General features: G+C 58.9%; 201 protein-coding genes and 4 pseudogenes (2 of these 205 only partly in view). 98 read left to right on the top strand and 107 right to left on the bottom strand.

Going from position 1 to position 230,686, the window contains the following annotated elements:
* The 8 genes from modC to AOA61_RS20075 all read right to left on the bottom strand — a co-directional run.
* A protein-coding gene (gene modC, locus AOA61_RS20110; RefSeq protein WP_032885752.1) for a molybdenum ABC transporter ATP-binding protein crosses the window boundary here: on the bottom strand, positions 1–653 show its 5' portion. Its footprint begins 427 nt before the window's first position; the window shows 653 of its 1,080 coding nt (coding positions 1–653); its start codon is at positions 651–653; its stop codon lies off the left edge, out of view.
* A 5-nt stretch (positions 654–658) separates the two neighbouring features.
* Entirely contained in the window at positions 659–1,339 is a 681-nt protein-coding gene (modB, locus tag AOA61_RS20105) for a molybdate ABC transporter permease subunit (RefSeq protein WP_032885713.1), read from the bottom strand.
* Positions 1,340–2,098, bottom strand: coding sequence for a molybdate ABC transporter substrate-binding protein (gene modA / locus AOA61_RS20100; RefSeq protein ID WP_099602523.1), 759 nt, complete (start codon positions 2,096–2,098; stop codon positions 1,340–1,342). It lies immediately after the preceding gene.
* A 117-nt stretch (positions 2,099–2,215) separates the two neighbouring features.
* Entirely contained in the window at positions 2,216–3,274 is a 1,059-nt protein-coding gene (locus AOA61_RS20095) for a nitronate monooxygenase family protein (protein WP_099602522.1), read from the bottom strand.
* A 106-nt stretch (positions 3,275–3,380) separates the two neighbouring features.
* On the bottom strand, positions 3,381–4,427 hold the full coding sequence (gene ada, locus AOA61_RS20090) for a bifunctional DNA-binding transcriptional regulator/O6-methylguanine-DNA methyltransferase Ada (RefSeq protein ID WP_099602521.1): 1,047 nt from the start codon (positions 4,425–4,427) through the stop codon (positions 3,381–3,383).
* A gap of 75 nt (positions 4,428–4,502) precedes the next feature.
* Complete coding sequence (gene alkB / locus AOA61_RS20085) at positions 4,503–5,168, bottom strand: DNA oxidative demethylase AlkB (protein ID WP_099602520.1); 666 nt, start codon at positions 5,166–5,168, stop codon at positions 4,503–4,505.
* A 4-nt stretch (positions 5,169–5,172) separates the two neighbouring features.
* A complete protein-coding gene (locus AOA61_RS31565; RefSeq protein ID WP_095184721.1) occupies positions 5,173–5,337 on the bottom strand; it encodes a hypothetical protein in 165 nt (54 codons plus the stop codon).
* Between the two features lie 25 nt (positions 5,338–5,362).
* Positions 5,363–5,665 (bottom strand): DUF1883 domain-containing protein, encoded by a 303-nt coding sequence (locus AOA61_RS20075; protein ID WP_003173824.1) that lies wholly within the window; start codon positions 5,663–5,665, stop codon positions 5,363–5,365.
* Positions 5,666–5,878: 213 nt separating this feature from the next.
* Here AOA61_RS20075 and AOA61_RS20070 point away from each other — a divergent pair, with 213 nt between their 5' ends.
* Both AOA61_RS20070 and AOA61_RS20065 read left to right on the top strand, forming a co-directional pair.
* On the top strand, positions 5,879–6,232 hold the full coding sequence (locus tag AOA61_RS20070; RefSeq protein WP_099602519.1) for a hypothetical protein: 354 nt from the start codon (positions 5,879–5,881) through the stop codon (positions 6,230–6,232).
* Between the two features lie 22 nt (positions 6,233–6,254).
* Positions 6,255–6,485, top strand: coding sequence for a hypothetical protein (locus tag AOA61_RS20065; protein WP_095184722.1), 231 nt, complete (start codon positions 6,255–6,257; stop codon positions 6,483–6,485).
* Between the two features lie 7 nt (positions 6,486–6,492).
* Here AOA61_RS20065 and AOA61_RS20060 read toward each other — a convergent pair whose 3' ends face one another.
* Positions 6,493–6,774, bottom strand: a complete 282-nt coding sequence (locus AOA61_RS20060) for a hypothetical protein (RefSeq protein WP_032885705.1) — start codon at positions 6,772–6,774, stop codon at positions 6,493–6,495.
* A 143-nt stretch (positions 6,775–6,917) separates the two neighbouring features.
* Positions 6,918–7,103: a hypothetical protein gene (locus tag AOA61_RS20055; protein WP_003191311.1), complete on the bottom strand. Its 186-nt coding sequence runs from the start codon at positions 7,101–7,103 to the stop codon at positions 6,918–6,920.
* Between the two features lie 310 nt (positions 7,104–7,413).
* On the opposite strand from AOA61_RS20055, the gene galU reads away from it, so the two are divergent.
* Both galU and gorA read left to right on the top strand, forming a co-directional pair.
* Positions 7,414–8,253 carry a UTP--glucose-1-phosphate uridylyltransferase GalU gene (gene galU / locus AOA61_RS20050; RefSeq protein WP_003212579.1) on the top strand — a complete coding sequence of 280 codons (840 nt, stop codon included), beginning with the start codon at positions 7,414–7,416 and terminating at the stop codon, positions 8,251–8,253.
* 99 nt (positions 8,254–8,352) lie between these two features.
* Complete coding sequence (gene gorA / locus AOA61_RS20045; RefSeq protein WP_032885704.1) at positions 8,353–9,711, top strand: glutathione-disulfide reductase; 1,359 nt, start codon at positions 8,353–8,355, stop codon at positions 9,709–9,711.
* Here the strand turns inward: gorA and AOA61_RS20040 are convergent, their stop codons facing one another.
* Complete coding sequence (locus AOA61_RS20040) at positions 9,712–10,719, bottom strand: DNA-binding protein (protein ID WP_095184724.1); 1,008 nt, start codon at positions 10,717–10,719, stop codon at positions 9,712–9,714.
* Positions 10,720–10,889: 170 nt separating this feature from the next.
* On the opposite strand from AOA61_RS20040, the gene AOA61_RS20035 reads away from it, so the two are divergent.
* The 3 genes from AOA61_RS20035 (at position 10,890) to ahpF (ending at position 14,208) form a co-directional block, all read left to right on the top strand.
* Positions 10,890–11,822, top strand: a complete 933-nt coding sequence (locus AOA61_RS20035; RefSeq protein ID WP_099602518.1) for a site-specific integrase — start codon at positions 10,890–10,892, stop codon at positions 11,820–11,822.
* A gap of 133 nt (positions 11,823–11,955) precedes the next feature.
* The gene (ahpC, locus tag AOA61_RS20030) at positions 11,956–12,519 is read left to right on the top strand and encodes an alkyl hydroperoxide reductase subunit C (RefSeq protein WP_032885701.1); all 564 of its coding nucleotides are present in this window, start codon (positions 11,956–11,958) and stop codon (positions 12,517–12,519) included.
* A gap of 123 nt (positions 12,520–12,642) precedes the next feature.
* Positions 12,643–14,208, top strand: coding sequence for an alkyl hydroperoxide reductase subunit F (ahpF, locus tag AOA61_RS20025; RefSeq protein WP_032885700.1), 1,566 nt, complete (start codon positions 12,643–12,645; stop codon positions 14,206–14,208).
* 50 nt (positions 14,209–14,258) lie between these two features.
* Here the strand turns inward: ahpF and gloA are convergent, their stop codons facing one another.
* Positions 14,259–14,780, bottom strand: coding sequence for a lactoylglutathione lyase (gene gloA, locus AOA61_RS20020; RefSeq protein ID WP_032885699.1), 522 nt, complete (start codon positions 14,778–14,780; stop codon positions 14,259–14,261).
* A gap of 198 nt (positions 14,781–14,978) precedes the next feature.
* On the opposite strand from gloA, the gene AOA61_RS20015 reads away from it, so the two are divergent.
* Positions 14,979–15,515, top strand: a complete 537-nt coding sequence (locus tag AOA61_RS20015) for a DUF4946 domain-containing protein (RefSeq protein ID WP_099602517.1) — start codon at positions 14,979–14,981, stop codon at positions 15,513–15,515.
* Between the two features lie 111 nt (positions 15,516–15,626).
* Here the strand turns inward: AOA61_RS20015 and AOA61_RS20010 are convergent, their stop codons facing one another.
* The 3 genes from AOA61_RS20010 to AOA61_RS20000 all read right to left on the bottom strand — a co-directional run bounded on the left by AOA61_RS20010 (position 15,627) and on the right by AOA61_RS20000 (position 18,690).
* Positions 15,627–15,992, bottom strand: a complete 366-nt coding sequence (locus AOA61_RS20010; protein WP_095184729.1) for a histone-like nucleoid-structuring protein, MvaT/MvaU family — start codon at positions 15,990–15,992, stop codon at positions 15,627–15,629.
* A gap of 198 nt (positions 15,993–16,190) precedes the next feature.
* On the bottom strand, positions 16,191–17,732 hold the full coding sequence (locus AOA61_RS20005; protein ID WP_099602516.1) for an EAL domain-containing protein: 1,542 nt from the start codon (positions 17,730–17,732) through the stop codon (positions 16,191–16,193).
* Positions 17,733–17,784: 52 nt separating this feature from the next.
* Positions 17,785–18,690, bottom strand: a complete 906-nt coding sequence (locus AOA61_RS20000) for a LysR family transcriptional regulator (protein ID WP_032885695.1) — start codon at positions 18,688–18,690, stop codon at positions 17,785–17,787.
* A 76-nt stretch (positions 18,691–18,766) separates the two neighbouring features.
* On the opposite strand from AOA61_RS20000, the gene AOA61_RS19995 reads away from it, so the two are divergent.
* The 7 genes from AOA61_RS19995 to AOA61_RS19965 all read left to right on the top strand — a co-directional run bounded on the left by AOA61_RS19995 (position 18,767) and on the right by AOA61_RS19965 (position 27,288).
* On the top strand, positions 18,767–19,690 hold the full coding sequence (locus AOA61_RS19995; protein WP_099602515.1) for a DMT family transporter: 924 nt from the start codon (positions 18,767–18,769) through the stop codon (positions 19,688–19,690).
* Positions 19,691–19,937: 247 nt separating this feature from the next.
* Positions 19,938–21,014, top strand: coding sequence for a 4-hydroxyphenylpyruvate dioxygenase (gene hppD / locus AOA61_RS19990; protein ID WP_032885693.1), 1,077 nt, complete (start codon positions 19,938–19,940; stop codon positions 21,012–21,014).
* Positions 21,015–21,246: 232 nt separating this feature from the next.
* On the top strand, positions 21,247–21,810 hold the full coding sequence (locus AOA61_RS19985; protein ID WP_032885692.1) for a fimbrial protein: 564 nt from the start codon (positions 21,247–21,249) through the stop codon (positions 21,808–21,810).
* Between the two features lie 108 nt (positions 21,811–21,918).
* Positions 21,919–22,695 carry a molecular chaperone gene (locus tag AOA61_RS19980; protein ID WP_241150158.1) on the top strand — a complete coding sequence of 259 codons (777 nt, stop codon included), beginning with the start codon at positions 21,919–21,921 and terminating at the stop codon, positions 22,693–22,695.
* A gap of 152 nt (positions 22,696–22,847) precedes the next feature.
* Positions 22,848–25,448 (top strand): fimbria/pilus outer membrane usher protein, encoded by a 2,601-nt coding sequence (locus tag AOA61_RS19975; protein WP_241150157.1) that lies wholly within the window; start codon positions 22,848–22,850, stop codon positions 25,446–25,448.
* Positions 25,449–25,492: 44 nt separating this feature from the next.
* The gene (locus AOA61_RS30905; protein WP_122680968.1) at positions 25,493–26,542 is read left to right on the top strand and encodes a fimbrial protein; all 1,050 of its coding nucleotides are present in this window, start codon (positions 25,493–25,495) and stop codon (positions 26,540–26,542) included.
* The gene (locus AOA61_RS19965) at positions 26,539–27,288 is read left to right on the top strand and encodes a molecular chaperone (protein WP_099602513.1); all 750 of its coding nucleotides are present in this window, start codon (positions 26,539–26,541) and stop codon (positions 27,286–27,288) included. The genes AOA61_RS30905 and AOA61_RS19965 overlap by 4 nt, the downstream gene beginning before the upstream one ends.
* A 7-nt stretch (positions 27,289–27,295) precedes the next feature.
* On the opposite strand, the gene rarD is transcribed toward AOA61_RS19965, so the two are convergent.
* The 3 genes from rarD to AOA61_RS19950 form a co-directional block, all read right to left on the bottom strand.
* Positions 27,296–28,177: an EamA family transporter RarD gene (rarD, locus tag AOA61_RS19960; RefSeq protein WP_032885747.1), complete on the bottom strand. Its 882-nt coding sequence runs from the start codon at positions 28,175–28,177 to the stop codon at positions 27,296–27,298.
* A gap of 220 nt (positions 28,178–28,397) precedes the next feature.
* Positions 28,398–29,408 (bottom strand): aldo/keto reductase, encoded by a 1,011-nt coding sequence (locus AOA61_RS19955; protein ID WP_099602512.1) that lies wholly within the window; start codon positions 29,406–29,408, stop codon positions 28,398–28,400.
* Positions 29,409–29,489: 81 nt separating this feature from the next.
* Positions 29,490–30,392, bottom strand: a complete 903-nt coding sequence (locus tag AOA61_RS19950) for a LysR family transcriptional regulator (RefSeq protein ID WP_099602511.1) — start codon at positions 30,390–30,392, stop codon at positions 29,490–29,492.
* Positions 30,393–30,493: 101 nt separating this feature from the next.
* Here AOA61_RS19950 and AOA61_RS19945 point away from each other — a divergent pair, with 101 nt between their 5' ends.
* Positions 30,494–31,198, top strand: a complete 705-nt coding sequence (locus AOA61_RS19945; protein ID WP_099602510.1) for an SDR family oxidoreductase — start codon at positions 30,494–30,496, stop codon at positions 31,196–31,198.
* Positions 31,199–31,246: 48 nt separating this feature from the next.
* On the opposite strand, the gene AOA61_RS19940 is transcribed toward AOA61_RS19945, so the two are convergent.
* Positions 31,247–32,557 (bottom strand): MFS transporter, encoded by a 1,311-nt coding sequence (locus AOA61_RS19940; RefSeq protein WP_032885688.1) that lies wholly within the window; start codon positions 32,555–32,557, stop codon positions 31,247–31,249.
* A 161-nt stretch (positions 32,558–32,718) separates the two neighbouring features.
* Here AOA61_RS19940 and AOA61_RS19935 point away from each other — a divergent pair, with 161 nt between their 5' ends.
* From AOA61_RS19935 to AOA61_RS19920, 4 genes are all read left to right on the top strand, one after another.
* On the top strand, positions 32,719–33,825 hold the full coding sequence (locus AOA61_RS19935; protein WP_099602509.1) for a sugar diacid recognition domain-containing protein: 1,107 nt from the start codon (positions 32,719–32,721) through the stop codon (positions 33,823–33,825).
* A gap of 91 nt (positions 33,826–33,916) precedes the next feature.
* The gene (locus tag AOA61_RS19930) at positions 33,917–35,056 is read left to right on the top strand and encodes a glycerate kinase (protein ID WP_099602508.1); all 1,140 of its coding nucleotides are present in this window, start codon (positions 33,917–33,919) and stop codon (positions 35,054–35,056) included.
* A gap of 55 nt (positions 35,057–35,111) precedes the next feature.
* Positions 35,112–36,182, top strand: coding sequence for a DUF1176 domain-containing protein (locus tag AOA61_RS19925; RefSeq protein ID WP_099602507.1), 1,071 nt, complete (start codon positions 35,112–35,114; stop codon positions 36,180–36,182).
* A gap of 61 nt (positions 36,183–36,243) precedes the next feature.
* Entirely contained in the window at positions 36,244–36,756 is a 513-nt protein-coding gene (locus tag AOA61_RS19920) for a GNAT family N-acetyltransferase (RefSeq protein ID WP_099602506.1), read from the top strand.
* Here AOA61_RS19920 and AOA61_RS19915 read toward each other — a convergent pair.
* Positions 36,753–37,442: an aspartate/glutamate racemase family protein gene (locus AOA61_RS19915; RefSeq protein ID WP_099602505.1), complete on the bottom strand. Its 690-nt coding sequence runs from the start codon at positions 37,440–37,442 to the stop codon at positions 36,753–36,755. The genes AOA61_RS19920 and AOA61_RS19915 overlap by 4 nt on opposite strands.
* 163 nt (positions 37,443–37,605) lie before the next feature.
* On the opposite strand from AOA61_RS19915, the gene AOA61_RS19910 reads away from it, so the two are divergent.
* Together AOA61_RS19910 and AOA61_RS19905 are read left to right on the top strand one after the other, a co-directional pair.
* Positions 37,606–38,100 carry a hypothetical protein gene (locus AOA61_RS19910; RefSeq protein WP_032885682.1) on the top strand — a complete coding sequence of 165 codons (495 nt, stop codon included), beginning with the start codon at positions 37,606–37,608 and terminating at the stop codon, positions 38,098–38,100.
* A gap of 122 nt (positions 38,101–38,222) precedes the next feature.
* Entirely contained in the window at positions 38,223–38,894 is a 672-nt protein-coding gene (locus AOA61_RS19905) for a DUF3313 domain-containing protein (protein ID WP_032885681.1), read from the top strand.
* Here AOA61_RS19905 and AOA61_RS19900 read toward each other — a convergent pair.
* The 4 genes from AOA61_RS19900 to AOA61_RS19880 form a co-directional block, all read right to left on the bottom strand.
* Positions 38,891–39,874: a DUF3829 domain-containing protein gene (locus AOA61_RS19900; protein ID WP_099602504.1), complete on the bottom strand. Its 984-nt coding sequence runs from the start codon at positions 39,872–39,874 to the stop codon at positions 38,891–38,893. The genes AOA61_RS19905 and AOA61_RS19900 overlap by 4 nt on opposite strands.
* Positions 39,871–41,421 carry a J domain-containing protein gene (locus AOA61_RS19895; protein WP_099602503.1) on the bottom strand — a complete coding sequence of 517 codons (1,551 nt, stop codon included), beginning with the start codon at positions 41,419–41,421 and terminating at the stop codon, positions 39,871–39,873. Before AOA61_RS19895 ends, AOA61_RS19900 begins: the two co-directional genes overlap by 4 nt.
* 116 nt (positions 41,422–41,537) lie before the next feature.
* Positions 41,538–42,938, bottom strand: a complete 1,401-nt coding sequence (locus AOA61_RS19890) for a DUF1254 domain-containing protein (RefSeq protein WP_099602502.1) — start codon at positions 42,936–42,938, stop codon at positions 41,538–41,540.
* A gap of 219 nt (positions 42,939–43,157) precedes the next feature.
* A complete protein-coding gene (locus AOA61_RS19880) occupies positions 43,158–43,523 on the bottom strand; it encodes a response regulator (protein ID WP_032885677.1) in 366 nt (121 codons plus the stop codon).
* A 239-nt stretch (positions 43,524–43,762) separates the two neighbouring features.
* On the opposite strand from AOA61_RS19880, the gene AOA61_RS19875 reads away from it, so the two are divergent.
* The 5 genes from AOA61_RS19875 (at position 43,763) to AOA61_RS19855 (ending at position 50,330) form a co-directional block, all read left to right on the top strand.
* Positions 43,763–47,260, top strand: a complete 3,498-nt coding sequence (locus tag AOA61_RS19875; RefSeq protein ID WP_099602632.1) for a response regulator — start codon at positions 43,763–43,765, stop codon at positions 47,258–47,260.
* On the top strand, positions 47,261–48,091 hold the full coding sequence (locus AOA61_RS19870; protein WP_177326419.1) for a protein-glutamate O-methyltransferase CheR: 831 nt from the start codon (positions 47,261–47,263) through the stop codon (positions 48,089–48,091).
* Positions 48,088–48,687: a chemotaxis protein CheB gene (locus AOA61_RS19865; RefSeq protein WP_099602501.1), complete on the top strand. Its 600-nt coding sequence runs from the start codon at positions 48,088–48,090 to the stop codon at positions 48,685–48,687. The genes AOA61_RS19870 and AOA61_RS19865 overlap by 4 nt, the downstream gene beginning before the upstream one ends.
* Positions 48,681–49,874, top strand: a complete 1,194-nt coding sequence (locus AOA61_RS19860; protein ID WP_095184745.1) for a hybrid sensor histidine kinase/response regulator — start codon at positions 48,681–48,683, stop codon at positions 49,872–49,874. Before AOA61_RS19865 ends, AOA61_RS19860 begins: the two co-directional genes overlap by 7 nt.
* A 78-nt stretch (positions 49,875–49,952) precedes the next feature.
* Positions 49,953–50,330: a response regulator gene (locus AOA61_RS19855; RefSeq protein ID WP_032885674.1), complete on the top strand. Its 378-nt coding sequence runs from the start codon at positions 49,953–49,955 to the stop codon at positions 50,328–50,330.
* A gap of 34 nt (positions 50,331–50,364) precedes the next feature.
* On the opposite strand, the gene AOA61_RS19850 is transcribed toward AOA61_RS19855, so the two are convergent.
* From AOA61_RS19850 to AOA61_RS19830, 5 genes are all read right to left on the bottom strand, one after another.
* The gene (locus AOA61_RS19850; RefSeq protein ID WP_143521223.1) at positions 50,365–55,083 is read right to left on the bottom strand and encodes a hypothetical protein; all 4,719 of its coding nucleotides are present in this window, start codon (positions 55,081–55,083) and stop codon (positions 50,365–50,367) included.
* 151 nt (positions 55,084–55,234) lie between these two features.
* A complete protein-coding gene (locus tag AOA61_RS19845) occupies positions 55,235–56,905 on the bottom strand; it encodes an ATP-binding protein (RefSeq protein ID WP_099602499.1) in 1,671 nt (556 codons plus the stop codon).
* Entirely contained in the window at positions 56,905–58,404 is a 1,500-nt protein-coding gene (locus tag AOA61_RS19840) for an ATPase domain-containing protein (protein ID WP_032885743.1), read from the bottom strand. Before AOA61_RS19840 ends, AOA61_RS19845 begins: the two co-directional genes overlap by 1 nt.
* 145 nt (positions 58,405–58,549) lie before the next feature.
* Positions 58,550–59,608 carry a tetratricopeptide repeat protein gene (locus tag AOA61_RS19835; protein ID WP_095184748.1) on the bottom strand — a complete coding sequence of 353 codons (1,059 nt, stop codon included), beginning with the start codon at positions 59,606–59,608 and terminating at the stop codon, positions 58,550–58,552.
* Positions 59,609–59,685: 77 nt separating this feature from the next.
* The gene (locus AOA61_RS19830; RefSeq protein ID WP_032885671.1) at positions 59,686–60,579 is read right to left on the bottom strand and encodes a bestrophin family protein; all 894 of its coding nucleotides are present in this window, start codon (positions 60,577–60,579) and stop codon (positions 59,686–59,688) included.
* 308 nt (positions 60,580–60,887) lie between these two features.
* Here AOA61_RS19830 and AOA61_RS19825 point away from each other — a divergent pair, with 308 nt between their 5' ends.
* From AOA61_RS19825 to AOA61_RS19810, 4 genes are read left to right on the top strand one after another with little or no spacing between them, the layout of a single operon-like run.
* Positions 60,888–61,655, top strand: coding sequence for an SDR family NAD(P)-dependent oxidoreductase (locus AOA61_RS19825; protein ID WP_099602498.1), 768 nt, complete (start codon positions 60,888–60,890; stop codon positions 61,653–61,655).
* A 12-nt stretch (positions 61,656–61,667) separates the two neighbouring features.
* The gene (locus AOA61_RS19820; protein ID WP_099602497.1) at positions 61,668–62,852 is read left to right on the top strand and encodes an acetyl-CoA C-acyltransferase; all 1,185 of its coding nucleotides are present in this window, start codon (positions 61,668–61,670) and stop codon (positions 62,850–62,852) included.
* Positions 62,853–62,861: 9 nt separating this feature from the next.
* Positions 62,862–63,989: an acyl-CoA dehydrogenase gene (locus tag AOA61_RS19815; RefSeq protein ID WP_032885668.1), complete on the top strand. Its 1,128-nt coding sequence runs from the start codon at positions 62,862–62,864 to the stop codon at positions 63,987–63,989.
* Positions 63,990–64,000: 11 nt separating this feature from the next.
* A complete protein-coding gene (locus AOA61_RS19810) occupies positions 64,001–64,774 on the top strand; it encodes an enoyl-CoA hydratase (protein ID WP_099602496.1) in 774 nt (257 codons plus the stop codon).
* Positions 64,775–64,849: 75 nt separating this feature from the next.
* Here AOA61_RS19810 and AOA61_RS19805 read toward each other — a convergent pair whose 3' ends face one another.
* From AOA61_RS19805 to arnC, 12 genes are all read right to left on the bottom strand, one after another.
* On the bottom strand, positions 64,850–66,001 hold the full coding sequence (locus AOA61_RS19805) for an acyl-CoA dehydrogenase family protein (RefSeq protein WP_099602495.1): 1,152 nt from the start codon (positions 65,999–66,001) through the stop codon (positions 64,850–64,852).
* Positions 66,002–66,004: 3 nt separating this feature from the next.
* Positions 66,005–67,108: an enoyl-CoA hydratase/isomerase family protein gene (locus AOA61_RS19800; RefSeq protein ID WP_099602494.1), complete on the bottom strand. Its 1,104-nt coding sequence runs from the start codon at positions 67,106–67,108 to the stop codon at positions 66,005–66,007.
* 142 nt (positions 67,109–67,250) lie between these two features.
* Entirely contained in the window at positions 67,251–67,961 is a 711-nt protein-coding gene (locus tag AOA61_RS19795) for an HPP family protein (protein ID WP_099602493.1), read from the bottom strand.
* Positions 67,962–68,139: 178 nt separating this feature from the next.
* Positions 68,140–68,379, bottom strand: coding sequence for a type VI secretion system contractile sheath small subunit (locus tag AOA61_RS32545; RefSeq protein WP_122680988.1), 240 nt, complete (start codon positions 68,377–68,379; stop codon positions 68,140–68,142).
* A 189-nt stretch (positions 68,380–68,568) separates the two neighbouring features.
* On the bottom strand, positions 68,569–70,191 hold the full coding sequence (locus AOA61_RS19785) for a glycosyltransferase family 39 protein (protein WP_099602491.1): 1,623 nt from the start codon (positions 70,189–70,191) through the stop codon (positions 68,569–68,571).
* Positions 70,192–70,194: 3 nt separating this feature from the next.
* A complete protein-coding gene (locus AOA61_RS19780; RefSeq protein ID WP_032885662.1) occupies positions 70,195–71,574 on the bottom strand; it encodes a UDP-glucose/GDP-mannose dehydrogenase family protein in 1,380 nt (459 codons plus the stop codon).
* Positions 71,571–71,984: a 4-amino-4-deoxy-L-arabinose-phosphoundecaprenol flippase subunit ArnF gene (arnF, locus tag AOA61_RS19775; RefSeq protein WP_032885661.1), complete on the bottom strand. Its 414-nt coding sequence runs from the start codon at positions 71,982–71,984 to the stop codon at positions 71,571–71,573. The genes AOA61_RS19780 and arnF overlap by 4 nt, the downstream gene beginning before the upstream one ends.
* Positions 71,981–72,328 carry a 4-amino-4-deoxy-L-arabinose-phosphoundecaprenol flippase subunit ArnE gene (arnE, locus tag AOA61_RS19770; RefSeq protein ID WP_032885660.1) on the bottom strand — a complete coding sequence of 116 codons (348 nt, stop codon included), beginning with the start codon at positions 72,326–72,328 and terminating at the stop codon, positions 71,981–71,983. The genes arnF and arnE overlap by 4 nt, the downstream gene beginning before the upstream one ends.
* Positions 72,325–73,980: a lipid IV(A) 4-amino-4-deoxy-L-arabinosyltransferase gene (gene arnT / locus AOA61_RS19765; RefSeq protein WP_099602490.1), complete on the bottom strand. Its 1,656-nt coding sequence runs from the start codon at positions 73,978–73,980 to the stop codon at positions 72,325–72,327. Before arnT ends, arnE begins: the two co-directional genes overlap by 4 nt.
* Complete coding sequence (gene arnD, locus AOA61_RS19760; RefSeq protein WP_032885658.1) at positions 73,977–74,861, bottom strand: 4-deoxy-4-formamido-L-arabinose-phosphoundecaprenol deformylase; 885 nt, start codon at positions 74,859–74,861, stop codon at positions 73,977–73,979. The genes arnT and arnD overlap by 4 nt, the downstream gene beginning before the upstream one ends.
* Positions 74,861–76,852, bottom strand: a complete 1,992-nt coding sequence (arnA, locus tag AOA61_RS19755; RefSeq protein ID WP_099602489.1) for a bifunctional UDP-4-amino-4-deoxy-L-arabinose formyltransferase/UDP-glucuronic acid oxidase ArnA — start codon at positions 76,850–76,852, stop codon at positions 74,861–74,863. Before arnA ends, arnD begins: the two co-directional genes overlap by 1 nt.
* Positions 76,849–77,880, bottom strand: a complete 1,032-nt coding sequence (gene arnC, locus AOA61_RS19750) for an undecaprenyl-phosphate 4-deoxy-4-formamido-L-arabinose transferase (RefSeq protein ID WP_099602488.1) — start codon at positions 77,878–77,880, stop codon at positions 76,849–76,851. The genes arnA and arnC overlap by 4 nt, the downstream gene beginning before the upstream one ends.
* Before the next feature lie 411 nt (positions 77,881–78,291).
* Between arnC and AOA61_RS19745 the strand changes: the two genes are divergently transcribed.
* Together AOA61_RS19745 and xerC are read left to right on the top strand one after the other, a co-directional pair.
* Positions 78,292–79,104, top strand: a complete 813-nt coding sequence (locus AOA61_RS19745; protein WP_095184759.1) for a M949_RS01915 family surface polysaccharide biosynthesis protein — start codon at positions 78,292–78,294, stop codon at positions 79,102–79,104.
* Positions 79,105–79,212: 108 nt separating this feature from the next.
* Positions 79,213–80,127 (top strand): tyrosine recombinase XerC, encoded by a 915-nt coding sequence (xerC, locus tag AOA61_RS19740; RefSeq protein WP_032885654.1) that lies wholly within the window; start codon positions 79,213–79,215, stop codon positions 80,125–80,127.
* A 209-nt stretch (positions 80,128–80,336) separates the two neighbouring features.
* On the opposite strand, the gene AOA61_RS19735 is transcribed toward xerC, so the two are convergent.
* Both AOA61_RS19735 and AOA61_RS19730 read right to left on the bottom strand, forming a co-directional pair.
* Complete coding sequence (locus AOA61_RS19735) at positions 80,337–81,194, bottom strand: SDR family oxidoreductase (RefSeq protein ID WP_032885742.1); 858 nt, start codon at positions 81,192–81,194, stop codon at positions 80,337–80,339.
* A 119-nt stretch (positions 81,195–81,313) separates the two neighbouring features.
* Positions 81,314–82,522, bottom strand: a complete 1,209-nt coding sequence (locus AOA61_RS19730) for a multidrug effflux MFS transporter (protein ID WP_099602487.1) — start codon at positions 82,520–82,522, stop codon at positions 81,314–81,316.
* A gap of 146 nt (positions 82,523–82,668) precedes the next feature.
* Between AOA61_RS19730 and AOA61_RS19725 the strand changes: the two genes are divergently transcribed.
* A complete protein-coding gene (locus AOA61_RS19725) occupies positions 82,669–84,282 on the top strand; it encodes a methyl-accepting chemotaxis protein (RefSeq protein ID WP_032887306.1) in 1,614 nt (537 codons plus the stop codon).
* Between the two features lie 92 nt (positions 84,283–84,374).
* Here the strand turns inward: AOA61_RS19725 and AOA61_RS19720 are convergent, their stop codons facing one another.
* Positions 84,375–84,863 carry a DUF4019 domain-containing protein gene (locus AOA61_RS19720; protein WP_099602486.1) on the bottom strand — a complete coding sequence of 163 codons (489 nt, stop codon included), beginning with the start codon at positions 84,861–84,863 and terminating at the stop codon, positions 84,375–84,377.
* A gap of 936 nt (positions 84,864–85,799) precedes the next feature.
* On the opposite strand from AOA61_RS19720, the gene AOA61_RS19715 reads away from it, so the two are divergent.
* The 7 genes from AOA61_RS19715 (at position 85,800) to AOA61_RS19685 (ending at position 90,837) form a co-directional block, all read left to right on the top strand.
* Positions 85,800–86,615 (top strand): DUF1206 domain-containing protein, encoded by an 816-nt coding sequence (locus AOA61_RS19715; RefSeq protein WP_099602485.1) that lies wholly within the window; start codon positions 85,800–85,802, stop codon positions 86,613–86,615.
* A 108-nt stretch (positions 86,616–86,723) separates the two neighbouring features.
* The gene (locus AOA61_RS19710; RefSeq protein WP_081797726.1) at positions 86,724–86,855 is read left to right on the top strand and encodes a DUF2256 domain-containing protein; all 132 of its coding nucleotides are present in this window, start codon (positions 86,724–86,726) and stop codon (positions 86,853–86,855) included.
* Between the two features lie 243 nt (positions 86,856–87,098).
* A complete protein-coding gene (locus AOA61_RS19705; protein WP_099602484.1) occupies positions 87,099–87,563 on the top strand; it encodes a thiol-disulfide oxidoreductase DCC family protein in 465 nt (154 codons plus the stop codon).
* Positions 87,564–87,717: 154 nt separating this feature from the next.
* Entirely contained in the window at positions 87,718–88,278 is a 561-nt protein-coding gene (gene folE, locus AOA61_RS19700) for a GTP cyclohydrolase I FolE (protein WP_032887313.1), read from the top strand.
* Between the two features lie 36 nt (positions 88,279–88,314).
* Positions 88,315–89,025 carry an SDR family NAD(P)-dependent oxidoreductase gene (locus AOA61_RS19695; RefSeq protein ID WP_099602483.1) on the top strand — a complete coding sequence of 237 codons (711 nt, stop codon included), beginning with the start codon at positions 88,315–88,317 and terminating at the stop codon, positions 89,023–89,025.
* A gap of 470 nt (positions 89,026–89,495) precedes the next feature.
* Positions 89,496–90,014: an isochorismatase family protein gene (locus AOA61_RS19690; protein WP_099602482.1), complete on the top strand. Its 519-nt coding sequence runs from the start codon at positions 89,496–89,498 to the stop codon at positions 90,012–90,014.
* A gap of 100 nt (positions 90,015–90,114) precedes the next feature.
* On the top strand, positions 90,115–90,837 hold the full coding sequence (locus AOA61_RS19685; RefSeq protein ID WP_099602481.1) for a hypothetical protein: 723 nt from the start codon (positions 90,115–90,117) through the stop codon (positions 90,835–90,837).
* 98 nt (positions 90,838–90,935) lie between these two features.
* Here AOA61_RS19685 and AOA61_RS19680 read toward each other — a convergent pair whose 3' ends face one another.
* Positions 90,936–91,478 (bottom strand): cytochrome b, encoded by a 543-nt coding sequence (locus AOA61_RS19680; protein ID WP_099602480.1) that lies wholly within the window; start codon positions 91,476–91,478, stop codon positions 90,936–90,938.
* A 201-nt stretch (positions 91,479–91,679) separates the two neighbouring features.
* Here AOA61_RS19680 and AOA61_RS19675 point away from each other — a divergent pair, with 201 nt between their 5' ends.
* Genes AOA61_RS19675 through AOA61_RS19645 form a run of 7 tightly spaced genes read left to right on the top strand, consistent with a single transcriptional unit; the run spans position 91,680 to position 97,974 of the window.
* Complete coding sequence (locus tag AOA61_RS19675) at positions 91,680–92,357, top strand: thermostable hemolysin (RefSeq protein ID WP_032887326.1); 678 nt, start codon at positions 91,680–91,682, stop codon at positions 92,355–92,357.
* The gene (locus tag AOA61_RS19670) at positions 92,347–93,828 is read left to right on the top strand and encodes an AMP-binding protein (RefSeq protein ID WP_099602479.1); all 1,482 of its coding nucleotides are present in this window, start codon (positions 92,347–92,349) and stop codon (positions 93,826–93,828) included. Before AOA61_RS19675 ends, AOA61_RS19670 begins: the two co-directional genes overlap by 11 nt.
* Positions 93,825–94,499: a TenA family transcriptional regulator gene (locus tag AOA61_RS19665; protein WP_099602478.1), complete on the top strand. Its 675-nt coding sequence runs from the start codon at positions 93,825–93,827 to the stop codon at positions 94,497–94,499. Before AOA61_RS19670 ends, AOA61_RS19665 begins: the two co-directional genes overlap by 4 nt.
* Positions 94,486–95,295 carry an SDR family oxidoreductase gene (locus AOA61_RS19660; protein ID WP_032887333.1) on the top strand — a complete coding sequence of 270 codons (810 nt, stop codon included), beginning with the start codon at positions 94,486–94,488 and terminating at the stop codon, positions 95,293–95,295. The genes AOA61_RS19665 and AOA61_RS19660 overlap by 14 nt, the downstream gene beginning before the upstream one ends.
* A complete protein-coding gene (locus AOA61_RS19655) occupies positions 95,292–95,936 on the top strand; it encodes a tetratricopeptide repeat protein (protein ID WP_095184773.1) in 645 nt (214 codons plus the stop codon). The genes AOA61_RS19660 and AOA61_RS19655 overlap by 4 nt, the downstream gene beginning before the upstream one ends.
* A gap of 11 nt (positions 95,937–95,947) precedes the next feature.
* A complete protein-coding gene (locus tag AOA61_RS19650; RefSeq protein ID WP_032887337.1) occupies positions 95,948–96,610 on the top strand; it encodes a response regulator in 663 nt (220 codons plus the stop codon).
* Positions 96,607–97,974, top strand: coding sequence for an ATP-binding protein (locus tag AOA61_RS19645; RefSeq protein WP_095184774.1), 1,368 nt, complete (start codon positions 96,607–96,609; stop codon positions 97,972–97,974). The genes AOA61_RS19650 and AOA61_RS19645 overlap by 4 nt, the downstream gene beginning before the upstream one ends.
* Positions 97,975–98,078: 104 nt before the next feature.
* Here the strand turns inward: AOA61_RS19645 and AOA61_RS19640 are convergent, their stop codons facing one another.
* The 3 genes from AOA61_RS19640 to AOA61_RS19630 are packed head-to-tail and all read right to left on the bottom strand — an operon-like array spanning position 98,079 to position 101,087.
* Positions 98,079–98,717, bottom strand: coding sequence for a dTMP kinase (locus tag AOA61_RS19640; protein ID WP_099602477.1), 639 nt, complete (start codon positions 98,715–98,717; stop codon positions 98,079–98,081).
* 10 nt (positions 98,718–98,727) lie between these two features.
* On the bottom strand, positions 98,728–100,107 hold the full coding sequence (locus tag AOA61_RS19635) for an LLM class flavin-dependent oxidoreductase (protein WP_099602476.1): 1,380 nt from the start codon (positions 100,105–100,107) through the stop codon (positions 98,728–98,730).
* A 23-nt stretch (positions 100,108–100,130) separates the two neighbouring features.
* Complete coding sequence (locus AOA61_RS19630) at positions 100,131–101,087, bottom strand: ABC transporter substrate-binding protein (protein ID WP_099602475.1); 957 nt, start codon at positions 101,085–101,087, stop codon at positions 100,131–100,133.
* A 299-nt stretch (positions 101,088–101,386) separates the two neighbouring features.
* Here AOA61_RS19630 and AOA61_RS19625 point away from each other — a divergent pair, with 299 nt between their 5' ends.
* The gene (locus AOA61_RS19625) at positions 101,387–102,256 is read left to right on the top strand and encodes an oxaloacetate decarboxylase (RefSeq protein WP_099602474.1); all 870 of its coding nucleotides are present in this window, start codon (positions 101,387–101,389) and stop codon (positions 102,254–102,256) included.
* Positions 102,257–102,266: 10 nt separating this feature from the next.
* Here the strand turns inward: AOA61_RS19625 and AOA61_RS19620 are convergent, their stop codons facing one another.
* Both AOA61_RS19620 and AOA61_RS19615 read right to left on the bottom strand, forming a co-directional pair.
* On the bottom strand, positions 102,267–103,370 hold the full coding sequence (locus AOA61_RS19620) for an aryl-sulfate sulfotransferase (RefSeq protein WP_099602473.1): 1,104 nt from the start codon (positions 103,368–103,370) through the stop codon (positions 102,267–102,269).
* A 63-nt stretch (positions 103,371–103,433) separates the two neighbouring features.
* Positions 103,434–104,408, bottom strand: coding sequence for an ABC transporter substrate-binding protein (locus AOA61_RS19615; RefSeq protein WP_099602472.1), 975 nt, complete (start codon positions 104,406–104,408; stop codon positions 103,434–103,436).
* Between the two features lie 32 nt (positions 104,409–104,440).
* Here AOA61_RS19615 and AOA61_RS19610 point away from each other — a divergent pair, with 32 nt between their 5' ends.
* Positions 104,441–105,550 (top strand): GlxA family transcriptional regulator, encoded by a 1,110-nt coding sequence (locus AOA61_RS19610; RefSeq protein WP_099602471.1) that lies wholly within the window; start codon positions 104,441–104,443, stop codon positions 105,548–105,550.
* A 183-nt stretch (positions 105,551–105,733) separates the two neighbouring features.
* On the opposite strand, the gene AOA61_RS32500 is transcribed toward AOA61_RS19610, so the two are convergent.
* Positions 105,734–107,089 (bottom strand): PAS domain-containing methyl-accepting chemotaxis protein, encoded by a 1,356-nt coding sequence (locus AOA61_RS32500; protein WP_095184780.1) that lies wholly within the window; start codon positions 107,087–107,089, stop codon positions 105,734–105,736.
* Positions 107,090–107,268: 179 nt separating this feature from the next.
* Between AOA61_RS32500 and AOA61_RS19600 the strand changes: the two genes are divergently transcribed.
* The gene (locus AOA61_RS19600) at positions 107,269–107,649 is read left to right on the top strand and encodes a RidA family protein (protein WP_032887358.1); all 381 of its coding nucleotides are present in this window, start codon (positions 107,269–107,271) and stop codon (positions 107,647–107,649) included.
* A 70-nt stretch (positions 107,650–107,719) separates the two neighbouring features.
* Positions 107,720–109,699 carry a U32 family peptidase gene (locus AOA61_RS19595; RefSeq protein ID WP_032887361.1) on the top strand — a complete coding sequence of 660 codons (1,980 nt, stop codon included), beginning with the start codon at positions 107,720–107,722 and terminating at the stop codon, positions 109,697–109,699.
* Here AOA61_RS19595 and AOA61_RS19590 read toward each other — a convergent pair.
* Positions 109,677–110,582, bottom strand: a complete 906-nt coding sequence (locus AOA61_RS19590) for a DMT family transporter (RefSeq protein ID WP_095184782.1) — start codon at positions 110,580–110,582, stop codon at positions 109,677–109,679. The two genes, AOA61_RS19595 and AOA61_RS19590, sit on opposite strands and share 23 nt — an antisense overlap.
* A gap of 109 nt (positions 110,583–110,691) precedes the next feature.
* On the opposite strand from AOA61_RS19590, the gene AOA61_RS19585 reads away from it, so the two are divergent.
* Positions 110,692–111,126 (top strand): Lrp/AsnC family transcriptional regulator, encoded by a 435-nt coding sequence (locus AOA61_RS19585; protein ID WP_032887368.1) that lies wholly within the window; start codon positions 110,692–110,694, stop codon positions 111,124–111,126.
* Here AOA61_RS19585 and AOA61_RS19580 read toward each other — a convergent pair.
* The 6 genes from AOA61_RS19580 to AOA61_RS19555 form a co-directional block, all read right to left on the bottom strand.
* A complete protein-coding gene (locus AOA61_RS19580) occupies positions 111,123–115,718 on the bottom strand; it encodes a hypothetical protein (RefSeq protein ID WP_099602470.1) in 4,596 nt (1,531 codons plus the stop codon). The genes AOA61_RS19585 and AOA61_RS19580 overlap by 4 nt on opposite strands.
* Positions 115,719–115,865: 147 nt before the next feature.
* On the bottom strand, positions 115,866–117,326 hold the full coding sequence (gene xylB / locus AOA61_RS19575) for a xylulokinase (protein ID WP_099602469.1): 1,461 nt from the start codon (positions 117,324–117,326) through the stop codon (positions 115,866–115,868).
* A gap of 16 nt (positions 117,327–117,342) precedes the next feature.
* Positions 117,343–118,335 carry a LacI family DNA-binding transcriptional regulator gene (locus tag AOA61_RS19570; protein ID WP_099602468.1) on the bottom strand — a complete coding sequence of 331 codons (993 nt, stop codon included), beginning with the start codon at positions 118,333–118,335 and terminating at the stop codon, positions 117,343–117,345.
* A 21-nt stretch (positions 118,336–118,356) separates the two neighbouring features.
* The gene (locus tag AOA61_RS19565; protein WP_032887376.1) at positions 118,357–119,289 is read right to left on the bottom strand and encodes an ABC transporter substrate-binding protein; all 933 of its coding nucleotides are present in this window, start codon (positions 119,287–119,289) and stop codon (positions 118,357–118,359) included.
* A 34-nt stretch (positions 119,290–119,323) separates the two neighbouring features.
* Entirely contained in the window at positions 119,324–120,301 is a 978-nt protein-coding gene (locus AOA61_RS19560; RefSeq protein WP_032887379.1) for a ribose ABC transporter permease, read from the bottom strand.
* Positions 120,294–121,826 carry a sugar ABC transporter ATP-binding protein gene (locus AOA61_RS19555; protein WP_095184789.1) on the bottom strand — a complete coding sequence of 511 codons (1,533 nt, stop codon included), beginning with the start codon at positions 121,824–121,826 and terminating at the stop codon, positions 120,294–120,296. Before AOA61_RS19555 ends, AOA61_RS19560 begins: the two co-directional genes overlap by 8 nt.
* Positions 121,827–122,074: 248 nt before the next feature.
* On the opposite strand from AOA61_RS19555, the gene AOA61_RS19550 reads away from it, so the two are divergent.
* The 4 genes from AOA61_RS19550 (at position 122,075) to AOA61_RS19535 (ending at position 125,916) form a co-directional block, all read left to right on the top strand.
* A complete protein-coding gene (locus AOA61_RS19550; protein ID WP_241150156.1) occupies positions 122,075–122,683 on the top strand; it encodes a hypothetical protein in 609 nt (202 codons plus the stop codon).
* A gap of 249 nt (positions 122,684–122,932) precedes the next feature.
* Positions 122,933–124,291 carry a HAMP domain-containing sensor histidine kinase gene (locus AOA61_RS19545; RefSeq protein ID WP_032887384.1) on the top strand — a complete coding sequence of 453 codons (1,359 nt, stop codon included), beginning with the start codon at positions 122,933–122,935 and terminating at the stop codon, positions 124,289–124,291.
* Positions 124,276–124,659: a response regulator gene (locus AOA61_RS19540; RefSeq protein WP_032887385.1), complete on the top strand. Its 384-nt coding sequence runs from the start codon at positions 124,276–124,278 to the stop codon at positions 124,657–124,659. The genes AOA61_RS19545 and AOA61_RS19540 overlap by 16 nt, the downstream gene beginning before the upstream one ends.
* A gap of 9 nt (positions 124,660–124,668) precedes the next feature.
* Positions 124,669–125,916 (top strand): EAL domain-containing response regulator, encoded by a 1,248-nt coding sequence (locus AOA61_RS19535; RefSeq protein WP_032887387.1) that lies wholly within the window; start codon positions 124,669–124,671, stop codon positions 125,914–125,916.
* Between the two features lie 5 nt (positions 125,917–125,921).
* On the opposite strand, the gene AOA61_RS32325 is transcribed toward AOA61_RS19535, so the two are convergent.
* The 3 genes from AOA61_RS32325 to AOA61_RS19525 all read right to left on the bottom strand — a co-directional run bounded on the left by AOA61_RS32325 (position 125,922) and on the right by AOA61_RS19525 (position 126,894).
* Positions 125,922–126,056: a hypothetical protein gene (locus AOA61_RS32325; protein ID WP_256583459.1), complete on the bottom strand. Its 135-nt coding sequence runs from the start codon at positions 126,054–126,056 to the stop codon at positions 125,922–125,924.
* 11 nt (positions 126,057–126,067) lie between these two features.
* Positions 126,068–126,280, bottom strand: a complete 213-nt coding sequence (locus tag AOA61_RS19530) for a hypothetical protein (protein WP_032887388.1) — start codon at positions 126,278–126,280, stop codon at positions 126,068–126,070.
* A gap of 68 nt (positions 126,281–126,348) precedes the next feature.
* Positions 126,349–126,894 carry a hypothetical protein gene (locus AOA61_RS19525; RefSeq protein WP_032887390.1) on the bottom strand — a complete coding sequence of 182 codons (546 nt, stop codon included), beginning with the start codon at positions 126,892–126,894 and terminating at the stop codon, positions 126,349–126,351.
* Between the two features lie 431 nt (positions 126,895–127,325).
* Between AOA61_RS19525 and AOA61_RS19520 the strand changes: the two genes are divergently transcribed.
* Together AOA61_RS19520 and AOA61_RS19515 are read left to right on the top strand one after the other, a co-directional pair.
* Positions 127,326–128,735 carry a circularly permuted type 2 ATP-grasp protein gene (locus AOA61_RS19520; RefSeq protein ID WP_032887392.1) on the top strand — a complete coding sequence of 470 codons (1,410 nt, stop codon included), beginning with the start codon at positions 127,326–127,328 and terminating at the stop codon, positions 128,733–128,735.
* A 3-nt stretch (positions 128,736–128,738) separates the two neighbouring features.
* A complete protein-coding gene (locus tag AOA61_RS19515) occupies positions 128,739–129,689 on the top strand; it encodes an alpha-E domain-containing protein (protein ID WP_032887395.1) in 951 nt (316 codons plus the stop codon).
* Positions 129,690–129,863: 174 nt separating this feature from the next.
* On the opposite strand, the gene AOA61_RS19510 is transcribed toward AOA61_RS19515, so the two are convergent.
* The 3 genes from AOA61_RS19510 to AOA61_RS19495 all read right to left on the bottom strand — a co-directional run bounded on the left by AOA61_RS19510 (position 129,864) and on the right by AOA61_RS19495 (position 138,380).
* A complete protein-coding gene (locus tag AOA61_RS19510) occupies positions 129,864–134,207 on the bottom strand; it encodes a hypothetical protein (RefSeq protein ID WP_143521222.1) in 4,344 nt (1,447 codons plus the stop codon).
* Positions 134,208–134,478: 271 nt separating this feature from the next.
* Positions 134,479–136,734, bottom strand: coding sequence for an ATP-dependent DNA helicase (locus tag AOA61_RS19500; RefSeq protein WP_099602465.1), 2,256 nt, complete (start codon positions 136,732–136,734; stop codon positions 134,479–134,481).
* Positions 136,731–138,380, bottom strand: a complete 1,650-nt coding sequence (locus AOA61_RS19495) for a VRR-NUC domain-containing protein (protein ID WP_099602464.1) — start codon at positions 138,378–138,380, stop codon at positions 136,731–136,733. The genes AOA61_RS19500 and AOA61_RS19495 overlap by 4 nt, the downstream gene beginning before the upstream one ends.
* A 187-nt stretch (positions 138,381–138,567) precedes the next feature.
* Here AOA61_RS19495 and AOA61_RS19490 point away from each other — a divergent pair, with 187 nt between their 5' ends.
* Positions 138,568–138,792, top strand: coding sequence for a YgdI/YgdR family lipoprotein (locus tag AOA61_RS19490; RefSeq protein WP_032888446.1), 225 nt, complete (start codon positions 138,568–138,570; stop codon positions 138,790–138,792).
* A gap of 612 nt (positions 138,793–139,404) precedes the next feature.
* On the opposite strand, the gene AOA61_RS19485 is transcribed toward AOA61_RS19490, so the two are convergent.
* From AOA61_RS19485 to AOA61_RS19450, 8 genes are all read right to left on the bottom strand, one after another.
* Positions 139,405–140,829 carry a lipase gene (locus AOA61_RS19485; protein WP_099602463.1) on the bottom strand — a complete coding sequence of 475 codons (1,425 nt, stop codon included), beginning with the start codon at positions 140,827–140,829 and terminating at the stop codon, positions 139,405–139,407.
* Positions 140,830–140,869: 40 nt separating this feature from the next.
* On the bottom strand, positions 140,870–142,207 hold the full coding sequence (locus AOA61_RS19480; protein ID WP_099602462.1) for a TolC family outer membrane protein: 1,338 nt from the start codon (positions 142,205–142,207) through the stop codon (positions 140,870–140,872).
* 2 nt (positions 142,208–142,209) lie between these two features.
* Positions 142,210–143,511: an HlyD family type I secretion periplasmic adaptor subunit gene (locus tag AOA61_RS19475; RefSeq protein WP_099602461.1), complete on the bottom strand. Its 1,302-nt coding sequence runs from the start codon at positions 143,509–143,511 to the stop codon at positions 142,210–142,212.
* Complete coding sequence (locus AOA61_RS19470) at positions 143,508–145,259, bottom strand: type I secretion system permease/ATPase (protein ID WP_032891486.1); 1,752 nt, start codon at positions 145,257–145,259, stop codon at positions 143,508–143,510. Before AOA61_RS19470 ends, AOA61_RS19475 begins: the two co-directional genes overlap by 4 nt.
* A 102-nt stretch (positions 145,260–145,361) precedes the next feature.
* Positions 145,362–145,730 (bottom strand): AprI/Inh family metalloprotease inhibitor, encoded by a 369-nt coding sequence (locus tag AOA61_RS19465; RefSeq protein WP_032891485.1) that lies wholly within the window; start codon positions 145,728–145,730, stop codon positions 145,362–145,364.
* A gap of 49 nt (positions 145,731–145,779) precedes the next feature.
* Complete coding sequence (locus tag AOA61_RS19460) at positions 145,780–147,213, bottom strand: serralysin family metalloprotease (protein ID WP_099602460.1); 1,434 nt, start codon at positions 147,211–147,213, stop codon at positions 145,780–145,782.
* A gap of 367 nt (positions 147,214–147,580) precedes the next feature.
* Positions 147,581–148,684 (bottom strand): P1 family peptidase, encoded by a 1,104-nt coding sequence (locus AOA61_RS19455; protein WP_099602459.1) that lies wholly within the window; start codon positions 148,682–148,684, stop codon positions 147,581–147,583.
* A 9-nt stretch (positions 148,685–148,693) separates the two neighbouring features.
* The gene (locus AOA61_RS19450; RefSeq protein WP_032891482.1) at positions 148,694–150,058 is read right to left on the bottom strand and encodes an APC family permease; all 1,365 of its coding nucleotides are present in this window, start codon (positions 150,056–150,058) and stop codon (positions 148,694–148,696) included.
* A 198-nt stretch (positions 150,059–150,256) separates the two neighbouring features.
* Between AOA61_RS19450 and AOA61_RS19445 the strand changes: the two genes are divergently transcribed.
* Entirely contained in the window at positions 150,257–151,042 is a 786-nt protein-coding gene (locus AOA61_RS19445) for a LuxR C-terminal-related transcriptional regulator (RefSeq protein ID WP_032891481.1), read from the top strand.
* 63 nt (positions 151,043–151,105) lie between these two features.
* On the opposite strand, the gene AOA61_RS19440 is transcribed toward AOA61_RS19445, so the two are convergent.
* From AOA61_RS19440 to AOA61_RS19420, 5 genes are all read right to left on the bottom strand, one after another.
* Positions 151,106–151,570 (bottom strand): M10 family metallopeptidase C-terminal domain-containing protein, encoded by a 465-nt coding sequence (locus AOA61_RS19440; RefSeq protein ID WP_099602458.1) that lies wholly within the window; start codon positions 151,568–151,570, stop codon positions 151,106–151,108.
* 222 nt (positions 151,571–151,792) lie between these two features.
* Complete coding sequence (locus AOA61_RS19435) at positions 151,793–152,872, bottom strand: polyamine ABC transporter substrate-binding protein (RefSeq protein WP_032891479.1); 1,080 nt, start codon at positions 152,870–152,872, stop codon at positions 151,793–151,795.
* A 60-nt stretch (positions 152,873–152,932) separates the two neighbouring features.
* A complete protein-coding gene (locus tag AOA61_RS19430; protein WP_032891477.1) occupies positions 152,933–153,274 on the bottom strand; it encodes a cupin domain-containing protein in 342 nt (113 codons plus the stop codon).
* Positions 153,275–153,301: 27 nt separating this feature from the next.
* A complete protein-coding gene (locus AOA61_RS19425) occupies positions 153,302–154,708 on the bottom strand; it encodes an FAD-binding oxidoreductase (RefSeq protein WP_099602457.1) in 1,407 nt (468 codons plus the stop codon).
* A 49-nt stretch (positions 154,709–154,757) separates the two neighbouring features.
* Positions 154,758–155,567: an AraC family transcriptional regulator gene (locus AOA61_RS19420; protein WP_099602456.1), complete on the bottom strand. Its 810-nt coding sequence runs from the start codon at positions 155,565–155,567 to the stop codon at positions 154,758–154,760.
* Positions 155,568–155,823: 256 nt separating this feature from the next.
* Here AOA61_RS19420 and AOA61_RS19415 point away from each other — a divergent pair, with 256 nt between their 5' ends.
* Positions 155,824–156,096: a DUF1652 domain-containing protein gene (locus AOA61_RS19415; protein ID WP_032891472.1), complete on the top strand. Its 273-nt coding sequence runs from the start codon at positions 155,824–155,826 to the stop codon at positions 156,094–156,096.
* A gap of 11 nt (positions 156,097–156,107) precedes the next feature.
* On the opposite strand, the gene AOA61_RS19410 is transcribed toward AOA61_RS19415, so the two are convergent.
* On the bottom strand, positions 156,108–158,555 hold the full coding sequence (locus AOA61_RS19410) for a UvrD-helicase domain-containing protein (protein WP_099602455.1): 2,448 nt from the start codon (positions 158,553–158,555) through the stop codon (positions 156,108–156,110).
* A gap of 219 nt (positions 158,556–158,774) precedes the next feature.
* Between AOA61_RS19410 and AOA61_RS19405 the strand changes: the two genes are divergently transcribed.
* Positions 158,775–159,470: a pirin family protein gene (locus tag AOA61_RS19405; RefSeq protein ID WP_099602454.1), complete on the top strand. Its 696-nt coding sequence runs from the start codon at positions 158,775–158,777 to the stop codon at positions 159,468–159,470.
* A 62-nt stretch (positions 159,471–159,532) separates the two neighbouring features.
* Here the strand turns inward: AOA61_RS19405 and pgm are convergent, their stop codons facing one another.
* The 4 genes and pseudogenes from pgm to AOA61_RS19385 form a co-directional block, all read right to left on the bottom strand.
* A complete protein-coding gene (gene pgm / locus AOA61_RS19400) occupies positions 159,533–161,176 on the bottom strand; it encodes a phosphoglucomutase (alpha-D-glucose-1,6-bisphosphate-dependent) (RefSeq protein ID WP_032891469.1) in 1,644 nt (547 codons plus the stop codon).
* Positions 161,177–161,272: 96 nt separating this feature from the next.
* Positions 161,273–162,679: pseudogene (locus AOA61_RS19395) on the bottom strand (PLP-dependent aminotransferase family protein).
* Complete coding sequence (locus AOA61_RS19390; protein WP_099602453.1) at positions 162,676–164,094, bottom strand: hypothetical protein; 1,419 nt, start codon at positions 164,092–164,094, stop codon at positions 162,676–162,678. The pseudogene AOA61_RS19395 and the gene AOA61_RS19390 overlap by 4 nt, the downstream one beginning before the upstream one ends.
* 707 nt (positions 164,095–164,801) lie before the next feature.
* Positions 164,802–165,824, bottom strand: coding sequence for a zinc-dependent alcohol dehydrogenase family protein (locus AOA61_RS19385; RefSeq protein WP_032891466.1), 1,023 nt, complete (start codon positions 165,822–165,824; stop codon positions 164,802–164,804).
* 247 nt (positions 165,825–166,071) lie between these two features.
* On the opposite strand from AOA61_RS19385, the gene AOA61_RS19380 reads away from it, so the two are divergent.
* Entirely contained in the window at positions 166,072–166,986 is a 915-nt protein-coding gene (locus AOA61_RS19380) for a LysR substrate-binding domain-containing protein (protein WP_028616088.1), read from the top strand.
* A gap of 138 nt (positions 166,987–167,124) precedes the next feature.
* Here the strand turns inward: AOA61_RS19380 and AOA61_RS19375 are convergent, their stop codons facing one another.
* From AOA61_RS19375 to AOA61_RS19345, 7 genes are all read right to left on the bottom strand, one after another.
* A complete protein-coding gene (locus AOA61_RS19375) occupies positions 167,125–168,459 on the bottom strand; it encodes an aromatic acid/H+ symport family MFS transporter (protein ID WP_099602452.1) in 1,335 nt (444 codons plus the stop codon).
* Positions 168,460–168,513: 54 nt separating this feature from the next.
* Complete coding sequence (locus AOA61_RS19370) at positions 168,514–169,275, bottom strand: 1,6-dihydroxycyclohexa-2,4-diene-1-carboxylate dehydrogenase (protein ID WP_095184814.1); 762 nt, start codon at positions 169,273–169,275, stop codon at positions 168,514–168,516.
* A gap of 10 nt (positions 169,276–169,285) precedes the next feature.
* Positions 169,286–170,308 (bottom strand): benzoate 1,2-dioxygenase electron transfer component BenC, encoded by a 1,023-nt coding sequence (benC, locus tag AOA61_RS19365; RefSeq protein ID WP_099602451.1) that lies wholly within the window; start codon positions 170,306–170,308, stop codon positions 169,286–169,288.
* 10 nt (positions 170,309–170,318) lie between these two features.
* Positions 170,319–170,807, bottom strand: a complete 489-nt coding sequence (gene benB / locus AOA61_RS19360; protein WP_095184815.1) for a benzoate 1,2-dioxygenase small subunit — start codon at positions 170,805–170,807, stop codon at positions 170,319–170,321.
* Positions 170,804–172,180 (bottom strand): Rieske 2Fe-2S domain-containing protein, encoded by a 1,377-nt coding sequence (locus AOA61_RS19355; protein ID WP_099602450.1) that lies wholly within the window; start codon positions 172,178–172,180, stop codon positions 170,804–170,806. Before AOA61_RS19355 ends, benB begins: the two co-directional genes overlap by 4 nt.
* A 107-nt stretch (positions 172,181–172,287) precedes the next feature.
* Positions 172,288–173,235: an AraC family transcriptional regulator gene (locus tag AOA61_RS19350; protein ID WP_099602449.1), complete on the bottom strand. Its 948-nt coding sequence runs from the start codon at positions 173,233–173,235 to the stop codon at positions 172,288–172,290.
* A 208-nt stretch (positions 173,236–173,443) separates the two neighbouring features.
* A complete protein-coding gene (locus AOA61_RS19345) occupies positions 173,444–175,252 on the bottom strand; it encodes an ABC transporter ATP-binding protein (protein WP_099602631.1) in 1,809 nt (602 codons plus the stop codon).
* 251 nt (positions 175,253–175,503) lie between these two features.
* Here AOA61_RS19345 and AOA61_RS32540 point away from each other — a divergent pair, with 251 nt between their 5' ends.
* Entirely contained in the window at positions 175,504–175,713 is a 210-nt protein-coding gene (locus tag AOA61_RS32540; RefSeq protein WP_306668099.1) for an ATP-binding cassette domain-containing protein, read from the top strand.
* A 37-nt stretch (positions 175,714–175,750) separates the two neighbouring features.
* On the opposite strand, the gene AOA61_RS19335 is transcribed toward AOA61_RS32540, so the two are convergent.
* Positions 175,751–176,686, bottom strand: coding sequence for a helix-turn-helix domain-containing protein (locus AOA61_RS19335; protein WP_099602448.1), 936 nt, complete (start codon positions 176,684–176,686; stop codon positions 175,751–175,753).
* A gap of 568 nt (positions 176,687–177,254) precedes the next feature.
* On the opposite strand from AOA61_RS19335, the gene AOA61_RS19330 reads away from it, so the two are divergent.
* The 9 genes from AOA61_RS19330 to AOA61_RS19290 all read left to right on the top strand — a co-directional run bounded on the left by AOA61_RS19330 (position 177,255) and on the right by AOA61_RS19290 (position 187,217).
* The gene (locus AOA61_RS19330) at positions 177,255–178,313 is read left to right on the top strand and encodes a phenylacetaldoxime dehydratase family protein (RefSeq protein ID WP_099602447.1); all 1,059 of its coding nucleotides are present in this window, start codon (positions 177,255–177,257) and stop codon (positions 178,311–178,313) included.
* An 83-nt stretch (positions 178,314–178,396) separates the two neighbouring features.
* Positions 178,397–179,263 (top strand): transporter, encoded by an 867-nt coding sequence (locus tag AOA61_RS19325; RefSeq protein WP_032891456.1) that lies wholly within the window; start codon positions 178,397–178,399, stop codon positions 179,261–179,263.
* Positions 179,264–179,443: 180 nt separating this feature from the next.
* Complete coding sequence (locus tag AOA61_RS19320; RefSeq protein ID WP_099602446.1) at positions 179,444–180,958, top strand: amidase; 1,515 nt, start codon at positions 179,444–179,446, stop codon at positions 180,956–180,958.
* 78 nt (positions 180,959–181,036) lie between these two features.
* Positions 181,037–181,630 carry a nitrile hydratase subunit alpha gene (nthA, locus tag AOA61_RS19315; RefSeq protein ID WP_099602445.1) on the top strand — a complete coding sequence of 198 codons (594 nt, stop codon included), beginning with the start codon at positions 181,037–181,039 and terminating at the stop codon, positions 181,628–181,630.
* Between the two features lie 63 nt (positions 181,631–181,693).
* Positions 181,694–182,356, top strand: coding sequence for a nitrile hydratase subunit beta (gene nthB, locus AOA61_RS19310; protein ID WP_099602444.1), 663 nt, complete (start codon positions 181,694–181,696; stop codon positions 182,354–182,356).
* The gene (locus AOA61_RS19305) at positions 182,353–183,609 is read left to right on the top strand and encodes a GTP-binding protein (protein WP_099602443.1); all 1,257 of its coding nucleotides are present in this window, start codon (positions 182,353–182,355) and stop codon (positions 183,607–183,609) included. Before nthB ends, AOA61_RS19305 begins: the two co-directional genes overlap by 4 nt.
* An 18-nt stretch (positions 183,610–183,627) precedes the next feature.
* The gene (locus AOA61_RS32495) at positions 183,628–184,920 is read left to right on the top strand and encodes a PAS domain-containing protein (RefSeq protein WP_095184822.1); all 1,293 of its coding nucleotides are present in this window, start codon (positions 183,628–183,630) and stop codon (positions 184,918–184,920) included.
* A gap of 69 nt (positions 184,921–184,989) precedes the next feature.
* A complete protein-coding gene (locus AOA61_RS19295; protein ID WP_099602442.1) occupies positions 184,990–186,630 on the top strand; it encodes an AMP-binding protein in 1,641 nt (546 codons plus the stop codon).
* A gap of 11 nt (positions 186,631–186,641) precedes the next feature.
* Positions 186,642–187,217 carry a TetR/AcrR family transcriptional regulator gene (locus AOA61_RS19290; protein ID WP_099602630.1) on the top strand — a complete coding sequence of 192 codons (576 nt, stop codon included), beginning with the start codon at positions 186,642–186,644 and terminating at the stop codon, positions 187,215–187,217.
* A gap of 57 nt (positions 187,218–187,274) precedes the next feature.
* Here the strand turns inward: AOA61_RS19290 and AOA61_RS19285 are convergent.
* Positions 187,275–187,433: pseudogene (locus AOA61_RS19285) on the bottom strand (DDE-type integrase/transposase/recombinase); the annotation flags it as partial.
* 38 nt (positions 187,434–187,471) lie between these two features.
* On the opposite strand from AOA61_RS19285, the pseudogene AOA61_RS19280 reads away from it, so the two are divergent.
* Positions 187,472–187,853: pseudogene (locus AOA61_RS19280) on the top strand (LLM class flavin-dependent oxidoreductase); the annotation flags it as partial.
* A 112-nt stretch (positions 187,854–187,965) separates the two neighbouring features.
* Here AOA61_RS19280 and AOA61_RS19275 read toward each other — a convergent pair.
* The gene (locus AOA61_RS19275; protein WP_099602441.1) at positions 187,966–190,206 is read right to left on the bottom strand and encodes a bifunctional diguanylate cyclase/phosphodiesterase; all 2,241 of its coding nucleotides are present in this window, start codon (positions 190,204–190,206) and stop codon (positions 187,966–187,968) included.
* Positions 190,207–190,498: 292 nt separating this feature from the next.
* The gene (locus tag AOA61_RS19270; protein ID WP_099602440.1) at positions 190,499–191,392 is read right to left on the bottom strand and encodes a LysR family transcriptional regulator; all 894 of its coding nucleotides are present in this window, start codon (positions 191,390–191,392) and stop codon (positions 190,499–190,501) included.
* Between the two features lie 275 nt (positions 191,393–191,667).
* Between AOA61_RS19270 and AOA61_RS19265 the strand changes: the two genes are divergently transcribed.
* From AOA61_RS19265 to AOA61_RS19250, 5 genes are all read left to right on the top strand, one after another.
* A complete protein-coding gene (locus AOA61_RS19265; RefSeq protein ID WP_099602439.1) occupies positions 191,668–193,104 on the top strand; it encodes a cytosine permease in 1,437 nt (478 codons plus the stop codon).
* Positions 193,105–193,143: 39 nt separating this feature from the next.
* Positions 193,144–194,121, top strand: a complete 978-nt coding sequence (locus AOA61_RS19260; RefSeq protein WP_032891439.1) for a carbon-nitrogen hydrolase family protein — start codon at positions 193,144–193,146, stop codon at positions 194,119–194,121.
* A gap of 68 nt (positions 194,122–194,189) precedes the next feature.
* Positions 194,190–194,342 (top strand): hypothetical protein, encoded by a 153-nt coding sequence (locus AOA61_RS31555; protein ID WP_177326467.1) that lies wholly within the window; start codon positions 194,190–194,192, stop codon positions 194,340–194,342.
* 6 nt (positions 194,343–194,348) lie between these two features.
* Positions 194,349–194,651 (top strand): hypothetical protein, encoded by a 303-nt coding sequence (locus tag AOA61_RS32310; RefSeq protein WP_241150155.1) that lies wholly within the window; start codon positions 194,349–194,351, stop codon positions 194,649–194,651.
* A gap of 306 nt (positions 194,652–194,957) precedes the next feature.
* Positions 194,958–195,341, top strand: a complete 384-nt coding sequence (locus AOA61_RS19250; protein WP_099602438.1) for a VOC family protein — start codon at positions 194,958–194,960, stop codon at positions 195,339–195,341.
* A gap of 43 nt (positions 195,342–195,384) precedes the next feature.
* On the opposite strand, the gene AOA61_RS19245 is transcribed toward AOA61_RS19250, so the two are convergent.
* Complete coding sequence (locus AOA61_RS19245; RefSeq protein WP_099602437.1) at positions 195,385–196,608, bottom strand: LysR family transcriptional regulator; 1,224 nt, start codon at positions 196,606–196,608, stop codon at positions 195,385–195,387.
* A gap of 155 nt (positions 196,609–196,763) precedes the next feature.
* Here AOA61_RS19245 and galB point away from each other — a divergent pair, with 155 nt between their 5' ends.
* The 8 genes from galB (at position 196,764) to AOA61_RS19205 (ending at position 204,805) form a co-directional block, all read left to right on the top strand.
* Positions 196,764–197,498 carry a 4-oxalmesaconate hydratase gene (gene galB, locus AOA61_RS19240; RefSeq protein WP_032891429.1) on the top strand — a complete coding sequence of 245 codons (735 nt, stop codon included), beginning with the start codon at positions 196,764–196,766 and terminating at the stop codon, positions 197,496–197,498.
* Positions 197,495–198,211, top strand: coding sequence for a 4-carboxy-4-hydroxy-2-oxoadipate aldolase/oxaloacetate decarboxylase (locus tag AOA61_RS19235; protein ID WP_032891427.1), 717 nt, complete (start codon positions 197,495–197,497; stop codon positions 198,209–198,211). Before galB ends, AOA61_RS19235 begins: the two co-directional genes overlap by 4 nt.
* Before the next feature lie 5 nt (positions 198,212–198,216).
* On the top strand, positions 198,217–199,305 hold the full coding sequence (locus AOA61_RS19230) for a 4-oxalomesaconate tautomerase (protein ID WP_099602436.1): 1,089 nt from the start codon (positions 198,217–198,219) through the stop codon (positions 199,303–199,305).
* The gene (locus AOA61_RS19225) at positions 199,305–200,228 is read left to right on the top strand and encodes an NAD(P)-dependent oxidoreductase (protein WP_099602435.1); all 924 of its coding nucleotides are present in this window, start codon (positions 199,305–199,307) and stop codon (positions 200,226–200,228) included. The genes AOA61_RS19230 and AOA61_RS19225 overlap by 1 nt, the downstream gene beginning before the upstream one ends.
* 27 nt (positions 200,229–200,255) lie before the next feature.
* On the top strand, positions 200,256–201,140 hold the full coding sequence (locus AOA61_RS19220; protein WP_032891421.1) for a LysR family transcriptional regulator: 885 nt from the start codon (positions 200,256–200,258) through the stop codon (positions 201,138–201,140).
* Positions 201,141–201,252: 112 nt separating this feature from the next.
* The gene (locus tag AOA61_RS19215) at positions 201,253–202,116 is read left to right on the top strand and encodes an amidohydrolase (RefSeq protein ID WP_099602434.1); all 864 of its coding nucleotides are present in this window, start codon (positions 201,253–201,255) and stop codon (positions 202,114–202,116) included.
* 54 nt (positions 202,117–202,170) lie between these two features.
* Positions 202,171–203,484, top strand: coding sequence for a dicarboxylate/amino acid:cation symporter (locus AOA61_RS19210; protein ID WP_099602433.1), 1,314 nt, complete (start codon positions 202,171–202,173; stop codon positions 203,482–203,484).
* Between the two features lie 91 nt (positions 203,485–203,575).
* Positions 203,576–204,805, top strand: a complete 1,230-nt coding sequence (locus AOA61_RS19205) for an OprD family porin (RefSeq protein WP_099602432.1) — start codon at positions 203,576–203,578, stop codon at positions 204,803–204,805.
* A gap of 386 nt (positions 204,806–205,191) precedes the next feature.
* Here the strand turns inward: AOA61_RS19205 and AOA61_RS19200 are convergent, their stop codons facing one another.
* From AOA61_RS19200 to AOA61_RS19190, 3 genes are all read right to left on the bottom strand, one after another.
* The gene (locus AOA61_RS19200) at positions 205,192–206,736 is read right to left on the bottom strand and encodes an amino acid ABC transporter permease/ATP-binding protein (RefSeq protein WP_032891416.1); all 1,545 of its coding nucleotides are present in this window, start codon (positions 206,734–206,736) and stop codon (positions 205,192–205,194) included.
* 50 nt (positions 206,737–206,786) lie between these two features.
* Positions 206,787–207,578 carry an ABC transporter substrate-binding protein gene (locus AOA61_RS19195; protein WP_099602431.1) on the bottom strand — a complete coding sequence of 264 codons (792 nt, stop codon included), beginning with the start codon at positions 207,576–207,578 and terminating at the stop codon, positions 206,787–206,789.
* A gap of 109 nt (positions 207,579–207,687) precedes the next feature.
* Positions 207,688–208,443: a class II aldolase/adducin family protein gene (locus tag AOA61_RS19190; RefSeq protein WP_032891414.1), complete on the bottom strand. Its 756-nt coding sequence runs from the start codon at positions 208,441–208,443 to the stop codon at positions 207,688–207,690.
* Between the two features lie 176 nt (positions 208,444–208,619).
* Here AOA61_RS19190 and AOA61_RS19185 point away from each other — a divergent pair, with 176 nt between their 5' ends.
* Positions 208,620–209,516, top strand: a complete 897-nt coding sequence (locus tag AOA61_RS19185) for a LysR family transcriptional regulator (RefSeq protein WP_099602430.1) — start codon at positions 208,620–208,622, stop codon at positions 209,514–209,516.
* Positions 209,517–209,640: 124 nt separating this feature from the next.
* Here the strand turns inward: AOA61_RS19185 and AOA61_RS31860 are convergent.
* The 3 genes and pseudogenes from AOA61_RS31860 to AOA61_RS19175 all read right to left on the bottom strand — a co-directional run.
* Positions 209,641–209,814 (bottom strand): annotated as a pseudogene (locus tag AOA61_RS31860) (DDE-type integrase/transposase/recombinase); the annotation flags it as partial.
* Positions 209,815–209,886: 72 nt separating this feature from the next.
* Positions 209,887–211,080, bottom strand: a complete 1,194-nt coding sequence (locus AOA61_RS19180; RefSeq protein ID WP_099602429.1) for a GGDEF domain-containing protein — start codon at positions 211,078–211,080, stop codon at positions 209,887–209,889.
* A 108-nt stretch (positions 211,081–211,188) separates the two neighbouring features.
* A complete protein-coding gene (locus AOA61_RS19175; protein ID WP_032891412.1) occupies positions 211,189–211,671 on the bottom strand; it encodes an Lrp/AsnC family transcriptional regulator in 483 nt (160 codons plus the stop codon).
* Between the two features lie 164 nt (positions 211,672–211,835).
* Here AOA61_RS19175 and AOA61_RS19170 point away from each other — a divergent pair, with 164 nt between their 5' ends.
* Complete coding sequence (locus tag AOA61_RS19170; RefSeq protein ID WP_099602428.1) at positions 211,836–212,876, top strand: zinc-dependent alcohol dehydrogenase family protein; 1,041 nt, start codon at positions 211,836–211,838, stop codon at positions 212,874–212,876.
* A gap of 103 nt (positions 212,877–212,979) precedes the next feature.
* Here AOA61_RS19170 and glyA read toward each other — a convergent pair whose 3' ends face one another.
* Both glyA and AOA61_RS19155 read right to left on the bottom strand, forming a co-directional pair.
* Entirely contained in the window at positions 212,980–214,245 is a 1,266-nt protein-coding gene (gene glyA, locus AOA61_RS19165; protein WP_099602427.1) for a serine hydroxymethyltransferase, read from the bottom strand.
* Positions 214,246–214,328: 83 nt separating this feature from the next.
* A complete protein-coding gene (locus AOA61_RS19155; RefSeq protein WP_241150154.1) occupies positions 214,329–215,624 on the bottom strand; it encodes a benzoate/H(+) symporter BenE family transporter in 1,296 nt (431 codons plus the stop codon).
* A 282-nt stretch (positions 215,625–215,906) separates the two neighbouring features.
* On the opposite strand from AOA61_RS19155, the gene AOA61_RS19150 reads away from it, so the two are divergent.
* Positions 215,907–217,403 (top strand): PLP-dependent aminotransferase family protein, encoded by a 1,497-nt coding sequence (locus AOA61_RS19150; RefSeq protein ID WP_099602426.1) that lies wholly within the window; start codon positions 215,907–215,909, stop codon positions 217,401–217,403.
* Positions 217,404–217,419: 16 nt separating this feature from the next.
* Here AOA61_RS19150 and AOA61_RS32305 read toward each other — a convergent pair whose 3' ends face one another.
* On the bottom strand, positions 217,420–217,545 hold the full coding sequence (locus AOA61_RS32305; protein ID WP_256583458.1) for a hypothetical protein: 126 nt from the start codon (positions 217,543–217,545) through the stop codon (positions 217,420–217,422).
* 263 nt (positions 217,546–217,808) lie between these two features.
* Between AOA61_RS32305 and AOA61_RS19140 the strand changes: the two genes are divergently transcribed.
* The 7 genes from AOA61_RS19140 (at position 217,809) to AOA61_RS19110 (ending at position 226,039) form a co-directional block, all read left to right on the top strand.
* Complete coding sequence (locus tag AOA61_RS19140) at positions 217,809–219,065, top strand: cystathionine gamma-synthase family protein (RefSeq protein ID WP_099602425.1); 1,257 nt, start codon at positions 217,809–217,811, stop codon at positions 219,063–219,065.
* Between the two features lie 111 nt (positions 219,066–219,176).
* Positions 219,177–220,601 carry an amino acid permease gene (locus AOA61_RS19135; RefSeq protein ID WP_099602424.1) on the top strand — a complete coding sequence of 475 codons (1,425 nt, stop codon included), beginning with the start codon at positions 219,177–219,179 and terminating at the stop codon, positions 220,599–220,601.
* Between the two features lie 47 nt (positions 220,602–220,648).
* Positions 220,649–221,539 carry a LysR substrate-binding domain-containing protein gene (locus tag AOA61_RS19130; protein ID WP_032891405.1) on the top strand — a complete coding sequence of 297 codons (891 nt, stop codon included), beginning with the start codon at positions 220,649–220,651 and terminating at the stop codon, positions 221,537–221,539.
* Between the two features lie 17 nt (positions 221,540–221,556).
* The gene (thrC, locus tag AOA61_RS19125) at positions 221,557–222,936 is read left to right on the top strand and encodes a threonine synthase (RefSeq protein WP_099602423.1); all 1,380 of its coding nucleotides are present in this window, start codon (positions 221,557–221,559) and stop codon (positions 222,934–222,936) included.
* A gap of 22 nt (positions 222,937–222,958) precedes the next feature.
* Positions 222,959–223,396, top strand: coding sequence for an Lrp/AsnC family transcriptional regulator (locus tag AOA61_RS19120; RefSeq protein WP_032891403.1), 438 nt, complete (start codon positions 222,959–222,961; stop codon positions 223,394–223,396).
* Between the two features lie 177 nt (positions 223,397–223,573).
* Entirely contained in the window at positions 223,574–224,623 is a 1,050-nt protein-coding gene (locus tag AOA61_RS19115; RefSeq protein WP_099602422.1) for a homoserine dehydrogenase, read from the top strand.
* Positions 224,624–224,626: 3 nt separating this feature from the next.
* The gene (locus tag AOA61_RS19110; protein WP_099602421.1) at positions 224,627–226,039 is read left to right on the top strand and encodes an aldehyde dehydrogenase family protein; all 1,413 of its coding nucleotides are present in this window, start codon (positions 224,627–224,629) and stop codon (positions 226,037–226,039) included.
* Positions 226,040–226,099: 60 nt separating this feature from the next.
* Here the strand turns inward: AOA61_RS19110 and AOA61_RS19105 are convergent, their stop codons facing one another.
* The 4 genes from AOA61_RS19105 to AOA61_RS19090 form a co-directional block, all read right to left on the bottom strand.
* The gene (locus AOA61_RS19105) at positions 226,100–227,548 is read right to left on the bottom strand and encodes an amidase (RefSeq protein WP_099602420.1); all 1,449 of its coding nucleotides are present in this window, start codon (positions 227,546–227,548) and stop codon (positions 226,100–226,102) included.
* Between the two features lie 16 nt (positions 227,549–227,564).
* Positions 227,565–228,797: an MFS transporter gene (locus AOA61_RS19100; protein WP_099602419.1), complete on the bottom strand. Its 1,233-nt coding sequence runs from the start codon at positions 228,795–228,797 to the stop codon at positions 227,565–227,567.
* Positions 228,798–228,807: 10 nt separating this feature from the next.
* Positions 228,808–229,740: a transporter gene (locus AOA61_RS19095; RefSeq protein ID WP_032891396.1), complete on the bottom strand. Its 933-nt coding sequence runs from the start codon at positions 229,738–229,740 to the stop codon at positions 228,808–228,810.
* Positions 229,741–229,808: 68 nt separating this feature from the next.
* Positions 229,809–230,686, bottom strand: partial view of a helix-turn-helix domain-containing protein gene (locus tag AOA61_RS19090; RefSeq protein WP_099602418.1) — the 3' portion only. Its footprint extends 115 nt past the window's final position; only the last 878 of its 993 coding nucleotides appear in the window; the start codon falls outside the window, past its right edge; it ends in the stop codon at positions 229,809–229,811.

The following is a 230,686-nucleotide window of genomic DNA, read 5'->3' as shown; positions in this document are numbered from 1 at the left end:
CCGATCGGGCCGCTGGCCAACGCCTTGCCGTCACTGAGCAGGACGATGTGGTCCGCCAGGCGCGCGACTTCATCCTGGGCATGGCTGACGTACAGCACCGGGATGTCCAGTTCGTCGTGCAGGCGTTCCAGGTAAGGCAGGATTTCATTTTTTCGCTGGCTGTCGAGGGCGGCCAACGGTTCATCCATCAACAGCAGTTTCGGGCTGGTGAGCAAGGCGCGGGCGATGCCGATGCGCTGGCGTTCACCGCCGGACAAGTGCTGGGGGTTTCGCTCAAGGAGGTGACCGATCCCCAACAGCTCCGTGGCCTGGGCCATGTCCACCCGGCGCTGCTGGCGGGGAATGCGTTTGAGACCAAACTCCAGGTTGGCCCGCACCGACAAATGCGGGAACAGGCTGGCCTCCTGAAACACATAACCCAGCGCGCGCTTATGAGGCGGTACGAACAACCCGCTGCGGCTGTCTTGCCAGACGTCATCGTTGACCTGGATAAAACCGTCGGCAGCGCGCTCCAGCCCGGCGATGCAGCGCAGGCAGGTGGTCTTGCCGGAGCCGGAATGCCCGTACAGCGCGGTGACACCACGCCCTGGAAGATGGAGGTCCACCTCCAGGGCAAAGCCGGAATAGTTGAGTTGCAGGCGTACATCAATCATCGACATCAGCTCCAGCCCATCTTGGTTTTACGGCTGGAGTAGAGCGCCAGCAACACGAGGAACGCGAACACCACCATGGCGCCGGCCAACCAATGGGCCTGGGCGTATTCCATGGCTTCAACATGGTCGTAGATCTGCACCGAGACCACGCGGGTCTTGTCCGGGATATTGCCGCCGATCATCAGCACCACGCCAAACTCACCGACAGTGTGGGCAAATCCGAGGATCGAGGCAGTGATAAACCCCGGGCGCGCCAGGGGCAGGATGACCGTAAAGAACGTATCCCATGGATTGGCGCGTAAGGTCGCGGCCACTTCCAATGGGCGAGTGCCGATGGCGGAGAAGGCGTTTTGCAACGGCTGCACCACGAACGGCATGGAATAGATCACCGAACCAATGACGAGCCCGGCGAAACTGAAGGTGAGGGTGCCCAGGCCGAGCCATTGGGTGAACTGGCCGAAGTAGCCATGGGGGCCCATGGTCAGCAGCAGGTAAAAGCCGATTACCGTGGGAGGCAACACCAGCGGCAGGGCCACTATCGCGCCGATGGGACCGCGCCACCAGGAGCGGGTGCGGGACAGCCACAGGGCAATTGGAGTGCCGATGACCAACAGGATCACGGTGGTCAGTGACGCCAGTTTGATGGTCAACCAGATAGCGGAAAAATCGGCACTCGATAGGGGCATTTATTTGGCCAGCTCGTAACCGTAGGACTTAATGACGGCAGCGGCTTTCGGCCCTTTGAGGTACTCGACCAGCGCTTTGGCAGCGGCGCTGTCTTTGCCTTTGTTGAGGATCACCGCGTCTTGTTTGATCGGGTCGTGCATGGCTGCGGGGACAATCCACGCCGAACCGCTGGTGACTTTGCCGTCTTTATAGATCTGCGACAAGGCGACAAAACCCAGCTCTGCGTTGCCGGTGGACACGAACTGGAAGGCCTGGGTGATGTTCTGGCCTTCGACGAGCTTGTCCTTGACCTTCTCGGTCAGGCCTTCTTTCGCCAGTACTTGGGTCGCGGCCAGGCCGTAAGGTGCGGCTTTCGGGTTGGCGATGGACAGGTGCTTGAAGTCGTTTTTCTTCAGGACTTCACCCTTGGCGTCCACATAGCCGTCTTTGGCCGACCACAGCGCGAGGGTGCCCACGGCGTAGGTGAAGCGCGTGCCTTTGACGGTGTCGCCTTCGCTTTCGAGTTTTTGCGGGGTGGTGTCGTCGGCGCTGAGGAACACTTCAAACGGGGCACCGTTCTTGATCTGGGTGTAGAACTGCCCGGTCGCGCCGTAGGCAGCAACCAGCTTGTGTCCGGTGTCTTTTTCGAAGTCGGCGGCAATAGCCTGGATCGGCGCGGTGAAGTTGGCGGCGACGGCCACTTGCACCTCATCAGCGTAGGCGGAGCCGAAAGAGAATGCAGCGACCAGCAAGGCAAGGCGTGAGGCGTGAATCATCATGAAGCAGCTCCTTGGGATGTACGGCTTGTTCTAGGGAGAAGGGCTAACCGCTATGTATTTGAATATATAGCGGTTAGCCATCGCCGGTACAGCGCAAAGTTGCCACCTATTTCTGGGCTATTTAAGTTTTGCCAGCGTTTGTTCGGCCAGTTCGCGGGTCAGGTCGTAGGTCGTCATGTCTTTGCCAAGGCGCAGTGCCTGGCCTGACCACAGGTTGCTGAAACCCGCTTCATCCTTGGCCTTGAGGGGCATCAATGCGCCGCCAGCACGCGGAAATGCGGGTGCTGCCGGGTTGATTGCACCCAGTTCACGCATCACCCGGTTGACGATGCCCCGCGCCGGACGGCCGGTGAACAGGTTGGTCAGCGCAGTTTCGCTGGCCTGTGCGTGACGCAGTGCGCGGTGATGGGACGCGCTGACCGTCGCTTCAGGCGTGAATAAATACGCGGTGCCGATTTGTACCGCGCTCGCCCCCAAGGCAAACGCCGCGACAATACCCCGTGCATCGCCAACACCACCGGCGGCAATCACTGGCACCTTCACGGCGTCGACGATCTGGGGTAAGAGGGCGAACAGACCTATCTGCGTGTTGAGGTCATCACTGAGGAATAATCCTCTATGCCCGCCGGCCTCGCTGCCCATGGCGATAATTGCGTCGCAACCGTGCTGTTCAAGCCAAACGGCCTCTTCCACGGTGGTGGCCGACGACAACACCCGGGCGCCGGTGGCTTTTACCCGGTCCAACAAGGATGTTTCCGGCAGGCCGAAGTGGAAACTGACGACTTCGGGTCGGAATTCTTCCACTACCCGGCAGGCAGCGTCATTGAACGGGGCGCGGTCACTGACAGGGGTAGGCCCTTCAAAGTCAGCGCCTAATTCACGGTAGTAAGGCTCCAGCAACGCCTTCCAGCGGCGATCCCGCGCTTCATCTGCTTCGGGCAGCTGGTGGCAGAAGAAGTTGACGTTGATAGGGCGGGCGCTGGCGTGGCGAATAGTGGTCAGCGCCTCGCGCAGTTGCTCGATACTCAGTGTCGCCGCAGGCATTGAGCCGAGTGCACCGGCTTGGCAGGCCGCAATGACCATTGCAGCGGTAGTGGCACCGGCCATGGGCGCCTGAATGATGGGCAGGTCGATGCCCAATAGGTCGAGAATGCGCGTGTCTGGCCAGTTGCTCATGGGGTGCGTCTCCAGCGATCGTCGGACTTTTCGCTGTTTTAGCAGGGCATCCGCCGTGCGGCCAGTCCGTTTTATTCACTGGACGACGTTGCGTTTTCGTGCGGGTTTAGTGGTCGCGTTCACGGTCGAGCAATTGCTGCTTGCGCTCAACGCCCCAGCGATAGCCGGACAGATCACCATTGCTGCGTACCACGCGGTGACACGGAATCGCGACCGCCAAACAGTTAGCGCCGCAGGCCTGGGCTACAGCCCGGAACGACTTGGGCGCGCCAATGCGCTCGGCAATTTGCCCATAGCTCGCGGTGTCGCCTACCGGTATATCGCGCAACGCCTGCCAGACCCGTTGCTGGAATGCGGTGCCGCGCAGGTCCAACGGCAAATCCAGCCCGAGGGCGGGTGCCTCGATGAAACCTACGACGTGTGCGATCAGCTGTTCGAAGTTGTGGTCGGCTCCCACCAGGTCAGCGTTGGGAAACTGGTCTTGCAGGTCACGCACCAGTTGGTCCGGCTCATCCCCCAGCAGGATCGCGCACACCCCGCGGCTGCTCTGGGCCACCAGAATCGAACCCAGTGAACATTCTCCGACAGCAAACAGGATTGCACTGTTGGTGCCGCCGGCCTTGTAGTCACTGGGTTTCATCCCCAGCAACTGGTCGGCTGATTCATAAAAGCGGCTATTAGAGTTGAAGCCAGCGTCGTACAAGGCATTGGTCACCGTCTGTTTTGCCTTGAGTCCGTTGCGCACTTTTTGTGAGCGATGTGCGCTGGCGTAGCCCTTCGGCGTCAAGCCGGTGACGGCTTTGAAGATCCGATGGAAATGGAAAGGGCTCAGCCCGGCGAGGGTGGCGAGGGTGTTGAGGTTGGGTGGGATATCTGCCTGCTCGATATGGCGGCAGGCGTCGGCCACCCGTTGTGCATCTTGCGCGGCGCGTTGAGTCTGATCACCGGCGGCGCGTTTGCTGGGACGATAACCGGCTGCTTCGGCCTGCGCGGGTGTGTCGAAGAATTCGATATTTTCCGGGCGCGGCAAGCGCGAGACGCTGCTGGGACGGCAATACACGCCGGTGGTTTTCACACCGTAGACGAACAGCGTGTCGGCCTTGGAATCACGGGCGAGTATCGCCGCCCAGCGCGGATCTTGTTCGGTAGTCATGTTCGGCACTCTTGACGGATCCCGGCCAGATTAGCCGTGCCGCGCCGGTCAGGCACTCCGAAGCTTGCGCTCAAATTAGCCAGCGGTGCGAAAAGTCAGGTTGATGCGTTGCGGGCCCATGATCGGGTGCACGCCTTCCTTGATCGGCATCACACCATGAAAACGCAGGCGATCAACGCCGCCCCAGACAACCACGTCGCCATGGAACAGCGAGACCTTTTGGGTTTTGTCACTGCGCTGGTGTCCACCAAAAAGGAAAATCGCCGGTAACCCCAGCGAAACCGACACCACGGGCGCGCTGTACTGACGTTCATTCTTGTCTTGATGCAGCGACATTTTTGCGCCTGGTACGTAGCGGTTGATCAGGCAAGCGTCGGGCGCGAAGTCGATAAACCCGGCGTCTGCCGCCGCCAGGACGGCAAGTTGTCGCAAAGCATCGGGCAGTGCCGGCCACGGTTGTTGACTGCGCGGATCAAGCGGGCTGTAGCGGTAACCGCTGGTGTCGGTGGTCCAACCCAGGGCGCCGCAACTGCTCAGCGCCGCGGACATGGTGAAACCACCAGGGGTGACCATTTGCCGAAACGGGGATTGAGCCAGCACGCGCCGCAACTCGGGCAGAAGCCGCTCAATCCACGGCAGGGCGAAGCCCCGTAATACGTAGGACTGTTCACCAATTTGCTCGCGCCCTGCGGGTTGTTGCAAGGCGTCATCGGCGAAAAGGTCGGCTGTGGGGCCGGGCATGTTCTTACAGCGCCTTGCTCACGTTGATGTCGGTGATTACATCACTGGCATCATGGATTTTCGCCAAAGCCTGCAAGGCCTCTTCCACGCTGTTGGTCGTCAGTTGGGCGAACTCAAAACGGCGTTCGCCGTTGAGTTTGTACTTGATTACGTATTTGGTGGTGGTCACGGTGATTTCCTGTGGCGTGTTCGAATCAGCTCAGCTTGGTGCTGGTGCGACGTACAATGCGAATCTTGTGGGACAGCGCGGGTTTGCGCGTAACGCTGATGGCGCGGCGGGTCACTACATCCAGGGTAATGTTCCAAAATCCGGTGCTGGGAGCAGTGATCTTGGCGGGAAACTTGTCGAACGCGCCGCCGTGGTAAGTGTGACGGCCGCCATTTTTAAAGCTGCGAAAATTCGCATCGCTCATCAGGCGGATATTGCAAGTCTGCGAGCATTCGATGACGACGATATCTCCCTCATTGAGGTGCTCGCGCTGGTGAATGAATTTCATGAGGGTGTCTCCAGAAGGGCTTTTTCTGAAAAATCAGAACGATACGTAGGTTAAGATGGAGTTTATCAGCCCCAGCGCGTTTATTATCGGCCTGTCTTCAACGTCGTCGACAATTTAAAACAGTTATTTACCGAGTAATCAGGGATAAATCCTACGTGGGCGGGAGAAAATTACCATCCCGGCTGTCGTAGGGTCTTTAAGTGGAGATTTTGTATGAAGTGGAGTGTGTTGGTTCTGGCCTTGGCGATAGGTGGGTGTGCTTCGGTTGCAGATATCAAGCAGACCCCACCGACGCTGGCGGTCATTTCGGGGAAGAAACCCCAGGAATACGCCGCGTGTGTGGTTCGGAAACTATCTACTACCCGCCGGCCGCCCCAGATCGAGCCGCATAAGGACGGTGGCGTGCAGGTGATCGTTCCACAGAAGTTCTCGGCCGATCCTTCGGCGATTTTCGAAATTGACGAGCGTTCCACTGGTAGCAGCATCAAGCTGTACGAGAGCATGTCCAACGTGCCGATCCGCCCGGGCGACGTAAAGAAGGCCGGGGAAGAATGCATTTCTGGCTGATGCCGTTGTGGAAAAATCAGATATGAAGCGTGAACACGTCCAAGCCCGGCAGGCCGAGGGGCAAATCTCGGCGACCCATGTCATCCAGAATCCTGCCGACCTTGGCGAATGGATCGTGTTCTTCAAAAAAAGCGGGGGGCGCAGTTATTTCCTGGTCGATGATCAGGATGAGGTCGAATCCTTTGCCAGCCTTGATGAGCTGACCGAGATCCTAAGGGAGCTGGGCATCAAGTTTGCCGAGATCCACTTGTAGCCTGCAGTTACTTGCAGACCACCACCACACTGCGGTTTTTAAAATTGCCGACGTCCTGGCCCAAGGTCTTGTCGCTTTCCTTCAAGGATGGCGTGCCCTCTGTGCCGACGATGCGATAGCCGGTGCCTGCGCAGGAGGCGTCGGCTTTTTCGTAGCAGCTGGCCCAAGAGTTGGCTTCGCCGGAGCAGTCGATGGTCAGGCCTTGCTCGCCGTTTTTTAGGTAGACATCGGAAGTGGTGGTGCAGCCGGCAAGCGCCAGTACCGCAGTCAGTGCCAGAAGTTTGTTCATGAGTGTTCGTCGTCGAGGGTGTGGGAAGGGCGCTGACACTGTCGTGGGGCGTTTTCGGCAGATTATAGCGAACTGCCATCTAGGTACAGACAAACACAAAAAAAGCCCCTTGAATCGGGGGCTTTTTGCGCAGGCCTGTAGGCTTACTTGGTCTTCGGTCGTTTGCTCGACGCGTGGCCCGCTTCATCCACAAACACTTCGGCTACGGCAATCGCCATGCTCTCGGTCTCGAAAACGCCCGCGACGCTGTCGCCGTGGAAGTTGATCAGGTGCCAGCCGTCTGCTCGCTTGGTGATCAGGTAGCCGTTCACGCCTTTGGGTTCTGACATCTATTAACAATCTCGTGGTCTGGTTCAAGGTCATCATGATAGCGCCAAATGCCGAGCAGCCGCGCAAGTTATTCCAAGGCAGTGTTCCGGCCTTGAAAGCGTGCTAAAAGGGTTTACGCTCTTTTAAACAGGGGCGCGGGGGCATTTTTTGCCGTGGCGGTGCAAACGTTCTTCGTAAGATAAGTGGAACTTACGCCGACATTTTTTCTCTATGTTGACATCGCAACGCCAGCAGGACCCATTGTAAGGTGACTGCGGCGTGATTAGACTGCGCCGAATTCCGTACGCACAGCCCTTTGTAAGGACTTATATGATCAAGAAATGCTTGTTCCCAGCAGCCGGTTACGGCACTCGCTTCTTGCCAGCGACCAAGGCCATGCCTAAAGAGATGCTGCCGGTGGTAAACAAGCCACTGATTCAGTACGGCGTCGAAGAGGCATTGGATGCCGGTCTGAACGAAATCTCCATCGTTACCGGTCGTGGTAAACGCGCCCTGGAAGACCACTTCGACATCAGCTACGAGCTGGAAAACCAAATCAAGGGCACCGACAAGGAAAAATACCTGGTCGGTATCCGCAAGCTGCTGGACGAGTGCTCGTTCTCCTACACCCGTCAGACCCAGATGAAAGGCCTTGGCCACGCCATCCTGACCGGTCGCCCGCTGATCGGTGACGAACCGTTCGCCGTGGTGCTCGCGGACGACCTGTGTGTGAACCTGGAAGGCGACGGCGTACTGACCCAAATGGTCAAGCTGTACCAGAAATACCGTTGCACCATCGTTGCGGTTCAAGAAGTTGATCCTCAAGAGACCAACAAGTACGGCGTGATCGCCGGTGACGACATTGGTGATGGCCTGATCCGCGTACGCGACATGGTTGAGAAGCCGGCGCCTGAAGATGCACCGTCGAACCTGGCGATCATCGGTCGTTACATCCTGACTCCGGACATCTTCAAGCTGATCGAAGAAACCGAGCCAGGCAAGGGTGGTGAAATCCAAATCACCGACGCCCTGTTGAAGCAGGCCAAAGACGGTTGCGTGATCGCGTACAAGTTCAAGGGTCGTCGTTTTGACTGCGGTGGCGCCGAAGGCTACATCGAAGCAACCAACTTCTGCTACGAGCACTTCTACAAGACTGGCAAGGCTTACTGATTCACGCTTGCCCGCTGCTAAAAAGCCACCTTCGGGTGGCTTTTTCGTTTTTCAGCCCCATGTAAGTCGGTATGCTGATGTCCTGCCGAGGAGAGTGAAATGGCCTACGATTTTGATCTGTATGTAATTGGCGCCGGTTCCGGCGGTGTTCGTGCGGCGCGCTTTGCTGCGGGCTTTGGCGCCAAGGTGGCCGTGGCGGAAAGCCGCTATTTGGGCGGCACCTGCGTTAACGTGGGCTGCGTACCTAAGAAGCTGTTGGTGTACGGCGCGCATTTTGCCGAAGACTTCGAGCAGGCCAGTGGCTTTGGCTGGTCCCTTGGGGAGGCGAATTTTGATTGGGCGACGCTGATCGCCAACAAGGATCGCGAGATCAACCGCCTCAATGGCATCTACCGCAACTTGCTGGTCAACAGTGGCGTGACCCTGCATGAAGGGCATGCGCGCTTGGTTGATCCACATCAAGTGGAGATCAATGGCGAGCGTTTCACCGCCAAACACATCCTGATCGCAACTGGCGGCTGGCCGCAGATTCCGGATATTCCAGGGCGTGAGCACGCCATCGGCTCCAACGAGGCGTTCTTCCTTAAAGAGCTGCCCAAGCGCGTGCTGGTCGTGGGTGGTGGTTATATCGCCGTTGAGTTCGCGGGTATTTTCCATGGGCTGGGTGCTAAGACGTCGCTGCTGTATCGCGGCGATCTGTTCCTACGTGGTTTTGATGGTGCGGTGCGCAAGCACCTGCAGGAAGAGCTGACCAAGCGTGGCCTGGACCTGCAATTCAATGCCGATATCGAACGCATTGAAAAACAAGCCGACGGTAGCCTTAAGGCCACCCTGAAGGATGGTCGTGTACTGGAAACCGATTGCGTCTTCTACGCCACGGGCCGGCGTCCGATGCTGGATAACCTGGGGCTTGAAAACACAGGCGTCACGTTGGATGAGCGCGGCTTTGTTCAGGTCAATGACCTGTACGAAACCACCGAAGCATCAATTCTGGCTATCGGTGATGTGATCGGTCGCGTGCAGTTGACGCCGGTGGCGCTGGCCGAAGGCATGGCTGTGGCGCGTCGCCTGTTCAAGCCTGAGCAATATCGCCCGGTGGATTACGCAATGATCCCGACGGCGGTATTCAGCTTGCCGAATATCGGCACTGTCGGCTTGACGGAAGAAGAGGCGAAAAAGAACGGCCATAAGGTGCAGATCTTCGAAAGCCGTTTCCGGCCAATGAAGTTGACCCTGACGGATTGCCAGGAGAAAACCCTGATGAAATTGGTGGTTGATGCCGACACCGACAAGGTGCTGGGTTGCCATATGGTCGGCCCGGACGCCGGTGAGATCGTCCAGGGCCTTGCGATTGCGCTCAAGGCCGGCGCCACCAAGCGTCACTTCGATGAAACCATCGGCGTGCACCCTACGGCGGCGGAAGAGTTCGTCACCATGCGCACGCCTGTGGCGGACTGATCAGGCTTTAGGCGTTGCCTCTGGCGCCGTTGCAACGACGGCCGCCAGTCGCAATGCCTCGATACTGGCCTGAGCCTTGATAAGGTCCAGTTCCAGGGTCTTGTTGGCGTGCTGGTGTTCGGTCAGCGCTTCCTGGCGTGACTGGCTTTCCAGCACGGCTACCCGCAGACGCTCTTGAAGCAGGGCGCGCTCGCTATCTATCTGGCTCATCTGTTCGCTCAGCTTCGCCTGCTGCGCTTGATCTTTGCGGGTTTGCTCCTGCAGCGTCGTCAATTCCTTCGCCGTCACCCGATGTTCGATCAGTAGGCGCTCGTTGTCGCGATGCAGTTGAGTGATCTCATCCTGGCGCACCATAGCGCTTTGTTGGGCCTGGCGCAGTTCCGCCTGTACCTGCTGCAGCTGGCCTTCATGGCGCCGCTGCTCCTGCTCGCGTTGCTCCTTGATCGCATTGCGGTAGTGCTCCAGCGCGTCGCGGGCGTGAAGGTGCTTTTCTTCCAGTGAGCGAATCTGTTCGTCCTTATCGCTAATCCTCAGCTCGTAATCACTGCACGCCTGGCTAAGCCCTGCATTACGGGTTTGCTCGGTCTGAAGACTAGTACTAGCTGTTTGCAGCGCAGCGCTTTCTTCTGCCAGCGCCGCGGCCTGAATATCGAATTGCTGCTTGAGTTGGCCGTGGGCCTCTTGAAGCGCGTCGAGCTCGGCAAGCAGGGCAGCTTTCTGCTGTTCGAACTGCGCCAAGGCCAGGTCAATCGGCTCTTGAGCCTTCTCTTTTAAGCGCTGAGCCAGTCGCGAAACCAGTTCACCCAGCTCGTCGTCAATCGGCGCTTCGGTGATGGTTAGGCGACTTTCGCTGTCGTCCAGCTCCTTCAGGTAGCGATGGATCGTGGTTTTCGAACCGGTATTGCCCATTTCGATGCGTACTGCGTCGATGCTTGGGTTCTCGCCGCGGGCAAGGATCGCCAGGCGTGCCGTTTGAACTACTGCTTTGTTTATGCCGCCGCGAGCCATGGGGTCTCCGTCGATTTAGTATTGTGGTACATGGTATGTATATACGTACTATAACACGAATATAAAGTCCTAAAAATCAAGCTTTCTCAGATGGGATATTGGCGTATTATCCCGCGTCATAAGCGCTTCACGCGCAGAAACGCATGCCCGCAGTACGAATAGGCCTCCCCATGAGCGATCTTGATCGTTATCTCAACGCTGCCACCCGCGACAACACACGCCGTAGCTACCGCGCGGCGATTGAGCACTTTGAAGTCAGCTGGGGCGGGTTTCTGCCGGCCACCAGTGACAGCGTGGCGCGCTATCTGGCGGCCCATGCGGGCGTGCTTGCGGTTAACACCCTGAAGCTGAGGCTGTCGGCGCTTGCGCAATGGCACACTAGCCAGGGGTTCCCCGACCCGACCAAAGCCCCGGTGGTGCGCAAAGTGCTCAAGGGGATTCGCGCCGTGCACCCTGCGCAGGAGAAGCAGGCCGAGCCATTGCAGCTCAAGCATTTGGAGCAGGTGGTTGCATCGCTTGACGCTGAAGCGCGGGAGGCCGCCCACGCAAACGATCAGCCGCGCTTGCTGCGTGCCAAGCGCGACACCGCGTTAATCCTGCTCGGCTTCTGGCGTGGCTTTCGTAGCGATGAATTGTGTCGACTGAGCATTGAACATGTTCAGGCCACACCCGGAACCGGCATCAGCCTGTACCTTCCGCGCAGCAAAAGTGACCGCGACAACCTCGGCAAGACCTATCACACGCCTGCGCTGCTGCGCCTGTGCCCCGTTCAGGCCTACAGCGAATGGCTCAGCGCAGCGGCGCTGGTGCGTGGTCCGGTATTCCGGGGCATCGACCGTTGGGGCAACCTGGGCGAGGAGGGCTTGCACCCCAATAGCGTGATCCCGTTGCTGCGTCAGGCGCTGGAGCGCGCAGGCATTGCCGCCGAGCAGTACACCAGCCATTCCCTGCGTCGGGGCTTTGCCACCTGGGCCCATCGCAGCGGCTGGGATTTAAAGTCGTTGATGAGTTACGTCGGCTGGAACGACATGAAATCCGCCATGCGCTATGTTGAAGCGACGCCCTTTCTCGGCATGACATTGGCCACTCAACCGCTGCTTTGAGATTTCTTCTATTAATACAGTCTCCTGATAGGGAAAACCAATCGTCAGCATCAGGTTTGCCAATGAGCCAGCGTCGGAAAGAGTGGGTAGGATTCACCCCATCAACTTCTTAACCCCTGACGGAGAGTCAACGATGCCTATCATCAACAGCCAAGTAAAACCGTTCAAAGCTACCGCGTTCAAAAACGGCAACTTCGTAGACGTGTCTGATGCTGACCTGAAAGGTAAGTGGTCGGTGTTCTTCTTCTACCCAGCCGACTTCACCTTCGTTTGCCCAACCGAGCTGGAAGACCTGGCTGACAACCACGCCGAATTCCAGAAACTGGGCGTCGAAATCTACAGCGTTTCCACCGACACCCATTTTGCCCACGCTGCCTGGCACAACACCTCGCCAGCCATCGGCAAGATCCAATACACCATGATCGGCGACCCAACCCTGACCATCTCCCGCAACTTCGACGTGCTGATCGAAGAAGCTGGCCTGGCAGATCGCGGTACGTTCGTGATCAACCCAGAAGGTCAGATCAAGATCGTTGAACTGAACGACGGCGGTGTTGGCCGTGACGCTTCCGAGCTGTTGCGCAAAATCAAAGCTGCCCAGTACGTCGCTGCCCACCCAGGCGAAGTGTGCCCAGCCAAGTGGAAAGAAGGCGAGGCCACCTTGGCTCCGTCCCTGGACCTGGTCGGCAAGATCTAAGTCTATGAAGCATCAAGGGCGGGTTTCCGCACCTACCAAGTAAGCTGCAACCGCCCTCAAAAACGCCCGGGCGAGATTCGCTCGGGCGTTTTTTTATACCCAGAATTAAAGGAAATCGCCCGTATGTTGGACGCCAATCTTAAAGCTCAGTTGAAGTCATACCTGGAACGGGTCACCCAGCCGATCGAGATCGTCGCCTCCCTCGATGACGGCGCGAAATCCCAGGAAATGCTTGCCCTTCTGCAGGACGTAACCAGCCTCACCACGCTGATCGCCCTGAAAACCGATGGCGATGACGCGCGCAAACCGTCGTTCTCCATCAACCGCCCAGGTGCCGATATCAGCCTGCGTTTCGCCGGCATCCCTATGGGCCATGAATTTACTTCGCTGGTGCTGGCCCTGCTGCAAGTCGGTGGCCACCCGTCGAAGGCCAGTGTCGAAGTGATTGAACAAATTCGCGCCCTTAAAGGTGAGTTCAGCTTCGAGACTTACTTCTCGCTGTCGTGCCAGAACTGCCCGGACGTGGTCCAGGCGCTGAACCTGATGGCCGTTCTCAACCCGAACATCCGTCACGTCGCCATCGACGGTGCGCTGTTCCAGGCTGAAGTCGACGAGCGCCAGATCATGGCGGTGCCAAGTGTGTACCTCAATGGCGTGAACTTCGGCCAGGGCCGCATGGGCCTGGAAGAAATTCTCGCCAAGCTCGACACCAGCGGTATTGAAAAAGCCGCCGAAAAAATCAGCGCCAAAGACGCCTTTGACGTACTCGTCGTCGGCGGTGGTCCAGCCGGTTCAGCGGCCGCGATCTATGCTGCGCGTAAAGGCATCCGCACCGGTGTTGCCGCCGAGCGTTTTGGTGGTCAGGTGCTGGACACCATGTCCATCGAGAACTTCATCTCGGTACAGGAAACCGAGGGGCCGAAACTGGCCAGCGCACTGGAGGCTCATGTGCGTCAGTACGACGTGGATATCATGAATCTGCAACGTGCCAGCAGCCTGGTCCCGGCGAAAAACCCTGGTGACTTGCACGAGATTCGTTTTGAAAGCGGCGCGACGCTCAAGTCCAAGACCGTGATTTTGGCCACTGGCGCCCGCTGGCGTGAAATGGGCGTGCCAGGCGAGCAGGAATACAAAGCCAAAGGCGTATGCTTCTGCCCGCATTGCGATGGTCCGTTGTTCAAAGGCAAGCGTGTGGCAGTGATCGGCGGCGGTAACTCAGGCGTGGAAGCAGCCATCGACTTGGCGGGCATCGTGAGCCACGTAACCTTGCTGGAGTTCGATAGCAAGCTGCGCGCCGATGCGGTGTTGCAGCGCAAGCTGTACAGCCTGCCGAATGTTGACGTGATTACCAGTGCGCTGACCAGTGAAGTCAAAGGCGATGGCCAGAAAGTCACGGGCCTGGCATACAAGGATCGTGACAGCGGCGAGTTCAAGACCATCGACCTGGAAGGTATCTTCGTGCAGATCGGCCTGCTGCCTAACACCGACTGGCTCAAAGGCACCGTAGAGTTGACCCCGCGTGGCGAAATTATCGTTGATGCGCGTGGCGAAACTTCACTGCCCGGTGTGTTTGCCGCGGGTGACGTGACGACCGTGCCGTACAAGCAGATCGTGATTGCAGTAGGCGAGGGCGCCAAGGCTTCCCTGAGTGCTTTTGATCACCTGATCCGCACCTCCGCGCCAGCGTAACTACCCAGCTGCAAATGAAAAACCCCATGATCACTCATGGGGTTTTTTCGTTACAGCGGCGTGGGCTGGATAATCTCAACCCAGTACGCATCCGGGTCCTTGATGAACGCCAGGCTCTTCATGCGGCCATCGGTCAGGCGCTTCTGGAAATCGCAGCCCAGGGCTTCGAAGCGTTCACACGCAGCGACGATATCCGGCACCGCGATGCAGATATGGCCAAAACCACGCGGGTCGGTGTTGCCATTGTGGTAGGCGAAGTCGGCGTCGTTTTCGGTGCCGTGGTTGTGGGTCAGCTCCAGAATGCCAGGGATCGACTTCATCCACTGGGTGCGCGCGGCGGCGTCGGCCGGGATCTGGGATTTGTCCACCAGGGCCAGGAAATAGAGGCTGAATTCAGCCTCGGGGAAATCACGCTTTTCAACCAGCGAAAAACCCAGTACGCGGGTGTAGAAGTCCAGGGACTTGGTGATGTCCTTGACCCGCAACATGGTGTGGTTGAACACGAAGTTCGTGGTGGCGGTGTCAGGTTGGGCGGTGACGCCCGGGAAAGTGTTCAGTTCGTGCAGGCTCATGGGCCCTCCAGAAAAAAATGGGGCAAACGCGGCTCCAGGTGAGAGGAGCGTTCCCTTGGCTTGCGGCTGGCATCCGTGCAGCCGGGCCATGATACGCAAGGCCCGCCTGCTGCGCCAAATGAAAAAGGTCACGCGGGTCTTGCGATCAGCGGGTAGCGGGCCTCACACTTTGTCGCTTGAACCTTGGGTATCTTTCGCATGACCGAACGTCGTAAACCGCTGTTGAGTGCTGTATGCCTGCTGTTGGCCAGTCCTTTCGTTTCGGCGGCGGATCCGGAAATCCACTGGCCCAGCGGCTGGCAAGTCGAGGAGGTGGTGCGTGATGGTGAAACGCCGGCAACGCCACAGCCGGTTTCGCGTCAGCGTGCAATCAAGAACGATGAAAACGGCATCACACTGATGGTGATGGAGTTGACGGCAACGCCGACTGAGGTGGGCCATAACGTTAATCTTCAGGGTGTATTGCTGGAAATGCGTAAGTCCATCCAGAAAGATTTTGCCCAGAGCGGTTACCAAAGTGTCTGCAGCAAAATGCACTCGACAACATTGAGTCGGCTTGAGGCCATGGAAACTACCTGTGTGATTACCGAGAATGGACGGCACGTGCTTTCACAAACATTGGTGGGAGCTGTTGATACCGATAAAGCGTATGTTTTCTCATACGCGGGTCAAGCCGATGCTTACGAGGCGAGTAAGGATGAAGTCCGTTCGGTGCGCGACAGCCTCAAACTTTAAGTGCGTGTTGCGCGTCGAATTTGAACAAAATGAAATGTTATTTAAGTTCGGTTTCGAACCCTTGAATAAAAAAGCCCCGCTGACGCGGGGCTCTTTATTAGTGCGGTGTAATCAGCCGCGAAGCCAGGAATCTACAGTGGCGGCGCCGTACTGTTCTTTCCATGCTTTGAGGCCGCGGTGGTTGCCGCCTTTGGTTTCGATAAGCTCGCCGGTGTGCGGGTTGTGGTAGACCTTGACCACGCGTGCACGGCGTTGTTTTGGTGCGTTGGCAGCAGCAGCGCTGGTCTTGCCCGGGTTTGGATCAAGGATCAGGATGATGTCACGCAGGCCTTTGCCGTAGGTTTTCATCAGCCCTTGAAGTTTTTCTTCGAATTCGATTTCTTTCTTCAGGCCAGCATCGTTCTTCAGGGATTCCAGCTGGGCAAGCTGCTCTTGAAGGGCTTTTTCTGCTGCGCGAAATTCGGCGAGTCTGGACAAAATCTGTACTCCAATAGTGTTGTTGGCTGATATCAACTGCAGACAAAGCTATTAGCCAATAGCGTTAAGGCGACTCAAAGAGGACGTCGTCCTGCGAGTTCTGCACAGGCAAGAAAAATTGTAGTAGTTAATCCGCTACGAGTAAATCATGTCTTTTGTCTTACTAACATTATTTCAACGCCGCTAATACGTGGCTATTCAATGGCTGGTCAGGTTTTTAATGAATTCATCGCTGGGTAGTGGCTTTCCAAACAGATAGCCTTGCAGGAAATCCACGCCGTGAGCAGCCAGGTATTCGCATTGTTCGACCGTTTCCACACCTTCAGCAACGACACCCAGATCCAGTTTGCCGGACAACTCTATGATGCTGTCCAGGATATGCCTCGACAGTGCGTCTGCACCGATCATGGCGACAAAACTCTGGTCGATCTTCAAGTAGTCCACATTGAAGTTGCGCAAGTAACCCAGGCTTGAGTGGCCGGTACCAAAGTCATCGATGGCAATCATGACGCCCAGTTGGTGCAAGGCGTCGAACAGCTGACGGGTGATATCGGTGGGCTCGATCAGCTCGCGCTCGGTCAACTCCAGCACCAAGGTCACCTGGCCCGGTATGAAGGCGGCGAGAAACTCACGGCAATCGTCCACCAGCGTCAGGTCGAGGCAATGGCGGGCGGTGATATTCACGCCGATGTGGAACCCCGGGCAAAACCGTGCCGCATGGGGAGCCAGTTGTACGGCGGTCTGGCGCAGCAGGGCGCGGGTCATCGGCACGATCAGGCCGGAATGTTCGGCCAGCGGGATAAATAGATCAGGCCGTACCAAGCCTTCCTTGGGATGCTGCCAGCGCATGAGCACTTCACAGCCGGCCCATTCGCGGGTGTCGCCGCGTACCACCGGCTGAAAATACGGAATGAACTCATCGGCGCCCAACGCCCGTCGCAGTTCATGGGTCGGTGCCGAGGAGCGTTTTTGCAGCCAATGCGCGAGCAGGCCTGCCATTGCGCCAAAGAACACCACCAGGCTGAACATCGCACGATAGCGCGCCTGCATGTAACGCCAGACCTCGCCGTCCGGCATGCCGGCGTCGACGCTGTAACCATAACGTTGCGAGGCCAAGTGATGATGGGCTACGGCAAATTGCGGCACTTCAGTGGTATGAACACTGCCGTCGGCAGCCAGCCAGTTGGGCCCCACTTGCAGGACCAGCTGTGCATAGCGGCTGATCAGGCGCAAGGCGTTGGTCAGGTGATAACCGTCAATTGAAGCAAACGCGCCTTGGTCTCCGTCGACCAGTCGGTACACCAGCAGCGCAGTGTCCGGCGTCACCGGGTTGCCATTCATCAACCAAAGCCGACCGTCCACATAGTCGTCGGGGTTTACGGGCGACTCATAGTTGCTGCCGAACAGTGAGCTGCAATAGATATTCTTCTGCCAGGACAACGTCGTGGCGCGCACGAACGGGCGCCTTGTGACCTGCTCGCGCAACGCCAATTGGGTGCCGTTATCGCACGGCTGGCCTGCCAGCGGCAGCAGGGCCTGGGCGGCGAGGGCGGTGTTATCGAGCATCAGGTCGAACTGGCGCACCGCTTCCTCGGCGGTTTGCGCCGTGCTTTGCTCAAGGGTTCTTTCTGCTTGCCAATACAGGATGGCCAAGCCGAGCAGGATCGGCAGCAGACCGCAGAGGGCGCTGATCGAGTAGCGGACGATTGGCTCTCGCGGGCCTTTGACGGTGAGGGGCATGAGTTGTGCGGCCTGTTGCGGAGTAGGGGATGCGCCGGCAGGCCGGTCAGTATTATTTCGATAATAGATGGCTCGGTGGACAATTGCTTGCCCTACCACCGCGTTGCGCAATCTCGATGAACGCCAGCGTCGCGGGTGATGACTGGCGCCGATCAAGCACTGCCAAGCCAATCTGGCGCGGTACACGAGGGGATAGGGGGCGTTTCACATAGCGCGGGTCGTCCAGCGGTGGCAACGACGCCTCGGCCACGATGCTCAACCCGTCCCCGCGACTGACGGCTTCCAGAGTGCTCAGCAGTTGGGCGCAGCGATACCGCACCTTGGGCCGTAATTGGGCCGCACCGAACAGTCGGGACACCAGTTCCGACGATCCTGCCTCGGTGAGAATAAAAGGGTCGTCACACAGCTCCTGAAGAGTCAGGGCATCGCGAGCGGCCAGTGGGTGCTCCGTGGGCAACAACGCGACCATTTGGTCCTCAAACAAGGCGAAGGTGTCGAAGCGCTCCTGCTCCAAGACCACAAAGCCTACATCGATCCGCCGCTCATCCAGCCACTGCAACACTTGCCGGTCAGGGCCTTCATCTACGTGGACCTCAATGCCCGGGTAGGCTGCACGAAACTGGCTGAGGATACCGGGCAGCAGGCGAATCGACGCAGTTGGCCCAAACGAGCCGACGCGCAGGGTGCCGCGCTTCATGCCACGGGCATCTGCGGCTTCCTGTTGCAGCGTGTTGGCCAGGCCGAGCATGGCACGGGCGCGTCCAAGCAATTGCTGGCCGATCTCGCTCGGCTCCACCAGGTTTTGATGGCGCCGGAACAGCTCGACACCGAGCTCTTGCTCCAACGCCTTGATCGCATGGGACACCGCCGACTGGCTGATGCCCAGCCGGTGCGCTGCGCTGGTAAAGCCCTGAAGTTCGGCCACCAGTGAGAAAATTTCCAGTTGGGTCAAGGTCATGAGCAAATACTCATTTTACGATGATTGATCATTAGCAGAAGAATACTCCAGATCTTCTGTCACTTGAGCCAATCCAATGAGCCCCGCTTCGGATCGCCTGACCTATTGCAAACTCGCCGCCGTCACCATGATTTGGGGCGGCACCTTTATCGCTGGTCGTTACCTGGCCGATCAGCTCAATCCGCTGCTGGCCGCGAGCCTGCGTTTTATCCTGGCGAGCCTGGCGTTGTTGCTGTTCATGGCCTTCGCACGCATCCCACTGGCTCGCCCGAGTCTTCGGCAATTTGCGCAATTGGCAGTGCTGGGGTTCTTCGGGATTTTCATCTACAACCTGTGCTTCTTTTATGGCCTGCAGTACATCAATGCGTCGCGGGCGTCATTGATCGTGGCGTTGAACCCGGCGGTGATTGGCCTGGCGTCGTGGTTGTTGTTCAAAGAGCACCTGAATCACACCAAGGTGATGGGGATTGCATTGTGCGTGGCTGGCGCAGTCGCTGTGATTGTCAGTCGCAACCCTCAGCTGATGCAGGCAGGAGCCCATAGTTGGCGGGGTGACTTGCTGATCCTTGGTTGTGTGGCGGCGTGGGGCGTTTATTCGCTGGCTTCCCGCGGGCTGAACGCAAGCCTGGGGCCATCGCGGACCGTGACATGGTCGGTATTGCTGGGAACCCTGATGTTGACCGCAACCACAGCGCTGTCAGGAAACTTCACGGTCAAAGAGGTTGCAAGCCTTGGGCTTTCACAGCTGCTGAGCCTGCTGTATTTGGGTGTGCTCGGCTCGGCGCTGGCTTATATCGGTTACTACGACGGCATCCGGCGGATCGGCACGACACGTTCCGGTGTATTTATCGCGCTTAACCCGCTGACCGCAGTGATCTGCGGCGCCTTATTGCTGGGTGAAGCGTTGACCTTGCCCATGCTGATAGGCGGTGCCTTCATTTTGGCTGGCATTTACCTGTGTAACAAACCCCTTGCACGGGCAAGGGCAATAGGGATTTGATGAAGAGTACGGACAAACATCTTTACGCTGTGTAGAATCGATTTACGCATACAAGAATATGGACTTGCGCTCACGCAAGCCTCAGCCGTCAGAGACTGATGTAACCATGAAGCGACTCGGCTCCCCCCTCATCTTTGGTGACTTCCTCGCCCGCAGCGTGCGAGGCCTGTCCTGCGCGCCTCCCTCCCACCTCATCCTTGCTTGCAAATAACCCCTTGCTACCTACAAGAATGATGAGGCACCGACCATGACCGTCCAACACGAAAACCCAATGGGCCTGATGGGCTTTGAATTTATTGAATTCGCATCGCCGACCCCGGGCACCCTGGAGCCGATCTTCGAGATCATGGGCTTCAGCAAAGTCGCGACCCACCGCTCCAAGAACGTGCACCTGTACCGCCAGGGCGAGATCAATCTGATCCTCAACAACGAACCCAACAGCATCGCCTCGTATTTCGCGGCCGAGCATGGCCCGTCAGTCTGCGGCATGGCGTTCCGCGTCAAGGACTCGCAACAAGCCTATACCCGCGCACTGGAGTTGGGCGCTCAACCAATCCATATCGAAACCGGGCCGATGGAGCTGAACCTGCCGGCAATCAAAGGCATCGGCGGCGCGCCGTTGTACTTGATCGACCGGTTTGGTGAAGGCAGCTCGATCTATGACATCGACTTCGTCTACCTCGACGGCGTGGAGCGCAACCCACAAGGCGCAGGCCTGAAGGTCATCGACCATCTGACTCATAACGTCTATCGCGGGCGCATGGCTTACTGGGCGAACTTCTACGAGAAGCTGTTCAACTTCCGTGAGGCGCGTTACTTCGATATCAAGGGCGAATACACCGGCTTGACCTCCAAGGCAATGAGCGCGCCGGACGGCATGATCCGCATCCCGCTGAACGAGGAGTCGTCCAAGGGCGCCGGGCAGATCGAAGAGTTTCTGATGCAGTTCAACGGCGAAGGCATCCAGCACGTTGCGTTCCTCACCGACGACCTGGTCAAAACCTGGGACGCGCTGAAGAAGATCGGCATGCGCTTCATGACCGCGCCGCCGGACACCTACTATGAAATGCTCGAAGGCCGCCTGCCGAATCACGGTGAACCGGTGGATCAGTTGCAGGCTCGTGGCATCCTGCTGGACGGCTCATCCATCGAAGGTGACAAGCGCCTGCTGCTGCAAATCTTCTCGGAAACCCTGATGGGCCCGGTGTTTTTCGAGTTCATCCAGCGCAAAGGCGATGATGGGTTTGGCGAGGGCAACTTCAAGGCGTTGTTTGAGTCGATCGAGCGCGATCAAGTCCGCCGTGGCGTATTGACCGCCGACTAGCCATCCAAAGCCTGTCAGGCTTTTCGGGCAATTCAAGAACATGCTCCGTATCGAAAGGTACGGAGCTTTTTTTTGCCTGCCAAACACGTCAGAAAGGTTTTGCAACAGACAACTCCTCGGGGCTGTGGAACAAAATTTTACGAGACTCCACCCATGGACGTCGCAAGAGCTGATCCTCTCCTGCGTCATAAGTGTGCGTTTCGCGACCCCTAATTTTAAGGAAAGACTGATTATGACAAAACACACTCTGGCGGCTGCAGTGCTGGCTTTGTGCGGCTTCGCTGCCAGCTCCGCTTATGCAGCAGACGGTACCATCACGATCACCGGCTCGGTCAGTGGCACTACCTGCACCATCAGCGGCGGCACCGGAGCCTCGCCAGGTTCAGGTGCCAACTTCCCGGTCGTTCTTGATCGCGTGCAAACCTCGGCCCTCAAGGCGGCAGGCGATACGGCCGGCAGCAAACGCTACTTTGTCTATGTGGGCGGCTCGGGCGGATGCCCGAACGGTACCAAGGTCGCCGTACGTTACGAGCCGACCAGCCCTGGCATCAACCCGGCAACCGGCAACCTGCGTAATACCGCCACTGCAACACCCGCCTCGCGGGTGGAGGTACAAATTCTCGATGGCGCTTCCAACACGCCAATGGACTTGCGCGTAGGTAATAACTCAACCGTTGCCACCGTGACCAATGGTCTGGCGACCTTACCGTTCTACGCACGCTACATCGCCAATGGCGGAGCGGCAGGCGCGGGCAATGTCACCAGCAGCGTGCAGTACTCGGTCACCTTTCCTTGATGCAGCCGCGCTGATAACTATTGCGTTTGTTGCCTGAGATCCTCGCTCGACCGTGCGGTCGGGCGCAGGACAACTGTTTTCAAGGATTACCCGATGCAGGATTTAATGATGTTCTTAAGTCATCGCGTGGTGTCCGTCGCGCTGAGTCTGGCCTTGTGCATAGCCTCGCATGCGGCGCACGCGGGGGTAGTTATCGACGGTACGCGACAGATTTACCCCGAGCAGCGACGCGAGGTCACCATACGAGTGACCAATGATGACAAACACGCACCCCGTCTGGTCCAGGCTTGGCTGGACGCAGGTGATGCCGAGGCAGCGCCGACACTGAGCGATGTGCCTTTCGTGCTGTCTCCCCCGGTATTTCGCCTGGACGCCGGCAAAAGCCAGTTCATGCGCTTGTCCTACACCAAGGCACCGCTGCCTGCGGATAGAGAGTCGCTGTTCTGGTTGAACGTACTTGAAGTGCCGGGCGCCACCAATGAGTTTGATCCCACCCTCGAAGACAGCCAGCGGAATCACTTCAAGTTTGCGTTCCGTATCCGCACCAAGGTGTTTTTTCGCCCGGCGCAGTTATCTGGAACACCCGAGGAGGCGCCAGGGCTGTTGCGCTGGTCCCTGGAGCAGGTCGCCCAAGACACCGTGATACAGGTGCACAACCCTTCGGCTTATCACGTCACCTTCAACGACATTTACCTGCTTATGGGCTCCCATCCCGACGCGAAAAAATTGTCACTGCCCGAAGCGATGGTGGAACCGGGAGGCACGTTGAAGTTGCCGGTGCCGAACGCCGCGAAGGTAATACCCGCCGATGCGCGGGTGAATTTCACCTACATCAACGATTTCGGCAGCTTTTCATCGGCGCAGCCTGCTGTATTGCATCGCTGAACGCGTCCCCGGAACGTTGCTGATCGCAAGCAAACGTACATTTCTCAGCGTCCACTGAAGTCATAACTATGCCTAGTCACATCCAAGTACGGGTGCATCGTTGCGCCCCGATTTTGCCATTCCAGCATCGAAAGATGATGTTGGGCGGTTTGATGAGTGCGGCCGTAATCGCAAGCGATTCCGCGCTTGCGTCTGAGTTGAGCTTTGATCTGAACGCATTCTCCAGCGGCCTGGCATCGTCGGTTGACATGTCACGGTTCAATACCGCCAACCAGATGAGTCCTGGCCTATATCGCATAGATATCGTGGTCAACGGCCAGGCTTTGGGGCGCAGGGAGGTAGAGTTCGTCGCGGCCCACGCAAAGACCGGTGCACAGCCGTGTTTGAGTCGCGAAGTATTGGAAAAAATCGGTATCGCGATGGATAAAGTCGATACCGATACCCGTGGGCGCGAGCTCGCGAACCCTGCCGCAGCCGGCCAGTATTGCGGCGACCTGGGGCAGTGGATTCCGATGGCGTCCAGCTCGTTCGATCCGGGCGCCCTTGAGTTAGCCGCCAGCGTGCCGCAGGCCTACATGAACCGGTCCATGCGCGGCTACATTGACCCCGAGTTGTTGGATGAGGGCATTACCGCCGGGCTGCTCAATTACAACTTCAGTACCAATGCGGTCACTGCTGGTGAAGGCGACGGTCGCACTTACCTGGGCCTCAATGCGGGGATTAATCTGGGCGCCTGGCGCTTGCGGCACCAAGGTGCCCAAGCCTGGAGCAACCGCACAGGGTTTGAGACTTATCAGAACACGTCCACTTACGTGCAGCGCAGCATCATCCCCTGGCAATCACAACTCACTATTGGAGACACCTTCAGCAACGGACAGATTGTCGACGGGGTACGGGTGCGAGGCGTAAGCCTGGCAACCGACGACCGCATGCGTCCGCAAACGCAGCAAGGCTATGCACCTCAGGTACGCGGTGTCGCCGACAGTAATGCAACGGTCACCGTCAGCCAGAACGGGTACACCATTTATGAGACGACAGTCGCGCCTGGCCCTTTTGTCATCAGTGATTTGCATGCCACGGGTTATGGCGGTGATTTGATCGTCAGCGTGACGGAAGTCGACGGGCGTCGAAACACCTTCGTCGTGCCGTACTCGGTGGCCCCGGAATTACTGCGGGCCGACACGACAAAATACAGCGCCACCTTGGGTGAGGTGCAGCAAAAGGGCATCGATGCCAAGGGCGCAAACGTCTTTCAAGGCACTCTGCAACACGGCTTGACCGATGACTTGACGGTGTATGGCGGCGGCAGTCTTTCCAACGGTTATGAGCAGGGCAAGGTCGGCATTGCATTGAATACGTCCATCGGTGCCTTCTCGCTGGACGGCGCCACCTCGCATACCAAGGTGGCTGATCATGGACGCCTGTCCGGCCAAAGCCTGGGCGTGGGCTACAACAAAAGTCTGCCCGCCTCGGGTACGCATTTTGCGCTGGGTGCATACCGGTTCTCTACAGAGGGTTACCTGAACCTTCCGGATGCACTGAATGTGCGTGAAATCGCTCGCCAGTCCGGTGATGTCAACGGTTATGCCCGCCAAAAAAGTCGGCTCGACCTGACCATCAGCCAGCAGTTGGGCATAGGCACCTTGAGCCTGTACGGCAGCTCTGTCGACTATTGGGGCGGGCAGGAAGGGCGCCAGGTCTCATTCACCGCCAGTTACGGCTCGACCTGGAACAAGGTCAACTGGAACCTCTCGGCGCAGCGCTCAAGGGTCCAGGACACGCGACAACTGACTCAAAGCGAGCTCAGTGACGATGTGTTTTTCGGGCGTATCGGCCAACCCGGGCGCATCGATAACCGCTACATGCTGACGTTATCGATGCCGCTGGGGAGCGAGCCGAGGTCGCCGACCATCAATACTTCGCTGTCTCGGGACAGTGGCGATACACGGGGCAGCCAGCAGCAGGTGGGCATCAACGGCTTCCTGGGCGAGAACGCCGAGTTCGACTACGGTTTTTCCGCCAGCCGCGCGACCAGTGATCAATCGAGTTCCAGGCAACTTAACACCCACGCAGGGTACCGCACCGGTTCTGCCAGCGTGCGTGCAGGCTATGGTCAGAGCCGCGATAGATCCCAGCTTTCATTTGGCGCCGATGGCGGCATCGTCGCTCACGCTGGCGGCGTGACGTTTTCGCAAAGCCTGGGAGAGGCCTCTGCGCTGGTTCATGTGCCGGATGCCGAAGGCGCAGTGTTGGGCCACGACGGTGTTACACGCATCAATAGCAGCGGGTATGCCGTGGTTCCGTCACTCAGGGCATTCCAAAACAATACGGTGAGTGTTGATCCACAAGGCATGTCCATGGACGTGGAGCTTCAAGAGTCGAGCCTGGATATCGTTCCAACCCTCGGTGCAGTGCAATTGGTGGAGTTCAAGACCGTCAGCGGGCGGGCGGTGATCGTCCAGGCCAAACAGCAGAATGGCACGCCGCTGCCATTTGCGGCTCAGGTTCTGGACCAGCAAGGCCGGGAAGTCGGCGTAGTGGGCCAAGCCAGCAAAGCTTTTGTGCGCGATATCCCGGCTGCCGGCACGTTGATCGTCAAATGGGGTGAAAAAATTTCTGAACGATGCGACGTCCACTACCAGATGGCTGCGCATGCCGCGAACAGCCGCCAGCAAGACGTCGACTATCTCCAAGGGTTGTGCGTACCCAGCTCGGTTCGCCAAGTAGCCGGCAGTATTGAACGGCACCCGTGAATATTCGGTGCCACATCTGTAGGGCACCAGCAGAGGACTTTTGTATGAACTTATCTTGGCTTGCTGCCTCGACGTTGGGCGGCTGGATGCTAGCGATGCAAGCGCATGCTTTTTCAGGTGGGGATTGTTATCCGCAAGGGGCAACGGCGATCAACATTGCCCCCATCATCCCCCCGACCAACCCCCAGGTCGGGCAAGTGATCGGTTTGGCGGGAGGCTATCCCTTTAATGCACCGGCAAGTGTCATGCAGTGCCGTTACGACTTCTGGAGCGATTTCCACTGGGTAACTGCGACGATCAACGCGGTCAACTCCAGCTCCACTGGCAGGACATTCAACGCCAACGGTGTGTCCATGCCAGTGTTCGCCACAGGCGTGCCCGGGGTTGGGTTTGCAATGATGGCCCGCGACCCGAATCATGGCTTCGCCGCTGTCGGTCAATCGGCAGCATCACTGCTCAGGGTGAAGTATCCCAAGCCAGTTGTCTGGGGCCTGCAGGGACGGCTTTACCTGGTGGCCACGGGAGGGGCGATTTCTCCGGGGACTGTGCCCACACGCACTGTCGCGCATTACAGGGTGCAAAATACCAATACCTCAGCCCCTGGGTATCATCCGGTCAATATGCAGGCGCTGGTCATTAGCCCACCGCTAAAGCCGACATGCCGGGTTTCGACGCCCTCCATTGCGATGTCTTTGGGAAGCGTACCGGTTACGGCGTTCCGTGGCGTCGGCAGTCATGCCGGCAGCGTAACCCGCAATATCACGCTCTTGTGCGAAGGCGGCACCGGAGGCACGCGTGACGTGTTTATCACCGTCACTGACCATACCACCCGCTCGAATCGCAGCGATGTGCTGTCCCTGACCGCAAGTTCCCAGGCCAAGGGCGTGGCCCTGCAGTTGGTACGCGGCGGCAATATTCTGGTTCGTTACGGTGCGGATTCCTCAAGCGTGGGCAACCCTAATCAATGGCTGGTGGGGACGACGGGCAATGGCACGGTGCAAATTCCGCTGACTGCGCGCTATATCCAGACACAACAGACGATCGCGCCTGGCAGCGCAAATGGTGTGGCGACGTTCACGATGAGTTACCGATGAGCCGGACGTTCCTGCGACGGCTCAACGTGATAGGGCTGCTGATGGCGCTGCAGGCACCTCTGGTCCAAGGCGAAATCGTCATCGACCGTACCCGTGTGATCTATCCGGCTCAAGCCCGCGAAGTAACGGTCAACCTTACCAATGAAACGGATGGCCCGCGGCTGGTCCAGGTATGGATCGACGCCAACGATAGCGAGGCGTCACCTGAAAACAGTGATGTGCCATTCACTGTCACTCAACCGATTTTCCGCATGGAGGCCGGCAGTGGACGAGCGCTGCGCGTGCTCTATCAATCGTCTTCACACACGAACGAGGACCGGGAATCAGTGTATTGGCTCAACGTGCTTGCGATCAGGCCGACAGGCGAGCCCGCTGTGCAAAATAACCAAGTGAATCTGGCATTTCGTACGCGGGTTAAATTGTTCTTGCGGCCGAACCAACTAGGGGGGACGGCGGCAAGCTCGATTAATGACTTGAAATGGCAACTAGTTACCGGGGATGAGTCGACGCTACACGTGAATAACCCCGGCGATTACCACGTCACGCTGTCCGGCATCGTTGTGACACGCGAGGGCGTTGAATACCACAGCGAAGACCCGCCGATGATCGCACCACGATCCACCGCCGTCGTGACGATGCCAAGGCTGCCGCACGGCGCGGCGGGCAGCGCTACACTGCGCTTCACTACACTTGACGATCAAGGTGCAACCCAAACGCATTCGGCGCTGTTGGGCAATTCCAGGTGAAGACGGTTCAAGCCCTGCGCTGGCGTACCAGGTGCTTGAACCCTTCGAACACCAGCACCATGACTGCGATCCAAATCGGGATATAGGTCAGCCACTCGCCCGCCTTGATGCCTTCACCCAGCAGCAAGGCCACGAACAGCAAGAGCACCGGCTCGACATAACTGAGCAGCCCGAACAGGCTGAACGACAGTAATCGGCTGGCAATGATGTAGCTCACCAACGCAGAGGCGCTGATCAGACCCAGCATGGGAATCAATGCGTAAAGCTTTGGGTGCACATCCATGACCGCAAAACCTTGCTCGCCGCTTTGCACGAACCACCAAGCCACCGGCAGCATCAGCGCCATATCCAGCCAGAGCCCACCCAAGTTATCGGTCTTAAGGTATTTGCGCACGATGAAGTAAAGCGGATAGCCAATGATCACCACCAGGGTTGCCCACGAAAACCCACCGGCTTGGTACAACTCGTTGAGTACCCCAAGGCCGGCAAAGAACACTGCGATCTTTTGCAGATAGGACAGCTGCTCACCCCATACCAGCCGTCCGGTGAGCACCATGGTCAATGGCAGCAGAAAGTAACCCACCGAAACATCCAGGCTGCGCCCGTTCAGTGGTGCCCACATGAACAACCACAGCTGCACGCCCAGCAAGGCCGAAGACAACACGACGCCTGCGATCAATCGAGGCTTTGCCGCCAGAACCTGCAGCAATTCCCAAACACGCCGCCATTCGCCGCTGACGATCATGAACACCGTCATGCACGGCACAGTCAGCAGCATGCGCCAGCCGAAAATCTCCAGACCACTCAACGGCGTGAGCAACGATGTGAAGTAATACATCACGGCAAACAACACCGAGGCCGAGACCGATAACACAACACCTTTAGACACGCTGTCCTCGCGAAAACCGATTTGTACAAGAGAGGCGGGCATTATGGTGCTTGCGGCGTGAAACGGCTGCTCTGTTTTGGGGCGATTGGTGGGAAATTTTCTCACGCCATAAAATTTCTCCTATCCCGGTGGCGAGCGGGCTTGCCCGTGTTGGGCTGCGATGCAGCCCCGCAACCTCTTTCGGTCAACACCCGCTGCCGCTCGCCCCAACAGCACTCGACTACGAGCGAGCGACGCGCCCCGAGACATAGTGGCTAACATCATTGAACCCTGGGGTGGACGAGTGCCCCGATGTCACCAATGAATCGATAAACGCTTCATCCTCAGCCGTGATCTTCACGTCCAGCGCGCCGGTGTAAGCATCCCACTGGGCCTCGGTACGCGGTCCGACAATCGCCGAACTCACCGCTGAGTTGTTCAATACCCAGGCGATGGCAAACTCGACGATCCCCACACCACGTCCCTGGGTATATTGCTGAATTTGCTGGGCAATGCGCAGCGACTCCACGCGCCATTCGGTTTCCAGGATCCGTTTATCCTGGCGTGCGGCGCGGCTGCCCGGTTCTGGCGTGACATCCGGCGCGTATTTACCGCTGAGCACGCCTCGGGCCAGCGGGCTGTAAGGCACCACGCCCAGGCCATAGGCGGCAGCGGCGGTAATCTGCTCCGCTTCAGCCTGACGGTTGACGATGTTGTACAGCGGCTGGCTGATCACCGGCCTGTCCACGCCCAAACGCTCGGCCACGCGGATCACCTCGGCAATGCGCCAACCGCGGTAGTTGGATAAGCCCCAGTAGCGGATCTTGCCCTGGCGGATCAAGTCGCCAATCGCAGAAATCGTGACCTCCAGAGGGGTAGCGTGGTCTTCGCGGTGCAGGTAGTAGATGTCGAGGTAATCGGTGTCGAGTCGGGTCAGGCTGGCGTCGAGCGCATTGAAAATCCGTTTGCGACTCAAGCCACTGCGGTTGGGCAAACCGTCCGGTGGACCGAAACCGACTTTGCTCGCCACCACCCAATCCTGGCGGTGTCGGGCAATGGCTTCGCCGACGAGTTCCTCGGAGCGTCCGCCGGTGTATACGTCGGCCGTGTCGATAAAATTGATGCCCTGATCCCAGGCCTTATCGATGATGCGCAGCGAGTCCTCGGTATTGGTCTGCTCGCCAAACATCATGGTGCCCAGCGTCAAGGCGCTGACCTTCAAACCGGACTGGCCCAATGTGCGGTAAATCATGCAAAGCTCCTTGCGGCTGTGAGACGTCATCCATGCAATACCAGACTCAGAGGCTCTGGAACAAGCCCTGAGCGTGTTTCTTCATTCGCTCAGCAACGCATGGCAGCGCACTTGGAGAAACCGATGCAGCACTTTTACCCGCTCCGACACTTGCAGGCGGTGCGGGCACATCAGGTTGAATGGCGTCGGTTCGCCTTGCCAATCCGGCAACAAGTGCACCAGGCGGCCGGCCTTCAGATCCCGGGCGATATCCAGGTTGGCTTTATAGGCGATGCCGTGACCGGCCAAAGCCCAGCGCCGCACAATTTCACCGTCGTCGCTCAGGTAATCGCCTGTCACGTTGACTTCCTGCAGCTCGCTGCCCTGGCGAAAGAACCACGTACTGTTGGCGCGCCCCTGGCGCATGTACCGCAGTGTGTTGTGTTGCGCCAACTGCGCGGGCGTCGTGGGTGTGCCGTGACGCGCGAGGTACTCGGGGCTGGCACATGCAATGCGCTGGTGACCGGGCACGACAGGCAGTGCCACCAGACTGGAGTCACGGGGTACGCCGAAGCGCAGGGCGATATCGACGGTGTCGCGGAAAAGGTCAGCATTGCTGTCGTTGAGCAGCAATTGCAGACGGATATTCGGGTGTTCCGCCTTGAATTCGTCCAGCCAGCCCAAGACGACATTGCGTCCAAAATCCGACGGCGCGGCCAATTGCAGCAATCCGGTCAACCCCTGGCTGTGCTGCTTGAGGGCTTGTTCACCTTCGGCCAATGCGGCCAGGGCTTCGCGCACGCTGTCCAGGTAGCGCTTGCCTTCCTCGGTCAGGCGCATGCTGCGGGTAGAGCGCGCGAGCAGGCGAATGCCCAGCCGTGTTTCCAGACGCTTGAGGGCGATGCTGGCCGCAGCAGGCGTCAACCCCAGGCCGCGCGCGGCGGCGGACAAACTGCCCGTGTCGGCGGTGCGCACAAAAACTTCAAGGTCTAGGATTGAGCTCATTTGTAAAAATCCTTTAAAGATCTTGTCGTTTTACCGGGATTTTTCGTCGATTGCCAAGCTGGGAAGATGAACGCTCACTTTCTGACCCAGGACATCTCCCCATGACATCTTCCCTCAACGGTAAAACGGTCGTCGTGATCGGCGGCAGCAGTGGCATTGGCGCGGCGGTGGCCAAGGCCGCCGCTGCACGGGGTGCTCAGGTGGTGTTGGCGGGGCGGCGCCTATCGTCGGGCCGCGACAACGGCCTACGCAGCGAGCCAGTGGATGTCACCGACCCCGACTCCCTGCAACGTCTGTTCGAAACCGTTGGGCGTTTTGACCATCTGGTGTACACCTCCGGCCCCTCGGTGCGCGCCAAGACCTTGATCGAAACCGATCTGGACGAGGCCCAGGACAACTTCAACGTGAAACTCTGGGGCGCGTTGCGGGCGATCCAGCAGGCGCTGCCTTTCCTGGATGAGCGCGGGAGTATCAGTCTGACCTCCGGGCAACTGGGCCGTAAGTTGGCGCCGGGCCAGTTCATCAAAGTTGGTATCAACGCGGCCACTGAAGCCCTGGGCAAGCAGTTGGCAAAGGAGTTGGCGCCGCGACGCGTCAACGTGGTGAGTCCCGGTGTGATTGATACCCCGGCGTATGCAGGGTTGGCCGAGGACCAGCGCCTGGCGATGTTTGCCAAGGCTGGTGGCGCGTTGCCGGTGGGGCGCGTGGGGCAGGCAGAGGAAGTGGCGGCGGGGTATGTGCTGGCCATGGAAAATGGCTATATGACCGGTGCTGTCATTGATATCGACGGCGGCGGGCTGCTGTAAACGCGGACGAGATGTGGGAGGGGTTTGCCCCCTCCCACATGGACGCCGTCAAGCCTTGAGGGTGCGCGTCATCCGCAATGCCAACACACTACCGGCCACAATCACCGCCGCCAGTAGGTACAACGCAATATCGGTGGACCCCGTCGCATCCTTCACAAAGCCCACGATGTACGGGCTGAGAAAGCCCGCCATCTGGCCCATGGAGTTGATCAACGCCAAACCACCCGCCGCCGCGCCCGCGCTGAGCATCGCAGTCGGCACTGGCCAGAACATCGGCAGACCGGTGAGGGCACCCATGGTGGCGATCGTCAGGCCCAGAATCGCAATCGCTGGGGTCGTGGCGAAGTTCACCGCAATCACCAGACCAATCGCGCCCATCAACATGGGCACCACTAAGTGCCAGCGACGCTCTTTGCGCAAGTCTGCGGAGCGGCCCACCAGCAGCATAAAGACCGCCGCCAGCAAATACGGGATCGCACTGAGCCAGCCGATCACCAAGTTATCGCTGAACCCCAGGTTCTTGATGATCGACGGCAGCCAGAAGTTGATCGCGTACACACCACTCTGGATGCAAAAGTAGATCAGGCCGAATGCCCAGATCGCTGGGTTCTTGAACACTTCGGCGAGGGAATCCGTAGTGGTTTTCGGCTTGTTGGCCAGGTCCGTCGCCTGGTCGGCTTCCAGTACCGCACGCTCGTGGGGTTTGAGCCACTTGGCGTGGGCAAACGTGTCACTGAGCAGGAAGTAGGCGAGGGCGCCGAGGATTACGGTGGGGATGCCTTGCAGCAGAAACATCCACTGCCAACCCGCCAAACCGCCTTGGCCGGCGGCAAAGTGGTTGAGGATCCAGCCGGAGAACGGGCTGCCGAGTAAGCCGGACACCGGAATCGCCGACATGAACAGCGCCATGATCCGTCCACGTCGGAACGTTGGGAACCACTGCGACAGGTACAGCACCACACCAGGGAAGAAGCCGGCTTCGGCGGCGCCCGTGAACAGGCGCAAGGTGTAGAAATGCGTCGGCGTGGTGACGAACAGCAGGCACGTGGACAAGGTGCCCCACACGATCATCATCAACGCGATCCAGCGCCGTGGACCGAACTTGGTCAGCGCCAGGTTGCTCGGTACGCCGCACAGCACGTAGCCAATGAAGAAAATCCCGGCCCCCAGGCCGTACACGGTTTCACTGAATTTCAGCGCATCAAGCATCTGCAACTTGGCAAAGCCAACGTTGACCCGGTCAAGGTAGTTGAACAGATAGCAGATGAAAATGAAGGGGATCAGGCGCAGGGTAATGCGCTTGTAGATGGCGTTTTTATCGTCATCGGTGGCCAGTGTGGCAGCGGCGCTCTGTGACATGGCGTTCTCTCTTTATTATGATTTTTCGCGATGCGAGGGTAACGTTGATCGCTCAACGAGTCTCGGCCACGGGGCGGGGTGCTGTCTTTGTGCTCGCGCACAGTGATGGAAACTTTGCGCTGTGCCGATGAACAACCATGCTTTTTTAGGAATTTAGACTCATGTTCGAGTTGGATCATGACTTGGCACAGGACATCGTCGATCGGACCATGGCGATTTTGCCCTACAACGTCAATGTCATGGACAGCCAGGGCCTGATTCTCGGCAGTGGTGAGTCCGAGCGCATCAACACCCGCCATGAAGGTGCGCAACTGGTGCTGGCCAATGGTCGCGTGGTGGAAATCGACGGCCAGACCGCCAAACACCTCAAGGGCGTACAGCCGGGTATCAACCTGCCGCTGATGCACGATCAGCGTCTGATCGGCGTGCTGGGCATCACCGGCGAACCTGAACTGCTGCGCACCTACGCTGAACTGGTGCGTATGACCGCAGAAATGTTGGTCAGCCATCGCCATCAGCAAGCCGAGCAGCAATGGCGACGCCAACGTTGCGACGATCTATTGGCGTTGCTCCTCGCCGAAACTGGTGATTCGCCGCGCCTGGTCGACGAAGCTCAGCAACTGGGACTCAAGCCGCAGCTGGCGCGCACGCCGTACCTTTTCGAACTGGGGCCGGGCCAGTCGGCGGAGGCATTGAGCGCGTGGCTGACGTCGCGCTATCCGGACAGTTGGTGCGTCAGCTCGGCGCAGTTTTCGTTGTTATGGTGCCGGCCCGCGGCGGTGCAAGTGGATAATCCGCGCCTGCTGGAAAAGCTCGAAGGCCAAGGTTGGAATGTGCTGCGCGTAGCCGTCGGCGGGCAAGCGGAAGGACTGGCCGGGCTGCGCCGTTGCTATCGGCGCGTGGGTGACTTACTGGCCTACGGTCGCGATGTACTGCCGCACTCACGGCTGCTGACCCTCAACCGTTATCGCCTGCCGGTGATGCTCTGGCGCCATCGCAACGACGACGCCCTCGATGAACTGCTCAACCCCCTGCGCAAAGTGCTCGTCAAGGACAACAACGGCCAATTGCTGGCCACGCTGCGCAGTTGGTGCGAGCACGATGGCCAAAGCCAGGCCTGCGCCGACGCGCTGGGTATCCACCGCAACAGTCTGCGTTACCGCATGGAGCGCATCGCTGAACTCAGTGGTGTCGACCCGCTGACCTTGGACGGCATGCTCGCCCTGTACCTGGGCGTCCAGCTGTTGCCCCAGGCTTTGTCGGAATGAACAACAAACCTCACCCGCACTTGTGCATCGGACCGGCGTCATTCCCGGTGCCAACTGGCAGCATGGGCGTCATAAAAACCGGAGAAAGCCCATGAAAATCATCATCGCCCCCGACTCGTTCAAGGACAGCCTGAGTGCCGAAGGCGTTGCCCAGGCCATTGCCCAAGGCTTGGCTGAGGTCTGGCCGGACGCGCAGTTGATCCAGTGCCCGATGGCGGACGGCGGTGAAGGAACGGTGGACTCGGTACTCGCAGCCTGCAACGGCGAGCTGCGCCGCCAGGCGGTTCGCGGACCGTTGGGCGCGACGGTTGACGCGCGCTGGGGCTGGTTGGCCGACAGCCACACGGCGATCATCGAAATGGCCGAGGCCAGCGGCTTGCAATTGGTCCCACCAGGACAGCGAGATGCGTGTATCAGCAGCACTTACGGTACCGGCGAGCTGATCCGCGCCGCCCTGGATGCCGGCGCACAGCGCATCATCCTGGCAATTGGTGGCAGTGCCACCAACGATGGAGGCGCGGGGGCGATGCAGGCGCTTGGCGTGCACTTGTTTGATGCCCACTCCCAAGTGCTGGCGCCGGGCGGTTTGGCCTTAGCTGGCCTGGCCCATATCAGCCTTGAGCGGCTTGATCCGCGCCTGTCTGAGGTGCGCTTTGAAATCGCGGCCGACGTCAACAATCCCCTGTGTGGCCCCCACGGTGCCTCCGCCATTTTTGGCCCGCAGAAAGGTGCCAGTCCCGCACACGTCCAACAGCTGGACGCGGCCCTCAGCCACTTCGCCGATCACTGCGCCAAGGTCTTGCCCAAGGACGTGCGCGACGAACCCGGCAGCGGCGCCGCCGGCGGCCTGGGCTTCGCCGCCAAGGCCTTTCTCGGTGCACAGTTTCGAGCCGGCGTGGAAGTCGTCGCCGAATTGGTTGGCCTGGACGCCGTCGTACGCGACGCTGACCTGGTCATCACCGGCGAGGGCCGCTTCGACGCCCAGACCCTGCGCGGCAAAACCCCTTTTGGCGTCGCTCGTATCGCCCAGCAGCACGGCGTGCCCGTGATCGTCATCGCAGGCACCCTGGGCGACGGCTACGAGCAAATGTACGCCCACGGCGTCGACGCCGCCTTCGCCTTGCCGAACGGGCCGATGAGCCTGGAACAGGCGTGCAGTGAGGCCCCGCGCTTATTGCGTGAGCGGGCGGCGGACATTGCGCGGGTGTGGCGGGTGGCGGCTAAGCACTGACGCCACCTCCCGAACATGGGACAATCCGCGCCTTTTTTCGACACGGAGAGTCCCCATGCTGCGCCCCGCACTCCTGGCCTTGCTGTTGACCAGCACTGCCACCTTCGCTCAAACCAACACTGAAACCGTTCCCTTGCTCCGGGAAATCAAGAATTGGGTCACGGGTTGCGACAACCTGCGTAATTGCCATGCCCTCAGCGCACCCAGTGGCGTCGACGAGGAGGACTACAGCTCGCTGACTTTGCATATCTGGCATCAGGCCGGGCCTGAAGGTTACCTGCGTTTGCGCTTCGACCACCGCGGTGACGCGCTCGACCTGTCGACCCTGCTGTTGGACGGCCAGCCGCTGGGGCTGGAGTTGACGCAGGGTCTGCACGTTGAACTGGACGATCAGGGCGGTGATCCCGAGGTGCAGTCCTATGGCGTGATCGAGGAGGCAGTGGCGCGGCGTTGGTTGCAGCGTTTGCGTAATGGCCAGCGCCTGCAATTGCCGGGGGATGAACAGGCGCATGTGTCGCTGAGTGGGCTGAGCGCTTCACTGCTGTTGATGGATGCGGTGCAGGGGCGGGTGGATAACGTCACGGCCTTGGCCCGCCCAGGTAAGGGCGCGGCCAGCGCCGTGCCTGCACGTTTGCCCACACCGGTGCTGCGTAAATTCCCAGGAGCACCGATGTTGACTGCGCAGGAGCAGGCCGGTCTTATAGCGGCCGCGTTGCACACCGTCACGCCCGAGGACAACGGCACCGGCAGCGCACCCGAGGCGAACGCTGGTGCCCTCACCGCGCAGCAGGCGATGACCGTGGTGCGTTATGACTGCGCGGCCTACAACTGTGAATACGATGTGGTCAGCCGCCAGCGCCAGGCGCCGTATGCCGAAACCCCGATGCAGCTTGAGCCCTTGCCATTAGGGATCGAACCACTGCAAGGCTCTGTGGGATATGACGCAGCTAGTGGCACCTTGAGTTATTTCTACAAGCTCCGGGGAATTGGCGATTGTGGCGCGGGCGCCGTCTGGGTGTTCGACGGCAAGGGTTTCCAGCTCAGTGAATTGCTGTCCATGCCGCGCTGCACTGGGGTGGGTTACGGTGATTGGCCTGCGTTGTGGTCGACGGCGCCAGCGCCCTAGCCATCGGGCGGGCAGGGCCTCTACACTGGCTGGCCACGTGTCTTTCAAAGGATGAAACGCCATGCACACACCTGAACCCCATATCGTGATCCAGCGCTTTACCGAGGCCCATCTTGAGGGCGTCGCAGCGCTCTATAACGAACCGGCGGTGTGTCGACAGGTGCTGCAAATGCCTTACCAATCGGTGGAGGCCTGGCGCAACAAGCTGGTGATGGACAACGAGCGTCGGCTGCAACTGGTGGCGGTGCACGGCGGCGAGGTGATCGGCCAACTGGGCTTGGAACAGTACCTGCGCGTGCGCCAGGCCCATGTGGGTTCGTTCGGCATGGGCGTTGCGCCGGCCTGGCAGGGTAAGGGGGTGGGATCGCGTCTGTTGAAAGCTGCGCTGGACGTGGCTGACAACTGGATGAATCTTCACCGCGTGGAGTTAACGGTGTACGCCGACAACGAAGCCGCGCAACACCTGTACCGTAAATTCGGTTTCGAGGTGGAAGGTCTGCTGCGCGATTACGCCCTGCGTGACGGTGTGTTTGTCGACACCGTCAGCATGGCCCGTCTGCGCCAGCGGGGTTAACCCAGAGCAAACGCCACCGCAGCCTGCGCATGCAGCTCGGTGGTGTCCAGCAGCGGCAGGTCGCTGTGTTCGGGCTTGATCAACAGGCCTATTTCCGTGCAACCAAGAATGATTGCCTGGGCGCCACGGGCGGCCAGGGATTTGATAACCCGTTGATAGATCTGGCGTGAAGTGTCGCTGATCACGCCCACACACAACTCTTCGTAGATGATGCGGTGCACGTCCTTACGTTCATCCGTGTCCGGCACCAACACCGTCAGGCCGTGATCGGCCAGGCGGGACGTGAGAAAGTCCTGCTCCATGGTGAATGCGGTGCCCAACAAACCGACCGTCAGCGTGCCGGCCTCCACTGCGGCCAAACCGGCTGCATCGGCGATGTGCAGGAACGGAATCGACACGGCCGCCTCAATACGCGGCGCCACTTTATGCATGGTGTTGGTACACAGCACCACACACTCGGCGCCGCCAGCCTGCAGGCGGCGTGCAGCATCTTCGAGGATCTGCGCGGTGTCATCCCAACGCCCCGCATGCTGGGCCTGTTCCACTGGGCCGAAATCCACGCTGTACATCAACAGTTGCGCCGAGCGCAGCGGGCCCAGCTGGTCGCGCACGCGCTGGTTGATGATGCGGTAATACTCGGCGCTGGACTCCCAGCTCATGCCGCCGATAAGGCCGATGGTGCGCATGTGATGTTCCTGACAAGGGATGTGACTTCACCTTACCCACTGGCCAACCAATAGTCATACGCAGTTGCCAGCCAAATGACCGGTGCAGTTTTAAGGCGTACGGCGAACCGCCGCATCTGCCATGATCAGTCTTCGCAACCTGGCTCACCCAAGGAAATCCGCAATGGACGATGTACAACAACTGGGCGAGATGCTTCGTCATTACGCCGACAGCGAAGCCCACAAAAAACAGCAATTCGACGTACAGTCAGCCCGCTGGGCGCAAAAGCTCGGCGAGTTGTTCGGGCAGATTGAGCTGTGGCTGGAACCGGTCAAAACCGTCGGGCTGCTGGAAGTCAATCGTGAAGCCTATGTGGCCAGCGGCCCGAGCGTGCCGGTGGAGACGTCCACCTTCAAGACTGAGAAGCTCATTGTGCAGATCACCGGCAAAACCGTGGAGTTCGTGCCGGATGTGATGGGGGCGGGCGGTTCGATTTCCGTCGCGGTGATGGGCTTGACCGCAGCCCGCCATGGCAGCGTCTCGCTGGTGCTGGCGGCCGACAAGAACGACTGGCTGTGGAAGAAAACCAATGGCCTGAAAGACCCCGACACCTTCGGCTTCGACGCCAACTTCCTGGCTTCGCAATTACAAAGCCTGATCCCGCGCGATCGCGCTTGAGCCTTCAGCTTTAAGGCCAGTCGCAGGCCTGGCAAATGCCCGAGGCTAAATAGGGCGTATTCCCCAGGATTGGCTATACCTACAGCTCACTGTTTCGATGATGACCGCCAAGGAGTTCGATGATGAAACTAAGGCTAATGATCGGCGCGCTGTGTATCGCCACGCTGGGAATGACCGGTTGCGCCAGCAAGGTCACGCAACCGGATGAGTATTCGGGCTTTCTGTCCGACTACAGCCAACTCAAACAAGCCCAGTCGCCGTCGGGCGCCGTGGTGATGCGCTGGGTCGATCCCAAGCTGGACCTGAGCCGCTACAACGCGGCGTACATCGAACCGACTCAGTTCTACCCCAAACCCCACGCCACCGCGAAAATCCCCGAGAGCACCCTCAACGGTATCAACGCCTACTACAACCAAGCGCTCAAGCGTGAGCTGGCCAAGTCACTGCCCCTGGCCAGCGCGCCCGGCCCTGGCGTGATCGTGGTGCGCGCGGCAATCACCGCCGTCAGCAGCAAGACCGAGGGCCTGAAACCCTATGAATTCGTCCCGGTGGCCCTGGTGGCAGCGGCGGTGAGTACCGGTACCGGCATCCGTGACCAGGAAACCACTTTGGGGACCGAAGCGCAGTTCCTCGACGGGGCCACTGGCAAGGTGATCGCCCAGGTGGTGCGCAAAGGCACCGGCAAGCCGTTGGACAATGCTGCCCAGGTAATGAAGGCCGATGACGTCAAAAGCGTGATCGATGGCTGGGCGTCGGACCTGCATCAGTCCTATGTAAAGCTCAGAAACCACTAGAACGCATTCCTGGCCAGGCGGTTGTAATAGCTGAGCAGGGCGTCGTAGCGGCGGGTGACGCGGTAATAGTCGTCACTCAACTGCTGCGGCGCGGCGTGGCCCTGCCAGTCCTGATGCAGGGTGTTCAAGGCCTTGAGGTATTCATCGGCAGGCGCCTTGATGTTGTACCAGAGGTAAATCGCCTCATCGTCCAGCCTTCTGCTGGGCATGGCATTGAGAAAGACTCTGCTGTCCTCGGCGGCCTTGCGTACCCCCTCGGTCAAGTCAGCCACGCGCTGCGGGGCAAGGTTGGCGTCGCGCACGCCTTGCTCGATCTGGTTCACCGCCTGGCGCGCCGCGATCATGTAGTTGAGCAAGTGCCACTGCATGTCTCGGCCAAAGCGCGCTTCCAGCAACGCCAGTTGCGCGGGACGCACACTCAGGTCTTCATCCGCCAACTGTTGGCGCAGAGAAGTGGACGCTGCCAGGTATTTTTCGACGACCTGATCGTAGGCCAGCAGCAATTGCTTGCCAGCGGCCTCTGACGCTATTTCCTGCGTTGTCGGCGCCAGGCTGCGCGCCTGCACGCGAGTAACCCCATCGGCCAGTGCCGTGACGTTGTACAACGCTTGCGCGTAGGCACCGGCGGCGGCGAGCAAGTTGCTGTCGGGCGCCTGGCGTTCCAGTTTCACCGTGTACTGCTGCGAACATACCGACCGCTGGATAAGGTACGGCTCGGGCTCATTGCGGTCGCCATAGGTATCGAGGGTGGGCTTGTCGGGCTCCACTTCGGGAATGGGGTAATACGCGAGGCGCGTATCCCGGTCGACGCGGTTCACGCAATCAATGATCGGTGCCAGGGCACTGGCTCTGGCAGTGTAGGGACTGTCGCGCTGGTCCAGCCACAGTTGCACTTTTTGCAACGGTCTGGTGGCGCTGGCCACCCCGAGCAGGCCAAGGCCCAAGGCGATGCTTATGGGTAACAACCATTTTGGATTCATGGCTTGCCCTCCTGGCCGTACCACTGCACTTGGGTGGCGGGCGCCTGGCACTCAACCACGCTACGTGGCATGCGGCTGCACAGGCGTTCGGTCCACTGCTGCAGACCTTGGTTGCGGGTAACCAGGTGCTGGTTGTCGAGCATCTTCAGCCCGGCATAGAGCGCGACCGCGCCAACAAGACAAAGCGCGCCGCCCAGGACGGCCCAGCGTGGATGCCGGGCGGTCCACGGGGTGTGGTGATTCATGAATGGCCGCTTGATCAAACCCACCAGCGCCAGTGCGACCGCCAGGGTCAAACTGGCGAACGGGCTGAACACATAACCCAACGCTGCGGCCAGAATGAGACCCGGTACCAGGTCACGTATCGGCAGCAACGGCAAGTGGGTCGGGCTGAGCCAGCGGGGCAAGCGTTGGCTGAGCTGTTCATCCAGCACGCGGTAATGGTGGGCCAGCGGTCGCCAGGCCTGCCAGGCTATGCCCGCACACACCACGGCGCCGATCGACCACAGAATGCCCTGGCCCAGGGTCGGTATTACTTTGCCGGCCAAGGCTTCGGCCTTTACCAGCACACCCACCAGGCAACTGAGCACCAGCGCAACGATCCACGGCCAGCTGTCCATGGAGGCCTCCCAGCCCTGCCAGAAATACACCGTGCCACCGGGCATGCCTTCGGCAACGCTGACGTGGTCGGCATAAATATCGGCACTCAACGTCTTGCAGGCCTTCCAGTCGTCTTCGTCGAAGCGCTGGGCAAAGGCACGGCGCTGGCCAAGGCTCATGGGTGCCAGTAGCAAGCGCGCGGCACGCTGTTGCGGGCTGTCGGGCGGTTGTGCGGCCAATGCACGTTGGTGCGCCATAAAAGCAGGACCTTCTTGGCGCTTCAACATCTGCGCCCAGTCTCCAGCGGGGCACCCATGATCTGCGCCACCGTGCCAGTTTTGTCCGGCGCAAACCGCTTCGAATACAGTGCTCGACCAGTAATGATGGTTGGCAAGCAGTCTGGCCAACCATTCATTGAACCACTCGGCATGGGGATGATTGTTCACCCAGGCATGCGCGTTGGGTGTAGCGGCGTAGGCCGCCAGGAACGCAGCGTCGTCTTGCTGGCCAAGGGCTTGGTGCAAGGGGTTCTGCAGTTGGGTCCGTTGCTGGAACTCCAGGGTGCTGATTAACGCGCTGGGCAGTTCCAGGCGTTGCCAGGCAGTCAGCCAGTTGAAGGTTTCGAAGGCCCACCGGGTGTCTTCGGCATTCAGATCGCCTTCGATGCAGCGCTGTAACAGGTGGACTTCCAGCAACAGCGCGGTGCCATCGGCCATGGCCGCTTCGTAATGCTGAGCGAGGGTGTGGTCGGGCGTCTCGACCAGCACGTCATCAGCGACCTGCTCGTCCGGGTTCCACGCCAGTGCAGCCTCATAGGCTTCGCGCAGGCGCTGAAAGCCTTGCGGGTCATCGTCCGGGCGGGTCTGTTTTAGCAAGGCGGCGTATTGGCGCTTGATCGTACGGCTATCGGCATCCGGCGTCAGGCCGAGGACATTCCAGCAAGTCATGTGCGGTACAGCTCCCTAGACAATCGCAGGCGCCATGCCTGTTTTACGGCGTGATATTCCAACGGTATGGGGCAGGGCGCGCCCGGTCCAGCGCTGTTGCGACCGGGCGCGAGGTGTCACTTAAGCGGCGTCAGTGGCGGTAGCTTCCATTGACCGGAACCTACCTCAGGCTTGGGCAGGTAAATGCGCAGTACAGCGAAGAATGGGCCGGGTGGAGCCGGCAACCAGTTGCTCTGTTCGGCTTTCGGTGGCTCATGGTGCTGTAGCGCCAGGGTCACGCCGCCATCGGCGTCGCGCTTGAGATCAGGCAACATGTGCGAGTTGATCAGGTAGCGTTTCTTGTGGTTGGGCACCAGCAACTTGGTCTTTGCGTCGTACAGGGTCAGGGACCAGAACGCATCGGCCGGCGGCAGTTGGTCCTTGGCGAAATGCACGGTGTAACTGTGGCGCGCACCGTTGGCAGGCTTGCCTTCGCTGTCGACGACGTACTCGAGGTAAGCGGCCTCGTCACTGGAGTTGCCGAAGATCCCCAGGTCCGCACCGGCGTAGCGGTACAGGTAGTTGTTTTGCAGATGGTCGCGACTGCCGAACAAATCACCGCTGGGCACTTGATGCGTGTCGATCCTGTCTTTTTTGAACGCTGCAAATTCAGCGCGGGCATCGCTGATGCCATCTTCCAGGGCTTTGCGCTGCTCGGCGGTCAATTGGTTGAGCGTGAAGGGTGCGCCGGGGGCGATGCCGATCCTGGCAAAACGCGCGAGCAGCTCTTTTTCACTGTCCTGAGGGGCGGCGAAGGAGAGCATGAAGTTCAGGTAGCGGAACAACTGCGGGCCTTCGACCATGGTCGCCGTAGGCTTGGGCCATTCGACCTTCGGCGCCTTGGCCGGCGCGGCTTGTTTCACATAGCTGCTCAGGGACTGGACTTTGTAGCCGTTCTGGATCTGCTTGACCTTGTTCAGGTCTTTTTCATCGAACAGCTGCGTGCGGTACAGGGCGTAGGCGATGTTGCTTTCGCTGTACACCACGCGGTCAACGTCCACCGGCTGCTGACCTTTCCAGTCCGGGCCGGCGATCATGTAGTGGCCGCCGTTGTTGCCGGTGCTGCGGGTGCCCAGGTAGGCGAAGTTCTGTGTGTAAAGATCGATCAACTGCACCGAGTAGTAACGGTTGTCTTCGATCTTCGGCAACGTCAGCACCAGCGGTTCGCTGCGCAGGTCCATCCATACAAACGAGTAGGCCGTGTCGGGGCTCGGGGTCAAGGACGCCGTGTCTTTGGGCGTAAACACCTGGGCGGTGTTGCCTATCCGGTTGAACGGCGCCTTGAAGTTGGCACCGCCTTTATCAACTGCCTGGGTGTAAAGCGTCTTGTACATCTGCACGACCGGGTAGCCATACAGATACGCTTCCTTGGCGATAGCCCGCGCTTCGCTCGGGGTCGCGGTGAAATCGGCCAAGGCGCCGGTACTCATGAGTATCGAGAGGCTCGCCAACAGCAGGCGCGTCGGTTGTTTGATCATGTTGTTGCGTCTCTTAATGAGCAGGGGTGATGTCTTCCAGTTTTCAGCTTTTATCGACGTTGGCCTCGGTCGGCGCATACAGCCGTAAAAAGCTGAACCCGTGTTTGCCGGACGAAGTTTGCACCCAGTTGCGCTCGAAGTCTTTTGGCGCGTGCGTTGAGGGGCACGATCGCGCTAGCGTCCTATTGAATGAGTAACGGGGCAGGGCGGCGACGAGTGTCAAACGTGGGGCAGCATCGCTTTGACTTTGTCACGCAGTTGATCGATGGAAAACGGCTTGGCAATCACCTGCATGCCGTCAGGCACATCGATGTTTTCGGCATAGCCGCTGGCGAACAGGATGGGCAGGGAGGGGCGCAGCTCACGCACTTTGGTTGCCAGTTGCTTGCCGTCCATATCGGGCAAGCCAACGTCGGTCATCATCAGGTCAATCACCTGGTCAGTATCTTTAACCTGTTCCAAGGCCTTTTCAGCGTCGCCTGCTTCAAGCACCTTGAACTCCAACTCCTCAAGCACATCGACGATCAGCATGCGCACGATGGCGTCGTCTTCAACGACAAGGATGGTGGAGATGACTGTGGACATAATATGGAATTCCCAAAAAAGGCGAGGTTTACCGGCTGCCGTTCTGACAGGCCTCTTCCTTGAGTAAGCGCGGCCTGTAGACAAGTTCCCGCAAGCGGTAAAAACAATGCAATACAAAAGGCTAGGGAGAATAGCTTGTTCCGCTGTAGGAATCTGTACAAAACAGCTTTAGAAAAATGGTCTTGCCCGCCAGTTTGGGGCAAACTCCCGGTTTTTCCGTATTTGGCCAAGGCATGCCCATGACTCCTGCGTCGTCCGTCGATGAAAAGAGCTTTCGTAACCTCCTGAGCCGGAACGTGGCATTGCCCCTGGGTGTGGGTGTGCTGAGCGCCGTGTTTTTCGTCTGCCTGATTACCTATTTGCTAACGGTGATCAAGTGGGTTGAGCACACCGATCGGGTAATTAATAACCTTAACGAGTCGTCCAAGCTCACCGTGGACTTGGAAACCGGCATGCGTGGTTTCCTGATTACCGGCGACGAGCATTTCCTCGACCCATACGAAGTGGCTAAGCCGCGCATCATTGCCGACCTGCGCAATTTGCAGGAACTGGTGGCCGATAACCCGCAGCAGGTCGACCGCCTCAAACGCCTTGAGGCCATGCAGGACGAGTGGAATAAATACGCCCAGTCGATGATAGATATGCAGCGCCAAAGCGGTGATTACCGCGGCGCGGTCAAGGCTGGCCGCGGCAAGCGCCTCACCGATGAGATTCGCAAGGAGTACGACGATGCGGTGGCGATGGAGCAACAGCTTCGCCTCACTCGCAATGAGGACGTGACGCGCACCACGGTGATCAGTGTCACCTTGTACCTGGTATTCGTACTCGGTTTGAGTGGCTTTCTGGCGTATATCGGCCGGAAGAATTTACTTGCTCTATCACAAAGTTACGCCGCAACCCTCGCGTCTCAGCAGAAGATTGCACGGCGCCTCGAACAGCAGGCTTGGTTGCGCAACGGGCAAACCGAGCTGGCCGAACAAGTGCTGGGCCAACTGACCCTGAACATGCTGGGGCGCAATATCCTGCAATTTTTCGCTCAATACATGGGCTCGGCGGTTGCGGCGCTTTATGTACGCGAAGAGCACGGCGGCCTCAAGCGGGTCGCCACTTATGGCTTCTCCCGTGACCAGGAGCAACTGGAACAATCGATCTACAGTGACGAAGGCATCGTTGGGCAGGCTGCCCAGCTGGATCGCCTGATTCGCCTGGACGATGTGCCGGTGGACTACTTTAAAGTCAGTTCCGGCCTCGGCGAAGGCGCCACCCGCAGCGTGCTGGTGATGCCGACCAGCGATGATGACCGCGTCAACGGGGTAGTCGAACTCGGCTTCCTGCGCCCGCTGGAGGACCGTGACGTTGAGTTGCTGGAACTCATCGGCGGCAACATCGGCACCTCCATCGAAGCCGCGCGTTATCGTCAGCGTTTGCAGGAAGTGCTGGCCGAAACCCAGCAGCTCAACGAAGAGCTGCAAGTGCAGCAGGAAGAGCTCAAGACCGCCAACGAAGAGTTGGAAGAGCAGTCACGCATCCTCAAGGAATCCCAGGCCCACCTGGAGACCCAACAAGCAGAGCTGGAGCAGACTAACGAACAATTGGCCGAGCAGGCCCAGACCCTGGCCGAACAACGCGACGCCATGGACCGTAAGAACATCCAGCTCAATCAGGCTCAGGTAGAACTGGAAGACCGCGCCGAAGAGTTGCAGCGGTCCAGCAAGTACAAGTCCGAATTCCTCGCCAACATGTCCCACGAACTGCGCACGCCGCTGAACAGCTCGTTGATTCTGGCCAAATTGCTGGCGGAAAACCCCCAGGACAACCTCAGTGCCGAACAGGTCAAGTTCGCCGAATCGATCTATTCGGCCGGTAATGACCTGCTCAACCTGATCAACGACATCCTGGATATTTCCAAGGTGGAAGCCGGCAAACTGGAAGTGCGCCCGGAAAACTCCAGCGTGACGCGTCTTGTGGACGGTCTGCGCGGGATGTTCGAGCCGCTGGCCGCCGACCGCAAGTTGGGGTTCCAGGTGGAGATCCAGCCAGGTGCGCCGATCATGCTGTACACCGACCGCCAGCGCCTGGAGCAGATCCTCAAGAACCTGCTGTCTAACGCAGTCAAGTTCACTGAACAGGGCCAGGTCAGCCTGTCGGTATCAAGCGCATCGGAAGGGGGCATTGCCTTTACCGTGCGCGATTCCGGGATCGGCATTGCTCCGGACCAGCAGGAAAGCATCTTCGAAGCCTTCCGCCAGGCCGATGGCACCACCAACCGGCGTTACGGCGGCACCGGCCTGGGCCTGTCGATCTCCCGGGACCTGGCGGCCTTGCTGGGTGGCTACATCAGCGTAACCAGTGAACCGGGCAAGGGCAGCGTTTTCACGCTGGTATTGCCGGAGCATTACGTGGAGCGCGCCGAAGACGCGCCGCCGATCGAGCAGCCGCGCCAGGCCGTCGTAGTGCCGGCACCAACGCCGATCAAAGTGTCGCCGTTACCGGTGACCGACACTAAACTCATCCCGCGCTTTGCCGACGACCGCGACAAGGCACCGTTCACCACGCGCTGCATCCTGGTGGTAGAAGACGAGCCTAACTTCGCGCGCATCCTGTTCGACCTGGCCCACGAGCTGGGCTACCAATGCCTGGTCGCCCACGGTGCGGATGAGGGTTATAGCCTGGCCGAGGAATACATCCCCGATGCAATCCTGCTGGACATGCGCCTGCCGGACCATTCCGGGTTGACCGTGTTGCAACGCCTCAAGGAGCACGCCAGTACCCGACATATCCCGGTGCATGTGATATCCGTCGAAGACCGCGTCGAAGCTGCCATGCACATGGGCGCCATCGGGTATGCGGTGAAACCCACCACCCGCGAGGAGCTCAAGGACGTATTTGCGCGCCTGGAAGCCAAGCTGACCCAAAAGGTCAAGCGCGTATTGCTGGTGGAAGACGACGACCTGCAACGCGATAGCATTGCCCGCCTGATCGGCGACGATGACATCGAAATTACCGATGTCGGTTACGCCCAGGCCGCGTTGGAGCTGCTGCGCACCAACGTCTACGACTGCATGATCATCGACCTCAAGCTGCCTGACATGCTCGGCAACGAGCTGCTCAAGCGCATGGCCACCGAGGACATTTGCTCGTTCCCGCCAGTGATTGTCTACACCGGGCGTAACCTCACCCGTGATGAAGAGGCCGAGCTGCGCAAGTACTCGCGCTCAATCATCATCAAGGGCGCCCGTTCGCCGGAGCGCCTGCTGGACGAAGTCACACTCTTTCTGCACAAAGTCGAATCCCAGCTGTCCCATGACCGCCAGAAGATGCTCAAGACTGCCCGCAGCCGCGACAAGGTCTTCGAGGGGCGCAAGATCCTGTTGGTGGACGACGATGTGCGCAACATCTTCGCCCTCACCAGCGCCCTGGAGCATAAAGGTGCCGTGGTGGTGATCGGGCGTAACGGCCGTGAAGCCATCGAGAAACTCAATGAAGTCGACGATATCGACCTGGTGCTGATGGACGTGATGATGCCGGAGATGGACGGTTACGAAGCCACCGCCCTGATCCGCCAGGACCCGCGTTGGAAGAAGCTGCCGATTATTGCGGTGACGGCCAAGGCCATGAAGGACGATCAGGAGCGCTGCCTCGCGGCGGGTTCCAACGATTACTTGGCAAAGCCGATCGATCTGGACCGTCTGTTCTCACTGATTCGCGTATGGCTACCCAAGATGGAACGCATTTAAGTGGAGCACGTTTTTTTGGACAAGAGCAGCGACATTGAGCTGCGCCTGCTGATTGAGGCGATATACCTCAAGTACAGCTATGACTTTCGCGACTACTCGGGCGCGTCGGTCAAACGCCGTGTGGCTCACGCCCTGCGCCAGTTCGACTGCGCGACCATTTCGGCGTTGCAGGAACGGGTGCTGCATGATCCAGCGGCATTCATGCAATTGCTGCAATTTCTCACGATCCCGGTGAGCGAGATGTTTCGCGACCCGTCGCACTTCCTGGCGATCCGCCAGGAAGTCGTACCGCTGCTCAAAACCTATCCGTCGATCAAGATCTGGATCGCCGGCTGCAGCACAGGGGAGGAGGTGTACTCCATGGCGATCCTCCTGCGCGAAGAAGGGCTGCTGGAGCGCACGATCATCTATGCCACGGACATCAATCCTGCCTCGCTCGATAAAGCCAAGCAGGGCATCTTTTCCCTGGAGAACGTGCGCGCCTACACCGCCAACTATCAGCAGGCGGGTGGGCAGCGTTCATTTGCCGACTACTACACGGCGGCTTACGATTACGCGATCTTCGACAAGACGCTGCGCGAGAACGTGACCTTTGCTGATCACAGCCTGGCGACCGATAGCGTGTTCTCAGAAACTCAATTAATTTCATGCCGTAACGTACTGATTTATTTCAATAAAAAGTTGCAAGACAGGGCGTTTGGGTTGTTTCATGAGTCGCTGTGCCATCGCGGCTTCCTGGTGCTGGGCAGTAAGGAAACCCTGGATTTTTCTGCCTACAGCAAGCAGTTCGAAGCCTTGGTCAAGCAAGAGCGGATCTACCGGAAATCATGAACGACGCGCAAGCCAGCCCGATTCGCGGGATTGAAGCCATTGTCGTCGGCGCGTCTGCCGGCGGTGTGGAGGCGTTGCTGCATATTTTTGGCGAGCTGCCTGCGGGCTTTGGATTGCCGATCATTGCCGTGCTGCACCTGCCAGATGAGCGCCGCAGCCAGCTGGCCGAGGTATTTGCGCGGCGCTTGCGTATCCCGGTCCTTGAAGCTCGTGACAAAGAAATTATTGCAGCGGGCTCCCTGTATTTCGCCGGTCCCGGCTATCACCTGTCGGTGGAGCATGACCGCAGCCTGTCCCTGAGCCAGGAGGATCGCGTGCATCATTCCCGGCCCGCCATCGATTACCTGTTCGCGTCCGCCGCTGATGTCTATGGCAAAAACTTGCTGGCTATTCTGCTGACCGGCGCCAACCAGGACGGCGCGAAAGGGTTGGCCCATGTCAAGCGCTCGGGGGGGATCACCGTCGTGCAAGACCCCGCCGAGGCGCGTATTTCGGTGATGCCGCTAGCGGCCCTGGCCTTGCATACACCTGACCATATTCTCACGCTGAGCCAAATTGGCTCGTTGCTGGCTTTGCTGGAATCCTCCCCATGTTAAGTACCTTCCAGGCCAAACTGCTGATCGTCGACGATCTGCCGGAGAACCTGCTGGCTCTCGAAGCGCTGATCAAACGCGAGGATCGCCAGGTCTTCAAAGCGTTGAGCGCCGACGAGGCCTTGTCCCTGTTACTGGAACACGAATTCGCCATGGCGATTCTCGACGTGCAGATGCCCGGCATGAACGGTTTTGAATTGGCCGAACTGATGCGAGGCACCGAAAAAACCAAGAACATCCCGATCGTGTTCGTCAGTGCCGCCGGCCGCGAACTCAACTACGCCTTCAAGGGCTACGAGAGCGGCGCGGTGGACTTCCTGCATAAACCGCTGGATATCCACGCGGTGAAGAGCAAGGTCAATGTCTTCGTCGACTTGTACCGCCAAAGCAAGGCCATGAAGCAACAGGTTGAAGCGTTGGAGCGCAGCCGCCGCGAGCAGGAGCAGTTGCTGAACCGCCTGCAGGCCACCCAGGCCGAGTTGGAACAGGCTGTGCGCATGCGTGATGACTTTATGTCGATTGTCGCCCATGAGGTGCGTACGCCCCTTAACGGGCTGATCCTGGAGACACAGCTACGCAAGATGCACCTGGCACGGGATAACGCCGCCGCGTTCACCCTGGACAAGATGCACGCGATGGTTGACCGCGATGAGCGGCAGATCAAAAGCTTGATTCGCCTGATTGAAGACATGCTTGATGTGTCGCGCATTCGCACCGGCAAACTGTCGATCCGCCCCGCAAGGTTTGACCTCGCGCAACTGGTCAGCAACCTGGTGGAGAACTTCGCGCCACAAGTGGCAGCCGCCGACTCGTCGATGCAACTGGTTGTGCAAGGGCCCGTCGAAGGGAACTGGGATGAGTTCCGCATTGAGCAGGTAGTCACCAACCTGCTGACCAATGCCTTGCGCTACGGGGCCAAAAGCCCGGTGGAGGTGCAGGTATACAGCGAGCATGGCGAAGCTCGGGTCGAAGTGCGCGACCACGGTATCGGCATCAGTGCAGAGAACCAGAAGCGTATTTTCCAGCAGTTCGAGCGCGTGTCTGCCAGCCAAGTGGCGGCGGGTCTGGGCCTTGGGCTGTTTATTTCCGAGCAGATTGTTGCGGCCCATGGCGGCACCATCGAGGTCGAAAGCCAGATAGGCGAGGGCGCGCTGTTTCGGGTGTGTCTGCCCCTTGAAACGTCAGCGTGAAATCAATCGTCACTTCGACGCAACCTCTGCGTGACCCCATGGTCGTACTTGCAGCAATTGACCGAACGAAGGCTTCCCATGAGTGAAGATGCACAAGATGTCGTACTGATCGTCGAGGACGACGAATCCATTATGTTTGTGCTGGGTGAATACCTGGCAGGCCTGGGTTATCGGGTCCTGAAGGCGATCGACGGCAAGCAAGCGTTCGAGATTCTGGCGACCAAGCCGCACTTGGACCTGATGGTCACCGACTACCGTCTGCCGGGCGGGATTTCCGGGGTGCAGATCGCAGAACCGGCGATCCAGTTACGACCGGAATTGAAGGTCATTTTTATCAGCGGTTACCCGCAGGAAATTCTCGAATGCAACAGCCCGATCACGCGCAATGCGCCGATCCTGGCCAAGCCGTTTGACCTGGATACCCTGCACGAGCATATCCAACGCTTGCTGGCGTGAAAAAGTGGCGCGTGGGCGCCACTCAATTCAATCGTTAACGTTTTAACCTTTGAACATTGGCGTTGAGCGTACTGGCTGGCGTGTACGCGAACTGCCAACCGCGTTTTCCGTCAATACCATTGAGGAAGGCCTGCAGACCTTTGTCGTTGCTCAGTGGATAGACCGTCATACCGCCGCTAATTACCGGGAGGTTGCCATTTTTGATCATGGCCATATCCAGATCCGGACTATTAGTGTTGAAAAGGTACAACTGATTATCTTTGGTTTTTTGGATGTAGACGGTGTGCGCGAACGCTTCGCCCTCATTGGTATGCTTGAAATTCAATAGCCCGGACTCTGTAATGTCAGCGCTGTTGAACACCGTTTGGAGGTTATCTGTTTTGATTCCCATCAGGTCCAGGTAATGCGGCGAATAGTTTGTGCCGCCGCTGCGGTCTGTAGCCTTTATGACAGCATCGTACACTTCAGATGAAAGGCTTTTTTCAGCCTGCCCTACCCGCATAGACGCCTCGTAACAAACCAGGCCCTGATTACCCGGCGCTTTGTGCAGTATTTCCAAGTTCTGTCTCAACTGAGTGTTAGACAGTTTTTGGGGGCCGGACGGAGTGAGGGGGGCGCTGTACAAGCTGTTGACGTCCAGATTGAAAACGCTGTTTTTTTGCTGCCAGTCATCCGTGTGATCAAAGACCTTGAATTCCAACTTTGTTGGGTCGGTGCTATGGGTTTTATAGGGGGGCTGAAGTTTCTTGTCACGCGTCAGTTTTTCTAAGCCTTTTTGCATCGCCTCTGCGTTTGAAAAGTTGGCGAGACCATGGTTGGGATCATAAAAGTAATACGTTTTATACGCGCCATCGACTTTTACTCCTGCGGCCATCGCATGGCCTGGAGAGTCGATCATTAAGGATTTCGAAACCGTCGAATTGGACAGCTCCCTGACCATGTCTTGAATGGAAACCTGACGGGTGGGCTGTCCTGCGTGGAAGGCACTTTGGCCACCCGTTTTGCTTTGGATTTTACTGAGCTTGGCGACGAAATCCCTGGAGGCCGGATCTAACGCAAAGGCCGCGGCGGTGTACATATTCTTGATTAACACTTGCTCCTTGCCTTGCGCCATCGCCGTTGCCATGGCACGTGCGAGAGCCGCGCACTGACCATCAGACAATTGCCCTGTTTGGGTGAGGTAAATGATTTGGGGCATAGGCGTAACGTCGCCGAAGCGCGGCTCAATGTTGCCTATAAATCGCGCCGATGTGTTTTTACCGAACTGATAGGCCATGTCGTCATACTTTTTGACCAACATGCCGACCTGTTCTGATGTCAGGGTTTTACTGGCGCCAAGCTTCATTAAGTCAGCCAATGACATCTTATTGGAGTAGCCATTGATCTTCCGCGGGTCTCCGTAAATATAGCCGCGGTCAAACGCCTCTTTATCTGGCCCTTCTCGATGGGTTCTAACGGATTTCTTCCAGTCGCCGACCACCGCGCCACTTATTCTTTTTGCAGGGTCCGTTGCTGTCGCAAAACTTCCCAAATCATTGCTGTGTACCGAAGGCAGGAAGTCTTTTATGGCAGGGCCGTAGGGTTGCCCGGTTGCCGGGTTGAAGGCGTGCCACTTTCCATCGAGAAGGGTTGCCGGTGCTTCAATGAACTCGTTGTTGACCTTGAATGTTCCCACCGAGGCCGCGTCGAAACGTTTACTGGCGGATACCAGGTCATAACTGCCGGCAGAATGAGTCAGTGTTCTAAAACCCTTTAGTACTGATGTGGAACCAGTTTTCGCGAGGTAAAAGGCCCCCTTGGCGAGGTCCGTTGCGCCGTCGAAGGGATTAAGACTTCCTATGGCTGTGCGCCCGACAATCTTAGCCCCGTGGAGCAGCTTGCTGAGTGCGGAAGCGCCGGACATCATTGCTTTGGCGCCCTTTGCCGCCGCACCGGCCCCGACGATAAAACCAAACACATCCAATGTCAGATCCAAAACGCCTTCAGCGTAATCACCGTTTTGAAAGTTGAAAATCGCCGACCTTAACGGGATCAGATTCAACATGAACTCACGCACCTTTTTGTGAAAAGGCTCCTCAGTGTCAAAGGTCGTTTGTTGTTGGGCTTCCATTGTGAGTGCTTTGATATTGATGTGTTTGATAAACGCATCGGCAATATAAGAGGTACGTTCACTGTTAAAGCTATCGGGCGTGGCGGTTGCGCCACTTTTTTCATCCGTGAGGCCTGACGCGGACGGTGTATCGGGAATCACCTGGACAAGTTTTCTATCAGGATGGGTGTGACCGGTTGGGAATCTTCCAGGTCGAAAATCGCCCAGGTCGGTACGTTCGGTAATTTTTGCGTGTTTTAGATCTATCTCGTAGGTATGAATCTGACCCATGCGTTCAGTTTTGACCAATAGGTTGTGATCGTCACGCTCGCGTATTTTCGGCATGAGAGAGAAGGGTGAATAGTCAATGTATTGCTCTTTAACAAGAGTTAATTTTCCGAGTTCAAGATTATTTCGCGTGGAAATGGGTTGTTGCGATATCAAGTGTTTGACTTGCGTGCCCAGGCTTTTTTCCATGCCTGAGCAGTACGCCGAAAACGCACTTTTGAAGGCCGAGGAAAGATGAGGGAGTTGCTTTATCGTTTTCAGGACCTCGCTGATATTGACGCCAGAGGCTGACGAAACAAACCTGCTGGGCGAGTAGGGGGATCCGTCGGTGAAGAGCGCTCTATAAAAAGCATCGGGTTGGGCGGTGGGTGCGCCATGTGCACTTCCTCCATCCATGTACAAATCCAGGACCGAATAAGGTCCGGGGAAATCCGCAACAGAAGGCTCCAGCGTGATGCACTTTTCATCAAACAGTGCCGCAGCCATGTGCGGCAGCGCCTTCTGTAACTGTTCCCGCGCCATGTCCCTGGCTATCGGCATCGGTGCACGTTGCGCATCGCTGGCAGTTTTCAATTCAGCGATCCGAGCATGAAACGCGTTGCGCACTTCGTTCATCTGCGTTTCGTTTTGAGGGTAAGGCAAGCCATTGGCGTGCCCCCAGTCCTTGAGCGCTTCCTGCTGGACAAGGAACTCAGTACGGCGCTCCTCTTCAGAGATCGGTGCGATCGCCGCTTGCAGCATCACCTCGCCGTAGGTCATCGCCGCCGTTGATCCCGCTGCCTTCGCCTCAAGGCGCCCGACGGCGGTGACAAAACTGACCCAACTGTGAGAGCCGAAGGTCAGGCTTTCGGGGATGTCCTTGACCAGCAACTCCGGCGTACGGCTTGCCAACAACAGGTGGGCTTGCAGCGCGGCTTTCTCGGGCGATGATGCTTGGCCTGAGGACACCAGGTAGTCGCTCAGGTCCTTGACGATGCCCGCTACAGGCTTCCCGTAAACATTAGGGCCCAAGGTAGAAATGCCCGCTACGTAGCCTCTGGAAGCGCCTGGTTGAACCTTACGGTCAATACTCAGCGCAGCCAGCAGCCAGTCGTTGGGACTGCCTTTCACAGACTTTGCATCGAAACTGCTCTGCAGTGCTTCGCCAAGTGCCTGCCCCCTGGGCGACTGGATCAACCTGTCGAGGACCCGTTGAGGATGACGTAACTCGGAAGGCTCGAATGTCGCGTCTTGCGCCAGGTACTCCAGCACGCTCTTGAAAGGCTTCAAGTCAATGTCGCCGATCTTGCCGTGACGTAGGTTTGCCCTCAGTTGCCACTGGCTGCGGGTGTCGAGTGGTATCGGCCATGCCAGTGCACCGCCATAGTTGCCATGGGGCGGGTGTTGGGGTTCTAGTCGGAGCAGGGCCGCGGCGAGATTCTCCGCTTCCTGGTGATTGGTGGGAATATCCCAACCGTTTGCCTGCAGGTAATGCTCAAGTGTGGCTTCGCCCCATGTGTTCATGGCAGCTTCTGGATAGCTGCTGTCGGGGGCGATCTGGACGTTGTTTTTTTGCAGGTGATCAAGAATCAGCTCGGAGGGAAGATCGCCGCGCTTTAAAAGCATGGCGAGATGCGTGAACGCAAACGCGGCATCACGGCGGGTATTCTTATCTCCCAGGGCCTTCTTTTGCCCTGTGAGTGCCTCCTCACTGCGCGCCTCTTGAAGGCCGGCGGGTAGCTGCGCAAAGGATTTATCCTGCGCCAATTGCGCCGCTCTGTCCTGGCGCTCTGCGACTGACGATTTTTCGGGCTCCCGATAGAAGCGCTTCACCAGCCATAACGGCGCGCTGTTGCTGTGTTCGGACAACGGCGGGGAGAAAGTGGAAAGTCCGTTGCCCGCCGCTATGACCTTCGCCGCCTCAACGACAGGGCCGCTTACCCCGGACCACTGCTTGTCTTCCTGGCTATGCGTCTGTGTCACTGGTGATGCGGTGATATAGCGCTGAACTTTGAAAGATACTTGACCCGATTCGGGCGTGATTTTCACTGTGCGGCTATCCACCCCGATGTGTCTCATCCACTCCTTGACATCATCGGACTGCATCGCTCGCCCTAATTGCGCCCACCACTGACCGAATGTGGAGTTGGGAGGAATGTTTTCTATCATCACCTCCCGATCCTGACTTTCAACATCAGTCAAGCGAAGGAGTGCCTTGCCATAAATCTCGGCCAGAAGGCTGTCGCCCTCGGAACGGGCGGTGTCATGGGAGGGGACGGGACCTTCAGTCCTGAGCCCAGGCTTATTGAACTGGGGTTGATCTACGGACGTCAGTGGCGCGTTGACGTTCATCGGGAGGTGATGACTGAGCACTACATCATTACGGGATGGGATCATTGGCTAGCTCGTCAGGTCGGCAGGGAGGAACACCCTAGGTGTCACTCTCAGTACCCAAAAACGTTCTGGCGATTCCGCTTATCCCGACGCCAATGATTTCCGAACTTTTCCCTCTTGACCTGGCTGTGCCGCAAGCAATACATGCATCACATCATGCCCGGATCATCTCCCGCACCTTCGCCGTCAACAAATCAAAGGTAAATGGCTTGGTAATCAACTGCATGCCAGGGTCGAGAAAACCACCGCGCACGGCGGCATGTTCGGCATAGCCGGTAATAAACAATATCTTCAGATCCGGCCGCATCTGCCGGCCGATCTCTGCCATTTGTCTGCCGTTCATGCCGGGCAAGCCGACATCGCTGATTAACAGGTCGATGCGCTGTTCAGATTCAATGATCGGTAATGCCGTATTGGCGTCCTCTGCCTCAACAAACCCATAACCCAGCTCTTTAAGTACTGCGCTGACCAGCACGCGTACGGCGGGGTCGTCCTCGACGATCAGCACGGTCTCCCCGGAATTGGCAAATGGCAGCAACGCAGGGTCGACGGGTGCGGGCACGACGGTCTCACCCAGAAAACGTGGCAGGAACAGGCTGACGGTCGTCCCAAGGCCCACCTCGCTGTGCAGGGTGACGTGTCCGCGGGACTGACGGGCGAAGCCGTAGATCATCGATAAACCAAGGCCGGTGCCTTGGCCGATCGGCTTGGTGGTAAAGAAGGGGTCGAACACACGGCCAATCACGCTTTGCGGGATGCCGCAGCCGTTATCACTGATGCTCAGCTCAACGTAATCGCCTGGAGGCAGGGTGCCAAAAGCAGCGGTGAAAACGCTGTCCAGGTGCCGATTCGACGTTTCCACCGTCAGCTTGCCGCCGTTGGGCATTGCATCGCGGGCATTGAGCACCAGGTTGAGCAGGGCGCTTTCCAGCTGATTGGGGTCGGCTTCAGCTGTCCAAGGCTGGTCGGTGAGTTGCATCTCAAGGGTAATGCTTTCATTGATGCTGCGTTCCAGCAGTTCACCCATGGAGCTGACCAGTTCATTGATATTGACCGGTTTGGAGTCCAAGGATTGCCGGCGGGAAAACGCTAGCAACCGATGGGTCAATCCGGCTGCGCGGTTAGCTGACGTGACGCCAAGATCGATGAGGCTATCGAGGTCGTCCAACTTGCCACGGGACACGCGCCTGCGCAGTAACTCGAGGCTGCCGATAATCCCGGTGAGCATATTGTTGAAGTCGTGGGCGATACCGCCCGTCAATTGGCCGACGGCTTCCATTTTCTGTGATTGGCGCAGCGCCTCTTCGTTGTGGCGCAGTTGCGCGGTGCGCTCTTCGACTTGTTGTTCAAGGGTTTCAAGTGTGCGTTGCAGGCGCAGTTCGCTTTCGCTCAAGTCGATCAGGCGGTCACGCGCCTCGTACTGGCGACGACGGCCGCGCAGAGCAGCGCTGACCAGGCTGATCAGGGTCACCGGGTGGAAGGGCCGCTCCAGGAAGGTCACATTGCCGAGCAGGCCACTGAGGTGGGACGAACCGTTCTGTTCGCTGCCGCCGTGATGGGTCATCAGCACGATGGGCATATCCGACCAAGCGGGCTGCTGGTGCAGTTTTTCCAGCAGCGGCTCCAGATCGATACCGCGCAAGGCTTCGGCGGCAATGATCAACAGACCTGCACCTTCTTCCATCGCGTCGCACAGCATCGGCAGGTGGGTCGCGACGATGCCGGAGTAACCGGCTTCGTTGAGCATCATCAACGCCAGTGAACTGTCGCGCCCCACTGGCGCCAGGATGATCGCGCGTTCGGAAACGCCAAGTAGATTCGGCACTATTGCTCATCCTTGAGCAAAGGGGAGCCTGCGCCCATGTAGGTCGGGATGCCGCGCAGTACGCCCTGGAAGTTGTCCAAGGGCTCGCCGACGGTCAAGCCACGGTTGCTGATGCGGTATTCACGAATGGTCGACTCGTGGGCGCCGGTACGTTTCTTGATGATCGAAATCGCCCGGCGGACTTTGCCCAGCGCTTCAAAGTAACGCAGCAGAATCACTGTGTCGGCCAGGTAGGTGATGTCGACCGGTGCTTGCATGTCACCCACCAACCCGTGTTGAGCGACGGTCATGAAGGTCGCCGCACCGCGACGGTTGAGGTACAGCAGCAACTCGTGCATGTGCAGGATCAGCGCATTTTCTTCAGGCATCGCCGCCTGGTAACCGTTGATGCTGTCGATCACCACGGTTTTGATACCCCCTTCGTCGATAGCGCGGCGCACCCGGTGGGAGAACTCGCCAGGGGACAGTTCGGCAGCGTCCACTTGTTCGATCATCAAGTTGCCGGTGGCCTGCAGCGCTTCAAGGTCGATACCCATGTTTTTCATGCGTTCAAACAACAACCCCAGCTCTTCGTCGAAGATAAACAGCGCTGCCTTTTCGCCGCGTAACACGGCGGCGGCAGCGAAGATCATCGAGATCAACGATTTGCCGGTACCGGCCGGGCCGAGAATCAGGCTGCTGGAGCCCGTCTCGATACCGCCTCCCAACAATGAGTCCATCTCGCTGATGCCGCTGGTGAGCGTCTGGCGGTTGTAACCACCGCGGTGTTCGGCGGCCACCAGGCGAGGGAATACATGCACCCCGTCCTGCATGATGGTGAAGTCGTGGAAACCGCCGCGATACTTCTGGCCACGGTACTTCACCACGCGAACCCGGCGGCGTTCGGCACCGTAGTTCGGCGTCAACTCTTCCAGACGGATCACGCCGTGGGCCACGCTGTGCACGGTTTTATCCAGGGATTCAGTGGTCAGGTCGTCCAACAGCAGTACGGTGGCGTCATAACGCACGAAGTAGTGCTTGATGGCGAGGATCTGCCGGCGATAACGCAACGAACTCTGCGCCAGCAGGCGGATCTCAGAGAGGCTGTCGACGACCACGCGGGTCGGCTTGACCCGTTCCACCACCTCAAAGATCTGCCGCGTGGCTTCACCCAGCTCAAGGTCAGAGGAATACAGCAGGCTCTGTTGGTGCTCGGCATTGAGCAAGCTTTCCGGTGGGGTCAGCTCAAAAATATGGATGTTGTCATCCAGGTCCCAACCGTGGGACTTGGCGCCCTGGCGCAACTCGCGCTCAGTCTCCGACAAGGTGATGTACAAGGATCGCTCGCCGTTTTTTGCCCCGGCCTGAAGGAAATGCAGGGCCACGGTGGTTTTACCGGTACCAGGTTCACCTTCCAGCAAAAACAGGTGGCTGCGCGATAGCCCCCCGGCAAGAATGTCATCAAGACCTTCGATGCCGGTGGCCGCCTTTTCACTGAACAGCTCTTTGGATGTAGACAAGAAGTGCCCTCGGGTCACGTACAAGTGGAAGGGCATGTTCGTCACAACACGCCATGTTTACTTGACCGTGGCACTATGCAACCGTTCAACAAACGGCTCAATTTATCGGTACAGGCGAGCCGTCCCCGAGGTGTCGTGGCGTGTCTTAGAGCCCTTGCTGCAAGGCCGGATCGTCCGGATTCTGTTGCTCAAGCTGAGCCAGCAGCACTTGGACATTCTGCAACTGCCCACTCTCTTTCCAGTAGTTGACCAGCAGCACCCGAGCCTTGCGATTGGCCGGGTGGCGCTGGACGATTTCTTCCAATTGGCGCTGCGCTGCCTCCAGCTCCTGCTGGTCGTGCAGGGTGGTGGCCAGGTCGTAGCGGTAATCCTGATTATCCGGCTCAAGCTCTACCGCTTTGGACAGGCCGAGGAGGGCATAAGGCCGCTCGCCATGGTGCAGCAGCCACATGCCGAGGGCGTGTTGCAAGTAGGCGGACTCGGGGTGCGACGCCAACTGCCGCGCCAGCAATTGGCGGGACTCGTCGGTCTTGCCTTGCTTATCCAACAGCTCGATCTGCGCGACCACTGCTTGCAGGTTGTCCGGTTGCAAACGCATCGCCTGTTCCAGGGCCTGTTGCGCCTCCGGCAACAGCGCGCTGTGGATGTAGAGGCGTGCCAGCTGAATCCACCCCTCGGCGGTTTCGGGCTGGGCCTTGAGGTATTTCACGAATTCGTCCAACACCTGCTGCAGCGGCCCGAAATACAGGCCAAGTGTATCCGGCGACAGGCCGAGCAAGGCATTGGCGGCGGCAAAGCGCACGCTTTGCTCGGGGTCATCCAGCGCCGGGCCCAGCAGCAGGGTGCGCTGGCCCGTAGGCACCAGGCCGACAATGCTGTGGATCGCCGCTTCGCGCACCACCGGCGATTCATTGATCAGGTCTTTATCCGCCAGCTTCAGGGCCTGGGGGCTTGGATAGTTGTGCAGTTCGGCATGCAGGGCGGCGCGGCGCTCATCGGTCAGGTCCGGGCGGCCCAATTGCTGATACAGCACTCGGGCGGCGCCAGGCTCGCCATTACGCGCCTGTTTCAGCGCTTTGGCGTAGCCATGGGCAATCGCGGGAGCCACAGCCACCGGGGCGGAGCGGGAGAAATACCAGGTGAGCAGCACAATGAAGAACAGGGCGCACAGGCCGACGATGGCGTAACGGCGTGACTTTGACATGCAGGCGTCCGAAAGCTTGAGTAGCTATTACAAAGGCCGTCAGCTTCGGTCAGACCAGGGCAGGTGTCAAACCGGCGTCAGGTGAGCACGTACTCCACTGGCTCCAAGGGCGCTGGCAGTTCGGTTTCGCCCAGCGCCGCGAGAATCTCACGCTCCAAGGTGCGTAGGAGCGCATTGCAGGGCAGGTCGTTTTCATCAAAGCCGAACGGGTCTTCCAGGTCATCGCCGATTTCATCCAGGCCAAAAAAGGTGTAGCTGACAATGGCGGTGAACACCGGTGTCAGCCAGCCCAGAGGTTCGGCCATGGCGAAGGGCAGCAGAATACAGAACAGGTAGATGGTGCGGTGCAAAAGCAGCGTGTAAGGGAAGGGCAGTGGCGTGGTCTTTATCCGCTCGCACGAGGCCTGAACCTGACTCAGGCTGACCAAGCGGGTTTCCAGCTGGGTATAGCGCCATTCGCTGATGACGCCCTGCTGAGCCAGTACCGAAAACCGCCCGCCGAGCTGTTGCAGCACACGGTCCGGCAGGTTGGGATGGTCCGCTTCCACGCTGGCCCAGGGCTGTATCGCCTGGGCTTCATTTTCATGGCGCAGTCGTGCGATCAACCCATGGGCAAAGCCGCCCAGCCCGCGCAACACGCGCGCACGTTCAGCGGCATCGGCGAGTACTTGGGTTTCACGGATCAGCGAGCGCACCTCGATGATCATCTGCCCCAACTGCTTGCGGCCCTCCCACCAACGGTCATAGCAGGCATTGTTGCGAAAGCTCATGAAGATCGACAACGAGAGCCCGAGCAAGGTGAAGGGCGTGGCGTTGACCTTGGAGAAGTACGCGGGGTGCAGGGTTTCCACGAGCACGATCACTGACGCCAGCAACGTGACCAGTAGGCTGCGCAGGGCGATGCGTTTGGCAATCGAACCTTTTAGGGAAAACAGGATACCCAGGAGATTGGGTTTAGGACGCACGATCATGGGGGGGCTTCTTTGGTGGCGCAGGCCATCAGGTTAGAAGCTGATAGGGAGGGCGTCCAATCGCTTGGGCCTACCGGCTGATCGGTGGGGTCTATGATCGGAGGTGCGCCAGCTTCTGTGTCAAGCAGGCCTCTGTGGTGGGCGGAGCAAGTCCGCTCACCACAAAAGCACGATCACCACGAGTGCCTTGCCCCCTTGGCCAAACCAGTCAGGCATGTTGAAAGCTTTGACCATTGTCGCTGTGCAGCACCCAAGCGACTATCAGGGCCATACGCTCGTTACCCGGTCCATCGTTCAAGGAAACAATGATGCAGATTGAAAACAAGGTTTTTCTGGTCAGCGGCGGCGCTTCGGGCCTCGGCGCGGCCACCGCTGAGATGCTGATCGCCGCTGGTGCCAAGGTGATGCTGGTGGATTTGAACGCCGAAGCGGTCGCCGCCAAGGCCAAGCAATTGGGTGAAAACGCCCGCAGTGCGGTGGCCGACATCAGCCAGGAAGCTGCCGCTGAAGCCGCCGTGCAAGCCACGGTCTCGGCCTTTGGCGGCTTGCACGGGTTGGTCAATTGCGCAGGCGTGGTGCGCGGCGAGAAAATTCTCGGCAAGAACGGCCCTCACGTGCTGGCGAACTTCGCCCAGGTGATCAACGTCAACCTGATCGGCAGCTTCAACCTGTTACGCCTGGCCGCTGCGGCCATTGCGGAAACCGAAGCGAATGCCGACGGTGAACGCGGCGTGATCATCAATACCGCTTCCGTGGCCGCCTTCGATGGGCAAATCGGTCAGGCTGCGTATGCCGCCTCCAAAGGTGCCATCGCCAGCCTCACACTGCCCGCGGCTCGTGAATTGGCGCGTTTCGGTATTCGCGTGATGACCATCGCTCCCGGTATCTTCGAAACGCCCATGATGGCCGGCATGACGCCGCAAGTGCGCGACTCCCTGGCCGCCGGCGTGCCATTCCCGCCACGCCTGGGCAAGCCTGCCGAATACGCCGCACTGGTGCGGCACATCATTGAAAACAGCATGCTCAACGGCGAGGTGATCCGTCTTGACGGCGCCTTGCGCATGGCAGCCAAGTAAGGAGAGTGACCCATGACTGATCCCATCGTGATTGTCAGCGCCGTGCGCACGCCCATGGGCGGGTTCCAGGGTGACCTCAAGGGACTGACCGCGCCTCAACTCGGTGCCGCCGCTATTCGTGCAGCGGTTGAGCGCGCCGGTATCGCCACCGACGCCGTGGATGAAGTGCTGTTTGGCTGCGTACTCCCTGCTGGCCTGGGCCAGGCGCCAGCGCGGCAAGCGGCATTGGGCGCCGGGTTGGACAAGTCCACCCGTTGCACCACCCTCAACAAGATGTGCGGCTCAGGTATGGAAGCCGCCATCCTGGCCCATGATTCACTGCTGGCGGGCAGTGTCGATGTGGTGATTGCTGGCGGTATGGAGAGCATGTCCAACGCGCCGTATTTGCTGGACCGCGCCCGCAGTGGCTACCGCATGGGTCATGGCCGCGTCCTCGACCACATGTTCCTCGACGGCCTGGAAGACGCTTACGACAAGGGCCGCCTGATGGGCACCTTCGCCGAAGACTGCGCCCTGCATAACGGCTTTACCCGTGAAGCCCAGGATGCCTTCGCCATTGCCTCCCTGGCCCGAGCTCAGGAGGCGATTAGCCACGGCAACTTCGCTGCCGAAATCGTCCCGGTACAGGTCACTGTCGGCAAAGAGCAAAAAACCATTCTGCACGATGAGCAGCCCCCCAAAGCCAAGCTGGACAAGATTGCCAGCCTCAAACCGGCGTTCCGCGAAGGCGGCACGGTGACAGCGGCCAACTCCAGCTCGATTTCCGACGGTGCTGCGGCGCTGCTGCTGATGCGCGAGTCCGAGGCGCACAAACGTGGGCTCAAGCCGTTGGCGGTGATCCATGGGCATGCTGCATTTGCCGATGAGCCGGGGCTGTTTCCCGTGGCGCCGGTGGGTGCGATTCGCAAATTGATGAGCAAGACCGGCTGGAACCTTGATGAAGTGGATCTGTTCGAGATCAACGAAGCCTTCGCGGTGGTCAGCCTGGTGACCATGAGCAAGCTGCAAATCCCCCATTCCAAGGTCAACGTTCACGGCGGTGCCTGCGCCCTCGGCCACCCGATTGGTGCCTCGGGCGCCCGCATCCTGGTGACCTTGCTCTCGGCCCTGCGCCAGAAGGGCCTCAAGCGTGGCGTTGCCGCGATCTGCATCGGCGGTGGTGAAGCCACAGCCATGGCCGTCGAATGCCTGTATTAAGGAGCCACGATGCTGCCCAATGACGAACAACTGCAAATCAGCGACGCGGCCCGGCAATTCGCCCAGGAACGTCTCAAACCTTTCGCCGCCGAATGGGATCGTGAGCATCGCTTTCCCAAGGAAGCCATCGGCGAGATGGCCGAACTGGGGTTTTTCGGCATGCTGGTGCCGGAGCAATGGGGCGGTTGCGATACCGGCTACCTGGCTTACGCCATGGCCCTGGAAGAAATTGCCGCCGGTGATGGAGCCTGCTCCACCATCATGAGCGTGCACAACTCGGTGGGTTGCGTGCCCATCCTCAAGTTCGGCAACGACCAGCAAAAAACGCAGTTCCTCACGCCTCTGGCCAGCGGCGCCATGCTGGGGGCCTTTGCCCTGACCGAACCGCAGGCCGGTTCCGATGCCAGCAGCCTGAAAACCCGCGCGCGTCTGGACGGTGACCACTACGTGCTCAACGGTTGTAAACAGTTCATCACCTCCGGGCAAAACGCTGGGGTGGTGATTGTGTTTGCCGTTACCGACCCAGCTGCAGGCAAACGCGGGATCAGCGCGTTTATCGTGCCCACCGATTCGCCGGGCTACAGCGTCGCGCGGGTCGAGGACAAGTTGGGGCAGCATGCGTCCGACACGTGCCAGATTCTGTTTGAAGACGTGAAGGTCCCGGTGGCCAACCGTTTGGGTGAGGAGGGTGAAGGCTACAAGATCGCCCTGGCCAACCTCGAAGGCGGCCGCGTGGGCATCGCCTCGCAAGCAGTGGGCATGGCCCGTGCCGCGTTTGAAGCAGCGCGCGACTACGCCCGCGAGCGCGAGAGTTTCGGCAAACCGCTGATCGAACACCAGGCGGTAGCCTTCCGACTCGCCGACATGGCCACGCAAATCGCCGTGGCACGGCAGATGGTGCATTACGCCGCCGCCTTGCGCGACAGCGGCAAGCCGGCGCTGGTGGAAGCGTCGATGGCCAAGCTGTTTGCCTCGGAAATGGCCGAAAAAGTCTGTTCGGCCGCCTTGCAAACCTTGGGCGGTTACGGTTACCTGAGCGACTTTCCCCTGGAGCGGATCTACCGCGATGTGCGGGTCTGCCAGATTTACGAAGGCACCAGCGATATTCAACGCATGGTCATCTCACGCAATCTCTAAGGAGCCGATACATGAGTTACGAAACCATTTTGCTCGACGTCCAGGGCCGCGTCGGGCTGATTACCCTGAATCGTCCGCAAGCCCTGAATGCGCTGAATGCGCAGCTGGTCAGTGAGTTGAACCAGGCGCTGGATGATCTGGAAGCCAATCCGCACATCGGCTGCATTGTGCTGACCGGTTCGAAGAAAGCCTTTGCGGCCGGCGCCGATATTAAGGAAATGGCCGAGCTGACCTACCCGCAGATCTACCTCGATGACCTGTTCAGCGACAGCGACCGCGTGGCCAACCGCCGCAAGCCGATCATTGCCGCCGTCAACGGTTTTGCTTTGGGCGGCGGCTGCGAACTGGCGCTGATGTGCGACTTCATCCTGGCGGGTGATGGCGCCAAATTCGGCCAGCCAGAGATCAACCTCGGCGTCCTGCCCGGCATGGGCGGCACCCAGCGCCTGACCCGCGCGGTAGGCAAGGCCAAGGCCATGGAAATGTGCCTGACCGGGCGCTTTATCGATGCGGTGGAAGCTGAGCGTTGCGGGATTGTCGCGCGCATCGTGCCTGCCGATGAGCTGCTGGATGAAGCGCTGAAGGTCGCCACGCTGATTGCTGGCAAGTCGGTGCCAATCAGCATGATGGTTAAGGAAAGCGTAAACCGTGCGTTTGAAGTGAGCCTGTCCGAAGGCGTGCGCTTTGAGCGCCGCGTGTTCCATGCGGCGTTTGCGACGCTGGATCAGAAGGAAGGTATGGCGGCGTTTGTGGCCAAGCGCGCGCCAGAGTTCAAGGATAAGTAAGCCAATCTTCATGTACTGAAGTGCAAATGTGGGAGGGGGCTTGCCTCCTCCCACAGTAGTTCGTTGGTGTCTCTGTCAGAGCTGGTAGTTCTTGAGTTCCCTGGCAATCACCATCCGCTGAATCTCGCTGGTCCCCTCGTAAATCTGCGTGATTCGCGCATCCCGGTAGTAACGCTCCACCGGGTAATCCTCCAGGTAGCCGTAGCCGCCATGTATCTGCATCGCTGACGAGCAGACCTTCTCCGCCATTTCCGAGGCAAACAGTTTGGCTTGTGACGCTTCCGACAGGCACGGCTTGCCGGCACTGCGCAGGCGCGCTGCGTGCAGGATCAGCAGGCGGGCCGCGTTCAAGCGGGTCTGCATGTCCGCCAGCAAATTAGCCACGCTCTGATGCTCGATGATCGCCTTGTCGAACTGCACCCGGTCTCGGGCGTAGGCCAGCGCCGCTTCAAACGCTGCTCGCGCGATACCCAGGGCCTGGGCGGCGATACCGATGCGGCCACCTTCCAGGTTCGACAGCGCAATCGCCAGGCCTTTGCCGCGTTCGCCCAGTAAGTTGGCTTGGGGAACTGTGCATTGGTTGAGGGTGACGGCACAGGTGTCAGAAGCGCGTATACCCATCTTGTGTTCGGTGCGGTCCACCACAAAGCCAGGGGTGTCGGTGGGCACGAGGAAAGCGGAAATGCCTTTCTTGCCCAAGTGCGGATCAGTCACGGCAAACACGATAGCCAACTTGGCGCGCTTGCCGTTGCTGACGAATTGCTTGGCGCCGTTGATCACCCACTGGCCGTCACGCAGCTCAGCGCGAGTGCGCAGATTGTGGGCTTCGGAACCGGCCTGGGGTTCGGTCAGGCAGAAGCAGCCAATCGCTTGGCCACTGGCAAGTTCTGCCAACCAGGTTTCTTTCTGCGCCGTTGTGCCGTAATTGAGGATCGGCCCGCAACCCACTGAATTGTGGATACTCATCAGCGCGCCGGTGGCGCCATCGCCGGCGGAAATCTCTTCCACCGCCAGGGCATAAGCCACGTAGTCGACGTAGGTGCCGCCCCATTCTTCCGGGACCACCATGCCCAGCAGGCCGAGTTCGCCCATCTTGGCTACCAGGTTGTCGTCAATCCAGCCGGCTTTTTCCCAGGCTTGGGCGAATGGGGCGATTTCACGTCGGGCGAAGTCACGCGCCATGTCGCGGATCATCACTTGTTCTTCAGTGTATTCAATATCTTGCATGGCTTATCTCGCAATTTGCTCGAACTGTTGGAAGAAGCTTTCGACGTGGGCAACTGATAGCCCATGCAACGTTGGCGGGTTCCAGCGCGGGGTTTTGTCCTTGTCGATGATCAGGGCGCGCACGCCTTCGATCAGGTCGCCGCGCTTGAACCATTGCTGGTCCAAGTGCAGTTCCAGGGCGAAACACTGTTCCAACGACAGGCGGCGGCCTTTGCGCAACATCTGCAAAGTCACGGCCATGGCCAGGGGCGAGCGGGTCTGCATCAGGTGGGCCGTGTTGAGCGCCCATTCATGGCTGTCGGCAACGGTGACGGCCTGTAATTGCTCAACGATGCTCGGCACATCCGGCAACCCGAAGAAATGGTCGATCGCCGGGCGCAAGGCTGCCAAAGGCGCATCGGGCAGCTGCTGCACCGCAAGCTTTGCCAGCACACCTTGCAAGTCTTTGAGCGCAGAGTCGTGCCATTGCAGGTGGTCGAGTTTCTGGTCCAGGTCGGCGAGCCTGTTGCTGTCGAGGTACCAATCCGCTAAACCGCAATACAGTGCATCGGCGGCGCGGATCTGCACGCCGGTGACGCCGAGGTAAATCCCCAGTTCGCCCGGAATGCGCGGCAGGAAATAGCTGCCACCCACGTCGGGAAAATAACCAATGGCCACTTCCGGCATGCCCAGGCGGCTGCGCTCGGTAACGACACGTAAATCGGCACCTTGCACCAGGCCCATGCCACCGCCGAGGACAAACCCGTCCATCAACGCCAGCACGGGCTTACGGTAGTGGTGGATGGCGAGGTCGAGGGCGTATTCCTCGACGAAGAAATCTTCGTGAAGGGTGTCGCCATTCTTGAAGCTGTCGTACAGGGAACGGATATCGCCGCCGGCACAGAAGGCTTTGTCGCCGGTGCCTCGCAGGACCACGGCGTAGACCGATGGATCGTCGGACCAGGCCTCCAGGTGCCGGGTCAGGCTGCGAACCATGTCGAGGGTGATTGCGTTTAAACCCGCAGGGCGGTTAAGGGTGAGGTGGCCGATATGGTTGCGGACGTCGGCCAGTACCTCTTCCTGAGGTGAATCGGCGCGGCTTGCTTCGGATGAAACCTGAGCAGTCATCTCTAACTCCCTGCTTTTATTGTTCTTTATCAAGATGTTCGCGGACGAACCATCTCGCGATCGTACCAGTGCAAATTTGCGCAGTACAACCCGGAATCATGCAGGTGGTTGTTGCATTTATGCAGGGCGCCCGGGCCTCTGCTCAGGGCGCGCGGTTGGCCAGTACTTCGCCGATGCTGCGACGGCGCGCGTGGGTTTCGGCCGCGTGAATCAGTTGTTCAAGCTCTGCGGGCGCCACGTCGTAGAACTGCTCCATCTCGGCAAGCGCCAGCTTCAAATCGGCGGCGGTCACGGCAGGGTTTCGCGCTGCATCGGGGGTATTCAATACGGCCGAAGGGGACTCGACAGCACCCTTGGGATAACGCGTGCGAGTGGCGTTGTTGTAGGCCAGCGCACATGCCAGCAGGGCGCTGGCGCCGAGCAGCACAGCGCCCAACTCATGCCAGCCCAGTGCGGCGGAAGCCGGGTCGGCCAGCACCAGGGTCATGGCCAGGCCACCTGCGGGTGGGTGCAGGCAACGCAGCCAGCACATCAACACCACTGCCATGCCGGCCGCCAGGCAAGCGCCGCCCAAGGTGCGTCCGAGAACCCGCGCGACCAGCAATGCCACGACACCGGCGCACAGGTAGCTGCCGATGATCGACCAGGGTTGCGCCAGCGCACCGGAGGAGACGGCAAACAACAACACCGCCGAGGCCCCTAGCGGGCCGAGCAGGTGCAGCGCCACCTCCATGCCAAATACCAGGGCACAGAGCCAGACACTGAACAATGTACCCAGTGCCATGCCAATGGCGGCCCGGCTCCATTCGGTAGGACGAGTATTGATTGCAGCGGGAAACCAGCGAGCGAGCATTGAAAAGAAATCCATAAACGGCGGGCAAAAAAAAGGCTTGTCTGGTTTCCCGGAAAAGCCCTTTGAACGTTCCTGCATTTGGGGGAGGAACCTGCGCAGTGTGCCGCGGCTCGATTATCGGCGCCAATGCATATTAATGAGGTTTTAATGCATAAATATTGAATTAAAACCCATTTCATTAGAGGGGAATGTACGCGGTGTTCAGTTTGCCCAAGACGCGGATATCGGTCTCTTCGTTGAACATATGCTTTTGCAGATTTTCCAGGAGCCCTGGCTCGCCAGAGAGGGGACCTTTGAGTGCCACCAGAGCGTTGCGTAGCGACATCAGTCGATCCAACGGCGGAATGGGCAGGTAGCCGATATGCACTTCATCCCGGATCAAGGCAGCAGGAGTATCAGGTAAACGATCATTTGGCACGGCATTGTCCTCTCGCGAAGTGAGCCGCAGTGATGGCTGCCGCTCTTAACGTCCTTGTTGTGTTCCATGGCCTGTGGCGGTAAAGACCTACCCCACATGGCCATCGAGTTTACAGTTGGGTTTCAACCCCCGGAAAGTGAAATGACACCAGCCATTACGCATAGCTGCGTAGGATTCTTCCGGGTCGGCTCAAGGCTGTGGGGGTTTGGCCAGGTACAGCAGGACAAAGGTGTTGCGATCGAACTCACCCGTTAAGGTCGGTGTGAGCGTGGCAAAGCGCGGATCTTTAAGCGCGCGGAAATCCTCTTTGCTCATCACCAACCAGGCTGGCCCTTGCAGCGGCGTCAGGTCAGCAGCTTGCTGGGTAAACAACGGCACCTGATCGCAGTCGAGGTTGACCATGTATTTGATGGCCTTGGCGTCTTTGCCCAAACCGTGCAAGACCACGGGGGCATGCTGCTGCATCACCTGCTCATGAACGTTCAAGGTAAATGTGCGGGTGTCATAGACACTGCGCTCCAGCGGCTCCACCACTAGGATATAGGTAGCCCACACCGCCAACACCGCAGCGAACGCCGGCCCCACCGGTCGTAGACGAGAGACGAACAACGACAACAGCGCCATTGCCTGCAGCGCACCAAGCACACCCAGCACCAAGCCCAGATGGCTCAGTTGTTCCGGATAACGTGGGCGCACGAACAGCAGCCCGGCGATCAGCAGCGTAGGCAGCAGCGTCCATAAACCCAGCATCAGGCCGCGCAGCCAGGCGAAAAGCCGCCCGCGTGCGCCGTAAAAGGGATACGCCGCAATAATCGCCGCCATGGGCAGCATCGGCAGTACATAGCGCGCCTTTTTCGCCTGGGGAATCGACAGGCCAACCATCACCAGCAAGCCGGCAGCGGCGCAGTACAGCACCAATTGCAAGGCCGGCTCCGGCGTGCGCCGCCCACCGGTCGCCACTGCCAGCAGCACCAGCAACGCCAGGGGATAGGCCAAGGCGTAATTACCCAGGGAGCTGGTGAAGTAATACAGCACACCGCTGCTGCCTTCGCTGCCATCCATGCGCCCGAGGAACTGCATGCGGATCACGTCCTGCATGAAACGCTCACCGCCACTGAGTTTGGCCATCAGCAACAGCAGGCCGACACAGGCCAGCAGCAGCGCCAGCGCCAGGAGGCCGAAGCTGAGCAGTTGGCGCCATTGCCGGTTGATCAGGTAATAGCTGCACAGCACCCCGGTGGGCACGACCAGGCCAATCGGCCCGCGTATCGCGAACCCCAGGATCAAAAGCAGAAACAGCCAGTGCAGACGTTTACCCGCAGAGAAATGATCATGGGCGTAACCCAGATAAAACACCGTCAAGGTGATCGCGGCGAGCATCTGGTCCAGGGACACGGCGCGGGTTTCACTGATAAAGGTGGTGCTCAACAGCAGCACCGCAATGCTCAACAAGCCCCAGCGCTGGGAGTAGGGCGCCGTGAGGCGATACACCAGGATGACGATCAGTGCCGAGGCCATCGAAGTGGGCAGCCAGGCCGTGAGGCTGGTGACCTGGCCCAGTGGCAGCGACAACAGCCAGGTCATCAGGGTCGAGGTGGCCAGATAATCAGCATACGGCTGGCCGTAAGTGGTGGGAAAAAAGCCCGGCCCATGGCGCAGCATTTCCTGGGCGAACAGCACGAAACGTGAGTCGAAGCCGATAATCGCCTGGTGCCAACTGCCGGCGATAAACAGCAACAGCGCCAGCAATCCCAGGCAGAGGGATTGGCGGCGGATCGTGGCACTCAGCAAAGGCGGTCGGGCTGTGTTCACGTATCAGGCTTCCACGACCTGTGGCACCCACTGCTGCTGCGGAATCGGCAACTGACATGAGTCGCCTCGCCCTATCGGGAAGTACTGGAAGCCCTTGCGCGACAGGCGCTCGCCGTCATACAGGTTGCGGCCATCGAAGATCACCGGGGTTTTCAGGCGCTGGTGGATCAGGTCGAAATCGGGGGCTTTGAACTGCTGCCACTCGGTGCACACGATCAGCGCATCGGCGCCAACCAGAGTGGACTCCGGCGTGCCCATCAGCATCAGCCGTTCTTCGTCGCCGTAGAGGCGCTGGGTTTCCTGCATGGCTTCCGGGTCGAACGCGCGCACGTTGGCGCCGGCAGCCCAGAGCGCTTCCATCAGCACGCGGCTGGGTGCATCGCGCATGTCGTCGGTGTTGGGCTTGAACGCAAGGCCCCACAGGGCGAAGGTCTTGCCGCGCAGATTGCCTTGGAAGAACGCATTGACGCGCTCGAACAGCTTGCTCTTCTGGCGTTGGTTGATCGCTTCTACGGCTTCCAACAGGTCGCTGGAGCAGTTGGCCTGTTTGGCGCTGTGGATCAAGGCGCGCATGTCTTTGGGAAAACATGAACCGCCGTAACCGCAACCGGGGTAGATAAAGTGATAGCCGATGCGCGAGTCGGCACCGATGCCCAGGCGCACGGCTTCGATATCCGCCCCCAGGTGCTCGGCCAGCTCGGCGATCTGGTTGATAAAGCTGATCTTGGTGGCCAGCATGCAGTTGGCGGCGTACTTGGTCAGCTCGGCGCTGCGCAGGTCCATGAAGATGATGCGGTCGTGGTTGCGGTTGAACGGCGCGTACAGATCGCGCATCACCTCGCGCACTTCTTCGCGCTCACAGCCGATGATGATGCGATCCGGACGGCGACAGTCGGCAACCGCCGAGCCTTCCTTGAGGAATTCCGGGTTGGAGACGATATCGAACTCCAGGTGCCGGCCAGCGACGTGCAGGGCTTTTTCGATATGGGCGCGCAGGGTGTCGCCGGTGCCCACGGGGACCGTGGACTTTTCCACCAGGATTACCGGGGCCACTCGATGACGGGCCACGGCGTCGCCCACCGACAGCACGTACTTCAAGTCGGCCGAGCCATCTTCGTCCGACGGCGTGCCGACGGCGATAAACAGCACTTCACCGTGTTCGACGGCGAGCTTCTCATCGAAAGTGAAATTCAGGCGGCCGCTTTCCAGGTTCTCCTTGACCATGGCGGCCAGTCCCGGTTCGAAGATACTCACGTGGCCTTGCTGCAGCAGCTTGACCTTGTTTTGATCGACGTCCATGCAGATCACATCGTGACCGACTTCGGCTAATACGGTGGCCTGTACCAGGCCGACGTAACCACTACCAAATACACTGATTTTCATGGGGCATTCCTGGGACGAGTAGCACTGGCACGACGAGAGTTGATGATCAGCACACCGAGGATGACAAGCGCCACCCCCAGGGTTTTTGAAACGGAAAAATGTTCGTTGAACACCGGGAGGCTGGCGGCCAACAGGTACACCAGCGCATAGCTGATGCTGAGCAATGAATAGGCGCGGCCAAGGGGCAGGTGCTTGAGCGCGCCGAGCCAGCAGAGCATCGATAGCGCGTAGGCGAAGATCGCCAGGCTCACCACGCCCAACGCAGCGAAGTCGATGGCGTTGCTGTTCAACGCCGCCAGCCATTCGGTGGGCAAGGGCAGGCGCGTCATGCTCCAGCGCATGCCCAATTGGGCGGCGCTGACCAGGCCAACGCTGCCCAGGGCCAGGGCAAAACCACGCACGCGGCTCATACCTGGCGCCCCAACAGCACCACACCGGCAATCACCAGCACGACACCCAGCCAATGCCGTGTGTCGATGTGTTCCTTGAACACAAAGCGCGCCACCAGCGTGACCAGGACAAAATTGAGGCTGAGCATCGGGTAGGCGATACCGACTTCCAGGCGCTGCAACACCAGCAACCACACCAGCAAACCAAAACCCAGGCACAGCAGGGCCGACCACAGCCACGGCGAGCGCAGCTTCAGCGCCCAACCGTCGGGCTGGTCGCGCCAGCTTTCCACGGCGAATTTTTGCGAAACCTGGCCCATGCATGTCAGCAGGCAGGCGGCCAATAACAGGCATAGCGTGATCATGGCGCAACCTGCGGGAACACCAGGATCACGATATTGCCTTGCTCGTAGCGCTTGCCGTCTTTGGGCAGCAAGTCCACCTCGGCGATTTCGTCGTCACCCTTCACGCGCATGACCACCCCGACGGCGCCGTGTTTACGTGCGTCGCTCATCCACTGCTGGACCTGTGTAGTGTCGACCTTGTGATGGGCCGCATCGTCAAAGGCCAAGCCATATTTCACTTCGCCGACGGTGTTATAGAGGGTCACGTCCGGGCGCTTGACGCGCCAGGCCAAGGCGGAGGCTGCGCCCAGGTCATTGCTCAGCAACGCGCTGGTCTGGCTCAGCTCCTGGAGGTGATCGATGATGAACTGGTCCGGAGTCTTGTTGTAAACCACCGAATGGGGCAGTGCGGCCGGGACCAACGCCACCAGCAACCAACTGCCGACTACCGGCGCTGCCCACAAGCGCAGCGGGCGTGACGCTTGCAGCAGGTTGGCGATGATCCAGCCGAACAGGAAGACAAACACCAGCACCAGGCTGAGGGTTTCCTGACCGTGTTCGTAGACGGGCTTCTTCAGTTGAAACCACGTCAGCGCCAGTAACGCCGCGACGCCAATCACCAGGTTCAGCCAACCGTTGATACGCACGACACGGCCGCGGCCTGCGGCGAGTTTGTCCGCCAGTGTCGAGCCCATCAGCAGCGCCAGCGGCAACAGGCACGGCATGATGTAGGAGGGCAACTTGCCCTTGGCCAGGCTGAAAAACGCCAGCGGCATCAGCAGCCACAGCAGCAGGAAGGCAGTTTTCGCTGCACGTTTTTCCTGCCACGCCTGTTTCAGGGTGGACGGCAGCAGTGCGACCCACGGCAGGCTGAACGCGACCAGCAGCGGTAGGTAATACCAGAAAGGCTCGGCGTGCTGGGCATCCTCGCCGGCAAAACGCTGGATATGCTCGTGCCAGAAGAAGAAATTCCAATAGTCCGGTTCTTGCAGATGCACGGCCAGTGCCCACGGCAGGCTCACTGCAATGGCGACAACCACGGCGACCAGCCCATAACCGAGCAGTTCGCGAAAGCGCTTCTGCCAGATCGCGTAGGGCAGGGCGATTAACACCGGCAACAGCCACGCCAGGAATCCCTTGGTCATAAAGCCCATGCCACAGGCGAAACCGAGCAGCGCCCAGGATCCCAGGCGGCCGTTGCGGGTGGTGCTGTCGAAGCAGAACCACAGGGCAACGCCGGTCAGGTTGACCCAGAAGGTAAACTGCGGATCGAGGTTGGCATAACCGCCCAAGGCCGCGACGCTGACAAAGCTCATGTACAGCACGGTGCTGACCAGGCTCTTTTGCGGGTCATTCCACAGCCGGCGTGACACCAGGTACACCAGCAGGATGCTCAAACCGGTGCTCAACGCCGAGGCGAAGCGCACACCAAACAGGTTTTGCCCGAAGATCGCCTGGCCGAGCGCGATCATCCAGTAACCGGCAGCCGGTTTTTCGAAATAGCGAATCCCCATGAAGTGCGGCGAAGCCCACTTGCCGGTCAGCAGCATTTCCTGGCTGATCTGTGCGTAGCGGGTTTCATCAGGAATCCACAGGCCATGGGTTGCCAGCGGCAGCAGGTAAAACACGCCAAACGCTAACAGGAGCAGGGGCAAGGCCCAACGCCGAATCATGCCTGCTGCACTCCAAGCCAACCCTCACGGCCGCTCAATGCGCCGCGCACCAACTGTTGCTGGGGCAGGGTGGTCAGGTCCGCAGGCAACAAGTCACCCAGCGGTTTGAAATCGATGCCGCGCTGCCCTGCCTGGGCAAGCAACTGGCGAAAATCGTTGGCCATCAGAATCCCTTCTACTTCTGCGTGGATCGTGTAGACGTTGAGCTTCGACTCGGCAAACCGGTCAAGAATGAAGCTATTGAAGTCTTTGGCGGCCACCACCGGCCCTACGACTTCGTCGAAGGTCGGCAGGTCCACCGGAATTTGTGGCGTACCTGCGCTGCCATCGGCCAATGTCGGCCGAAACAGGCTGGTACCCCGGCAATCGCTGTTGTAGCGAAAGTTGAAACCTTGCTTGGCTTGCACCACACGCTCGTCGGCACGCCAACCGGCGGCCGCCGAACAGTCGATGCGTTCGCCCAGGATGTCGCTCAGGGTCTCCACGCCGCGCCGAATTTGCTCGACCAGTTGTGCATCGCTCCACCGTCCGGTGTTGGCCTGCCAGCCATGGTGATCCCAGGCGTGCAGGCCGACTTCGTGACCGGCGGCCTTGGCCTGGCGCATCAAGTGCCCCAAGTCACGGCCGATCGGCTTGCCCGGCCAGGCAGTGCCGGCGAGCAGGATGTCCCAGCCGTACAGGCCGGCAGCGTTGGAACGCAGCATCTTCCACAGGAATTGCGGGCGGATCAGGCGCCACAAGTGGCGCCCCATGTTGTCCGGCCCGACACTGAAGAAGAACGTCGCTTTTACCCCGGCCTCGTCCAGGGATTCGAGCAACCGTGGCACACCTTCACGGGTGCCCCGATAGGTATCGACGTCAATGCGAAGACCTGCCTGCATTAGCGCTTATCCGCGATTTCGAGCATGGCCTCGCGCAGGAAGAAGTCCAGCGTGTTGCCGATGGTTTCGCTCATCTCCACGGTTGGCTCCCAGTTCAGCAGGCGCTTGGCGTTTTCGATGCTTGGCTTGCGGTGTGCCACGTCTTGGTAACCGGTGCCGTAGAACGCCTTGCTCTCCACATCGCGGAAACCGGCGAACGGCGGGAAGTTGCTGCGCAGCGGGTGCGCTTCGAACTGACGCAGCAGCTCTTCGCCCAACTGGCGGATGCTGGCTTCGTTTTCCGGGTTACCGATGTTGATGATCTGGCCGTTGCAGGCATTGTTGTCGTTATCAATGATGCGGGCCAGGGCTTCGATACCGTCGGCGATGTCGGTGAAGCAGCGTTTCTGCTCGCCACCATCGAACAGGCGGATCGGCGTGCCTTCCACCAGGTTCAGGATCAGTTGGGTGATCGCACGGGAGCTGCCGATACGGGCCGAATCCAGGCGGTCGAGGCGTGGCCCCATCCAGTTGAACGGACGGAACAGCGTGAAGTTCAGGCCCTTGGCGCCGTAGGCCCAGATCACGCGGTCCAGCAGTTGCTTGGAGACCGAGTAGATCCAGCGCTGTTTGTTGACCGGGCCAACCACCAGGTTGGAAGTGTCTTCGTCGAAATACTGGTCCTGGCACATGCCATAGACTTCAGAGGTCGACGGGAAGATCACGCGCTTGTTGTACTTGACGCAGTAGCGCACCAGCTTGAGGTTTTCTTCGAAGTCCAACTCGAACACGCGCAGTGGGTTACGGGTGTATTCGATCGGCGTGGCGATGGCCACCAGCGGCAGGACCACGTCGCACTTCTTGATGTGGTACTCGATCCACTCGGTGTGGATGCTGATATCGCCTTCGACGTAATGGAAGTTCGGGTGGCTGCGCAGGCGCTCAATGGCGTCGGAGCCGATGTCCAGGCCGTAGACTTCATAACGGTCGTCACGCAGCAGACGCTCGGACAGATGGTTACCGATAAAACCGTTCACGCCCAGGATCAGCACGCGGGTACGACGTGGCTTGCGGCCGGACTCGGCACCGCGCAGCACGGAGCCGTCGACCAGGCCCAGTTCGTTGGCCAGGGAAGGGCCGGCCAGGTACAGGCCGTTGTCGTTGCGCTGGCCGAACTTGACCACCAGGGAGTCTTCGCCGCAGGCGATGCGCAGCGGGTTGACGCTGATCACCCGGCCCGGTGCCAGGCCTTCGTTGCCCTTGACCACCTCGGCTTGCCACACGATCAGCTTGTGTTCGCCCACGGCACAGAATGCGCCTGGATACGGTTGAGTCACGGCGCGAACCAGGTTGAACAGGGTTTCAGCCGGATGTTTCCAGTCCAGCTTGCCGTCTGCGGCCGTGCGGCGACCGAAGTAAGTGGCTTGGCTTTCATCTTGTGCGGTTTCAGTCAGCTTGCCTTCGGCCAGTTGCGGCAGGACATCACGCAGCAGGTTGCTGGCGGCTTCACGCAGCTTGGCATGCAGGGTCAGGCCGGTGTCGCTACGCTCGATGGTGACTTTTTGCTGGGCGAGGATCGCGCCGGCATCCGCACGCTTGACCATGCGGTGCAGGGTCACGCCGGTTTCGGTTTCGCCGTTGACCAGCACCCAGTTGGCCGGGGCGCGGCCACGGTACTTGGGCAGCAACGAACCGTGCAGGTTGAACGCACCTTTACGGGCGGTGGCCAGCAGCGGCTCGCTCAGCAGGTTGCGGTAGTAGAAAGAGAAAATGTAATCCGGGTTCAGCTTGGCGATGCGCTCAATCCACAGAGGGTGGTTGGCGTCCTCTGGCGCATGCACCGGGATACCGTTGCGGGCGCACAGTTGGGCAACAGAGCCGTAGAAGTTGTTTTCCTTGGGGTCGTCGGCATGGGTAAACACAGCAGCAATTTCGTAGCCGGTATTGAGCAGCGCTTCAATGCCTGCACAACCAATATCGTGGTACGCGAATACAACAGCTTTTGAACTCATGACTGAACCTGATCGGCGGAAGTGGAAGTATGGGAAGACACCAGGCCGTCAACGACGACCACAGGAGCCGGTGCTGCCGGTTGGTTGCGCAGCACTTTTTCGATAAAGAAGCGTGGGCGGGCGCGCACATCGCTGTACATGCGGCCCAGGTATTCACCCAAGAGGCCCATGCCGATGAACTGGCCACCGGTGAAGACGAACAGCACCGCGAACAGCACGAACAGGCCGTCGCCCGCCCAGTCGGCACCGAAGGCCAGGCGCAGAACGATCAGCGCGAAGGCAAACAGCATGCCCAGGGCTGCCAGGCTGAAGCCGACAATAGACAGCAGGCGCAGCGGCGTGGTGGTCATGCAGGTCAGCAGGTCGAACATCAGGCTGATCAGGCGCATGGCGCTGTATTTGGACTCACCGTGTTCGCGCTCGGCGTGGTGCACCAGGATTTCCGTGGTGTGGCGGGCGAAGCCGTTGGCGAGGATCGGGATAAAGGTGCTGCGCTCGCGGCAGGCGAGCATGGCGTCGACGATGGTGCGGCGGTAAGCGCGCAGCATGCAGCCGTAGTCAGTCATGGCCACGCCGGTAGAGCGCTGCACGGCAAGGTTGATCAGGCGTGACGGCCAGCGGCGAAACGCCGAGTCCTGGCGATTGTTGCGCACGGTGGCGACGACGTCGTAGCCGAGGGCGGCTTGCTCCACCAGGCGCGGGATTTCTTCGGGTGGGTTCTGCAGGTCGGCATCGAGGGTAATCACCACTTCGCCCTGGCACTGTTCGAAACCCGCCATGATCGCGGCATGCTGGCCGTAGTTGCGGTTGAGGATCACAGCCACCACGTTGCTGCCGTATTCTGCGGCAGCGTCTTCCAGCAGTTGGGCCGAGTTGTCACGGCTACCGTCATCCACCAGGATGATTTCGTATTCGTAGGCCAGTTGCCTGCACGCCGCGGTGGTGCGACGCAGCAATTCAGGCAGGCTTTCTTCTTCGTTGTAGACCGGGATAACGATCGACACGCGATGAATAGGGTAGGGTTTCAAAGATTTATGACCTCGGGGTTAGAGCAGCGTGGCGCGTGAAAACGCCCGCAATCATTGGATACAAACGCCGTGCAACGGTTGGGAACCGCTAAAAATCGAATTCTAATCAAGAGGTTAGTTCAAAAATGTGAATATCACCTTGAGCTTCCGTATTTAAGATTAAGCTCAAAAATGTAGGAAAGGTATGAAGCGGAAGTCGAAAATTCGTTTATTTGACAGCCAGACAGCCAGGGTTCAGCTAAACGTGAGGGCGCTAAGGGGGGGCTGGATCGCGGTGAAACAGGAACGGCATGCAACGCATTTGCTACAGCGTGGGCGAACACAAACAGGCTTCGACCACGATTGAAGAATCTTCTCTGCAATGCCTCTCAAGTGCCGGTAAAGTAACGCGTCTCTTGGCAGGGTAATCGGATGAATAGCGTGCAGCTTTTACGCGGCCAGTTGCGGCCAGTATTGATGGGGTTGTTGATGAGCGTGGCGTGTGTCACGACCGTTCGCGCCGATGAAAGCGTGGCGTTGACCAGCCTCGATCAGGTGCCGGATGGCGTGGAAGTACGTGGCAAGCAGATCGCCGCTTACACCTGGGACGACCGTCAGGGCAAGAATCTGCTGGTGCTGGCTGAACAAGTCAGCGAGCGGGATGACGACGGCACCCAGTCGTCCTTTGTGTATGCCGCTCAGTACCTGATCGACGGTAACCGCCCCAAGCGCGTGTGGATGCTCTACGACGATGTGCAGCATTGCGAATTTGACGCGGCGTTGCGTTTCGACCAAGCCGCGACCAAGGTCACCGACCTGTCGGGCGATGGCATCACCCAGGCCACTGTGGGCTATTCGCGCACCTGCACGAGCGACGTCAGCCCCAATGAATTCAAGCTGATCATGCATGTGGGCAAGTCGCAGAAGTACCGTTTGCGCGGTGTCGACCGCTACGGCGCCGCCTGGTGGGATGAAGAGGCCGGGGCGTTGCGCGGGATGCCGCTGCCCAAGGATTGCAGCACCGCCGGGCAACAGGCGCTCGTCAGCCAGTACAAGGAGCAGGGCACCGAATTGCCGTTACCCGGCTGCTATGGCGATGAGAAGGATTTCGCCAATGCGCCCGAGGCGTATCTCACGTTCATGCGTCAGCATTGGTTCGCACTGATGCAAAAGCAGGACGCCGAATGGAGCCAGGCCCAGACCCAGCCCCAGGAACCCACGGAGGACGAAGAAACCGCCCCATGATTTGGTAAGAGGGCCTGTGCTGCGCTAGACTCGGCCCTCGCCAATTCACTAAATACCTTGATTTAACAATGGCTTGTTCGAGGTATTTAATCCAAAGGCTGATCTATTTTGACTGAGCATATCCGCAACCCGCTGACCCTCTACCTCACCCGCCTGGCCCCCTCCAGCCAACTCACCATGCGCTACGTGCTGCAGGACGCCGCCGACCGCCTGGGCTTCGAGGATATCAACCTTGAAGACATCGACTGGCACCTGCTGCAACCCGAACACGTCATCGCCCTGGTAGCCGCCCTGCGCGAAGACGGCTACGCGCCCAACACCTCATCGTTATATGTAAATGCGGTGCGCGGGGTGATGAATGAAGCGTGGCGCATGAGCCTGATCAGTCAGGAACACTTGTTGAGAATGCGCACGGTCAAGCCAGCGCCCGGTACGCGTCTTGGCCAGGGCCGTAACCTGCGGCGCACGCTGATCCGCGAAATGATGGAAGTCTGTGCCGCCGACCCCAGGCCACAAGGCCTGCGTGATGCAGCGGTCATCGGCATCCTCTACGGCTCGGGCATGCGCAAGTCGGAGTCGGTCAACCTCGATCTCGCGCAGATCAACGTTGAGGAGCGCAGCTTGCGGGTCATTGGCAAAGGCAACAAAGAGTTGATCAAGTACGCGCCGCAATGGGCATTTGCCAAGTTGCAGGCCTGGCTGGCGTTTCGGCGCGAGCAGTTAAAAGAGGGCGAGCAGGACGACAGCTTCCTGTTCAATCGCATCCGCCGGGGTAGCCATATCACCCGGGAACGCATTACTAAACACGCGATTTACTACATTGCCCGGCAGCGAGGGGAACAGGTTGGGGTGAAGATCATGCCCCATGACTTCCGTCGCTCGTTTATCACGCGGGTGATCGAGGAGCATGACCTATCGATCGCGCAGAAGCTGGCGCATCACACCAACATCCAGACCACCGCCAGCTATGACGTGCGTGACGACAACGAACGCCGCCGAGCCGTAGATCGGTTCGACCTGTAGTGAGCGGGCTTGCTCCGCGCCGGCTTGCATAGCAGCCCCCTAGTTTATTGGGTCTGCTTCGCAGCCCAGCGCGGGGCAAGCCCGCTCACCACAAAAGCCCGATCACCACAAAAAGCCCTGTCACCAGGAACAGAGAGGTCACCACAGGCGCTCAGTTCATCAAGGCGCTCGCCACAGGGAGGATGTTCAGCCTTCGAGCGCCTTCAAGGCTAGAGGATGGGTTTCCCCCCAGTAACCGCATAGCGTGAACCGGAGATGTAGCTGGCTTCATCCGAGGCAAGCAGCACATAAATCGGCGCCACCTCCACCGGCTGGCCAGGTCGGCCCAGTGGTGTTTCGCTGCCGAAGCTCTTCACGTCTTCATCGGTCATGGTCGCCACGATCAGCGGCGTCCAGATCGGTCCGGGGGCCACACTGTTGACGCGAATGCCCTTGCTGCCCAGCAACTGCGCCAAACCGCCAGTGAAGTTGGCAATCGCGCCCTTGGTGGCGGCGTAGGCCAGCAGGGTCGGTTTGGGCATGTCAGAGTTGACCGAACTGGTGTTGATGATCGAACTGCCAGCCTTCATATGGGGCAGGGCGGCCTTGCAGATGCGAAACATCGCCGTGATGTTGATATCGAAGGTCTTCACCCATTCCTCGTCCTCAATCTCTTCGAGGGTTTCGTGGGTCATCTGGAACGCAGCGTTATTGACCAGCACATCGATGCGACCGAACTGTTCGACGGTGCTGTCGACCAGTGCCTGGCACTGGGCTTTCTGTGCAAGATCGCCGGGCAGTAACAGGCATTGGCGACCGGCCTCTTCCACCCAGCGTGCGGTTTCCTTGGCGTCTTCGTGCTCGTCCAGGTAGGCGATGGCAACGTCTGCACCTTCACGGGCAAACGCAATGGCAACCGCGCGACCGATGCCGCTGTCGGCCCCCGTGATCAGCGCGATTTTGTTGGCCAGCCGACCAGAGCCTTTATAGCTTTGCTCGCCACAATCGGGATACGGGTCCATTTTTCTCTGGGAGCCTGGGACCGATTGGGCTTGAGGGGCGAAAGGCGGGCGTGGGTAGTCAGTCATCTCAATCTCCATAGGTTCCTAAGGGTGCTATGGAGTTAGTAATTCCTTGGCCGGCGATAGTTGGGCTGGATCCTGCCCAGGGCCGACGAGTGGTTAACGCCGAGCCCTGTTGTTACCCCTCAGGAGGAGGGCGGGGCACTCGCCAAGTGGGCGGGCAAACGGCGCAATGTCCAGATCACCGTGAGCATCGCCGCAACGGCACACATCGCAATACCGATGATCATTGGCGCCGGGGTGTGGTCGGCAAAGACTCCAACAAGGGTCATGGACACCGCCCCTGTGATCATTTGAATCGCGCCAAGCAAAGCGGATGCAGAACCCGCCACCGCGCCATGGTCCTCCAGGGCCAACACACCCGAGGCAGGCAACAGCAAGCCAAGGAAGCCGAAGCCGATAAACAGCAACGTCATCATCAGGACCAAGCTATCAACCCACAGCGTGGTGACCGCCAGCAGGAGCATCACTGCAGCCACCGCCGTAACTGACCAAAGTATCAACGGCACCAGACCGAAGCGTGCGCTCAGGCGCGCCGTCAGCTGGCTCATAGCGAAAAATGACGCCGCATTCAGGGCAAAACACAGGCTGAATTGCGTGGGTGTCAGGCCGAAATACTCGATGTACACAAAGGGCGCGCTGCCAATAAAAACAAAGAACGTTGCCAACCCAAAGCCGCAGACCACCGACAATCCGATAAACACAGGATCGCGCAGCAGAGCCCCATAACTGCTGAATGCAGTGCCCAGGGTTTTACCCATACGACGCTCGGGCGGGTGGGTTTCGGGCAATTGCACGGCCGTCATCACCAGGCACAACACGGCCACCACCGCCAGCACGGCGAACACTTCGCGCCAACTCCAGAGCGCAATCACCACACTGCCAGCCAGCGGGGCAAGAATTGGCGAGACACTCATCACCAGCATCAGCAATGACATCAGCCGCGCGGCTTCATGGCCGGTGTACAGATCGCGAACGATAGCCCGAGGGATCACCATGCCGGCGCACGCACCAAATGCTTGCAGGGCACGAAATCCAATCAGCACTTCAATGGTCGGCGCCAGGGCGCAGCCGATACTGCCGATGGCAAAAATCAGCAGTCCGGCATAAATCGGCGGTTTGCGTCCGAATACATCGCTGATGGGGCCGTAGAACAGCTGGCATACCCCCACGATCACAAAGAACACGGTCAGGCTCATCTGTACGGCGGCCGGCGAGGCGTGCAGGCTCGCGCCAAGGGTTGGCAGCGCAGGCAGATAAATGTCGATGGCGAACGGGCCAACGGCCGTGATCAACCCCAGGAGCAGGGCCAAGTGGGCAATACTTCGAGACATGGGCATTTCCGGGCGGAGCAAAGGATGGCCAGCTTAAGGGATCCTCGCAGATCCGCAAACTTAGGCTTCACTAACCAGTGACTGCTGCCGATAACGTTAATAGAGGTTGGGTTCCCAACCCGCGGCCAAGGTATGGGGATACCCGCATGACGATCAAACTACGCTTGATGCTGTTGATAGCGACCGGGTTGCTTACCGCCCTGGTCATGAGCCTGGCCAGTTACCTGGGCAACACGCGGATGGGCGAGGCTGTGCAGGCCAATGAGGTCGCCATGACGGTACTGCGCAACCACATGGAAGCCGACATGATGCACGATGCCCTGCGCGCCGACGTGTTGTCGGCCATGTTGGTGGGCTTGGGGAAAAGCGCCAGTACCAAGGCCGAGGTGACGAGTTCGATCAAGGAACATTCAGAGCACTTCCGGGAGGTGCTGGGGGACAACCTCAAGTTGCCCCTGGATGACAGCCTTAAAGCCAGTCTGGAAAAAATCAAACCCAGCCTCGATACCTATATAAGCGCCGGCGAACGTATCGTCGCGCTGGCGTTGGAAAATCCCGAAGCCGCTCGCGCAGAACTGGAGAGTTTCAACACTGCGTTCAGCCGTCTGGAAGACCAAATGGCGGCGCTGAGTGAGCTGATCGAAACCAATACCCAGCAGACCGGCGCTAGCACTCAGCACGCAATCAGTAATGCGAACTTCACCCTGGGCACGGTGTTGATTGCCAGCGTATTGCTGCTGTTGGCTCAGGGCCGCTGGGTCATCCTGAGCATCATGGGGCCGCTGCAGACCGCCAGCCGCATTGCGGCGAGTATCGCCAGGGGCAACTTGAGCGAGCCGATTGTCGAACCTAAGCGCAATGATGAAGCAGGCGCGCTGATTCTCAGCCTTGCCACCATGCAGCGCGACTTGCGCGGCATGATCGAAGTGGTGCGCAGCAACGCTCATGGCGTCAATGGCATGAGCGAGCAACTGAGCCACGGCTGCCATGAAGTCGCCGGCAGCAGCCAGCAGCAAAGCGCGGCCGCCAGCACCATGGCCGCTGCTGCGAGTGAAATGACGGCGAGCATCGAAGAAATCACCCGGCACGCCGGCCGCGCCCTGGACATGGCCAATCAGGCTGAAGCCTTGGCCAAGGACGGCGGTCGCGTCATTCACCAAGTGGTCAAGGACATGGACGGTATTGCCCGTTCAGCCCAGCAATCGGCTCAGGTGATCCGCACGCTGGACAAGGAGTCCGAGGCGATTTTCAGCATTATCCAAGTCATCAAAGGCATCGCCGACCAGACCAACTTATTGGCCCTCAACGCAGCGATTGAGGCTGCCCGCGCGGGAGAACAAGGCAGGGGGTTTGCGGTGGTCGCCGATGAAGTGCGCAGCCTGGCGGGTCGCACCAGCGCTTCGACCCAGGAAATTGCCAGCATGGTCGGACGCATCCAGCAAAATACTCGGGAAGCGGTGACCAGCATGGAGGAGGGCGTCACTCAAGTGGACAAAGGCATGGCGGTGACAGCAGAAGTAGAACGGGCAATCCGCGAGATTCTGCAGGCCACGTTGAACACCACGGAGTTGGTGAACGACATTTCGCGCACCATCGGGGAACAAAGCCTGGCCAGCAATGAAATCTCCCATCAGGTGGAGATGATCGCTGGCATGTCGGAAAACAACAGCCGCGTGATCGGGCAAACTGCCTCAACTACGGATGAACTGGCCAATCTAGCAGGCAAACTGTCGCAATCTGTGGACCGTTTTCAGCTCTAACAGGGGTAGCGTAGGAATGACTCATATATAACTCAACTAAATAGATATTTAGTTGAGTTATGTCATTATCGAATAATTGGGGCAGGGCCGGGCTAGGGGGATTTCTTAGTACCGTCACCGAAAACAATGCTCTTATGGACGAAATACCCGACGATTCCCCAGTGCTTGTCGTCGTCGCGCATGATCACTTTCTCTTGAACAGAGGTCGTGGAAAATATCGAGGCAAACTCGATCACCGCATAATTTCCGGCAGGCGCGTCAGGTAGCTGATCGATAAAACCAATCGCGACAGGTTCGCGCCTCTGGAATGAACCCAGCCCCAGTCGCAGGCCTTTGAGGCTACTGGCCCACATCAACTTAGAGGTTTTGGCTTGCAGCACGGGACTGACTGCGGGCCAAGTCATTTCGGCTGTGCCCGCATCAAGTAACCCCAAAAATCCCACAGCTTTATCGAAAACACGCTGTTGCTGTTGCGGCGTTCCAGGATCGGTTGCAGTGACATTAGGCGTGTTGTTGTTGAAGCTGACGTCGCAGCCACCGAGCATCGCGAGTATGAACACCATGACTGCAATCGACTTCATGCAAAACCTCCAAGGCACTGACATCCGTTGGGACGAGTAAAGATGACGCTTAAGGGGGTTGCCATCAGCTAGGCGGAAAATGCTGGGGTGGTGTGTGAATTCTGCAGGCCTACGGCTGGCATTCAGAAACATATGGTTACGCATAATGTATATTATGTTAAACGATGTGCTATGTCAGAGATGCTCATCAGCCATATACCCCTCAACGTCTACTGTCCCTTTCCCAATTGTTGAATGGCGTTCATCAGGAATCAGTCAATTTCCAAATAATGCTGATGTGATCGCCAAGCTGCAGGCTGTCACCGCTTCCAGCCGTCCATTTGTCAGCGTCTGGTACTGCCAACGATATTTTGCCTGGTTGGCACGTAGCTAGAATCTTGAGCAAAGCTTCTGGGGCTTGCTACGTCGAAACCACACACCTCGGGCGCCTTCTAAACTCACCAGAGTATTCGGCGTTCTGAACTGGGCATACGCACGAGTAACCAGAAAGTCAGGGCTGTCGGCCAACAGTTGATCAAAGCGCCGTAAGTGCTCGGTTTTTTTCATTCTGCAGCTGACGCTTGGGCTCTTGTATCAATGGGGCAACGCCCATGCGATTAAGAAGAATCCCGGACATGCGCAACAAGGTAGCCTGGCCGATGGACGCTGCCGCCAATGGCGTGAAGGAAAACCGATCGAAGCACCCTTCCCATCCCTTGCCCCAGCTTTCGTTGAGGGATGCACATTGCCCGAAGTCAACAGCAAGTGCCGGACGTATGTATTCCTTAAAGTGAGTGACTCTCAAAACTGTAGGCCCAAAAGACCCGCTTGGGCGAGGCAATCTCGACTGCGGTCGGCGTTGGGGATTTTTAAATCACTTCACCCTTCGACTTGGTATATAGAACCCCACCCAGCGATAGGGGTCTGCTCTTGTATCAGATCTCAGGAATACATCGAATGTCCGCGCAACATAGCCTGGTAATACTCGCTCGGGGAGGCTACGCCGCTCGGGGATTGCTTTATTTGATCATCGGTATCTTCGCACTGCTGGCAGCACAAGATTCGACGAAACCGAAGGACAGCCATAAAAGCCTGGAAGCACTGCTAAGCCAACCCTTTGGCTATTTTCTAGTTGGCCTTGTGGTAGCTGGCCTCCTCGCATTTGCGGCGTGGCGCATCCTGCAAGCTACACGCGATGTCGACCATCATGGCAAGAAATTCAAAGGGTTGGTGATTCGCGCTGGTCTGTTCGCGGGAGGTATGTTCAACGGCGCTCTAGCGTTTTTTGCGTTGGGCCTACTCATTAGCGGTATTAAAAGCTCGGGCGATTCTGGAGGGCAAACCAAAGACTGGTTAGCGCATCTCTTGTCATGGGATCACTCGAATGTGTTGGTATACCTGATCGCACTCGTTCCGCTTGGGGTTGGTATCGCTCACATCATCAAGGGATGGAAAGCGTCATTCGAGAGATATTTTGAGGCCGATGAAGACGTCATGCGATACGTCCGCCCGGTATCACGATTCGGACTAATCGCCCGCGGAGTCGTGTTTTTAGAAATTGCGTTGTTACTGGCCATCAGTGGTTCCACTTATCAAGCCATGGATCCACCTGGTATGAAGGAATCGCTGGATGCGCTCCAAAATCTACCTTCTGGTTGGTTGATTTTGATGGTGATGGCCTTGGGGCTGATTGCCTTCTCGGTGTACAGCTTCTCTGAAGCCTTTTGGCGCAAGATCAACATGGATGTGCCGGGAGTACCGAGCAAGGATTGATGAGAAACGGAAGTCTCACGGCCATAGGGAGCATTACTTGCACCAGGGCCACGATCTTGGCGGGTTATCCACGAGATCTATTGATCGCACCAGCCGGTAGTAATATCCGTGAAAAAGAGTGAGCTTCCCGTAAAAACCTGCGTGATCTGTGGTCTTCCCTTCACTTGGAGGAAGAAATGGGCGCGCTGCTGGGACGAAGTCCGTTATTGCTCGGAGCGCTGCCGGCGCAGCAAACGTTGACCAAAAATGGGCCGTCACAGGCCCTCTCGTACTCAAGCTACATGAAACAATTTACGCCTGCCCCCTCCTCCCTTCTGCGCAACGACACTTAGCCGTGGCCCTCCCTCTGGAAGCTTGATGCCGAAGGGGCGGACGATCCCTTCACAACACTGGGCGTGCCCATCACGCAGCTACAGCACAGTGCCCATTGTCAGCCCGTTTCTTTCAGCCTATCTTGTATAAACCTATACAAGGTCCATTACGATGTACAAGAAAATGAAGTGGCCGTTGACGCTGTATTTTGACGGTGAATGCCCTCTGTGCGCGCGAGAAATCAAGTTCCTGCGAGGACGCGCCGTAACGGATCGACTGCTTTTTGTGGACATCAGCAGCGGTGCATTCGATGCCAAGGCACTCGGGTTGACGTTCGCGCACATGCAGTCCTCGCTGCACGCTCGTTTCGCTGATGGCCGCTGGGTTACCGGCCTGGATGCCACTCTGTGGAGTTGGCGAGCGGCTGGCTTAGGTTTTTGGGCCACGCCACTGACGTGGAGTGCATTGCGCCCGCTGTTTGAATTCGGTTATCGCCTTTTCTGCCGTTTACGCCCCCATTTGGCGTGGTTACCTCATCCAGAGGGTGGCCGCCGCTGTGTCGATCAGCAGTGCGCGGTGCCGGCGTCAAAACCCGCATCAGACAAGCAGGCCATTTTGAAAAAAAAGCAGACCTAGAACGCTTTGCGTTGTCATGGTCCCGACGAAGAAGGTGGGTCATGGCTGATCTGGCGACCCCCGTGCCATCTGCGTCAGATCGTGCGCAGCAGATACGTTCCTACCGCCATGGATTGCCGACACTTAAACCGCAGCATGGCTGCGAGGAATCAAGATGAGCCCATCATTAGCCGAACACTACCGTGAAATTCTCGTCGGCGTAGGCGAGAACCCTGAGCGTGAAGGACTGCTGGACACCCCCAAGCGCGCAGCCAAAGCAATGCAGTACCTGTGCAATGGCTACACAATGAGCCTGGAAGAAGTGATCAATGGCGCATTGTTCGAATCGCAAAACGATGAAATGGTCATCGTGCGCGACATCGAACTGTATTCATTGTGTGAGCATCACATGCTGCCCTTCATCGGCAAGGCTCATGTGGCATACATCCCTACTGGAAGGGTATTGGGCCTGTCGAAGGTGGCCCGAGTGGTCGATATGTTCGCCCGCCGCTTACAGATCCAGGAAAACCTCACAAAACAAATTGCTGACGCCATTCAGCACATCACCGATGCGGCCGGCGTGGCAGTGGTCATTGAGGCTAAGCACATGTGCATGATGATGCGAGGCGTGGAGAAGCAAAACTCGGTGATGACATCTTCGGTGATGCTGGGAGCCTTTCGCGAGTCGTCCGCGTCGCGTCAGGAGTTTCTGCAACTGATTGGACGAATGGGTTAACACCAACAAATCGAACCAGACCGCAGGAGCGCCCAGATGAAAAGTCCCTTCAAGATGAACTCGCTTGGTGAGGGCTATCGTGCCCTCGTGATAGGTGCCAGTGGAGCGATCGGCTCGGCTTTTTGTGAGTTGCTCAATCAGGATCCAAGTTGCGCGTATGTGCGTGAGCTGGGGCGCAACAGTGTTCCATGCCTCGATCTGGAAGAGGCCGACAGTATTGCCAGCGCGGCCTCCGAATTAGCTCAAGAAGCCCCCTACCAATTAATTTTGCATGCTGCCGGTTTGCTCCATCGCGACGAAATCAAACCTGAAAAAAGCTACTCCGCTATTGAAGCGGATACGCTCCAGGCGATATTCCAGGTCAACACCATCGGGCCTGCGCTGGTTTTACGTCACTTTTTGCCCTTGCTTGACCCACGAGGCGCTATGGCGATGCTCTCTGCCAAGGTGGGTAGCATCGGTGATAACCGTTTGGGCGGCTGGTACGCCTATCGCGCCTCCAAGGCGGCACTGAACATGATGATTAAAACGGCCGCCATCGAGCTGGCACGAACCCGGCCTCAGACGCGCTTGTTAAGTCTTCATCCCGGCACGGTTATTTCAGGCCTGTCACACCCCTTTCGAGGTGCCTCTGAAGCCAGGCCGGCAAACATTGCGGCGCATGAGCTGTTATCTCTGATTGACCGCTTAGGGCCTGCTGACAGCGGTAATTTCTTTGCCTATAACGGAGAACGCCTTCCTTGGTAGACAGGAAGTGAACCTTGAATCTCCAGGGGCCGACCGACAGGGCCGCGCACAGGGACGTATGCGAATCAGAGCAGCTGCTGCAATTTCGCGTTCCTTTAATGGCAAATGACTGCCCTCCTCTTTAGCTCCAATTTCCGCCTTTGAACTGAACCGTGCTTCCTGCACGTGGTTGTCGGCCTGTGGGTAACGACCATGGCACGTCAGGCATCAGATGGCCGCAGACTTGCACTGTCTAGTCGGCCAAACGCACTCAGCCTGGGATCCTGGCTTGTCAGCTCGCCGCGAGATTGTTAGTGTCGATCCATGACTCACTATTGCCTCACCTCGACTACCACCACCACGACCGCTGTATGCGGAGCGTGCGAGGTGTCGTGAGCCAATAGCCTACGAACTTCAAAGGCCCGCCAGCGATGGACAGGGCCTTTTTTTATGCCCTTGTGTCGCTGGTTCAAACGCAAGGAGATGCACCCATGTACGCCCTATTGATACTCGATATCCAAGTCGGGCTTGTTCACGGCCCGGAAAAACCATGGCGCTGCGAAGCGTTATTGGAAACAGTGAATAGCCTGATGGACAAAGCCCGCATCGCTGGCGCTCCGATTTTTCTCGCGCGCCACGTCGGGCCCGCTGGATCGCCCATCGGCCCCGACAGTCAGTTGACGATGCTTGCGCAGGAACTCAACCTGGTGGGTACAGAGGTGGTATTCGAAAAGCGGCGGCCCAACGCCTTTGAAATGACTGAGCTGGCGGACAATTTGCGGTCTCGCGGAGTTACTGGTGTGGTCATCACCGGCATGAAAACTCAATACTGCGTCGACAGCACCTGCCGTGCTGCTCGTGATCTTGGCTTCGATGCGGTACTCGTTGCCGAAGGTCATACCTGTTCAGACACGCCAGTGATGAGCGCTAAGGACATCGTTGCTCATCACAATGCAACCCTTGATGGGCCGTTCTGCCGGCTGGTTCGGGCCGAAGAGTGGCGCTTCTAGCAGAGCCTCAATAACGGGAATGTGCGTGACTTGGGAGAATGATTTCTTCTTGTCACGCTCTGCTACATTCATCGGAGGCCACAATCAGGGATAGAAACAAGTGACCATTCGCCTAAACGTTCGCCTTCTTTTATTCGTGCGATTCGCGAGCATCGCAATCGCGCTCACTGCAGCGACTGATGCCCACTCTGAGCAATACACAGTGGGCGGCAGATCGATTGAGCTGCCTTCGCCTCAAGGCTACTGCAAGATTGGCGAAACGCCCGGAGAGCAAAAGTTCGTTGAACTGACAGCCAAGGCCACTGGGCCGTCGAGCCGCATTTTGGCGTTGTTTTTGAGGTGCGAAGAGGTGGCAGAGTGGAGAAAAAACGCACCGTCCGAGTTAGTGAGCTCATCCGACTGGGTGGTGTTGGGCGTCATCCTGGACCGTGATGGTCAACTGCGGCCCATGGAGGGCGTGAGCCGTAAGGAGTTTGTCCGCACACTTGGAAGTGCAATGTCTAAAGATCCAACCCTCTTCTCGCGCACGAATGCTGACGCCCAGATTCGACTCAATAGCTTAGTAACCGGAGCGGACTTCAGGATGATGGGCACCCATGTTCTAAAGGCGGACGACGAAGCCATCTATTTCATTCTGGGAAGTGAAATACTCGCCGACAATGGTGAGCACCGCCGCGTAATCGCTGTATCAGCGATCACCCTACTTAAGGGCGTGCGCATCGTTTATGGCAACTATCGTCAAGTGAACCCATCACAGAATGGCAACGCGCTCTTTAGCAAGACGAACGCGCTGGTTCATGCCGCTGTGCAAGCCAATCCCTGAAACGGACCTCAGCGCCCACGACGGAAATTAAAGACTGACTCAACCCTTTTGAGTAGTGCGGCAACCTTTAAGTCGATAAGCGCTCAAGCCCCAGATCACTAACGTTTCGGTAGCATCCGCGTCAGGGTGTTGTCTCGCACCCAGTAGTGATGAAACAGCCCCGCAGCCGCATGCAAACCGATCAGCCAATAGCCGCTGCTACCGAGCAGCTCATGCCAATGTTTGAACTGCCTGGCCAAGTCTGGATCGGGCTGGACCAGCGCGGGTAAAAAGAACCCGAAGTAAGGCATCGGTTTACCTGCTGCAGACAACATTAACCAGGCAAGCACGGGCGTAGCGATCATCAGGCCATACAGGGCCAGATGCATCAGGTGCGATACCCCAGTCTGCCACGCCGGTAAGTTTGGCGTTATGGGTGGACGAGGAGTCAGGCGACCCAGCAGGCGTATCCAGACCAGAGCAAAAATGCTCAATCCGAAGACCCCATGCAACCCAAGGAACATCGCTTTCCACGGATTACCCCGTGGCAAAAGCCCTTTGATTTCGATACAGGCATACACGCCGACAAACAGTCCCAGCATCAACCAGTGCAAGGTGATCGACAGTTTTCCGTAACGATGGTCAGTTGAGTCTGGGGTCATGATGCGCCTCTTGAATAATTAACGCGGGCAAGTCATTCGCCCGGCCACGATCCGACGTGTCACCTAATCGAATGCCAGCACAGTGCCCATCAAGCCTTAAGGTAATCTGAAGGTGCGTTTGCATCGGCTTTTGCCACATTCAGACTTCGTTAAGAAATGCCCTCGATACTCTTCCCAAACCTACCGGGGAGACGTTGTCCAATGGCCGATTTCGACTGGCACATCGCATTACCACTCCACTTCGGCCAAGCCGGGTCTCCACCGCTGAGTATGGCTCGGGCCCTGCCCAGCGATGCGGCAAGGCCTCACTTCGAAACCTTTGTGCAGCAACGCTTTCGTCAGGCACACGGTGCTGACATTCGTCATTTCATGCCGCAACTGTTTGGCATGAGCGATGCGGCCGGAGAATTGTGCGCAGTCGCCGGCGTACGCCTGGCCAGCGAAGAACCTCTCTTTCTCGAACGCTATCTAGACGATTCGATTGATCCACTGATCGCCGCCGCTGCCGGCCGGCCGGTTGACCGCGCCTGCATCGTCGAGGTGGGCAACCTGGCTGCCAGTGACAACGGCAGCGCGCGTCTGAGCATCATCACCCTCACTTACATGCTGGCCCTGGGCGGGCTTGAGTGGGTGGCGTTTACGGGGAATATCGGGTTGGTCAACAGCTTCCATCGCCTCGGCTTAAAACCCGTGACGCTGTGCGCCGCCGACCCGGCGCGGCTCGGCGATGACCGCCACAGTTGGGGCAGTTATTACGAGAGCAAGCCCTGGGTGCATGTCGGCAATATCCGCGCGGGCTTTATCCATTTGCGCAACATCGGGTTATTCAATCGCCTGGGCTTGCCCACGTCACTCCTGGAGGCCACTCATGTCGCCTGAAGTCGAGCATTTCAAGAGAACCCTGCGCAGCCATGCTGAGCGCAACACAAACACCATTTCTTTATGGGGCGATGAGCTGAAGCTGGACTACGCCACGTTGTATGCCGAGGTCGTGTATCGCCAGGAACGCCTGCGTGACGAGAACGTCAAGGTGGTCGCGCTGGCTTTGGATAACGGCGTCGAGGCGCTGATATGGGATCTGGCCGCGCTGTTCGAAGGGCTGACGTGCCTAACGCTGCCACCGTTCTTCACGCCCTCCCAGCGCAAGCATTGCCTGGACCAAAGCCAAGCAGAACTGTTAATCGCAGAAGTCGAGTTGGAGTCTGAACTGCAAACAGCGGGTTTCGAGAAAACCGGCGAATTCTGGCGTAAGGCTGTTCACGGCCCATCGCTGATGCCTGAGGGCACCGCGAAACTGACGTTTACGTCGGGCACTACCGGCACCCCCAAAGGCGTGTGCCTCAGCGCCGAGAGCATTGTGTGCGTCGCGCGTGAGTTGTATGAGGCGAGCCGGCCCAACGATCCGCAGCACCACCTTGCTGTTCTGCCCCTTGCGATCCTGTTGGAAAACATCGGCTGTTATGCCGCGCTGTATGCGGGCGCAACCCTGAGCCTGCCCAGTCAGGCAACCTTGGGTATTCAGGGCGCCAGCGGCGTTGATGTACCGCGACTGCTCGGCTGCCTGGCCTCTCGCGCCCCCGACAGCCTGATTCTCGTGCCACAGCTGCTGTTACTGCTGGTGAGTGCTGCCGAACAGAACGCCTTCAATCCAAAGACGCTGCATTTTGCAGCCGTGGGCGGCGCGCGCGTTTCACACGAACTTCTGGACCGTGCGCAACGCGTTGGCATGCCGGTTTACGAAGGTTACGGGCTGTCGGAATGCGCATCGGTGGTGTGCCTCAATAGCCCAGGGGCGCGCCGCGCAGGCAGTGTCGGAAAACCGCTGCCGCACGTTGAGGTGCGTCTGGCCGAGGACGGCGAAGTACTGATTAAGGGCGCTACTTTGCTGGGTTATCTGGGCGAGCCGCCTCACGCCCATGAATGGTGGTCCAGTGGCGACATCGGCGAATTTGACGATGAAGGTTTCCTCTACCTGAAGGGGCGCAAGAAACATCAATTCGTGACCAGTTTCGGGCGCAACGTGAACCCTGAATGGGTTGAGGCCGAACTGACACAGCGCCGCCACATCGCCCAAGCCTTCGTGTATGGCGAAGCCATGCCAAGCAACCATGCATTGTTGTGGCCTCATCGACCCGATTGCACCGATGAGGCGTTGGCGGCGGCGGTTGCCGAGGCCAACGAGGCGTTGCCCCATTACGCCCAAGTCCATCACTGGACCCGCCTGCCCCACCCATTCACGCCCGCCAATGGCCTGCTGACCGCCAACGGCAGACCCCGCCGCGACGCCATTGTCGAGCTTTACCAGACACAACTGACTGCTCCCCTACGCACCGAGGAATCTGAATCATGAGTTTTTTTGACACGCTGCAACTGGCCACGCAAAAAGAACGGGCCGAATTGTTCAACCTTCCGGTCATTCGTGATGCCCTTGAGGGAAGGGTCAGCCTGGAAAGCTATCGGGCCTTTCTGACTCAGGCTTACTACCACGTACGCCACACCGTACCGTTGATGATGGCCTGTGGTGCACGCCTCCCGTCGCGCCTGGAGTGGCTGCGCAAAGCGGTCTGCGAATACATCGAAGACGAATACGGCCATGAACAATGGGTACTCAACGACATCCATGCCTGCGGCGGCGACAAGGATGCAGTGCGTGAAGGGCGTCCGTCCTTGCCCATTGAGCTGATGATCAGCTTCCTCTATGACCTCATCGCCCGGGATAACCCAGTAGGCCTGTTCGGCATGGTCAACGTGCTTGAAGGTACCAGCATCGCCTTGGCGACCCATGCTGCAGGCGCTATTCGCGAACGCCTTGAGTTACCGGAAACGGCGTTCAGCTACCTCAGTTCCCATGGCTCGCTCGATATTGAACATATGCAAACTTATCGCCGATTGATGGACACACTGGACGACCCGAGCGATCAGGCTGCGGTCATACACGCCTCCAAGGTCGTCTACACCCTCTACACCGACATGTTTCGTGGCTTGCCGCGTGACGGGGAGCGTTTGCATGCGCCTGTCTGAGGCCCGTGCGGTATTGACCGGCGCCAGCGGCGGTATCGGTCTGGCGATCGCTCATGCCCTGTGCGCCAGCGGCGCCTCTGTGTTGGTGGTATCGAGGAACCGAGAGTCATTGGTGCCGTTGCTTGATCAGTATCCGAACCAGGTGTTGTGGGTGGGTGCCGACCTCACGTTTCTAGCAGATCGTCGTAAGGTGCTGGCGGCGGCCGAGGCCATGGGCGGGGTCAACTTGCTGATAAACGCTGCCGGGATCAACCACTTCGCCATGCTTGAGCAACTGGCAGACAGCGACATCAATGCAATGCTGGCGGTAAACATCAGCGCACCGATCTGCCTGACCAAAATCCTGCTGCCGCTGCTCAAGCAAGCCCCAAGCGCGATGGTCGTCAACGTTGGCTCCACGTACGGCTCTATCGGCTATCCCGGATATGCCAGCTATTGCGCGAGCAAGTTTGCGTTGCGCGGTTTTTCCGAAGCCTTGCGCCGAGAACTGGCAGACACCCGTGTTGGCGTTTTATACGTCGCGCCTCGGGCCACCCGCACCCCCATGAATAGTCCGGCTGCGCAGGCGTTGAATGATGCCCTCAAATCCAATGTCGACGACCCGGAAACCGTCGCATCCGCAGTGATCCGCGCAATTGCCGGCGACCACCGCGACTTGTACCTCGGATGGCAAGAGCGATTTTTTGTGCGCCTCAACAGCCTGCTGCCCAACTTGGTGGACCGAGGCTTGCGCAAACAGTTACCTCTGGTCCGTCGCCTCAGTGAAAAAAACGACAGTGAGCACCCTAAACCATGAAAAAAATTCTCTGTGGCCTGTTGCTCGGCGCTATGAGCCATAACGTCTGGGCCCTTGACGCTGCTGACCAGCAGCGCCTCGCTAATATTCAGCAAAGTTGGGCACATATCCAATACGAACTGCCCGCAGACCAGCGTACTGCTGCGTTTGAACAGCTCGCCACGCAGGCCGACGCCTTTACTCAAGAACGCCAGTCAGTCGCCGAGGCATGGATATGGTCCGGCATTGTCACCAGCAGTTGGGCCGGCGCCCAGGGTGGGCTCGGTGCCCTGAGCAAGGTCAAGCTGGCAAAGGCCGATCTTGAAAAAGCCATCGCCCTGGACCCCAAAGCCTTGCAAGGCTCGGCTTATACCAGCCTTGCTGCGTTGTACGATCGCGTGCCGGGCTGGCCCATTGGGTTCGGCGACTCGGACAAAGCAGAGGTGTTACTCAAGCAAGCCTTGCAACTGAACCCGAACGGCATCGATAGTCTGTACTTCTGGGGTGATCACCTCTACCGTCAAAAGCGCTATACCGACGCCCACGCGGCACTGCAAAAAGCACTGCTGGCCGCCCCAAGGCCAGGCCGCGAAACCGCTGACGCTGGACGGCGCAAGGAAATCGAAGCGTTGCTGCAGGATATAACCAAGAAACTCGGCTGACAGGAGTCCGTGTGCGCATATTATTGATCGAGGATGACGTCGCTCTGGGCGAGGGTATTCACCAGGCGCTGGTACGAGAAAGCTATACCGTCGACTGGTTACAGGATGGCAGTAGCGCCTTGCATGCTCTGCTCAGTGAAACGTTTGATCTGGCCGTACTCGACCTTGGCTTGCCGCGCATGGATGGACTCGAAGTGCTGCGCCGCTTGCGTGACAGTGGCTCCAATCTGCCGGTGTTGATCCTGACCGCTCGGGACGCCACAGAGGACCGCATCGCAGGGCTCGACGCCGGTGCCGACGACTATTTGATCAAACCGTTCGACCTGGCAGAACTCAAGGCACGCCTCAGGGCGTTGCTGCGACGCAGTGCGGGCCGCGCCCAGGTGTTGATTGAGCACGCAGGCATCAGCCTGAACCCGGGAACTCAACAAGTCAGCTATCAGGGCGAAGCGGTCGCCCTGACCCCCAAGGAGTATCAGTTACTCCATGAGTTGCTTTCCCCGCCGGGTCGGGTGATGACGCGCGACCAACTGATGCAGTTACTCTACGGCTGGAACGAAGAGGCAGAAAGCAACACGCTGGAGGTGCATATCCATCACTTGCGCAAGAAGTTTTCGAGCCAACTGATCCGCACGATCCGTGGGGTCGGTTACCTGGTGGAAGAGCGCCCATGACGTCTATTCGGCGACGTACGCTCAGGTTGATTCTGGGTCTGTTGTTCCTCGGGCTGTTGCTCATGACCGTTGTCAATCTCCACGACAGCAATCATGAAATCGACGAGGTATACGACGCTCAGCTGGCGCAGAACGCACGTCTGCTGCAGGGCGTGATGCGCATGCCAATGGCGAGCAACGAGCACGCAAAGCTGTATGAGGCGTTCAACCAGGCATTGGGGCTCGCCGCGCCCAGAGTGGATGGCCACCCGTATGAAAGCAAAATCGCTTTTCAGGTGTGGAACGCGGATGGCACGTTGCTGGTGCACACCTCCAGTGCGCCGTCCTTTAGTTCGCCTCCGGTCAAACCGGGTTTCAGTGACATCACGGATATCAACAACCGAACCTGGCGCGCATTTGTGTTGGATGATGCCCAATACAATCTGAAAATTTGGGTGGGAGAGCGGGACGATGTGCGTGCCGACCTGGTGGATCGCATCGTCCGCCATACGGTTTTACCTAACTTGATAGGTAGCCTGCTGCTTGCCGCAGTGATCTGGTTGGCCATTGGCTGGGGGCTCAAACCGTTGAGCAATATGGCTGAAACCTTGCGAGCGAGGCATTCAGGTTCTCTCGAACCCTTGCAGTTGAATCCGCTGCCTACTGAGCTGGAGCCCATGCAGGCCGCCCTGAATCGTGTGCTGGCACAGATCCAGGAGGTGATGGGCCGTGAGCGACGCTTTATCGCGGATGCCGCCCATGAAATGCGCACACCGCTCGCCGTGCTCAAGGTCCACGCAGAAAACCTCGTGGAGGCCGTCAGTGAGGAAGATCGGCGCGAATCCCTCAATTACCTGATCGTAGGTGTGGACCGCACCACTCGCCTGGTCAATCAACTCTTGACCATGGCCCGTATCGAACCGCAACCCCAAACTCATGAGGCGCAGAGCATCGATCTAGTGGCGACGATTCGGGGCGGTCTGGTGCAAATGACACCCTGGCTGCTGAGCAAGGGGCTTGAACTCGTGTTCGAACCCATGGAAGAGGTCTGCCTTGTTAAGGTCGATGCAGCCGTCATACATATTGCCTTGAACAACTTGGTCACCAATGCCGCCAACTTTTCCCCTCCCCAGGGAGTGATTACCGTGCGGTTGATGAAAAACCAGGATCACTACGAATTATGTGTTGAGGACGAGGGGCCAGGCATCGATGAAGCAGAATGTGATCGACTTTTTGAGCGGTTCTACAGTCGTGGAAATGATCAAGGCGCTGGGCTGGGGCTGACCATCGTCCGGTCCATCGCAAGTCGTTTGGGAGGGAGCGTGCGTTTAGAAAACCGTGAATGCGGAGGATTGCGCGCAACATTCGAGATCTTGAGGTTCTAAAAATCCATGGCATTCGAAGTAGCCGGACAGCGCATTTTTTAAAGGCTGTTGCTGGATGCCTGAGGGAATCGTCACTGTCTGGCTGATATCCGATAGCGAGTGCCTTAACCCTGATTGGTTAGAGGCGAAACATCACGAAGGACTCTTTGGATATGAGCAACCACCTGCATGGTTGCCTCTTCGATCGTTCCTTCATTGCGGCAGAGCACCCAGTCATGATCGGCAACCGCCTGCTCAAACGCCTCGGTGCTAGCAACATGTTCTTCCAACGCATGCATGACCGTACTGCTCAACCCGCGCGTTCGTGCAGCCGCTCGCGCCCATGAAATCTCAGGCGCGGTGACAACCCCAACGTGCAGGTCTGGCACTTGCACGTTGCGGTCACGGTTCAGCTGGAGAATCTCTGCAAACGGCACCAGCCGGCGAAACGCCGCTTCTGACGGGTACCAGCGATCCATCAGGATGATGCTGCCCGGCGGCTGTTCCGGTAGCACCTGTTGGGAAATCCACCGGCGGCTATCAGCAAAGCGCTCGCACACCGTCAGCTCCAACTCCCTGCTGGGGTTTCTGACGAATTGATTAACCAGGGCCATGGTTTCAGCCCTGTAGGGATCGCTTTTTTTCTCGCTCAGCCGGATCACTGTGTGGTGGTCGACCCTCAGGGCTTTCGTCACGGCCTCCAACAGTGTGGTCTTGCCGACGCCCTTGGGACCATCCAGAGAAACAAACAACGCACGCTTCATTTTTCACATATCAACGGGTAACGGATGACCACTCTAACCCGGTTGCTGGGTCCACCGTAAACGTCGACCCGCGACGCTCAAACCGGGGGATCTCCAATCCCAGGCTTTCACGCAAGGTTGTCCCTTCATACGCGGTGCGGTAGACACCACGCGCCTGCAACAACGGTATGACTTCCTGGGTGAAACGATGGAATTGCTCGGGGTGCCCGATGTAGATATTGAACCCATCCACGGCCCGCGCCTCGAACCATTCGGCCATTTTCTGCGCGACGGTTTCAGCCGTACCCACGAATGCACCGGGACGCAGTTGTCGGCCGAACTCTACGGCCTGGCGCAGCGTGAAGCCTTTCTCGCGCGCTTGGTCTGCAATGCGTTTGGCAGCGGTAAAGAAGCTGCTGCGCGCAGCCTCCAGGCTTTGCTGGGGAAACGGTGCATCGAGGTCGTACTGGCTGAAATCATGCCAGCCGAAATTGCGCCCGAACTCCTTCAGGGCGAGCTCAAAGCTGTGATCGGTCTGATGATAGTGCTGCTCGATTTCCCGAGCGTGCTCGTCAGTGTCGCCAACATAAATTTCAGCGCCCGGCATGACCAGCAATTGCTCCGGGTCGCGCCCCTGTTGCGCCGCCCTGCCCTTTATATCCTGATAAAAAGCCTGGCCCTGCTCGATACTGGCGGCATGGGTGAAGATCACATCCGCCGTCGCAGCCCCCAGGTCGCGCCCCTGCTGCGAATCACCAGCCTGGAAGATCACCGGTTGGCCTTGCGCTGAACGTTGGATATTCAACGGGCCGACCACCGAAAAGTGTTCGCCCTGGTGATTCAGGCTATGCAGTTTGCTCGGATCGAGAAACTGGCCGGTCGCCCGGTCACGTACGAATGCATCGTCCTCGTAGGAGTTCCACAACCCCTGCACCACCTGGACGTGTTCCGCCGCGCGGCCGTAGCGTGTGTCGTAGTCGTAATGTTCGTCGCGGCTGTAATTGCCCGCCGTGCCGGCGTCGCCGCTGGTGACCACATTCCAACCCGCACGGCCTTTGCTGATCAGGTCCAGTGACGCCAGGCGCCGCGCGACGTTATACGGCGAGTTATAAGAGGTAGTGAGCGTGCCCACCAGGCCAATGTGTCGAGTGCTCACGGCGAGCGCCGATAACAGCGTCAGCGGTTCCAGTCGATTCAGGTAATGGGACGGTGAGCCCGGCGTAATGAACTGACTGTCGACGATAAATATCAAGTCGAACAGCGCCGCCTCGGCTTGGCGCGCGATCTCGATATACCAGTCGACGTTGACGCTCGCATCGACCGGCAATTGAGGGTCGAGCCACAGGTTGTGTCGGCCTGGACCGCCGCTGCCCATGGTCAAGGCACCCAGTTTGAGCTGTCGTTTGGTCATTTGCAGAGGATTCCTTGAGGCGTTCACGGCTGTTTAGTAGCGACGGCGGGCTGCAAAGACGCCGCGAACGAGTCATCAAACAAGCTGGCAGCCGGAAAAGACTTGACCAGTCCCTGGCCGGCAAAAAAGTCCACGGTCTTTTGCGCTTCGACGGGAGATTGGGCCGTTACGGGCTCGACGGTGGTGCGCGCGCGGGCAAACCAGGCACGGGCGATTTCAGCATCCGCTCGGGTACGTTTGGCCCACGCGTCGGCATAGGCGTCTGTGTTGGCCGGCGCTTGGCGAGCCCAGTCGCGTGCTTTCTTCAGGCGCTGGAGAAAGTCACTGATGGGCGCCCGTTTGGCGTCCACAGCACTGGCGTTGGCGGCAATGAAACTCTGGGCTGGAATCAGCCCTTGCGCCGTGGCCAGCACCCGCGCGCCTTGGCGTTCCTGCTGTGTCACATAGGGTTCCCAGGTCGCGATGACGTCAACCGAGCCGCCTTCCAGCGCGTGGGAGGCATCCAACGCGCTCAGGTAACGCAACTCCAGGGCGTCGCGCTGCACGCCGGCTTTGTCCAGCGCTGTCAGCAATAATTGCTGGCTCCAGGAGCCTTTCCAGATGGCCGCGCGCTTGCCTGCAAGGTCCGCGAGACTCTTGATCGGCGAATCCTTCGCAACCAGAATCGCCACGCCGTCGAGATTTTGCCGACTGACGGCAATCACCTTGATTGGCGCGCCCAATGCGCCCAGGAACAGCACAGGCGCATCCCCCAGCAGGCCGATGTCGAGGCTGCCGACGTTGAGCGCTTCGGCAACTGGCGAGCCGGCGGTGAATTGCTTCCATTCAAGGGTATAGGGAAGATCGTCCAGCCCCCCCGCCGCTTCCATGACGGCTTGGGCGTTGTAGCTTTGGTCGCCGACCACCAGCGTTTGCGCGTTCGCGGTCAGGCTCAGCAGTGCGGCGGCTAACCCGGCCGCCAGTTTTGAAAGGTAACGCACGTTCGTCTCCAGATGCCTTGTCAGGCAGATCAAGTCGATCCGCGCGTGCGGTCTCGGTAGTGTTCACAGGAATAATCTGCCTCATACGATGAGGCCCATCCAGCCACCTGTAAAATACTGATAACGCATAACGTAATTCTATAATAATGCCACCTACGCATTTTAACGCCAGCGTGCAACATCTGTTTGGCGCATACCCCATGCTCAAACGTCATAATCCCCGGCCTGCCTGCATGGTAATCTCGCGCGACCACGAATAGACATATGTCGTCACATGACGATCAGAGCCAGGAAAGAACATGCCCAAAAAATCTCACTCGACGCTGCGCCGTGACTTCCGCGAATTGCTTGCCAAGCCGAGCTGCGTTGAAACTGCTTCCGTATTTGACCCCATGTCCGCCCGTATCGCGGCGGACCTGGGGTTTGAGGTGGGTATCCTGGGAGGGTCAGTCGCGTCGTTGCAGGTATTGGCGGCGCCCGATTTTGCGTTGATCACGCTGAGTGAGTTCGTTGAGCAGGCCACGCGCATTGGGCGTGTCGCTCAACTGCCGTTTATCGCCGACGCCGACCACGGTTACGGCAATGCCCTCAACGTGATGCGCACCGTCGAAGAGCTTGAGCGCGCCGGCGTGGCCGCATTGACGATTGAAGACACCCTGCTGCCGGCGCAATTCGGGCGAAAATCCACCGACCTGATTTCCATCGAGGAAGGCATTGGCAAAGTCCGCGCCGCCCTGGAAGCCCGTGTCGATCCTGAACTCTCAATCATCGCTCGGACCAATGCGGGTGTGTTGCCCGCCGAAGCGGTGATCGAGCGCACCCTGGCCTATCAAAAAGCCGGTGCGGATGGGATCTGCATGGTGGGCGTGAGTGACTTCGAGCATCTGGAAAAAATCGCAGAAAACCTCACCGTTCCACTGATGCTGGTGACCTACGGCAATCCCAAGCTCAACGACGCCCAGCGCCTCGCGAGCCTGGGCGTGCGCGTGGTGGTTGCCGGGCATGGCGCCTATTTCGCGGCGATCAAAGCCACTTACGACAGCTTGCGTGCCCAGCGCCAATTAACCCATAGCACCTCTAATCTCAGCGCGACCGAACTGACGCACACTTACACGCTCCCGGAAAACTACGTGGCGTGGGCTGAAGAGTTCATGGACGTCAAAGAGTAATCCTCCCCCCTCACAGCCAGGCAATGTCCTCGCGCTGGTAACGGTGCGCACGGAAGATCGCGTTGTTTTCTCCCGGCAGGTAACGCCGGGAGGCTGCATCGGGATAGGCGGCAAAGTGCGGATTGATGTACTCCCACACCACTTCGTTGGCTGGCGTGACTTCGAACAGACGGCCAAAGTTGGCTTCGGTCACCAGCGTGTTGCCATTGTGCAGACGCTGGGCGCCGCCCATGAATGGCGTGAAGAAGGCATAACCCGGCGTGTCCGCGTACTGCCATTCGATACGCTGCGTGTGCGGGTCGATCTCCAGGATGCGCGAGTGCGGCATGCTCACATGTGGGCGTGAAATGCCGTTGTCGAACACCAGCACATTGCCGTTTTCCAGCTCAGTCGGGCAATGCTGCTGCGCGACCAGATCGTGGCCCAGGCGCCACAACACTTCGCCACTGCCACGCTGGATAGCAATCACCGAAGAGACACTGCGCAAACTGAGAATGACCTTACCGTCACTGCCCGGCGAGACCGCGTTGGTCATCGGCCAGTGGTAACGCTCGAATGTGTCGTGCAGCGGGTAATCCTCGGGCCGCAAATGCTCCCAACTGCGCCACTCCCAGACCACCTGCCCTTGGCGGTCAACCTCCTTGACCACGTCCGCATAAATCACGCCACCCGCCGCCTCGCTGCCGGGAATGCCGCCGACCACTCGGCTGGCCAACTCCGCACTCAAGGGCTCCACCGTGGTGTACAGCAGGTGGCCGTTGTCCAGCCATTGAGCGTCGTGATGGTGCAGCAAATCGGTGTATTCCCACACCACCTCGCCTTGGGGGGTGACCTCGCTGAAGGCACCGCCGTGCCACACCGACCAACCGGGAAAGAGCTCCGGGGAATCCGGGTGATTGCCGTTGTAGCCCAGGTTGCCGTTGCCCAGGATCACAGCGTCGCGGCCGGGGCGCTGAGGGAGCTTCCAGCGGTGCACGACCTCGCCGTCGATGTCGATCAGGAACACATTGCCCTCGGCGGTTTGCGGTGCGAACAAGGTGTAGCCACCCGCGCTGCGGGCGTGGTCGACGGTGATAAGGCCGGTCTTCTGGCGTTTGAGGGTGGTGCTGTGCATGAGGTTTCTCCGGGTGCAGGAATCCCTGCCGAGGCTACGTCGACAAGGTCAGAAATAAGCGAATCAGTGGGGGGGCGGTAAAAGGCTGTTGAAGCGCGGGTCGAAGATTTGCCCGACGTCCAGCGCACGGGGAATCACCCGCTCGGCGGCGAACAGGTCCGCCAGACGCTGTTGCAAGGCGATGACGGCAGGATCAATCGGCACGTACTGCAAGGTTTGATGGGCGAGCATGTCGCGCACCAGAGCGATTGGCAGCCGCGTGGTCTGGGCAAACACCTCGGCCCAGGCATCTGGATGCGCCGTGGCCCAGGCTTGGGCGCGGGCGAGCCTGGCCAGCAAGTCACCGGCCTGCGCCGTACGCTCAGGGTCGGCCAGAGCCTTGAGGCTCGCCACCGTAAAATTCTGCCCGGTTTCCGGCCATTCGCTGCCGTCCAGCAGTACCCGCGCGCCTCGCGAAGTGGCTTGGCCAACAAAGGGATACCACACTGCCCAGGCATCGAGCCGGCCACTGGCAAAGGCGTTTTGTGCATCGACGGGGCTGGCATAGATCATGTTCAGGTCCCGCGTTGTGAGCCCGGCCTGATGCAGCGCTGCCAGGAACAGGTAGTGCCCGCTAGTGCCTTTGGCGACGGCGACCCGTTTGCCCTTGAGATCGGCGACTCGCTGGACAGTGGTCCCCTCAGGTAACACCAGCGCGTTATTGTTCTGCGCCCCGCTCGCCACGCCAATGATGCGGATATCAAAACCGCCAGCCTGGGCAAAAACCGGCGGCGCGTTGCCGACCACACCCAGGTCGATGGCTCCGGCGCTCAGGGCTTCCAGCAGCGTGGTACCTGCGGTGAATGGATGCCACACCAGCGTTCCCGACAGCCCCGCATCCTCCCCCGCCGCGTGCAGCATGGCTTGGGTCAAACCGCTTTGGTCACCCACATGCAGCGCAGCCGACACCGGTTGCGCGATCAACAACGCAGCCCAGCACACCAGCCCGACCAAGTGTTGTCGTACAGCGTACTTGGCAGCACCCGGTTTTAACGTCATTGTCTTTCCCTCATTTTTGCGTTGAATCCAGTATGTCGAGGCTCGCCGTGCCGCTCCATGCCAAACACCCCTCCTTTACTGCCACGTCGGGCATCGCTGTGCGCACGGTGGTGGTGCTAGCGTTCGATGACTTGCTGCTGCTCAACGCCGCTGGACCGCTGGAGGTGTTTGCCGCGATTCCACGCCTGCTGGGCGGCGCGTTTGCCACACAGGCGCCGTATCGGTTGCTGCTTGCCTCACCGTTTGGAGGCCAGGTCAGCTCGGTGTCGGGGATCAGCGCCAGCACCCAGTCACTGGAACGAATTGATCAACAAGCGCCCGACATTGATACGCTGATCGTCGCGGGCGGCCCCGGCATGGACGCCCTGGAAGCCAACGAGCATGCCTGCGCCTGGCTGCGCGGCCGCGCCCCGGCGATCCGTCGCCTCTGTTCAATCGGCACCGGCGCCTTCGCATTGGCCGCCGCCGGTTTGCTCGATGGGCGCAACGTAGTGACCCACTGGAAGTTCGCCGAAGCATTGCAGGCGCGTTACCCTAAGGTCATCTGCCAGACCGACGCGTTGTACCTGCATGACCGCAACCTGTGGACGTGCGGCGGCGCCACCGCAGGCATCGACTTGGCGTTGGGACTGGTCGAGCAGGATCTGGGGGCCGACGCGGCGCTGTCATTGGCGCGCTATTTCACCGTGTTCCTGTGGCGCTCGGCCGAGCAACCGCAGTTGAGCGCTTCGCTCAAAGCCCAGTCCACCGCTCTGCGAACTGATCCCGATGTACGCCTGGCGCGCTTGCATGCGTGGATTGCGGGCAACTTGAACGGTGATCTACGCGTGGAGCGCTTGGCCGAGCAATTCGGCATGAGCCCGCGTCACTTTGCGCGAGCCTATGTCGCCGCCACGGGCGATACGCCCGCACAGGCGGTGGAGAGTTTGCGCTTGGAAGCCGCCTGCCGGGTGCTGGCCACCACGAGTGAACCCATCAAGCGGATAGCGCAAACGGTTGGTTTCGGCCGTGAAGAGCGCATGCGGCGTGCCTTCCAAAAACAACTGGGCACTAGCCCGCTGGGTTATCGCAACCAAATGAAGGCAGCAACCCACCAGGCACCGTTTCCGATGGGGATCGCGCTGCAGGGTTTGGCGCATTGAGTTCAGCTAAGCCCAGCGCTCAAGGACGCCCCCACAAAAAAATCCGCCGTAACATGTGAGCGCTGGCTTGCCCGCGACAGCGGCCGTTCGGTGTACCTATCCACTATCTAGGTAACGGCGGCTCACTTTTGGAAAAGAGCCCCAAAAGCAAGCCTGAGACCAACATCAACAGCGAGCCAGCGATTAGCCAACCCAGCCTATGGCAGTCTTGGGAATCACCTCCGACTCATCCAGCTTCGACGCAAACATACTCACCGCCTGCACCGCATCGCTGGTGCTGGTGCGAATCTGCAAGATCACCGAACCCGCCTGGTCCGCCAACTGGACGCCGCGTTGTGCGCCTTCCTGGGTGGCGTTCATGCTGGTCACCGCGTCGCGGGTTTCCGAGAGGATCATGCCGATCATCTCGGCGATTTCCGCTGTGGAGCGACTGGTACGCCCGGCCAGTTGCCTGACCTCATCGGCCACCACCGCAAAGCCACGGCCTTGGTCGCCGGCCCTTGCGGCCTCGATGGCGGCGTTGAGCGCCAGCAGGTTGGTCTGGTCGGCGATGCCACGAATGGTGTTGACGATGGCGGTAATTTGCTCGGAACGATCGCCCAACTGCCCGACCAGGCGCGCGGATGAGCCGATGTTTTCGGCAATCCGGCGCATCTCCGTGGCGGTTTCCTGGATAACCTGGGTGCCGTGCTCGGCAAACCGTTCGGTCTCGGACGAGATGTGATAAGCACGGGAGGCGCCACGGGAGTCTTCTTCGAACTTCTCTACACGTTCGGTGATGTCGCTGGCGAACTTGACGATCTTGATCAGCTTGCCGTCGCCGTCGTAGACCGGGTTATAACTCGCTTCGAGCCACACGACCCGGCCATGTTTACCAAGGCGTTTGAATTGCCCGGTGAAGAATTCGCCATTGTTCAAGCGCCGCCAAAAGTCCGCGTACTCATGGCTGTTGATCAGGGCCGGTTCGCAAAACAGGCGGTGGTGTTTACCTTTGAGCTCGGCCAACGAATACCCCATGACGTTCTGGAAGTTGTCGTTGGCGTCCAGTACCTGCCCGTTCAAATCGAATTCGATAACGGCCATCGCCCGGTCCAACGCCGTCAGTTTGCTGCGCGTAGCGGCTTCCTGTTCAACCTTGGCAGTGACGTCCAACGCGTACTTGACCACTTTCAACACCTGGCCACGCTCATCCAGCACCGGGTTGTAGCTGGCCTCAAGCCAGATAGTCCTGCCTTGGGAGTCCACCCGCTTAAACGTACCTGACACGAACTTTCCGGCCTTGAGGTCAGCCCAGAACTGGCCATAGGCCGAGCTGCTGGTCAGCGCTGGCAAGCAGAAATCACGATGGGATTTGCCGAGCAGTTGCTCACGGCTGTAACCCAGCGTCCTCAGGAAGTTGTCGTTAGCACTCAACACCTTGCCATTGAGGTCAAATTCGACCACGGCCATGGAGCGTTCGAGTGCAGTAAACAGTCCTTTGTATTCGGTGACTTCGGCCGTCCTGGCCGCCAGTTCTGTTTTAACTGCTTTATTGAACATGACGTACCCTCAACCGTGCGAAGAAGCTGTCTGTAACTGGCTATCGGCGGCTGAATACGCGACTTTACGCGGTTTTAATGTTTATTTTCTGGCGTCAAAAAGCCGCGCATTGCGGTTTGCCCGCGCGGCTGTTTTCGGGGACCATGGGCGCCTTTGCAACCTGCCAACGAGAGGCGCCCATGGCCAACCACGACCTGTCCTACACCCCCGATCCTGATGCTGACTCCATCTCATCCGACGTAATTGGCTTCAACGGTATCCTGGTCTCTACCCAGATCCCGACCCGCGCCGACGGCAGCCTGGAGCTGGGCGATATCTCCCTGCAATGCGAATGCACCCTGCAAGCGCTGAAAGTCGCGCTGGAAAAGGCTGGCAGCTCCATGGATCGGGTAATGCACCTGACCATTTATCTGACGGATATGGCCGATCGTGCGGCCTTTAATGAAGTCTACAAACGCTTCTTTGCCAAGCCCTGGCCCGTGCGTGCGGCGGTTGGCGTTGCTGCATTGGCGGTAGAAGGCATGCGCGTGGAAGTGACCGCGATGGCCGCCCAGGCCTGAGTTGATGCCGGTCAGGCATTTCACAGCTACAATGCGCGCCTCAACCGTGACAAGCCTGACTAAAAAAACTATGTCCATGCCCAAGCATCACCTGGAATTGCTCAGCCCTGCCCGCGATGTCGCCATCGCGCGGGAGGCGATCCTGCATGGCGCCGACGCCATCTACATCGGCGGCCCAAGTTTCGGCGCCCGCCATAACGCGTGTAATGACGTGAGCGATATCGCTCAGTTGGTAGAATTCGCCCACCGTTACCATGCACGCGTCTTCACCACGATCAACACGATCTTGCATGACAACGAACTGGAACCCGCGCGCAAGCTGATCCATCAGCTCTACGACGCCGGTGTTGACGCGTTGATCGTGCAAGACCTGGGTGTGATGGAGCTGGATATTCCGCCCATTGAGCTGCACGCCAGCACCCAAACCGATATCCGCACCCTGGCCCGCGCGAAGTTTCTCGACCAGGCCGGTTTCTCGCAGTTGGTCTTGGCCCGTGAGCTGAACCTGCAGGAAATCCGCGCCATCGCCGACGAGACCGATGCCGCCATCGAGTTCTTTATCCACGGCGCCCTGTGCGTGGCGTTCTCCGGGCAGTGCAACATCTCCCACGCGCAAAATGGCCGCAGCGCCAACCGTGGCGATTGCTCCCAGGCTTGCCGCCTGCCGTACACCTTGAAAGACGATCAGGGCCGCGTTGTGGCCTTTGAAAAGCACCTGCTGTCGATGAAAGACAACAACCAGAGCGCCAACATCCGCGCCCTCGTCGAAGCCGGTGTGCGTTCGTTCAAGATCGAAGGCCGCTACAAGGACATGGGCTATGTGAAGAACATCACCGCCTATTACCGCCAGCGCCTCGACGACGTGCTTGAAGACCGCACAGACCTGGCCCGCGCTTCCAGCGGCCGCACGGTGCACTTTTTCCTGCCTGACCCGGAAAAAACCTTCCACCGTGGCAGCACCGACTATTTCGTCAGCGACCGCAAGATCGACATCGGCGCCTTCGACACGCCGACCTTCACCGGCCTGCCGGTCGGTACGGTGGAAAAAGCCGGCAAGCGCGATCTGCAAGTGGTCACCCATGAGCCGTTGTCCAACGGTGACGGGCTGAACGTGCTGGTCAAACGCGAAGTGGTGGGTTTTCGCGCCAACATCGCCGAACCCAAGGGCGAGTTCGAGGAAGACGGCCAGAAGCGCTATCGCTACCGCGTCGAGCCGAACGAAATGCCGGCCGGTCTGCACCAGTTGCGCCCGCACCATCCGCTGAACCGCAACCTGGACCATAACTGGCAACAAGCGCTGCTCAAGACCTCGGCGGAGCGCCGTATCGGCCTGTCGTGGGTCGCGCGCCTGCGTGAAGACCAGCTGGAAATTACCGCCACCAGTGAAGAAGGCATCAGCGCCAGTGTCACCCTGCCCGGCCCGTTCGGCGCGGCCAACAAGCCGGAGCAGGCGCTGGATACCCTGCGCGACCTGCTTGGCCAACTCGGGACTACCGAGTATCACGCGACGAATATCGAGCTGGACGCGCCACAGGCGTTCTTCGTCCCCAACTCGCAGCTCAAGGCATTGCGCCGCGAAGTGATCGAAACGCTGACTGCGGCCCGTGTCGCGGCTCACCCCCGTGGTGGACGCAAGGCCGAGACCACGCCGCCGCCGGTTTACCCGGAAGCGCACCTGTCGTTCCTGGCTAACGTCTACAACCAGAAGGCCCGCGACTTCTATCATCGTCACGGCGTCCAGATGATCGACGCTGCCTTTGAAGCCCATGAAGAAACCGGCGAAGTACCGGTGATGATCACCAAGCACTGCCTGCGCTTCTCGTTCAACCTCTGCCCTAAACAGGCCAAGGGTGTGACGGGCGTGAAAACCAAGGTCGCGCCGATGCAATTGATCCATGGCGACGAAGTGCTGACGCTGAAGTTCGACTGCAAGCCGTGCGAGATGCATGTGGTGGGCAAGATCAAGGGGCATATCCTTGGCTTGCCGCAGCCGGGCAGCGTGGTGGAGCATTTCAACCCGGATAAGATTATCTTTCAGGGCACGCACTAACCCTGCGGGAGCGGGGCCACCACCAGCCCCGCTGCAACCCGGCAGCCGCCAGCAGAATAGCCGCCACCCCCAGCCATTGCAGCCAACCCAGGCGGTGGCCAAAGGCAATCCAATCGACGACGATCGCCGCTATCGGGTAGATAAACGACAGCGCGCCGGTGATGGCCGTCGGCAGTTTCTGGATCGCCCCGTACAGCAACACATACATCAACCCGGTATGCACAACGCCCAGGGCCACCAATGCCGACCAGGCATTACTCGCCTGCGGCAGGCTATTCCAAGGCACCAGCGGTGCCAGTAGCAGCGCACCGGTAATCACTTGGATCAACGCCATCAAATGCGGCGGCACGTCCTTCAAGCGCTTGATGATCAATGCCGCTACGGCATACAAAAACGCTGCGCCCAACGCCAGGACGATTCCCGTCAAATAGTCCCCACCACCGCTCTGCTGCTCACCATGGGCAGTGACAATCGCCAGCATCCCCATAAACGCCACACTCAGCCAAGCCAGTTTCTGTAGGGTGATTTTTTCACCGAGAAACAGCGCCGCCAGCATGACCAACAGGAACGGCTGAACGTTGTACACCGCCGTACTGATGGCGATGGATGCGCGGGAATAGGATTCAAATAACAGTAACCAATTACCGACGATGGCCACGCCGCTGAGCATCGCCAGCCCGAGCCGGGCCCAACTGAGCAGGTCCAGGCGCAGGTAACCCAGCACCGCGCAGACCAGCAGTAACGTGAGCCCACCGATCACACAGCGCCAGAACACCACCTCAATTACCGACACGCCCGACACCAGCACAAACCAGCCAATGGTGCCCGAGATGAGCATGGCGGCGACCATTTCCCAAGAACCGCGACGGATCGATGTATCCATGATTGGAGCTCCTCAAGTGAGGCTCAATTATGGCAATCTGCGCGTGATCGGCTCCAGCGACTAAAAAAGGCAAACACCGGAAATCACCTTTTCTTATTAGGCGAACACCATGATTGACACCATCGACCAGCAACTTATCGCCGCTTTGATGGACGACTCGCGTTTGTCGCTCAAGGCCCTGGCGGGTATTACCGGGCTGTCCTCGCCCAGCGTTGGCGAACGCTTGCGTCGCCTGGAAGAACGCGGCGTGCTGACCCACTACACCGTGGACATTGACCCCAAGCATTTTGGCTATTTGCTGCAAGCCATCGTGCGCATCCGTCCTCTGCCCGGCCAGTTGCAGGAAGTGGAACGCCAGATCCAGGCGATCCCCGAGTTCACCGAGTGCGACAAGGTGACGGGCGAAGACTGCTTTATCGCCCGTCTGCATGTACGCACCATGGACCATCTCGACAGCCTGCTTGACCGCCTCAACGCCTATGCCGAAACCAACACCGCCATCGTCAAGAAAACCCCGGTAAAGCGGCGTTTACCGCCCCTCTAGGGTGCGCAGGGCGCCAGCCGTCGCCAAGGTTTGGCGCTGCCTGTGATGACCCAGTTCAAATCCGGCCGTTGGTTTTGCGTCCAGTGCGCCACCTCATAGTTGTAGCGGTCATACGAGACTTTCTCGTTGTTGACCGAATAGGCTTTGCTCGCCACCCACGGCGGCGCGCAATCCCCGGCTTGCTCCGGTGGGCTGATAATCACCGAATGACTGGCGCTGGCCGTGCGGTTGGCGACGTCGGTCACGGTCAGCCCGATGCTTCGCGCGCCCGCAGTGGTGGGCGCAGTGAACGTTGGGCTGACCATGACCGAAGCAGCCGGGGTAAAGCCCTCTGCCTGCCATGCGTAGCGTAACGAGAGCCCACTTGAGCCGGTCGCCGACAACGCCAGGGGTTTGCCCGCTTCGACCGTGGTGGGCCCACTGATCTGGGCGACGGGCCTGGCGGACGGTACGACGCTCACCGTCTTGCGCAGGTTCAGGCTGGCGTTCTTGCTGTCTGTGACGGTCAATGACACCGTGGCCGGGGTCACCACGCTGACCTGGGCCGCACGCAGTGTCAGCGACGGGCCATCGACCAGCGTACCCTCCAGTGGCGGCGAAATGGACCACGCGTACTTCAGTTCGCCGCCCGGCGGGTTCGAGGCGGCGTCGGTAGTGAACAGGATGGATGCATCGGCTTCTACGTCGTCCGCGCTGATGATTTTACCCACCGGCGGTAGTGGATCAGGCTCTGGATCTGGCTCAGAGCCGCTGGCCTTGACCAACACCGCGACGGCTTTTTTGACACTGTTGCGGGCCGCGTCAGAAACCGTCACCGCCACGGTGACCACTTGATCGGTGGTCACTTGCGGCGCGGTCCAGGTCTGATCGGCACTGTTGGGCGTGGCGCCGATCAATGAGCCTTTGACCCACGCGTAGTTCAAGGGATTGCCAACGGGCGAAGTAAACGCGGCCTGGTAACGAATGCTTTGGCCACTTACGACTTCCAGAGGGCCGTTCAGTTGACCTTGGGGTGGATTGGCGCCGGACGGCTCTCCAACAACCACGCGAGGCGTGTTGTAAATCACCGATCGAAGGCCGCCGTCGCTGACCGTGGCCTGAACCACCAACCCACCGTTATTACTCGACTTGACCGCCTTCACTCGGGCTGTGGGCTGCTTGGGGTCGGCATCCAACAATTCGAAGCTGGCGGTGTTCACCCACCAGCGATAGCTCAGATCCCGGTCTTCAGGGTTATCAATGATCACCCGAGGCTCGAAGATGTCCCCCACGTTGACATGGTTAGGCAAGATCATGCGCCCGATCAAAGGAGGATATTCATACGCCTTGATCTGGATGGTTTTGTTCGGCAGCGATGCGAAGCCCACACCATCTCGGACCAACACCCTGACGTAACCATTCTTGTTAGCCATCAACTTAGGCGCCTTTAGGGTGATCTCCCGCTGATCGCTAGGGCCTATTACCGTCAAGGCGCCTTCGGGCGGCGATGTTACGGTCCATACGTAGGTCAGTTCACGATTGTGCGGGTTGCCGATTTCGACGTGCTGGGTGAAGGCCTGATCGCTCGGAACTTGCGTTTCGCCGACGATGGTTCCCCCGACCAACTGGGTATCTTTTTTGACGATTACGTTTTTGTGCAAATTCAGCGTTGCGCCGTTGCTGTCGCGTACGTCCAGGGCCAACTCAAGCGTCGTGTCAGCCGCAACCGGCGGTGCCGTGAGGGTCACGCTCGCGGTATTGCCCACCTGGCCCGTAAACCCAGGTGGGATGCGCCAGTCATACATCAAGGGCAAGTTGCCGGGGGAGTTGACCAAGGCCGTAAAGGTCGCGGTGGTTTTTTCCACCACCTCGGCCGGAGCGCTCAGCTCCCCTTCGGGCCCGCCTTGTCCCTGGCTGCGCACCACGACCACATGCTCTTCACGGGCCTGGAGCTGCCCGTCATCGACCCGAAGGGCCAAGGTGTACGGCGTCGGCGTGGTCACCGTCGGCGCGTTGAATTCCAGCCGCGCACCGTCGGTGTGTGCGCCGAGTTCGGGCGGTGCTTCCCACGTGTAAATCAGCGGGTTGGCGCCTGGGTTGATGGAACTCGAACCCGCGCCGTCCAGTTGCACGCTGTCACCACTGCTGGCCTCGGTGGGTCCGCTGATTACAATCATCGGCGGCATGGGCGGTGCGGTACCGGGCTGCCCTTCGCTGTCCATCACGTGCCCGACCACTTTCAAGGTGTCCGCGCCCGCATGGGCCAGCAGCAAACTGGCGTCCTGGGCAACGTTGCCGAAGCGGGTGTAAGTGACGGAGTTAGTGGGGATTTTTGTTTTGGTGATCAGACTCCCCCCCACGTTGGCCAGGAAATTACCGTAATCCACCGCCGGGTTTACGGTGAAGTCGCTTGCAAGGGACTGCCCCACGGCCCCTTGGTAGTCAATAAACCCTTCCTTGAGACGGACCCACGGCGTGCTGTCGTCGGCACAGGCCTGCAACGTCACTGGCTGATCATTGCCGTTGTTGCGCACACACAGCTCCGGGGTATCCATGGCGTGCAGGCGTCCACTGCCATCGAGCAACCAGCGCGCCGCATTGGGCTCATGACAAGCCTCCTGCGCCACCAACCTGAGGGGGTTGGCCGCGTCCTTGACCACACAGTTTTTGGACTCGAACTCGATCGGGCGCAGGCGCCCCGCTGCCGCTGGCGCGGGCCAGTCCATGTGTAGTTGCGCCAGCAAATTGTGCAGCTGTTGCTGCAAGCCGACAGTCACCGGCGCGTCACGGTTGACCCGTGCCCAGTGGTCCACCGCCGCCAGACGCTGCTGCAAAGTCCTTGCGTCGTCACAGGTCTTGATCAGCCGCCAGTTCATCGGCGCCACCAATCCGCTCCAGACGGCCGGTGCACGTCGCGCAGAACTACCGCTCGCAGGCACGATGAGACGGTACAGATTGCCTTGGTAACTCACCGGCTGGCCGGGCACGGAGTACACCTGCGCGGGGTCCCATGGCGCTACGTTTTCGCAAGCGTCCCCGAGGGTGCGCGGATACACCCGCACGCTGGCAACGGTGGTGTCCACGGCCCCCGTGGCATTCCTGACGGTGAGGCGAAAGCGATAGTCGGTGGGCATCTGGACTTCAGGGAAATGTGCGACGGCCATGTCCGACTGGCTGTTGTCGATCACAGCAGCCGGGGCACCTTCAAGCTGCGACCATTCAAATTGCAGCGCGTCCACGCCAGGGTTGCGTGACGCCTTGGCATTGAGCGTGGCGCGCTCACCGGAAAACGGCAGGTCTTTTTGCCCCAACTCCACGAAGCCACTGGCGATGGGCGCCCCTGCTGGATCGGGAGGTGGGAAAAAACCGGCGATTACCGAATGCCAGTTGTTGATGGAACGTACATTGTCATTCACGCCCTCTACCCCGGTGGGTAATCCCTGGTACGTCAATTGCGGATTGGAATAGACACCAATACGTACCGAGGACGGTGTGGCACCGCCGCAATACCCCATGAGGGTGTGCCAGTAAGGCAAGACGCTACGCTGGCAATAACCACGGGAATACGGATAGGGCGTCCCGGCATCTTCATGGTGTGCGCCCAATAAATGACCGACTTCATGGGCGTAGGTCTGGGCGCTGTGCATGGTCGCGTAGGCATGGCTTTGTCTCAGCGATGTGGGCCCTGCGGTGGACGCGAGGCCGCCATCGGTATCCAGCATTGCGATGACCACATGGGCCTTTAGTTGGGTGCGAATATCACTGCTTAACGTCCCGACCGGGCTCAGCAACCGATTCATGCAGGGCAAATCGCCCAGGCATTGCTTGGATGGCTGGTTGTAGTCGATGTGCGCCACACCTGCATTTTCAAACACCCCGGTCACCCCGCTGAGCTGGGCCACCGTCTTGAAATACTCGAAGTGCTTGATGCCTTGTGCGACGGGATCAACCAACGCATCGCGAACATCGTTGCTATAGACCGTCAGGACACGTATCGGCTGCTGCACCGTGTCGCCGTTGCGCGCAACTGCCTGCACATCGAGTGCGTTCAGGGTGTCGACAAGTGGGGGGTCAGGAAGGTCGGCGTCTTGCCTGCGCGAGACGGCAACCTGGCCATTCTCCATGGGTAAAATTTCATAACTGACCCCGTCCACGATAACGGTGCCGGTGACACGCTCATCATGGGCGACCAGGATCGCCAGGTTCTTGGGGTCTATGGCCAGGTCATGGGACAGGTCAGTACCGGGAGAGATGTAACGACGCCCGGATGCGGAAGGTTGCACCTCACCCACCCACACCGTGGCCCCGGACTGCTGGGAAACTCGAAGTTTCTTGACCCTGACCGTAACGCTCCGGTCCAACGGAATGTCCAGCCAACGCTGTGTATCAAGCAACAATTTTGCGTTACCACGGCCCAGGCTGGCGGGCTGGCCCAGCACGGTTTTCGGGGCACCACTGTCAAGGATGATCAGGGAGGGAGCATCGTCAGCCCGGGCGGTGCCGGTCGCAACAGTCACCCACACAAAGGCAATTAATACCAAGGCAGGTAATGCAAGGCGAAGCGCCCCTTTCTGCCACGTTGCAAGGGTGGAAGGATTTTTTTCGGAGCGCATCGTGCTTCTCCCTGAGTAGTCAATTACCCAGTTGCAGCAGCTGATTCCACTCGCTCCGAGACTGCGCCGGCGAAATGCCCGTGGCACAGTAAACTCGCAACTGACGCCAGATTTAACTGTAGTTCAATATGCGCGACAGGCAGCCCTTCAATCACGCAACGCCTTGGCGGCGGGCAATAACTGCTTGAATTTGGCATAGCGCATTTCCAGTAACCCATGCTGAGCCAAATCAGGCTGATAACGCGCCTTCACCGGCATACCCGCCTTCAACAACTCCGCGCCCTGCCCCATCGCCAGAAACCCCAGCTTCGCCGCCCCAATACACGCACTCAGCTCGCTGCCGTGCAGGGTATGGACTTCCCGCTGGAGGATGTTGGCCAGCAGTTGGGCCCAGTACTCGCTGCGCGCACCACCGCCCACCAGCGCACAGGCGCCAACACTGGCACCGGCGGATTGCACGGCGCGCAACGCATCCAGCAGGCCAAAGCCTACGCCCTCCATCACTGCATAACCGAGCATGGCGGGATTGCAGTCGTGACCGAGGTTCATAAACCCACCCCGCAACAATGGATCGTTATGGGGCGTACGCTCACCGGCCAGGTAAGGCAGAAACAGCGGCGTATCCAACGGCACCGGCTGTCCGATCGGGAATTGCGCCTGCACCTGATTCAACAGCGTTTGCTCATCCGCCGTCCCGGTGAGCCGAGTGACCCAGCGCAGGCAACTGGCGCCGGCGAGCATGGCGCCCATGGTGTACCAGCGGTTGGGCAGCGCATGGCAGAAACTGTGCACAGCGCTGGCCGGGTTACCGGCAGCGTGATCGGTGATCGCGACCAGGGCCGCGCTGGTGCCAAGGGTGATAAACGCATCACCGGCATTGATCGCCCCCATACCCACTGCGGCCACCGGGTTATCGCCGCCACCACCGGCGATCACCACGTTTGTCGGCAAGCCCAGGCCACTGAGCGTCACGCACGCACTCGCGGCGCCGCCTTCCACTAACCGGGGCATCTGCGCAGGCGTGAGGCCCGTTGCATGCAGCATCGGGGCGAACCACTCACGTTGCGCCACGTCCAGCCACAGCGTACCCGCCGCATCGGACATTTCGCTGATCCGCTCGCCACTGAGCCGCAAACGCAGGTAGTCCTTGGGCGACAGCACACAGTCAATCGCCTTAAATACCTCAGGTTCGTGCTGTTGCAGCCACAGCAACTTGGGTGCAGTCAGCCCGGCCATGGGCAAACTGCCCGTGACCTCGGCAAAGGTCGGCCCCAACTGTTCGGCTTCGGCCACGGCGCGGGAGTCGTCCCACAGGATCGCCGGGTACAGCACGCGGTCGTCCTCCCCGAGTAAAACCGCACCGTGCATCTGCCCGGACAGCCCGATACAGGCCACTCGGGCAAACGCTTCATGCTGGCGCAATTGGTCTAAGGCCTGCAGGCACGCCTGCCACCAATCTTCCGGAGCCTGCTCGGACCAACCGCTGTGGCGCCGTGACACGCTCAAGCGCACGCCGGCATGGGCCAGTACAGCACCGCCGGTATCCATGAGGATGGCCTTGAGTTCCGAAGTGCCGAGGTCGATTCCGAGGGAAACAGGACTGTTCATACGTGCGTTATTCCAATCAATCACAGCCGCAGGAGTTACGTAATTGCAGGGTGGGTGCCAGTCGTACGCTCTGGGGTGGCGCGCCGGGCGCAGCCATGCGCTGCAGCAGCAACTCGACCGCGCGTGCGCCGAGGGCCTTGACCGGTTGCGCGATCAGGCTCAGACGCGGCACAAATAAATCCGCCCAATCGAAATCATCGAACCCCACCAGGGCCATTTGCCCCGGCACCTCGATCTGCGCCTCCCGCAGTGCCTGCATGGCACCAAGGGTCATCAGGTTATTGCCGGCCATGATCGCCGTGGGCGGCGCAGCCAAGCCCAGCAACTGAACGGTGGCCTGGCGTGCCGGCTCAGTGTTGGAGCCGCCGTCGACCAGCAGTTGCGGATCAAACACCAACCCCGCCGCTTGCAAAGCGGCTTTGTACCCCGCCACTCGCTCATCCGTGGTGCTGAATCCGGCACGTCCGGCGATGAAACCGATACGGCGATGCCCATGGGCAATCAGGTGTTCAATCAGGGCCTGGGTCGGTTGGGCATTCTCCACCCCGACTTGATCGAAGTGCTCACTCATCATGCGATCCACCAACACCGCTGGAATCTCGTTGGCCTGCAAATACGCCAGGGCCATCGAGCCGTTGGACGGCGCCAGGACAATCCCATCGACCCGTCGATGATGCAGCGCCGTGACCACCCGCAATTCCTGCTCCGGGTCATCATGGGTATCGACAAACAGCATCATGTAGCCGTGTTTGGCGCACTCGGTTTCAATCGCGTGCACGGTTTCGCTGAAGTAATGGTTGGACAACGCCGAGATCGCCACGCCAAGGGTGTTGGTACTGGAGCGGGCCAGCGAGCGCGCCAGGGTATTAGGGATATATCCCAAGGCCTGGATCGCCCGCTGCACTGCCTGCACCGTGGCCGGGCTGACTTTGCGGGTGCCGTTCAACACGTGGGACACGGTCGACGTCGACACCCCCGCCCTACTTGCCACGTCATCCATGGTGACCACGGCGCCGTTCCTCTCAATAGATCAATGTTTACTGGACCAACCGCTGTACGTACCGACGTTGTCGCGGGTGATCAGTTTGGGGGTCAGCAGGGTAACCGCTTCGGCCGGGGCTTTGTCATTGAGAATGTCATTGCCCACGTTCACGGCAGTCTGGGCCATGGCCCATGGGTCCTGGCTGGCGGACGCCTGGATCTGGGTGTCGGTCTTCAGGGCGTTCTCGATATCCGGCGCGCCGTCCACTGAGGTAATGATGATGCCGCTGCGCTTGAGCTGTTTGGCCGCCAGGTCGCTGCCGATGGCTTGCGGGTCGTTGATTGCGAACAGGCCGTCAATTTTGGCGAAGCGCGTCAGGTAACCCTGCATCACGTTCAAGCCGCCCTCGCGGGAGCCTTTGCCGTCCTGGTCGTCGGAGAGCACCTTGATCTCTGGCGCCCCGGCCAGTGCAGCCTTGCAGCCTTTGACTCGATCGGTCACAGCGGTCACTTGCGGGCCGTTCTGGATAATCACATTGCCTTTGCCCGAAAGCTTGTCCACCAGGTACTGGCAAGCGAGCTTGCCGGCTTCGACGTTGTCGGTCTGCACGGTGGCATTCACGCCTTTGGCGTCCACATCCACAGCGACCACGACGATACCGGCGTCGCGGGCTTTCTTGATCGCCGAGGCCATGGCGGACGGGTCGACGGCGTTGATCAGGATGAGGTCGACCTTGGACGAAATGAAGTTATCGATCTGCGAAAACTGCTTGCTCAGGTCATAGTCGGCCGACACCGAGGTGACCTTGACGTTGGGATTCAACTCCTTGGCGCGGGCGGTTGCGCCGTCGGCCAGGGTCACGAAATACGGGTTACCCAACGAGCCCATGCTGATGCCGAGGGCTTTGAGCTCCCGGGCCTCCACGGCTTGCGACATCAGGGCGGCCAAGGCAATGACAGGAAACAGGTGTTTAAGCTTCATGGGAGTCTCTCTTGTGATTGTTGTATGAGTGAAATCAGGTCCGCGCACCGGACTGACGATAACGATCCAGCGCCACGGCGCCAATGATCACGATGCCCTTGATGATGTACTGCCAGATATCCGACACGCCCAGCAGCACCAGGCCATTGGTGAGCACCGCGATAATCAGCGCACCGATCAGCGTGCCTCCAATGGTGCCCACGCCGCCGGTAAAACTGGTGCCGCCGAGGATCACCGCCGCAATCGCATCCAGCTCATAGGATTGCCCGAGTTGCAGGCCATTGGCGGCAAACAGGCGTGAGGCGCTCATCACCGCGCCCAGCCCGGCCAACGCACCGGACATGGCGTAGACAAACAGCAGCACTTTCCACACCTTGATCCCGGACAGCCGCGCGGCTTCTGGGTTGCCGCCCACCGAGTAGATCTGCACGCCCATCACGGTGCGGCGCAGGATGAACCACGACAACGCCACCACTGCCACGGCGATCACCACTAGCCACGGCACACCAAGAATCGAATCGTTACCGATAAACGCAAAGGGCAGGTCGGGGTTGAACACGGTTTTGTCATCCGCCAGCAACCGTGCGAGGCCGCGCATCGCGGTGAGTGCACCGAGTGTGACGATAAACGGCGGCAGGCGCATAAAGGCGATCAGCCCGCCGTTGACCAGGCCCAGCAACAGGCCAAAGCCAATCCCGGCGGCAATCCCGAACATACCGAACTGCGGCGACATTGACGCCTGCAATGCCACCACGGCGGACGCCGCTAGAATCGCCCCCACCGACAGGTCGATGCCCGCCGTGAGGATCACGAAGGTCATACCCGCCGCGAGCACCACGTTGACCGAGGCCTGTTGGGTGATGATCGACAGGTTTTGCACCGTCAGGAAGTTCTCGCTGGCCAGGGCGAAGCCCACCAGCAGCAATATCAGCACCGGCAACATGCCGACCGTGCGCATCAGTTCGCGCACGCGCTCTGCCTTGCCTGTTGTTGCAATCATCGAATCAGCCATGGGCAACCACCTGATCGCCACCGGTGGCGAGGTCAATAATACGTTCCTGGGAAATAGCGTGGCCGGAAGCCCCGCCGACTTCGGCCACCAACTGGCCTTCGCGCATGATCAGCACCCGGTCGCAGGTGCCGATGATTTCCGGCAGTTCGCTGGAAATCACCACAATGCCCACGCCGGCCTGGGCCAGTTGATTGATGATGCGGTAAATCTCGGACTTGGAGCCGATGTCTACGCCCCGCGTCGGTTCGTCGAGGATGAGCACATGGGGCTTGACCTCCAACAGCCGTGCCAGCAACACCTTTTGCTGGTTGCCGCCGGACAGCGCGCCGACATTGACCTTGCCCGACGCGACGCGAATCGACAGGGACTTGATAGCGTCATTCGAGCGCTGCGCCGCATGACCGCGATCCAGCAAGCCGCCGGCATGGGCATCCGGCACACAGGCGCAGACGTTGATGTTGTCGGCCACGCTCATATCCAGGAACAGGCCCTGGGCCTTGCGGTCTTCGGTGAGGTACACCACGCCGGCGCGAATCGCGTCCGCCGGGGTGCGCAGTTGGGTGACGGTCTTGCCCACCACTTCCAGGGTGCCGCTGGTGCGAGGGTCGGCAGCGAAGATCAGCCGCGCCAGCTCGGTGCGCCCTGCCCCCACCAGTCCGGCGATGCCCAGCACTTCACCGGCGTGTAAATCGAAACTGCAGTTGCGCACGCGTTTGCCATCGGCCATGTCGCGCACGCGCATCACCACGTTGCCGGGGTTGTAGGCGGCGTGTTCTTTCTTATAGAAGCCGGACAAGTCACGGCCCACCATCATCTTCACCAGCACCTCGGCCGACAGCGCATCGCGGGTGAGTTCGCCGATGTACTGGCCATCGCGCAACACCGAGACGCGGTCCGACAGTTCATAGATCTCGGCCATTCGGTGGCTGATATAGATGATCGCCAACCCTTGGCTGCGCAGTTGCTTGATCAGCGCGAACAGCCGGTCGGTCTCGCGGGACGAGAGTGGCGTAGTGGGTTCGTCCATCACCAGGATTTTGGCGTGGGCGTGCAAGGCGCGGGCGATTTCCACCAGTTGGCGCTCGGCAATCGACAGGCTGCTGACCTGAGTTGCCGGCGTGAACTCCGCTCCCAGGCGTTGCAGCACTTCGACGCAGCCGGCCTGCATGCCTTTGCGGTCGATGGTCCAGCCTCGGCGCAGTTCACGGCCCAGGTAGATGTTCTCGGCCACGCTCAGGTTCGGGCACAGGCTCAGCTCTTGATAGATCACGGCGATGCCGAGGGCTTTGGCGGTAGCGGGGTTGTAAGTGGCGATGGCTTGGCCGCTGATGCGAATTTCGCCGCCGGGGTCGGCTTGGTAGGCGCCGGAGAGGATTTTCATCAGCGTCGATTTGCCGGCGCCGTTCTCCCCCATCAAGGCGTGGATTTCGCCGGGGTAGACCTTCAGGCCGACACTTTTGAGCACGCGCAAACCGCTGAAGGTTTTACTGATGCCCTGCATCTCAAGCAAGGGTTCAAGGCTCATGGCTGAACTCCTGGTTTTATTATTTTTGTGGTTAAGCGAGGCCGACTCTAATCCAGATACATTTTCGTACGCAAGCGCTTGCTTAGGCATTTTTGTCATTGAAGAAACGTTTCACCAAGCTGTTTGGTGAAATTTTGCGGGTAGCAGGATGGATTTGGTTACAACCCTATGCCCATAGGGTAAGGGGCAAAGGCAGATGACCTGACTAGAATGCGCGCCCCTCATTCACGCGGAAAAAATCGAAGACCATGCCCCTTTCCAGCGCCGTCGTTTATATCTGGTTTCCCGTATTTGCTAAGCAAGAGACAAACGTCGGCCACGCCGCCCTGTACATCGGCGACCCACATATCGGAAAAAATATAGAGCGCAATTACTACGCGTATGCAAATAGAGAGGCACGGCATGTCGACAGGGGGGCGATCGAGCATGTCAATACCAACTACGTGAGTTGGTGGCCGGAAAGTGACGCGCAGTGGTTAGGCAAGCAGCCGCAAGGACGCAACCTGTTCCTGGAGTCGGACATAAGCGCAGAAGGCAGCCCTCCCCATCTGGTCTATACAATTTCCGGGCTGGACGTGGCGAACATGCGGGCCGAGTGGTTCAAAATACGCAACAAAACCAACGCCCATTACGATCTGTTCCGCAAAAACTGCTCCACCATCGTTTTGCGAATACTCACGGCGGGCGGAGCCCTGAAGAACTTACCCACTGCCAAGCACCTGTGGTTTTCCAACAACCTTTACGTCACGCCGAAAAACATCGCGCAGATTTGCAACGAACTGCGCAATCTCAACATGGCCGTTAAGGCCAGAAGCAGCAATTGCCCACAAAGAGAATTCATGTTCGGTCTGCGCTGAGGTAAACCAGCGCTGGCGCAGGTCGTTTATCCATGAGTGAAACGATTCATTAGCGACAAGCCTCAAAGGCACTCATATGAGTGCCTTCCAATCCGAAGAGATAGACCAAGACATCAAATCGCCATAATGTCTGCTATTGTCCAAGGACCTCATCTCCTCCTCGTCGCTTCATCGCGATCTTCTGTGAGCATGCTCTGCGCCCTCGCCCACTGACGATGGCGGGCCTTACGTTCACGGAACCCCACCACGATGGATAAAAGCTCAACCGACCACCCCAGCGAACCGCAGTCTCGCGCTGAAAAAATCGTCGAATTCAAACGCCAGAAAACCCTGCTCAAGACCGGCGCCCTGCAAGACGCCATCTTCAATAGCGCTTATTTCTCCAGCATCGCTACCGATGAAAAAGGCGTGATCCAGATCTTCAATGTCGGCGCCGAACGCATGCTCGGTTATGCCGCTGTCGATGTGGTCAACCGCATCACCCCCGCTGACATTTCCGACCCTGCCGAGCTGATCACCCGCGCGGCGGCCCTCAGCGAGGAACTGGATACGCCGATCACCCCCGGGTTCGAAGCGCTGGTGTTCAAGGCCTCGCGCGGCATCGAGGACATCTACGAGCTGACCTATATCCGCAAGGACGGCAGTCGGCTATCGGCGATGGTCTCGGTGACGGCGTTGCGCAATCGCAATGACACGATCATCGGCTACCTGCTGATCGGTACCGACAACACTGCGCGCAAACAGGAAGAAGCCGAGCGCAAAGGCTTTGAGCGCGCCCTGGAAGAAAAGAACCTGGAGCTGGAACACGCCAACCACATGAAGTCCGAGTTCCTCGCGACCATGTCCCACGAATTGCGTACGCCGCTGAACGCGGTGATCGGCTTTTCCGAGGCGCTGAAGGACGGGCTTGTGGGCGACATGACTGATGTCCAGCGCGAGTACATCGGTGACATTTTCACCAGCGGGCAGCACTTGCTCTCGCTGATCAACGACATCCTTGACCTGTCCAAGGTCGAGGCCGGGATGATGGACCTGGAACTGGAGCCGGTGGAGCTGGCGGGTTTATTGGCCAACAGCCTGTTGATCGTGCGCGAAAAAGCCGCCCTGCAGCGTATCCAACTCAAACTCGACAGCCAGGACGACCTGGGCACGCTGATCCTGGACCTGCGCAAAACCAAGCAAATCGTCTACAACCTGCTGGCCAATGCGGTGAAGTTCAGCGCCCACGGCAGCGACGTGACCCTGGCGGTGCGTGAGGTCAGCCGCGATGAGGTGGGGCTGGTCGCAGGCGATTGGCCGGTGCATGGCTTTGCCCTGCAACCCAGCGCGCACCGCCGCTTTCTTGAGTTGAGCGTCAGCGACAGCGGTATCGGGATTGCCCCGGATGACATGGGCAAGCTGTTCAAGGCGTTCAGCCAGATCGACAGCAGCCTGGCACGCAAATTCGAAGGCACCGGCCTGGGCCTGGCGATGGTCAAGCAGCTCACCGATCTGCAGGGCGGCAGCGTTGCCGTGGCCAGCCGCGAAGGCCTGGGCGCACGCTTTGTGGTGTGGCTGCCGCTGCATCGCGCCGCCGCTACTGTGGAGGCCACATGGCCAACATCCTGATTGTCGAAGACAACGAAGCCAACATGCGTCTTGCGCGCTTACTGCTGGTCAACGCCGGCCACATTGTGCTGTGGGCCGCCGACGCCGAGAGCGGCCTGACCATGGCCCGCGAACACCAGCCGGCTCTGATTTTGATGGACATTCAATTGCCAGGCATGGATGGCCTGGCAGCCACTCGCCTGCTCAAGCAAGACCCTCACACGGCTCACATCCCGGTGATCGCCCTCACCGCCATGGCGATGAAGGAAGACCGGGAAAAAGCCCGACTCGCCGGATGCGACGCCTACGTGAGCAAACCCCTGCGCTACAAGGAGCTGTACCAGGAGATCGACACCCTGCTGAACCCAACCCTCACACCTCCTGAATGAGTCCTCTCCATGGCCAGCTCACCCGCAACGCTGTTGATCGTTGACGACGAACCCCAGGTTCGCAAGCTATTGGAAACCCTGCTGCAACACGAGGGCTACCTGACCCTGAGCGCCTGCAGCGGTGAAGAAGCGTTGCAGTTGGTGGCGCAGCAACCACCGGATCTGATCCTGTTGGACATCATGATGCCGGGCATGGACGGCTATGAAGTCGCCACCCAGCTCAAAGGCAACCCGGCCACGGCGAACATCCCGATCATCATGCTTTCAGCCTTGAGCGACATCAGCGCTCGGGTCAGCGGTCTGGAAACCGGCGCCGAAGAGTTCCTCAGCAAGCCAGTGGAGCACTTGGAACTCTGGCTGCGGGTGCGCAACCTGCTGCGGCTCAAGGCCCATGGTGACCAGTTCAAACAACGCAGCGAGCAGTTGGAGCAACGGTTGCACCAGCACACCGTGCATACCACCCAGGGCAATGTGCATGATCTGGTCCGCGTAGACATGGAGAAGGCCCTGCGTGAGGCCATTGAGCGGGGCGAATTCGCCCTGCACTACCAGCCCAAGGTCGAGTTGGCCAACGGCAATATCTGCGCACTGGAAGCCTTGCTTCGCTGGGACCGGCCCGATTATGGCGCGGTGTCCCCGGCGGTCTTCGTGCCGATCCTGGAAAGCCTGGGCCTGATCGTACCGGTGGGTCGTTGGGTGATCGAGCAGGTGTGCCAGCAGATTGCCGAGTGGCAACGCAGTGACATCGGCGCGGTAGAAGTGTCGGTCAACGTGTCCGGCCATCAGTTAATCGAGGGCGACCTGATTGCCGATATCGCCCATAGCCTGGAGAGCACCGGGGTTGAGGCGCACTGGCTGGAAGTGGAACTGACCGAAGGCTCGCTGATGGAAAACACCCAGCACACCATCGCCAGCCTGCAACGCTTGCGCGCCATGGGCGTGAAGATCTCCATTGATGACTTCGGCACCGGCTATTCAAGCCTGGCGTACCTGCGCAGGTTTCCCATCGATACGCTGAAAATCGACATCGCGTTCATCCGCGAGGTCACTACCAACCCGCAGGATGCGGCGATCACCCGCACCATCATTGAACTGGCGCACAGTCTGAAATTGCGCGTAGTGGCCGAGGGCGTGGAAACCCAGGCGCAACTGGCGTTTTTGAAGGAGGCCGGCTGTGATCAGATTCAAGGGTATCTGTTCAGCCGGCCGTTGCCGGTGGTAACGCTGGAGCGGCTATTGCTGGAGCGTCTTAAGTAACGGGCTCAGTCCTGATCTTCGGTGTTGCCCAGATCGGCTGCTTCATCCAGATCATTAAGCGGGACTTCGGCATCATCCATCAGTGACCCGGGATCTTCATTGCCTGGGTCGTTAAGTTCTTCGTCGAGTTCTTTAGACATGACCTTCTCCTCTAACCGCCTTGGGTGTCGATATCTGCATCCGTTTCAGGCTTGGGCTCGCGCTCGGGCTTGAAATCAGGGCTGTAGTCGTTGTCCTTCGCCTTGGGATCGCTCTTGGCCTTGGGATCCTTGGGGGCGTCAGCGCTGGTGCCGGGGGCCGGTTCGCCGCGGTCAATCGCCGGATCGTTACGGTTACTGACTTGTGGATCGTTGGATGTGCTCATGGGTCACCTCTCACTGGGATCTGTAAGGTTAAGGCGCCGCGCTGCGCGTTGAAGTTCCGTCCAATTGCCTAGCGGATCGGATTGTCGACCTGGATATAAAACGCATAGATGCCCAGCAGCAACCAGAACACCATGAACAGCCACGGAGCGCGCATGGAGAACAGCAGCGACTTGCGGTAGCCCTTATGGGAAGACTCCATCTCGGAAAACAGCGGTGATTCGTCATAGGCCATGCCCATTATCGGTTCGCTGCGCAGCAACTCACTCTGCTTGAAGTGCCAGTGATCGATGATGTCATACGCAGCGCGGATGCCCGGCCAGGCGTTCAAGGAACTGAGAATCCCGAGCGCAGCGAGGAAAACTGGCACCACGAGGGTAAACAACTTGCCCCACTCGGGGTTGAGGTTGCCCATGCCGGAGACAAAGGCAATCACCAGAAACGACTGCGCTGTGAGATAGGCATCGGTACGGTTGGCCAGGATTGAGGTTTCGTACTGAATTTCTCGACGGTAAAAGTCCAGGCGGTCCTTGGGCGAGCCGAAAATCTTGGCGGTGTGCTCGCTGTGATCGTCCAGGCTCGATTCGGGTGTGTCGGGTGAAATGATTCTGGGCACGGGCGTGCTCCACAAGGATTCGAGTTTCGTTAGAAGAACCGGGCGCGAATGAAGTTCAAGTTTGTTCATGCACCACACCAGGGCGCGCATTGCCTCTTTATGGTGAATGGGCTGCGCCAGGAAGGGCTCGCTGCTGGGAGGGGCTGACTCGGCCAGCAGGCTTTATGGCGTTTAGGCGGGCTGTGGCGAGCAGGTTTGCCTGCTCGCCACAGCAACCCAGTCACCTCAAGGGCATTCCGGCACACGCATTGCTTAACCCATTCATCTGCCCGGATACAGGAGCAATCGTTACCGCCCGACCCAGAGCCGACCCCATAAGAAAGTAAGGACCAGGCCTGCTGGCACTCTGCGCCACAGGCTCATAAAAACATGCGTTTTTTGAAGCGGCAGTGCCACCCCCACGCAACCCTGGGCACTGACAAGGTACTGGAATGGCTCTATCTTTCTTTGACGAAATGAATGACGCAAATGGCGTATGCCGTGCGCACTATCAGGATTTCTCCCGCTGGCTGGCCAACACGCCGCCGGAACTGCTGGCCCAGCGTCGCCGCGAAGCCGATTTGCTGTTCCACCGAGCGGGAATCACCTTCACCCTTTATGGCGACGAACAAGACACCGAGCGCCTGATCCCCTTCGACATCATTCCCCGCAGCATCCCTGCCAGTGAGTGGAGCGTGATCGAACGCGGCTGCATTCAGCGGGTCAACGCGCTGAACATGTTCCTCGCCGATATCTACCACGATCAGCGCATCATCAAGGCCGGGATCATTCCCGCCGACCAGGTGCTGGGCAACGAGGGTTACCAGAAGGCCATGGTCGGCCTGGACCTGCACCGCGATATTTACTCGCACATCTCGGGCGTCGACCTGGTACGCGACGGCGACGGCACCTATTACGTGCTCGAAGACAACCTGCGCACCCCCAGCGGCGTGAGCTACATGCTCGAAGACCGCAAGATGATGATGCGCCTGTTCCCCGAGGTGTTCGCCAAGCAGCGAATCGCACCGGTGGACCACTACCCCAACCTGTTGCTCAAAACCCTCAAAAGCTCAAGCCGCCTGGACAACCCCAACGTGGTGGTGCTGACCCCCGGCCGCTTCAACAGCGCATTTTTCGAACATGCCTTCCTCGCCCGGGAAATGGGCGTGGAACTGGTGGAAGGCGCCGACCTGTTCGTGCACGACCTCAAGGTCTTCATGCGCACCACCGACGGCCCGAAAGCCGTGGACGTGATCTACCGGCGCATTGACGACGCCTTCCTCGATCCACAGGCCTTCAATCCGGACTCGATGCTCGGCGTGCCCGGCCTGGTGGCCGCCTATTGCGCCGGCAACGTGGTGCTGGCCAACGCCATCGGCACCGGCGTGGCGGACGATAAGTCGATCTACCCTTACGTGCCGGAAATGATCCGTTTCTACCTGGACGAGGAACCGATCCTGCAGAACGTACCGACCTTCCAGTGCCGCAAACCCGATGAGTTGTCCCACGTGCTGGCACACCTGCCGGAACTGGTGGTCAAGGAAACCCAAGGCTCCGGCGGCTACGGCATGCTGGTCGGCCCCGCTTCTACTGCCGCCGAGATCGAGGACTTCCGTCAACGCATCAAAGCGCGGCCTCACGCCTACATCGCCCAACCGACCCTAAGCCTGTCCACCTGCCCGACCTTTGTCGAAAACGGCATTGCGCCCCGGCATATCGATCTGCGGCCGTTCGTGCTCTCGGGTAAGGAAACCCGCCTGGTGCCCGGTGGCCTCACGCGGGTGGCACTGCGTGAAGGCTCGTTGATCGTCAACTCGTCGCAAGGCGGCGGAACCAAGGACACCTGGGTGGTGGAGGGCTGAATCATGTTGAGTAGAACCGCCGCAGATCTGTACTGGATGTCCCGCTACCTGGAGCGCGCCGAGAACCTGGCGCGCATGCTGGAAGTCAGTTATTCGCTGTCGTTGATGCCCCAGGCCGGACGCAGCGATGGCCTAGACGAACTGGCCATGTCGCTGCTCAGCAGCGGCACGCTGGAGAGTTATCTGGAGCGCCATAAGCAACTGGACGCCGAGCGCATGCTGCACTTCTTCGCCCTCGACGAAGAAAACCCCGCCAGTATCTACAACTGCCTGCGCGCCGCCCGGGGCAACGCCCACGCCGTGCGCGGACGCATCACCGCCGACATGTGGGAAAACCTCAACGCCACCTGGCTGGAAATGCGCAGCATCGCCGCTGGCGGCCTGGCGCGGCACGGCATCAGCCACTTCTGTGACTGGGTCAAGCAGCGTTCCCACCTGTTCCGCGGCGCGACCTCCGGCACCATCATGCGCAACGACGCCTATCGGTTCATCCGCCTCGGCACCTTTATAGAACGTGCGGACAACACCCTGCGCCTGCTGGATGCGCGCTACGAAATGTTCGGCGAAGAGTCCGAAGAAGTCAGCGACCTCTCGGCACGCGGCTATTACCAGTGGAGCGCCCTGCTCCGCGCGTTGTCGTCATTCGAGGCGTACACCGAACTGTACCCGAATGCGCTGAATGCTCGGTCGGTGTCGGAGTTACTGCTGTTGCGCAGTGATGTACCGCGTTCACTGCATGCGTGTATCGAGGAGTTGAGTCATATCCTCGCGGACTTGCCCGGTAGTTATGGGCGTACGGCGCAACGCCTGGCCGCCGAGTTTGAAGCGCGGCTGAGGTATACGGGGATTGATGAGATTCTGGAGGATGGGCTGCATAGTCGGTTGACGGAGTTTATTGAGACGGTGAGGGAGTTGGCGGGGGCGGTTCATAGTTCTTATTTGGAAGTTGTTTGAGTGAGTTTCGGCCAGCTGCTTGTTTATTCGGGTGATTGGCCGAGCATTCGTGCTACTAGGCACATTATTTATTAAATCATTGAGCGGGTGCAAATCACGCGGTATAAGTTGCATTGATTTTAAATCACATGCACGTTTACCGCATAATGCGCACCTACTCCGAAGAAAAAATATTTAAAGCTTGACAATCTTTATATTGTCGATAGACACGGTTACGTTGTTGCTGTCAGCACTGTGGCTGATATTGATCTCCAGTTGTACATTGTTGGGATTCGCCGGCGGGGTAAAATCGAAAGAAGCTGTTTTCCAAGAGTTACTGCCACCATAATAGGCTGACTGATGATTTGCGGTGCCGACAGGCGTAACGCGAAGATAGATAGTATAAGTAGTTGAAATAATAAAGTCAAAAGTGAGCCTATATCGCTGACCAACAACAAGATAGCCGTAATCAAACCTTTTATATACGCCAGTGAATGACCGTATATTGCCCGTACCCTGAAAGAACCAATTGGAACCACTACCAACAATTGAGCCCGAAGCGTTGCTTTTTATCCAGTTATTCCAATTGCGGTCATTGAAGTCAGTACTTTCAACAAAATTGTTGACTGTGTAAACCGTCCTAGGAAAACTAACCGCTTCCGCTTCATCCGCATTCGGATCATATGCCACCTTGAAATCAACCCATATTTGATTTCCATTCGGGCAACTTTTGAGCCAGCTTAACAATACAAAGTGATCGATACCTGAAGCAGATGGGTGTGCATATCCCGTCCATACATTATAGGGGTTAGGATTCGCTCCCTCACAGTGGAAAGTCAGCCAAACCTTCTTGCCAGCGACCTGCAATGGCCAAGGTGTAATAGCAAGAGAGGCATTTGCTGTCATCGCGGCGATATCCAGCGTCCCGTTATGGGCGACACCATTGATCAAAGGTCTTGGCAAGTTAGCGTCGGGTATCGGCGTCACAGTCACTGTAACCACTTGCGATGAGCGCACCACTCCGGCACGCGTTACATCGTATTTAAGCGTGAACGTCTTATTGGTATTGCCAATATTCGCGGCAATCGCAGCTGCAGGAATAGCAAATGTCACCACCCCACTGGTCAATCCGGACTTGGCTGCAATAACTGGCGAACCCGCACCGGCAGTCCCCACCATCGTGACCTTGATGCTGTCAGTGGTATACATCGGCGCATATCTCACCTCCACCGTGCCGCCATTTAATACATTCAATGGCGCCAAAGATACAGATGCGCCCGTACCGGTAGCCTGGGTTAACTTAAGTACTGGGAACTGAGCCGGCAGTGTATTGACGTTGTATTCCACCACTGGAAATACAATAGCGTCAGCCTCCGTGAGGCCAGTGCCTAACGCCGCTTTGAAATGCAGCGTCAATTTGGTGTTGTGTCCTAACTCTTTCAAGTACGACGCATAGGTTATTCCACTTTGCCACCAACCTTGACTGAACCAGGTTGCATTGACAAATGCAGCGCCACCATTCCAGTGAGTGCGGTTGTGCGCCTCTCCTCCATTCTTGAAACCTCTGAACTCAATCCAAACCGGAGAATTAGTCGCAATGAACGGCCAGTTGCCGACCCGCAGCGTCCTATTAGCCGTACCGCTCGATAGATCCAACACCTTGGTAGTTTGGTTCGCCTCAATCATTTGGATCACGGTTTTTGCCAACTCGGCTTGAGGAATCGGCGTCACCGTCACTGTCACCACCTGCGATGAACGCACCACTCCCGCACGCGTCACTTCATATTTAAGCGTGAACATCTTATTGATATTGCCAATGTTCGCGGCAATTGCAGTTGCAGGAATAGCAAATGTCACCACGCCACTGGTCAACCCGGGCTTGGCTGCAATAACTGGCGAACCCGCACCGGCAGCCCCCACCATCGTGACCTTGATGCTGTCGGTCGTGTACATCGGCGTGTATTCCACCGAGACTGTGCCGCCACTTTGTGCATTCAAGGGCGCCAGGGTCAACACCGCCCCCGTACCGGTTGCCTGGGTTAATTTTGGGACAGGAAATTCGGCTGGCAAGGTGTTGACCCGGTACTCCATTATCGGAAAAGTCAGGGCCTCAGCTTCGACCTTACTGCTACTCACCGCCGCTTTGAACTCCATCTTAAGCACAGTGCCATGACCCAACCCTTGCAGGTAGGACCGCGGTAAATTGGGTTCCACTTTCCCATTAGCGATCCAGGTCGAGTTAACCGCCGAAGCCCCGGCCCCGTTGTACACCAAGCGATCATGGTCAACGTTGCTGGCTGTTTTGCCCAGCAACCTCAACCACACAGGGTAAGATGCCGTAATAAATGGCCAGATGCCGACCGTGCCTCTGGCGTCTCCAGAAAAGCTGCTCAAGTCCAGTACCTTGGTAGCATTATTGGCCTGGTTGATTTGCAGAACTGTCTTTACCAACTCGGCGAGGGGTATCGCCTTGACCGTTACCGTCAATATGTCTGAATGAACCGTTGCACCTGCGCGCGTCACCCCGTATTGGAATGTCACGGTGGTGTCCTGGTTACGAATGTTGGCGTGAATCGCCGCTTTGGTGATATCGAACTCCACCTTCTGCAGCGCTTCATTACCGGGTTTGGCCGGAATGGTCGGCGAGCCAGCATTGCCTGCACCGATCATGGTGACCTGGATGGAGTCGGTACCCCGCATGCCAAGATAGGTCACCACCAGTTTCGTGCCGTTCTGTACCTTGAGCGGTTCCAGCGTAGCGGTCCCTGGGCCGGTCACCTGTGCTTCCAGCAAGGTCGGCGTCGGCAGCTCGCCCACACCCTGGCTCACCAGGACCTCGGTAATTTGTGAGTAACGCGGAATTTCATCGCCGCGCTTGAGCGTGTAGAAGACCGTCACCGTTTCATTCAGGTTGCTGGTCACGTAGTAGCTTTCGATGTAATGCTCGGTGGTGGCACCGTCTACGGGCACCTGCACCGGCACCTCGATACGCGCCTTCGGCCCGACCCAGTGCATCCTGATCCAGTCATCGCGTTTTGTTTCTGCAAATGGTGCAAACACTTTGGCATAGGCGCCAATATCATCCGGATTCAACTGACCACTGATCGCCTTCTCAATGATAGGTGCAGGCATCGTGCGTTGAAGCTGGCCCACAACAACTTGCAACCGCAAGGATTCCTGCGGGCGACTACCAGGGCGTGTGTGGGCGTAGAACACTTCCACCAGGTGTCCGTCAAAACGCGAAAGCTCGTCAGGGTATACGATGAACTCCATGTCCCCGTCGGGATTGGGTGGAATATCGTCGACTTCGCGACCCACCCGATGCTCGATGGTGATATCGGGGCTGCTGACCCGGAAAATCACTTCCAGATAGCCGTTTGCCGGCCAAATGGGTTGCAAGGGGAAATACACGGTTGCAGCGAAATCAGGCTCGATGTGGCCGCCCAGGTCCTCCTTGATCTGCGGCGCTGGCCATCTGACGATTTCGCCGACCACATCCAGGTAAAGCTTTTTAGAAGGCTGCTCAATCGTCCCTTGTTGAAACAAGATATGCACGCTGACGGAGCCGTCGGCAATCGCAGCCACCAGCGCATTAGGCACATTGAATGTGTAGACACCCGGCGCATTCAGCGGCCTGGTTTCTGTATAAGGAATTGAGTTCCCTTCGCGGTCCACACCCGCCCAGATCAGCGTCAGTATTGAATAGGCGACGACCTCTGCGCTGGTGATCCACGCTTGGATTTGTGCATCCAAACTGCCCAGTTCGGCCAGGTCAATCACTGTGTCGGTGCCGCTGCCTGGAAATGCCAGCCACGGCGCTTCCGGGCGGATCTGATTCAGGTGCACATCAATCAACGTTGTCGCCGACCAACGTGCCCATTCATCCGGCTGGTTACCCCCGGCGTCGCGGACCTGATAACCCACTCTTGTGTCCCGGCTGTTGCCTGCGGCACTGATAGTGGCGTAGTCAACGGTCAACGTAATATCACGGCCTACTTCGTTAGGCTGCACACGATGGAGTACCCGCTGAGACCCCCAGACCAGAATGATCAGATCGTAGGCATGCATGTGAATCCAATGGCGGATGATGATATTGACCCCTGCCAATGCATCGACTTCGCTGACGCCATTCAACAATATGGAGGGTGGAACCACATACACCAGCCCCTGGTGGCCGGGTAATATGCTATTGGGGTCACGGTCCCCAGGACGCGTCAGGCTAACCCGGTACTTGCGCTCTTCGGTAAACGACTCATTGCCACTGGCACGTCTTAATTTGCCGAATACCGGGTTGGCCCAATATTGGACGACTTTGTGCAGAGGGACGGTCAAAGGGATACGGTCCAGGTGTTCCTCACCCTCGCGAATCTGGGTAGAGGCTACGGGAACATTGCGGTTGCCCCAATAGAGATACGCAACGCTACCGGGGTTGACACCGTCTTTGGGGTTTCTGAGGTAAACAACGAAATCACCCTCCGTATGCCGAAGGCCGATACCACCGTGGGCGCCGTCAGGATCGCCTTCGAAGGGAGACTCCAAAAGCGACACTTCAATGGGGGGTAAGAGGGCTTTAGGTTTTTTTTCCGGGTCATGGCAACAGTACTCGCAGGGCGCCGTGAGGGAGGCTTACCTGCATCAAACGCTTCAAACCCTGGGTTGCCTACTGTCAGAACTAACAGGTAGCGACGGGTGGTAATGACCCGATGATTGAACAGTGTGCTCGCTATCAGCACCTGTTAATTCTGAATGAGCACGTAGTTGTGAGCGCTCCTTACTATGCTTGGCGCCAACCATACGCCGGGTCTAACCATCAGCCGACTACCCACCATTTCGGCAACAACTGGCGGACCCGTCCCTCCCCAAACCGATCATCCATCAACATCACCACTCCCCGATCGTGCTGGCTGCGGATCACCCTGCCCGCCGCCTGCACCACCTTTTGAATACCGGGATACAGGTACGTGTAGTCGTACCCCGCGCCAAAAATCGCGGCCATCCGCAGCTTCATCTGCTCGTTCACCGGGTTGAGTTGCGGCAGCCCCAGGGTGGCGATAAACGCGCCTATCAAACGTGCACCGGGTAAGTCGATGCCTTCTCCGAAAGCACCACCGAGTACGGCAAAGCCAATACCCTGGCTGTGTTCGGTGAACTGGTCGAGAAACGCCTGTCGCTCGGTTTCGGCCATGCCCCGCGATTGCTGCCACAGGGTGATGTGCGGGTGTCGTTCGGCGAGCAGTTGAGCCACCTGCTGCAGGTAATCGAAGCTTGAAAAAAACGCCAGGTAGTTACCCGGTTGCTGCCCGAACTGGCGGGCTATCAGCTCGACAATGGGGGCCAGCGAGGCCTCGCGATGCACGTAGCGGGTGGAAATTTCATCGATAATCCGCACCTGCAATTGCTCGGCCTTGAACGGTGATTCCACATCGATCCAGGCAGTGTCCGTCGGCAGGCCGAGCAGGTCGGCGTAATAGTGCCGAGGGCTAAGGGTCGCCGAAAACAGCACGCTGCTGCGGGCGGCGGTGAGCCGGGGGCGGATGAATTCGGCGGGCACCACGTTGCGCAGGCACAGGGTGGAACTGCTGCGTTTGCCGCCGAGCTGACGTTTGTGGATATCGAAGATGAAGTGTTCATTGAACAGCTCGGCGACTTTGGCAAATTGCAGCGCTTCAAAGTAGAAAGCTTGCAGGTCGCCGCTGAGGGCTTCGGGGTGGTCGTTGAAGTAATCGCCCAGGGCGCTGGTGCACAGACTCAAGGCCTGGAGCAGCTTTTCCGGACGCGCGGCGTAGGCCTGGTACGGCGCGAGCTGGTCTTTGTGAAGGGCATTCCATTCGCGATTGAGGCGCTGCAAGGGTTTCTTCAGGGGCTCGGGCGCTGTGTCGCGCAGGCCCTTGAGGCTGTACTGGTCGAGGCTTGCGCTGTACATGGAGCGTGCGCGCTCCACCAGGTTATGGGCTTCGTCCACCAGCACCGCGACGCGCCATTGGTTGAGTTGGGCCAGGCCGAAGAGCATGGCGCCGAAGTCGAAATAGTAGTTGTAGTCGGCGACGATCAAGTCGGCCCAGCGTGCCATTTCCTGGCTGAGGTAATAAGGGCATACGTCATGGGCCAGGGCGACCGCGCGCAGGTTGCGCTGGTCGAGCAGGCTTACCTTGGAGGCGGCAATGCGCGCGGCGGGCAAACGGTCGTAGAAACCCTTGGCCAAGGGGCATGAGTCGCCATGGCAGGCTTTATCCAGGTGTTCGCAGGCTTTGTCCCGCGCCACCAATTCGAGCACACGCAGTTGCAAGCCGGGGCTGCTGGTGAACAGCACCTGCGATGCGTCGAGGGCAAGTTTGCGGCCCGGGGTCTTGGCGGTGAGGAAGTACACCTTGTCCAGTTGCTGCGGCGCAAAGGCCTTGAGCAGCGGGAAGATCGTGCCGATGGTCTTGCCGATGCCAGTGGGCGCCTGGGCCATCAGGCAGCGTCCGGTGCTGGCGGCTTTGTATACCGTCTCGGCTAACGTGCGTTGGCCGGGGCGAAAGTCGGCATGGGGGAAACTCAAGGCTTGCGCGGCGGTGTTACGCGCTTCGCGGTGCTGTATTTCCTGTTGAGCCCAGCCGAGGAACAGCGTGCATTGCTGGTTGAAGAACCTCTCCAGATCAGGCGCGTGGAAGCGTTGATTGAGCAGGGTCTCGCCCTCGCCGACGATATCGAAGTACACCAGCGCCAGGTCGATTTCCGTCAACCCTAGCTTCTGGCACATCAGCCAGCCGTACACCTTGACCTGGGCCCAGTGCAATTGCCGGTGGTTGGCAGGCTGGGCATCAAGGTCGCCGCGGTAGGTTTTGACTTCTTCCAGGCGATTGGCATCCGGGTCGTAGCCGTCTGCCCTGCCCCGTACCTTGAGTTGTTGGTACTCGCTTTCCAGTGCTACTTCGTTTTGGTAGTGCGCACTGCGGCGCGACGCGACTGTGCGGTGGCCCACGATACCTTCCTGGGCGCTGGGCGTCGGGGTAAAGCGCAGGTCCAGGTCGCCGACCTTGGCCGTGAACTCACACAATGCGCGCACGGCCACGTTGTAGCTCAAGCCGGTTGCTCCGCCCAGCGCACGTAGCAGACGGTGACCGGCATCTGGTTCTCGCCACAGAACTCCAGCCAGCGCAGTTGGTTGTCCTGCAGACGGTCGCCCGGACCTTTGACCTCGATCATGCGGTAGGACTTTTGCGCAGGCCAGAACTGGATCAGGTCCGGCATGCCCGCGCGGTTGGCGCGGATGTCCAGGAGCAGGCGTTCAAACCAGTAGCGCAGGTGTTCGGCGGGCAAGCACTCCAGGGCCTGCTCTAACAGGTCTTCACTGAGCAGATTCCAGAATACGAAGGGCGATTGAATGCCCCACTTGACGGCGTAGCGCTGGCGAATGAGGGCCTTGTACCGATCATCCTGCAGTTGCTCGAAACACGCGGCGAACAGTGGGGCGCGGCGCTGGTGGAAGTCTTCGCTGTGCAAGTCGGCCGGGCCACGCTGGAACGGGTGGAAAAACGCTCCCGGCAGCGGTGCGAAGATCGCGTCCCAGCACAGCAACCCGAACAGCGAATTGATCAGGCCGTTTTCCACGTAATGCACCGGCGCATCGGGCGCGCTCAAATGAGCCTGGACGCAGTACTCCACCGACATCAAGGGTTCCGGCAGTGCCAGTTCCAGGTCCAGGCGCATGACTTCCCGTGGTCTGAGCCTGGGCAGTTTGGGCTCACCCAGCTTGCGACGCAGGCGCGGCATGACGCGCAGCAGGTGTTGCTGTTCGGCGGCACTTTCCGGTGCCTGTTGCGCGGCACTCGCCAGAACCAAGGCCTGGGCGTAGTCCTCCTGGCGCTCCAGCACGCGGATCAATCGCGCACGGGCGCCGGGGTAGGCGCAGGCACGGTAGATTTGCTCGGCCAAGGCCAACTCGGCGCTGCGCTCACAATACTGCCCCATCTGGAACAGCAGCTTGGCCCGGCGTTTTTCCAGCCAGGGGTTGTCGGTCGTCAGCGTGGCCACCTGCGCCAGCACGTCGTGCAGCGCGGTGCCGGTTTCAAACGCGTGCTGGCATTGGTGCAGGAACAGCACGCCGTGCACGTCGTCACGGCTGCGCAAACCCCGGGATTCAGCGCAGAACGCCACTTTTTCGTAGGTGTAGATACCGAGGTCCGCCAGCACGAATTCCGACCAGTCCTGGTGCAGATTGCCGAAGAACATCAACCGCAGCCGGTCACACAGGTCCATCACGGTGAGGCTGTACAGCGGTTCGGCAAGCTGCGGGCACCACTGGGCAAAGCTGCGGGTTTCGCTGAACTTCGCCGCTAGGCCCTCAAGCCAGTCGGCCTTCTTGCCTTTGGGTTGGTCGATCCACGGCTTGAACGTGCTGAGGATTTCGCCTTTTTGCAGCAAGGCGAACACCTCTTCAAAGGCCAACAGGCATTGATCATCAACCCAACCCAATTGCCGCAATGGCGTTGCAGCCGCGTGGGTACAACCGACCTCCTGATAGCTGAGTTTCCCCGCGCGAAAGTGCACGCCCTTGCGCATTACCATGCGCACCAACAACGCCTGGGACGGCTGCGGCAAGCTGTCGAATTGCTGAATGAAATGCTGTTCGTCAGGGTCCAGCAGATCGGCATAGCGCTGCCCCAGCCATTGCAGGACCTGGCGGAAGTTGTGCAGGTAATAGAGCGGGTCGTCGAGGGGGTTGGTCATAGCGCAAGCGAGTCAAATACTGGTTATGCATACAGAGTGCCGGTCCCGATGCTCTGTTGCAATCGGTAATAGATAAATGGCTCACGCAACTTTTTGTATAAAAGTGATCAGATGGTGGAGTCGATGGCGTAACATTTGCGGCCCGCAGCCGCACGCTGCGGGACTTTTCAGGGTTAAGGTAAGGGTTATGAACATGAAGAATTTGGGTCTGCCACTGGTTGCACTCACATTTCTGGTATTGGCCGGTTGCGCGACGCAAACCGTAGTGACACTGCAAAATGGCACGCAGTATTTGACCAAAGACACCCCAAACGCCAAGACCGCCGATGGCTTTTATGAGTTCACCGACATCGCTGGCAAACGCGTTCGTGTCAAAGCCGCCGATGTGGCGACGGTGCGCAAGGAAAAGTGAAGTGGTTCTTCAGTCGATATCTTTATTGACTGAGCCACCGCCATCGGGGGCAAGCCCCCTCCCACAGGGTTGACCGCGTTCCAATTTGGCCAATAGCGTCCGCTGCCCACTGATGCGCAAGGAAGACTGATTCTCCGCTGCCAACATTGATCAATTGTGGGAGGGGGCTTGCCCCCGATGGCGATCTTCCAGTCAACATCTCCATTGACTGAACCAACGCCATCGGGGCAAGCAAGCCCCCTCCCACAGGGTTGACCGCGTTCCAATTTGGCCAATAGCGTCCGCTGCCCACTGATGCGCAAGGAAGACTGATTCTCCGCTGCCAACATTGATCAATTGTGGGAGGGGGCTTGCCCCCGATGGCGATCTTCCAGTCAACATCTCCATTGACTGAACCAACGCCATCGGGGCAAGCAAGCCCCCTCCCACAGGGTTGACCGCGTTCCAATTTGGCCAATAGCGTCCGCTGCCCACTGATGCGCAAGGAAGACGGATTCTCCGCTGCCAACACTGCCCAAATGTGGGAGGGGGCTTGCTCCCGATGGCGATCTTCCAGTCAACATCTCCATTGACTGAACCACCGCTATCGGGAGCAAACCCCCTCCCACCGTTTTAACTGATGACAATCCCCTCCCCCGACAACCCAACCACTCCCACCAGCGTCACTGAATCCCCGCCAAAACTGATCACGGTATCTCCGCCCACCACCTTGGCGTGATCACGATAATCGCCACTGCTCTGCACGTCCGTAAACACCAATTTGTCCGTTGGCTGATAACCAATAATCCGGTCCTGGCCAAACTGCCCGCTGAATAAAAACGTGTTGTGCCCACTGCTGTCGCGGATCGTGTCGTTACCCTTGCCGGCCTCGATAAAGTCCGCGCCCTTGCCGCCCTGGATCAAGTCATTGCCAGCGCTGCCAATGATGAAGGTGTTGCCTTTGTGGGGCTCGGCGTTGCGATTGAGGTCCTGCACCCACGTGTTGGCCCGCGCAGGCTCCGACAGGTTGGCGACAATAATCGTCGAGTCGCGAGTCATCACCTCATAGAACCCGGACTCCAGAACACGCGTCATGCCGTCGCCATATCCGGTGGGCAAATGGGAGATCCAAGTCGGCAGGTTGGTGATGGAAAACGGCAGCACGTTCCACAGCGTCGAGGCGTAATGGTCGTTGAAGCTGACGATATTGTCGGTGGTCGATTCATGGGGCTTGTCATGCACGCCCAACGACGACCAGTTGACGGATGAGCCGTCCAGCGCACGGAAAACCGGATCGTTTTCATAGCCGACATTGAGCACCTTGTCGCCGCTGCTCTGGGTCGGCGAGGCGTAGGCCACATAGTTGGCGTCCTTGAAGAAGCCCGCCCATTTACCGTTGCTCAAGTCCGCCATGCTGTTCACCGCAAGGCCACCCAGGCTGTGGCCGCTGACTACCACGTCGTGGCCGCTGAGGCCGTGGGCACTGGCGTAGTCGGCGATGTTCTTGAGCAAACCGCCGAAGGCTTCGCCGGCGTAGTTTTTCGCGTAATCCTTGGGCCCCAGGGCCGCGAGCAGATCGCTGACCAGATCGCCGATGGAGTCGCTGATCAGGCTTTCCCGCGGGCCTGAAGTACCACGAAAACCGATGCCGATTTCCAGCAGTTTGCCGGCGTCATCGTACTTGCCGAGCACTTCGACCTGGGCCGTGGTGTAGCCCGGTTTTTCGCCAAAGAAGGTGCCCCTGGCGTCGACCTTGCCGGTATAGCCCAGGGCGCTGGCGCTGATAGGTGTCCAGCCGGCTTGTTGCACGGCCTCCAGGGCGGCTTTTTCCGAGTCGGGGTTCCAGGGAATGCCGGGGATCACGCCCTGGGAATCACTGCTGCCCAACAGCGCGCCGACCAGGGTAGCCGGCAAGCCAAAGCCCAGACCGTTGTGCTGATAACCCACGGCAAAGCCGTTATCCAGGTTGTGGTAGGTGTACAGCGTGATCGCCATGGCATCGGCGAACAACGCTTTGGAGCCTTCGGCGCCCAGGTTTTTATAGTCGAATACACCCATGGTACTGCCTCTCTTTTGTTGGAGTTGTCGAGAAAGCTGGTTAACGCTGTGCGGGCCCGAACGCTTCGTCCACCTTGGCCAGATCGGTGTCGCGCAAGTTGCCGGCGTAGTAATGCAATTTGGTCCAGGCCATCAAATAGTCATAGCGAGCCTGGGCGAGGTCGCGACGGGTGCTGTACAGCTGCTGTTCGGCATTCAATGCATCGAGATTGACCCGTTCACCGCCGAGGATGCTCTGCTTGGTCGACACCACCAGCGCCTCGGCCGACGCCAGCGCCTTTTGGTACGCACGCAGCTTGCTCACGCCCGACAAACAGGCACTGAACTGCCGACGCAGTTCGATCAGGGTTTCCCGAGTCTTGCCCTCCAACTCGTACTCTGCCTGCTCCATGGCGCGACTGGCCTGGCGAGTAGAGGCCGATATGCCGCCACCCGCGTACAGCGGCAGGCTGACTTCCACGCCAATGGTGTTGGTGTCATAGCGCTGGTTGTAGGTGTTGCCGCTGTCGGACTCCTGCTGGCGTGAACTCGCGTATGCCGTGACCTTGGGCAGATGCCCGGCGCGATTGCGCTCCACTTCGTAGCGCGCCACCTCCAGGGCCTGGCGTTGAGACGCGAGGGTGGGGTTATTACTGATTGCCAGTTCATGCCAAGTGTCGTAATTGGCCGGGCTCAGGGCGAATGCGGCGAAATCCTGGTTCAGCGGCGCCAAGTCGTGGATGTTGACGCTCTGCACGCCGATCAAGGCGCCCAATTCCCTTAACGACGCGTCTTGTTCGTCCAGCGCTTCGATCTCTTCGGCGGTGGCCAGCTCGTAGCGCGACTCGGCTTCGAGAATGTCGGTACGGGTGCCCTCACCCTGCTGGAATAGATGCTGGTTCTGCTGAAACTGCTGCTCGAAGGCCTTTTTCTTGGCTCGGGCGATGTCGATCTGGTCCTGGGCGAACAGCGCTTGGGTGTAGTAGGTCAACACCCGCACCAGCAGCGCCTGGCTCTTGTCACGAAAACTTTCGTCGGCAAACAACGCCTGGGCCACGCCTTTGCGGTAGTTGGCATAAGCCTCGTAGTCAAACAGCGGTTGTTGCAGGCTGAAGGTGGAACCGTAGCTGTTGTAGTTGCGGTCGTCGTGATAATTGCCGCCGCGCCCGTCGGGCAAGGTGGCCTGAGAGTTGTTGCGGCCCTTGTTGTAGTTGTACGACAGCTTGGGCAGCAAGCCAGCACGGCCGATGGTGCGGTTTTCCAGGCCGGCGTCGCGCTCCTTGATCGCGCCAAGAAACACCGGGTCGTTGCGCAGGGCTTGCTCGTAGACATCAAACGGGCCCATGGCAGCCTGGGCACTGGCGCAGCAGAACAACAAGGCAATAAACACAGGTTTCATGTTCATTCCTCGGTCAACGCTGAGCCGGCGCGATCCAGCAGCGGTTTGAACAGGTAATTGAGCAGCGAGCGCTCGCCCGTACGCACGAACATCTCGGCGGGCATCCCCGGCTTGATCACCAGACCCTGGAGTTTTTCCAACGCTGCCTCGCTCACCGTGGTACGCAGCACGTAATAGGGCGCACCGGTTTTCTCATCAAGCATTTGGTCAGCAGAAATCAGGCTGACCTCCCCCGGCACGCGCGGCGTACGGCTCTGGTTGAACGCGGTGAAGAGAATATCCACCGGCAAGTGCGTGCCGACCTTGTCCACCAGATGCACCGGTAGATGCCCTTCCACCTCCAGGCGTGTGCCTTGGGGCACGATCTCCAGCAGGGTTTCACCGGCACGCACCACAGCGCCTTCGGTGTGCACGCCGAGGTTGACCGCGATGCCGTCGGCCGGCGCATTGATTTCGCTGTGTTGCAGGTCGAACCCGGCAGAGGTCAGTTGTTGCTCCAGGGTCAGGCTGCGCAGTTGCGCGTCGGCCAATTGGCTGCGCACTTCCTTCTGATACTCCTCGCTGTGCTGCTGCAACTTGAGACGCGACTCGACGATGCCCTGCTCTACCCGGCCGCTTTCCCCGGTGTTTTGCGCCAGGTCTTGTTGCACTTGGGACAATTGGCGCTGGTACTCCATCAGCCGATTGCGCGGGATGTAGCCGTTGTCGGCCAAGGGTTGCAGGTTGCTCAGTTGATCACGCAGGGATTGGGCCTGGGCGGTCAAGTCGCTGCGGGCACGACGCATGCCGCCGAGTTGCGCGGTGGCGCCGTCGATATTCGCGCGAATGCCGGCTTGCTCGCGGGCGAAGGCCTCGCGGCGGCTGCTGAACAGCTGACGCTGGCCTTCGAGCACCAAGGCCAAGGCCGGCTCGGGATTGCTGCTCAGCTCGGCGGGAAAGGTGATGGCGGATTGATTGTCGCGCTCGCTCTGCCAACGCGCCACACTGGCCCAGGCCATACGGTACTGGGCTTGCAGCGATTGCACGTCGGCCTGGTTCTGGGTCTGGTCGAGACGGAACAGCGGCTGGCCCTGTTTCACCAGCTCGCCTTCACGCACCAGAATACGGCTGACCACGCCGGGGCTGAGGGTTTGCACAGCCTTGCGCTTGCCGGACACCACCACCGTGCCTTGCACGGGAATCCCTTGATCCAGGGGCGCGAGGCTGGCCCACAGAAAGAAACCACCGGCACCGACCACTGTCAGCAGCCAGCCCATGCGGGCGAAAAAACCCGCGTCGCGTTGTTCGAAAGTGATGCTGCTCATGCGCCTGGATTCCTTCCGGCTTGATACTGACGACTGAAACTCACACCCGGTTTGTCCTTCGGCGCTTCCTGCTGGCCAGACAACGCCCTAAGCACGTCCTGGCTTGGCCCGAACGCCTGCAAACGGCCTTCGTTGAGCACCAGCAACTTGTCGGCCTGGGCCAACGCAGAAGACCTGTGAGTGACCAGCACCACGCTGCTGCCCTGGGCTTTCATCTGCACAATGGCAGTGGCCAAGGCCGCTTCGCCCACGGTGTCGAGATTGGAGTTGGGTTCATCCAGCACAATCAACCGTGGCCCGCCATACAGCGCACGGGCCAGGGCCACGCGCTGCTTCTGGCCGCCGGACAGGCCGCCACCGTTATCCCCCAACACCGTGTCGTAGCCTTGGGGCAGGCGCAGGATCAGTTCATGCACGCCGGCTTGTTGTGCGGCCTTGACGACAAGCTCAGGGTCCGCCTCGCGAAAGCGCGCAATGTTGTCGGCGATGCTGCCGCTGAACAGTTCGATGTCCTGGGGCAGATAGCCAATGTGCGGGCCGAGGTCGTCGCGGTCCCAGCGGTGTATGTCCGCGCCATCCAGGCGCACGGTGCCGGCCAGGGTCGGCCACACGCCCACCAGCACACGGGCCAGGGTGGATTTTCCGGAGCCCGAGGCACCGAGCACGCCGAGCACTTCGCCCGCTCCCAAGGTAAAGCTGACTTGATGCAACGTCGCCACGCGCTTACCCGGCGGGCCGGCACTGACCTGCTCGAAGCTGACTTGGCCCTTGGGTGCGGGCAGTTTCATCTGCTCCACTTCCGGAGGGAACTCGCGCAGTAATTCGTCCAACCGCTGGTAGGCCAGCTTCGCCGAACTCCATTGCTTCCACACCGCAATCAACTGGTCGATGGGGCTGAGCACACGGCCCATAAGGATCGAACCGGCGATCATCATGCCTGCTGTCATATCTCCCCGGATCACCAGCAGTGCGCCGAGACCGAGTACCAGTGATTGCAGGCATAGCCGCAAGGATTTGCTCAACGAGGTGATCACCGAACCGGTGTCACTGGCCTTGTTCTGCAGGCCGAGGAACTGCGCATGCACCGCAAACCAGCGCTTGCGCAGCGCGCCGAGCATGCCCATGGCCTGGATGGTTTCGGCGTTGTGCAAATGGCTGGTGGCCAGTTGCGTCGACTGTTGGGAGAAACCACTGGCCTCACCCAATGGCTTCTTCGTCAGGTATTCGTTGAGGCACGCGAGGCCGATCAACAGCACAGCACCGGCGGTGGCCAGCACTCCAAGCCAGACGTTGAACAGGAAAATCACAAACAGGTAGATCGGAAACCACGGCGCATCAAAAAACGCGAACAGCGCCGGCCCCGTGATGAATTGGCGGATATGGGTCAGGTCGCCCAGGGATTGCCCGGCGTGCCCCTGGCCGCGTTGCAGATTGCGTTCGAATGCGGCCTTGTACACGCGTAAGTTGAAACGCCGTTCCAACTGACTGCCGATACGGATCACGATGAAACTACGGATCACTTCCAAGGTGCCAATAAACGCAAAGAAGCCCACGACCATCAGCGTCAACATCACCAGGGTGGTTTCGTTCTGGGAGGACAGCACGCGGTCGTACACTTGCAACATGTAAATCGACGGCACCAGCATCAGCAGGTTAATTAATGCCGTGAAACAGCCAACGCTGATCAAGATGCTCTTGTATTCACCCAGCGCCTTGAATAAGGGCGCTACCGCAAAGGGCTTGGCCATATGTTCTGATCTTCCTTGAGCCAAATTTCGCGCATAAGTTGCCCGAGCCCCTGATAAAGGCCGGCCAACTAATAAAATCGAGTTATAAAGTTATAGCGATAACTAAGGCATTCGTTTTAATTCAACCACGACGCCCGCCTGGGTGCGGGCTTGATACTCCCCGTCTTTCTGGCGATTCAAATGAGTGATCCCGCTGCCTTCGGCATTGAATAGCCAGATACCGTCCGGAGTGGGCGACCAGGTCAGAGGGGTGTCGCCCAGCCATTGGGCGGCACAGGCCACATCACCGCTCAACGCGTTGGCCTGTTCGAGCAGGTCGAGGGCGCACACCTGATCCTGCTGGTGCAGTTGCCAATGCCCGGCCAATTGAGCGCTGGAAGGTAAAACAAGACTGCTCGCCATTGCGTGGGCTCCTGCCGACACGAACATCACCTGCAATACGCAGGCGATAAAGTTGAAAAAACGCTGCATCTTCACGCTCCATCCTGGAGGCGCGACGCCGAGACGCCGCGCCTTTGTATCACGCCACGATGTCGCTGACGGCTGCCTGGCCTACGGTGGTGACGAGGAAATCCGCCACGCCGTGCCCGGAGAAGTCGACGGCCAACGTACCCAGATTGGTACCGGCTGCGTAGGTCAATACCGCGTCGCCGGCATGCCCGGTGAACGCGTTGACGAAGGTCAGGCCAGCACCTTTGGTGATGCCGCTGAGGTCGATCTTGTCCGAACCCGAGGTGAAGTCAAAGATCTTGTCCGCCGCCCCTGGCTTGGAGTCGGAACTGGCACCGAACACAAAGGTGTCATTGCCGGCGCCGCCCCACAGTTGGTCCGCACCGCCAGCACCGTAGATAAGGTCGTTGCCGGCCCCACCCTTGATAATGTTGGCGGCGTTGTTGCCGATGATCAGGTCATTACCCGCACCACCGAAGGCGTTTTCGACCGTCACGCCCTTGGCGATGGACACGTTGCCCACCAGGCCGCCTACGTCGGAGAACGAGGCTTCATGGAGGTTGATCTTCTGGTTCTGAGTGAAACCGGAGAAGTCCAGGATGTCGTTGCCGCCACCGTCCCACACCGAGAACACCAGCTTGTCGGCGTTGGAGGTAGCGCTGAGGAAATCACGCCCGGTGTTGGAATTAAAGCCGTAGGTGGTGTCGCCGGCGCGTGTGTTGTAGTTGGCGCCGTATAGCTTCTGGATTGCTGCGATGTCGTCGATCAGCGGGCCGGAAGCGTAGGCCTCGACGCCGCCTTTGCTGAAGTTCTGGTTGGTGTTGCTTTCGCTCCAGTAACTCATGAGGCTGTAGCCGCGCGTGTCCTGTCCATAGGTCGCGTCTTTGTAAGTCGGCGCGCCTTCGCCGGCGTTGTAGTCGCCAGGGTGAGCCAGGCCGAGGGTGTGGCCGATTTCGTGGGTCAGGGTCTGCCGGCCGTAGTTGTTCAGGTCCGGAGTCTTGTTAGGCGTGTAGCTGTTGTTGGTCAGGTACCACGAGGTGCCGTCGTAGCCTGCACCGGTGCCGGGCAGGTAGGCGAAGGCCGCTGCGCCATCCTGGCCGCTGCTGTAGTTGCCGAATGTCATGTGGCCGTCACCGCCGGTGGCTTTCTCGGTGAAGGTGACGTTGGCCACGTCAGACCAGGATTGCATGGCCAGTGCGGCCTGTGCTTTCTGCTGGGCGTTGAACTGGCTGAAGCCCGAGATGCCATGTTTGTTCATGGTGCTCGACGACGCCGAGGTCAGGAAGGTGTAGGTAAGGTCGATCTTGCCGTTGCCGTCAAAGTCCCGGTACGCGGCGCCGTCGCGCAGCAGCTGGGTGGCGGCCTGGTCGACGGTGTAGGACGGTTTGCCGTTGATCGTGAGGTTGCCGCCACGGTCATACAGATGGCTGAAGCTATCGATTTGCGAGTAAGCGGTGCTGGCTTGCGCCGCCGACACGATAGCCTTGTCTTTTACTTTGGACATAAACGTACTTCCTTGTTTGCAAGTGCATCAGTCTTTGATCGATAGGAACCCCGCGGGCGAGATCGTCCTATCACTCGCCTCTTTTGAAGGCGTAAGAAAACTGACACAACTTGAAATCTTTCGTCTACATCTATTTCCGCCGTAAAAAAGTAGCAAACTGCCAACTAGTGAAACTTTTGTGCCGGGTTTATTGGGGCAACTTGGTTTTGTCCGACAAAAAGCAGCGGGCACGTATTTAAATATTAAATAACACCAATGCCGCCCAAGTTGAGCGGCACAGTTAATAATTGGATCCACTATATTGCCATGGTGTCATTGGCAACATTAAACAGCCATTACTCTAACTAATAATAGGCGTTGTCCCCCATTACCGGGACACACTCCACCCCGTATCGTGTAATGCCTGTAACAGCGTCTCGCCCATCAAACCCGGAACTTGCACGCCATCGTCGGTGCTCATGGTTTCACCCGCCAGAATGGCGTTGATGATTGCCTCTTCCACCGCCTCTGCCGCGGCGCTGAACAGCGGCGAAATGTGGTCGTTATTGACCATCTGCAACGCACTGCTGAACGGCAGGCCCTTGCGGCCGTAATCCGCGGCAGGCAGGTCCTGGTTCCCGGTGGCGAAAGCCAGGAACAGATCGCCACTGGAATCTTCGGTGCCGCCGCCGGTACGGGCGATGCCGATGGAGGCGCGTTGCGCCAGACGCTGGCATTGATGCGGCAGCAACGGCGCGTCGGTGGCCAGGATCACCACAATGGAGCCCATGCCCGGGGTACCACGCTCGGCGAAGGGCGATGGGATGTCCATCAACCGGCGTCCCACCGGATAGCCATCCACCCGCAGCTCCTGGCGCTTGCCATGGTTGGCCTGGACCAGCACGCCGACGGTCCAACCGCCCTGCTCCGCCGGCAAACGCCGCGACGCCGTGCCGATACCGCCCTTGAATTCATGGCAGATCATTCCGGTGCCGCCACCCACCGCGCCCTCTTGTACCGGACCGGCTTCGGCGTTGACGACGGCTTCGCGCACATGTTCGGGTTTCACATGTTGGCCCCAGATATCGTTGAGCAGGCCGTCATAGGTCTCCATCACCACCGGCATGCACCAGTACACCGCCGGGTCCGCGAGGCGCTCGCGCTCCAGGGCGATCAACGTGTCGCGCACAATGCCGATGCTGTGGGTGTTGGTGATGGCCAGCGGTGTGGTCAGCAGCCCTGCTTCACTGATCCACTCCAGGCCCGTGGCATCGCCATTGCCATTGAGCACGTGGTAGCCGGCGAAGCAGGGTTGCTGGCGCGCTTCCCCGGCGCGCGGCTGGATCACCGTCACACCGGTGCGCACTTGCTTGCCATCGATACGGGTGTTGAGGGTACTGTGGCCCACCCGCACGCCCGGTACATCGGTGATGGCATTCAACTCACCGGGTGTGCCCAGCCCCAAAGTGATGCCCAATTGACGTGCGCGCATAACCGCTCCTTACAATTTCTGGAAGACCGGACTCGACCGGCCGCTGATGCAATAGAAAATCACCGACAAGGCCAGCAAGCCGAGGATGATCATGATGTCGCGCACAGACGCCGCGTAGATCAAGGTCACCAGCAAGTAACCTGCACCGATGACAGCCAACAGAGCCGGCAACGGCCACAGCGGCATGCGATACGGGTGTTCGCGGTCGCGCAGCAACACGCGGCTCATCAACGCGCTCAACGCCACTACCAGGTACACCAGCATGATCAGCAACACGCTGAATGAGGTGAGGTCCGCCAGGTTGGAACTGAAGCTGAGCAGCGCCGACGGGATCGCCAGGAACAGCGTCGCCAACCAGGGCGAATCCCAGCGCGGGTGAATGCGGGTGAATAGTGTGTTGATGGTCGGCGTCCACAGCGCATCGCGCCCGCTGCTGAATACCACGCGGCCGATCTGGATCACGATGGCGACAATCGCGTTGAACACCGAGAGGAAGATCCCGGCACTGACCAAGCGCGACAAGGTTTCATTGCCGTGGCTGGTGAGCAAGTAGCCGATGGGGTCTGGGCTGCTGATCATTGCGCTCAGGGACGGCGCGCCGATCAGCAGTGCGGTGATCGGTACCAGTTCGATCACCACCACCAAGCCCAGGGACCACAACACGGCCTTGTGCACGCCTTTGCCGCCGCACTTCATGTCTTCGGCCAGCAGCACTGCGGGGCCGTAGCCATTGTAGGAAAACAAACCTATGCCCACTGCACCGATCACCAAGGCCCACGGCGCGAGATGCAGTACGCCGTTTTCGACGATCTGGGGCTGGAACAACACACTCGCCGGCTGCACCGGGTTACCAAACCCGATAAATACGATCACCAGTAGCGCCGCCACTTCCAGCAGCAAACAGGTGCCGGTAATCCAGGCATTGAGCTTGATATTGAGAATGCCCAGGGCGTAGCTGCACACCACAATCACCAGGGCGACGGTTTGCGAGTCGAACGTCGTGCCCAAAGCGTTGTTGAGATAGGTCGCGGCCCCGGTGGCCAATACCGGCGGGATGAATAGCAACATCACCAGCACCGTGAGAAAGGTCGCATAGCCAGCCATGCCACCGAACACACGCTTGGCGTACACATATTCACCACCAGCACTGTTGTGGGCGCGACCCAGTTCGGCATAACAAAACGCGAACATCAGCGCGAGCAGGCCGGCCATCACAAACGCCAGGAACACACCACTGCCCGCCTGCTGGATGGCAAAGGGCGCGATCACAAACACGGAACTGGCCGGCGTCACTGCGGAAACGGTGATGGCCACTACATCGAAAACGCTAAGGGTAGGTTTCAACACGCCGTCGGGCGTGGGGGAAGTGCTCATATCGTTATCCTCTGTCGTTGTTCTTGGTGTGAGGCAGAAACGAAAAATGATGTTTTTCGGGATATGTTTCCCGTTGGATGATGAAGACGTTATCGCCCAGGAGCTTGTCAGCCAATTCCCCTATTGGCGTACTCCCCTTGACGGTTCCCGGCAAAAGCCGAACCCTTGAGCGATCTTTTGCTGGCGGGAGCCTGTGATATGAGCCTGTTCCGTGAGGTCGGCATGCACGCTGGCTTGGGCCGTACCGTCGCGCACATCGGTACCCAGGGTTTCTGGAAACAGTTGGTGCTGTTGTTGCACCAATGCCTGCCCTTCGATAACGCGTTGGCGATTTTCTACCCGTTGGAGGGCGCGCCCCAAGCCCTTGAGGAATACGACGCCCAGCCCAGCAGCAAACCGGCGTCGATGCTGACGTACCTCAATGGCCTGTATTTGCTCGATCCGTTTTTCCAGGCGTGTCGCGAAGGGTACTCCAGCGGTGTATACCGCCTGGAAGAAGTGGCGCCGGACCATTTCCGACAGAGTGAATACTTCCTCAATTACTTCCATGACAACGTGCTGGAAGACGAGGTGCAATTGATCCTGCAACTGCCGGGGATGGGGACATTGTCACTGTCGTTGGGGATGCAGCGGCGGTTCAGTGCAGAAGACACTGGGCTGATGACGATGATGGCGGCCTGGGTACTGCCGCTGATGCAGCAGCATTGGCAGCAAAGCACCCAGCGCGCCCCGGCCATGGACAGCCAGATCAGGGATGCCTTAAGCCAGTTCGGCTGTGGCGTGCTGTCGGACCGAGAGCTGGAAATCGCCCGCCTGGTGCTGCGCGGGTTTTCCTCCAAGGCCATGGCTGAACGCCTGAATATCTCGCCGGACACGGTGAAAGTGCACCGTCGGCATTTGTACGCAAAGCTGGATATTTCATCGCAGCCGGAGCTGTTTTCGTTATTTATCCAGTCGCTGGGGCATGATCTGGAAAATCCGTAGAGCGATATCGACGTAAAACGGCCGGGCAGCACACGCTGCCTGACCATTTTGCGGTGAGTGGATTTAACTAAAGAATTTAACGTGATCGGCCAACAACTTTACATTATCAATACGGATGGAGAAGTTAGGCCCCTGCGCATTGACTTTCATATCCAGCGTACTCCAACCAAAAGGGCTGTGCTTTAACTGTACATCGCCTACTTCAGCGGGTGCACGAGGCCGAATATGAATTATCTTTATCTTGCTATTCTTTACCATGTCAGACAAATCAACTTTATCCTCCCTTGGATTGAAGTTGAAAATAGTATCCGGATCATTGCTCGTAGAGTCTGTTAAGTGTTCGTACTTGAAGGTATTCGCACCTCGCGCGCCCACCAACTGGTCACTGCCACCGCCACCGACAAGCACCGAAGCCTCGTCGGGCTTGGCGTTCAGGCGTTCACGGGCGTCTGTGCCACGCAATACAGGAAGGCTGTTTTCGGGACGAGTCCACGTTCCGCCATTTGGCAAACTTTGTACTGAAGACATATGAGGTACCTTTTCATGTAATGATCAATAAAGAAGCTTCGTGAATTGCGGACGAGAACTTCTCACACTGATACCTCCCTTCCAACTCGAACTGTTTTTCCTGTCGTTTCCGGAAAACAGCAAAACATCCCTTAGTCTAATAATTCAACTGAACGTTGCTGGCCACGCTTCGTAGACCAGCAACACTTTCAAATATATTTTGCAGTACTCGACAGCGTTTGATCAGCGGCCCATACGAATCGTATTCCACACCCGCGTGCGAATCCGGTCGATATTCAGCGGCATTGATTCCAGCGCGAATAACTTGCCCATCATGGCTTCGCTTGGGTAGATCTTGGTGTCCGCCTTGATCTCTGGATCGACCAGGCTGTCCGCAGCGCTGTTGCCATTGGCGTAATGCACGGAGTTAGTAATGTCCGCCATCACTTGGGGCTCAAGCAGGTAGTTCATGAACGCGTAGCCAGCCTTTTCATCGGGGGCATCCGCAGGCATGGCCACCATGTCGAACCAGATAGCGGCGCCTTCCTTGGGGATCTGGTAACCGATTTTCACGCCGTTCTTGGCTTCCTTGGCGCGACTCTCGGCTTGCAGCACATCGCCGGAGAAGCCGACGGCCACGCAGATGTCGCCGTTGGCCAGGTCGCCGGTGTATTTCGAGGAATGGAAATACGCCACGTAAGGCCGCACTTTCATCAGCAAGGCCTCAGCCTTTTTGTAGTCTTCGGGCTTCTTGCTGTGGGGCGGCAAACCCAGGTAATTGAGGGCGATAGGCAACAGCTCCGGGCCATTGTCGAGGATGGCTACACCGCACTTGCTGAGTTTTTCCATGTATTCGGGCTTGAAAATCAAGTCCCAGGAGTCCACCGGGGCGTTATCCCCCAGCACGGCCTTGACCTTGTCGATGTTGTAGCCGATGCCGGTGCTGCCCCACAGGTACGGGAAGCCATGGGCATTACCCGGATCGTTGTTTTCCAGGGTTTTGAGCAGCACCGGGTTGAGGTTTTTCCAGTTGGGCAACTGGCTCTTGTCGAGCTTTTTGAGCGCGCCGCCCTGGATCTGCCGGGCCATGAAATGGTTGGACGGAAACACCACGTCGTAACCCGAGTTGCCGGTCATGAGCTTGCCGTCGAGGGTTTCGTTGCTGTCGTACACGTCGTAGCTGAAACCGATCCCGGTCTGCTTCTGGAAGTTCTTCGTGGTGTCTGGCGCAATGTAGCTGGACCAGTTGTAGATTTTCACCGTCTCGGCGGCCTGGCTAATAGAGGCCACCAACATCAAGGGCAACAGGGCAATGGCTTTCATGGTTCGATTTCCTGGCGGTTTTAGGGCTGTTTTTATGGCAGGCGATCAAGGATCAAAGCGTTACAGAATCAGTACGTAGGTCTTGCGCACGGTTTCCTGGATATCCCAGATTCCGGTGCTGTTGGCCGGCAACATCAGTGCGTCGCCGGCTTGTATGTGGACGATTTCACCGTTGTCGGGGGTGAAGGTGCAGCGGCCCTGGATAAAGTGACAAAACTCCTGGGATTTGATCTGGCGACGCCAACGACCCGGCGTGCATGCCCAGATGCCGGTTTCGACGCCGTCGCTGCGCTCTACGCTCAAGGTCGAGGCCACCGCAATCGGCTCGCCCAGGGGCACGGCCACGGGTGACGAGTCCGGCAGGTGGGCATTCAGCGTGTCTTTGAAGTGCGTGATGCTCATGGGTTTTTCCCGTGTAAGTGAAACGACTCAGTGCATGAACCCTTCCATGAATCCGGCCAAGCCGGTCGCCAGCTTGCGGCGCCAAGGGGCGGTGTTGGGGTTGGCCAGGACTTGGTCTTCATGGACAAAACTGCGAATGATCGCGTTGTAACCCAGCCAACGGCAGGGTTCCGGTTCCCAGGCCTTGAGCGCATCAAGGCCGCGCTCGCGGATCACCCAAGGTTGATAGGTCAGTGGCGTGTCGCGACGGAGGATCAAATCCGCCAGAGTGCGGCCACCCAGATTGGTGGCTCCAACGCCCTCCCCGCCATAACCGCCGGACAGCGCGATGCCGGTGGTGTGATCACAGAGCATGTGCGGTCGAAAATGGCGCGACATACCAAGGTTGCCGCCCCACGAATGGGTAATCCGCACGTTCTTGAGCTGTGGGAAGAGTTCGCCGAACAGATAGCGACGTAGCTCCACTTCGCTATCGGTCAAATCGAAGTTGTAGCGAAGTTTGCCGGCGAACTGGTAACCGCCGCGGGCCCCGAACACCAGTCGGTTGTCCGCCGTGCGCTGACCATAAGTGACCTGACGGCTACTTTCGCCAAATGCCTGGCCGTGGCGCAGGCCAATCTCGTCCCAGGTGCTGGCGGGCAGCGGCTCGGTGGCGACGATCAGGCTTTGCACCGGCAACTGGTAGCGGCCCAACGGCGGCAAGGTGTTCGCGTATCCCTCGACGGCGGGCACTACCCAAGCGGCGCGTACACTGGCCTTATCAGTGCACAGGCTGCCGGACTGCCACTGGGTGACCGGACTTTTTTCGTAAATCGTAACGCCCATGCGCTCCACTGCCCGCGCCAGGCCGCGCACTAGCTTGGCCGGGTGGATCGTGGCGACGTGAGGTGCATAGATACCGCCATAGGGTTTGGCAATGCGGATCTGTTCGGCCAACTGCTGTGGGGTCAGCCAGCGATAATCCGCTTCGGTGAGGCCTTGGGCGTAGAGCTTGTCCAGGTAGGCACGCAGGCTGCTCTCCTGCTCGGGGTAACGGGCCGCGCAGTACAGCGCGCCGCCCTTGCGGTAGTCGCAGTCGATGCCTTCGCTGGCCAACACGTGGGCGACTTCATCCGGAATGCCGTGCAGCAGGTCGAATGAGGCCCGGCGTTGTTCAGGTGCCAGGCCGGCCAGCAGGCGATCTTCCCCCAGCAGGTTGCCCATCAGCCAGCCGCCGTTGCGCCCCGATGCACCGAAACCGGCGGTTTGAGCCTCGATAATCGCAATCTTCAGCTCGGGCGCCTGGCGTTTTAGGTAGTAGGCGGTCCAAAGCCCGGTGTAACCAGCGCCGATAATCGCCACATCGACGTCCAAGTCGTGTTCCAGAGTCGGCCGCGCCACCAGCGGGTCGTCCAGTTGGTCCATCCATAAACTGATGTTGCGCCATGCCGGCATGCCAAGCTCCCCAACCACGTTTCGATGGGGCTGATCCTAGGGCCGGCGGTTATTCGTTGTCTTGCGCGCGTGCACGCAGGGAAATTTGTTTGACGTAGGCCTTGGGCGACTGGCCGGTGTGCTGGCGGAAGGCACTGTAGAACGCCGACAACGAATTGAAACCGGCGGCAAAGGCCAGGTCGTCTACCTTGATAGGCGGGCGCGCGTTATCCAGCGCGGCGAGCAAATGCTGCAGGCGCGCCTGGTTGACGTAGCGATAGAAGCTTTGACCCAGCACTTGGTTGAGCAGGTAGGAAATCTGATTGCGGCTGTAACCGCACTCCTTAGCGACTCGCTGCAGGTCCAGTTCCGGGTCCAGATAAGGCTGCTTACGTTCGAAATACTGCTGCAGGTCATTGGCCATATGCCCCAATTGCTGGGGTGACAGGCCCAGGCGGCTGACGCTGGGGCGTTGGGCCTGGGACGGTTGTTCGTGCACCAGTGACGCGTATTCATTGACGCGCCAGATCAACCCATCGCGCACGGTGATGGCCTCGCTGGTACGGAATGACACCAGCCCATGGCCACCACGCAGGGTGATGCGGTACTGGATAAAGGCGGTATCGCCGTCGGCGCGGATGCGGTCGGTGTGTTCAATCGCTTCGTCAGCTTCGCGTGGCATGCTGGCTTGCAGGTAATCGCGCAGCTCGGCGTAACCGACTACGCGGTTCTGGAAAAAGTCGTGGTACTGGATGTCCGGGTGGTAGTAGGACATCACCCCGTCCAGATCGCGATGGCGCCAGCACAGGTGATGGCGTAATACCAGGTCGCCCGTGGCTTGGGTATGCAGGCAATCATCGTCGGGAGCGATGTCAGGCATGGTGAGCTCTGCAGCGGGAAAACCGTGGAGATTGCCGAAATTCGGTGGTGCGTTCAATGGCCAGGTGCAACTTCGGACTAATGGCCACTTGCCCATTTCTGAGCAGGACATGACCCACATCAACCGTTAGGAAAACAACCGCCGAACGGGATGAAAAAAGTCACCTCCGGTTAAGAGCGAATGCTATTTTTAAGCTCTACAACGCCAAGACCAGTGACGGTCATGGCCCCCTGCCGCGAGCTAAAGGAAGCGCTCAATGAACAAGGTGGGCAACATGAATAAAGTGACGTTCCCCAACGCCTGCCAGCTGATGCGCTGGCATTTTCATCCAATGGGCTTCGAGGGCAGCATGGACGCGCCCGGCAGCATGATCGCCCGCCTGTTTGACCGCGTCAGCGGCGAAACCCTGATTGCCATCGCCGGCATCCCTTGTGCCACGGTCATGAATGCCGCTGACGTAGAGCGGATTATCGAGGCGGTGGAGGATGAACTGGCGTCGTTTGTGCCACCGCTGTCACTGCGGGCCTGAGCGATCAGCCATCAGCCGCGCTGATCGTCAAAAAACGCTTTCTTTCCATCTACATGCTCCGAGGCCTTAGGCATATTCACGGCCTGGCCTTCGGGCTTCTCCACATACCAGTAGCAATGGCTGACCGCCCGGGTAATGCCGACGTAAGCCAGGCGCAGCGCTTCGTCTTTTTGTGCCGTGTCATAGGGTTCGCTGTCGCCAGACTTGCCCAGACCGGCCATGCGATAGACCTGGTTTTTGTAGGGGGAACGGGTGAGGTGTTGGCAATCCCCAAGCAGGAACACGGCGTCCGCCTGTAATCCTTTGGCACTGTGATAGGTCAACTGTTTCAGCCTGCGTGCTTGAATCGGCAAGCTAGAATCCACATTAACTACAGACTGAATATGCTCTTGAATCAGTAACTTATCGCTACTTTTTCGATACAGCATTAATACCGACTCGCCCTTCTGATAATGCTCCAGCAACTGACGGCCCAGCGCCGCGTCGTCACGCTCCAGCACCTTGACCGGCTGCAACGCCTTGGGCGCGCCGCTGGCTTTTGCCTTCTTTCCGGGGATCGCCGGCGCGGTGCGCACGATGTGCTCGGCAGCATCGATAATGTGTTGGTGGCTGCGGTAATTCTCGCCCAGCATCACCCGCGTGGTGCTCGGCGACGGGAATTCCTGATTGAACTCCATGAAATACTTGGGTGAACTGCCCCGCCAGCCATAGATCGATTGCCAGTCATCGCCCACACACAACAGCGAAGAATGCTGGGCGCCACGGCCCACGTGCATCGCGGGGCCACGGCTACGGATTTCTCGCAGGCTGGCGCGGAGCCACGAGACAATCTGCGGCGACACGTCCTGGAACTCATCGATCATCAGATGCGACAGCGGCCGTAACAGCGGGTCGCTAAGCAGCTTGAGGTTTTCCGGAGTGTTTTCACCAAACAACGAGAACATGCGGTTGTAGGTCATGATCGGCGGTGACTGGTCAAGCAGATGGTCTTCCAGGGCCTTCCAGAAAATGCTCAGCGCCTCGAAGAAGAAGCGGTCCGGATCGTCCTTGGCGAAAGTCATCTGACCCACGGCGGTGGGAACGTCCAACCCAAGGTTTTCAATAAAGCCGGCCGCCATGACAAAACTGTCGAGCAACGGGGCACCAGCCAGTTCACCTTTAACCTTGTAATCAAACCCGGGGCCGGAGGACGCATCCCCAGCCAAGCTGCTTAAAAGACGCTTGGATGATTCATAATTATCCAACCAAATTAGAGGCTTACGACAGAAAGCTTGAAACAAGGTTCGCTTCACTGCCCACTCCGCACGCAGTGACAGCTTGGCGTTGGGCCGACTGAGCTGGGCGTTTTCCCGCGAATCGAAACCCAGTACTACCCACGCGTCCAGCTCAGGGATATAGCCATGGCAATGGAACTGCGCGCCATTGATCTCAATGGTCTGGCGACTAGGCTCAATGCCCTTGATCGGCCAGGCACCTGCGCGAAACCATAGATCTTCGATTGCATCGCACAGTTCTTCATCTCGTTTAGCTGCCAGTTCGGTTACCGCCACGCGCTTTTGCACATCCGGGTGGTCACGTTCCAGCTCCTTGAGCTGCAAGCCATGCCGAGCCAGGGGCGCGATCAACGCTTGAAAGCGCGGGTGCTGCCCGTAAAGTCGGTGGTAGCAGGCATTCATTTGTTGGCGCTGGGCGTCGTTGATGCGCAGGTCGAACGGATTACTGTCGGCATCCTCGAAACCTGAACTCAGGTTCTCAAACGCTTGCAGGCGCTCAAAACCCGGCAGGCTGCGGACCATCGGCAGGATGCGCGAGTGAAAGGTGCGCACCACCGCCTGGGCTTCTTTCATGCCAAGCGGTCGACCCCACAAGCTGAGAATATCCATAAGCTTGTTGATGAAATCCTTGCGCGACTCGCGGGTGAAGGTCACCACGGTCATCGAACTCAATTCAAAGCCCAGGTAATGGGTAAGCAACAATATGCGCAGGACCAGCGAGGTGGACTTACCCGCACCGGCCCCGGCGATCACTGAGGTGGACGGCGTGTCACTGAAGATCATCTTCCATTGCGCCGCACTGGGCTGGGCATGGGCCGGCAGCAAGCGGGCCACGTCGGCCTTGATGCGTTTCTTCACGTCCGCCGTCAAGGGCAATCGCCAATCATCGAACAAACTGTCATCGACACCGGGCGCACGATGCTCTTCGGGACGAAAGTCGCGTATCAACAGGACTTGTCGACCTTCCTCGATACCATCGGCCTTGCCCTCACGATAGCCATACTCCACACCCGCTTCGTGACCGCTGCGAAAACCATCGGCCTGACCGTGCAACCAGGAAAACCGGTGCTGTGCGCGCAAACGGGTCAAGCCATGGCCAAACAGGCGTGCAGCCAGGCGTTTCAACAGAGGCATTTGCGCCAATGGGAGCAGTTCGGGGGGCAGATCAGGCTTTTGTTGCGGCACGCGGACTCCTGCGGTGAGCTGGTTTGTGACAAGTGCGCCATGGTCGCCGGAATCGGCGCTCAGTTCCAGGCAATTGCTTTGCTGTCATGCAGTTAGCCGATGAAGTGAAAGTCAAAACACCGCTAACCAATCGCTTTACCTGATAGGAATCAGGCATTTTTTACGCTTTTTATCGATCATGGCCTACGGGATCATAAGCGCCATCAACAGGAGACGATCATGCTTGAACTTCGACCTTTCAACTCCCTGGGCGGCGCCCACCATGGCTGGCTTGATGCCCATCACCACTTCTCGTTCGCCGAATACCACGACCCCAAGCGCATGCACTGGGGCAACCTTCGCGTGTGGAACGACGACATTATCGCGCCAGGTACGGGCTTTCCACAGCATTCGCACCGTGACATGGAAATCATCACCTATGTGCGCGAAGGCGCCATCAGTCACGCCGACAACCTGGGCAATAAGGGCCGGACTGAAGCCGGCGACGTGCAGGTTATGAGCGCAGGCACTGGGATCGCCCATAGCGAATACAACCTGGAAGCGACGCCTACCAAGATTTTTCAAATCTGGATCATCCCGAACGAGGCCGGTTTGCCGCCCTCTTGGGGCGCAAAGCCATTTCCGAAAGGTGACCGCGAAGGGTTTGTCACCCTGGCCAGTGGCAAAGCCGGTGACAGCGAAAGCCTGCGCATTCGTGCTGATGCACGCTTGGTAGCAGCCAACCTGAAAGCCGGGGAAACGGCAGAGTATCGCTTGGACAGTGGCCGCCGTGCCTATCTGGTGCCAGCCACGGGAGTGATTGAAGTCAATGGCTTGCGTGCGCAAGCGCGGGACGGTGTTGCGATTGAAGATGAGCGGGTGTTGCGGGTCACGGCGATTGAAGACAGCGAGATCGTACTGGTCGATCTGGCCTGAGTTGAGTCTTCGTCCCGATAAATGTGGGAGGTGGAATGTCCCCTCCCACATGGTTTTCGGTGTTACTGGGAAATGGCGCCGTCTACCAGTACCTGGGCCTCTTCTACCAGCTGTTTGAGGTGATCTTCGCCGATAAAGCTCTCTGCGTAGATCTTGTAGATGTCTTCGGTACCCGATGGCCGTGCGGCGAACCAGCCGTTTTCGGTCATTACTTTCAGACCGCCAATGGCTTGATCGTTGCCCGGCGCGTGGCTGAGGATCTGCTGGATGCTTTCCCCAGCCAGTTCGGTGGAGGTCACCTGCTGTGGGGACAGCTTGCCCAGCAAGGCCTTCTGCGCCGGGGTGGCCTTGGCGTCGACGCGAATGGCGAACGGCTCGCCAAGGGCGTCAGTCAAACCACGGTAGATCTGGCTCGGGTCCTGGCCTTTGCGCGAGGTCATTTCCGCTGCCAGTAGCGCTGGGATCAGACCGTCTTTGTCGGTGCTCCACACCGTACCGTCTTTGCGCAGGAACGACGCACCGGCGCTTTCTTCGCCGCCAAAACCCAGCGACCCTTCGAACAAGCCATCGGCAAACCACTTGAAGCCTACCGGCACTTCATACAGCCGACGACCAATGCGCGCGGCCACACGATCAATCAGGCCGCTGCTGACCACGGTCTTGCCCACGGCTGCATCCGCGCGCCAGTCGGGACGGTTCTGGAACAGATAATCGATGGACACGGCCAGGTAGTTATTCGGCGCCAACAGGCCGCCGGACGGGGTAACAATACCGTGGCGGTCGTGGTCCGGGTCGCAGGCGAAAGCGACGTCGAAACGCTCCTTTAGCCCGATCAAACCCTGCATGGCGTAGCTGGAGGACGGATCCATGCGGATCTGGCCGTCCCAGTCGACGCTCATGAAGCGGAAGGTGGAATCGACTTCAGTGTTCACCACGTCCAGGTTCAGGCGGTAGTGCTCGGCAATCGCCGACCAATAGCGCACTCCTGCTCCGCCCAATGGGTCCACGCCCAGGCGCAGATCAGCGCTGCGGATAGCGTCCATGTCGATCACATTGACCAAGTCGGCCACGTAGCTGTTGAGGTAGTCGTGACGATGGGTGGTGTCAGCCTTGAGTGCCTGGGCGTGGGTGATGCGTTTGACCCCGGCCAGCTTATTGGCCAGCAACTCGTTGGCTTTGGCTTCGATCCACTTGGTGACGTGGGTATCAGCCGGGCCACCATTGGGCGGGTTGTACTTGTAACCACCACTTTGCGGCGGGTTGTGGGACGGCGTAATGACGATGCCGTCCGCCAGCCCGCTGGTACGGCCACGGTTGTAGCAGATGATGGCGTGGGAAATCGCCGGGGTCGGCGTGTATTCATCACCCTCCGCCAGCATTACATGGACGCCGTTGGCCGCCAGGACTTCCAAAGCGCTCGCGCCGGCAGGCGTCGACAGCGCATGGGTGTCTAGCCCGACAAACAGTGGACCGTTGATGCCTTGGGCTTCGCGGTACAGGCAGATGGCCTGGCTGATGGCGAGTACGTGCCATTCGTTAAAGCTCAGCTCGAAGGAGCTACCACGGTGCCCCGAAGTACCGAAGGCCACACGTTGGGTGGAGATCGCTGCATCAGGCTGGCCGGTGTAATAGGCCGTAACCAGTCGCGGGATATCCACCAGCAACTGGGCCGGCGCCGGTTTGCCCGCAAAAGGACTGATTGTCATGCATAAACCTCGGATAGAAGGATCTGGAAAAATGGCAGTTTACTGAGAGTTCGACTACGGCGCGACGGTATCGATCCTACAACCGTAAGAGAAATTTCACCCAGTCTGCGCCTGCCGCAGTGCGTCACTCAACGCTGCCAATGAAATATCCAGATTAGGCTGCCCGTGAAAGGTGTGACTCAAGCGCAGGTTTTGTTGATGCAGCCCGCTGACACTGAACAACTCGCCGGGCGAGATCACTACCTGCCGTCCCAGCAACCGCTGGAATGCCTGACGCATGTCCACCGCACGGCTGGAGGCCAGCCAAAAGGCGGCACCGGCGGCAGGCATTCGATAGGTCACCTAGTCGCCCAAGTGCTGCTCCAGGCGCTGACTCATTTGCACGGCCTGCTCGCTCAGCTGCTGGCGCAGTACGCGCAGGTGCTGGTCCAGTCGCCCGCTTTGGTACAGGCGGGCAATCGCTCGCTGACGGATCGACGATAAGCGGAATGAGCGCAACAAGAATTGGCGCTGTAACTCGTTGCTCATGCGTCGGGACAGCAGATACCCATAAGGAGCTTCAGAACCAAGCACCTTCTCGAACGAAGAAAATACAATCAGCCGCTCAGGGTTCACTAATTCGCGCAATGCCGTGTGCGGCGCTTCGAAACCCAGCTCACCGAAGGTATCGTTTTCCAGCAACCAGCAACCGTGTTGTTCCAGCAGTTGTGCAACGTAAAGACGCTCGTCAATGGACATAGCCACCCCTGACGGCAGGCTGACCGAAGACGAGAGCAACACCAACTGCACCGACTCATCGCGTAGCAGTCTGGCCAACGTGTTCCGGTCAATTCCGCCCTCCTTCGTCCAGGGCAACTCGATGATGCGCACCCCAGCGCCCTGCAACAACCGCAGGATCACCCAATCACAGGGTGACTCCACGATGACGGTAGTGCCCCGCAGGCCCAGCACTTCGATCAGAATATCCAGCACACCACGAAGGTCGGCACCGATATACACATCGTCGGCATGCCAGCATCGCGTAGCTGAAGAGGTATAACGTGCCGCCAGCGCCGCACGTAACTCCCACACACCACATGGCTGGGACCATGGCTGCAACTGCGGCGGATACTGGCGCACCAACTCCCGCTCCAATCGCAGCAGCGTTTCATCCAGCGCCCCCAGCAAGGCCGGCTCGTCATTACTGAAGACCGCCATGCCAGGGCGCCGAGCGGCAGCGTACAAGCGGTCGAGCAAATCCCCTCCCGCCCACGGCATCGGGTTTGCGGACATTGGCCAGGCGTAATAACCGGACTTGGCCACCGAATAGACCCTGCCCTCCTTCTCCAGCAGTGCATAGGCATACTGAATCGTCGAAATCGACACATTCAGGCGCCCGGCCAACTGCCGCAGGGACGGCAGTTTTACCCGGGTGTCGGTGCTGACTTCGTTGATCAGACTGATCATGTAGCGATAGACCGCCTGATACGCGAAATCCGCCTGACGCTCGCCACGCAGCGTCATCGACCGAACAATGGCACGGCCTGAGCCGCAATTTGGACCGCACCGTCTTGGCGTACGTCTTTCGCACTGACCACCTGCCGTTTGCGGTACAGATGCTGCAACAAGGGCAAGGGCAAGCCGCTGGTGTCCATTACCCACTGCTGCAGCATCTCGGCGCAGGGCTTGCCTTGCAGGACTTTGTGCAATTCGGGCAGTGCCACCAGCATGCCCGGATGGCATTGGCGCAAGTAACCCTCCAAGCGCTGGCCGTGATCAAGAAAGGGAGAGAACAGCATGCAGATCAGCTGAGTTTCATCCAGGCCAAAAAATTGCTGGGCGTAGGTGCTCGACAGCATCCGCCCTTCAGGGGTCCCGGCCTGAGCCAGCACATCTTCGGGCATACGCAGGCGACGCATGTAGGCATCGGCCTGCTGCATAAAACCGTCGACACCGTCTTCATAATCCAGTTCATGCAGAAACTCGGCCTGCAGCCCGCGCAGATGCGCCATCAGCAACGGATTGGAATAGGCCGGATGGCTGAAGTGAAAGCCCAGCGGGTCTGGAACGTAAGCCATGAACTCAGTCAACAAGGGGGCCGACGCCATGTCGACATCTTCCAGCAGATCGGCGATGCCGATGTAGGCCAAGTGACGGTGCCCGGCTTTGCTGGGATTATCGTTGGCGGTGTATTCCTCACCGAATACATCACGGTAGTAACCGGTGCTGCACTCGTCCATGCGCGCAAACAGCGCGTTGAGCGACAGCGAGCCGCTCTTGGGAACAGCGATACCCGCACTTTGAGCAGTTTGCTTGAACCAGGCTAAAAACTGACTCTGCTTACGCGGTGAATCACCGCTGACCAGCGCATGGACGCCGCCGTTGTAAGTGGTGACGCGCTGGTAAAAATCACCGACCGCCAAGTAGGTGTCGTTGCACAACGTAGCGCGACAGTCCCCGGCACTCACGTGGCCCACCATCAACATATTGCGCTGGCTGACCTCTCGCCCGATCGCTGACGCGGGGCGCAGGTGGTTGAAGGGCTGGACTTCCCGATTTTCCACCATCAATAACTCCACGCGCGGGTCGTCGTGGAGAAACAGCCGGCCGTAGCCGCGATTGAGGGTATCGAGTTGGCCCTCGGTCATGCCTGCGTGCCGTAGCGTCGCGACCCTGAGATGAAAGGTACGGGGTGCCCGACCGGCAATGGTCAATTGGGCAGCGCGCAGCAATGCCAGGGAATAACTGCTGACTTCACCGCCACCATGGGCCACCAGCACTTTGAAATCCCCAACCTGCTCCATGCCCCCTGCTGCGACAACGATTCGCTGCACCAATAACTGCAGGGCGGTACGGCCTGCGCGAGTAAAGTGCCCAATCAAACGTTGCAGAACTTGCTGGTAGACATGATTCATAGCCTGTTCGTGAATAGTGCTCATAGTTCTACTACCTGAGTTGAAATATCAGTTTCAAGCAACTGCTGACAGTGTTTGCTCGACCTATTTTGCGTGTAGGAAAATCGCGCACCGCATTGTGCGCCGATGATTAAACACTAGCACCGCGCAACAAAACGACAGGGATCGCCAGGGGTTTATCCCTCACCCTTAAAAACCCATAACCAAATGAATTTAAAGGGAAATCCAGAACAACTAACTAGACTTAGGACTCTTCCGACAAGTTCCTACACATTTTTAATCAGCCTTTTAAAGAGGCGTCCGACAAATAGACTCAAACAACTTTCCCTTTTGCAGGGCAGGTACGACTTATGAAGGCTCCTTCCGTCACGAGCCCGTGTGCGCGCCACACTCATAGTTCGAATAAGTATCTGCAGAGTTTTCATAGATTCAATCATTGCTCAATCCTTGAGATGAAAGTGAAGACGCAATTATCAAGGCTGGAGTAATGATTAATAGATACAGAAGCCCGCCTAAAACCAGTTCAGATGAGCGCGCGATGTCGCGTACGGGACGCACAAACAACAACGCCGCACTGGGATTCAGCGCGGCGTCAGGGAAGAAGAGCAGGATTTGGGGGCTAAAGTGCCGAATCGGCACCTTCTGGGGCTAGCGGGTTAAGCCCTGTCAAATGGCGTATTTGCCCCATTCACTCAGGCAGCGGAACACTCATTTACGAATACTCCTACAGCTCAAACAGCCGCAACCTGCAAAGCAACTCGCTCGCGGCACGGGCATTCGTCCATATAACGATGCGCTTCCACGAACTGGTTGAACGGAAACACCGTGGTTTTCAGTGGAAGCAGCACGCGGTCGGCGGTGAGTTGGTTGATATCACGCAACGCACGCTGCAATGCCACTTGGTCCTGAATGATGCCCAGCTCCGGTTTACCGGTGAAATTACCGATGCAGTGCACGAAGAACTGAATGTTCTTCTGGAACGCCGCACACGCTGGGAATGGCGTCTGGTTGCCGCCCTGCAAGCCATACAGCACCAAGCTGCCACGGGGCGCCAGCACATCGCCGAGCAATGACATCTGCGGGCCACCCAAGCCATCGAACACCACGTCAACGCCACGGTTGTCGGTGAACTTGTTGATTTGCATCAGCAGGTCCTGCTCTTCGGTGACGATCACCTTCTCGGCCCCGAGGGACAGCAGGTACTCACGCTCAGCGCTGTCCTTGGTTGCGGCAATCACCCGCACACCCAGGGCCTTACCCAGCTGGACAAAGGAAGGGCCTGCGCAATGGCTCGCATCGGTGACCAGGGCAAATTGCCCCGGTTTGACCCGAGCCAGATCCATATAAGCAAAGTAAGCAATCAACAGCGGCGTGTAATGCACGCTCGCTTCAATAGGGCTCAGCACGTCCGGGTAGCGAGTCAGGGCTGAACGGGGCATGACGATTTGTTCGCCATACACCGGGTAATCATTGGGGCTCTCGGCCGGAAAACTGGCCACCTTATCGCCCACAACCAAGTCGTCCACGCCCTCGCCAAGGGCGACGACCACCCCAGCCATCTCGTGGCCAAGGCCAGATGGAAGACGGGCGTGGGAAGACGCCAGGTTCTGGCGCCACAAAATGTCATACCAACTGATGCCAATCGCCTCGACACGCACCTGCACTTCGCCCGGTGCAGGCTGCGCGGCTGCATGCTCTTCGCATTTGAGCACCTCGGCCGGACCAAACTTGTGAAAACGGATCGTGCGGGACATCGCAAACCTCGTCAAAGTAACCTCTAATGCCATGAACTTTATCTGGGCTTTGCGGGTAAGACCACAGGTCGCCATTAATAGTCGACATGCCTGTCATCGATTCCACGCCTGAAGAATAGACCCCAACTATCGTAGGAAAACTCAATTATCCTGTGCAGAGTACCAGCCTTTCCCCGTAAGATTAATGCTGGTCATCGTTTCCATGTGGCCGCTCACGTCAAGCTAGCTGACTCTTCCAGGACACAAGATGAACCGTAACGACCTGCGTCGTGTCGACCTTAACCTCTTGATCGTATTCGAAACCTTGATGCATGAGCGCAGTGTGACCCGCGCCGCCGAGAAACTCTTTCTCGGCCAGCCAGCCATCAGCGCGGCATTGTCGCGACTGCGTGGTCTGTTTGACGACCCACTGTTTGTACGCACCGGGCGCAGCATGGAGCCATCGGCCCGAGCGGTGGAAATCTTCGCCCTGCTCTCGCCGGCCCTCGACTCAATCTCAACCGCTGTCAGCCGCGCCGCCGAGTTCGACCCGGCAACCAGCACCGCCGTGTTCCGCATCGGCCTTTCCGACGATGTCGAATTCGCCCTACTGCCTCAACTGCTCAAACGCCTGCGAGCTGAAGCCCCAGGCATCGTGCTGGTGGTGCGTCGCGTCAACTACATCCTGATGCCGGGCCTGCTGGCCTCTGGCGAAATCTCCATCGGCGTCAGCTACACCGCCGACCTGCCGGCCAACGCCAAGCGCAAAGTGTTGCGCCGCAGCCTGCCCAAACTGCTGCGCGCCGACAGCGTGCCCGGCTCCCTGAGCCTGGACGACTTCTGCGCCCGCCCCCATGCCTTGGTATCGTTTGCCGGTGACTTGAGCGGGTTTATCGATGAAGAGCTGGAAAAGCTCGACCGCAAGCGCCATGTGGTGCTTGCCGTGCCGCAGTTCAACGGTCTGGGCACCCTGCTGGCGGGCACCGATATCCTCGCGACCGTACCGGATTATGCGGCTGAAGCGCTGACATCCGCCGGCGGCTTGCGCGCCGAAGACCCACCGTTGCCGGTGCGCTCGTTTGAACTGCACATGGCGTGGCGTGGGTCGCAGGACAATGATCCGGGGGAGCGGTGGTTGCGGTCGCGGATACAGATGTTTTTTGGGGACCCTGACAGCCTTTAGGGATCGTCTGGCAGGCTGTTCGGCCGATCAACCCTACCTCCATGCTCACGTCCTTTCAGCGTATGAGGCCAAAGTACGACACCACACTCCACCGAGTTCGCGCTGCGCACTGGACCATTGCCCATGAGCATTTGGCAGTCACAGCGCCACGGCGTCGGGCATGGCAATACGGGTGCGCCGCTCATTCAGGGCAAATACCGTCATCGCCAGCGCCGCAATCGCGCCGGGGATGGCGAAGGCCATGAAATTCAGTTGCAGAGGCAGTTCGATCGCCATCAGCGCGCCGCCTAACAGCGGGCCGACAATCGCGCCATTTCGACCGATGCCGGACGCCCAGCCCAGGCCTGTGGCGCGAATCGACAAGCCGTAGAGCTGCGCAGCCCCCGCGTAGAGCAGGATCTGCGTACCAATGGTGGTGGCACCCGCGACGAAGATCAGCAGGTACAGGACCGGCATCGGGCTGTTGATGCCCAGCAGGCTGATCGAGACCATGGCGGTGGCGAAGAAGCAGATCACAACTTTCACCAGGTTCAGGCGGTCGCCCAAACGGCCGCCCAGCAGCGCCCCGGCCATGCCGCCCAGGTTCAGCGCGATCAGGAACGACAGGCTCGACCCCAGGCTGTAACCGACGCCCGCCATCAGCTTGGGCAGCCACGAACTCAATGCATAGACCATCAGCAGGCAACAGAAAAACGCGACCCAGATCATCGCCGTACGCACCGCCAGGCCATGGCGGAACAGCTCCACCACCGTGGCGCCTTTACCTTTGCTGTCGGCGATCACCAACGCATCTTCTACCTCGATCCTGGTGCCTGGCGACAACCGATTAAGCAGCGCGCGAGCCTTGTCTTGTTGGCCCTGGCGGATCAGGAAGCCGATGGATTCAGGCAGCCAGTAAACAATCAGTGGCAACAGCAGCAGCGGAATCACCGCCACAAAAAACATCGACTGCCAACCATAGGCCGGCAGCATGAAAATCCCAACGCTGGCGGCGAGCATGCCGCCCAGGGAATAGCCGCTGAACATGAAGGCCATCAGGGTGCTGCGGAATTTCTTCGGCGCGTATTCGTTGATCAGCGCCGCCGCGTTGGGCATCAACCCGCCGCAGCCGAGCCCGGCGATAAAACGGCAGATACCGAACTCGGTTGGGCTGCTGGCAAAGCCATTGGTCACGGTGGCGAGACTGAACAGGGTGAAACAGAACACGATGCCTTTCTTGCGCCCGAAACGGTCCGCCAGGGTGCCGAAAATCAGCGCGCCGAACATCATGCCGAACAGCGCATAGCTGCCCAGGGCGCCAGCCTGCAACGGCGTCAGCCCCCACTCGCGCATGATTGACGGCAGGACCACGCCGTAGATAAACAAGTCATAGCCGTCAAAGATCAACAGCAAGGCACACAGGCTCACGATCAACCAGTGGAAGCGGTTGAATGGGGCATTATCGATAATCGAATGGACATCATGGCTACGCATGGCAGTGCTCTCTTTATTGTTGTTGTGAGTCAGTGTCAGCAGATGGAAAAAGTCTTAGCCGAGGTCGCCGCCGCCCACCGGCAAGGTCACGCCGGTGATGTAGGAGGCCTCGTCGCAGGCCAGGAACAGAATCGCGCCAGCTTGTTCGTCGATGCTGCCGTAGCGTTTCATCGGGCTGCTGTCGAGGGTCTGGTCGACGATCTGCTGGTACCACACGCGCTCCTGCTCGCTCTGCGGCTGGCTGTTGCGCGGGATGCGCCGTGGCGGTGCCTCGGTCCCGCCGGGCGCGGTGGCGTTGACCCGAATCCCGCTGCCGGCAGTCTCCAGGGCCAGGCAGGCCGTCAAGGCATTCACGCCGCCCTTGGCCGCGCCATACGGCACGCGATTGACCCCACGCGTAGCCACGGAAGACACGTTGACGATGGCGCCTTCGCCCTGCTCCAGCATGTAGGGCAGCACGCAATGGCAGCACCACAACGTAGGGAACAGCGAGCGGCGCACTTCGGCCTCGATTTCGGCCTCGGCGTAATGCTCGAAAGGCTTGGCCCAGATGGTCCCGCCGACGTTATTGACCAGCACGTCGATGCGCCCGAAACGGGCCGTGGCGGCGGCCATCACCCGCGCGCACTCGCTGTATTGTTCCAGGTCGGCGGTCAGCAGCAGCGCTCGCTCATGCTGCAATTCATGCACAAGCTCGGAGCGATCCACCGCGACCAGCCAGGCGCCCTCCTCCAGCAAGCGCTCGGCGACACGCCGACCGATCCCTTGGGCAGCGCCGGTGACCAGCGCGACCTTGTTGTTAAAACGTTGAGTCATGGGGCAGTCCTCAGGCGGCATCGCACGTGGCGACGGCGTTAGGGGTGAATTTCTCGTAATGGAAGCTGGCCGGGGTCACGCCCTGCTGCTTGAAGTGCTCGCGCACCGCATCGACCATCGGCGGCGGGCCGCACAGGTACACGTCGACATCGCCGCCATTGAGGGCTTCGTCAGCCATGTGCTGAGTCACATAGCCCTGGCGCGGGTGAGTGGTGTGCGGATCAGCCACACAGGTCACCAGGTTGAAGTTGGGCAAACGCGCGGTAAAAGCCTGCAACGCCTCGACCATCACCAAGTCCTGATCCCGCGTTACGCCGTAGATCAACCGGATCGGGCGGGTTTCCTGGCGCTGCGCGAGCACTTCAAGCATCGACAGGAACGGCGCCAGGCCGGTACCACCGGCCAGTAACAGCAGCGGCCGCACCACCTCACGCAGGTAGAAACTCCCCAGCGGGCCGGTGATCGCCACGCTGTCGCCCGGCTGGGCGCGCTCGAGCCAGCTGCTCATCAACCCGCCGGGCACGTGCTTGATCAGGAAGCTGGCGCGCGTGTCGCCCGGGCGACTGCTGAAGGAGTAAGCGCGTGTCTGCCCACTGTCGGGCACGCTGATATTCACGTACTGGCCGGGCAGGAATACCGGCGCCTGGTCCAGCTCGAAACTCGCCTCCAGCGCGGCATCGGCATGTCGCGTGATGCCGGCCAGCGTCGCGGTAAAGTGCGTAGTGCCGGTCTTGCAGGCGCTGGACGGCACCGGCACGGCGATCACGCAGTCGGACTGCGGCACCATCTGGCAGGTCAGTACCTGGCGCGCCTGCGCTTCGTCGGCGCTCAGGGCGTCGTCGATATAATCGTCACCCAAGTCGTAGGCGCCGGTTTCACAGCGGCATTTGCAGGTGCCGCATACACCGTCCGAGCAGTCCATGGGCAGGTTGATGCGTTGGCGGAAGGCGGCATCGAGCACCTTTTCCCCCACCTTGCAGTCGATGAAGCGGGTCACCCCATCCTCGAAGTTCAGGGCGATGGCATACGTCATGGCGGTGTCCTCAGATGTGGTAGATGTCGATGACCTGGTGGATGTAGTCGTTTTTCAGCACCACCTTCTTGCGCGTGATCAGCGGCTGCTCGGCACGGATGTCGAGGCGATAGAAGGAGGTACCGAAATAACTGTCGGTGGTTTTGTAGCGGTGGCTGAGGGTGTGCCAGTTGAAGCGCAGGTCCACCTGCACGCCGTCGTCGGCCAGCACTTCGAGGTTGCACAGCATGTGCACGGTGCGCGGCTCGGGCGTGCTGGCGCTGGAGCGCTCGGTCTTGATGCGGAAGATACGGTCTTCCAGGCCGTCACGATTGGGGTAGTAGATCAGCGAGATTTCGCGCTGCGGGTCTTCGGTGAGGGTGTCGTGATCGTCCCAGGCGGGCATCCAGAACTCGGCCTTGGGCGAATAGCAGGCCAGCCAGTCATCCCATTGTCGGTCGTCGAGCAGGCGCGCTTCACGGTAGAGAAAATCCAGCAGGTGGTCACGGGCAAGGCTCATGGCTGCACCTCGCGGTCGCTGGCAATCAGCCCTTGCTGTTCGCGCTCGATCGCACGTTGCAGGCTTTGGGCCCAGTGCGCATGCTGGCGCACAAACAAGCCCTCGTCCTCGGTCTTGACCCCGCTGAGCTGCGGTTGCATGCCCATGGCCAAGGCATTTTCGTCCGCGCCTTCGACCCACTGCCTGGCGCCACGGCTCAAGTCATTCCACAGGGTGCTCGCGCCCTGGTAACCGGTCTGGCAGGCGCGGAATTCTTCGAGGTCATCCGGGGTGCCCATGCCGCTGACGTTGAAGAAGTCTTCGTACTGGCGAATCCGCGTGGCGCGCTCCTGGGCGTTTTCGCCGATGGGCGCCATGCAATAGATTGTCACTTCGGTTTTATCCACGGCGAGGGGGCGCACCACGCGGATCTGGGTCGAGAACTGGTCCATCAGGTACACATTGGGGTAGAGGCAGAGGTTGCGGGTCTGGTCGACGATAAAGTCGGCGCGCGCCTGGCCCAGGCGTTCGGCCAAGGCCTCGCGGTGAGCGTGCACCGGGCGAACTTCGGGGTTGAGCAGGCGCGTCCACAGCAGGATATGCCCGTGGTCGAAGGCGTAGACGCCGCCCAGGCTTTTCGACCAGCCATTGGCGTCGACGGTGCGCGTGCCTTCGGCTTCGTAGTTGCGCCGGCCCATGGTCGCCGAGTAGTTCCAGTGCACGGAGCTGACGTGGTAACCGTCGGCGCCGTTTTCGATTTGCAGTTTCCAGTTGCCGTCATAGACATAGGATGAGCTGCCGCGCAGCACCTCCAGGCCCAAAGGAGCCTGGTCGACCATCTGGTCGATGATGACGCGGGTTTCGCCCAGGTAATCGCTGAGTTCCGGCACCGCATCGCTGAGGCTGCCGAACAGGAAACCGCGGTAGTTTTCAAAGCGCGCCAGGCGCTTGAGGTCATGGGAGCCGTCGCAGTCGAAGCTGTCAGGATAGGCGCCGGTCTTCGCGTCCTTTACCTTGAGCAGCTTGCCGGCGTTGCTGAACGTCCAGCCATGGAAGGGGCAAGTGAACGAGCCCTTGTTGCCTTGTTTGCGCCGGCACAGCATGGCGCCGCGATGCGCGCAGGCGTTGACCAGACCATGCAGCGCGCCGTGTTTGTCACGGGTGATGACCACCGGCTGGCGGCCGATCCAAGTGGTGTAGTAATCGTTGATCTCCGGCACCTGGCTTTCATGGGCCAGGTAGATCCAGCCGCCTTCGAAGATGTGTTTCATCTCCAGGGCAAACAGGTCGGGGTCGGTAAAGATGTCGCGGCGGCAGCGGAACACCCCAGTGGCGGGGTCTTCCTGTACGGACTCGCGCAATTGGCAGGCGAGTCGGTCGAGTGTACTGATCATGGGGCGGGCCCTCCGTTGTTCTTGTATCAGGCACCCTCACCGTACGTGTTCGCCCTGCGCGTCGATATCCGCTGCCTGCACATCGCTATCCGCCAGGCGCATGTCGCTTAACGATGGCGTTTCCAGGTCTGCGACGGCAGTTCGCCGAAGCGTTTGCGATAGGCCTCGGAAAACCGCCCCAGGTGCATGAAGCCATGGTCCAAAGCCACCTCGGTCACGCTGCGCGTGCTGCTCAGTTGCAAGCGTGCGTGCACCCGTTCGAGCTTGCAGCGGCGTACATAGTCGCGCGGTGACAGCCCCACCTGGCGCGCAAACAGGCTGTACAGCGAACGTTCGCTGACGTTGGCCACGGCCATCAACTGCTCGACGCTGATGTCATCGGCCAGGTGCTGCTGGATAAATTCGCGCACCGCTTCAAACCCACCGCCGTGGGCAGCCTGGGGGATCACCCGCAACACGTTGCTGCCCAGCAATGCCAGCAGCTTGTTGGCCAAGATGCGTTCGTACAGGCCCTGCATGTGGGGCTCGGCAGCGTTTTCTGCCTCATGACAGATCAGCCCGAGCAACGGCAGGAAGCCGCCCATTTCACTGAGCGCGTGGCGGGCCTTCGCGAAGCGGATACCCACCTGCGGCAAGCTCCAGTGCTGCTCCAGGCAGGCGTTTTCCAGCAGGCGCACCGGCAGTTTGATGATGAATTTCTCGCAGTCGGCGGAATAGGTCAGGTCTACCGGGTCGTCCGGGTTGATCAGCAGGATTTCCCCCGGCCCGAACACGTCATTCTCGCCACGGGAGCTGGAGCGGCAATGCCCGCTCAACAGGATCTGCAGGTGATAGATGGTCTCCAGCGCCACCGATGTGACCCGCACGGGTGCACCGTAGCTGATGCGGCACAGGTCCAGGCTGGCGAAGGTGCGATGGCTGATACTCGCCCGGGGCCGGCCCTTGGGAGGCATGCGAATGCAGTGGCTGCCCACGTGCTGGTTGACGTAGTCCGACACCGCGTAGGCATCGGCGCCCTGGAAAATCTGGCTGCGCTCACTCAATAGCACGGTCATGGTTGCGGCTCTTTTATAGTTATTGGGCTCAGGCTGACGCCTGGATAGGGGGGCGTCCAATATGGATAAAGTCTGAAGGGATACCCTGGAGGTATTGTCGGGCGTTCTGCGCCAGGCTTTCAGCGCTGCGTCGGGGCGCACAGGGCTTGGGGTGAGAATGCTGGCCTAAAACTTTGAAACAATACGCTTGGCCGGATTGGACGGGGACCTAGCGATACCCCCGCGCCTGAACATCGAACAACTCGGCATAGCGCCCACCCGCCACCATCAGCTGTTGATGGCTGCCCTCCTCCAGGATTCGCCCGCCGTCCAGCACGATGATGTGGTCGGCATTGCGCACGCTGGAGAATCGATGGGAAATCAACAACGTCATGCGGCCCTTGGCGTGTTCGCGAAAGTGCTCGAACACCGCCGCCTCGGCGCCGGCGTCCAGCGCAGCCGTCGGCTCGTCAAGAATCAGCAGATCCGCCTCCTGGCGCATATACGCGCGTGACAAGGCGACTTTCTGCCATTGCCCACCCGACAACTCCTGGCCGCCAAGCCAGCGCCCTAACTGTGTGCCGTAGGCCCTGCTCAGGCGCTCGATGAATTCGGCGGCCACCCCCAGGGTGGCGGCCGTGCGCCAGCGCGCCTCATCGTTCAGCGCATCGACGTCACCCACTCCAAGGTTCTCGCCGACGGTCATCTGGTAGCGGATGTAATCCTGGAAAATCACCCCAATGCGCTGGCGCAGTGTCTGTTCATCCCAGTCTTGCAAGTCGCTGCCATCCAGCAGAATGCGCCCCTCGTGCGGGGAATACAGGCGCGTGAGCAGTTTGATCAGGCTGGTTTTGCCCGAGCCATTCTCGCCCACCAGGGCCAGGCTTTGCCCCGGCGCCAAGTGCAGGTTGATGTCAGTCAATGCCTGCCGCTCAGCGCCGGGGTAACTGAACCCTACGTGCTCGCAGCGCAGACCGTCGCCGGGACGCGCGCCCTGGGTAAGGCGGCCACTCGGCACGACCACAGGGGTTAGCAGGTACTCATAAAGGTCCGACAGAAACAGACTGTCGTCATACAGGCCGGCAATCGCGCTGAGGCTGGCGGTGATCGCGCTTTGCCCCTGCTTGAACAGCACGATGTACATGGTCATCTGTCCCAGGGTGGTCTGGCCGCGCACGGTGTCCAGCACCACCCAGGCGTAAGCCACATAAAACGCCGCGGTGCCCAGCAGGCCCAGGGCAAAGCCCCAGGCATCCCGACGCACCGTCAACTGGCGGTCTTCGGTGTACAAGCGCCGGGCGTTGTCGCGGTAGCGCTTGAGGAACAGCGGCGCCAGGCCGAACAGCTTGACCTCTTTGGCATGGGTCTCGTGGGACAGCAGCGATTCCAGGTAATTCTGCTGACGGGTCTCGGGCGCGCGCCGGTGGAACAGGCGAAACGCATTGCCCGAAAAATGCGTCTCGGCGAAGAACACCGGTAAGGCGCCGACCACCAGAATCACCAGCGCCCACGGCGAAAAGTGCACTAACAGCACGGCAAAGCTGATCAGCGCGATCAGGTTCTGCACGAGCCCCAGGCCCTTGGTGACCAGGCTCAGCGGCCGTGTCGAGGCGCCCTGACGCACGCGCACCAGCTTGTCGTGGAACTCGGCGTCTTCAAACTGCAGGAGTGAGAGGGTCTGGGCTTTCTCCAGAATCATCAGGTTGACCTTCACCCCCAACTGCACCCGCAGCAACGATTGCTGCATTGACAGCGCGCGCTGAGCGGCGGCCAGCAGCGCCAACACGCCCGCCTCGGCCAGCACGTACTGCATCACTGGCCACACGGGCGCCTGGCTGCCGGCTGCATGAATCTGCATCGCGTGCACCACGCCATCGACAATACGCTGGCCGATCCAGGCAGCCAGCGCAGGCAACAGACCGGCAACGATGGTGGCCAGCAGCAGGCCTATGAATAAGGGACGCGACGTCTCCCACACCAGCTTCAGTGCCCTGCGCGCCTGGATGGAAAACGCGCTCAATCGATTGAACAGCACCATGAATGGCATGGACTCCGTGTGGGGGCTGGGGTGAGATGGGCGGATTATGACAGGCGATGACGTTGCGCACATCCAACGGCGAGGCGACAGAGGCAAGTGGTGGAGCAAGGGGCAACCACGGCAGATTCTCGGCGCGCCGCAGCATGACTACCCCCGCGCCTTGATCGCCGCCGCGCCGGCGCTCGCCAAGCGCCGCCAGCCACTGGCCCGACCGGACCCGACGCAGCCGCCGATCCGGCAACTGCAAAACGTTGGCAAGACGTTCGCGCGGCCCAAGGTCAGGGCGAAAACGCGACCTTTGTGGCGCTGGAGGACTGAACCTGCAGGTCTACCCCGGGCAGACCCTGGCGATTGTCGGCGAGTCAGGCTCAGGCAAAAGCACCGCGCTGCGCATCGCCCTCGGCCTGGAAAACCCCAGCCGCGGGTGGGTGTGGTTCGAGCTACAGGACGTCACCGAGTAAGCACCCCTTTTCTCAACGATTTGCTACCCCGGCAATTTCAATTGCGGCGTAACAGCGTATTCGGCGCCACACCAAATGCCTTGCGAAACGCATGGCTGAAATGGGAAAAGTCAGAAAACCCGAAGTCCAGCGCCGCCTCGGACACGCTGCGTACCTGGCCGCGCTCAATCGCTTCTCGACTGGCATTCAGGCGCTCTTTCCAAATCTCTGCAACGGGGGTTTTCTGGTAGCGTGCGAAGGCCCGTGTAACGGTTCGGGTGGACACATTGTGGGCTTTGGCGATGGCTTCAATCGACAGGTCCGGCTCGGTCAAGTGTCGTTGTATGTACTTCATGATGCGGCCGTAGAGGTCCATCTCCTGGTGGCTTGTTTTCAGGTCCTGGAGTTCCAGGCTGATCACAAGCAGATCAAGCAACGTACTTGAGTAACGATTCGAGATGCGCTCATCCTGCAGCGACGCAGGCGTGCTCGCGGCCTGATGCAGCATTTCGCGTAAGGGAACTACGCCGGGACGCCGGTCGTCGAGGACCATCGCGGTGTACTCGGCAATACGCGGCAGGCGCTCGGTGAGCAACGCTCTGGGAATACGGATCAAGTGGTTTTCGGTACCACCCAGGCTGAAGCGAAACGCCTGAGTTGCGTCATAAAGAAACAAATTGCCAGTTGCCAGGCTGGCTTTTCTTGAGCCTTGTTCTATTTGCCCATGACCATTTCGAGCGAAACCCAACCATAAATCTTCGGCCGGACCGCTGCGCAGGTGCTGCTCGGAACGCTCCCAGTAGTGCAGCGGCGAAGACAGCGAGCAGATGTCCAATTCGCCGACTGTATTAACGGTGAGCGAGCCATCAAAGCTGCTCTGGGACATGGGTTTGCTATCGGCCGCCAGGCAGTGGCGACAGACCACTTCTTTCCAATAATCAAACCGACGTGGTGCCGGAACAGCAAGGGTCGAATACTGAGAGCTTGGGTTCATGACACTGACCTCGACAACGATGCAAGAGGCGCTGGAGACGTTGTAACGTGCGACCAATTTTCAGCTATGAAAGGCAATTAACAGGCCAAGCGCAGTAGCAGGCCTGCTTGAGTACGCTGCCATGTGATGTCCCTCGCGACTTTCGGCAGCCTTCGGAGGCTGTCGCACGGTGCAGCCATCACCATTTAAGGGCATCGCACGTCACTCGGTCGGCTCACGCGCACCAGCGCGGATCACGGGTGAACGTCAGCCTCAGCCTTGTCTTTTCCAACCAAATGGTTGTCTCGCCGAACAAAGCGCCCCCTCCTCGCCCAGCCTAATTTCCACCTCACAGCAGCTCATTCATCCGCTGATGAGGCACGCCATGCATCGACACGACTCAAAACGATTGGCTGATTCCTCCTGGCTTCTGCAGAGGCGCGACCTTGCGCCTGAAGAGTCGGCTTATTGGTTGATTGAATGGAGTGCCATGCAGCTGCTGCAGCGACGGCAGATCGCCAAGCGCGACCCGCCAGCGACGCGCTGACGCCCAACCGTAGGCCTGAACGAAAATAACGAGGAGCTCAAGATGGAATCTGCAATCGACACACATCTCAAATGCCCGCGCACCCTGTCCCGCCGTGTACCGGACGAGTATCAACCGCCGTTCCCTATGTGGGTCGCACGCGCTGACGAGCAACTGGAACAAGTGGTGATGGCCTATCTTGGCGTGCAATATCGCGGCGATGCCCAGCGCGAGCCTGCATTGCAGGCAATGCGTCACATCGTCAGCAGTTTCAGCCTGCCAGATGGCCCGCAGACTTACGATTTGACCCACCACACCGACAGCAGCGGCTTTGATAATTTGATTGTGGTCGGGTACTGGAAAGACCCGGGCGCCCACTGTCGCTGGTTGCGTTCCCCCCCAGTGAATGACTGGTGGAGTTCGGCGGATCGGCTCGGTGAAAGCCTTGGTTATTTCCGCGAAATCACCGCGCCGCGCACCGAGCAGTTCGAGACGTTGTACGCGTTCCAGGAGAACCTGCCCGGTGTCGGCGCGGTAATGGATACGACCAGCGGAGAGATCGAAGAGCACGGTTACTGGGGTTCAATGCGCGACCGTTTCCCGATCTCCCAGACGGATTGGATGAATCCCACGAGCGAGCTACAGGTGATCGCGGGTGACCCGACCCAGGGCGGACGGGTCCTGGTCCTGGGGCATGACAACCTCACACTGATTCGCTCCGGCCAGGACTGGGCGGATGCCGAGGCAGAGGAGCGCTCACTCTACATCGACGAAATCTTGCCGACGTTGCAGGACGGCATGGACTTCCTGCGTGACAACGGCCAAACGTTGGGCTGCTACAGCAACAGGTTCGTGCGCAATATCGACCTGGACGGCAACTTTCTCGACCTGAGCTACAACATCGGTCACTGGCGCTCGGTTGAGAAACTCGAACGCTGGGCTGAGTCTCACCCGACTCACCTGCGTATTTTCGTGACGTTTTTCCGCGTGGCCGCAGGTTTGAAGAAGTTAAGGCTGTACCACGAAGTATCCGTGTCGGACGCCAAGAGCCAGGTATTCGAGTACATCAACTGTCACTCGCAGACCGGTATGTTGCGCGACGCGCTGCCACCAACGACCTGAGCGCCATCGGCGTTTACCTCCCCAACTTCTGCCGCCTTGCCACCCTCCTCGGGTGGCCGGCCTCCCTGTGCGAGGAATAAATGATGAATAAGATCCGCCTGTTGACGCTCTCTACTCTGTTGCCCGTGCTTCACGCCAACGCCGGTGAAGTAGCGCCCGGCGATTATGAGCAATATCCGGTCGGCGCTACGATCGGGGCGATTTACTACCAGCACGCCACCACGGACTCGGCTTATAGCAACGGACACAAGGTCAGCTCTGACTTCAACGTGAGCTCTGACGTCGGCATCCTGCGTCTACTGCATGTCTACGCACTCTCTGACACCGTCACCATCGACCCGCAATTTCTTTTGCCTTTCGGACACGTCTCCAGCGCAGGTGACGCCTCAGCGCTGGGCAGTACTCGCGGCGTTGGCGACTTGATCCTCACCGCACCAGTCAAATGGCGGTTCAACGAGGCCCGCGACACCCTCAGCATCGCCCCCTACCTGTATGTGCCTACTGGTACGTATGACAAGGAGGACGCGCTCAATCTCGGAGAGAACCGCTGGAAATTCGAACTGCAGAGTGCGTACGTCAAACACTTCACAGAAAAATGGGCGATGGACCTGGTTGGCGGTGCTACCTGGTATGGCGACAACACTGATTACGGCGCAAATGCAGACCGTATGAAGCAGGACGTTTCCTACGCAGCACAGATCATGGGGCGTTACATGCCAGACGCCAGCACCGCATTTGGTATCGGCTTCGGGCGTACCTGGGGGGGCGAGACGAACATTGAGCACGTCAATCAGGATAACGAGTTGGGCACCACCAACTTTCGTCTCACCGCGACCAAATTCGTCACCCCCCAAGACCAGATTCAACTGCAGTTGGGCAAGGACCTTTCGGTGGACAACGGCACCAAGGAAGACTTCCGCATGAACCTGCGTTATGCGCGCATTTTTTAACCCAAGGATCTGCGACCGCGTGCCCTTTGCGCCTTTGCACAGCGGTGTCCGGCTCAGCCAAGTCGATGTCTTTCTCAACCAAGCCTGCGACTTGAGGCGCGGACTATCTTGAGCGCCAGGCCCACTGAATTTGATGAGCCGCAGCGCTCTTCGGCCACTTACGATAAGGACAGCCCAACCATGCCAATTGTTCGCCCCACCCTTGAACAGCTATTGGATGTATCGACCAGCCTGCACATGCAGATAAGTGCGGAGCAAGCCCATGAATACCTGGCTCTTATGCAGTCAAGCTTCGACGCTTATGACCTGATTGACGAGCTGCCTGACTTCATTCCGCCGGTACGTTACGAACGCAGCTCGGGCTATCGACCCTCGACTGCACACAACCCACTCAATGCCTGGTACTACCGAACGGAAGTCAGCGGCACCCGCGAAGGCAAGTTGGCGAATAAAACCGTCGCACTCAAGGACAATATTTCACTCGCTGGCGTACCGATGATGAATGGTGCAAAGCCCCTTGAAGGCTTCGTTCCCTCATTCGATGCCACCGTTGTCTCCCGCTTGCTGGATGCCGGCGCAACCATCCTCGGCAAGGCAACATGCGAGCATTACTGCCTATCCGGTGGTAGTCACACCTCCGATCCGGCGCCGGTGCACAACCCCTATCGCCACGGATTTGCCTCGGGTGGGTCGTCTTCCGGCAGCGCAGCACTGGTTGCCGCGGGCGAGGTCGACCTGGCAGTCGGCGGTGACCAGGGCGGGTCAATCCGGATTCCTTCCGCATTCTGCGGCACTTACGGAATGAAGCCGACCCACGGACTGGTGCCTTACACCGGGATCATGGCCATTGAGGCGACTATCGATCATGCCGGCCCCATCACGGCAAACGTACGGGACAACGCCTTGATGCTGGAGGTCATGGCGGGAGCGGATGGGCTCGACCCGCGACAAGCCGCGCCCCAGGTCGACGCTTACAGTGATTACCTGGAGCGCGGTGTAAGCGGGCTGAGGATCGGCGTCCTGCGCGAAGGCTTTGAACTGCCCAACCAGGATCCGCGTGTCGCCTCGTCTGTGCGCAATGCCATCGACGCATTTGCACGGATGGGCGCGCACGTCGAAGAGGTGTCAGTGCCTGAGCACAAGATTGCCGGTTCGCTGTGGCACCCCATCGGCTGTGAGGGCCTGATGATGCAGATGATGCACGGCAATGGGGCCGGCTTTAACTGGCAAGGGCTATATGACCTCGGGTTGCTGGACAAACAAGCCGGATGGCGCGATCAGGCGAATGACCTGTCCGCCTCTCTCAAGCTCTGCATGTTCGTCGGGCAATACGGTCTGGAGCGCTACAACGGTCGCTTCTACGCCAAGGCACAAAACCTCAGGCGCCTGGCACGCTCCGGGTATGACGCCGCATTGGCGCGCTATGACCTGCTGGTGATGCCCACCGTGCCGATCATTGCCCAACCCCACCCGGAGCCCGGTTGCTCGATCACCGAGTACGTGGCCCGAGCGCTGGAAATGATCGGCAATGCCTCCGCACAGGACATCACTGGCCATCCGGCCATGTCGATTCCCTGCGGCCTGGTAGACGGTTTACCTGTCGGGCTGATGCTAGTGGGCAAACACTATGCCGAAGGCACGATTTACCAGGCTGCAGCGGCTTTCGAGGCATCGGTTGACTGGAAAAACAGCTAGTAGCCGATGCGTCCCATGCAGCGCAAAAGAATAAGCCGCCGGGCGCTGCCTAGAAGCTCAACGATGAGGAACCAACTGATGACCACACCTGAAATAAAACCATCAACGCCGGGTGAGCGAGCACAGGCGTTACTGCAAGTGCTCAAACAAAAAGACCTGATCCCCGACGGTTACATCGAGCACATGACACAGCTCATGGCACACGAATGGAGCCCGCAGAACGGTGCTCGGGTAGTGGCCAAGGCATGGGTGGACCCACAGTTTCGCGAACTGCTGCTCAAGGACGGTACCGCTGCGTGCGCTCAGTTTGGCTATACCGGCCCGCAGGGTGAATACATTGTTGCGCTGGAAGACACGCCCAGCGTGAAAAACGTGATTGTGTGCAGCCTCTGCTCCTGCACCAACTGGCCCGTCCTGGGCTTGCCGCCGGAGTGGTACAAGGGCTTCGAGTTCCGCGCCCGACTGGTTCGCGAAGGGCGCACCGTGCTACGGGAGCTGGGCACGGAGCTGCCGGACGGGGTCTCCATCAAGGTGTGGGACACCAGCGCCGAAAGCCGCTATCTGGTGCTGCCTCTGCGGCCAAAGGGCAGCGAATCCATGGATGAAGAGGCGCTTCGAAAATTGATTACCAAGGATGTCCTTATTGGCGTGGCGCTACCGCACGTCGCGTAACCGGGGTGCTTTGTTTCTTTCAATTTTCATTCTCTATTCATTCTCTATTAAGAGGTATCCACGATGGATGGCTTTCACGATCTCGGCGGTTTCCAAGGCTTTGGCAAAGTCCCTCACACCATCAACAGCCTGAGCTACCAAACCGTGTTCAAGCAGGACTGGGAGCACCTGGCGTACAGCTTGATGTTTATCGGTGCCGATCACTTGAAGAAGTTCAGCGTGGACGAAGTGCGCCACGCCGTCGAGCGACTGGACGTGCGTCAGCATGTCGGCACCCAGTACTACGAACGCTATGTCATCGCTACCGCCACCCTGCTGGTCGAAACCGGCGTCATCACCCAGGCGGAGCTCGATCAGGCCCTGGGTTCTCACTTCAAGCTGGCGAATCCCGCGCATGCGCAGGGCCGCCCGGCGGTCACTGGCCGACCGCCTTTTGAAGTCGGCGACCGGGTAGTCGTGCGCAACGAGTATGTAGCCGGGCATACCCGCATGCCGGCCTATGTTCGCGGCAAGGAAGGTGTGGTCCTCCACCGGACTTCAGAAAAATGGCCTTTTCCAGACGCCATTGGTCATGGCGACTTGAACGCTGCGCATCAGCCAACCTACCACGTCGAGTTTCGCGTGAAAGACCTGTGGGGGGATGCGGCCGATGAAGGTTTTGTGGTGGTCGACCTGTTCGAAAGCTACTTGGACAAGGCCGCCAGCTCACATGCGGTGAACGTATGATTGACGGCGCCCAGGCGAGCCGACTGCCGGTGACCGTGCTTTCTGGTTTCCTCGGCGCCGGCAAAACCACCCTGCTCAATCATATCTTGCGCAATCGCGACGGCCTGAGAGTGGCAGTCATCGTCAATGATATGAGCGACGTCAACATTGATGCCGAAGAGGTGCAGCGCGACGTGGCGCTGCACCGTGGTCGAGATGAGTTGATCGAGATGAGCAATGGCTGTATCTGCTGCACGCTGCGCGCCGATTTGCTCGAACAGATCAGTGCCCTGGCACGCCAGCAACGTTTTGACTACCTGCTCATTGAGTCCACGGGAATCTCCGAGCCGATGCCGGTTGCCGAGACGTTCGCATTTCTTGACGCAGAAGGCTTCAGCCTCAGCGAACTGGCGCGGCTCGATACCTTGGTGACGGTGGTCGATGGCAGTCGTTTTCAGACGTTGCTCGAATCGCCGGATATCGTGGCGCGCGACGACGCACAAGCGGACACACCCAAACGCCATCTGGCAGATCTGCTGATTGAGCAGGTGGAGTACGCCAACGTCATTCTCGTCAACAAACTGGACCTGATCGACGAGCCCGGTTATCAGGCCGTGCACGCGGTCCTCACCGGCCTTAACCCGACCGCGCGGATCATACCGATGACACACGGCAACGTTGAGCTATCAGGCATTCTCGGTACCCATCTGTTTGATTTACCCAGCCTGGCTGAATCACCCGGCTGGATGAAAAAAATGCAGGCCGACGACACACCGGCCTCCGAGTCGGACACCTATGGCGTGACGTCATGGGTGTACCGCGAGCGTGCCCCCTTTCACCCACAGCGATTACTCGATTTTCTGCAACGCCCCTGGCGCAACGGGCGGCTGTTGCGTAGCAAGGGTTACTTCTGGCTCGCCAGCCGGCACCTGGAAACCGGCCTGCTGGTGCACAGCGGCAGGCAGTTCCAGTGGGACTATGTCGGGCACTGGTGGAACTTCATCGAGCAGTCGCAATGGCCGCGGGATGAATATCGGTTGCGAAGCATCATGACCAAGTGGGACAGCATTGTCGGTGATTGCCGGCAGGAATTGGTCTTTATCGGCCAGGATCTGGATACCCACGTGTTACAGCGCGCCCTCGACGACTGCCTGCTGAGTGCCCAGGAAATAGCCGCCGGCCCATCAGCCTGGCAAACGCTGCCGGGAGCGAAAGTCTTTGACGCCCAGGCCTTATCGGCCCCGATGCAGTCCTTGCAGGCGGTTCCCATTTGACCGAGGTAGAGGTGCCCCATGCTCTTTTTCAGCCGAACCACACGCCGGGTATTGGCGCAGCTCGCCGACCGACTGGAGCAGCCTGATCAGGCGAGCACGCCATTGTCGTCGAACAACCGGTTGGTGCGCCGCATCCTGGCAAGCGTCGAGCGACTGCTGCAAGAGCGGCAAGCCGTTAAGGAGCAGGCCTGCGCACTGGCGTTTCGCGTCAGCCAACTGGAACAGCACCTGGCCTGCCGTGACACGCTGTTGCGGCAATGGGAGGCGCGCTGGGTACTGATCACACAGGGCGCAGATGAACTGTTCTGGGAACTGGAGCTGGATGGAACCGCTGCACCTGGGCCGGAATGTTCAATGACGTGGACGGGGCCAGCGTCGAACCAGGCCCAGGCTATGAATCAGCTCGGCGCGTGGAGTGAACAGTTGCACCCGGATGACCGGCAAGTGCATCTGGCAGCGCTCGCCAGGCACCTTGCTGATCGCAGCGGGCGGACGGCATTTGCGCTCCAGGTGCGGATGAAACCTGCACCCGGCGACGACTATCGCTGGTGCAGCATAAGTGGTGCCTCGCGTCGCGATGCGCAAGGCGCAGCGCTCTGCATCGCTGGGACCGTTCGTGACATTCATGACCAGTACCTGCACAACGAGGCGCTCGAACTGGCGGCCACACGTTTCGACATTTCCCGGGAAATGCTGCATGACGGGCTTTGGGATATCGAGGTGGTAGCAGGCGACCCAGCGAACCCGAAAAATACCATTTGGTGGTCTTCGCAAATGCGCCGACTGCTGGGGTGCAACACCGTTGAGGAGTTCCCCAACACCCTGGAAAGCTGGACCTCGCGCTTGCATCCCGACGATAGCGCGCGGGCCATCGGCGCATTCGTCGCCCATGTGGACGATCGCAGCGGCAAGACGCCGTTCGATGTGGATTATCGACTCAAACATAAAAACGGTACTTACCGCTGGTTTCGCGGTCGTGGGCAAACGCGCCGTGCGCAGGACGGCTCCCCGCAACGGGTGGTGGGTGCCATCACCGACATACATGCCCACCATGAAGAAAGCACGATGCGCGAGGCGCAGGCGCAACAACATCGGGTGATGCAGGAAACCCTCACCAAGCTGACGCAGATTGTTGCCACCATTCAGGGCATTGCCAGCCAGACCAACCTGCTGGCGTTGAATGCCGCCATTGAGGCGGCGCGAGCAGGCGAAGCCGGTCGCGGGTTTGCAGTGGTCGCCGATGAAGTGCGCAAGCTAGCCACGCGGACCAGCCAGGCGACCCAGCAAGCGGCCGAGATGATGGACAACTAGCAACATCCTTGCGCCTGCGCGGCTTGCGTGGGCGTAGGGCAAATTCCAACAATAATAATCAGGTACGTTATGCGCGATTACGACTCAGCAGTGTCAACCTTCGACTATCTACAACTGGCTGCTCAAGACTTGCACGGCGAACCGGGAGCCTTGAACGCCTGCATCGAGTGCTGCGACCGGCACGCTCATGGCAATGCCGTGGCGCTGTACTGCGAAACGCGGGATGGTCGCGCCACGCACTACACGTTCAGCGAACTGCAGGTGCACGCTGCGCGCTTTGCCAACTTTCTGCGAGCGCAAGGGGTACAGCCGGGAGATCGTGTCGCCGGACTCATGCCACGCACGGTTGAACTGGTGATTACTATCCTCGGGACCTGGCGCATCGGTGCGGTCTACCAACCTCTCTTTACCGCATTCGGGCCCAAGGCGATCGAGCAGCGATTGGATTGCTCCGGGGCACGCTGGATCGTGACCGATGCCCACAATCGTCCCAAGCTGGATGACATCCCCGACTGCCCTCGCGTCATCGTGACAGACGGCACCCCACAGCACCCGACCGATTACGGTTTCTGGGACGCCCTCGGTCGCCAACAGGCCGACTGCACCCCTGAGCTGCTGGACGCGAGTGCGCCTTTCCTGCTGATGTGTACCTCGGGCACTACAGGACCTGCCAAGCCGCTTGAGGTGCCTTTGAGCGCCATTCTGGCCTTCAAAAGTTATATGCGCGATTCAATCGACTTGCGCGAAGACGACCATTTCTGGAACCTCGCCGACCCCGGCTGGGCCTATGGCTTGTATTACGCAGTGACCGGGCCACTGGCGTGCGGCCGAGCCACGCTGTTCCATGACGGCCCTTTCACCGTGGAAAGCACCTGCCGGATTATCGCCAAGTATGCGATCAGCAACCTGGCCGGCTCGCCCACGGCCTATCGCCTGCTGATTGCTGCCGGGGCCGAGTTCGCCGACGCCGTGCGTGGCCAGTTGCGTATCGTCAGCAGCGCCGGGGAACCGCTCAACCCGCAAGTCATCCGTTGGTTCGCCGAACAGCTCGGGGTAGTCATTCACGACCATTACGGCCAAACCGAAATTGGCATGGTGCTGTGCAATCACCATGGGCTACGCCATCCGGTACGTGAGGGTTCTGCCGGTTATGCGGTGCCCGGGTACCGGATTGTCGTGCTGGATGATGCGCATCGGGAACTACCGACGGCTCAGCCGGGCGTACTGGCGGTGGATCGCGCGCGCTCGCCCCTGTGCTGGTTCAATGGCTACTTTCACATGCCCACCAAGGCGTTTGTCGACCGTTACTACTTGAGCGGCGATATCGTTGAGCTCAATGAGGACGGCAGTATCAGCTTTGTAGGCCGTAACGACGATGTGATCACCACGTCCGGCTACCGCGTGGGGCCTTTCGATGTCGAGAGCGCGCTGATCGAGCATCCGGCAGTCGTCGAAGCCGCGGTGATCGGCAAGCCCGACCCGCAACGCACCGAGCTGATCAAGGCGTTTGTGGTGCTGAACCGTCAGTACCTGCCCAGTGCCGAGTTGGCGGAAGCCCTGCGTCTGCATGTCAAACAGCGCTTGGCCGCGCATGCGTACCCACGGGAAATCGAGTTCGTCGAACAACTGCCCAAGACCCCGAGTGGCAAGTTGCAGCGGTTCATTCTGCGCAACCAGGAAATTGCCAAACAGCAGGCACTCGACACATGACTCACGGGCGTATGGTTCCCACGCTGAGCCGCTCGGAGTTTCAGCGCAGAGCCCTGGAGCTGTTCAAGGAACGTAGTTTCAGCCAGGTCAGCATGCGGGAATTGGCGGCGCATGTTGGAATCAGCCCGGGAGCGATTTATCACCATGTAGAGAGCAAGGAAGCAATGCTGTTTGAATGGCTGACAGAGCTCTATCAGGCGCTGTTGTCGCACGTCGACCTGATCAAAACCCGAAGATTGACGCCCGCGCAGCGCCTGACAAAACTGATCGAAGGCCATCTTAAATTGCATGAACAGATGACCGGGCACTTCAAGTTAGCGGTCATGGATGCCAATTGCCTGGGCGCTCCGATGCAGGCACGCGTTGAGCGATTGAGGCTAGCCTATGAGTCAGAAATCATGAAGTTGGTCGGCCAGTTGGGCCATCAACCCGGCGGCCCGTTGCGCGAGGGGGCGCTTACTGCGATTTTGCCCATGCTCAACAGCCTACCCATATGGCTGAGCCCGAAGGTTGATAACAGCCAGCGTCGGCTTATTACAAAGACCATCGCCGATGCGGTAATTCACGCAATAAACGCCCTACCTTGAGTGCCCCTGCCCTGCTCTGGATTTCAAACCTGATGCCCATCATGGCGTGGAAAGCCGCTTCTGCATCGGCGCATTGTCCCAACAGTTTCCACGACGACTCATGCTTTGGCGCATGCGGTAACGCCAAAGCCGTTGACGAAACTGGCGATTGCCCTATTGCGAGCCTTGATCCGAGTGCAATAACAATCCTTGAGGCCTGCCCCGCTGCTTGTAAGCTCGGCCGAGCACGATTCCTTAGCAGCGGCATCGAGGGTTCAGCAAGCGTCGATCAGTTGAGCTCAGGTCGCATGATTCTGGGGGAGGCTTCCGGCGATCGTCCGATAGAGTTTTCGGCTTTTGGCGTCGATCCCGAAAGACGCGGAGAAATCTTTCGAGAGCACTACGAGGTGATTTGCCGACCCCACAGCACAAGTTTTGAGCCCATCCACTGGAGCGCTGTTGAAATGCGCGGCGCAGACCTGATTCCTAAACCCACCACCTAACGCCTTCCAATGCTCGTGACCGGCGATAGTCGCCAGTCACTGGATTGGATCGCGCGCGAGCACCGGATGGGTCAATTACCCACGCATACCGAACATACAGCGGCTGGTCGTGGAAGTTTGGCGGCTGGACGTCATGAAGCAATGTAGTTCCGTCTAGAGGCCCTTCACTCAGTCGCATTACACTGACCTCGATCAGAATCCGTTGAAGTGTAGTTCAGGACAACCGGCGTCGTCTGAATCTGAAAATTCGCTTTGGCGTTTGATTTTCATGCCTGGGACAAGACAGGATCGGGCGTCAGGGTCCGGCACGCGCGATGACTCAGGAAAGCTTCGAGGTCTGCAAAGGGCATCGGTTTGGCAAAGTAATACCCCTGAAAAATATCGCAGCGACTGCCTTTAAGGAAATCCACTTGAGACGTGGTTTCCACACCTTCGGCGACCACCGTCAGGCTAAGGTGATGGGCCATGGAAATAATGCCTTGGGTGATCGCCGCATCGTGACGATCGGTAGCAATTTCCTGGATGAACGAGCGGTCGATCTTGATCTTGTCGATCGGCAAACGCTTTAGGTAACTGAGGCTGGAAAAGCCAGTGCCGAAATCATCCAACGCAATGCGCACCCCCAACGCCTTGAGCCGATGCAACGTGTCGATCGCCTGTTCAACGTTATGCAGCAGAAGCGACTCGGTAATCTCCAGTTCCAACTGTCCGGTGCTGAGGCCGTATTTGCTCAGCACTGCCTGGATAGACTCGACGAACTGGCCACGCTGGAAATGCATCGGCGAAATATTCACGGCCATCGAAATGTCCTTTATGCCCTGCTCACCCAGCAGGCGTAATTGCGCGCAGGCCGTATCGAGCACCCAGAGGCTCAGCGGGATGATCTGCCCACTGTCCTCTGCCACCGGCACAAACACTGCAGGTGAAATAAATCCTTTTTCAGGGTGCTCCCAGCGCAGCAACGCTTCGATCCCGACCACCCGCCCAGTGCGCGCGTCTATCTGCGGTTGGTAATGAAGCTGGAATGACTGAGTTTCGATAGCCTTTTGCAGGTCATTGCGCAGGCTCGCGTGCTCGCAAACACGCTGATTGAGGTCGCTGGTGTACCACTGAAAGTTATTGCGCCCTTGCTGCTTGGCTTTGTACATAGCCATGTCAGCTTGCTGGATCAGTTGCATCGGCTGCTCGATGTGACCATCGCTCAGGGTGATTCCGACACTTGCAGTCACATGCAGGTCAATACCCTGGATGCAGTAGGGTCTGGCAATGCCGGCCATCAGCCGCTCGGCCACCGGTACAACGTCCTCATCACGAAGCAGGTCGGGCAGCAGCACGATGAATTCGTCACCGCCCATACGCAAGATGGTGTCACCGGGACGAACTTGCTGGGTCATACGTTGCGCCACTTCGATCAGTACCTGATCGCCGAAGTAATGCCCGATCGAATCGTTGATGGATTTGAATCCATCCAGATCAATGCACATCACCGCCAGACAACGCTTATGCCGACGACTGATGTGGCAATCCAGAGCAAGCCGTTCTTCAAGCGAAACACGGTTAAGCAAACCGGTTAGCCGGTCATGGCTGGCATTGAAGCGCAATTGGCGCTCGAAATGTTTCTGTTCGCTGATATCTCGGGCAATGCCGAATACTCCGACGATCTCTCCGTTGACCATGATGGGCAGGTTGGAGATATCCATGGTCAACAGTCGCTCACTTTCGTCGCGAAGCTGTGCCTCGAAGCGCTGAGGCACTCCGGCACGGGCAGCGCAAAAATGCTGACTGACCCGTTGCAGATCCTCATCGAGCACCAGCTGGGAAAAATGATGGCCAATGAAATTGATTGCAGTGTGCGGTTTCAGCTTCAGGCCTGCAGGATTCACGCTCTGGATGTTGCCGGCCAGATCGAGGGCGAACACTGGGTTGGGGTTATAGGTGAACAATGAACGAAAATGTTGTTCGCTTTCCTCCAGTCGCCGTCCGTCACGCTCGTGGCGGATTGCAATGACTGCAAGTTGGGCGGCAAAGACCAATTGTTGAATCTGCGCCTCGTCCGGCACATGGGTACGCTTTTGGTACAGGGCAAATGTACCCAACACGGTACCTTGATGGGAAAGCAAAGGGACTGACCAGCAGGAACGCAGGTTATGTCCCAGAGCCAGGCTGCGGAAGCGCTCCCAGTTCGGGTCATGGGCGATGTCTTCGGTGACCACAAGCTCGCGCCGAAACGCTGCGGTGCCGCATGTCCCTTCTTGTGGACCAATGGCCATACCATCAATCGCCTCGGTGTACTCGGCCGGTAGGCCGGGTGCCGCGCCGTTGAGCAAGTGCTTACCCTCAGCATCCGTCAGCAGGATAGAGCAGAGGCTTTCGGGGGACTGTGTGTCGAGCATCTGGCAGATGGCACAGAGTACGTCGCCCAGATGCTGATCGGTCGCGATCATGCCAAGAATGTCACGTTGCGACTCGGGGAAGGTCTTGCAGTGAAAGCTCGGACGGATATTCATGGTAATTCCTGAAGACTCTCGAGGTCGTCCGGTCTTCAGAGAGCCAGAAATAGTGGCGGCCGATCACTGTCCACTTGTGCGTCGGATATACACTCTATAGAGCGTAGCCAAGTTAAATACAGACTCAGATCCAACATAAAAAACAGTATCAGATGGCCGCCATTTGGCTAACTTCGATTTCTCGACTCGTAGCAATTTCAACCTCCTCCTATCCGGCATCGCGCTTGCCGTACGAACGGGTTTGTTTGTCTGATTTTCGAACTTGCGCGCTCGGCTTCAATGTCACCAATGACTATGCCGTCTGCAACGCCTGCAGCAGCTTGGCCAGTGACTCCGTCGGCACTTGCCCTTGCCGGGTGATGCAGTGAAATGATGCGCTATACCTTAACCGCTGCGGTGCAATTACACGCAGCATCCCACGCGCGACCCAGATATCGGCATAGTGGGTTGGCAGGAAGCCGATGCAGGTGCCGGATGCAATCAGCGTGGCGATGGCTTCCATGGAAAAAGCGCTTACCGAGTTACCGAAACGCAATTTGTGTGGCCGGCGGCTTTCGAGCATATAGCCACGGTCGACGTAATCTGCAGCACCGATTTCCTCGTCCGTAAAGTGCTCGTCGGGACGCTCGAAGAAAGGGTGTCCGCGCCCGCAATACAGATTTTGTTCTTCCTCGAATAGCTCTTGGTAGTGCAGGCCCGAAAGCTGGTGGTTAAAACAACCAATCGCGAGGTGCAGACGTCCTTCGAGCACGGCTTGCTCAAGCTCGTCGGCGCGCATTACCTGCAGGTCGATGCGTGTACGAGGCGAGACTAGTCGAAAGGAAGCGAGGGCCCGCGGTAGCGGTGCCTGGTCGAGCGAAAGCAGGTTATCGACGCTGCCTATCTGCAAGAACTCTGGATACTTCTGGTTAAGCATGACTACCCGCTGATGAAAGCGGTCGATATCAGCATACAGCTCCTGCGCCGCAGCATAAGTTTGGGCGCCTTGCTCAGTAAGTTGAAAGCCGCTCTTGCCGCGACGGCAAAGGGTATAGCCAAGGCGAACTTCCAGATCTCGCACCAATGTGCTCAAGCGGGGCAGGCTGGTATTTAGGCGTACCTGCGCGGAGGTGAAGCCTCCAGCCTCGACGATAGTGCAAAAGATGCGCAGTTTGCGCAGATCCACGTCTGAGAAATTGGTAAGCATCAAGACCTCCGGTGCAGATTCACAAATGCCATAGGCACAGCCCTTATACCAGTAAATTTGCCTTGCGAATCAATGCGCCTGAACGGTACCGAAAGAGGCCGTGCTTTAGTTGCGATTTCAAGCAAGTCAGGTTCTGTACTGGAGGATTTACCGGCCATTTCTTTCTTTCGATACTCGCAGTGCTGCTGGGCAGAAGTCCTGCAGGAAGGGGAGCAACTGCGGCCCACGCGAGCACGACTTCCCCCAGAAGAAAAATAATGTTTACGGAGTGCGGTATGACAACTCAACGACGTAGAGGGTCGGGCAGACCCACCATTGAAACTCGCTCAATCGATTATGTGCCTAGTACAGAGCGACACGGTAAGGTCTGGCACCAAGGCCCGTTCTGGTTTACCGGAAACTTTGTGTTTCTCACCATGATGGTCGGTTTCGTTGGGCCGAGCATGGGGCTCAGCATTCTGTGGAGTGTACTGGCGGTTATCATAGGTGCTGGCTTCGGCACCGTGTTCATGGCCTTGCACGCCAACCAGGGCCCGAAGATGGGCATGCCGCAGATGATCCAGTCACGCGCGCAATTCGGCAGCCGTGGGGCCATTGTGCCGTTTGCGGCGACCATCTTTGTTTACATCGGTTTTATAGTGTTCGGCGTCATTTTGGTAACCCAAGCCATACAGTTGGTTCTACCGGGCTCTACGTGGTTTTGGTACCCCACGTTGATTACGATCAGCATTGTGATTGCAGTGGTGGGCTATGACCTATTGCACTTTGTGCAGCGTTGGCTCACATACCTGCTAATTGCGGTGTTTGGCATCGTGACATTGATGGCTGTTACTGCACTGCCAGCGGCGGCCCCAACACCGGTTGGTTCGGGCTGGAACACCACTGCGTTTCTAGTGCAGTTGTCACTCGCAGCGGGCTATAACATCAGCTACTCGGTTTATGTCTCAGATTATTCGCGCTACCTGCCCCAAGACTCGTCCAGCTCCAGGCTGATCTTCTGGACGTACCTGGGCGCGGCTGCTTCGGCGGCCTGGCTGATGTCTCTGGGGGCGGTGTTGTCCAGCTATATACCGGGCGCCGATGGCATCGTTTCGCTGGTGCAAACCGGCAATTATTTATTCCCTGGCTTTGGCATATTCGTCGCGCTGGTAGGCGCCGTCGCACAGTTGTCGGTCACCGGCATCAACTGCTATGGCGCCATGCTAACCGGCATCAGCGCAGTGGACGGTTTCCGACCAGTGCGCCCAGGTGTCCGCGTGAGAGTGATCGGCCTGAGCACAGTTGGCCTGTTGTCGCTGGTGATCGCGTTGACGTTACCGGATGCCTATATGGCCAGCTTCAACGGCTTTGTGCTGCTTATGCTGTACTTCTTGATCCCATGGACGGCGGTCAACCTTGTCGACTTTTATACGATTCGCAAAGGTGAATACGCCATCGCCGAAATATTCAATCCGCACGGCGTATATGGCCGTTGGGCCTGGCGCGGCGTGCTTGCCTATCTGGTCGGGTTTGTCGCGATGGTGCCGTTCTTCTCTATCCCGTTTTTCGTTGGCCCGGTAGCAGAAGTAATGGGCGGTGCGGATATCGCATTCATCCCCGGCCTGCTGATTTCCGGTGGCCTGTATTTCGTGCTGACGCGCAACCTCGAACGTTCCTCGGAGATTGCCGCGCAACGCAAAAGTCAACTGGCGCTTGAAGGTATTGCCGGCTGAGCACTCACCGATAAACGACCAAAAGAAAAAGGTTTTTAAATGACCAGCAAACGCGAAAAAACAGTCGCCATTGTGCAAATGCCTGCGGCTCTCCTTGATCGAGCCGAGTCGATGCGTCGGGCAGCCGAACATATCAAAAAGGCAGCACTCCAGGAGGCTCAACTTGTGATATTTCCGGAAACCTGGCTGAGCTGCTACCCAGCATGGGTATTTGGAATGGCGGGCTGGGACGATGCGCAAGCAAAGTCCTGGTACGCCAAGCTACTAGCAGACAGCCCGGTCATTGGCCAGCCTGAAGACATGCACGATGACCTGGCGGAGCTTCGCGAGGCTGCGCGCGTTAACGCAGTCACCGTGGTTATGGGGATGAACGAGCGCTCCCGACACCATGGCGGCTCGCTGTACAACTCACTGGTCACTATTGGCCCCGATGGCGCCATTTTGAATGTGCACCGCAAACTGACGCCCACCCACACCGAACGGACGGTATGGGCCAATGGTGATGCCGCAGGGCTAAGGGTGGTCGACACCGTGGTTGGTCGCGTAGGCGGATTGGTGTGCTGGGAACACTGGCACCCGCTGGCGCGCCAGGCTCTGCATGCACAGGACGAACAGATTCATGTGGCGGCCTGGCCGGACATGCCGGAAATGCACCATGTCGCTGCCCGTTCCTACGCGTTCGAAGGGCGCTGCTTTGTGCTCTGCGCCGGCCAGTACCTGGCCGCTGGGGATGTGCCGGCCGAGTTGTTGGCGGCTTACCGGCGTGGGGTTGGCGGCAAGGCACTGGAGGAAGACGTACTGTTCAATGGCGGATCTGGTGTGATCGCCCCTGATGGTTCCTGGGTGACGGCACCGCTCTTCGGAGAGCCTGGAATTATACTGGCAACCATCGACCTAGCGCAGATCGATGCCCAGCACCATGACCTCGATGTGGCCGGGCATTACTTGCGTCCGGATGTTTTCGAGCTCTCGATTGATCGACGCGTACGCACCGGGTTAACGCTGCGCGACGCCTGAACTCTCGCCTCAACCATATGTTCCGGGCGGCCGTGCATAGGTCGACCCGGAATCAGTAAGGCTAATTGATGGTTCATGCGCTTCTGGCTACCGCTCTGTTATCCATCGCGCCGGGGGCGCTCTGCGGTTTCGCCGTTCTGGCTTCTGTCGACTACCCGGCCCAGCTTCGCGCCCTGGGCATGGCCAATCCGATACGCGTGCGGCAGGCGCATCTGGACTGAATCATCATGGGGACGGCGGTGGCGGTCACTGCGTTTTCCAATCCGCAGCTTCCCGACTGGGTCGCGGCACTGGTGATGTTCGGTGGAGTGGTAAATCCGCTGACGTTTGTGCCAATGGTGTTCTCCACCACCATGGAGACCACCAAGGCGTTTCAATGGGTGTCGTTTGTGTCGTTTGTTTCGCTGAGTTTGGGCCTGAACGCGCAACTTCACGACTTAGATTTGGCAGGCAACTATTCAAGACCTGACATCTTTGAACTTTCAATTGATCGGCGCGTGCGCACTGGTATCACCATTAGTGACAAGTAACGCTGTTGAGACTACGAAGGGACCAAAACTGCATGGACGCGTAATTTGCGGTCACGACGCTTTCAGCTTCCATGCATCTCGACTGGATTGCTGGCCTCTTGCTCTTTCACAGCGCTGGCGTCGATAGCCCCGTTTACATTCGTGCCGATGCCAAGACAACTTCCTTCACCACATTTTTTTGCAAAGGCTCGGATTGTGCGAAGAAATCTCGGACCCAACAGGCTTGTCGACGGAGGCCAGGGCTCATCTCGCAACGGGACAAACAGCAATATCCACCTGCCGTTTTTCACCAAAAAGGATACTTAAATGCCTATCTTCACGCACATCACCGTCGGCACCAATAATATGCAAAAAGCCCGCGATTTTTACGACCATGTATTGGGTGCGCTGGGACAAAAACGCATCATCGATTTAGAAGATGATGGCTCGGCCTGGGGGGAGAGCACCCCATCGTTCTACGTTCTGAAACCAGCCAACGGTGCTCCTGCAACCGTGGGTAACGGTGTCACTATTAGCTTCGCAGCACCCGACCGCGCAGCCATCGACTCCTTCCACGCCGCAGCGCTGGCCAGTGGGGGAACTGACGAAGGTACGCCGGGGCCACGAGACTGGGCACCCAACGCGTATGCTGCTTACGCGCGTGATCTCGACGGCAACAAGCTGGCCGCCTACTGTTTCACGCCAGCGTAGGGGTCAAGACACCTTGCTGACGAATAACTACGTTGAACCTGCGTCAGGATACCTCTGCCATTTTCATCGCCGCCTCCCCTACCACCTCCCGAATCTTATCCATCAACGCCTGCGCCGCAGGCGATTGAAGCGCCCCCGCTCTGGAGATCAGGCCAATAGGTCGCGTGGTGTGGCTAAGGGAAAGCGGCAGTCGCACCAGCTCACCGCTGACCATTTCGTGTTCCAGTTGATGCGCCGAAACGGCAGCGAGCATGTCTGAGCGCAGCAACACACCGCGCAAAATCGCCAGATCGCCCGTTTCAATCACTGGGCTGGGTGCGGCGATGCCGATGTGGGCAAAAAACGCGTCTAGCAGTTGCCGTGCCGGAGAGCCGGCGCGAGGCAAGATCCAGCGGGCGGCACTCAAGTCCTCATAGGAAGGCGTCCGCTCCAGCCAAGGGTGGTCGCGGCGTACCAGGATCACCATTTCCTCCCGCAGCAAGGCTTCGCTATGCAGATCGCTGGCGTAGGCCGACGGGCGCAGAGCGCCGAGTACAAAATCCACATCGCCAGCGCGCATTTCACTGGCTAGCAGGTCAAACGGGCTTTCGTTTGTGACGACTCGTACGTGGGGGTGTTGCAGGGTCAGGCGCACGATGGCTTCTGGCAGTATTCCCGTGCGCCCGAGCGGCAAGGCCCCTACGTGCACGGCACCTTGAAGAGAACCACTCAACGCAGCGATATCCGCATCGATGTGACGCAGTTCATTCAGTGCTCGCCGAACTCGCAGCAACATTCCAAGGCACGCGCGGGTCGGCAGCAAACCGTGAGGCGTGCGTTCAAACAAGCCAGCACCACTGCCCTGCTCCAGCACTTTGATGGCGGCACTGATCGCGGGCTGCGAAACGCCAAGCGCACTCGCCGTGGTTTGCATATGGTGGGTTTCACAGAGTTTCGCGAACATTTCCAGGCGGCGGGTCTGGAACAGGTAAAGCGGCTCGGCCGAGTGGCCCAATACCTGCCCCAGCAAAGACGGAACGGCCAGCAATTCTTCCAAGGCCCGGCGAGCCCGAGGAATGACACGGTCTCCGTAATCGGTCAGACGCATACCATTGACGGTGCGTTCGAACAGCAAGGCGCCGAGGCGCTTCTCCAGCGCCAGGATGGCGCGTGTCACGACAGGCTGTGCACGAAATAGCACGGCAGATGCCTTGGATACGCTGCCGTATTCGACAACGCGAAGGAACGCGCGAACCTGCATCAAATTGGGCAACTCAGGACTGTGCATGCCTACCTGCCGAGTTTTTGAGAAAGCGGGTGCACAGCATGCATAACTCATCCCGATAAGTAAAACGCATACCTATTGCCGCCGAACGCATTATTCAACCTCCCCCTCAAATGCGACTGTGGGTGCTATCAAACAGCCGCAAGAAGAGCACTTCGATGATCAATAAAACAAAAACTGCATTAGTCGTCAGCGCCCACTCTGCCGATTTCGTTTGGCGCGCAGGTGGCGCCATCGCTCTGCACGCCCAACAAGGTTATGCCGTACACATCGTGTGCTTGTCCTATGGCGAAAGAGGTGAGTCGGCCAAGCTCTGGCGCAAAGGCGAGATGTCTGAAGACAAGGTCAAAACCGCGCGTCGCAGCGAGGCTGAAGCCGCAGCGGAGATACTTGGCGCGAGCGTGGAATTCTTCGACATCGGCGACTACCCGATGCGCGCCGATAAAGAGACGCTGTTTCGTTTGGCCGATGTGTTTCGTCGCGTGCAACCGGAGTTCGTCCTCAGTCACTCGATCAAAGACCCCTACAACTACGATCACCCACTGGCGATGAACCTGACGCAGGAAGCGCGCATCATCGCTCAGGCCGAAGGCTACAAGCCTGGCGAAAAAATTGTGGGTGCCCCACCCGTTTACAGCTTCGAACCCCACCAGCCGGAGCAATGCGAATGGCGCCCGGATGTGCTGTTGGACATCACCGAAGTCTGGGACAAGAAATACGCCGCCATCCAGTGCATGGCTGGTCAGGAACATCTCTGGGAGTACTACACCCGTGTCGCCCTGCAACGCGGTGTGCAAGCCAAACGCAACGTGGGTATCGCCTCTACCCGTAACATCGTTTACGCCGAGGGCTATCAAAGCATCTTCCCAAGGGTGACGGAGAACCTGGCATGAGCACACTGATCGGAAAAACTGGAGTTGTCGTGCGCAACATTCCCCGTGGCGATTCGGCGCTGATCGACGAACTGGATCGCTTTGGTGTTGCTACCGTGCATGAAGCCCAAGGACGTAAAGGTTTGTTGGAATCGGCCATTCGTCCCATCCAGCAGAACCAGAGCATCAGCGGAACGGCGGTGACCGTGTTGGTTGCGCCGGGTGACAACTGGATGTTTCACGTGGCGGTCGAACAATGCCAACCCGACGATATCCTGGTGGTCGCGACATCGTCTCCCTGCACCGATGGATACTTCGGCGACTTGCTCGCCACCTCGTTGATGGCCCGAGGGGTACGTGCCCTGATTATTGACGCCGGGGTGCGCGATACCCGAACGCTTCGGGAAATGGGCTTCAAGGTATGGTCGCGGGCTGTGCATGCCCAAGGCACGGTCAAGGAAACCCTGGGTTCGGTCAACGTGCCCATCATCTGCGCCGGCCAATTGGTCGAGCCCGGGGACGTCGTAGTGGCAGACGATGACGGCGTGGTCATTGTGCGCCGCGAAGAATTGCCCGACGTGTTTGAAACCAGCCGAAAACGCGCCCAAATCGAAGAGCAGAAACGCGTGCGCCTGGCGGCTGGCGAGTTGGGCCTGGATATTTACGCGATGCGTCAGAAGCTCATCGATCGGGGCCTGACTTATTACGACAGCCTCACTGACGTACAAGGATGACCTTCATGCGCCAGACCCGAATTCCATGCCTCATGATGCGTGGAGGCACCTCCAAGGGCGCTTACTTCCTGGCTGACGATCTACCGCCGGAAGGTAAGCTGCGTGATCAAGTATTGCTGTCCGTCATGGGCTCACCCGATGCACGCCAGATAGATGGCATCGGCGGTGCAAATTCGCTGACCAGCAAGGTCGCCATCATCCGCCGCTCGGATCGCCCGGATGCTGATGTCGATTATCTGTTTGCTCAGGTTTCAGTCGAACAGGCTCAAGTTGATTACGGTCAGAACTGCGGAAACATCCTTGCCGGCGTCGGCCCCTTTTCAATCGAGCGTGAGCTGATCAGCGCAGACGAGTTGTTGACGACCGTGCGGATTTTCATGGTGAACACCGGGCAGATCGCGGTGGCTAAAGTCCCCACTCCAGGCCGCATCGTCGAGTACGCAGGTGATACCCGCATCGACGGTGTTCCTGGCACCAGTGCTTCTCTGATTGTCGAGTTCGAAGACATTGCCGGCTCCAGTTGCGGAGCGCTCTTGCCTACCGGAAATGCCATTGACCGCTTCGATGGCATTGAAGTGACGTGTATCGACAATGGAATGCCTGTTGTGCTGATCAGGGCGACTGATGTGGGGTGCACGGGCGATGAAAACCCCGAGCAACTGGACGCCAACATGGCGCTCAAAGCGTTGCTGGAATCGATCCGGCTGCAGGCGGGCCCGTTGATGAATCTGGGAGATGTGCGCGAGCGCACAGTACCGAAAATGTCCCTGATAGCAGCCCCCCGCAACAGAGGCGCTATTGGCAGCCGTACCTTCATTCCTCACCGCTGTCACACATCAATAGGGGTGTTCGGCGCTGTCAGTGTCGCCTCTGCCTGCCTGATTCAAGGGACAGTCGCGAGCAGTTTGGCCCAAGTAGAAACAGGTGATCGAGTCCAATTGTCTGTCGAGCACCCGACCGGCGAGTTCACGGTGGAGCTGCGTATAATTGACGGTCAGTTAGCCGGTTGCGGGTTGGTGCGCACGGCACGGCTGTTGTTCGAAGGCAACGTGCTCATTCCTGGCGACGTCTGGCAAAAATCGGTGAAATCGTAATGACCACGACCGTATCTATGATCGGCTTCGGCGAAGCCGGTGCCATTCTGGGCGAGGATCTTGCAGCACAGGGCGTGAAGATCTACGCCTATGATCGACTCCTTGAAGACCCGGCCAAACGAGCCGCGCTGCATGAAAAAGCCCAGCGGTGTGGCGTTCAACTGTGCGAGGGTGCGGCTCAAGCGATAGCGCTTGGCGAGTGGATCATTTCAGCCGTCACAGCGGATAACGCACTCGAAGTCGCACTGAACGCGGCGCCACTGATGAAGCCCGGACAACTGTTTATCGACATCAACTCGGTGGCGCCCTCTACGAAGCGGGCAGCAGCCAAAGGGATGGAGCTGCATGGCGTCGATTACATCGATGCTGCAGTCATGGCGCCGGTACCGCCACAACGCTTGAAAACACCCATCTTGTTAGGCGGCCAACACGCCACCCTGGTCGCTGAACGATTAAGCGGGCTAGGCATGAACGTGCGGGTAGTGGCAGATGTGATTGGCGCAGCTTCAGCGATAAAGATGTGTCGAAGCATCATGATCAAAGGCCTGGAAGCGCTCACCACCGAATGCCTGAGTACCGCTCGCCAGTACCATGCCGAGGGTGAGGTGCTGGCGTCATTGCACCAGAGTTTTCCGCAGATGGGTTGGGACAGCGCCCTACCCCACTACTTGATCAGTCGCGTGGCCGAGCACGGTCGGCGTCGCGCAGAGGAAATGAAAGAGGTCGCAAAAACCGCTCGCGACGTCGACGTGGTTCCGAACATGAGCCAAGCCATCGTCAGCGCTCAGCTCGGGCTCGTCGATGCCATGCTTGATGCCGATATTGATTACTCACACCTTGAGCCATTCGACTGGATAAACCTGATCGACACGGTGTATGGCAGCCCAATCGCTCATGAAAGCACTGTCCGGGAAAAGCGGTAACATAGCTTTTTTCCCAGAGTCGCACTCATGGATCTAAAACAGCTCGAATGTTTCGTACGGGTGGCCGAGTTCGGCAGCTTCACCAAGGCCGCCGCCGTACTGAACATTTCTCAGTCGGTCGTTAGCCGTCAGGTCAGGCAGCTTGAAGTCGAGCTGCAGGAGCATCTGCTCTTGCGAAATGGTCGAGGCGTCTTACTGACCGCTTCCGGGCAACGCTTGTTCGATCACGGCAAAGGCATCTTGCGGCAGGTGCAGGTGGCGCGTGAAGACCTGCGCGAACAACGCGATACGTTGTCTGGCAAGGTCGTCGTCGGGCTTCCTCCCAGTATTTCCCGACGCCACACTGTGGCAGTGGTCTCTGCCTTCCGAGAGCGCTTTCCTGACTGCATATTGGGGATCAAAGAAGGCCTGACTCATTCGATGCGCGAGTGGCTGCTCCTGGGTCGCCTCGATTTCGCACTGCTCTTCAATCCTGGCCACAGTGCACAACTGCAGTATGAGCACATACACTCAGAACCATTGATGCTCATAGGTAGCCAGCACTCGAACCTCCCTTCCCAGGTAGCGATGAAAGACTTGGGCCAATACCCTTTAATCACTCCCAGCGAACCTCACTCCATACGCCGCCTCATCGAGAATGAAGCGTCGAGGCATGAGGTGCATCTGAACGTTTGCCTGGAGGTCGATAGCATCCCGTCGCTATTGGAATTGATCAATCTCAACATGGGCTACGGCGTACTGTTTCGCTCGGCCTTGGCCAACGGCGACGGAAAACTCGAAGGACTCAAAGCTGCACAGATCGTTGATCCATCAATCCAGACGCACTTATTTATCGCAACGTTTGAGCAGCGCCCGCTGTCTCGCCTGGCACAACAGACCATGTCATTGGTTCGTGAGATCTGCATAGACTGAATAGACGCATGCAAAATCCGCATAACTGCTAGAGCCTGTGTCTTGTTGTTGTAAGGCGTCGAGGCGGCCACCATCGGCTATCGCTTCCGCTAACGATAATAAAGGACACGAGATGAAAAGCTGCCTCGCCCCTGACGCCAACCCAACAAAACCAAAGCAGCCGCTTCCTGTCGGTGCGTGGGATGCGCACTGCCATGTATTCGGTCCTGCGGCTGATTTCCCTTATGCCGATGATCGTAGCTATACCCCACCAGACGCCCCATTTGAAACATTGCAGGCATTGCACAACCACTTGGGATTCACGCGCGGTGTAATTGTCCAGGCCAGCTGTCACGGCAGTGACAATCGCGCAATGCTCGACGCTATTGCACGGAGTGAAGGACGGTATCGAGGCGTAGCAATCGTTGACGGCAGCGAAACCGATGAACAGCTTGCCGAGATGGACGCCGGCGGTGTTCGTGGCGTGCGGTTCAACTTCGTTGCACATCTGGGTGGCGCGCCAGACCTGGACGTCTTTGATAGCACTGTGGATCGCCTTGCGGATTTGGGGTGGCATGTCGTCCTGCACCTGGATGCACAAGACATCCTGACTTATGCCGAAAGATTGGCGCGGATACCCGTACCTTTCATCATCGACCACATGGGTCGCGTCAAAGCGCAGGATGGTATTGAGCAGCAGTCCTTCCTGGCATTGCAGCAACTGATGGAAAATCCGCTTGCGTGGGTCAAGGTATGTGGCGCAGAGCGTGTATCGGTCGGGCGGCGACCATTCGAAGATGCCGTTCCGTTCGCGCAGAAGCTGATTGAGCTAGCGCCGGAACGCGTCCTGTGGGGCACTGATTGGCCGCATCCAAACATCAGTAAAGACATGCCAAACGACGGCGGGTTGGTGGATCTGATGTTCAACTTCTGTACCGATCCTCTGCTGCGTCAAAAACTGCTGATCGATAACCCGATGAAGCTCTACGGCCGTTAAGTGCACCCAGCTTTGTTGCACCTCCAAAAATAAGACTTACAGTGAGTGAAAGCCATGAACCCCAGCCCCGCATCTGCTGAGGCAGAAGTAACCCTTCCCGCCAAGGTGAAAACCAAGCCGCCGTTCTATCGCGCGATGTACTTTCAAGTCCTGCTGGGTATTCTCGCGGGAGTCGCCGTCGGCCATTTCTGGCCAACCTTTGCGGCCGATCTCAAGCCGCTGGGCGATGCGTTCATCAAGCTGATCAAGATGATCATCGGCCCTGTAGTTTTCTGCACAGTCGTCACCGGCATCGCCGGTATGCGCGACCTGAAAAAGGTCGGTCGGGTCGGAGGGAAAGCACTGCTCTACTTCGAGGTCATTTCGACGGTATCGCTGCTGATAGGCCTTATCGGTGGGCACCTTTTCAATCCAGGGGCAGGCTTCAATGTCGATGTGAATACCCTGGACGCGTCGGCAGTCACCGGGTTCGCCGAGAAAGCTCAGCACATGCACATGGTCGAATTTCTGATGGGGATCATTCCCTCGACGTTTGTGCAGGCCTTTGCCGAAGGTAACGTGCTTTGCATATTGCTGGTCTCCGTGCTCTTCGGGTGCGCGCTGTCAGCCATGGGTGAGAAAGGCAAACCGGTCTACGACATGATCGAAGGGCTGTCCGGCGTGTTCTTTCGCATTGTTCACATCATCGCCAAGCTTTCCGCCATCGGCGCGTTCGGCGCCATCGCTTTCACCGTCGGTACTTACGGTGTCGGTGCGCTCCTGCCGCTGATGAAACTGGTCGGCAGCTTTTATATCCTGTGTGCATTGTTTGTCATCGTGGTGTTGGGTGGCGTGGCGAAAGTTTGCGGGTTCAGCATCCTGCGCTTTATCGCTTACATCAAAGAGGAGTTGCTGGTCGTGCTTGGCACCAGTTCATCGGAAGTGGTACTGCCGCAGATCATGGAAAAGATGGAGCGACTCGGGTGCTCTAAGCCCGTCGTCGGGCTGGTCATTCCCACCGGCTACTCCTTCAACCTCGACGGTACCAACATCTATTTGACGATGTCGGTGCTCTTCATCGCTCAAGCGCTGAACATCGACCTGTCACTTTCTCAACAACTGACGTTAGTCATCGTGGCCATGCTCACTTCCAAGGGTGCCAGCGGTGTGTCAGGCGCCGCCTTTGTCATGCTGACCAGCACCTTGATGGTGGTGCCGCTTGTACCGGTGGCAGGCATGGTGTTGATTCTGGGTATCCACCGCTTCATGGGCACCGGACTCGCCATGACTAACCTGGTGGGTAACGGTGTCGCCGCGCTGGTTGTCTCAGCGTGGGAAAAAGAACTGGATCGCGACAAGCTCGCCCAGGAACTTGGCACCAAGCCGTAAACCTTCTGCTCTATCGATCACACCATTTCTAAACAGTCACTGTTCGGTCCAGCACCGAGCAGCGACTCCCTGCGTCAGGAAAATAATAAAAATGAACCACGCCTTATATGTTGCTTTGCTCACACCTGCACTTATCTCCATCGACACCTCAATGGCCGATGATTTTATCGCGGACAGCAAGATTCGCCTGGAAGCACGAAACTTCTACTACAACGGGGATTTTCGTCAGGGAACGGGCGTATCCAAAAGAGAAGAATGGGCCCAAGGTTTTTTGCTCAACTATGAGTCGGGATACACACCGGGAATAATCGGCTTTGGCGCCGACGCACTGGTGTTTGCGGGTTACAAACTGGATTCGAGCCCAGACCGTTCCGGTAGCGGCCTGCTCCCCAAACGAGCTTCCGGTGAGGCCGTTGATGAATACTCAAAAGCAGGCTATGGCGTCAAACTCAAAGTATCTCAAACATCACTGCGCTACGGCATGTCATTGCCAAAGGTTCCAGTGCTTCAGTACAACAACAGCCGGCTGCTTCCTCAGACGTTCCAGGGCTGGCAGATCAACTCTACCGACGTAGATCGCCTGACCCTGAACCTGGCGCAATTCGATAAGACAATCACACCCGACTCTACCGACCTTCAGGACATAACCCTCGCAGTGAAAGATGGTCGCTATCGTGCAACCGGTATCGGCGACAACTATCGATATGGCGGCGGGACCTACAAGCTGACGCCAGAACTGAGTGCAACGTACTTTTATGGCGAACTTGATGACGTTTACCGTCAGCAGTTCGCTGGATTGATACACAACACGCGCCTCGGCAAAGGCATGTTGACCACTGACCTGCGTGCCTTCTCAAGTCGTGATGTTGGCGCAGCCAAAGCGGGAGAGGTTGATAACCGCGCATATGCTGCCGCGCTCGGCTACGCCTTAGACAATGGGCATAGCGTCATGGCGTCCTACCAAGTCATGGGCGGTGCTACGGGCTTTCCTTACATCAATAACCCCTACCTGCCCAACTACGTTCAATACCACGACTTCGGAAGCGCAGGCGAACGTAGCTGGCAGCTGCGCTATGGCTACGACTTCGCAGCCATGGGTATCCCAGGGTTGAGCTTTTTCACGGCCTATATCCGGGGAGACGGCCTGAAGACGGTCGGTGCCGAGAAAGAGTGGGAACGTGATGTGGACGTAAACTACGCCTTCCAGGGATCGTTAAAGGGGTTCTCTGTGCGATTACGGAATGCAACCTATCGAAGTGACGCTGCCAGAGATATTGACGAGACACGCTTGATCGCAAGCTACTTGTTCACATCCTTTTAAACTTGGATCGAGTATCGATGTAAAGAAGTCAGTTCGAACGGGTCAAGTGATCTTGTAAGCCGGCTAAGGATTCACGCCGCAAGCTTTTCCCTGACGTCGGGTGACCGAGAGTCGTTGAAGCTTTGAGGCCTGGCGATTTGTAGCGCGATACGCAGCGCCACACATCCGCTCGGGCCTCATGCTCCGATCTGTAGCCAGTTTGGGGACCCACTCTGAATTCAAACGACCAAAGTAGTGCCTCATCGGAGCGTTGCACCCAACACTCCCCTTTATCGCTCATGCTCTGCCTGAGCCGATCTTGCCCAAGGTACGACGCACGCAGACTTCGAAGCCCTGTGATGCTTGAACGCTAAAAACTCTGTCTTGCTGAACTTACCTGTGAGCGATTAGGCAATTGCATTCTTGGTTAAGACGGTCGGTTCGGGTATCCCCATGAACCTTCTGACTCTCTCAGCAGAGTCCGCTTCTCGAATCTCTTGGGGAGAAGCATCAAGCTGGATTTTTCCATTTTCCATGAAAATGACTCGATGAGAAATTGACATCGCGAACTCCATTTCGTGGGTGACGATCAGCAATGTCATGCCGTCATCAGCCAATCCCTTGATCACCTCCAGCACTTCTCCAACCAGCTCTGGATCCAGTGCTGAAGTGGGCTCATCGAACAGCATGATGTCTGGCGACATCGCCAGCGCACGTGCAATTGCCACTCGTTGCTGCTGACCTCCTGAAAGCTGATGCGGATACTTGTGGGCATGCTCAAGCAGTCCAATGCGATCAAGGAGGGAATAGGCGTTAAGCTGACATTCATTCTTCGAGCCGCCGTGATGCAACGGTGCGAGCGTTACGTTATCGACCAGCGTTCGATGGGGGAACAAGTTGAAGCTTTGGAAAACCATTCCTATGTGTTTTACGCGTCGCCGAAAGGCACGCAGGTTACCGCCATCCAGTGTGTCCTTTTCGATGAAGTCGGCGCCAAAGAGCTTGATGCTTCCCTTATCAATTTTTTCCAGCCCGTTAATGGTTCTGATAAGAGAGGTTTTGCCTGAACCAGATGGGCCAATAATGGAAAGAACCTCGCCCTTTCTAATCGACAAGTCGATTCCTTTCAGAACCTCATGACTCCCATAGCTCTTATGCAAATCCTGAAGATGCAGCACTGTATCGCCCTCGTATGAACGGCGCAGGCTTTCCTGTTTAAAGTTCTCCGTGGATTTTCTTAAAGCGTTGGCCTGTTCACTACCCAGGGTATGCGGCTTACGCAGGCTAAGATCCAGTGAGCGCTCGAAACGCTCAAGCATGTATCCGAACACCGTAACGATTAACACGTAATACACCGCAACAGCTGCCAACGTCTCCATCACCAAAAAATTCTGGGAGTACAAGCGCTGACCGACCGTGAGAATCTCTGTGAGGGAGATGACGGATGCCAGCGATGTCAGTTTTACGATGGTGACGTATTCGTTGATCATCGTCGGCAGCGATATACGAATGGCCTGAGGGATGACAATAAGCCATTGCGCGCCGACCGTACCGATGGCCAGCGCCTTTCCGGCCTCCTTTTGCCCCTTGGCAACAGAAATCAGTCCCCCTCGATGAATCTCAGCCATGTACGCCGCTTCGGTGATCACCAGGGCAATGAGGCCCGAATAAAACGGATTCGAAAGCAGTCCACCGGAAGAAGGAATCAGTTGCGGTAGGTTGTAGGTAAAAACGATCAAGACCAACAGGGGAACGCTGCGGAAAAACCATATGTACACCGAAGCTGAGCCGCGAAGTAATGGGGAACTCGACATCTTGGCCAATGCCAGAAGAAACCCCAGAAGACCGCCCAGCAGCCATGCCGCAGTACTGAGCTTGATGACCTGAAGACAGGCTACCCAAAACGAATCCACCGCGAAGAGGGAGACGAAGTAACTCCAATCAAATGACATAGTTGCCCCTTGATAACCCCACCGCTATAAACAGCGGTGGGCTATGCTTGTTATTCTGAGATGGGTTCAAGGCTGTACTTTTTGAGGATGATCTCGTATTCGCCGCTTGCTCTGCTTAGCGACAATGCTTTCATCAGAGCTGCGTGCGTGGCGATGTTGCCTTTCTTGACGAAGATCCCCAGAGTTTCAGGGTAAATGAGTTCTTTAGAGCTGATGACTACTCGACCTTTGGTTCGCTCGGAAATGATGTGAGCCGCACCTGCGATCTCTACTTGAGCCTGCACGTTGCCGGAAAGCAACGCTTGGGTCGCCTCTGGCGCAGATGGATACTCGCTCACCATCACTGCGGCTTTATTATTGGGTATGCAGTATGCCTCAGACAGTTTTTGCAGCTTCGGAAGCCACGAGTTCCCTTGCTCCAATCCAATCTTTTTGCCACATAGATCTTCCGGAGATTGAGGCTGAAATACGCTGTCCCGTGCCACTAAAATGGCTGATCCTGTTTTGGCGTAGGGAATGACCAGCGCCTGGGTCTGACGCTCGGCTGTGATGTACATACCTGAGATAATCGCGTCGTATTTTCCCGCGTTGAGTCCGTTGATCAGGCTCAGAAACTTTGTGTCGATGAACTCCACTTTCCTGTCCAAAGACTTTCCTATCGAAGCGGCAAGCTCAGGGTCCGCCCCCACAATATTGTTCTCGGCGTCGTAGTATTCAAACGGTGGGTAGGTGATCTCCATGCCAAACTTCAAAGGAGATTGTTCTTCAGCGTGGACTAGCGGCACTCCAAATCCAATGACTGCAACTAAAGAAAAGCTTTTCACGAGGGCGTGCTTGTTCATGGCGTTTCCATTATTGAGAGGGCAGGAACGAAAAGGGCTCTTATATTTCTATTGTTATGCGCAATAACGGATATAGCAGAAGCCTATTTTTAAACCTATCACTACGCAATCAACGACAGTAGTAATCTTTTTGAGAGGAAATTATGTGCAACCCACCCTGCCAGGCCAGTTCCACGATCCCGTGATCATAATCGCCTGCAAACGTATCATAAGTTTTTTTACACATATGCGGATCCGGAGTAACAATATTTTTATTCATACTGCGGATTTGCACATGTATCTGGCAGGCGCGCTCTAACATATAAATACTGTGAAAAGCTTCGCCAATAGTCCGCCCGCCGACGATGATTCCGTGATTTCGCAAGAGCATGGCGTTGGAATCACCAAGGCTATTAATCATATTTTGCTGTTCCAATTTGGTATCTATGAAAGAGCCGTAGGTGTGGTATTTAAGTTGCTCGTAAAACTTCATTGCATGCTGAGACAATGGCGGCAACCCTTCTTCAAGTGCCGAAACTGTAATTCCTGCCGCAGTGTGGGTATGTATTACGCAGGCCATATCGGGCCGGGCATTATGAATCGAAGAGTGGATCAAGGCACCTGCGATGTTCATCGCTTCGGACGTACCATTGGTACCAACACACAGTCCATCGAATCCAACTTTCACAAGATCACTCGCCTGCATCTTTTCAAACGGCACACCGTAGCGATTGATGAGAAAGACTCCCGGTTCTCCGGGAATGCATGCCGAGGCATGGGAGTCGACGAGGTCTGTCATGCGGTAGTAGGCCAGTAGACGGAAAAGAGCCGCAAGGTCACAACGAGTTGACCACTCCTGCGCGCTGATACCTTCGAGTGTGTTCATTTATTGGGCGCTCTCACAGTGTTGTTATTGGCTGACACCATATGAAATTAACTTTTCAGTGCCTATTCGCATTTTGTTATATTGGGTATTGGGCAAACCAATACGAGTACTATTTCATGGGTTTCCGACCGACCACCGCGATAAATTCCGGCGAATTGCGTTCTGTGAGCGAACGAATGGACTGGAATCTGCTGAAAACATTTTGTGTCGTGGCGATCGAGAAAAGCATAAGCAAGGGAGCAGCACGGCTAAATTTGTCTCAGCCCGCCGTGAGTCAGGCGATCAAACGCCTGGAGGAACAGCTTGGAGCTACGTTGATCAAGAGGGATAGTCACAGATTTGAAATTACCGAAGTAGGAATTTCGCTTTTAAAGATCGCTCTAGCGGCCAGAAAAAATATTCAGGAAGTTGATGCAGTCCTGAATGAAAAACGAGGCAACATTAAAGGCGCCATACGCATACTCACGGTCAGCGGTGTAAATTCCCCACTGTACGACAAAGTTTTACGAGAAATGCATTCGGACTTTCCAGAGGTCACATTCAACATTGAAGTTGCAACCACTCAGGAAATAATCAGCGCAATACAACGCAACGTAGTTCCGTTTGGCATTGGAATCAGTCAGCCCGGGGAGGTTGACATAAAACAATCCATACTTACCCGCGAGGAGACATTTTTCTACTGCAGTAACTATCACCCACTTTTCAACGAAGAGTCGGTGACACTTGATCAAATCAAAGCCACAAAACTGGTCAGTTTTTCAGGGGAGTCCTTGGGAGGCACCCTATCTAAGTTGTCTGAGCACTATGGCAGTCATTATATACACCAGCAGATATCTGCCTCATCAGCGAATACGGCAGAGATGTTGCGGCTTGTACTGGCGGGGATAGGGATAGGTTCTCTCCCCGAGCACCTAGGTAGGGAGTATGAGGAGCGAGGGCTTCTGCGAAAGCTCCTACCAGAAACGAGCGTTTGTGAGGTCTTGATTGTAATGATGTGGAGCCCCCATCAAGTACACACTGAAGCCGAGGCTATTTTTCTCGACAGAATGCGGGCTGCATTAAACTTGGAGTGATATCGGCAATATCAGAAATAAGCCATGGATCATCAAGCTTTGCATATTGGCTCAACTTGCATAAGCCGCAGAAGTCGACGACGCTAAAGTAGTCGCAGCCGTGTTTTCATTAAGGGCGGCGCCTCAAAGCTACCTCCTGCTTCGCTTTACGTCTCCAAACCGCCATCAGTAACCCATCAATGACCAAATCGCTGGTCATCTGCGACGTCATTGACCAGCCAACGACTTAACGAGAAAACAGATCCAGCACCACAGCCAAATATAGGCAGCGCTCATACGTGCGAATGCAGGTGATGTCCGGCGATCCGGACAGTCTCCAGGCTCCCTCAGGCACGCTGTTCATCTGATCATTTCCGCCTTGGCCTGCCGTTCAATACTCAATGATATCCATGGCGGCAGTTTCACCGCGATGCACCTGCGGCGCTGCCAAACACAAGGTATTGCGCCCCAGGCCCTTGGCTTCATACAGAGCGGCATCCGCCCGCGCAAGCAGGCTGGCCGTGGTGTCATCCGGGTTTGGCACCACGCAGCAGACTCCGATACTGATGCGCGCCGAGATGGTTGCCTCGCCAAACCGAGCCGGTGAATCGGCGACCGATGCGCGCAATTCGTCCAGAACCTTCACCGCGTCTTCGGGGCTGGTGCGGGGAAGTAACACCAGGAATTCCTCACCCCCATAACGACCAATACTGTCGGACTCACGAATTCGCTGGGTGAGATGATTGACGCAATGGCAAATCACCTCATCACCGGCCAGGTGTCCATACACATCATTGATCTGCTTGAAATGGTCGATGTCGACCATCGCCACGGCCAAGTAGGCAGCGTCTCGGCGCGCGCGCTCCAACTCTTTGGAAAACTGTTCCAGCACGGCTCTGCGATTGAGAATACCGGTCAGCACGTCGCGTAACGCCAGGCGCTGGAATAACGACTCGCTGCGTTCTTTGGCCAGCAGCACCAGTCCGAGGGAGATCATCATCGCGGTGAACGTGCCGATACTGACGGAGATGGTTTGCTTGAGGTTGCTGACGTCATAGCGCATCTCGGCGGCTCCCCCGCCGATGATGGCGACCACCCGCATGCCAAGGCCGATCAGGCTGATACTTGATCCGATGATCAACAGCATGCGCGAACGCCCGTGAGCGGGTATGTAGCGGAGCGTCCAATAGATGATCAAGGCGCATTGCACCATCAACACCAGCGTGGCGGCCAGCATGCGCGGTTCCAAGGTGTCGATCAGGCTTGCCATCAAGGCAAGCATCAAGGCAGCAGGCGCAAATATCCGCCACCAGGAGACGCGCAACTCAACGATCCGAAAGATGCTGGCCCCATAAAAAGCCAGCGCCACCGCCAGCAATGTGTTGGCAGCCCCATAGGTCAACCACAACGGGGCGTGGCCGAACAAGGTGTATCCAATGTAAGCCAGGGCATGTGCCGCCAAACCAAAGCCAATGGTCAGCAAGCCGTCGCGCTGGTTGAACTGGCCGACCAATATCAGACAAAACGCCATGATCGTCGCCACTAAGGCGACGCAGGCAAAAAGCGTGGGGGTATGGGCAATCATGACGTCTCACCAGGCGCTGTCAGGAGCAGCTCTGGTGCAGTTTAGTTGAGTAGGCTGTCAGTTTGTCGGCCATCTGCAGCATTGTCTTAGCGCCTGTCAGGGCAGCGCTCAGATACTCAAGAGCTCGGCTACGGGCAGTCGATTGGTAGTCTTCATTTCTCGCAGGGACAGGTTCGAGCGAATACTCGAAACGCCAGGAAGCTTCCTGAGTACTTTTTCGACAAAGCGGCTGTAGCTGTCCAAGTCCCGTGCAACCACCTCAAGTAGAAAGTCCGCCTCGCCTGTTGTGTTATGGCAACTCAAAACCTGAGGTGCCGCCTGAATAATCTTTTCAAACGTTGCCGTGGCTTCTTCGCTGTGATCGGTGCAAGAGATCTGGACAAACGCCTTCAGGCCCAGCCCTAGTTTCTTTCGATTGAGAATGGCTTGGTATCCCTCGATAACCCCGCACTCTTCAAGCCGGCGTTGCTTGCGCCAGCAGGACGCTTCGCTTAGGGACAGCTGCTCAGCCAGCTTGACGTTCGACAGCTTGCCGTCGCGCTGCAAACGTTCCGATATTGCAATGTCCGCCTTATCAAGCTGCTCAAGCATGAAATAACTCCTCAAATTAAGACTTAAAAATGAAGGTTAATTTCAATTTCCGGGTGACGTCAATTGCAACTTGAAGGGTAATTTCAAGGGGTTCATCCATAATGGAAATGCCTGGATCGTGACACTTCAACGTCACATCGCCCATCCAAACATAGGTCATTTGAATGAAAGCAGTCGTCTACGAAGCCTTTTCCAAGCCGCCGCGCCTGATGAACGTGGCAGACCCGTCCCCGGAACGTCATGGTGTGGTTATCCAGGTGCTTGGCACAGGGGTATGTCGCAGCGACTGGCATGGTTGGAAAGGTCATGACCCCGACATTGAGCTGCCCCATGTACCGGGTCATGAGCTGGCGGGCATCGTGGCCGAGGTGGGCAACGACGTCACGCAATGGAAGGTCGGCGACCGTGTGACCGTGCCGTTCGTGGGCGGATGTGGTGCCTGCGCCGAGTGCAATAGCGGCAATCAGCAGGTATGCCACACGCAGTTCCAGCCAGGCTTTACTCATTGGGGTTCTTTTGCCGAATACGTCGGTATCCATCAGGCCGATCTGAACCTGGTCGCGTTGCCTGAGAGCATGGATTTCGCTACCGCTGCAAGTCTGGGTTGTCGGTTCGCCACCTCGTTCCGCGCAGTCGTTGACCAAGGAAAAGTCAGTGCCGGTCAATGGGTCGCGGTTCACGGTTGCGGAGGCGTTGGCCTGTCTGCCGTGATGATCGCCCAAGCCATTGGCGCGAACGTGATCGCCATCGATATTTCCCAGGACAAACTCGACCTGGCACGCGCGCTCGGCGCTGTCGCCACGATCAATGCCCAGTGCGTGGCGGACGTCGCCGAAGCCGTGCTGGAAATCACTCAGGGCGGTGCCCACGTATCGCTGGACGCATTGAGCCACCCAACCACCTGCTTCAACTCCATCAACAACCTGCGCCGTCGCGGCAAGCACGTTCAGGTGGGGCTGATGCTCGCTGATCACGCCACGCCGGCAATCCCCATGAGCAAGGTCATCGCCCACGAACTTGAGATCTACGGGAGCCACGGCATGCAAGCGCACCGCTATGACGCCATGATCGAGATGATCACCTCCGGCAAGCTGGCGCCTGAAAAACTCGTGGGCAAGACCATCAGCCTGGAGCAGTCGATCGACGCATTGATCCATATGGACCGGTTTGAGACGGCGGGCGTCACCGTCATCACCGAGTTTTAATGCATGGCGCCACATTGAGCGGCGCTGAATTCACTAAAAATCTAGCGTTCACGTGGGTGATCGCGCCCGCTGAAAACACGCGGACACCCTCCCCCTTACTGACTCAGCGATAGACCGGAAAACGACGGCACAGCGCGACCACGTGTTCGCGCACATGCTGCCCGACCTTGTCGCTGTCGCCGTTTTCCAGTGCGTCCAGCACGTCGCACAACCAGCCAGCCACTTGCTTGCAAGTCTCCACGTCAAACCCGCGGGTGGTCACCGCCGGGGTGCCGATGCGAAGGCCGGAGGTCACAAACGGTGAGCGCGGGTCATTGGGCACCGAGTTTTTGTTGGCGGTGATGTAGGCACGGCTCAGCGCCGCGTCGGCGTCCTTGCCGGTGTAGGGTTTGTCGGACAGGTCGATCAGCATCATGTGGTTGTCGGTGCCGCCCGACACGATTTTGTACCCGCGCTGTTGCAACACTCCGGCCATGGCCCTGGCGTTGATCACCACGCGGGTCTGGTAGACGCTGAACTCCGGCGTAAGCGCCTCCTTGAATGCCACGGCCTTGGCCGCGATCTGGTGCATCAGCGGGCCGCCCTGCACGCCGGGAAACACCGCGGAGTCGAGCTTTTTGTAGAAGGCTTCATCCTGACCTTTGGACAAAATCAAACCGCCCCGTGGCCCGCGCAGGGTTTTGTGCGTGGTGCTGGTGACCACATGCGCATGGGGAAGTGGGTCCGGGTATTCGCCCGCAGCGACCAGCCCGGCGACATGGGCCATATCGACCCAGAAAATCGCCCCGACCTTGTCGGCAATGCTGCGCATGCGTGCCCAGTCCTTGTAGCGCGAATACGCGGAAAAACCACCGATCAACATTTTGGGGCGCGCTTGCAGCGCGATTCGCTCCATCTCGTCATAGTCGAGAAAGCCGGTTTCCGGGTTCAGTCCGTAAGGCACGATGGTGTAGTGACGCCCCGAGAAATTGGCGGGGTTGCCGTGGGTCAAATGACCGCCCTGGGCCAGGTTCATGCCCATCACCGTATCGCCGGGGTTGATCAGTGCGAGGAAGACCGCCGCGTTGGCCTGGGCGCCCGCATGGGGTTGCACATTGGCGTAGTCGCAGTTGAACAGCGCCTTGACCCGCTTGATGGCCAGCCGCTCGGCGACGTCGACGTACTCGCAGCCGCTGTAATAGCGCTTGCCGGGGTAGCCTTCGGCGTACTTGTTGGTGAGCACCGAGCTCTGGGTTTTCATCACCAGCGGGCTGGCATAGTTTTCCGAGGCTATCAGCTCGATATGGTCTTCCTGACGATGTGCTTCGTTCTGAATGGATTCATACAGCTCAGGGTCGAAAGCGTTCAGGGTCAGCGTCGAGTCGTACATGTGCAAAGTGTCCTTGGTCAAGAATTCAAACGGTCGGTGACAGCAGGCGCGTGATGCGTACGGCGATGTCGTCGATCTGTGCGTCATTGCAGGTCAGCGGCGGCATCAGGCGCACGGTGGTGCCCCGTCTGACGGTGATCAGCAGACGTTGTCGCAACCGTTTCGGCCTGTGGGGCCGCCGTCTTTTCACGGCGCGGCAACTGTCCATTGAGCACGGCGTAGGCTGCCAGGCCGATGACCAGGCCCCAGAACGCGCCGCCGATGCCCAGCACGGTGATATTGGCCGCGCAGGCCAGAAAGGTGATCAGCGACGCTTCCCGGGATTTCACGTCCGCCATGGCATTGGCCAGGCTCGCGCCGAGTGTGCCCAACAGCGCCAGCCCGGCCAGGGTGGTGATGAAGGTCGCCGGGAAGGCCATGAACACCGCGGCCAGGGTCACGCCGAAGATCCCCACCAGGATGTAGAAGATGCCCGCGGCAACGCCTGCGACCCAGCGCTTGGACGGGTCTTCGGAGGCTTCCTTGCCCGTGCAGATGGCGGCCGTGATGGCGGCGATGTTGAAGGCATGGGAACCGAACGGCGCCATCAGCAGAGAACCCAGCCCGGTCACGCTGAGGATCGGGTTGGCACTGGTGTTGAAGCCGTCACTGCGCAGCACCAGCATGCCCGGCATGTACTGCCCCGTGAGGGTGATCAGAAACAGCGGCAGCGCGACGCTCAACAACGCATTGACCGAGAACTCGGGGCGTGTGAACACCGGAGTCGCGAACTCCAGCGCCAATCCCGTGAAGTCCACGCGCTCCTGCATCAGCAAAAAGCCAAGCCCCAGCACCAGAATGCCGACCACCGCGTAGCGCGCACTCAAGCGCTTGAACAGGATGTAGGCGCCGATCAACACACCGACCAATAGCGGGTCGACGCTCATGCTGGCGAACGCACCGATGCCAAACTGCAGCAGGATGCCGCCCAACAAGCCCGCTGCCACACCTGGCGGGATCAGCCGCACGGCTTTCTCAAAGTAACCGGACACGCCCAACAGCACGAACGCTGCCGCCGAAATCATGTAGGCGCCGATGGCCTCGGCGTAGGGCGTGGTCCCCAGGGCGACGATCAAAAACGCCGCCGCAGGCGTCGACCAGGCGGTGATGATCGGCTCGCGGCTCACCCAACTGAGAAACAGCCCGGTCACCCCTACCCCGATCGACACAGACCAAACCCACGACGCCGTCAACTCAGGGCTGAGCCCGGCAACCTTGGCGGCCTGAAACACCAGGATGAACGTGCCGCCGTAATTGACGATCACTGAAATCAACCCGGCAACCACAGGGTGCAGCAGGTCCCGCAGATGCACGGACGAGGGGGATTGAGTAGATGACATAGGTCTTGGCTCCTTGCTGGACGATGTATCCATCCGGTCGCTGTTAAGCGGTCATTTATAGCGTTTGAATGGCAGGTTTAACCCCTACGCTTTAGCGCAACCGACCAGACCACTTGGCGTGGTCGGTCAAGCATGCTCTCGCGCAAACGCGCTCATGAAATCCCATAACGCCTCGAACGCCGGCACTGAAACGGCGTTGAAACCGTGGGATGGCGAGGGCCAGAGTCTACGGATAAACTGGCCTGCCACTACCTGCCATTTCATGGAAAGAGAGCAGACCACATGGCAAAGGCCTTCGAGCTTGAAACCCTGAAGATGCGCCTCAACGACGCCGAGTTTCAGCTGCTGGATCTGCACCAGCGGATCCAACGTGCATTACGTGCGCTGATCCTCGACGGCGCCCTCGGCCCCGGCTTGAAACTGCCCGCCACGCGGGTGCTGTCCAAGTCATTGGGGTGCGCCCGCGACACCGTTGAGAACGCCTATGTGCAGCTGCATCGGGACGGGTTTATCGTGCGCCGCGAAGGCGCCGGCAGTTACGTTTGCGACACGGTGGGCGTCGAATTGCGCGGTGCCGGCCGCCGACGCCTCAAGGCTCAGGAAACCAGGAGCAGCGTCGCCGCACCGGGCGCCGAACTCAGCCAGCGCGGGCGGATGATCTTCGACACCGGCGGCGTGCGCGATCAGCAAGTCATCAAGGCATTCGCCACCGGCCTGCCGGAAACCCGCAGCTTCCCGACGGATGTGTGGGAGCGTTTGCAGCGCCAGGTCATGAAGGACTATCGCGCCAGCGTGCTGCTGCATGGCGACCCACAAGGCGCCGAGCCCCTGCGCAAAGCGATTGCCACCTACCTGAACCTCGAACGCGGCGCCAAATGCTCACCCGACCAGGTGCTGGTGTTGAGCAGCACACGTCAGGCGTTGTACCTGTGCGCGCAATTGCTGGTGGACGCCGGCAAGCCGATCCTGCTGGAAAACCCCGGCTATTACGGCGCCCGCAAGGCTTTCCAAATTGCCGAAACCAAGGTGATGCCCATTGATGTCGATGAACACGGCATCCGCACCGACCTGCTTTATGCCGACCGCAGCGGCGCCAACTGTGTGTATGTCACGCCCTCTCACCAGTACCCCACCGGCGCGACCTTGCCCTTGGAGCGGCGACTTGAGTTGATCAATTGGGCGGCGCAAAAAGGCAAGTGGATCATCGAGGATGACTACGACAGCGAGTTCCATTACGACGGGCAACCCACGGCCTGCGTGCAGGGCCTGGACAAGTATCAGCGCACGCTCTACATCGGCACCTTCAGCAAGACCCTCTACCCCGGCCTGCGCATGGGGTACATGGTGCTGCCCTCTGCGCTGGTGAAGCCCTTTGCCTATGCCCGCAGCATGATGGACGGCCACACACCGCAAACACTGCAACTGACCCTGGCGCGTTTTATGGAAGACGGTCATTACAACGCCCATGTGCGGGCCATGCGCAAGCTGTATGCCGGACGACGCTCGATCATGCACGACGCGATCGGCAAGTACCTGAGCACCGTGGTCACCGCCGAATTGCCGCCGGGCGGGTTGCAGATCCCCTGCCTGCTGAAAGCCGGATGGTCCGAGGAGAAAACCATCCGCCAGGCGGCTACTGCCGGCGTGCAACTGTCCGGCCTCAGCGGTTTGTACGCGGGCGAACCGAAGCAACAAGGCTGGCTGCTGGGCTACTCCTCCCTGACCGCGCATGAAATAGAAGCCGCCATGTTGCGCCTGGCCAGCGCCCTGAAAATCTAATGGCCCAGCGCGCAGTTCAGCAGCAGTTGCCGGGCTTGTGCGGCCATCCGCGCGCGCCGGGGCAAGCGCCTGGGATGATCAGGCGCGGACGTTCCTGTCGGGCGATCTGCTCGACCTGATCCAGGTCGACCCTGTGCGTCACCGGATGCACGCCACAGTTGAGGGCCTGGACAAGTTGAACGCAGCGCCATGGGACAAATGCCCTCCTGACTTGAGGTCCAGGCCCAGGATCTTTTCCCCGGTTCCAGCAAAAACAAAACCAGCATATCCCCCCCGCCAACCATTAAAAAAAGCAGCCCTTTGGCACCGATAACATCGTTTCTCGGGGGCACCGCTTATCCCTATATTGATCCGCACTATCTGTGTGAACGACTCAACGTTCACCCCTCAGTGCGAGTAGTCTCAATGAACAAAAAACCTGACAGCGCAGGGCTTGATAATGCGGGCGCCGGGACACGGGCGGTCTGGGGTGGAGAGCAAGTCAGGCATCCCTATAACGCCACGCAGGCGCCTATTGTGCTCAGTGCGGCGTATGGTTACGACGATATCGACGTCTGGTACGACGTCGCCATGGGTAAAGCCCCGGGCTTTATCTATAGCCGCATGAGCAACCCGACGGTCGAGACCCTCGAAGCCAAGATTGGTGAGTTGGAGAATGCCGAATCCGCAGTCGCATTCAGCAGTGGCATGGCGGCTATCAGCAGTGTGCTTTATACCTTCCTGGCCCAGGGTGACCGCGTGGTGTCGACCAAGGACAGTTACGGCGGCACCAACAAGATTTTCGAGGAGTTCCTGCCGCGCACGGGGGTGGAGGTGACCTTGTGCGAGACGTTCGATCACGAGGCGATCGAACGGGAAATCGCCAGAGGCTGTCAGGTGGTGTACCTGGAAACGCCGACCAATCCGACCCTGAAGATCCTTGATATCCAACGCCTGGTTGCGGCGGCCAAACGCGTGGGCGCGCTAGTGGTAGCCGACAACACGTTTGCCACACCACTCAATCAGAACCCCTTGGCCCTGGGGGTCGATGTGGTCATTCACAGCGCGACCAAATTCCTCAGTGGTCATGGTGACGTATTGGGCGGCCTGGTCTGCGGCAGTGAAGCCCTGATGGCCAAGGTTCGGCATTACCGTGAAATCAACGGTGCCACCCTTGATCCACTCTCGGCTTACATGATCATTCGCGGCATGAAAACCCTGGTGCTGCGCATGCGTCAGCAGCAACACAGCGCCCGTGCCCTGGCAGAATTTCTCTGCACAGAGCCGCTGGTGGCTTCGGTCAATTATCCCGGCCTGGCCGACCACCCGAACCACGCGGTGGCGTGTGCGCAGATGGGCGGTTTTGGCGCCATTGTCAGCTTCGTGCTTGTTGGCGGCATGGACTCGGTCAAGCTGCTGCTGCCACGCCTGCGATTTGCCCACTGTGCGGGCAATCTCGGTGCGGTGGAAACCATTTACGGCCCTGCGCGCACCACCAGTCATGTGGAAAACACGCTGGAGGAGCGCCAGGCGCTGGGCATCTCGGAAGGATTAGTGCGGGTTTCGGTGGGTATCGAAGACACCGACGATCTGCTCGACGATTTAAAGCAGGCGTTCGCATTTGTCAGGGGTTTGCGCGATGAAAAAAGTCAGCAGCCCGCCTTCAGCGAGGGCGTGAACTGACCTTTCAAACCTCACGACAGGGCCGTCTGTGAGGCGTTTCATGAAGAGGAATAATAATAAAACTGTGTGGCGACGCTTCTATCTGCCCTCACTACTTTCATGAGAACAACCATGTCCATAACAGAAGAAAAAACCAACACGCGTGCCGGCTTCAAACAGGAAATGCATACGCGCCACATTGTCATGCTGGCCTTGGGTGGCGTGATTGGCACCGGACTCTTTCTAACCTCCGGCTATACCGTTAACCAGGCAGGCCCGCTGGGTGCGGTGATCGCCTACATCATCGGCGCACTCATGGTGTACATGGTGATGATGTGCCTCGGCGAACTGGCAGTGCAGATGCCGGAAACCGGCTCGTTCAGCACGTACGCGACCCGTTTTCTCGGCCCAGGCACCGGCTACACCGTGGCCTGGCTGTATTGGCTGACGTGGACGGTGGCCATTGGTTCGGAGTTCACCGCCGCCGGCATCCTGATGACGCGCTGGTTTCCTGACACGCCCGTGTGGATCTGGAGTGCATTGTTTGCCGGGGCGGTATTTTTTACCAACGTGGTCTCGGTCCGTTTGTTCGCCGAGACTGAGTTCTGGCTGTCCCTGATCAAAGTGGTGACGGTCGTGGTGTTCCTGATCATCGGCGGCGGCGCCATTCTCGGCCTGCTCAATATCGATCAGGCCCACAGTATCGGCCTCGGTAACTTCACACGCGAAGGCTTGTTCCCCACCGGTTTCATGTCGATTGCCATGACCTTGCTGGCGGTGTCGTTCGCGTTTTCAGGCACCGAACTGATCGGTATCGCCGCCGGTGAAACCAAGGACCCGCAACGCAATGTGCCACGGGCCATCCGCACCACCGTGCTGCGCCTGGCTATCTTTTTCGTCGGGACCATTTTCGTGCTGGCGACGTTGCTGCCGCGTGAGCAGGCCGGTCTGGTCGAAAGCCCCTTCGTCACCGTGTTCACCTACATCGGTATCCCCTACTCCGCCGACATCATGAACTTCGTGATCATCACCGCGCTGTTGTCGGCGGCCAACTCCGGGCTGTACGCCGCCTCACGGATGCTCTGGACCCTGAGCGACCAAGGGCACCTGCCCAAGCAGTTCTCCCACTTGACCCGCATGGGCACCCCATTGAACGCCATCGTACTGAGCATGGTCGGTGGCGGCGCATCCCTGCTCAGCAGCGTGTTTGCCGCCGACACGGTGTACCTGGCGCTGGTGTCGATTTCCGGGTTGGCGGTGGTGGTGGTGTGGATGAGTATCGCCGCGAGTCAAATTGCATTCCGCCGTCAGTTCGTGGCCAATGGCGGCGACGTGCGCGACCTCAAATTCAGGGTCCGGGGTTACCCGTGGGTGCCTTTGGGCGCACTGGTGTGCTGCAGCCTTGCTTGTGTGGGGATCGCGTTCGACCCGGAACAGCGCGTCGCGTTGTACTTCGGTTTGCCCTTCATCGCCTGGTGCTACTTCGTGTATTACATTACCCGTAACAGCCGCGAACGACGCTTGTCGCTCGCCACCACGGTTCAGCCGTCCCCCTAGACGGTGTGGGCAAGCGTGCTGAGTACCGCGTCAATAAGGTCCAGACCATGAAGCAAAAGCCGCTCCCTCCGTTGAACTGGCTGCGCGCGTTCGAGGTGTCCGCCCGGAGCCTGAACTTTACTCACGCCGCCGACGAACTGTGCCTGACCCAGGGCGCGGTCAGCCAGCAGATCCGCCAACTGGAAAGTCATCTGGGCGTGGCGCTGTTCAAGCGCCTGCCCCGTGGACTGGGGCTGACCGAAGAAGGCCAGGCTTATCTGCCGGTGGTGCAGGATGCAATTACACGGCTGGCGGTGGGCACCAACGAGATTTTTGGCCAGCACAAACGGCGGCCGATCAAGGTGCGCGGCAGCCTGGCGTTTTTCGTGCACTGGCTGGCGCCCAAGCTGGTGGACTTTCGTCAGGCTCACCCCCACGTCGATATCCGCTACATCAGCAATATCTGGATCAAGGAACTGGATGGCGAAGACGATATGGAAATTCGCTGGGGCCATGGTCAATGGCCTGGCCTCGTGTCCCAGCGGCTGACCTGGGACACCTTGTTCCCGGTCTGCTCACCCGCCCTGATGGCGCGATCACCGCTGACGGTGGCGAGCGACGTTGCGCGGCATACGCTGTTGCATGTGCTGGGTTACGAAGAGGGTTGGGGATACTGGCTGAAGATGGTCGGCGCGGACGACGTCGATTCGTCCCGTGGCATGCAGTTCGACACATTGATCTCGACGTTGCGCATGGCCGAACTCGGGCAAGGGATTGCGCTGGCACGCTCCTCAATGGTTGACGAGATGCTCCAGGACGGGCGTTTGATCGAGCCCTTCGACCAGCGCATCGAAGCCAGCGAGTCGTTCTACCTGGTACGCGGCTCCGGGGCAGACCAGCACCCCGACGCCATGATGTTTTCTACCTGGCTGGTCGAGCAGGCCCATCGCTACAAATAAATGGCCGGAGCCAAACCATGCACTACATAAGCACTCGAAGTTCGACCGTGCAGGCCGACTTTGAAAAGGTCGTGTTGTCCGGCCTGGCCGACGACGGCGGACTGTTCGTACCCACCGAACTGCCGCTGTTCGAGCCCCAGGATATCGCCAACTGGTCAACCTTGCCCTACGACGAACTGGCGTATCGGATCATACGTCCGTTTGTTGGCGGGACCATCCCCGAAGCGGACCTCAAGCGCCTGCTCAAAGAAGCCAGCAGTCAGTTCAAGCACCGTGCGGTGGCGCCGCTGCATCAGGTCGATCGCAACGAATGGGTGCTTGAGCTGTTCCACGGTCCGACCCGCTCCTCGAAGGATTTCGCCGCGCAGTTGCAGGCGCAACTGGTGCAGTACTTTCTGCATAAGCACCCGCGACGCGCAGTGGTGCTCGGCGCCACCAACGGAGACACTGGGCTCGCGGCGATCGAGGCGTTCAAACACAGTAACGACACCCACGTGGTGCTGCTATACCCGGAGTCCGCGGTCGCGCAGCATCAACTGCACGAGTTGCAGGGGGTTGCGCATCCCAATGTGCATACGTTCGCAGTCGCCGGTAGCTTTGACGACTGCCAGCAGCTCGCGAACCGCTTGTTCAGGCATTGGCCCAACCCGCGCCATGAGGCGATCAGCTTCAATTCCAGCAACTGGGTCAACGTGCTGGCGCAGCTCGTGTTTTATTTCTACGCCGTGCTGCAATTGGGCGCAGGTCAACGATCTGTCGGCTTCAGCGTGCCGGCGGCGAGTTTCGCCGAAGTCTACGCAGGCTACATCGCGCAAAAAATGGGCCTGCCGATTACCCAAATCATCGTCGCGACCAACAAAAATGACGCCCTGCATCAGTTGTTCCTCAAGAACCATTACAGCCGCCTGCGCGCTGACAAGACCCTGTCACCGGCCATGGACTTGTCGATTTTCTCCAACCTGGAACGTTTTCTCTGGGAGTTGTATGGACACGACGCTGCGGCAGTCAGTGCGCTGATGGCTGAATTCGAAGCCAGCGGCGAGATGACCATCGCCAACGACTGCTGGTTGCAGGCCCGGATGATCATCGACTCTTATGCGGTCAGCGATGAAGAAACCCTGGCCGAAATCGCCTCGCTCTACCGTGACACGGGCTACCTGATTGACCCCCACACGGCCACCGGAGTACTCGCCGCAAGGCTTTATCGGCGCAGCCTGGTCGCGCCAATGGTCACCCTCGGGGAAACTTCACCGGCCAAATCCGCTGCGCTGCTCAACGAACTGGGCATCAATGTGCCGGGGCAACACGGCCAGGCGACAGCGCACTTACACGCGCAGCGTTACCGGATAACGCCCGACGACGCCGGCCTCCTTTATCAACTGCTCGATACGCTGTGAACGACGGGAGGCAGGGGGCCACATGAAGCGCATTCTGGATCCGCTCGATGAGCGCATCATCGCCGAGTTGCGGCTCAATGCCCGGGCCGCCCACGCTGAGCTGGCGGCCAAGGTCAACCTGTCCCGCAACGCCGTGCGCCAACGGATCGAACGGCTGGAACGTGACGGTGCAATCCTGGGCTATACGGTACTGACCGGCGACGGGCGCCAAGCCTCATCCCAGATCAACGCAGTGATTTTCGTCTATCGCTATGACCGCATGCGCGGCGAGGATGTCTTGCAGGCTCTGCGGGCAATTCCTGAAGTGATCCAGTGCGACGTCATGAGCGGCGAATTCGACCTGATGCTGCGCGTCGGCGCATCGAGCCCGCAGCGGGTGCATCAGGTCTGGACTCAAATCTCGGCCCTGGCGGGGGTGGAAAATACCGTGACGTCATTCGTTCTATCCTCCGTTGTCTAAACCGGTTTCGCGGTAAAAAAAAAGCCAACGATCGTTGGCTTTTTTTGTTCCCCACGCAGCACCTACCCCTTGGTCAAAACGCCCATGAAATAGAGCAAATTGGCATATTTCACTGCCATGGTCGCGCCCCTAATCTTATGCCAGACCACTCATCACACAGATCAAGGGCATAAAAAAATGACTGAATATAAAATTGCGCTGGTGGGCTTCGGTGGCGTCAACCGAGCGTTGGCCCAGTTGATTGCCGAACGCAACGAAGACTGGAAAAACGCACTGGGTTTTACCCTGAAAATCGTCGGTGTCACCGACCTCTTCCTCGGCTCACTGATCAACCGCCAAGGGCTGGATGCCGCCTCACTGGCCGCGCTGCAGGTGACCAAGGGCGCCCTGGCAAACCTACCGGGGGGCGACGCGGTCGCGCGCACTGAAGCCGTGATCAAAGACTCCGGCGCAGACATCATTGCCGAAGCGACCTTCACCAACCCGGTGGACGGCGAACCTGCGACCACGTTCTGTCGCTGGGCCCTGGAAAACGGCCAGCACGTGGTGACCACCAACAAAGGACCGATTGCCCTGCACGGCGCGGCGCTGAAGGCCCTGGCTCAGCGCAACCACGTGGCGTTTGAATACGAAGGCTCGGTGATGAGTGGCACGCCTGTGATCCGCCTGGCCAGGCAATTGCTGGCCGGCAGCAGCATCAACAGCTTCGAAGGCATTCTCAACGGCACCTCCAATTTCGTCCTGACCCGCATGGAAAATGGCCTGGGCTTTACCGAAGCAGTCGAGCAGGCACAGGCCCTGGGGTACGCCGAAGCCGACCCGACGGCGGATGTCGAAGGCCATGATGTACGTCTCAAAGTGGTGATCCTGGCCAACGAGCTGCTGGATGCATCACTCACCGTCAGCGATGTGCGCTGCAACGGTATCAGCGCCCTCACCCTTGAGGACATCGATCAGGCCCGCCAGAACAATGCACGCTGGAAACTCATTGGCGCCGCCACACGGCATGCCGATGGCTCGGTCAGTGCCAGCGTCGAACCGCGCCTGTTGGGCAACGATCATCCGCTCTCCAGCATCGGCGGCGCGACGAATGCAGTGTCGTTCAGCAGCGACCTGATTGGCACGGTGACGGTTTCGGGACCGGGTGCCGGTCGTACAGAAACAGCCTTTGCGCTGCTGTCGGACATCATCAGCCTTCATCAATCCGCTGCACAGGGTCGGGAGTAAGCCATGAACGTATCGAATTTGGCCCGTACGGTTGGGACAGCACAAATACAGGTGTTCAATCCCTTTGACGGTGCGCTTGTCGGCACCGTAGCCGACGTGTGTGCGTCCCAGGTTCCGCACTTGCTGGAACAGGGGCGCCAGGGCGTTCGGGCCAGTGCGGGCTTGCCGCGTTATCGCAGGGCACAGATTCTCGAACAGACGGCCTTGAACATCGAACGCGATGCATCGGCATTTGCCCGACTGATCGTCGACGAAGCCGGCAAGACCCTCAAGCAGGCGCAAAAAGAGGTCAAGCGCTGCGTCAACACCCTCAAGCTGTCAGCCGAAGAAGCCCGGCGCAATGCCGGCGAGGTGATCCCTTTTGATGCCTATGAAGGTTCAGAATCTCGCCAGGGTTGGTTCTCCCGCGAGCCCCTTGGCTTGATCGTCGCCATCACGCCATACAACGATCCCTTGAACCTGGTGGCGCACAAGCTCGGCCCAGCCATCGCCGGCGGCAACGCGGTGATTCTCAAACCGTCGCAATTGGCGCCGTTGTCAGCCATGAAACTGGTGGCGTACCTGATCGACGCTGGCTTGCCCGAATCGGTGGTCACGGTTGCCACCGGTGGTGCCGAACTGGGCAAAGCCCTGGTCGCGGCGCGTGACGTGCGCTTGATTTCCTTCACCGGAGGCTTTGTCACCGGTGAGCAGATCTCCCGCACCGCAGGCTTGAAGAAACTGGCAATGGACTTGGGCGGCAATGCGCCCGTAATCGTCATGGACGACTGCGACCTTGAGGCCGCAGTGGCGTGTTGCGTGTCCGGCGCCTTCTGGGCGGCAGGACAAAATTGCATCGGCACTCAGCGACTGCTGGTTCATGGGTCCGTTTATGCCGCGTTCCGCGAACGTTTTGTCAGCCAGGCCCAGGCCCTGTTGGTCGGCGACCCGTTGCTTGCCAGCACCGATATCGGCCCCATGATTACCCGGCAAGCGGCGCAGAATGCCGAGCGCGTGGTAGCCGACGCGTTGGCCCAAGGCGCAACCTTGCTGTGCGGGCACACACGACAGGATTCGTGTTACGCCGCCACCGTATTGGAAAACGTCGATCACGCCAGCGCACTCTGGCGCAACGAGGTCTTTGCGCCCGTGGTGGTATTGCAACGGGTTGAGTCCTTCGATGAGGCCATCGCGCTGGCCAACGAGCCTGACTACAGCCTGCACGCCGGTATCTTTACGAGCGACCTGGCGACGGCCTTGAGCGCTGCCCGCAGGATTGAGGCGGGAGGTGTGATGATCAACGACTCGTCCGACTATCGCTTTGATGCAATGCCCTTTGGCGGTTCCAAATACGGCAGCCTCGGCCGTGAGGGCGTGCGTTTCGCCTACGAGGAGATGACCCAACCCAAGGTGGTGTGCCTGAATATCCGGGCTTGATCGATCCACGGTAGTCAGCAGTGGGAGCGGCTGCCTCCCATTGCCAACCGTCCCAGGCACTCACCGCTGACAGGCATTGATCGGCGGCACTCGCCGACGCCAGGGTTGCGCACGCTCCAACTGCGCAGCAAGGGCGAACAGCGTACTTTCCTCGCCAAAACGGCCCGCGAAGTGGGCGCCCATCGGCAGGCCGGCGGCGCTCCAGTACAGCGGCACCGACATCGCCGGTTGCCCGCTGGCGTTGAACAACGCGGTAAACGGTGAGTAGCTGTGAAACTGCTCAATCAGTTCATCCAGGCTCAAGCGGTCGTCCTGCACATCCAGCTCGCCAATCGGTGCCGGCTCACGGGCCAGGGTCGGCGTGAGGATCAGGTCGTATTCCTGCATGAACATCGCCAACTGCCGGCCCAAGCCATGAATCCACTCCACCGCGCCCGCGTAATGTGCCCCGCTGACATCGCCCTTGCTGCGCAAAATGATCCGGGTGCGCGCCTCAAGCTCCTCGGGCTGCACCGCAAAGCCGCGCATCTGTCCCAGCACGTCGAGATAGTGACGGGTACTGGCGCCAATGATGGTGAAGACCTGATCGAGAAATTCCGGCAGTGACACCGGCAACTTCACCGGCTCAACCCGATGGCCCAGGGATTGGCACAATCTGGCGGCCTCCTGCACCGATGCCAGCGCTTCGCTGGACGTCGGCCAAGGCCCGAGTTGCTCCACCAGTGCGATGCGCAGCGGCCTTGGGTCGCGCTGTAACGCCGAAACATAGGGCTGCACCTGCACCGGTGCGGCATAGGGTGCGCCGAGGTCGATCCCGGTCGTTGCATCCAACAAGGCGGCGCTGTCACGTACCGACAAGGTGATCCCATGGGGCGTGCCCATGCCGGCCCAGCCTTCGCCGACCATCGGCCCTGATGGCAACAACCCGCGACTGGGCTTGAGGCCAAACACCCCGCAGCAGGACGCCGGCACGCGCAAGGAGCCGCCGCCGTCGTTGCCATGGGCAAACGGGACGACACGCGCCGCCACCAAGGCGGCCGCGCCACCGCTGGAGCCGCCCGCACTGTGGCCGGTGTTCCAGGGGTTGCGTGTGGCGCCAAAGCGCGTGGACTCTGTGGAGTACGACGTGCCGAATTCGGGCGAGGTACTGGTGCCGGCAATCACGCAACCGGCACGGCGCAAACGGGTCACCAGTTCGGCCTCAAAATCTGCGCGAAACCCTCCCAGTGCCTGGGAACCGTTGGTCATCGCCGCGCCGTTGACCGGCGAAAACAAGTCTTTGATCAAGGTCGGTACGCCCGCGAATACGCCGTGGCCGGGCTGCACGGTGCGTGCAGCTTCACGGGCCGACGTGTACAGCCGTTCGGCCACGGCATTGAGCTGCGGCTCGACCCACTCAATCCGGTCAATCACCGCTTCAAGCAACTCGCCGGGGTGCACTTCGCCACGGCGGACCCACTCGGCCAGGCCGGTGGCATCCTCGCTGTCCAACAGATTCTGGATGTTCATGTTTATCTCCTTTTAGTTACGAATGACTTGACCGGAAGGCACCCGGAGCCCCTTTACGTCGGGCGTGCAGGCCTGCCAGCGCCCAGATCGCCGCCGAGGCAAAGCTGACCAGCGCCAGCCACTGGATGGAGGTGCGCAGGTCACCGGCGTAGACACTGAGCAGCGCCACCACCAGCGGGCTGACAAATTGGCCGAAATACAGGCAAGCCGTGAACCCGCCCAGGCCGCGCCCGCGCGTCCGGGCACTCAGGGCATTCATCACCGGCGCCATCACGTTGGGCACCAGCAGCCCGGCGCCCAGGCCGTGAATCAGCACCGCCACCAGCACCGCGATGTAGCTTTGCCCGCGCATCAGCAGCCACAGCCCCAACCCCAGCAGAGCCAGCAACAGCGCGTTGCAACCGACGATGCCGAAGCGTCGACGCAGCAATGGCCAGGCCAGCGAACCGCCCAGGGTCGCGAGCAAACCCAAGCCCGCCGACAGCCCGATCAGCGTGCTAGAGGTCACTCCCAGGCCGACCAGCAGAATCGGGGCCTGGATCGGCACGATAAAACTCAGGACCATCCCGCTGAGAATCAGCAGATAACCCAGTACCAACGGCACCACGGCTACCCTGCCCGGCTCGGGTTCGTCGAGGGACTGCGGGCGGCTAGCCGGTTCCCACAGCACCTTCATCATCAGCGGCACCAACAGCAATGGCAGCAGGTACAGCAGGAACGGCAGGCGCCAGGAATGCTCGCCCAGCGCGCCGCCCACCACAAAGAACAGCGAGCCCACCAGGCCGATGGTTACTACCTGCCGATTGATGTAGCGCAGCCGTTCCTCACCGTGCCAATAGTCGGCAATCAAGGTGGCGCAACAGGTCATCACGGCGGCTTCGGCGCAGCCGAACAACAGGCGCACGCCCACGATGGCCTGCAAGTTATCCAGCAGTGCCGGCAAGGCGCCGAGCACGGCGTATAACAAGGTCGCGATAACCAGCAACGCCTTGCGCCCGACCCGGTCGGCCAACCAGCCGGCCAACGGCGCGCACAGTGCAATCGCCAGCGCCGGCCCGGTGACCGCCAAGGGCACCAGCAAGTCGGCGCGCGGCTCCAGCGGACCAAACGTGGCGCCAAGCTTGGGCAGGATCGGCGCAACCATGACCGCGCCCATGATCGTCAGGCTGCTGCCGAGCATCAGCACCAACCCTTCACGACGACCGCTGGCTTGCCGGGGTGGTGCGTACTCAGAACGTGATGGATTCATGGCCAGCCCCTTAAAAGCTTTGAGAAATGCGCAGCGCCACGGTGTAACCCTCGGCACGGTTGCGCGCGTCGGTTTCCTTGTAGGCATGCAGCCAGACCGGTGGCAGGCCCGGCTTGAAGTAACTCACCGCTGGCCCCACTGCCAGCACCCGCGCTCGGTTGCCAGTCTGCAACCCTGGCGCATCGTCATCGCTGAACTGGCGGTAGTAATAACCACCCAGGCCCAACGTCCACGGGCCGATGTGCTGGCCCACGGCAAACTCGTGGCGGTACTCGACACCATTTTTGTAATCGGTTGCGGGGTTGCGGGTGTTGACGTCGACTTCAAAGCTTGAGGAAACCTCGAAGCCACTGTCGGTGAGGTAGGTGGCGTTGACGATCGGCGAGAACGTCCAGTGATTGAGACCGGGGGAAACCAGACGGTTCTTGTCGTAGTCACCGGTAGGCGCCTGGATCTGCAATTGGGTGTTGATGAACAGATTCGGCGATGGGTTCCATTGCAGGATCACCGGCAGGAATTGCACATCGGCCAGTCGAAACGGATCAGCCTCCAGGCTCAGCGGCCCAATGGGGGTCGGCACCTTGACGGAAGCGTCCATCTTGAAAAACGGCACCACCACGCCAAACCCATAGTGGGCGCCCAGTACAGTGTGATCAGTCATGCGCATATAGGCGACGCCAATCGACAAGACGTCCAGCGAGAAGTGGTTGTCGATCGAACGGCCGTTGCGGTCCTTCTGCACATTGGCCGAGTAGAACGCCGTACGCAGCCCGATGGTGCCGAACGGCGTGGCCGGTGGCATCATCCCCGCGCCGAAGTCATACACGCCGACCGCCGTGGTCGGCGCGCCGTTCTCGGTTGCCTGGACGCCGGCGCAGCAACCGAGCAGCCCCAGGGTGAACAACGTCTTGCGTGCAGCGCTTGCGTTATTGTTATTGCTCATCGAATGCCCCTCCCAGCAAGTGGTGTGGGTCATCCTAGGCAGCAGCGCCGTGGGCGGGTTATCCGTTTTCAGCAGAGTTGCGTACGGCGCAGGGTCTGTGAAGGGGTTTCACCAAACAGGGTGCGATAGTCACCGGAGAACCGGCTCAAATGCCAGAACCCCCAGCGTGCCGCGACGTCCTGTACGTTCAGGGATTGGGTGCTCATTCGCAGTTCACGACGCACTGCATTGAGGCGCAACGCACGCAAATACGCCACCGGATTGATCCCCAGGGTTTCCTGGAAACAATATTGGAGTTTGCGCCGGCTGGCGCCGATGTGGTTACACAGGTCGAGGATCGACAACGGCTCGTCGAGGTGACTCAGCGCGTATTCCCGTGCGCGGTCGACCATCCTTTTGCGCGCGGTAGGGTTGAGCGGTGGCGCGTGATCCGGCGCAATCAGCTCAAGCACGTGCAGCATCACCGAATCCCGCAGGCCACGGCGGATCGAATCGTGTCCCAGCAACGCATCCCGCGCTTGCTCGGAGCCGGAAAGTGCCTCGAACAGCGCCGCGAGTTCAGCCTGCACAGACGAGTCACCCAAGCGGTAACACTTGGGAAGATCGGTAATTCGAAAGTGGCTGCCCTGACGCTCCAGCACATGCTCAAGGACGTGCTCGTCAATGGCCACACTGAGCAAATCCAGGTGTTGGGGAGTGTGCAACTCAGGAAGATGCTCACCGTGGGCGACCAACAGGCTTGGCTCATGGATCGGATGCCCCGAGCAATACACCGGGCCATCGGCACTCAAGGGGATGCTGAAAGTGATCGCGCCTTTCCACGCCATGCCACTTTTGATCATGGCCTGATTAGAGCGGTCGCGGGCCAATTGCATCCAGTCCGACCGGAACGCCACCAACTCCCCTTCAAAGGCCCCCGCAGACACTTGATCGTAGCGAACCTGCC

The organism is Pseudomonas sp. 2995-1, from assembly GCF_002742505.1.
Lineage (GTDB): Bacteria > Pseudomonadota > Gammaproteobacteria > Pseudomonadales > Pseudomonadaceae > Aquipseudomonas > Aquipseudomonas sivasensis.
The sequence above is the reverse complement of the archived record's forward strand: the minus strand, read 5'-3'. Positions and strand labels throughout refer to the sequence as shown.

Coding starts and splice junctions, on each gene's coding strand:
- AOA61_RS19415 (WP_032891472.1), top strand. CDS start 155,824: ATGAACAAGGTGGGCAACATGAATAAAGTGACGTTCCCCAACGCCTGC.
- AOA61_RS19390 (WP_099602453.1), bottom strand. CDS start 164,094: ATGAGCACTATTCACGAACAGGCTATGAATCATGTCTACCAGCAAGTT.
- AOA61_RS19540 (WP_032887385.1), top strand. CDS start 124,276: ATGGCCAACATCCTGATTGTCGAAGACAACGAAGCCAACATGCGTCTT.
- AOA61_RS19910 (WP_032885682.1), top strand. CDS start 37,606: ATGGACGATGTACAACAACTGGGCGAGATGCTTCGTCATTACGCCGAC.
- AOA61_RS32310 (WP_241150155.1), top strand. CDS start 194,349: ATGGGGACGGCGGTGGCGGTCACTGCGTTTTCCAATCCGCAGCTTCCC.
- AOA61_RS19860 (WP_095184745.1), top strand. CDS start 48,681: ATGTTAAGTACCTTCCAGGCCAAACTGCTGATCGTCGACGATCTGCCG.
- AOA61_RS19590 (WP_095184782.1), bottom strand. CDS start 110,582: ATGGATACATCGATCCGTCGCGGTTCTTGGGAAATGGTCGCCGCCATG.
- AOA61_RS19295 (WP_099602442.1), top strand. CDS start 184,990: ATGCGCGATTACGACTCAGCAGTGTCAACCTTCGACTATCTACAACTG.
- AOA61_RS19250 (WP_099602438.1), top strand. CDS start 194,958: ATGCCTATCTTCACGCACATCACCGTCGGCACCAATAATATGCAAAAA.
- AOA61_RS19355 (WP_099602450.1), bottom strand. CDS start 172,180: ATGATCAGTACACTCGACCGACTCGCCTGCCAATTGCGCGAGTCCGTA.
- AOA61_RS19110 (WP_099602421.1), top strand. CDS start 224,627: ATGAACGTATCGAATTTGGCCCGTACGGTTGGGACAGCACAAATACAG.
- AOA61_RS19265 (WP_099602439.1), top strand. CDS start 191,668: ATGACAACTCAACGACGTAGAGGGTCGGGCAGACCCACCATTGAAACT.
- AOA61_RS19995 (WP_099602515.1), top strand. CDS start 18,767: ATGAGCCCCGCTTCGGATCGCCTGACCTATTGCAAACTCGCCGCCGTC.
- AOA61_RS19290 (WP_099602630.1), top strand. CDS start 186,642: ATGGTTCCCACGCTGAGCCGCTCGGAGTTTCAGCGCAGAGCCCTGGAG.
- AOA61_RS19545 (WP_032887384.1), top strand. CDS start 122,933: ATGGATAAAAGCTCAACCGACCACCCCAGCGAACCGCAGTCTCGCGCT.
- AOA61_RS19515 (WP_032887395.1), top strand. CDS start 128,739: ATGTTGAGTAGAACCGCCGCAGATCTGTACTGGATGTCCCGCTACCTG.
- modA (WP_099602523.1), bottom strand. CDS start 2,098: ATGATGATTCACGCCTCACGCCTTGCCTTGCTGGTCGCTGCATTCTCT.
- AOA61_RS19305 (WP_099602443.1), top strand. CDS start 182,353: ATGATTGACGGCGCCCAGGCGAGCCGACTGCCGGTGACCGTGCTTTCT.
- AOA61_RS19825 (WP_099602498.1), top strand. CDS start 60,888: ATGCAGATTGAAAACAAGGTTTTTCTGGTCAGCGGCGGCGCTTCGGGC.
- AOA61_RS19210 (WP_099602433.1), top strand. CDS start 202,171: ATGAACCCCAGCCCCGCATCTGCTGAGGCAGAAGTAACCCTTCCCGCC.
- AOA61_RS19585 (WP_032887368.1), top strand. CDS start 110,692: ATGATTGACACCATCGACCAGCAACTTATCGCCGCTTTGATGGACGAC.
- arnT (WP_099602490.1), bottom strand. CDS start 73,980: ATGATTCGGCGTTGGGCCTTGCCCCTGCTCCTGTTAGCGTTTGGCGTG.
- AOA61_RS19325 (WP_032891456.1), top strand. CDS start 178,397: ATGAATAAGATCCGCCTGTTGACGCTCTCTACTCTGTTGCCCGTGCTT.
- AOA61_RS19480 (WP_099602462.1), bottom strand. CDS start 142,207: ATGAAACCTGTGTTTATTGCCTTGTTGTTCTGCTGCGCCAGTGCCCAG.
- folE (WP_032887313.1), top strand. CDS start 87,718: ATGAGCCCATCATTAGCCGAACACTACCGTGAAATTCTCGTCGGCGTA.
- AOA61_RS19120 (WP_032891403.1), top strand. CDS start 222,959: ATGAAGCGCATTCTGGATCCGCTCGATGAGCGCATCATCGCCGAGTTG.
- AOA61_RS19205 (WP_099602432.1), top strand. CDS start 203,576: ATGAACCACGCCTTATATGTTGCTTTGCTCACACCTGCACTTATCTCC.
- AOA61_RS19440 (WP_099602458.1), bottom strand. CDS start 151,570: ATGTCTTCAGTACAAAGTTTGCCAAATGGCGGAACGTGGACTCGTCCC.
- thrC (WP_099602423.1), top strand. CDS start 221,557: ATGCACTACATAAGCACTCGAAGTTCGACCGTGCAGGCCGACTTTGAA.
- AOA61_RS19345 (WP_099602631.1), bottom strand. CDS start 175,252: ATGGTGCTGTTCAATCGATTGAGCGCGTTTTCCATCCAGGCGCGCAGG.
- AOA61_RS19580 (WP_099602470.1), bottom strand. CDS start 115,718: ATGCGCTCCGAAAAAAATCCTTCCACCCTTGCAACGTGGCAGAAAGGG.
- AOA61_RS19140 (WP_099602425.1), top strand. CDS start 217,809: ATGAACAAAAAACCTGACAGCGCAGGGCTTGATAATGCGGGCGCCGGG.
- AOA61_RS19555 (WP_095184789.1), bottom strand. CDS start 121,826: ATGAGCCTTGAACCCTTGCTTGAGATGCAGGGCATCAGTAAAACCTTC.
- AOA61_RS19445 (WP_032891481.1), top strand. CDS start 150,257: ATGAGCCTGTTCCGTGAGGTCGGCATGCACGCTGGCTTGGGCCGTACC.
- AOA61_RS19730 (WP_099602487.1), bottom strand. CDS start 82,522: ATGTCTCGAAGTATTGCCCACTTGGCCCTGCTCCTGGGGTTGATCACG.
- AOA61_RS19235 (WP_032891427.1), top strand. CDS start 197,495: ATGAGCACACTGATCGGAAAAACTGGAGTTGTCGTGCGCAACATTCCC.
- AOA61_RS19920 (WP_099602506.1), top strand. CDS start 36,244: ATGCACACACCTGAACCCCATATCGTGATCCAGCGCTTTACCGAGGCC.
- AOA61_RS19425 (WP_099602457.1), bottom strand. CDS start 154,708: ATGCCGGCATGGCGCAACATCAGTTTATGGATGGACCAACTGGACGAC.
- AOA61_RS19670 (WP_099602479.1), top strand. CDS start 92,347: ATGTCGCCTGAAGTCGAGCATTTCAAGAGAACCCTGCGCAGCCATGCT.
- AOA61_RS19815 (WP_032885668.1), top strand. CDS start 62,862: ATGCTGCCCAATGACGAACAACTGCAAATCAGCGACGCGGCCCGGCAA.
- AOA61_RS19375 (WP_099602452.1), bottom strand. CDS start 168,459: ATGCGTAGCCATGATGTCCATTCGATTATCGATAATGCCCCATTCAAC.
- hppD (WP_032885693.1), top strand. CDS start 19,938: ATGACCGTCCAACACGAAAACCCAATGGGCCTGATGGGCTTTGAATTT.
- AOA61_RS19535 (WP_032887387.1), top strand. CDS start 124,669: ATGGCCAGCTCACCCGCAACGCTGTTGATCGTTGACGACGAACCCCAG.
- AOA61_RS19380 (WP_028616088.1), top strand. CDS start 166,072: ATGAACCGTAACGACCTGCGTCGTGTCGACCTTAACCTCTTGATCGTA.
- AOA61_RS20015 (WP_099602517.1), top strand. CDS start 14,979: ATGACCGAACGTCGTAAACCGCTGTTGAGTGCTGTATGCCTGCTGTTG.
- AOA61_RS19495 (WP_099602464.1), bottom strand. CDS start 138,380: ATGACCAACCCCCTCGACGACCCGCTCTATTACCTGCACAACTTCCGC.
- AOA61_RS19185 (WP_099602430.1), top strand. CDS start 208,620: ATGGACTGGAATCTGCTGAAAACATTTTGTGTCGTGGCGATCGAGAAA.
- gorA (WP_032885704.1), top strand. CDS start 8,353: ATGGCCTACGATTTTGATCTGTATGTAATTGGCGCCGGTTCCGGCGGT.
- AOA61_RS19925 (WP_099602507.1), top strand. CDS start 35,112: ATGCTGCGCCCCGCACTCCTGGCCTTGCTGTTGACCAGCACTGCCACC.
- AOA61_RS19930 (WP_099602508.1), top strand. CDS start 33,917: ATGAAAATCATCATCGCCCCCGACTCGTTCAAGGACAGCCTGAGTGCC.
- AOA61_RS19550 (WP_241150156.1), top strand. CDS start 122,075: ATGCCCCTTTCCAGCGCCGTCGTTTATATCTGGTTTCCCGTATTTGCT.
- AOA61_RS19245 (WP_099602437.1), bottom strand. CDS start 196,608: ATGCACAGTCCTGAGTTGCCCAATTTGATGCAGGTTCGCGCGTTCCTT.
- AOA61_RS19880 (WP_032885677.1), bottom strand. CDS start 43,523: ATGTCCACAGTCATCTCCACCATCCTTGTCGTTGAAGACGACGCCATC.
- AOA61_RS19780 (WP_032885662.1), bottom strand. CDS start 71,574: ATGAAAATCAGTGTATTTGGTAGTGGTTACGTCGGCCTGGTACAGGCC.
- AOA61_RS19435 (WP_032891479.1), bottom strand. CDS start 152,872: ATGAAAGCCATTGCCCTGTTGCCCTTGATGTTGGTGGCCTCTATTAGC.
- AOA61_RS19850 (WP_143521223.1), bottom strand. CDS start 55,083: ATGATCCCATCCCGTAATGATGTAGTGCTCAGTCATCACCTCCCGATG.
- AOA61_RS19720 (WP_099602486.1), bottom strand. CDS start 84,863: ATGAAGTCGATTGCAGTCATGGTGTTCATACTCGCGATGCTCGGTGGC.
- AOA61_RS19830 (WP_032885671.1), bottom strand. CDS start 60,579: ATGATCGTGCGTCCTAAACCCAATCTCCTGGGTATCCTGTTTTCCCTA.
- AOA61_RS19460 (WP_099602460.1), bottom strand. CDS start 147,213: ATGTCCAAAGTAAAAGACAAGGCTATCGTGTCGGCGGCGCAAGCCAGC.
- AOA61_RS19370 (WP_095184814.1), bottom strand. CDS start 169,275: ATGACTCAACGTTTTAACAACAAGGTCGCGCTGGTCACCGGCGCTGCC.
- AOA61_RS19975 (WP_241150157.1), top strand. CDS start 22,848: ATGAGTGCGGCCGTAATCGCAAGCGATTCCGCGCTTGCGTCTGAGTTG.
- AOA61_RS19900 (WP_099602504.1), bottom strand. CDS start 39,874: ATGAATCCAAAATGGTTGTTACCCATAAGCATCGCCTTGGGCCTTGGC.
- AOA61_RS19665 (WP_099602478.1), top strand. CDS start 93,825: ATGAGTTTTTTTGACACGCTGCAACTGGCCACGCAAAAAGAACGGGCC.
- AOA61_RS19095 (WP_032891396.1), bottom strand. CDS start 229,740: ATGAGCAATAACAATAACGCAAGCGCTGCACGCAAGACGTTGTTCACC.
- AOA61_RS19675 (WP_032887326.1), top strand. CDS start 91,680: ATGGCCGATTTCGACTGGCACATCGCATTACCACTCCACTTCGGCCAA.
- AOA61_RS19565 (WP_032887376.1), bottom strand. CDS start 119,289: ATGAAGCTTAAACACCTGTTTCCTGTCATTGCCTTGGCCGCCCTGATG.
- AOA61_RS19470 (WP_032891486.1), bottom strand. CDS start 145,259: ATGGCCAAGCCCTTTGCGGTAGCGCCCTTATTCAAGGCGCTGGGTGAA.
- AOA61_RS19195 (WP_099602431.1), bottom strand. CDS start 207,578: ATGAACAAGCACGCCCTCGTGAAAAGCTTTTCTTTAGTTGCAGTCATT.
- AOA61_RS19385 (WP_032891466.1), bottom strand. CDS start 165,824: ATGTCCCGCACGATCCGTTTTCACAAGTTTGGTCCGGCCGAGGTGCTC.
- AOA61_RS32325 (WP_256583459.1), bottom strand. CDS start 126,056: ATGTCTAAAGAACTCGACGAAGAACTTAACGACCCAGGCAATGAAGAT.
- AOA61_RS19490 (WP_032888446.1), top strand. CDS start 138,568: ATGAACATGAAGAATTTGGGTCTGCCACTGGTTGCACTCACATTTCTG.
- AOA61_RS19190 (WP_032891414.1), bottom strand. CDS start 208,443: ATGAACACACTCGAAGGTATCAGCGCGCAGGAGTGGTCAACTCGTTGT.
- AOA61_RS19915 (WP_099602505.1), bottom strand. CDS start 37,442: ATGCGCACCATCGGCCTTATCGGCGGCATGAGCTGGGAGTCCAGCGCC.
- AOA61_RS19725 (WP_032887306.1), top strand. CDS start 82,669: ATGACGATCAAACTACGCTTGATGCTGTTGATAGCGACCGGGTTGCTT.
- benC (WP_099602451.1), bottom strand. CDS start 170,308: ATGACGTATGCCATCGCCCTGAACTTCGAGGATGGGGTGACCCGCTTC.
- AOA61_RS19170 (WP_099602428.1), top strand. CDS start 211,836: ATGAAAGCAGTCGTCTACGAAGCCTTTTCCAAGCCGCCGCGCCTGATG.
- AOA61_RS19835 (WP_095184748.1), bottom strand. CDS start 59,608: ATGTCAAAGTCACGCCGTTACGCCATCGTCGGCCTGTGCGCCCTGTTC.
- AOA61_RS19130 (WP_032891405.1), top strand. CDS start 220,649: ATGAAGCAAAAGCCGCTCCCTCCGTTGAACTGGCTGCGCGCGTTCGAG.
- AOA61_RS19455 (WP_099602459.1), bottom strand. CDS start 148,684: ATGCGCGCACGTCAATTGGGCATCACTTTGGGGCTGGGCACACCCGGT.
- AOA61_RS19115 (WP_099602422.1), top strand. CDS start 223,574: ATGACTGAATATAAAATTGCGCTGGTGGGCTTCGGTGGCGTCAACCGA.
- ahpC (WP_032885701.1), top strand. CDS start 11,956: ATGCCTATCATCAACAGCCAAGTAAAACCGTTCAAAGCTACCGCGTTC.
- AOA61_RS19560 (WP_032887379.1), bottom strand. CDS start 120,301: ATGGCTGATTCGATGATTGCAACAACAGGCAAGGCAGAGCGCGTGCGC.
- gloA (WP_032885699.1), bottom strand. CDS start 14,780: ATGAGCCTGCACGAACTGAACACTTTCCCGGGCGTCACCGCCCAACCT.
- AOA61_RS19810 (WP_099602496.1), top strand. CDS start 64,001: ATGAGTTACGAAACCATTTTGCTCGACGTCCAGGGCCGCGTCGGGCTG.
- AOA61_RS19335 (WP_099602448.1), bottom strand. CDS start 176,686: ATGAACCCAAGCTCTCAGTATTCGACCCTTGCTGTTCCGGCACCACGT.
- AOA61_RS20070 (WP_099602519.1), top strand. CDS start 5,879: ATGAAGTGGAGTGTGTTGGTTCTGGCCTTGGCGATAGGTGGGTGTGCT.
- AOA61_RS19795 (WP_099602493.1), bottom strand. CDS start 67,961: ATGCTCGCTCGCTGGTTTCCCGCTGCAATCAATACTCGTCCTACCGAA.
- AOA61_RS19625 (WP_099602474.1), top strand. CDS start 101,387: ATGCCCAAAAAATCTCACTCGACGCTGCGCCGTGACTTCCGCGAATTG.
- AOA61_RS19660 (WP_032887333.1), top strand. CDS start 94,486: ATGCGCCTGTCTGAGGCCCGTGCGGTATTGACCGGCGCCAGCGGCGGT.
- AOA61_RS19270 (WP_099602440.1), bottom strand. CDS start 191,392: ATGCTTACCAATTTCTCAGACGTGGATCTGCGCAAACTGCGCATCTTT.
- AOA61_RS19465 (WP_032891485.1), bottom strand. CDS start 145,730: ATGCAGCGTTTTTTCAACTTTATCGCCTGCGTATTGCAGGTGATGTTC.
- AOA61_RS19100 (WP_099602419.1), bottom strand. CDS start 228,797: ATGAATCCATCACGTTCTGAGTACGCACCACCCCGGCAAGCCAGCGGT.
- AOA61_RS19735 (WP_032885742.1), bottom strand. CDS start 81,194: ATGACTGACTACCCACGCCCGCCTTTCGCCCCTCAAGCCCAATCGGTC.
- AOA61_RS32500 (WP_095184780.1), bottom strand. CDS start 107,089: ATGTTCAATAAAGCAGTTAAAACAGAACTGGCGGCCAGGACGGCCGAA.
- AOA61_RS19610 (WP_099602471.1), top strand. CDS start 104,441: ATGTCGAGGCTCGCCGTGCCGCTCCATGCCAAACACCCCTCCTTTACT.
- AOA61_RS19865 (WP_099602501.1), top strand. CDS start 48,088: ATGAACGACGCGCAAGCCAGCCCGATTCGCGGGATTGAAGCCATTGTC.
- AOA61_RS19955 (WP_099602512.1), bottom strand. CDS start 29,408: ATGATTTACCGCACATTGGGCCAGTCCGGTTTGAAGGTCAGCGCCTTG.
- arnD (WP_032885658.1), bottom strand. CDS start 74,861: ATGCAGGCAGGTCTTCGCATTGACGTCGATACCTATCGGGGCACCCGT.
- AOA61_RS19430 (WP_032891477.1), bottom strand. CDS start 153,274: ATGAGCATCACGCACTTCAAAGACACGCTGAATGCCCACCTGCCGGAC.
- arnE (WP_032885660.1), bottom strand. CDS start 72,328: ATGATCACGCTATGCCTGTTATTGGCCGCCTGCCTGCTGACATGCATG.
- AOA61_RS19485 (WP_099602463.1), bottom strand. CDS start 140,829: ATGGGTGTATTCGACTATAAAAACCTGGGCGCCGAAGGCTCCAAAGCG.
- AOA61_RS19745 (WP_095184759.1), top strand. CDS start 78,292: ATGAATAGCGTGCAGCTTTTACGCGGCCAGTTGCGGCCAGTATTGATG.
- AOA61_RS19350 (WP_099602449.1), bottom strand. CDS start 173,235: ATGACCGTGCTATTGAGTGAGCGCAGCCAGATTTTCCAGGGCGCCGAT.
- AOA61_RS19155 (WP_241150154.1), bottom strand. CDS start 215,624: ATGTCATCTACTCAATCCCCCTCGTCCGTGCATCTGCGGGACCTGCTG.
- galB (WP_032891429.1), top strand. CDS start 196,764: ATGATCAATAAAACAAAAACTGCATTAGTCGTCAGCGCCCACTCTGCC.
- AOA61_RS19935 (WP_099602509.1), top strand. CDS start 32,719: ATGTTCGAGTTGGATCATGACTTGGCACAGGACATCGTCGATCGGACC.
- AOA61_RS19520 (WP_032887392.1), top strand. CDS start 127,326: ATGGCTCTATCTTTCTTTGACGAAATGAATGACGCAAATGGCGTATGC.
- AOA61_RS20035 (WP_099602518.1), top strand. CDS start 10,890: ATGAGCGATCTTGATCGTTATCTCAACGCTGCCACCCGCGACAACACA.
- ada (WP_099602521.1), bottom strand. CDS start 4,427: ATGACTACCGAACAAGATCCGCGCTGGGCGGCGATACTCGCCCGTGAT.
- AOA61_RS19680 (WP_099602480.1), bottom strand. CDS start 91,478: ATGACCCCAGACTCAACTGACCATCGTTACGGAAAACTGTCGATCACC.
- AOA61_RS19655 (WP_095184773.1), top strand. CDS start 95,292: ATGAAAAAAATTCTCTGTGGCCTGTTGCTCGGCGCTATGAGCCATAAC.
- AOA61_RS19405 (WP_099602454.1), top strand. CDS start 158,775: ATGCTTGAACTTCGACCTTTCAACTCCCTGGGCGGCGCCCACCATGGC.
- AOA61_RS19330 (WP_099602447.1), top strand. CDS start 177,255: ATGGAATCTGCAATCGACACACATCTCAAATGCCCGCGCACCCTGTCC.
- xylB (WP_099602469.1), bottom strand. CDS start 117,326: ATGAACAGTCCTGTTTCCCTCGGAATCGACCTCGGCACTTCGGAACTC.
- AOA61_RS19175 (WP_032891412.1), bottom strand. CDS start 211,671: ATGCTTGAGCAGCTTGATAAGGCGGACATTGCAATATCGGAACGTTTG.
- AOA61_RS19980 (WP_241150158.1), top strand. CDS start 21,919: ATGTTCTTAAGTCATCGCGTGGTGTCCGTCGCGCTGAGTCTGGCCTTG.
- AOA61_RS20005 (WP_099602516.1), bottom strand. CDS start 17,732: ATGCCCCTCACCGTCAAAGGCCCGCGAGAGCCAATCGTCCGCTACTCG.
- AOA61_RS19595 (WP_032887361.1), top strand. CDS start 107,720: ATGTCCATGCCCAAGCATCACCTGGAATTGCTCAGCCCTGCCCGCGAT.
- AOA61_RS32495 (WP_095184822.1), top strand. CDS start 183,628: ATGCTCTTTTTCAGCCGAACCACACGCCGGGTATTGGCGCAGCTCGCC.
- AOA61_RS20065 (WP_095184722.1), top strand. CDS start 6,255: ATGAAGCGTGAACACGTCCAAGCCCGGCAGGCCGAGGGGCAAATCTCG.
- pgm (WP_032891469.1), bottom strand. CDS start 161,176: ATGACAATCAGTCCTTTTGCGGGCAAACCGGCGCCGGCCCAGTTGCTG.
- AOA61_RS19135 (WP_099602424.1), top strand. CDS start 219,177: ATGTCCATAACAGAAGAAAAAACCAACACGCGTGCCGGCTTCAAACAG.
- AOA61_RS19475 (WP_099602461.1), bottom strand. CDS start 143,511: ATGAGCAGCATCACTTTCGAACAACGCGACGCGGGTTTTTTCGCCCGC.
- AOA61_RS19450 (WP_032891482.1), bottom strand. CDS start 150,058: ATGAGCACTTCCCCCACGCCCGACGGCGTGTTGAAACCTACCCTTAGC.
- AOA61_RS30905 (WP_122680968.1), top strand. CDS start 25,493: ATGAACTTATCTTGGCTTGCTGCCTCGACGTTGGGCGGCTGGATGCTA.
- AOA61_RS19105 (WP_099602420.1), bottom strand. CDS start 227,548: ATGAACATCCAGAATCTGTTGGACAGCGAGGATGCCACCGGCCTGGCC.
- AOA61_RS19940 (WP_032885688.1), bottom strand. CDS start 32,557: ATGTCACAGAGCGCCGCTGCCACACTGGCCACCGATGACGATAAAAAC.
- AOA61_RS19875 (WP_099602632.1), top strand. CDS start 43,763: ATGACTCCTGCGTCGTCCGTCGATGAAAAGAGCTTTCGTAACCTCCTG.
- AOA61_RS20040 (WP_095184724.1), bottom strand. CDS start 10,719: ATGGCTCGCGGCGGCATAAACAAAGCAGTAGTTCAAACGGCACGCCTG.
- benB (WP_095184815.1), bottom strand. CDS start 170,807: ATGAGCCTTGCCCGTGACCACCTGCTGGATTTTCTCTACCGTGAAGCG.
- AOA61_RS19600 (WP_032887358.1), top strand. CDS start 107,269: ATGGCCAACCACGACCTGTCCTACACCCCCGATCCTGATGCTGACTCC.
- alkB (WP_099602520.1), bottom strand. CDS start 5,168: ATGCCCGGCCCCACAGCCGACCTTTTCGCCGATGACGCCTTGCAACAA.
- arnF (WP_032885661.1), bottom strand. CDS start 71,984: ATGAGCCGCGTGCGTGGTTTTGCCCTGGCCCTGGGCAGCGTTGGCCTG.
- ahpF (WP_032885700.1), top strand. CDS start 12,643: ATGTTGGACGCCAATCTTAAAGCTCAGTTGAAGTCATACCTGGAACGG.
- AOA61_RS19945 (WP_099602510.1), top strand. CDS start 30,494: ATGACATCTTCCCTCAACGGTAAAACGGTCGTCGTGATCGGCGGCAGC.
- nthA (WP_099602445.1), top strand. CDS start 181,037: ATGACCACACCTGAAATAAAACCATCAACGCCGGGTGAGCGAGCACAG.
- AOA61_RS19715 (WP_099602485.1), top strand. CDS start 85,800: ATGTCCGCGCAACATAGCCTGGTAATACTCGCTCGGGGAGGCTACGCC.
- AOA61_RS19615 (WP_099602472.1), bottom strand. CDS start 104,408: ATGACGTTAAAACCGGGTGCTGCCAAGTACGCTGTACGACAACACTTG.
- AOA61_RS19640 (WP_099602477.1), bottom strand. CDS start 98,717: ATGAAGCGTGCGTTGTTTGTTTCTCTGGATGGTCCCAAGGGCGTCGGC.
- AOA61_RS20095 (WP_099602522.1), bottom strand. CDS start 3,274: ATGAGCAACTGGCCAGACACGCGCATTCTCGACCTATTGGGCATCGAC.
- arnA (WP_099602489.1), bottom strand. CDS start 76,852: ATGAGTTCAAAAGCTGTTGTATTCGCGTACCACGATATTGGTTGTGCA.
- AOA61_RS19220 (WP_032891421.1), top strand. CDS start 200,256: ATGGATCTAAAACAGCTCGAATGTTTCGTACGGGTGGCCGAGTTCGGC.
- AOA61_RS19320 (WP_099602446.1), top strand. CDS start 179,444: ATGCCAATTGTTCGCCCCACCCTTGAACAGCTATTGGATGTATCGACC.
- AOA61_RS19800 (WP_099602494.1), bottom strand. CDS start 67,108: ATGACTGCTCAGGTTTCATCCGAAGCAAGCCGCGCCGATTCACCTCAG.
- AOA61_RS19805 (WP_099602495.1), bottom strand. CDS start 66,001: ATGCAAGATATTGAATACACTGAAGAACAAGTGATGATCCGCGACATG.
- AOA61_RS19895 (WP_099602503.1), bottom strand. CDS start 41,421: ATGACTTGCTGGAATGTCCTCGGCCTGACGCCGGATGCCGATAGCCGT.
- AOA61_RS19150 (WP_099602426.1), top strand. CDS start 215,907: ATGGCAAAGGCCTTCGAGCTTGAAACCCTGAAGATGCGCCTCAACGAC.
- AOA61_RS19530 (WP_032887388.1), bottom strand. CDS start 126,280: ATGAGCACATCCAACGATCCACAAGTCAGTAACCGTAACGATCCGGCG.
- AOA61_RS19820 (WP_099602497.1), top strand. CDS start 61,668: ATGACTGATCCCATCGTGATTGTCAGCGCCGTGCGCACGCCCATGGGC.
- AOA61_RS19950 (WP_099602511.1), bottom strand. CDS start 30,392: ATGAGCTCAATCCTAGACCTTGAAGTTTTTGTGCGCACCGCCGACACG.
- AOA61_RS19225 (WP_099602435.1), top strand. CDS start 199,305: ATGACCACGACCGTATCTATGATCGGCTTCGGCGAAGCCGGTGCCATT.
- glyA (WP_099602427.1), bottom strand. CDS start 214,245: ATGTACGACTCGACGCTGACCCTGAACGCTTTCGACCCTGAGCTGTAT.
- AOA61_RS19855 (WP_032885674.1), top strand. CDS start 49,953: ATGAGTGAAGATGCACAAGATGTCGTACTGATCGTCGAGGACGACGAA.
- AOA61_RS19695 (WP_099602483.1), top strand. CDS start 88,315: ATGAAAAGTCCCTTCAAGATGAACTCGCTTGGTGAGGGCTATCGTGCC.
- AOA61_RS20075 (WP_003173824.1), bottom strand. CDS start 5,665: ATGAAATTCATTCACCAGCGCGAGCACCTCAATGAGGGAGATATCGTC.
- AOA61_RS20060 (WP_032885705.1), bottom strand. CDS start 6,774: ATGAACAAACTTCTGGCACTGACTGCGGTACTGGCGCTTGCCGGCTGC.
- AOA61_RS31555 (WP_177326467.1), top strand. CDS start 194,190: ATGGTTCATGCGCTTCTGGCTACCGCTCTGTTATCCATCGCGCCGGGG.
- AOA61_RS19635 (WP_099602476.1), bottom strand. CDS start 100,107: ATGACCAAACGACAGCTCAAACTGGGTGCCTTGACCATGGGCAGCGGC.
- AOA61_RS19690 (WP_099602482.1), top strand. CDS start 89,496: ATGTACGCCCTATTGATACTCGATATCCAAGTCGGGCTTGTTCACGGC.
- galU (WP_003212579.1), top strand. CDS start 7,414: ATGATCAAGAAATGCTTGTTCCCAGCAGCCGGTTACGGCACTCGCTTC.
- modB (WP_032885713.1), bottom strand. CDS start 1,339: ATGCCCCTATCGAGTGCCGATTTTTCCGCTATCTGGTTGACCATCAAA.
- AOA61_RS19420 (WP_099602456.1), bottom strand. CDS start 155,567: ATGCCTGACATCGCTCCCGACGATGATTGCCTGCATACCCAAGCCACG.
- AOA61_RS19200 (WP_032891416.1), bottom strand. CDS start 206,736: ATGTCATTTGATTGGAGTTACTTCGTCTCCCTCTTCGCGGTGGATTCG.
- AOA61_RS19965 (WP_099602513.1), top strand. CDS start 26,539: ATGAGCCGGACGTTCCTGCGACGGCTCAACGTGATAGGGCTGCTGATG.
- AOA61_RS19230 (WP_099602436.1), top strand. CDS start 198,217: ATGCGCCAGACCCGAATTCCATGCCTCATGATGCGTGGAGGCACCTCC.
- nthB (WP_099602444.1), top strand. CDS start 181,694: ATGGATGGCTTTCACGATCTCGGCGGTTTCCAAGGCTTTGGCAAAGTC.
- AOA61_RS20055 (WP_003191311.1), bottom strand. CDS start 7,103: ATGTCAGAACCCAAAGGCGTGAACGGCTACCTGATCACCAAGCGAGCA.
- AOA61_RS19275 (WP_099602441.1), bottom strand. CDS start 190,206: ATGAATATCCGTCCGAGCTTTCACTGCAAGACCTTCCCCGAGTCGCAA.
- AOA61_RS19620 (WP_099602473.1), bottom strand. CDS start 103,370: ATGCACAGCACCACCCTCAAACGCCAGAAGACCGGCCTTATCACCGTC.
- AOA61_RS19905 (WP_032885681.1), top strand. CDS start 38,223: ATGAAACTAAGGCTAATGATCGGCGCGCTGTGTATCGCCACGCTGGGA.
- AOA61_RS19645 (WP_095184774.1), top strand. CDS start 96,607: ATGACGTCTATTCGGCGACGTACGCTCAGGTTGATTCTGGGTCTGTTG.
- AOA61_RS19890 (WP_099602502.1), bottom strand. CDS start 42,938: ATGATCAAACAACCGACGCGCCTGCTGTTGGCGAGCCTCTCGATACTC.
- AOA61_RS19985 (WP_032885692.1), top strand. CDS start 21,247: ATGACAAAACACACTCTGGCGGCTGCAGTGCTGGCTTTGTGCGGCTTC.
- AOA61_RS19260 (WP_032891439.1), top strand. CDS start 193,144: ATGACCAGCAAACGCGAAAAAACAGTCGCCATTGTGCAAATGCCTGCG.
- AOA61_RS19215 (WP_099602434.1), top strand. CDS start 201,253: ATGAAAAGCTGCCTCGCCCCTGACGCCAACCCAACAAAACCAAAGCAG.
- AOA61_RS20000 (WP_032885695.1), bottom strand. CDS start 18,690: ATGACCTTGACCCAACTGGAAATTTTCTCACTGGTGGCCGAACTTCAG.
- AOA61_RS19705 (WP_099602484.1), top strand. CDS start 87,099: ATGTACAAGAAAATGAAGTGGCCGTTGACGCTGTATTTTGACGGTGAA.
- AOA61_RS19180 (WP_099602429.1), bottom strand. CDS start 211,080: ATGATTGCCCATACCCCCACGCTTTTTGCCTGCGTCGCCTTAGTGGCG.